The sequence below is a fragment of the Pseudomonas sp. BP6 genome, from assembly GCF_017875935.1.
Taxonomy (GTDB): domain Bacteria; phylum Pseudomonadota; class Gammaproteobacteria; order Pseudomonadales; family Pseudomonadaceae; genus Aquipseudomonas; species Aquipseudomonas putida_Y.
On record NZ_JAGINI010000001.1, the window covers coordinates 2960070 to 3187671 of the forward strand.

A 227602-nucleotide genomic window follows, 5' to 3' on the forward strand; every position below is an offset into this window, starting at 1 on the left:
AGCCAACCATGAGTTTCGAAATCCGCAAGATCGTCACCTACTCCGAAGAGACCCGCATCGAAGGCGGCAAGGCCACCGACAAGCCGGTGACCATGGTCGGCCTGGCCGTCGTGATCAAGAATCCATGGGCCGGTCGCGGTTTCGTTGAAGATCTGAAGCCGGAAATTCGCACCAACTGCTCGGAGCTGGGTGCCCTGATGGTCGAGCGCCTGACTGCTGCCATCGGCGGTGCCGACAAGATCGAAGCCTACGGCAAGGCCGCCGTCGTCGGCGCCGATGGCGAAATCGAGCACGCCTCGGCCGTGATCCACACCCTGCGCTTCGGCAACCACTACCGCGAGGCAGTGCAGGCCAAGAGCTACCTGAGCTTCACCAACAAGCGCGGCGGTCCAGGCACTTCGATTCAGATCCCGATGATGCAGAAGGACGACGAAGGCCTGCGTTCGCACTACATCACCCTGGAAATGCAGATCGAAGACGCACCGCGTGCCGATGAAATCGTCGTGGTCCTGGGCGCAGCCGACGGCGGCCGCCTGCACCCGCGCATCGGCAACCGTTACATCGACCTGGAAGAACTGGCTGCCGAAAAAGCCAACGCTCAATAACAATAACCAAGACGGGCCGGGGCGTGGCGTGCTTACCCGCCGCGCCCGACCTTCAAGGAGCGCCCTCCATGATTCAGCCTGTCGCTGAACGCACACCTGCCGGCACCAGCTATCTGGATGTCGGCCAGGGCCAACCCGTGGTACTGATCCACGGCGTGGGCCTGAACAAGGAAATGTGGGGCGGTCAGTTCGTTGGCCTGGCCAACGACTACCGCGTCATCGCCTACGACATGCTCGGCCACGGTCAAAGCCGCGTACCGGCTGCCGACACACCGCTGGAAGGCTATGCCGACCAGCTCGCCGAACTGCTTGACCACCTGCAAGTCGCACAAGCCACCGTAATCGGCTTCTCCATGGGTGGCCTGGTTGCCCGTGCATTCGCCCTCAATTACCCGCAGCGCCTGGCTGCACTGGTCGTGCTCAACAGTGTGTTCAACCGTACCCCCGAGCAGAGTGCCGGGGTGATCGCGCGTGCCGCCCAGGCGGCGGAGCTGGGCCCCGACGCCAACGTCGATGCTGCCCTGGACCGCTGGTTCAGCCGTGAATACAAGGCTGCCAACCCGGCGCAGGTCGCCGCCATTCGCCAGGTGCTGGCAAGCAACGACCCGCAGGGCTACCACACCACTTATTCGCTGTTCGCCACTCAGGACATGTACCGCGCCGACGACCTGGGCAGTATCCAGGTGCCGACGCTGATCGCCACCGGCGAACTCGACTCGGGCTCCACCCCGGCCATGACCCGCCAGCTCGCCGCCTGTATTCCTGGCGCACAGAGCGTGGTCCTCGCCGAGCAACGGCATATGATGCCGGTGGAAGCACCGCGTGAAGTCAACAAGATGCTGCTGGACTTCCTCACCCAAGCCCGCACCCTCACCGAATCCGCCAAGGGGATTGTTGCATGACCCTCGTTCGTTTCCAGATGTGCATCGACGGCCAATGGCGCGATGCCCAAAGCGGCAAGACCTTCGACAGCCTCAACCCGGCCACCGCCCAGGCCTGGGCGCAGCTGCCCGACGCCGATGAAGCCGATGTGGAGCTGGCCGTTCAGGCCGCCCAGCGTGCCTTCGACAGCAAGGCGTGGCGCAGCATCACCGCCACCGCGCGCGGCAAGCTGCTGCGTCGTCTGGGTGACCTGATTGCCGAGAACAAAGAGCACCTGGCCCAGCTGGAAAGCCGTGACAACGGCAAGCTGATCCGCGAAACCCGCGGCCAGGTCGGCTATCTGCCGGAGTTCTTCCACTACACTGCGGGGCTGGCCGACAAGCTCGAAGGCGGCACCCTGCCGCTGGACAAACCCGACCTGTTCGCCTACACCGTGCACGAGCCAATCGGCGTGGTTGCCGGGATCATCCCCTGGAACAGCCCGCTGTACCTCACCGCAATCAAGCTTGCCCCTGCCCTGGCTGCCGGCAACACCATCGTACTCAAACCGTCCGAGCACGCCTCGGCGACCATTCTCGAGCTGGCCCGTCTGGCCCTTGAGGCCGGCTTCCCGGCCGGGGTGGTCAACGTGGTCACAGGCTACGGCCCCAGCACCGGCGCGGCGCTGACCCGCCACCCGCTGGTGCGCAAGATCGCCTTCACCGGCGGTGCCGCCACCGCCCGCCACGTGGTGCGCAGCAGTGCCGAAAACTTCGCCAAGCTGTCGCTGGAACTGGGTGGCAAGTCGCCGAACATCATCTTCGCCGACGCCGACCTGGACAGCGCCATCAATGGCGCCGTGGCCGGCATCTATGCCGCTTCCGGGCAAAGCTGCGTGGCCGGTTCGCGCCTGCTGGTGCAGGATGAAATTTTCGACGTATTCGTCGAGCGCCTGATTGCCCGCGCCAAGCGCATCCGCATCGGCAACCCGCAGGACGACGCCAGCGAAATGGGCCCGATGGCCACCGCACAGCAGCTGGCTGTCGTCGAAGGCCTGGTGGCTGCAGCCAAGGCCGAAGGCGCCAAACTGCATATGGGCGGAAAGCGTGCCGACGTTGAAGGTGACGGCTGGTTCTACGAGCCCACCCTGTTCGAGTGTGACAGCAACGCGATGACCATCATGCAGGAAGAAGTGTTCGGCCCGGTCGCCGCGGTGATCCGCTTCAAAACCGAAGAAGAAGCCCTGGCCATAGCCAACGACTCGCAGTTCGGCCTGGCTGCCGGCATCTGGACGCGCGATCTGGGCCGTGCCCATCGCCTGGCCCGTGACGTACGTTCGGGGATCATCTGGGTCAACACCTACCGCGCCGTGTCGGCCATGGCACCGATAGGTGGTTTCAAGAACAGCGGCTACGGCCGTGAGAGCGGCATCGATTCGGTGCTGGCCTATACCGAGCTGAAGACCGTGTGGATCAACTTGTCCACCGCGCCGATGCCCGACCCGTTCGTGATGCGCTAGGAGGAACACGAGATGATCGAACCCGGCATCTACAAAGACGTGATGGGCTCCTTCCCGTCCGGCGTCACGGTAGTCACCACCCTGGACGCCGACGGCGGCATCGTCGGCATCACCGCCAGTGCGTTCAGCGCGCTGTCGATCGACCCGGCGCTGGTACTGTTCTGCCCCAACTATGCCTCCGACACCTACCCGATCCTGCGCGATAGCAAGCGGTTCGCCATTCACCTGCTGTCCGCCGACCAGACCGCCGAAGCTTATGCCTTCGCAGGCAAGGGCAAGGACAAGGCCAAGGACATCGAGTGGCACCTGAGCGAGCTGGGCAACCCCCTGCTGGCCAAGGCCACGGCGATCATCGAATGCGAGTTGTGGCGCGAGTACGACGGCGGTGACCACGCGATCATTGTCGGCGCGGTGAAGAACCTGGTGTTGCCGGCCGAGCCGGTGACCCCGATGGTCTACCACAAAGGCAAGCTGGGCGCCCTGCCGCCCCTCGGCTGATATACCTTGAAGTCGGTGTTGGCCTCTTCGCGGGCTTGCCCGCTCCCACAGATTCCGGAACCTGTGAGAGCAGGCAAGCCCGCGAAGAAGCCAACACCGATGCCCCTGTTTTCAGGGGTCGCGCTAATCGTCTCACCCTCGGTTGCGGCCCCTGTTTTTTGCCGGAGTACTGCACATGAGCAATGAAAAGTACGAAAAGGGTCTGAAAATCCGCACCCAGGTGCTGGGCGAGGACTACGTCAACCGCTCGATCCAGAACGCAGATGAGTTCACCAAACCGTTGCAAGAGCTGGTCACCGAGTATTGCTGGGGTCACGTCTGGGGCCGCGAAGGCTTGTCGCTGAAAGAGCGCAGCATGATAAACTTGGCCATGATTTCCGCGCTCAACAGGCCCCACGAGCTCAAGTTGCACATTCGCGGTGCCCTGCGCAATGGCCTGAGCCGTGAACAGATTCGCGAAATCCTGCTCCAGGTCGGCATTTATTGCGGCGTACCCGCGGCGGTGGACAGTTTCCGCCTGGCCCGTGAAGCGTTTGCCGAAGCCGATGCGGAGCCAACCCGTTAACAACGGGCTGTTCGAACCACTGCATGGAAAGCCTCGGTTCGGGGCATTCCGCGATGTTGGCGCAACAGCCTCATAAAGAGCGCACCTGATGAAACGCCAGCCACTCGACGACAGCTTCAAGGTCAACCGCAACCCCGTTACTCTGCGCGAAATCGTGCTCGACAAGCTGCGCACCGCAATCATGAACTTTCACCTGCTGCCCGGCGACCGCCTGGTAGAGCGCGACCTGTGCGACCGCCTCGGCGTCAGCCGCACTTCAGTACGTGAAGCGCTGCGTCACCTGGAGTCCGAAGGCCTGGTCGAGTTCGCTGACGCCAAAGGCCCGCGCGTGGCCATCATCACCCTGGAAGACGCGCGTGACATCTATGAGCTGCGCTGTGTGCTCGAAGGCCTGATCGTGCAACTGTTCACCCTCAACGCCAAGGCCAAGGACATCCGTGCGCTGGAGCGCGCGCTGGAAGTGAACCGCGAGGCACTGGAAGAAGGCGAGCTGCAACAGGTGCTGGATTCGGTACAAGGTTTCTACGATGTGCTGCTGGAAGGCTCGGGCAACCAGGTGGCGGCCCAGCAGTTGCGCCAGTTGCAAGCCCGCATCAGCTACCTGCGCGCCACCTCGGTATCGCAGGAAAACCGCCGCGGCGCCAGCAACCGCGAAATGGAAAAGATCGTCGAGGCCATCAAGGGCGGCGACCCGCTGGTGGCCCACCAGGCCTCGGTCGACCACGTCCGCGCCGCCGCCAAGGTGGCCCTGGACTACCTGCGCCAGAAGCAGGATGACAACGCCAAGGTGCGCGACATTGTCGAACCCCTGGCCCTGAAGGAACCCCGCATAGGTCGCTGATCATGCCCAATGCCCCGCGCTACTGCCCGCACTGCACCACGGAACTGGCCCGGGGCGTTCCCACAGGCGATACCCACGAACGCCTGCATTGCGCAGGCTGCGGCTACATCCATTACATCAACCCCAAGATCATCGCCGGCTGCATCATCGAGCGCGATGGAAAGTACCTGCTGTGCCAGCGCGCCATCCCCCCTCGCCCCGGCACCTGGACCTTGCCTGCCGGGTTCATGGAGGCTGGCGAAACCACCGAACAGGCGGCGCTGCGCGAGGTATGGGAAGAAAGCGGCGTACGTGCGGACATCGTCTCGCCGTATTCGATCTTCAGCGTGCCAAAGATCAGCGAGGTGTACATCATCTTCCGTGCCATCGTTACCGAAGAGACCGGGCAGTACGGGCCGGAGACGCTGGCGTACAAGTTCTTCGAACCGGATGAAATCCCCTGGGATGAGATCTACTACCCGGCTATCCGGCAAATTCTCGAGCGCTACATCCTCGAGCGGCAAGCCGGGGTGTATGGCATTTACATGGGCAATGATGACACCGGCAAGGTGCACTTCATGCGCTAGCCTGTCCGGCCGCTTCGCGGGTGAACCTGCACTCACTCGGATCGCGCAGTTGCAGAGGCTTGTGCAGTGGCACGGCCACTCACAAAACCCTCGCCAACGGTCTATTCTCGGTGCACCCTAGAGGCCTTGAGAAAGAGGACCGGCAAAGCACATGGCTAGATGGCTAGACGGCGGCGGGCTAATGGCCGAACGCATCCGCAACCACGACTGGGCCACCACCCCGCTGGGCCCGCTGGAACATTGGCCCGACGCCCTGAAAACCACGATGGCTCTGTGCCTTGCCTCGCGCTTTCCGCAAGCCGTGCTCTGGGGCCCGGACTTGATCACCCTGTACAACGATGCCTTCACCCCGATTCTGGGTCGCAAGCCCCTGGCCTTGGGCATCCCCTTTCGCGACGTGTGGCACGAAGCCTGGGACGAAATCCGCCATATGGCAGAACGTGCGTTGGCCGGTGAAGCGGTGTACATCGAGGACTTCCCGCTGACGATCGACCGCAACGGCGGCCTGGAGCGGGCCTATTTCACCTTCTGCTACAGCCCGATTCGCGGCCATGATGGCGAGATACTGGGCATGCTCGACACGGTCACCGAAACCACCGCCAGCGTGGTCACCAACCAGCGCCTGCACTTTCTCGATACCCTCGGGCGGGCCGTGACCGAGGCGGCCGACCCGGACCAGATCATGGCCATCACCACCCGCATGCTGGTCGAGCACCTTGGCCTGTCCAGCTGCGCCTATGCGGTGATGGACCCCGACGAGGACGGTTTCACCATTTGCGGCGATGCGGTGACACCCGGCTCACCACGCCTGGTGGGCCACTATCACCTGCATGACTTCGGCAGCCTGGCGGTCAGCCGCCTGCGCAGCGGCCTGGCCTTGGTGATCAACGACAACCTGCGCGAACTGGCCGCTGACGAGGCGGCAACTTTTCAGGCCATCGGCATTACGGCCACCATCTGCATGCCACTGATCAAGGGTGGCAGGCTGACCGCACTAATGGCTATTCACGACCGCGTACCCCGGGCATGGACCGACTACGAGCAAACACTGATCAGGGAAGTGACCGAACGATGCTGGGCGCACATACAACGGGCCCAGGCCCATACCGAAGTGCGCGAAGCGATGGCGGCCCTTGAAACGCTCAACACCACCTTGGAACATCGCGTCGAAGAACGCACCACTCAGTTGCTGCACACCGAGGCCGTGCTGCGCCAGGCCCAGAAGCTGGAAGCCATTGGCCAGCTGACCGGTGGCGTAGCCCACGACTTCAACAACCTGCTGACCATCATCCGCTCGTCGCTGCACTTTCTGCAGCGCCCCAACCTGGCCGAGGCGCGCCGCGAGCGCTACCTCAAGACCATGTCCGACACGGTCGACCGTGGTGCCAAACTGACCGGCCAGCTACTGGCCTTCGCCCGCCGGCAGGCCCTCAGCCCACAGGTGTTCGAGGCCGGGCCTCGGCTGGAGGCCATGGCCGACATGCTCGACACCGTCACTGGCGCGCGCATCCGGGTCGAGCTGCAGTTACCGCAAGCGCCCTGCCACATCCGCGCCGACCTCAGCCAGTTGGAAACCGCGGTGATCAACCTGATGCTCAACGGCCGCGATGCCATGGCGGGTGAAGGTGCCTTGCAGCTGCGTCTGCAGGCCGACCAGTGCCTGCCGGCCTTGCGCGGTCAGCCTCCACTGCCAGGCCCATTCGCGGCGATATCGGTGAGCGACAACGGGGTCGGTATTGCCAGCGAGTTGATGGAGCGCATCTTCGACCCTTTCTTCACTACCAAGGCCCCGGGTGAAGGTACCGGGCTCGGGTTGTCGCAGGTGTTCGGTTTCGCCAAGCAATCCGGGGGCGATGTACAGGTGAACAGCATCCCCGGTCAGGGCACCACCTTTACCCTGTACCTGCCGCAGGAGGACTCACCTGCGGCCTTGCCCGAAGACGCCTCGGCCGGCAGCCAGGCGCAGGTACAGGGCGAGCGGCAACGAATACTGGTGGTAGAAGACAACCCCGACCTGGGCAGCTTCACGGCTCAGTTCCTCGAGGACCACGGCTACCGGGTCAGCTATGCGCGCTCAACGGAAGAGGCGCTGGCGCAGTTGACCAGCCCCGCAGGTGATTTTGATGCGGTGTTTTCCGATGTGGTCATGCCCGGCTTGGGTGGCCTGGCGCTGGCCCGCGAACTTCGCCGCCAGCGCCCGCAGTTGCCGGTGATCCTTACTTCGGGGTACAGCGAGGCGATTGCCGAAGGTGGGCACCAAGGGTTCACCTTTCTGGCCAAACCCTACTCGGCAGAACAGGTGTGCCAGATGCTCGGGAAAGTACTCGGCCACTGATACCTTGCATCGCAATAGGTGATCAACGGCGCCCTTCTGACAGCATGCGCACCGCCAGCCCCGCCAGCACCGTTCCCATCAACCAACGCTGAACCTGTTGCCACAGCGGTCTGCCAGCCAGGAACACGGCGATGGAACCGGCCATGATCGCAATCAGCGCGTTGACCGTAACGCTGATGGCGATCTGCGTCGAACCCAGCACCAGCGACTGCAACAGCACGCTGCCGTGGCCCGGCTCGATGAATTGCGGCATAAGCGACAGGTACATGACGGCAATCTTGGGGTTGAGCAGGCTGGTGGCAAACCCCATGGTGAATAGCCGCCGCGGGCTGTCGGCGGGCAGCTCACGGAGCTGAAACGGCGAACGGCCACCCGGCCGCAGCGCCTGCCAGGCCAGGTACAACAAGTACAGCGCGCCACCGATACGCAGCGCGTCGTAGGCAAAGGGTACCGCCATCACCAGCGCTGTGATGCCCATTGCCGCGCAGAACATGTAGATGACGAAGCCTAGAGCCACACCGCCAAGCGAAATCAACCCGGCTTGGCGGCCCTGGCAGATCGAGCGGGAAATCAGGTAGATCATGTTCGGCCCTGGGGTCAGGACCATGCCGAGGCAAATCAAGGCGAACATGAGCAGTTGCGTGGTTTCGGGCATGGGCACTTCCTGGTTGTGCATTAGGGTGCAGCGAGTGTATCTGAAGTCATTCTGAACCGGCAAATCAGGTCATTTGCCCGGCTATCAAGCCCAGAGCCACGGTAATCATCGCCATCCCCGACACCCGCCCGACCAGCTTTGCCGCTCCCGGCCGGGTGCTGAGCACAGCTTTGGCGCCATAGCCGACCAGCGTGTAGATCACCAGCGAACTGCACAGGTGGACCAGCCCCAGCAACAAGATCTGCAACGGTACGGGCCAGCTCGACTGCGGGTCGGTGAACTGCGGCAGCAGGGCCAGGAACAGCAGGAATACCTTGGGGTTCAGGCCGCTGACGCAAAAACCCTTCAACGCCCAGCGCGAGCCCGACTCCCCCACGCCACCCTGCCCGGCCGCCGGCAATGCCGGGCTGAGCAACAGGTTGCCGCCCAGCCACAGCAAATAGGTGCACCCCGCCAGGGTCAGCAAGGTCAGCGCCAACGGGTGACCAGCCAGCAGGCTGCCAACCCCGGCCGCCACCACCAGCGTGGCCAGGAAGTGCCCCGACAACATCCCCGCCACCGCAGGCATCACCCAGCGACCGCGCATACCTGCAGAGATGGCATAGGCCCAGTCTGCACCCGGGGTCATCACGAACAGCATCGACACAGCCCAGAACGCCGTCAGCACACTGATAGCCACTTGAATCTTCCTTATCTACTGCATTGGGATGTCGAAAGATTACGGATTTCGCTCGGGGATTTTCTTTCGTATATTTCCCCTTAGCATTCATGAATTGGAAGATTCTTCCCAATGGATAGAACTGATCGAAAAATCCTTGCCGAGCTGCAAAAAGACGGGCGGCTGTCGGTAACCGAACTGGCTGACCGTGTAGGGCTCAGCCTGTCACCCTGCCATCGGCGTTTGAAGACACTGGAAGAGTCCGGAGCCATTCTGGGCTATCACGCACGGCTGGCACCTAGCGCCCTTGGGCTGAACTTTGCCGCGCTGGTATTCGTGACGCTACGCGAGGTGACCCGCCAGCCGGTGGCGGACTTTGAAACGGCACTGGCGCAGATCCCGCAGATTGTCGAAGCGCAGCGGCTGTTTGGCGACCCGGATTACCTGCTGCATGTGGTAGCCAAGGACCTGCCAGCGTTCCAGAAGCTGTATGACGAGCACCTGACCAGTATTCCCAATGTGAAACGCTTGAGCTCGACCTTGGTGATGAAGGAAGTGCTTCAGGATCGGTTGTTACCCATGTAGCTGTTTCCTCTTGTGCCGGCCCCTTCGCGGGTAAACCCGCTCCTGCTGTAGGAGCGGGTTTACCCGCGAAGAGGCCGGCACAGGCAACCTTTCATCTGCCCTGAAAACGCGCACATCGCACCAACCCAGCCCACCGTGATCCGGTTGCCAACCCGCCGCCCCTCTACCCCAAGGCCTTCAGCCAGCTGGCACTCTCCTTGCTACCGTCACCCGCTTAAGCTTTTGTCAGCCTTAGTTTTTTTAACGCTTATGGGTACATATTTACTAATTTCTCGTTATCCCCGCGCCCCTCATCATCGCTCCAACAAGAACGCGTCGCCCACCGCCGGCACGCCCCCGGGCAGTTCCCAATGCCCTACCTTGCCTTGGAGTCAGTCATGACCAGTGCAGCCAATTCGGCACCCCTGATAGAAAAACACACGATCGGCTACGTGCCCCCGCAAGACCGCCATGGAAAGGTAAGGGATCTGTTCACGCTCTGGTTCGGCGGCAACATCGCGCCGTTGCCCATCGTCACCGGCGCGCTGGGCGTGCAACTGTTCCACCTGAACCTGGTATGGGGCATCGTCGCCATCCTTGTCGGCCACCTGGTCGGCGGGGTGCTGATGGCCCTTCACTCAGCCCAGGGCCCGCAAATGGGCATTCCGCAGATGATCCAGAGCCGCGCCCAGTTCGGCACCCTCGGCGCGCTGCTGGTGGTGGTGATCGCCGGTGTCATGTACATCGGCTTCTTCGCTTCCAACATCGTCCTTGCCGGCAAGTCACTGCATGGCGTGGTCGACGCCGTTCCGGTACCGGTGGGCATCGTCATCGGTGCGCTGGGCTCAGGCATCATCGGCATCATCGGCTACCGTTTCATCCACGTGCTCAATCGCATTGGCACCTGGGTACTGGGCATCGGTATCGTGGTCGGTTTCGGCTACATCTTCACCCATGTGCAGAGCGACGATTTCCTTACCCGTGGCAGCTTCAACCTGGCCGGCTGGCTGGCCACCGTGTCGCTGGCGGCGTTGTGGCAAATCGCCTTTGCGCCCTATGTGTCGGACTACTCGCGCTACCTGCCGGCAGATGTAAAAGTCAGCTCGACCTTCTGGACCACCTACCTGGGCTCGGCCCTGGGTTCAAGCCTGTCGTTCATCTTCGGCGCCGTAGCCGTGCTGGCGATTCCAGCCGGCATGGACACCATGGATGCGGTAAAGCTGGCCACCGGCACGCTCGGCCCGATCATGCTGGTGCTGTTCCTGCTCAGCGTGATCAGCCATAACGCCCTCAACCTGTATGGTGCGGTGCTGTCGATCATCACCCTGGTGCAAACGTTCGCCTACCGCTGGATCCCCACCGCCAAAAGCCGGGCAGTGCTGTCGCTGATCGTGCTGTCGGCCTGTTGCGTGGTAGCGGTTTTCGCTTCGGCAGACTTCATCGGCCACTTCGTTGACATGGTGCTGGTACTGCTGGTGGTGCTGGTACCGTGGACGGCGATCAACCTGATCGACTTCTACGCCATTCACAAAGGAGACTACGACATCCAGTCGATCTTCCAGGTCGATGGTGGGATCTACGGGCGCTACAACCCGCAGGCACTGATCGCCTACGCTGTGGGTATCGTGGTGCAGATACCGTTCATGAACACCCCGCTGTACGTCGGGCCGATTTCCGAGCACATAAACGGGGCTGACCTGTCGTGGCTGGTAGGGTTGGCGATCACCTCGCCGCTGTACTGGTGGCTGGCGAGCCGTGACAGTGCCTACCGTCGTCGGCAGACCAGCGCCAAGTTGGCAGCAGTGGCTTAGGCTGCACTGGCCTGTTGATCCCGTAGACCTCTTGAAGGCGATATGTGTCGCCCTCAAGAGGCTCCTTGCCAATGCACCCGCCCTGTCAAAGGCTCATGTTTATCGACACGAACGCTGAACGGCCTGGTGCTGGCGAGAACATCGCCTGGTCGTTGCCTCCCCAGAAGAAGTTGTCGTACCAGACGTATTCGTATTCACGGTCAAACAGGTTTTTCACCTGCAGGTCGACGCTGGTCGACGAGGTGATGCGGTAACTGACACTGGCGTCCACGACCACAAAACCGCCGTACTTGCCCTGCTCGTTCAACTCGTCGATGTAGTAGCTGCCCTGCGCCCGCCCCTGCGCACCGAATTTCCAGTCATCATTGTACCGGTAGTCGACACCCACATTGCTGATGTAGCGCGGAGTGGAAAATACCTCTTTTCCCGACAATGACTGGCCGTTTGCAGCGTAGGCCTTGACCACCTTGGCCTCCTGGATCGCGTGGGACGCCCAAACCGTCCATTGATCGTCCAGCTGAGCACTGATCTGCATGTCCACACCACGCCGGCGTGTTTCGCCAAGACCGACCGTGGTGCCAGTGCTGGGCATGTTCGCGACTTCATCGGTCGCGTCCTGCTGCCAAAGCGCAACCCGCGCCTGAGCGCCCGGGAATGGCTGAAACTTGATGCCCACTTCCTTGCCGGTGTTGATCGACGGGTCGTACGAGACTTGCCCAGGCACCCGATAAGCTGGCCCGCCAGAGCCCGTAAGAATCTGGAAAGTACGCCCCCAGTTGGCGTAAAGGTCGATCTCCGGCGTGAGGCTGTAAATTACGCTCAGCTTCGGCTGGCGGATCCAGCCATAATCCTGCAGGGATGCCTTGACGCCGCCGAGCGTCTCGCTGTTACCCGAAAACTTGTCGACGCGCATGGCAGGAATGATCTTCAGCGCGTCGGTCGGCTGAATGACCGCCTGCACATAACCGCCAATATTGCGCAGGGTGTAAGTGTCGTCGTTCTGCACACGTGCCGGCGTGGCGTCGAAATCAGTCGGGATCCCGTAGTTGTAGCGCAGGCGACGGTACTGGTTGTCCTGCTCCTCGTAGTTGATGCCGCCATCCAGCGTCAGTAGATCGTTAGCGCGCCAGGTCAGGTTGCTGAGCATCCCTCGCTGCTGTTCATCCCACTGCCGACGCTGGCGTGGCGCGTTGCCGGGCTGGTAATCGGTGAACGTGATGGTTCGATCATCGTTGTAGCTGTTGTAGTACAGCTTGCTGCTCAGGCTCAGGTCATCGTCAAGCTGCCAGTCGGCGTGCAGGCTCAACTGCTTCATGTCACGGTCGTCACCATCATTGGCGTTCTTGGCCGGCGATTGGGTACGGCTGGCGTGCAGTTGCTCGCGGGTGAGGAAGCCTGACTCTTGGGCCTGGTGGTGGTACAGGCGAGCGATCAGGCCGACACGGAAGTCTTGTTCGTCGTTGCTGACGAACCACTTGCCGCCGAGCGTGTATTTGTTGGATTCGCTGTGGTCGCGGTAACCGTTGCTGTCTTGCTTGGCGAGGATATAGTTCTGGGCGAAATTCCCCTCCTCGTGCCCGACCGCCAACTGCACTTCGCGCGTATCGAAGCTGCCGTAAGTCACACGGCTATCGACATAGTTCCCCCCCTGGCGGGTCGCGAAGTTGATGTTGCCGCCGATATTGTGCAGCCCATAGCGCGGATCGTTGGTACCGCGCACCACCTCGATGTACTCGATGTCCAGCGGGAAGATCATATCGATGAAGCGCTGGTTGCCACTGTTGACGTTGCTCGGCACACCGTCGATCAGGGTCTTGATGCCGTTGATGTAGCCCTCACCATTGAACGCGCGAAAAGTGACCTTGCCTGATTCGGCACCTTGCCCCGTTTCAGTCAGCTGGATGCCCGGCATCTGCCCCAACAACTGCCAGCTGTTCATCACATTTTTGTCTCGCACCTGGTCGCCGCCCAGGACGTCGACCGACGTAAGCACGTTTTCAGTGCTCAAGGCTGTACCGGCCGTTTGGGTGATATTCACTTCACCGAGGACGATGGTGGAGGTACCGGTCTGTTCGGCGAGGATTTCAGGTGTGAACATTGCCGTGAAGATGGCGAACGAGGCTGGGGTGAATCGCATGGAGGTTCCTGACGCGGGGTTGAGTGTGTATTGGCGCACAGATGAAGAAGGCAAGATCTGCGTCTGCCTTATGGCAAATGATGTTATACCATAACACTAAACACTGGCGTATCGGGATTTCTTGAACCATAGCCGCCTCCTTCGCTTGCGCCTAAGAACAATGGCGCACTGCCTTGCGAGCAATCCAGGATGGATCGTCCAGTCGGCGCCCCCGTCAAGGCATGCCCAAGCACCTCAACGCGCGTGACCTTTCCAACATTGCCCTCACCGGAACGTTTGCGGCCATGGGCGAATCCGAATGCCCACGCACTCCCCTTAATCTGGTAGGAGATTTCCGGGGCGAATAACAAAGGGCCGGCTCCAGAGGGCCGGCCCATTTCGCTATTTAGAAGTTGAAGGTGTAGCGCATGATCAAGCGATTTTCATTAGCGCTGTCAGCGTAGGTCGAGCGGTTCGTGGAGTTACGCCACTGGAACGAAACACCCTTCGCCGGCCCACTCTGAATGACATAAGAAATATCAGTGACCCGCTCCCATTCTTTGCCCTCCTCCCCGTTGAGGCGGAGTGAAGCGGCTTGGCGGCTCGTCAGCAGATCAGGATCGACATCATCACCTTTCATGTACCGGGTGGTGAACAGCAAGCCCGGTACACCCAAAGCGGCGAAATCAAAGTCGTACCTCGCAAACCACACTCGCTCGTTAGGGGCAGTGAATGTACTGACCAGCGATTCGCCGAACAGATAGGTATCCGCGCCGTTTACGAACGCAAACGAGGTGTCGCCCCAAGCCTTCTGGTAACCGCCGCCGATGGTGTGCCCCTTGATGCTGTAGGCGAAGTAGCTACTCAGCGTTCTGTTGTCCACCTCACCCAGCTTTTTGGCGCCCGTCTCGCTGGCATCGAACACGCGAACATCCGCGATCACATTGCCTTCCAACAACGGCTTGATGACTTTAATGCCGGCGAAGTAGGACTTGTAGAGATCTTCAAGTTCAGCGGCGTGCAAACTGAAGGTCATGTCCTTCGCAGGCTTGAAGTCAAATGCCAGGTAGTTGTAGTGATCTGCCTCAACCGGGGCATAGCCAAATGCTGTGAGTGATTCGAAATCGGTGGAATTACGCTGCTTCACTGCGTTGACCCTTGTAGCCGTTACCGTCAATTTATCGATGTCGTTGACGGTCAGCGAGCCACCGCGAAAGATCTGAGGCAGTAGGCGGCTATTATTACTCCAGAGTAGCGGCATCAGAGGGTTTACTCCCCCTATCCTCAATTCCGTCTTGCCCATCCTTGCTTTGGCGGTGGCCACGAACTTGCCGTATTCATCCTCAACATTCCTGTCGGAATCGTAGGCCAGCAGCCCTGATCCTGTTCTGTCCGGGCTGGAATCAAGCTTCACCCCCAGCAAGCCCATCGCATCAATACCGAAGCCCACCGGTCCTTCTGTAAAACCGGACTGCAGGTTCAAAATAAAGCCTTGCGCCCACTCATCGCGCTTGGATTGAGTGGCACCGTCATTGCGAAAATCGCGATTGTAGTAGAAGTTACGGAGTTCAAGACTGCCTTTGAAGTCTTCCACGAACGCGGCAGAAGCATAAGGCGCGACCAGCAGTGCTGCTGAACAAGCCAACGTTTTTTTAAAAGCAATAGACATCACAGGCACCTTGTTCTTGTTGTGTGCTTGAGCATGGACCGCAGCGAAGCGCCCCATGCAATGCCAGTCCTACAAATGGGTTAAGGCCCGCTTTAGCGGAATGATCGAAACAACATCACCCTGCCCGAAGCCAAACCTGGACAGGGCGGACGCCAGGTTTTTATTCTGAGTGAAAGGTAGTGAATGCACGCACGGGTTCACGGCCAGTAACTAACGTGTTCTCAATGCTGCCATCATCGGCGTAACCCAAGCTCATCCCACAGACGAGCATTTGGCTCTTCGGTATTTCCAGCATTTCAGTGATGATGCTGTGATATTTAAGGAATGCTGCCTGCGGGCAGGTGTGCAAGCCTCTTCCCCGTGCGGCAATCATGAGGCTTTGCAGGAACATGCCATAGTCCAGCAGGCTCCCTTCCTGGAGCACGCGGTCAATCGTGAAGAACAGGCCAACAGGCGCCCCGAAGAAGCGATAATTCCGGCCGTGTTGCTCGTGCATCCTTTGTTTATCGCTTCGACTGATGCCCAACAGGCTATAGAGCCCCCACCCTACCTCCCTGCGCCGTTCGATGTAGGGAGACGTCCACTCCCTGGGGTAATACGCGTAGGGATCAGAAAAGCGTTGGTCATCAGCCGGATGGTCATCAACCTCAGCAAGTGCTGCGGACAACCGTGCCTTCGTATCACCGGTAACAACATGCACGTTCCAGGGCTGCAGGTTGACGCCTGTTGCGCTAAAGCGAGCAACGTTCAGCATCGCTTCGATTTCCTCTAGCGGAACTGGGGTTGGGAGGAACGACCTGATGCTCCGACGTGAGACAATTGCCCAGTCGATCAAACGGGCTGTTTCGTCCGAACCTACCGGTGATTTGCGCAAACGATCAATAAGCATACGTGGAACCTGTCTCTCAGAATTACGGTCAGGTCAGCTCGTGGGCAACCGTGGCCTTCTTCCTCACTACAGCCGAGTCCGAGCGAGACTGATTGATCATGGTCACTGCAACAGCCCCTATCAGGCCGGCGAGCGCGATTGCCATGAAGTTCTGCTCCAGCGGCAACGCCATCGACACCAAGGCACCAATCAAAACAGGTGCGACAATCGCCCCGACGCGACCGACCCCCGATGCAAAACCGACACCAGTCGAGCGGATGGTGGAGGGATAGAAATCGCCGGCGTATGCATAGGCCAGAAGCTGGGTGCCAAGGGTCGAGGCACCCACGATGAACACGACGACAAAGAGCAGTTCGGTAGAGCGGGTATATCCCAGCAAGGTGAGTGCGACCGCGCCCACTACATAGAACACCACCAAGACGTGCTTGATGCTGAATTTGTCGCTAAGCCATCCACCCAGAATTGCACCGAAGATCGAACCGAGGTTGAACACGATGACGAAATTCAGGGCTGAACCGAGGCTGAAGCCCGCCATGGCCATCAACTTGGTGAGCCACGAATTGAGTGCATACACCATGAACAGCCCGGTCATGAATGCCATCCAGATCATGACCGTGCTGTATCCACGGCCTTCCAGGAAAAGGCTTCGTACCGGCTTGTCTTGAGCAGAGATAATCTGCGGATTGCCAACGAGCTGCGTGTCATCCTTGATCACAAGGTCAGGACGAAGGCGACGCGCGATGACTTTCAACTCGTCTTGTCGACCCTGCTTCAACATAAAGCCGATAGAGTCGGGCATTGTCTTGAGAATGAAAGGAATCAAAACCACTGGCAGGACTGCCACGTAAAACACGTATTGCCAACCGTAGCTTTCGATCAGTTGTTTACCCGTAAGCGCTACCAGAATCCCCCCCACCGAATAGCCTGCGAAAACGATGGTCACCAGCCGGGTGCGAACTTTCAAGGGTGAGAACTCACCCATCTGCGCCGTACAGATGGGCAACACACCGCCGATTCCCAAGCCGGCGATAAAGCGCATGATACTGAAGGTCAGCGGGCTGTCAGTGAACCCTGCCGCAGCGGTGAAAACGCTGAACAGCGCTACACACATCGCGATCATTTTCGGCCGGCCAATTCGATCTGCCAATGTGCCTAAAAAAATGGCGCCCAGCATTGTCCCAAACAATGCTGAGCCAGCCATTACCCCGGCGCTGGTTGCGTCAATTTGCATATCGGCCATGATGGCTGGCAGGGCAGCCCCCACCACTGCCAAGTCGTAACCATCGATAATCAGAATCAACACGCACCAGAACAGAATAATTCCATGAAAGCGGTTGAACTTCGACTCTTCGGTCAACGTGTACATATTCAAAGAACTCATACCGTGTCTCCTTCAATCTTATTTTTGTGTTTTTGAAGTCCACATACGTATAGCGATCTGGCACAACTCGACCACACGCACAGGTACGCATGGTTCCGGGTGTGAGTCGGGAGAGTTGAGAGGCACCAACTAGACGGCGCCCGAGGAAAATCGTAGGCCTTATGGCAAGCGCCAACCATGCCCAATGGCATCATTCTGCTTGACCGGAACGGGCAGTTTTGGAAGCCCGATGGCTTCAGATTGAGTGTGATCAGCCCACGCGCAGAGGACTAGTTCCCTCGATGGCTACGCAACGAGCGTCTGTAAGCACCAGGGGTGACACCCGTCCATTTCTTGAATGCCCGGTGGAACGCACTGGTCTCAATGAAGCCAACCTCTGACGCAACGCCATCCACTGTCATACCTGCCAGGCACAGCAGACTGATGGAAATATCCCGCCTGAGATTGTCTTTGAGCCGTTGGTAGGTGAAACCCTCAGCATAGAGCCTTCGTTGCAGGGTGGAACTGGACATGCTCAAGTCGCGTGCGAGCTCATCGAGTTCAGGCCAGGTGTGGGGAGAGAGCAGTTTCAATCGCCGCCGGATCATAATGCTCGTACTGTCGTCGTTACGGTATTTCACAAGGAAGTTACTTGGCGTTCCTTTTAAAAAGGCAGGAAGAGAACCAGGTGTTTGGCAAACCTTGTACTCCAGAAAGCTCTTCTCGAAAACAGCGGTGGTTCTATCGGCCCTCCACTCGATTTCCTCACAAAAGCGCATTCGATAGTCGCTGTCGTCCACCGGCCGAGGAGGACGCATCGATAACTTCAAAATAGGGATGCGCCGGTCGCACAGCCAGCAAAGCAGGCCGTGCACGAGCACCAGCCAGGCACCGTAACAAAACACCCTTCGCAACTCACCATGATCATGAATGATAATTGCAGCATGCTCTCCCTCGCATTCCACCGCCCCGTAGATGTCATCAAGGGCAGTCCTGAGAAACGCCAGAATCCGTTTGAGCGCCTGTCCAAGGGTGTCGCAGCCGAGGGCCAACTGAGCCATCAGCTTGAAGCTACCTCTGCGGAGGGGGTGACTGTCTGCCGCAAAAAACTCATCGTCGAGCAAATCCGCTAACGCAATCCACAATCTGGAGAACGTACCAGCAGGTACCCTGGCATAGTTTTGGGCCAGCAACAGCGGATCAATATGTGCGTGGCGGAGTACAGTCGAAACATCCAGGCCACGCAGTTCTGCTCCTTGAAGTGCGTCCCGCACGAGGCTGATCGACGTGGTGCCTTTGTGGGCAGAAAAATCCATCCGGGGCTCCGTTGCTAACTTGATACCGAAGGCTGCCTTGCAAAGCATACAAGCCCACAGAACGTCTCTGTACCAATATCACTATGCCAGATGTCAACACTCCTTGTTTTTTATTGCAAAACGTTTTGGATCGCGCCCGCGAAGAGACCTTTACAATCAACCCACCTCTTGCATGGCAACACATAATTCAAGAAACCGCGAGGCAGCCCGCGAAGGCGTAGCCCCATGCGGCAACAGAATGGAGAAACGCCGCACCAGCGCCTGCGGCGCAACCTGCAACCGGTGCAGCGCCCCATCCTCATGACGAATGGACATCGCCGACACAAAGCCAACCCCCATCCCGGCGCGGACCGCCTCTTTTACCCCTTCAACGCCCGCGATCTCCAGCGCCACACGCATCGCCACGCCATCACGAGCAAACGCCCGCTCGACGATCTGCCGCACACCCGAGCCGCTTTCACGCAGCACCAACGGGTAGGCGCCGAGTTCCGCCAGCGTCTGCGGGCCACTGCCTGCCAGGGGGTGCACACGGGGCACAATCGCCACGATCTCGTCCTCGCGCCACGGCGTCACTTGCGTACCCAACGGCAACTCCTGCCCGGGCGGCCCCTCGATCAGGGCGATATCGACACTGTCCAGAGCGGCGACGATCTCCGCCGTGTTGCCATGCGAGGTGCTGACCAGCACATCCGGATAACGCCCGTGAAAATCGGCGATCAGGTAAGGCAGCAGGTAACTGGCGGGTGTGGTACTGGCGCCAACACGCAATGTGCCGCGCTCCAGCCCGCGCATGGCCTCGCGCAGCGCCTTGGCCTGGCGGAAGGTTTCGCGCAGGCGCTCGGCATGCGCCAGCAACTGATCACCGGCCGCTGTCAGCCGCACACCGCGGCCGGCGCGTTGGTAAAGGGGTTCGCCAAACGCCTCTTGCAAGAGCTTGAGCTGGCCGGACACTGCCGGCTGCGACAGGTGCAGGGCTTGAGCCGCATGGCTGATGTTGCCGTGCTCGGCAACCGTGGCGAATGTTATCAGCTGTTCTGGGGTCATGATTCAAAAATATCAGCTAAGCGGATATTTGCCATCCTAAATTACGATTTTTTATAAGCTTATAACCAGATTAACGTAGGCCTTGTCGAAACACCTTTTCCGGAGGACTCACATGGCCACGGTTCCGTCCAACCCCGCCTTTGCCCCTACCCTCTCCACCCGAGGGCGGCTCAATGGCATCCTGTTCGTCGCGCTGTTCGCGGTCGCAGTCACGCAACTGGCGGCCATGCCCGCTATCGCCAACCTGGGCATCAGCCCGCTGATCGTGGGTATTGTCGCAGGTGCCTTGTATGGCAACGCGCTGCGTGACGGCGTACCGGCAAGCTGGGCAGCCGGTATCAATTTTTCCGCTCGCGGCCTGTTGCGCATTGCCGTGGCGTTCTTTGGTTTGCGGGTAAGCCTGCAGGAAATTGCCGAAGTCGGCTGGTCGGGGCTTGTCGTGTCGGTGCTGGTCGTCACCAGTACCCTGCTGATCGGCCTGTGGTGTGGCATGAAAGTGTTCAAGCTCGACCGCGATACCGCCTTGCTGACCGCCGCGGGTAGCGCCATCTGCGGCGCGGCCGCCGTGCTGGCATTCGAATCGGCGCTGCGCAGCGCCCCCCATAAAAGCGCCATGGCAGTCGGAAGCGTGGTGCTGTTCGGTACCTTGTCCATGTTCCTTTACCCACTGGCGATCAATGCCGGCTGGCTGCATCTGGATACCATGGGCGCCGGGCTGTTGCTGGGCGGCACTGTCCACGAAGTGGCGCAGGTGGTAGGCGCGGCCAGCAATGTCAGCCCCGAAGCCACGCATGTCGCCACCATCGTCAAGATGACCCGGGTCATGCTGTTGGTACCGGTACTGCTGGTGGTGGGCCTGTGGATCAGCCGTTCGCGCAAGGCTGGCCAGGCGCAGGGCAACGGGCGCATTGCCATGCCCTGGTTCGCTTTCGGCTTCCTGGCACTGGTCCTGGTGAATTCGCTGCACGTACTGCCTGGCAGCGTGACCCAGGCAGTGAACAGCCTGGACACCTTTGCCTTGACCATGGCCATGACCGCGCTGGGAATGGAAACGCGCTTCAGCCAGATTCGCCAGGCTGGGCCACGGGCGCTGGCCACCGGGGCGATTCTGAACCTGTGGCTGGTTGGCGGGGGGCTGGCGATTACCCTGGGGGTGCAGAAGCTGTTGGGCTGATTCGAGACCGGGTTGGCGGCTTCGCGGGTAAACCCGCTCCTACAGGTGGGTGCTGCCTTGAAGACGGCAAGGCCCCTGTAATCGATGGACTCGCCCCCGCCGAGGCATCACAGTGCCACGGTGGTGTTCAAAGAAGCCAACGGCAGCGAGGGCGAGACCATGAAAAAGCATAGTTCGAAACAAGATTCCCTGTCTTCCACTGATGTGGAGCTTTGCACAACCATCTGCGTAGACCTGGCCAAACAGGTCTTCCAATTAGCAGGCGAGGACGCTACTGGTCGGGTGATCTACGAAGATCGCATCAAATCCCGCCAAGCGTTCCATGATTTCCTGCTCAGGCTGCCAACGACCGTGGCCGTCTTGATGGAATGCGGTCCAGGTGCACAAGCCTGGGCCAGGCTGCTGCAGACCAAAGGTAATCCGGTTCGCATCCTGCCGGCGCAACGTGTCGCCGAACATCGCAGCGGTGCTAAGAACGATCGTAACGACTGCTATGCCATTTTGCGTGCCGGTCGCGATACGAGCATCGCTTCGATACCGATCAAGAGCACCACAGCACTGGCTATTCAAGCGCTGCACCGTATCCGGCGCGGTAACATCAAGCGACATACCGCGCTGGGTAATCAGATCCGTGGTTTGCTACTTGAGCATGGCGTATCCATGCCCCAGGGCGATGCCGCGATCAATAAGCATGTGCCTCAGGCGCTTGAGGATGCTTCCTTGCCTCTGCCCGACCTGTTGCGCGAGTTGCTCGATGAGTTGCTGATGGACTGGTTGTCTCTAGGTGAACGCATAGCGGCGCTGAGCCGCCGGCTCGAAGCGACTGCCCAAGAGGATAAAGTCGCTCAGCGACTGATCACCATTCGCGGCGTCGGCCCTATCATTGCCACGGCGATCGTGGCGAAACAGACCGACCCCAGCCGCTTCGCCAGTGGCCGAATGTATTCCGCCTTCTTCGGTATCGTGCCCGATCAGCACAGCAGCGGAAACAAAATCAGATTGGGCAAGATGAGCAAGCGCGGTGACGGCTACATACGCAGCCTGATGATCCAGGGCGCGCATGCCGTCTTGAGCCAGCTAAGGCCTGATTCCGATCAGCCAGATGATCGCCGCCTCTTGCGCTGGCTATCCCGCCTTGGGCGCAAGGAGGCGGCGATCAGGCTGGCTAATCGAAATCTGCGGATTATCTGGGCCCTGTTACAGAGCGATCAGGTTTACCAACGCAAACCGAACGAAAAACCGGAGGCGGCTATGAGCCTCTGACCAACCGGGTAATGCCACCGGGGCGCTAGGCGCTCCAACCCCTGCTAGTGAACATTGACCCTAGGTAAGACCGTCGCAGACCGATGCCTCCGCTCCTACAGGCCTGATAGTGGCCTCAATGTAAACGGCACACTGCGAGCTCACCACGATGTTGGCCAGAAGCAAAAAGCTTCCTCGAATAGGCCTGATACATAGATGCAACCGGGTTCCTATGTTCAAAAAGCAGCTAGACAGTGTGGGCGAGTCCATACATAGGAGCGGGTTTACCCGCGAAGCAGGCCACCCGGTCTCAAGGTTTTTCACAGCCCCCCTCGTTGCCGTCCACATTTCTCGGTATGGTGGTGCCAAAGAAGGATGTTTTACCCGCACAGGAAAGACTTAGATGCCTCAACGCCATGTCATCAATGCATCCGTCAGCCCCAAAGGCAGCCTGGAGACGCTGTCACAACGTGAAGTGCAGCAACTGAGTGAAGTCGGTACCGGCAGCCTTTACACACTGTTCCGCCAGTGCGCCCTGGCAATCCTCAACACTGGCGCCCATGTCGACAATGCCAAGACCATCCTTGAGGCCTACAAGGACTTCGAGGTGCGTATCCACCAACAGGACCGCGGCGTACGCCTGGAGCTGCTGAACGCCCCAGCCGACGCCTTCGTCGATGGCGAAATGATCGCCAGCACCCGTGAAATGCTGTTCAGCGCCTTGCGCGACATCGTTTACACCGAAAGCGAGCTGGCCAGCCAGCGCATCGATCTGGAAAGCTCCCAGGGCATCACCGATTACGTTTTCCACCTGCTGCGCAACGCGCGCACCTTGCGCCCGGGCGTGGAGCCGAAGATGGTGGTGTGTTGGGGCGGCCACTCGATCAGCACCGAGGAATACCAATACACCAAGAAGGTCGGCCACGAACTGGGCCTGCGCAAGCTGGATGTCTGCACCGGCTGCGGCCCAGGCGTGATGAAAGGCCCGATGAAGGGCGCCACCATCGCCCACGCCAAGCAACGCATGCATGGCAGCCGCTACCTGGGCCTGACCGAGCCCGGCATCATCGCCGCCGAGGCGCCCAACCCGATCGTCAACGAACTGGTGATCCTGCCAGACATCGAGAAGCGCCTGGAGGCCTTCGTGCGTGTCGGCCACGGCATCATCATCTTCCCGGGCGGTGCCGGCACAGCGGAGGAGTTCCTTTACCTGCTGGGCATCCTCATGCACCCGGACAACGAGGACCTGCCGTTCCCGGTGGTGCTCACCGGCCCGCGCAGCGCCGAGCCTTATCTGCAACAGTTGCATGCTTTTGTCGGTGCCACGCTGGGAGAAGCCGCCCATCGCCTGTACGAAATCATCATCGACGACCCGGCGGAGGTCGCCCGGCACATGGTCGACGGCCTCAAAGCGGTCAAGCAGTTCCGCCGCGAGCGCAACGATGCCTTCCACTTCAACTGGCTGCTGAAGATCGAGGAGAGCTTCCAGCGACCGTTCGACCCGACCCACCAGGCCATGTCTGAACTGGACTTGCGCCGCGAGCTGCCGCCCCATGAACTGGCGGCCAACCTGCGCCGGGCGTTTTCCGGCATTGTCGCAGGCAACGTCAAGGACAAAGGCATCCGCCTGATCGAGGAACACGGGCCGTATCAGATCCACGGCGACAGCGCCGTACTGGACCCGCTGGGCCGGCTGCTGCAGGCATTCGTCGACCAGCACCGGATGAAGCTGCCCGGTGGCGCGGAGTATGTGCCGTGCTATCAGGTGGCGACCTGACCACGCTGTTTTGCTGATGACGGGCGTGGATGCCCGTCAAAGGCGGGGGCCGGGTGACGGGTGCGCCTGTACGGAGCACCCACATGGGTTTCATGAAAGCTCAGCCACCCAGGTGGCTCGCTCACTGGCGGAGTTCAACCATCGCCCGCTCGAAAAACCGAATGCTGTCGCGTCCCCCACGTTTGGACTGGTACAGCGCCACATCCCCCTGCTCGATCAACGCCGCCAGGCTCGCCGGCGGCTGATCGAACACGTTGGCACCAATGCTCAAGGTAACCGCCTGGGGCGTAGGCACAGTCTTGTCGGCGTAATGCTGGAACTGCTCACGCAGCCCACTCCCCAGTTCCATGACCCGTTCACTACTTGCGCCACTCAGCAAGATGACGAACTCATCCCCGCCCAACCGCGCCGCCAGCGAGCGCTCGGGCAGCGCCGTACGAATCATCTCGCTCAAGGCAATCAGCAATCGGTCGCCGGCTATATGCCCGTGCAGGTCGTTGACCAGTTTGAAGTTGTCGATGTCGATCAACAGCAATGCCCCGGGCTGCGCCGGGCTTACGTCCTTGAAGAAATGCCCCGCCCGCACCTCCAGCGCACGCCGGTTGTACAGCGCAGTCAGCGGGTCACGGGCTGCCAGCCGGGCAATGCGCTCTTCACGCCGGTAACGTACGGTGCCGGTCATCGACAAGGCAATCAACATGATCGCCATCGCGCCTTCCACCAGCGAAACCTGAATGATCAGCCCGCCAAAGGTCGCCAGGTCAATCAGTGTGCCTGGCGTGATAGCGATGACCGCCTTGGCCACATAGAACAGCCCATGGATCAGCAACACATAGCGCAGTTGCACGGCCCCGACGCTCAGCGATTTGCCATGTGGCCGCAGCAGGAAGCTGGCCTTGAGCGTCAGCGAGGCCACCAACAACGAGTTGACCATCAGCATCACCTTCGACCACTGCGGGCCAACGGGCAGCAGCAGCAAGGCGAACCAGACCACCACAATCATCATCCAGGCGCGTGACAAGCGCTCCTGGGTGAAGCGCAGCACGCCGATCAGGAAAAAAACGTGGGCCACCACCAGCAAGCCATTGGCGAACCAGATGCCGATGAACAGCAAGCCGACCCCGCGCAACAATGCCAGGGTGCTACCAACCGTAATCGTGGCGAAACCCGCACTCCAGTACAGCAACGAAGTTTCGCGCACACTGCGCCATTCAATCGCCAGGTACAAGGCGGCCGCAGCGGCCAAAGCGACTGAAATAGTCAGCATCGTGGGTGGATCTAACGCCATATACGCATTGGCCTGTCTGGTTAACGGGAAAAGGCCCGACTGTATGCGATCGTGATCACGTTCAGAGGGGCCTTGCAAGGTTGCCTGCACATTGTAAACCAGCCCCTGAAAAAGGGCCGTGGGCAGCAATATCATAATGACATCAATGCACGGTGCGTATCACTCTGGCCCTTCGCTGGCTTGCCGGCGACAGGGCCCGTCCAGGCGACGTCAGAGCACCCGTTTGATCAACGGCTCCAGCCGGCTATAGCGCAGCCGACGCAGAAACTTGCGCACTTGCTTGGGATGTTCGGCCTTCGCCCCCAGCGCCTCTGCCGAGCCGATTCTCGGCGCAAAGCGCCGCAGCTCGCTCAACTCCGCTTCCCGTGGCGCCAGCCATTGACCCTGCGGGTCGTCGATCAGCAGGCCGTTCTCCAGGTCCAGGTTGAACCCGCGCGGGTTGAGGTTGTTGCCGGTCAGCAGCGAATAACGCTGGTCGATCCAAACGCCCTTGGCATGGAAGGTATGCCCGGGATCGTTCCAGATGCGTACTTGCAACTGGCCGCTGGCAATCGCGGCGTGGCGGCGGTGGGCGAAGGCGCGCAGGTTGTCCTCGTACAGATAGGGCAATGCACCACTGGCACTGAACGGTTCGCCAGGGGCGATGTAGAAGTCGTTGGCGGTGCGGTCACCGACAATCAGCTCCACCCCAACCCCCCGCGCCAGGGCATGGTCAAGTTCGCGCATCACGACCTGCGGCGGGTTGAAATACGGCGTACTGATGATGATCTGCGTGCGCGCCACTGCCAGCAAGGCGCACAGCGCCCGGTTCAGTGGATTGCCACGGCCCACACCCAGCAGCGGGATCACCTGCAAGCCCTGCCCCGTCACGCTGGCCGGTACCTCGTAGGCCATGCGCCGCAGCCGTGCGCGCAAGCGCCGAATGTCACCGCGCAAGCTGCGGGTAGAAGGTGGCGTCGGCAGGTCGAGGCGCGGTGTGGCGGTATGGTGCAGCAAACGCTGAACCAGGCCGACCATGGCATCAGCCAGTGCCGGTGACTGGAACAGGTGGTAGCGATCCAGGCGATAGCGGTCGAAACGATGCAGGTAGACATTGTTCAGACTGGCGCCGGTGTAGATCACGCAATCGTCGATGATGCTGCCTTTGAGGTGCAACACCCCGAACAGTTCGCGGGTCTGCACTGGCACGCCATGGATCGCGATGTCCAGCCCGCGCAACTGGCGCTGGGCCTGATACCAGGCGGCATTGCCCGGCTGACGCCCGGCACCCAGCAGCCCGCGCCTGGCGCGGAACCAGTCGACCACGATGGTGATCTCCAGGCCCGGCCGCGCGGCCTTGGCCTGGTACAAGGCATCCAGCACTTCCTGGCCGGCCTCGTCCTCCTGCAGGTACAGCGCAACGATAACGATGCGCCGAGTCGCCGTACGGATACGCTCGAACAGGCAGGCGCGGTAAGCCCTGGCATCGGGCAGCACCTGGATCGCTTCGGGGGCCATGGCATAGCCTGGCAAGCCCGCCAGCATGGTTTCGGGGTTCACTGACGCTCACCTTCTCTGTGCAATCACTGTCGGCCCTGCCAGACGGCGGGGCCATTCCTGGCCGCTGCATCCGGGGTGTATGATCGACCCCGCAACGACACATAACAACAAGAACCACGCGAGGCTCTGCTTTCTCACTGCCCCTGACCAACCAGGCCTCAGCTTGCACAGGAACAGCGCAATGGTCCACCCCGCTTCTGCAAACCTATCGACGTCTATTGTAAAGGGTTGTTCGGCAAAGACCTTTGGCTTCCTGATTTTGCCCAATTTCACCACCATCGGCCTTGCGTCGGCGGTGGAGACCCTGCGCATGGCCAACCTGGCCGCGCGCAAGCCACTGTATCGCAGTGTGCTGATCGCCGCAGACGACGCGCCGGTGGTGGCCAGCAACGGCATGCGCGTACTGCCCGACTACAACATCGCCAACGCCCCCGCGCTGGATGCCTTGCTGGTGGTCGGCGCCAACCCGATCGACCGAAGCCGTAGCAACCGCCCACTGATCGACTGGTTGCGCCAACTGGCCCGCCAGCGCTTGCCGCTGGGCGGTATCTGCACCGGTAGTTACCTGCTGGCCAAGGCCGAATTGCTCAAGGGTTACCGCTGCACCATCCACTGGGAAGACCTGCCGACGTTGCAGGCGCACTTCCCCGGTATCGTGATCTCCAGCCAGCTGTTCGAACTGGACCGCGACCGTTACACCTGCTCAGGCGGCGTAGCGGCCATGGACATGATGCTGCAACTGGTGGCCCGGGACACGAGCGGCCAGGACATCGCGGCCAAGGCCGCCGAACTGTTGCTGTGCGACCGCGTACGCGGTGAACGTGAGCGCCAGCGTGTGCCGCTGCGCACCCTGCTCGGCAGCGCCCAGCCCAAACTGAGCCAGGTGGTGGCGATCATGGAGGCCAATCTGGAGGAACCGCTGGGGCTGGAGGAACTGGCCAACCTCAACGAAGTGACCGTGCGCCAACTGGAGCGGCTGTTCCACAAGTACCTGCAGCGCACGCCCAGCCAGTACTACCTGGAGCTGCGGCTGTCGCGGGCGCGGGAGTTACTGCTGCGCAGTGACGTGCAAGTCCGTGAGGTAGCGCTGGCTTGCGGCTTCAGTTCGCCTGCGCATTTCTCCAAGAGTTACAGCCGGTTCTTCGGGCTGTCGCCTTTAGGGGAGCGGCGGCAGGCCTCTCTCCATTGAATGGGGTCATGTACTGGCTTGGCTGGCCTCTTCGCGGGCAAGCCCGTTCCTACACGCACATCGGTGGTCCGACACAGGCCGTGGTAGGAGCGGGTTCACCCGCGAAAGGGCCGGGCCTGCTGGCCAATCTCCACCCGTCGCTCACCGTTGCCGCCGCCACCGTATTCGCAGGTAAACCCGCTCCTACAGGCGCGGGCTTGCCCGCGAAGAGGCCAGTGCAGGTCAACTAATCTTCAAGGGCCGCGTGCGCCGTCTCCCGACACATCAGCATGGCCACCAGCGCCACCAGTGCTGCCGCCAGCAAGTAGCCTGCCGGGGCAAGCTTGCTGCCCGTCACCTGAATCAACCAGGTGGCAATGAACGGCGCAGTCCCGCCAAACAGCGAATTGGCCACATTGAAGCTCAGGGCAAACCCGCTGAAGCGCACCCGGGTCGGAAAGATTTCGGCCAGCAGGCACGGCAAGGTCCCGTCATTCATCGCCAGCATCGCACCGAAAAGGATCTGGATGGCCAGAATCACCAGCAGCGGCTGGCCGTCCAGCAGGCGAAACAACGGCACGGTCAACCCCAGGAACAACAGCGAGGCCACCACCAGCATGGTCTTGCGACCAAACTGGTCGGACAGCCGCCCCATCAGGAAGATCAAGCCGATATAGGTGGCCAGCGACACCGTCGAGGCGATGAACGAATCCCGCTCGCTCATGCCCATTTCACTGGACAGGTAGGTCGGCATGTAACTGAGCAACAGGTAGAACGCAACCGCATTCAGGCAGGTGACACCTATGCCGATCGCCAGACTGCGCCGGTGCTGGCCCAGCAGTTCGCGCAGCGGCGTCGTGGCCATGCCGGCCTTGGTTTCCAGGCGCTGCTCCATCTCCAGGAACTTGGGCGTGTCCTGCAGGCTCATGCGGATATAGCGCCCTACCAGGCCGAACGGCGCCGCCAGCAGGAACGGCAGGCGCCAGCCCCACTCATGCAGGGCTTCACTGCTGAGCAGCTCATGCAGCACCGCAACGAACGCCGCACCGAACAACAACCCCGCCGCCGTGCTGGCCGGCACGATACTGGTGTACAAGCCACGCCGCCCAGGCGGCGCGTACTCGGCCAGGAACGCAGCGGCCCCGGCGTACTCACCCGAGGCGGAAAACCCCTGTACCAGGCGGATCAGCAACAGCAAGGCCGGCGCCCACAGCCCGATCTGCGCATAGCCCGGCAACAAGCCGATGCAGAAGGTGGATACCGACATGATCAGGATCGACCACGACAGCGCGTTGCGCCGACCATGTCGGTCACCGAAATGGCCCCAGACGATGCCACCCAGCGGGCGTACCAGGAACGACAGGGCGAATACCGCGAAGGTGGCCAGCAAACCGGTGGTCTTGTCAGTTTGCGGGAAGAAGTTGGCGGCAATGATGGTGGCCAGATAGCCGTAGGCAGCGTAGTCGAACCACTCGACGAAGTTGCCCATGAAGCTGGCCCGGGCGGCCTTGCGCAGCGCCTGGCGTTCGGCGTTGTGTGCGGGGCCGGCAATAGCGGACGGGTCAAGGGTGGTGCTGGACATGACGGGTACCCTCTGATTCTTTTAATTGGAGGCAGGGTCTGGTGGTCATACGGGGATCTTGTTGTTGTCTGGGCCAGCCTTTTCGCGGGTGAACCCGCGCCTACGAAAACGGTGAAATCCCCGTAGGAGCGGGCTTGCCCGCGAAGCAGCCGACGCCGATGCTTATTGGCGAATGATGTTGTGCTCCGGCCCATACGGGAACTTGGTGATGTTCTCGGCGCCGTTGTCGTTGACGATCAGGATGTCATGCTCGCGATAACCGCCCGCCCCTGGTCGCCCTTCAGGCAGCATGATCATCGGCTCGATAGACACCACCATGCCCGGCTCCAGCACGGTATCGATGTCCTCGCGCAGCTCCAGCCCCGCCTCACGGCCGTAGTAATGGCTGAGCGTGCCGAACGAATGGCCATACCCGAAGGTGCGGTACTGCAGCAGGTCGTGGCGCAGGAAGATCTCGTTCAGTTCGCGGGCGATATCGCTGCAGCGCATGCCTGGGCGCACCAGTTGCAGCCCGGCTTCGTGCACTTCGACGTTGGCCTGCCACAGGCGCAGGTACTCGTCCGGGCAGTGGTCAAGGAACAAGGTGCGCTCCAGCGCGGTGTAGTAGCCGGCGATCATGGGGAAACAGTTGAGGCTGAGGATCTCGCCCTTGCCCACACGGCGGCTGGTGACCGGGTTGTGCGCGCCATCGGTGTTGAGCCCGGACTGGAACCAGGTCCAGGTGTCCATCAGCTCGGCGTCCGGGAAGCGTTTGGCAATTTCGCGCACCATCGCCTGGGTGGCATGCAGTGCCACCTCGTACTCGGGCACATGCTCACGCAGGGCCTCGACCACTGCCGCCCCGCCGATGTCGGCCACCTGCGCACCGTGACGGATAAGCGCCTGCTCCTCGGCCGACTTGATCATGCGCATACGCATGCACGGCGCAGCGATGTCCACCAGCTCGGCCCTGGGGTAGCAGGCGGCGAGTTTGCCGTGGTTCTGCAGGTTCAGGTGGTCGTACTCCACGCCAATGCGCGAGGCCAGCGGCAACGCCTGCTGGATGGCGACGAAGTAGTTGTCGCGCTGCCAGTCGGTGTAGACGATGTTGTCAGTGCCCACCGTGCGCCGCCAGGGTTGCCCGCCGTCGATGTTGGCACTGATCGAGACCACCTTGTCCTGGGTGATCACCAGCGCATAAGGGCGGCCGAACGAGCAGTAGAGGAAATCGCTGTAATAGTTGACGTTGTGATACGAGGTGAAGATTGCCGCCTCGATGTCCTGCTCGGCCATATAGGCCCGCAGCCGGGCGTGGCGAGCAGCGTATTCCTGGGCGGAGAAGGTTGGCTGCACCTTGTCGCCATTGCGGATTTTCAGGGTCTTGGGCATTTGCATGGTCGGGGTTCCTTGTCGTTGTGAGCACGCTGTTCAGGCCGGCCGCCTGAGAAGCATTGCAACAGAACCGACGAGGACACTTTTGTATCTATCCGACCTGGAATTGGCGGAATAACCAGTGGCCAAGGAGGGGCGCTAAGCGCCCCCCGCCAGGCAACGCTATTTCAAATCAAAGCGGTCCAGCTCCATGACCTTCTGCCAGGCGGCCACAAAGTCCCGGACAAACTTGTCACCCCCATCACTGCTGCCATACACCTCGCTCAACGCCCGCAACTGGGCATGCGAACCGAACACCAGATCGACCCGGCTACCGCTCCACTTCACCTGCCCGGTCTTGCGGTCGCGGCCTTCAAAGGTTTCGTTGTCCGCCGAGGTGGGTTTCCACTCCACGCTCATATCCAGCAAGTTGCGGAAGAAGTCGTTGCTCAGCGTTCCCGGCTTGTCGGTGAACACGCCAAGATTGCTGCCACCATGGTTGGCACCGAGCACGCGCAGGCCGCCGATCAGCACGGTCAGCTCCGGCGCGGTCAGGGTCAGCAACTGCGCCTTGTCCAGCAACAGTTTCTCGGCCTTGACGCTGTAACGTGCCTTGGTGAAGTTGCGGAAGCCATCGGCCAGCGGCTCCAGCACGGCGAACGACTCGACGTCGGTCTGCTCCTGGGACGCATCGACCCGCCCCGGGCGGAATCCTACGCTGCCGCTGTAACCGGCATCCTTGGCAGCTTTTTCGACTGCCGCGGTACCGGCCAGCACGATCAGGTCAGCCAGGGAAACCTTCTTGCCGCTGTTGTTGAACTCGGCCTGGATCTTCTCCAATGCCGCCAGCACCTTGTCCACGCCCTGGTTTGCAGCCCAGTCCTTCTGTGGGGCCAAGCGCAAACGGGCGCCGTTGGCACCACCGCGCTTGTCGGAGCCACGGAAGGTCGACGCGGATGCCCAGGCGGTGGAGACCAGTTCGCCCACGCTCAAACCCGAGGCCAGGATCCTGGACTTGAGGGTCGCGATGTCTTGCTCGCTGATCGTGGCTGGGTCGGCTTTGGGTAGCGGGTCTTGCCACAGCAACTCTTCATTGGGCATTTCCGGGCCCAGATAGCGCGCCAGCGGGCCCATGTCGCGGTGAATCAGCTTGTACCACGCACGGGCAAAAGCATCCGCCAGCTGGTCAGGGTTTTCTTTGAAGCGGCGAGCGATTGGCTCGTAGATGGGATCGAAGCGCAATGCCAGGTCGGAGGTCAACATCGACGGTGCATGCCTTTTACCGGGATCGTGTGCATCTGGCACCATGCCTGCGCCTTTGCCGTCTTTCGGCCGCCACTGGTGCGCGCCAGCCGGGCTTTTGGTCAGCTCCCACTCAAAGTCGAACAGGTTATTCAGGTATTCGTTGCTCCACCGGGTCGGGGTGGAGGTCCAGGTCACTTCCAGGCCACTGGTGATGGTATCCCCGCCTTTGCCGGAGCCAAACGTGTTGTGCCAGCCCAGGCCCTGCATCTCCAGGCCTGCCGCTTCCGGCTCGGGGCCGACGTTGTCGGCGGGGCCGGCACCGTGGGTCTTGCCGAACGCGTGCCCACCGGCGATCAACGCCACGGTTTCCTCATCGTTCATGGCCATGCGGCCAAAGGTTTCACGGATGTCCTTGCCTGAGGCCACCGGGTCCGGGTTACCTTCCGGGCCTTCCGGGTTCACGTAGATCAGGCCCATCTGCACGGCGGCCAACGGGTTTTCCAGGTTACGCTCGGCTGACAGGTTGCGATTCTGCTCTTCACCATGCTTGGCCGGCTCGGCCACCAGGTCACCCTGCCCTGGCGCCTGCGCCTTGGCCTGATCCTTGCCGTAACGGGTATCGCCGCCCAGCCACTCCTTTTCCGACCCCCAGTACACGTCTTCGTCCGGCTCCCACACATCGGCACGCCCGCCGGAGAAGCCGAAGGTCTTGAAGCCCATGGATTCGAGGGCAACATTACCGGTGAGTACGATCAGGTCGGCCCAGGAAATCTTGTTGCCGTACTTCTGCTTGATCGGCCACAGCAGGCGCCGGGCCTTGTCCAGGCTGACGTTGTCCGGCCAGCTGTTGAGCGGGGCGAAGCGTTGCTGGCCGGAGCCCGCCCCCCCACGGCCGTCACCAATGCGGTAGGTGCCGGCGCTGTGCCAGGCCATGCGGATGAACAGCGGGCCGTAGTGGCCGAAATCGGCCGGCCACCAATCCTGCGAGTCGGTCATCAGGGCGGTCAGGTCTTTCTTCAGGGCCTGGAAGTCGAGGCTCTTGAACGCCTTGGCATAGTCGAAGTCCGGGTCAGGGCTGGACTTGGAGGAATGCTGGTGAAGAATTCTCAGGTTGAGCTGGTCAGGCCACCAGTCACGATTGGTGGTGCCGCCACCTGCGGTTTGATGGAACGGGCATTTCGATTCGTTCGACATCTGCGGGTACCTTTGGGTCGGTTATCCAGATTTCCGGTCTATGCCAGTGTTCTTTCAGCCGAGCGGGTGGGCTCGTACTACCCCTCATCAGGTGTACACGGGGCTTGCGAAGCTGTCACGCCGGGGGGCCACGGTCTTGCACACAGGTGCTGACGCGCTGCCCGGTCGCGGAATTCGCGGGGCCACGGGAAAGACTAGTCGAGCTTGGGCAGAGTTCTAATAGAGTGGCTGTTGGAGCCTGATAGGCTGGCTCTGTCAGGCACTGGCCTGTATCGACCGCTTCGCGATCAAGCCCGCGACGAGGCCGGCACATCCATACAAGGCACAAGGCCCGGCACCGTGCTTCAATACACAGCCATACCCTTTGCCCCGGACGCCGAGCCCTCATGAACCGCAACGACCTGCGCCGCGTCGACATGAACCTGCTGGTGCTGTTCGAAGCCCTGATGATCGAACGCAACCTGACCCGCGTCGGCGAAAAGCTGTTTATCACCCAATCCACCGTCAGCGCCGCCCTCGCCCGCCTGCGCGAACTGTTCGACGACCCGCTGCTGATACGCAACGGCCGGGCCATGGAACCCACGCCACGGGCCCTGCAGATCTTTGCCGAACTTGGCCCGGCCATGGACGTGATTTCCGCCGCCATCAGTCGCGCCCGCGAATTCGACCCGGCCAACAGCTGCAACGTGTTCCGCCTGGGGCTTTCCGATGATGCCGAGTTCGGCCTGTTTCCGGCTCTGCTGCAGGCCCTGCGTGAAGAGGCCCCGGAGATCAGCGTGGTAGTGCGGCGGGCCAACTTTCTGCTGATGCCCGGTTTGCTGGCCAGCGGCGAGATCTCGGTAGGCGTGAGCTATACCACCGACCTACCGGCCACCGCCAAACGCCGCAAGCTGCGCGACATCGGCGTACGGGTGCTGCGCGCCGACGACCGCCCGGGGCCGCTGACCCTCGACGAGTACTGCGCCCGCCCGCATGTGATGGTGTCGTTCTCCGGTGACATGAGCGGCAACATCGACCTCGATCTGGCACGCATCGGTCGTTGCCGCAAGGTGGTGCTGGCGGTGCCGCAGTTCGGTAGCCTGCGCGCCCTGCTGCGCAACACCGAGCTGATCGCCACGGTGCCGGACTACGCCGCTTGCGCTCTCGCCGACGACGGCAGCCTGCGCGCCGACCCGGCGCCGTTCGACATCACCGAGGCCGAGCTGTCGATGGTCTGGAGCGGCGCCCAGGACAACGACCCCGCCGAGCGCTGGCTGCGCGACCGCATCCTGCAGTTCATGGCCACGCAGTGATGCCCTCTTCGCAGCGCAACGCTGCGCCTACCGCCCGTACAGCCTGAAGCGCGCGGCTACTATTTGCCGCGCTGCATCCACGCTGCACCGAGCCCGCTGAGACAGATCACCAAAATCCCTACCAGGCTCAGGGTATCCGGCACCTGGCTGTAGACCACGAAGCCAAGCAACCCGGCAAACACGATCTGGCAATAGCTGAACGGTGCCAGCAACGCTGGCGCTGCATGGCGGAAGGCCTGGGTCAACAGCAGGTGCGCAGTCATGCCAAAGCCGCCCAGTGCCAGCATCAACAGGGCATGGTCCCAGCGCGGGACCTCCCAGAAGAACGGCACCAGCGCACTCATCGCCAAGGTGTTGCACAACCCCGCATAGAAGTTGCTGGTGGTCGGGCTGTCATGCGCCGCCAGAATGCGCGTCAGCAACTGATAGAAGCAGAAGCCCAACGCCGAACCGAACGGATACAGAATGGCCGGGGTAAACATCGCCCCGCCAGGGTGCACCACCACCAGCACGCCAATAAAGCCCATGACCACCGCCACCCACTGCCCGACTGTCACTCGCTCTTTCAGCAGCGGCGCCGACAGCGCGGTGACCAGTACCGGGGCAAGGAAGTTGACGGCCGTGGCCTCTGCCAGTGGCAGGTATTGCAAGCCGGTCGTGAACAGCAGGCTGGTGCTCAGCAGGCTCAGGGCCCGCAAGGTCTGCAATACCGGCCGGCGGGTGCGCAACACGTTGAGCCCAGACTTGGGCAGGAAGATGCCGGCCATCAGCAACGTGTGCACCACATAACGCGCCCACACCACCATGACTATCGGGTACAGGCCACCCAGGAATTTGGACAAGGCATCGTGGCTGGCGAACAGGAACGTCGCCACCACCACCAACGCGATGCCGCGCAGGGGTTGGTTGACGCCGGACAGCGGTGTGCTGGAACTCATGGCTCTCTCGATGACGGCGCGGCAGCAAGCCGCGCCCGGGGAAGGACGCGCAGGCATTGCCCGGCGAATGTAACAGCTGGGATTCTAGAAGAGATGCCGCAGAATAAGGAAGTTCATTTGCCGCTTGCCCCGGCCAAGTGCAATTTCTGTTCGCTGATCGACCACTTTCCACCTGGCATGCATGGCCCGTGCACGGTTGATCGCTGACCATCGACCGACCCCTGCACCCTACAAGGAATTTACATGCAAAGGCTCACCACCCGCACCGGCCTGGACCTGCCCGCCATCGGCCTGGGCACCTGGCCAATGACCGGCAGTGAATGCACCCAGGCCGTGCGCCAGGCACTGGACGTGGGTTACCGGCACATCGACACCGCCACCGCCTACGAAAACGAAGCGGCCGTTGGCCAGGCACTGCGCGACAGCGACGTGCCACGCGAGCAGATTCACCTGACCACCAAGGTCTGGTGGGACCGTCTGCAGCCCAAAGCCATGCGTCAGTCGCTGGAAGACAGCCTGCGCGCGCTGGGTACCGAACAGGTTGACCTGTTCCACATCCACTGGCCAGGCACAGACTGGGACCTGGCCCGCAGCATCGACACCCTGGTAGCCCTGCGTGACGAAGGCAAGGCGCGCCACATCGGCGTGGCCAACTTCCCATTGGGGTTATTGCGCCAGGTGGTGGAAACCCTGGGCGCGCCGTTGTCGGCGATTCAGGTGGAATACCATGTTCTGCTCAGCCAGCAACCGCTACTCGACTTCGCCCGCAGCCATGATTTGTTGCTCACCGCCTATACCCCGCTGGCACGCGGCCAGGCAGCGGCGCAGCCGGTGATCCAGGCGATTGCCCGCAAGCATGGCGTGCTTCCCAGCCAGGTAGCGCTGAAATGGCTGCTGGACCAGGACGTCGTGGCGGCGATCCCCAAAGCCAGCAGCCGCGAAAACCAGCTGGCCAACCTGGCCGCGTTGACCGTGCAGTTGGATGACGAAGACCGCGCAGCCATCGCCGGGCTGCCGAAAGACCAGCGCGTGGTTAGCCCGCCGTTTGCCCCGGACTGGAACAGCTGAGGCCGCCGCGCAAGTCATTGTTCTTGCGTGATGACCTGCTTCAACCGCTCGCTCGCCGGTGCCGGCCGCCCGTAAAAGTAGCCCTGGAAGTGCGAACACCCTTCCGCCGCGAGCCGGCGCATCTGTTCCTCCGACTCCACGCCTTCGGCCGTGGTCTTGATCATCAGGCTGTTGGACAGCTCGGTAATGGCGCGAATGATCGACATGGCCTCGCGGCTGTCGCACATGTCATGCACAAACGACTTGTCGATCTTGATCCGGTCGAAGGGGAACGAGCGCAGGTAGCCCAGCGATGAGTAGCCCGTACCAAAGTCATCCAGTGAAATGGACACGCCCAGGTCTTTCAGGGCGCGCAAGGTGCGCACGTTTTCCTCGCTGTTGCCCAGCAGCACCGATTCGGTAATTTCCAGCTCCAGTCGCTGCGGCGGCAGGCCCGAGTCGGCCAGCGCGAGGGCGACGGTATGCACCAGATCGCCGTTCTTGAACTGCACCGCCGACAGGTTGACCGACACCGTCTGCTCACCGTCCCAACTGGCCGCCTCCTGGCAGGCCAGATTCAGCGCACGGTTGCCCAACTCGTGGATCAACCCGGTTTCTTCGGCAATGGGGATGAAATCCATCGGCATGACCATGCCCCGGGTCGGGTGTTCCCAGCGCAGCAACGCCTCATAACCGGTAACGCTGCTGGTTTGATGATCGACTACCGGCTGGTAGTGCAGCTGCAACTGCCCCAGGTGCAGCGCTGTGCGCAGGTCGGTTTCCACCAGGCGGCGCTGGCGGGCGGCAACGTCCAGTTCGACATCGAAGCATTCATAACGATTACGGCCGTTACGCTTGGCCTGGTACAGCGCCATGTCGGCGTAGCCCAACAGTTGCTCTGCCTGGTCATTGTCATCAGGCGCGATGGCGATGCCGATGCTCACCCCCACCGCGAACTGATGCCCTTCGATCTGGAACGGCGGGCTGATGGCCTTGATCAGGCGCTGCGCGGTATTACATGCGGCATCCCGCCCTTCCAGGCCCGTCAGCACCACGGCAAACTCATCGCCACCCAGGCGGGCCAAGGTGTCGTGCTCACGCAGTTCGCGGCGCAGACGCTTGCCCAACTCGCGTAGCAGCTTGTCGCCAAAGGCATGGCCAAGGGAGTCGTTGATGTTTTTGAAGTTGTCCAGGTCCAGGCACAGGGCAGCGGTCAGCTTGGCGTTTTCGCTACCGCGCAACAAGGCCTGACGCAGCCGTTCGTGGAAAAGCGTCCGGTTGGGCAGCCCGGTGAGCGCGTCATGGTGCGCCATGTGGTGAATCTGCGCATGGGCGGCCAGCTCTTCGGTGGCGTCTTCAGCCACGAACAACACGTAATCGGCCTGCCCCTCGCGGCTCTGGCTGAGCAGGGTACGGCTGCGCAGGGTGCGGGGGCCACGGGCAGTGTCGACGCGGGTTTCGGCGGCGTGCCCCTTGGTACTGCGGGCACCACGCACGAGTTGCTGCTCCAGGTAGTCACCGGCAGCCGGTGCCAGGCATTCCCGGGGCAACTGGCCGATCATGCTGCGCTGCGGCCCGCCGAACAGGCGTTCGGCCTGCTGGTTGGCCAACAGGATGCGCTGGCTTTCCAGGTCCTGGACGATGACGCTCGCGGGAATGTTGGCAATGACCGAATCGAGGAACTGCGACAGCTTGGCCATTTCCTGGCTGTACTGCTCGGCCAGCTCTTTGGCCTGCAGCAGTTCGAGTTCCTGGTGGTGGCGTTCGGAAATGTCGCGGGTGACCTTGGCGAAACCCACCAGGTGTCCGGCATCGTCGTATACCGCTTCGATGACCACATGGGCGTGGAAGGCCGTACCGTCCTTGCGCAGGCGTGCGCCCGTTTCTTCAAAGCGGCCGGTGCTGCGCGCCTGCTCCAGGTTAAATGTCGGCAACCCGGCTGCGCGCTCGGCATCGGTGTAGAACACAGAGTAGTGCTGGCCGACGATTTCTTCGGCATGGTACCCCTTGGCGCGCTGGGCGCCGGGGTTCCAGTTGGCGACGATACCTTCAGGGGTAAGCAGGTAGATGGCATAATCCACCACGCTCTGGATCAATAGCCGGTACATGATGTCGGGGTTTGCTGCGAGCGACATGAACTTTACCTGAACCTTCGAAACGCATGAAAAGGGGCCCGGCAAGCGGCGGCCGAGTCTTGGAAAGCGATAATGGCATTATGCTGCCCATGAAAATTTTGTGAAGCAACTCACAAAAATGACGCTTCCCCTTATCAGGACGAACGAAAGCGCACCAACCCTCAATGGCGGGTGCCGGTCACCAGAAAATTGAGCAAGTCCGGCTCATCCCCCAAGGCGATAGCCTGCGCCGGCCGCGGCAGGTTGGCCAGCACTGCATTGCAGAAAGCCACAGCGGCCAGATCCTGTGCATAGCAGCGCAGCAGCCAGTCACCCTCGCCCCCCAGCAGCTGCAACGCCACCGCCTGGCCGATGCCCTGGCGGCGGTACTTCTTCAAGATGAACAGGTCGGCAAGCTCCTGCGCATCGATACCAGGCAGTTCGCTGCGCTCTACCAGCACGAAGCCGGCGATGAACCCGTCCGCCAGCACCAGATACGCGCCCCAGCCGTCGTCCTGCCAGTAACGTTGCAGGTGCTGCTCGTGGATGTAGAAGCGGCCATCCGCCTCGACGTCTTCCTGCTCCCAGTCGGAGGACTCGTAGCAATAGAACTGGTAGAGATTGCGGATCAGTGGAGCCTGGTCGATGGTGGTTGGCAGCAGCGCGAGGGGGAGCATGGTGTGGGGCCTGAGCAAAAGGACGATTCTAGGCTCTGTACGAAAAGCCTTGATACTTGTTCATGCTGCGTTGAAAACAGCCTCGGAATGCTCATGTACTCCAGTACACTCCGCTTCCTCGGCTGTTTTCGCCTTGCCTGACCTGCGTCTCAAGACTTTTCGTACAGAGCCTAGATCACCAGGCCCTTGCAGCAAAAAGCCCGGGACCTCCCCGCACGGAAAGCCCCAGGCAAAATCACAGTGACAAAACCTCGGACTCAGCCCTCCTGCAACGCCCGCGGCCGATGGCTTCGCGCCTCGGCGTCAGGCGACCTGGCACCCTGCAAGCGGAAGTCGAATGACAGCTCGGCAAAGCGCTCGCCTTGCACACCGCGGTCGCGCGCCGCCGCCGCATCCTCGACAAAACGCAGTTCGCCGATCAGCCCGTCACGGGTGGCATAGGCAAAGTCGTCCCACAGGTACTTGTCGCCCGCAAAGTTGATCTGCGTGGTCAGGTGGCGGTGCCCTGGTGCCGAAATGAAGAAGTGCACGTGCGCCGGGCGCTGGCCGTGGCGGCCGAGCAGGTCCAGGCATTCCTGGGTTGGGCCCTGCGGGTCGCAGCCATACCCCGATGGCACGATCGAGCGCGCGCGGTAGCGGCCCTCGGCATCGGTGATGATACGCCGGCGCAGGTTGAACTCGGATTGTGTCGAATCGAAGTACGAATAGGTGCCTTGGGTGTTGGCGTGCCACAGGTCGACGGTGGCACCGGCCAACGGCTTGCCGTCGGCATCGAACACCTGGCCCTGAAGGAACATCACCACGCCCGGGTCAGTGCCGTCGTCCATGCGCACTTCGCCCTGGGCCAGCGGCGCCCCGGCAACATACAGCGGGCCTTCGATGGTGCGTGGGGTGCCGCCGCCAAGGCCGGCTTCGGCGTCCTTGGCATCCTGCAGCAGGTCGAGGAAGTGCTCGATGCCCAGCCCAGCAGCCAGCAGGCCCGCCTCGTTACGACCGCCCAGGCGGTTGAGGTAGTCGACGGCGTGCCAGAACTCGTCCTCGGTGATTTCCAGGTCTTCGATCAGCCGAGCGGTGTCTTGCAGCACGCGCAGAATGATCTGCTTGAAGCGCGGGTTTCCTTCGGCATGGTCCAGGCCAGCCACCTGGTTGAAGAAGGCTTGAATGTCGGCAGTGTGGGAAATTTTCACGGTCATCGTGCTTACCTCGTATTGTTCTTGTCAGGCATACAGGTGCGAATCAGCGATCGTCGCTGTGGATAGACGAGGGATGCCGACACAGGCCGTCTACCTCGATGTCCATGTACGGGAACAGCGGCAGCTGCATCAGCGTGTCATGCAACGCCTCGACGCTGGGCACATCGAACACGCTGTAGTTGGCGTAATGCCCGGCAATGCGCCACAGGTGACGCCAGATGCCTTCGCGCTGCAGGCGCTGAGCCAGTTCCTTTTCGTCGGCCTTGAGCTGGGCGGCCTTGGCCGGGTCCATGTCGACCGGCAGCTTCACGGTCATCTTCACGTGGAACAACATGGTTATCTCCTTGCTTGCTGATCAGCGACGGGCGAAACGCGCCAGGCGCTGTTCGTCCAAAGTCAGGCCAAGGCCTTGGGTATAGGGGATGTGCAGCTGGAAGTCGCGGTACTGCGGCGGCTCGTTGACAATTTCCTCGGTCAGCAGCAGCGGCCCGAACAGCTCCGTACCCCAGGTGAGCTGGCGCAGGGTGAGGAATGCATGGGCCGAAGCCAGGGTGCCGATCGAACCTTCGAGCATGGTGCCGCCGTACAAGGCGATGCCGGCGGCCTCGGCGATCTGTGCAGTGCGCAGCACCGCGCGCGGGCCACCATTCTTGGCGATTTTCAGGGCGAAGATGCTGGCGGCGCCGTCGGCGGCCAGGCTGAAGGCGTCCTCGACACTTTCGATTGACTCATCGGCCATGATCGGTGCCGGGCTGCGCTGGTTCAGGCGCACCTGGCCACCGCGGTTGATGCGCGAAATCGGCTGCTCGATCAGGTCGATGCCATTGTCGCCCAATACCTGGCAGGCGCGGATGGCCTGGGACTCGTCCCAGTACTGGTTGACGTCGACCCGCACGCTGGCGCTGTCACCCAGCTCGCGCTTGATCGCGATCACATGCTTGAGGTCCTGGGCCACCGGGTTGGCGCCGATTTTCAGCTTGAACACGCGGTGCCGGCGAATTTCCAGCATGTGCTGGGCTTCGGCGATATCGCGGGCGGTGTCGCCGCTGGCCAGGGTCCAGGCCACTTCCAGGCTGTCACGCACGCGGCCCCCCAGCAGTTCGCTGACCGGCAGGCCCAGGCGTTTGCCCTGGGCGTCTAGCAAGGCGCTTTCGATACCGGACTTGGCGAAAGTGTTGCCCTTGGCCAGTTTGTCCAGCTTGAGCATGGCGGCGTTGATGTTGTCTGCTGGCAGGCCGATCAGCGCCGGGGCGAGATACGCGTCGATATTGGCCTTGATGCCTTCGGGGCTTTCGTAGCCATAAGCCAGGCCACCGATGGTGGTGGCTTCGCCGATGCCTTCCACGCCATCGCTGCAGCGCAGGCGCAATACCACCAGGGTCTGCTGCTGCATGGTGTGCATCGCCAGCTTGTGCGGGCGAATGGTCGGGAGATCGACGATAATTGCATCTATGTGTTCAATCAGCGCGCTTGTCATTGTTGCCAGGTCCCGTCAGGTCGGGCTTTCAGTTGCAGGCCCGAGTGATGCGTTTACTTGATTGTTGAAGGATTGCGCGAGACCCTGACGACCGTCCAATATCAAATGAATCTCCCACCATACCCTGGAGGTCTGATGGAGCTGCGCCACCTGCGTTACTTCAAAGTCTTGGCCGAGACCCTGAACTTCACCCGCGCCGCCGAGCTGCTGCACATCGCCCAGCCACCCCTGAGTCGGCAGATCAGCCAACTGGAGGACCAGCTCGGTACCCTGCTGGTGGTGCGCGAACGTCCGCTGCGGCTGACCGAAGCCGGCCGCTTCTTCTACGAGCAGACCTGCACTGTGCTGCAGCAGTTGCAGAACATCAGCGACAACACCCGCCGCATCGGCCAGGGCCAGCGCCAGTGGCTGGGCATCGGCTTTGCGCCCTCTACCCTGTACACCGTGCTGCCGGAGCTGATCCGCGAACTGCGCCAGGACAGCGAGCTGGAACTGGGCCTGAACGAGATGACCACCTTGCAACAGGTGGAGGCGCTTAAAAGCGGGCGTATCGACATTGGCTTCGGGCGCATTCGCATCGACGACCCGGTGATTCACCAGCAGGTGCTGTGCGAGGACCCGCTGGTGGCCGTGCTACCCAAGGGCCACCCCCTGGCGGGCCGCCCGCTCAGTCTGGCCCAGCTGGCTGGCGAAGCGTTCATCCTCTATCCGGCCAATCCCCGGCCCAGTTATGCCGACCACGTGCTGGCGCTGTTCGCCCACCACGGCATGAGCATTCGTGTCAGCCAGTGGGCCAACGAACTGCAGACCGCCATCGGCCTGGTAGCGGTTGGCGTCGGCGTGACCCTGGTGCCGGCAACGGTACAGCAGCAGCACCGTACCGATATCGAGTATGTCGACCTGCTTGATAGCGGCGCCGTCAGCCCGATCATCCTCAGCCGGCGCAAGGGTGATGTAAGCCCGATCGTGCAGCGGTGCCTGGCGTTGATCGAGCAACAGGCAATATGAACACACCATGCACCTTGTGGGAGCGGGCGCGCCCCACAGGGACTGTATAGCCCTGCCCCATTGCCTATGCGTGCCCCGTATACCCATCGGTATATGGATGTTCCCGATGATCTGTTTCATGCTCCAGCACGCGAATCGCGAAACGCCCGGGCTCAAGACAGTCAATCAAAAATCATCGGGAGTCGAACATGGCTGGACGTCTTAACGGCAAGGTGGCGCTGATTACTGGCGGTGCGGGTGGCTGCGGGCTGGCCGCATCGGAGCTGTTCGCGGCAGAAGGGGCCAGGGTGGGCATTGTCGACCTGCCCGGCAGCAAGGGCGCCGAAGTTGCAAGGCGATTGCGTGATGCAGGTTACCAGGCCATCTTCGCTGCCGCCGATGTCTCGGACGCACAGCAAGTGAAGGCCGCGGTGGCGGCCGTAGAAGAGGCCTTCGGCCACATCACCGTGCTGATGAACCACGCGGGCATCCTGTCGGCCATGCCCTTCCTGGAAACCAGTGAAGAAGAATGGGACCGGATCATGGCCGTGAACGTGAAGAGCATGTTCCTGGTCACCGGCGCGGTGTTGCCGGGCATGCTTGCGGCCGGCGGCGGCAGTATCGTCTGCACCTCATCAATCTCGGCAGTGGTGGGCACGCCGATGGAGGTGCTGTATTGCACCAGCAAGGGTGCCACGCATATGTTCGCCCGGGCCATCGCTGTGGAGTTTCGCGACCGAGGCATTCGCGCCAATGCCATCTGCCCGGGCTTCATCGCCACCGCCCACGGCCTGCGCGAGATCGACATGTTGCGCAAGCATGGCGTGGACGTCAGCGAACAGGCCATCGCTGCCGCCCAGGGGCGCTTGTGCCAACCCTCGGAAGTCGCCAGCGCAGCCTTGTTCCTGGCCAGTGACGACGCCAGTTTCGTCAACGGCGCGCACCTGTTTGCCGACAATGGCTACACCGCCCTCTGATTACAAGAACAACCGGCAGGAGAACGATGTGAGTACCTCTTCCAACAACATGCATATCAACGAATTCGGCCTTGAACACGCGCACTGGCGCAACTGGGCCGGTAACCAGTCCTGCATCCGTGCAGCACGCGGGGCACCGGCCAGCGAGGACGAATTGTGCTCAATGGTCAGCCAGGCCAGCAGCAATGGCATGAACGTGCGCGTGGCCGGCTCGGGGCATTCCTTCACCCCGGTGGCACTGACCAATGGCCTGCACCTGACCCTGGCCAACATGAGCGGCGTACGCCATGTCGACCACGAGAAAAAGCGCGTCACCGCTGCCGCCGGCACCACCATCAATGCCTTGGGCAAGACATTGCGTGCCGCCGGGTTGTCAATGGTCAACCAGGGCGACATCGACAGCCAGTCTATTGCAGGCGCATTGACTACCGGTACCCACGGCACCGGTCTGACCCTCGGCAACCTGGCCTCGTCGATTGTCGGCATGAAGCTGGTGCAACCCAATGGCGAAATACTCTTGGTCGACGAAAGCACCCCCGACCTGCTGCAAGCGGGCCGGGTGTCGCTGGGCGTACTGGGCATTGTTTCCGAACTGACCTTGCAGGTGACCGACAGCTTCAACCTGCACGAGCGCATCTGGCGCGAAGACTTCGAAAGCGTGATGGAAAAGCACGACGAACTGGCACGCAAACACCGCCACTTCAGCTTCTTCTGGTGCCCCTACGAGCAAAGCCGGCATTGCTATTGCCTACCCGATACCGCCGCCACCTCTACAAGCGGGCGCACCACCGATGTCTGCGAAGTGAAGGTCATGGACATCACCGACCACCCGATCTGGGAAAGCGAGTTCGAGAAAGTGGCCTACAGCTCGGATGTGTACCCGATCGAGTACCTGCCCAACTTTCACGAGCTGGAATACGCTGTGCCATTGCGCCACAGCAAGGAAGCGTTGCGGGCCGTGCGCAAGCTGATGCTGGAGGACTTCCCCAAGGCCATCTACCCCATCGAGTACCGCTTTACTGCCGGAGACGGGGCGTGGATGAGCCCATTCTTCGAGCAGGACAGCGTGACCATTTCGGTGTCCGGCCAGCCGGGTACCGACTACTGGGACTATCTGCGGGCGGTGGATCAGATCCTGCGTTCCTATGGCGCCAGGCCGCACTGGGGCAAGCTGCATTTCCTGACGGGTGAAGATGTGAGTGCAATATACCCGCGTGCCGAGGACTTCCGTAAGCTGCGCCGCCAGCTCGATCCGCAAGGGATCTACCTCAGCGAGCACCTGAGTCCGCTGTTCAGGTGACCTGTACCTGATACAGCAAGGGGCTGCTTTGCAGCCCCTTGCTGTATCAGCCCTTGGCCAGATAATCGATAAACAGGCGAAACAGTTCGGCGTTGGATGAAATTTCCAGGCGCTGATAGATGTTGTGCTTGTGCACCTTTACCGTCCCATCGGAAATATTCAGCTGCCGCGCAATCGACGCATTGCTGTGTCCCTGTAACAACAACTTGGCGATAAGGCGCTGGGTTTCAGTCAGTTGCCCTTGCAAGATCTCTACGAAGGCGTCCTCCAGCACCACCCCCTCTGGTGCCGCGCGCAGGATATCAGCGTAACGCAATCGACAGTGCTGACCAAAAACCGAAGCCAGCAGCGGCGACATTGCCGCCAACAGCTCCATTTCCCCTGCATCGAAATCCCCACTGCCGTGGTTGCGCATCAGCGAATAGACGATCGCCAACTGGGGCCGCAGGGGAATGATGAAGCCCACCTCATCCACCGCCGTCCCATAGTCGGACGACACGCAGGGGTGGATGTCCTTGGAAATGGCAAACCCTGAAGAGAAGAAGCAGTCAGGTGCCAGTTCGCTCATGCGCCATAGCCCGGATGGGTGCTCGTTGACGCAAGCAACGTAGAACGGGTCAAGCAGGTAGCCGCCGCGCACGTAGGCGTTCAACGTACGCTCCGTGACCGTACGGTTGTACCCGTTATGCACCAGCAGTGCTGGTTGATTGAACTGGAACAGGTAGGCGCAACTCATGTCGAATGTCAGCTTGCTGCGCAGCCACGCATCCAGCGCCGGTCCCAGCTGTTCGCTGCCAATCGCCTCGATCACCGCTGCCAACTCGTTTGCCTCATCTTTTGTCATTGCTCACCACACGCTCATGCACCGAAGGCCTGCATGACCTTACCGCCTTGATCGGTTAAAAACACAAAATCCGGAGCGCCCAGGACGCTCCGGATCATGCGCATGACGCTTTTGCTCAGGACGGCTCGGCCACCCCCTTGCAGACACCTGCGGCAGCGTCCTGACGTCCCAGCTCCTGCGCCTTGGGCACCGCCAGCCAACTGGCCAGCAGCATGGCGATCAGGCCGCCACTGAGTTTGCCTATCATCAACGGCAGTATCAGCGAGGGCTGGAAGTTGGCGGAGAAGGCCATGTGGTCGCCAAAGGTGAACGCGGCGCACACAGAGAAAGCGATCACCAATACCTTGTCCTTGGGCGGCATTTCGCTGACCAAGCGAAACATGGCCAGGATATTCGCCGAGGCCGCCAATACCCCAGCCGCACCGACACCAGACATGCCAAAGCGCGAGGCCACCCGTTCGATTGGCCGCGCCAGGAAGCGCTTGAGCAAGTGCACCATGGGGAACGCCCCGCACAGCATCAGGCCGATGTAGCCAGCAATTTCCAAGGCGCGAAACTGATCATCGGCATCGGCGATGATCGGCGCAAAACCCCAGCTGCCGAACAGGTGGCTGAACAGGCCGGTGAAGTACTGCACGATGGACGCTACCAGCACCAACACCACGGCGATGTACATGAACTGGCCGAGCTTGAGGAACAGGTACACCATCAGTGTGGGGAAGTAGCGCAATGCCGCTGCCAGGGCAATGCAAAACAGGATCAACGGCATCAGGTTGCGCAGCAGCATTGCCCAGGTGAAGTGCAGTGCCTGGGTAGCGGCGCCAGTGGTAGCGATGTCCGGACGCACGCTCAGGCCAAGCGCCTGCATGGTCATGGCAATGATCATGATGCTCAGCGGAATGGTCAGCAGCCCGGCCATGATCCCCAGTGCCATGTACTTGTGGTCGGCCTTGTGCAGCATGGCCAGCCCGACCGGAATGACGAAGATGATGGTGGCGCCGCACTGAAAGCCGGTGATCAGGCCGAGGATCCAGCCTTCCTGGCTTTGCGCCAGCGCTTTGGCTAACTGGTAGCCGCCCATGTCCGAGGCGATGAAGATGGGACCGGCGATGCCAGGGTCGGCCCCGATGGCCTGGAACAGTGGCGCGATCACATGACTGATACCTGCTGAAATGTACGGTATCGCCGCCATGATGCCGGCTACCGGGATGAAGATGGGGCCGATGCTGTGCAGGCCGGCGATGAACTCCTGGCCCAGCTCGCCTTCAGGGTTGTAGATGGATGCCACGGCACCCAGTACCGCGCACACCATGATGACGTAGATGACATAGGTGCCGATGCTTTCCATTTGCCGCCTCATTTTTAGAGTTTTGGGTTGGCAGGACTGAAATGTAACGGGGCATCGTTGTTGTTATGGCTTGAGCATGGCGCGCCCCGTCGAGGGTTAAGCTATGCGGCAAGGTGCAGGGCTGTCCATATACCGGGAGGTATAGAAAATTGATCACCGCGTTACGCTAAGGATTTCCAGCTGATCACCGCGTAACCAGTCGATAAACCGTGCAAACAACTCCGATTGCGAGTTGATCTCAAGTTTCATGTACAGGTTCTTGCGGTGCATGCGCACGGTCTCCGGCGAGATACCCAGCTCCAGCGCGGTAGATTTCACCGAGTGCCCGCGCAAGATCATGTGCGCCACTTCCCGCTCGCGGTCGGTCAGCACCTGGCAGCCAAAGCTGTCGAACGCTGCCTGCAGGCTGCTGCGCTCGGTTGATGCAGCGCCCGGTTCCAGGTTGTGCCGGGCATAACGCCCCAGCAGTTCGCGCACCATCGGCTCCAACGCACGCAACAGGTCGACCTGCCCGGCATTCAGGCGCGTGCCGCTGCAGCCCTGGAACAGGCTCAGCGACAGCTTGCGGCCTGCGCTGAGGTCGACGATGTAGTAGCTGTCTTCACTGCAACCTGTACCCAGGTAATAAGCCTTGTAGTAGTCGCTGTCGAAGAAGTTGTCGGGGGCGATTTCCTGCAGGTGGTAGAAACCTTCGGCCAGGCCGCTTTGCACGGCAAGGCAGAAAGGGTCCAGCAGGTAGCCGGCACTGAAATAGCGCTCCAGCACGGCGGCCCGGTGCCGTTCGGGGATGCCTTGCTGGTACAGCAACTGCGGTGCCCGCCCCTGGCACTCAAGGCTGATCATCATCGATTCCACCTGCACCAACTGGCCGATGGCAGCGGCCACATACTCAAGCGCCTGGGGGGTTTCGCCATGGGCCAGGGCGCGCTGCAACGCCACGTGCCACTGCTGCAGCGCGCCCATTGTGAGGGTAAGCGGGGTATCGGGGGAGGCCTGGGTCATGCCCGGCAGTCTAGCCTGCCAGGCACGCCCGCGCACAGCCCTTTGCGCCAGGTTCATCGGCCTTGGTACAGGCCAAGCGCCGTGAGTTCACGCGCGGTTTCGAGGATGCACTGGCGCAGGGTCTCGACGATCTCGTCCACCTGCGCATGGGTGATGATCAACGGTGGCGACATCACGTTCAGGTGCATGATCGGGCGCACCAGCAAGCCTTTTTCCTGCGCCTTGCTGTGGATGCGCTCGCCGATGTTCACCTCATCGGCGAACAGTGCCTTGCTGGCCTTGTTGGCGACGAACTCGACACAGGCCATCAGCTTCATGCAGCGCACATCCCCCACCAGCGGCAGCTCGCGCAGGCTCTGCAAACGTTGCTCAAGGTAACCCCCCACGTCCTTGACATGATCGAGCAGTTGCTCGCGCTCGATGATCTCGATGTTCTTCAGCGCCGCCGTGCAGCACACCGGGTGGCCGCTGTAGGTAAAACCGTGGGTGAAGCAACGGCCCTTGCCCGGCTCGGCAATCACTTGCCAGATGCGCTCGGAAAAAATACACGCGCCCAGCGGCAGGTATGCCGAGGTCAGGCCTTTGGCGGTGGTGATGATGTCAGGGATGACGCCAAACAGTTCCTCGCTGGCGAAGAAGGTGCCCAGGCGCCCGAACGAGGTCACCACTTCGTCGGCGACGAACAGGATGTCGTAGGTCTGGCACAGCTGCCACATGCGCTGGAAGTACCCCTCGGGCGGAATGATCACCCCGCCCGAGCCCATGATCGGCTCGGCGAAGAATGCCGCCACGTTGTCGGCACCCAGCGAGAGGATCTTGTCCTCGAACTCTGCCACCAGGAAGTCGAGGAACTCCGCCTCGTCCATGTCGTCTGGCGCGCGGTACGGGTTGGGGTTGGAGACGTGGTGGATCAGGTCGTGGTGGTAATCGAACTCCGCCACCCGGTCGGCGGCCTTGTTGCCAATCGACATGGTCAGGGTGGTGGAGCCGTGGTAGGCGTTGTCGCGGGCGATGATGTGCTTCTTGTGCGGTTTGCCTCGGCAGTTCTGGTAGTACTGGATCAGCCGGTAGGCCGTATCGACCGCGGTCGAGCCGCCCGTGGTGAGGAACACATGGTTCAAGTCACCCGGCGCCAGCTGCGCGAGCTTCTGGCACAGCTCGATGGCGACGTCGTTGGCCATGTCGGAGAACGGGTTGGAATAGGCCAGCTGGCGCACCTGGTCAGCGATGGCCACGGCCATTTCCTCACGGCCCAGGCCAATGTTGGTGCACCACATGCCGCCGACGGCATCGAGGAAACGGTTGCCATGGGTGTCGCGAATGTAGGCGCCTTCACCGGCGACGATGTTCAACGCACCTTGTTCGCGGTGCTCGTCGAACACATGGTAGCCGTGCATGTAGTGGGCCTTGTCGGCGTCCACCAGCGGGTCGTGGGCAATGGCGAATGCTTTGCTTGGGGTGGCCATGGGCAGCTCCTTGGCGGGAATCGTTGGGCGGTGTTCAGAAACCGGTCTTGACCGTGCTCCAGACCCGGGTGATGGCGCGCATGTCCTTCGGGCTCTGGGTTTTCTGGGCGAACAGGCGTTCGCGGGTGGGTGCGTCGGGGTAGATGGCCGGGTCCTGGCGAATGTCATCACGCACCAGCGCGGTAGCGGCAGCGTTGCTGTTGGCGTAGTGGATGTAGTCGGTGACCTTGGCCATGGTCTGCGGCTGCAACAAGAACTCGATGAAGCGGTGCGCGTTGGCCGCGTGCGGCGCATCCTTGGGGATGTACAGGTTGTCGAACCAGATCAGCGAGCCTTCCTTGGGAATGAAGAACGACAGCTTGATGTCCTTCTTCGCTTCCACTGCGCGGGCCTGGGCGGTGGCATAGTCACCGGACCAGGTCAGCGCCAGGCAGACATCACCATTGGGCAGGCTGGTGAGGTAATTCACCGAATCGAACTTGCGAATGTAAGGGCGGACGCCGAGCAACAGTTGTTCGGCCGCCTTGAGGTCGGCCGGCGACGCGCTGCGTGGGTCCTTGCCCAGGTACTGCAGGGCCAATGGGATGACCTCGGTGGGCGCGTCCATCAGGGTGACGCCGCAGTCGGCGAAGCGCGAGACGATCTTGGGGTCGAACAGCATGGCCAGCGAACCGATCGGCGCGTCGGGCATGCGTGCGGTGATCTTGTCGACGTTGTAGGTGACCCCCGAGCTGCCCCAGGTGTAGGGCGCAGAATACTTCAGGTCAGGGTCGTAGCCCTGCAGGTCGTTCACCACCTGCTGGTCGAGGTTGTGCCAACTGGGCAGTTGCTGCTTGTCCAGTGCCTGGAACACGCCGGCGCTGATCAGCGGGGGGACCAGCGAGGCGTTGAGCATGACCAGGTCGTAGCCGGAACGGCCGGTGAGCAGTTTGGTCTGCACGGTTTCGTAGCCATCGAAGGTGTCGTAGATGACCTTGATGCCGGTGGCCTTCTCGAAGTCGGCCAGGGTGGTTTCACCGATGTAGTCGGTCCAGTTGTACAACCGTAGCGTGTTGGGGCTGTCCACCTCTGCCGCCTGGGCCAGGCTGGCGCCAGACGCCAGCAGCAGACCGCCAATCACCTTCAGTACCTTGCGCATGGCAACTCCATCGTGTGAGTGCTCCGGATCGAGCCGATGGGTTCACTATCGGTGGATTTGCCCAGGGGTGACATACCCCGAATGTGTGGGTGGTCGCTTTTTGGCAGGTGGCGCTGGAAGGTTTGCAGAACATCGTATGCCGACAAAATGTTGGGGCTGCTTTGCAGCCCTTTCGCGACACAAGGCCGCTCCCACAAGGACGGCGCAGCCTTCGAAGCTGGCGGTAATCCTGTGGGAGCGGCCTTGTGTCGCGAAAGGGCCGCAACGCGGCCCCAGTGTTCAGTACAGGAGAAAGGTCACGTCAGCGGGTACAACGCTTCATCGAACTGCGCCAGGCGCGGGAACACCAGTGGCTGGTCGTCCGAAAGCTGCTCCAGACGCTGCCGGTATTGCTGCAGAAAGTCCTGCCGCGCATCAGCACTGATGTAAGGCACATGCCACGCCACGAACGGCGGCAACACCTCGAACCCGACATAGGCCAGCGTGCCCCGCAGGATCGGCCGCAGCATGTCTTCCAGCGGCCCGTGAATCGCGCCGTCGCCAAACATGTGCTCGCGCCCGCCCAGGGTCACGGTCACCAGCGCCCTCTTGCCGGCCAACCCGCCCTGGTCGTAGAAGCGCTTGCCGCCATAGCACACCCCCGACACCAGCACCCGGTCGATCCAGCCCTTGAGCATGGCCGGTGCCGAGAACCAGAAAATCGGGAAGTTCAACACCAGCAGATCGGCCCACAACAGCTTGTCCAGCTCCTGCTGGATGTCTGCGGCAATGGCACCGCGCTTGACGCCCTGACGCTGCTCCAGCGCATACACGAGGTACTCGGGGTTCTCGCGCTGGGTAAAGTCATCGGCACTGGCCACCGGGTTCCAGCCCATGCCGTACAAGTCGCTGACCTGCACCTGATGGCCTTGGGCACGGAAGGTTTCCACCGCCTGGTCACGCAGGGCAGCCGTGAACGATTGCGGCTCGGGGTGAGCGTGGACGATCAGTACATTCACAAGCATTCTCCTCACACAAAACAGGTTATCTTGCCGCAGTGGCTCAGCACTGCACCGCCTTGACCTCGACGAACTCCGCCAGGCCCTCTTCGCCCCACTCGCGGCCGTTTCCCGATTGCTTGTAGCCCCCGAACGGCGCCTGGTAGTTGAACGCGGCACCGTTGATGTAGCACTGCCCGGCACGTATCTGCCGCGCCAGCGCCAGGCCCTGCTCGCGGCCGCCGGCCCACACTGCACTGGACAAGCCGAATGGCGAGTCATTGGCCAGGGCCACTGCCTGGGCTTCATCGGCATAAGGTATCAGGCACAGCACCGGGCCAAAGATTTCCTCCTGGGCGATGCGCATACGGTTGTCGACGTCGGCGAACAACGTCGGCGCCACGTAGAACCCGCGCTCGAAGCCGCCGTGATCACCGCCGCACAACAAGCGCGCACCTTCTTCCTGGCCCAGGCGGATATAGTCGAGCACCGTGCGCCGCTGGCCTGCGGAACACATTGGCCCGAGGAAGCTGGTCGGGTCACGCGGGTCGCCCATGACCAGTGCACGGGTTTCGGCCTCGGCAATGTCCAGCGCCTCGGCATAGCGGCTGGTCGGCAGCAGCATGCGGGTCAGTGCCGTGCAGGTCTGCCCCGAGTTGATCATCACGTCCTGCACGCCATGGCGCACCGCAGCGTGCAGGTCAGCGTCGGCGGTAATCAGCAGCGGCGACTTGCCGCCCAGTTCCAGGCATACCCGCTTTACCGTCGGTGCTGCTGCCTGCGACACCCTGACCCCGGCGCCGGTGGAGCCGGTAAACGACACCATGTCCACCTGCGGGTGCCGGGCCAGCGCTTCGCCGACCTTGGCCCCCGGGCCGCTGACCAGGTTGAACACCCCCGCCGGCAGGCCAATGGCATCGATCATATCGGCCAGCAGGAACGCGTGCAGCGGTGTTTCCTGGCTGGGCTTGACCACCACCGTACAACCCGCGGCCAGGGCTGGCGCCAGCTTGCCGATCATCTGGTGCAGCGGGTAGTTCCACGGGTTGATGAATGCGCACACGCCAACGGCTTCGCGGTACACCAGCGAATTGCCGACTTCGCGCACCTCGTCCATCAGCCTGGCCAGTTCGGCGTATTGCTCCAACCCGGCAATCGGGCCTTCGACCTGCACCGCCTGGCACCACTGCACCGGCATGCCCAGCTCATCGGTGATGACCGCTGCCATTTCCGCTGCACGGTTTTTCAGCTGTGCGACCAATGCCCGGATGTACCCGGCGCGCACGCTGGACGGCGTGCGCGACCAGCCATCGAAGGCCCGCCGCGCCGCCATCACCGCCCGCTCGACATCGGCCTCGGCGCCCAAGGGTACCCGGCCAATGGCCTGTTCGGTGGCCGGGTCGATCACCTCAGCCATGCCCTGCCCGCTCGGCACCTGCCAGGCGCCATCGATGTACAGCCGCGCATACTCATGCATGGCCGTACTCCCGTTTCAGTTCGTCGGCACAGCGGGCAATGCGCTGGCAGGCATCGGCCAGCGCCTCATTGCCCAGCACCAGGCCCAGGCGGATATGCCCGGCAGCGCTAGGGCCGAATGCCTCGCCGGCGAGCACCGACACGCCCTGGCTGTCCAACAGGTAGTCGGCGAAGGCCTGGGCGCTGACGCCGGTTTCACGGATGTCGACCATCACGAACATGCCACCATCGGGCTTCAACGCCTTCAAGCCCGGGCAGCCGGCCAGTTGCTCGCACACCAGATCGCGCCGCTGGCGGTAGGCTTCGCGCATGGCGTCCAGTTCGGGCAACGGGTGCTCCAGCGCCACCACGGCGGCATCCTGGACGAAGTCCGGCAAGCCGTAGAGCATGCACAGGGCGAGGTTTTCCAGATGCGTGGCCAGTGCTGTCGAGCCGACCACCCACCCCATGCGCCAGCCGGTCATGGCATGCGATTTCGACAGGCTGTTCAGCGTTGCGGTGCGCTCGGCCATCCCCGGCAGGCTGCCGGGGCTGACATGCTCGCCTTCATACAGCAGCTCGCTGTAGACCTCGTCAGAGATAAGCCACAGGTCATGGGCAACGCACAGTTCGGCCAGCGCTTCCCAGGTCGCGCGCGGCAGGCTCGCCCCTGAAGGGTTGTGCGGGCTGTTCAGGGCCAGCGCGCGGGTGCGCGGGGTAATGCGCTCGGCGACGTCACGCGGGCACACGCGAAAGCCATTCTCAGGCTTGACCGGTACCGGCACCACCTTGGCGCCGCAGGCACCGAACACGGCCTCGTAGGTGACATACATCGGTTCGGCAACGATCACCTCATCGCCTGGGTCGAGTATGCACTGGGCCACGCAGAACAACGCGCACTGAGCCCCCGCCAGCACTGTCACCTGGTCAGCGCTCACCGTCTGGCCGCTGCGTTGCCGGTGACGGTTGGCGATGGCCTGGCGCAGCGCCAGCTTGCCGCGTACATCGGCGTAATGAGTATGGCCAGCGCGCAGGCTGTCGATGGCCGCCTCGACGATAGGCGCGGGCGTGTCGAAGTCCGGGTCACCCACCGACAGCAGCAGGATGTCCTTGCCCTCGGCCTGAAGCGCCAGGGCGCGGTAGTGGATGTCCCAGGCCGCGGCCCCGTCGCCGGCGATGCGTTGGGTGAGCTTGGCGTAGCGCATGGCAATCTCCTTTCAATGGCAATTTCAGTCGACGAGCATCTTCGGGTTGGAACTGCCCCATACGGTGTACAAATCGGCGAGCAACGCGCCGTTGATTTCTTCCATCTCGGCCTGGGTGATTTCGCCCCCGGCCTGCTTGCCGAACAGCACCACTTCGTTACCCCCCTTCACATCAGGGAAGTCGGTGACATCGACCATCAGCGTGTTCATCGACACCTTGCCCACGACGGGCACGCGGTGGCCATTGATCAGCACATGGCCCTTGTTGGTGAATACCCGGCGGTAGCCGTCGGAGTACCCGACCGTAATGTTGGCCAGACGCGAATCACGGGCCAGGGTGAAGGTGCGGTCATAGCCCACGGTGTTGCCGGCCGGATAGCTGTGCACCGCCGCCACGCGCGATTTGAACTGCATTGCACGTTTGTACTCGGTGCGCCCCGGCACGGTGTCGCCGAACAGCGCGCCCCCCGTTCGTACCATGTCCAGGCGCGCTTCCGGCACTTCCAGCGTAGCGAACGAGTTGGCGGCGTGCAGGGTGAGCTTGCTGCGGTCTAGCCTGGCGTGCTTGATCAACCAGTCGGTCTGCTCGTTGAATGCCGCCAGGCCCTTGCGTACATCGTCCTTGTCTTCCACGGCGAAGTGGGTCATCAGCGCAACCAGTTCGAGGTGCTTCTGGTCGGTAATCTGCAGCGCTTCACCGCGGCCGGACCAGGTGGCCATTTCCACCCCGTTACGGCTCATGCCGCTGGAGTTGAATGCCAGATGGATGCGCAGGGTCTTGCCATGGCGCGCGGCGATGGCATCAGCCTGGCGGGCGAACTCAGCGCTGCCAACCAGCTCTTCCATGTCGTACTGCAAGGCATCTTCCAGCTCGCTCAGGCTGGCCGCACGGACCCGCACCAGTTGCCCGGTGAAGCCGCTGGCGCGGACCACCCGGGCCTCCTCGTTGCTGGCCACCGCCACGCAGGGCACGCCCTGGGCGATGATCGACGGCATCACCAGACCGATACCATGGCCATAGGCATCGGCCTTGAGCACGGCGCACAGCCTGGACTTGCCAGCCAATTCAGCCTGCAGGGTGTGGATGTTGTGTTGCAGGGCGCTGGCACTGACTTCGACCCAGGCGTTGCTGTTTTGCACCGTCAGGGCGCTGGTGCCGTTGTCCACCGACAACGGGGGTGCCGCATACAGGGGGGCCTGTCCGGTGATCAGAAGTGCCAGGGATGCAGCCAGAAGGGTACGGCGAAATGGCATGGTGGTTACTCGTGTTCTTGTCGTTGTGCGCGCCTTAACAGACGCAGGTGTGTTTGAGTTCGATGAACGTCACGCCGGGTGTGGCGAAGCCGCTGGCCAGGTCGGCCTGCAACGCGTCCAGGTCGCGTGGCTGGTGCGTTGTGCAACCGAAGGCGCGGGCCAGGCCGATGAAATCCGGGTTGCGCGGTAGCACGCCGACCGGCTCGATATCCAGGCCGAGCATATCGTCGCGGATCTGGCCGAGGGCGTCATTGTTCCAAAGCAACACCACCAGCGGCCGGTGCAGCTCCTCGACGGCAGTGGCCAGCTCCTGGGCGGTGTACAGGAAGCCGCCATCACCCACCAGTACCAGGCCGGGGCGGTGGTCGCTGGCGAACATGCCACCAATGCCGGCCGGCAGGCCGTAGCCGAGGGTGCCGTAACCGGTGGGGTGCAGCCAGCTACGTGGCGCTCGGCTGGCGAAGGCGTAGTTGCCGGTATAGGCCAGCTGGGTCATGTCGCTGCTGATGAAAGCATCGTCAGGCAGTACGGCGGCGATACGGTCCAGAATGGCCTGGTGCGTGGCCTGCAACGGGGCATGCCCATTGCGGATGGCCTGGCGCAGGGCGGCCACCGCCGCGCTGGCTTGGGCCGGGTCACGCTCAAGGGCAGGCAGGTGTTCGAGCAAACCGTCCAAGGTTTGCCGGGCATCGCCCTGCAGGGCAATGGCACAGGGGTAGAAATCGTTGAACTTGCGCGGGTCGATGTCGACGCGCAGCAGCTCGCCGCGGATCGGCAGGCGCTCACGCCAAAAGTCGGTGTCGGCCATTTCGGTGCCTACGGCAAGCACCACATCAGCCTGGCTGATCAACTGCCAGCCGGGTTCTACGCACAGGCTGGCGCCGGCATTGAGTGGCGCATCTGGCGACAACAAGCCCTTGCCGGCCACGCTGGTGAACAGAGGCGCCGCCAGCCGCGTACTGAGTTGCTGCAACTGTTCAGCCGCGTGCAACGCGCCCCCACCGGCGATGATCATCGGCCGCTTGGCGGCGGCGAGCTTCAGGGCAGCCTGCTCAAGGGTTTCGCGGCACGGCTGGCCACGCCCCGGCCGGCGTACCACCTCATCGCTCCAGTCCCGGCTGACCGATGCCGCCAGCACGTCCAGGGGCACCGAAATATGCACCGGGCGCGGTCGTTCGCTGTCGAACACTGCCCAGGCGCGCGCGATCAGCTCGGGCAAGTCGTCGCCCTGCAGGGCCACCGCAGAAAACGCGGTAATGGGCGCAGTCATGGCGCGCTGGTCCTGGGTTTCGTGCAGGCAGCCCCAGCCCTTGCCCAGGCTGGCGGTGTGGTTGACGCTGGAAATCACCAGCATCGGCACCGAGTCGGCATAGGCTTGGCCGATGGGGGTGGCGACGTTGGTCACGCCCGGGCCGGTAATGACGAAGCACACCCCCGGCTTGCCACTGACCCGCGCATAGCCGTCGGCCATGAAGCCGGCGCCCTGCTCATGGCGGGTCAGTACATGGCGAATGCCACTGCCCGGCAGGCCGCGGTAGAGCTCCAGGGTGTGCACGCCGGGAATGCCGAACACGGTCTCCACGCCGTAGTTGGCCAACAACCGCACCAGCGCCTGGCCGGCCGTCAGAGTAAGGTCATTCATGTCGTTCTCCTTGCGCCTGGCCAAGGCGGATCAGCGCGTCGACCGCGGTGGTGCCGTTGGCACCGACCATCAATGGGTTCACATCCAGCTCCAGCAACTGCCCGGCGTTTTCGCAGGCGTAATCGGCCACCGCGCGGATGGCCGAGACCAAGGCATCGAGGTTGGCGGCCGGACGGCCACGGAAGCCTTGCAGCAGGCTGGCACTGCGCAGGCTCAGCAGCGCTGCCCGGATGGCGCTGTCGGTAGTGGGCAGCAACAGGCTGACACTGTCCTTGAGCAATTCGACCAGCACACCGCCGGTACCGATCACCAGGGCCAGGGCAAAGTCGTGTTCACGCTTGATGCCCACTATGAGCTCGGCCAAGGGCGGCTCGGCCATGGGCTCGAGCAGCACCTGATCAAACGCAACCTGCGGGGCGTAGTCAGCGATGCACTGGCGCATCTGCACCAGTGCAGCTTCCAGGGCGCGGGCATCACGCAGGTTCAACGCCACGGCGCCAGCTTCGGTCTTGTGCGGCAGCTGTGCGCTGACCGCCTTCAGTACCAGCGGGTAACCCACGCGGGCAGCGTCTGCCACAGCGCGCTCGGGCGTACTCAGCACACCTGCCGGCACCGGCAGACCGAAGGCGCGCAGGGCCTGCTTGGATTGCCATTCGTCCAACAGTCGGCTTTCGCCCGTGAGGGCCTGCGGGCACAGCGGTACCCGCGCAGCCTCGCCCTGGTCCAGCAACCGCTGGCGGTTCCTTTGGTAAGCGACGATGCGCCCCCAGGCCGCCAGGCCATCTTCCACGCCCTGCAGGGCTGCGATGCCCCGCGCATGCAGGCGCTCACGCGCACTGGCAGGCAACAGTTCCGGGAAAGCCGAGGTGACGAAGCCGATCTTGCCGTGGCGTTCAACGGCATCGCAGTACAGCCCCAACAGCAGGTCGCACTCCTTGCGCTCGCCGGTGAACGCCGCCGGGTAGTCCAGCACCAGCATCGCCGCGCCCGCGGCGCCGCTCAGGGTACTGTCGAGCATACGTTGCAGGGCGGCTGCATCGCCCCAGATGGCCGTAGTGAAGTCCAGTGGGTTGACCAGGTTGGCATAGCGCGGCAACACCTCCGCCAGTGCCGCCACCTGCCCTTGCTCGAGCTTCGGCAGTTGCAGATGGTTGCGTTCGGCATAGTCGGCAATCAGCCCGGCATCGCCGCCTGAACAGGCCAGCGCAATCAGCTCGCCATCTGCCGGCAAGCGTCCGCAGGCTGCGGCCTTGAGCGTTTCGACAAAGCTCACCGGGCCGCTGACGCGGATCACGCCCAGGCGCTGGAACAGGCTGTCGTACAACGCATCGGAGCCGGACAACGAGCTGGTGTGGCTGAGCGCCAGTTCAGCGCCGATCTGCGAAACGCCGGTCTTCAATGCAATGATCGGCGTGCCCTGCTGCAGTGCCTTGCACGCGGCGCGGGCGAAGCCCGGCACGTTCTTCAGGCCTTCCAGGTGCAGGCCGATGGCGGTTACCCGTGGGTCGTCGAGCAGTACATCCATCAGCTCGGCCACACCCAGTTGCGCCTGGTTGCCGACCGAGGCCATGTAGGCCACCGGCAGGGAGCGGTCGCTCATGGACAGGTTGTAGGCGAAGTTGCCACTTTGCGTGAGGATCGCCACCCCCTTCTCCACTTGCTGGCCACCATGCGCCACCGGCCACAGGGCGGCACCGTGCAGGTAGTCGAGCAAGCCATAGCAGTTGGGGCCGAGCAAGGCCATGTTGCCGGCGACGTCGAGCAGGCGTTGCTGCAACTGGCAGCCCTCCTCGCCGCTTTCGGCAAAGCCCGAGGCGTAGCAGATGGCGCCACCGGCCCCGCGTGCAGCCAGCTCGGCAACGCACTGCAGGGTCAGCTCGCGGTTGGTGGCGATGAACACTGCATCCGGGGCGTAGGGCAAGTCGGCCACCCGTGCCACGCAAGGGATGCCTTCGAGGCTTTCATGCTGCGGGTTGACCAGCCACAGCTCACCGGCAAAGCCACCTTCGGCGCATCGCTTGAGCGCCCGCGCCATGCTGCGCCCGCCGATAAAAGCCAGGTGCCGGGGCGCCAGCAGGCGCTTGAGGTTGTCACGAATCGATTGCGACATGGGTGTTCTCCTGGCGCTCAGCGCAGCAGCGGGCGCAGCAGTTCGCGGGCGATGATATGCCGCTGGATTTCCGAGGTACCCTCCCAGATGCGCTCGATACGCGCATTGCGCCAGATGCGCTCCACCGGCCCTTCATCCATCAAGCCCATGCCACCGAAGATCTGCACGGCCTCGTCGGCGACCTTGCCCAGCACTTCACTGGCAAACAGCTTGGCCATGCCGGCCTCACCGTCGGTCATGCTGCCCTGGTCCATCTTCCAGGCGGTGTGCAGGGTGAGCATCTCGGCCGCGCGGATCTGTGTGGCCATGTCGGCCAGCTTGAACGACACCCCTTGGTAGCTGCCGATGGCCTGGCCGAACTGTTTGCGGTCGGCGGCCCATTGCAGCGACAGGTCAAGGGCGCGCTGGGCCTGGCCCACGCAGTTGGCGGCGACCATCACCCGCCCAGCGGTAAGCCAGGCGTTGGCCACTTCCCAGCCCTTGCCGACTTCGCCCAGCACCTTGCTGGCCGGCACCCGGCAGTCGTCGAAGAACAGCTCGTAGGTGTGATAACCACGGTTGCTCACGCACTTGGGACCACGGCGGATGGTCATGCCCGGCGTACCCCGGTCGACCAGCAAGGCGGTGACCGCATTGCGCTTGCGCCCGTTGTGCTCGTAGGTGTCGGTGACAGCGAAGACAATGGCGAAATCGGCGTGGCCCGCGTGGCTGATGAAGTGCTTGCTACCGTTGATGACAAAGTCATCGCCCTGACGCACGGCGCGGGTCTTGATGGCGTTGGCATCAGAGCCGGCGCCCGGTTCGGTGAGGGCGAAGCAGTCAATCTTCTCGCCCTGTACACACGGCAACAGGTAGTCGTTGATCTGCTCGTCCTTGCAGGCCATGAGGATTTTCGACGGCCGCGCAACGAAGACATGCAGCGCCCAGGACACCTTGGACAGCTCACGTTCGATCAGCGCCTGGGAAAGGTAGTCCAGGCCGCCCCCTCCCACTTCCTCGGGCATGTTGAAGGCATAGAACCCGGCAGCGATGGCCTTGCCACGGATCTGCGCAGCCAGCTCGGGTGACACGGCGTCGGCGCGGTCCACCGCTTCCTCATGGGGCAGCAGTTCTTTGGCAACAAAGCTGCGTACCGCTTCCACCAACATTTCTTGTTCTTGGGTCAGTTGGAAATTCATCTGCGAAGGTCCTGATGAGGGTCGGGTATCGGATTACTGGCCGGTAAAACGGGGAGCGCGACGTTCCACCGAGGCTTGCAGGGCCTCGGCGCCATCCTGGCTGCGGCCGCACAACAGGCCGGCGTGGCGCTCGGCTTCCAGCTGTTCAGCCAGCGTGCGCCGGGCACCGTCGCGTATCAGCCGCTTGGTCTGCGCATAGGCGAAGGTCGGGCCGTTGGCCAGGCGCCCGGCCAGCTCGGCGACGACGGCAGGCAACTGCTCGTCGGCACAGACTTCGCTGACCAAACCGGCGGCCAGGGCGCGATCGGCGCCCCACAACTCGTCGAGGAACAGCAGGCGCTTGGCCTGCTCGCTACCGATCAGCCGTGGCAGGTGCCAGCTGGCGCCGGCATCGGGGCTGTAACCCATGCTGGTGTAGCCGGCCTTGAAGCGCGCAGAGGCAGCGGCGATGCGCAGGTCACAGCACAGGCTAAGGTCCATGCCTCCGCCCACGGCGGTGCCGTTGATGGCGGCGATGGTGGGTTTGTCGAGGCTGTGCAGGCGCAACATCAGGGCATGGGCAGTTTCGGTCCAGCCGTAGCTTTCCAGGGTGCCCGCCGCTTCCGCGGCTGCCCATTCGGCCAGGTCGGCGCCAGCGCAGAAGCTGCGGCCGCTGCCGGTCAGCACCACCACGCGAACGGTTGGGTCGCTGGCATGGCTGTCGAGCAAGGCGTGCAGTTGCTTGAGGGTGGGAATGTCCAGCGCGTTGCGCTGCTCGGGGCGGTTGAGGGTGATCCAGGCAACGCCGGCTTCGACCTTGCTCAACAGTGACGACGACGGGGTGGTCATGGGGGGCCTCGGTGTTGTTGTGATGGTTTTGGAGGGCTTGACGAGAAAGATACTAAACGAGTGTTCAACAAGGCGGGATGGGCTGTTACAACTTCGCACAACTCGGTATTTGGCGTTACACAAGGGCGTTCGTCGTGACGGCTTTATGGCCTGTGAGATCGCGCCCCGCACGGGCGGCGCTTGACCTCACAGGTACTGAAAATGCAGCGACCAACACCTGCCGCCGACGAACTACGGCATCAAACCCTTGGTGCGCTGGGCTCGAAGGCCCCCTGCCGGCGGCGGTTGACGAAGAAGTACGCCGCATAGCACAGGGCAATGAAGCCAAAGCCCCAGTACAGTGACGGCCGCTGGGTTTCATCCAGCGCCAGGAACACGAACAGCGAACTGCACAGGGTGATGCACAGCAGCGGCACCAGTGGGTACAGCGGCGCCTTGTACTTCAGGTCCTGCAGTTGCCCGCCGTCGCGCAGCCAGGCCTTGCGGAAGCGGTACTGCGCCAAAGCGATGACGATCCAGGTCACGGTGCCGGACATACCGCTCACCGCCATCAGCACCATGAACAGCGTGTCAGCCGCAACGAAGCTGGTCATCAGCGAAATCAGCGCAAAGCACAGGGTGATGCTCAGCGCCCGCAGCGGCACGCCACGCTTGCTCAGCGGCGACAGGCTTTTGGGTGCCATGCCAGTCTTGGACATGGCCCAGAGGATGCGCGTGGAGGCATACAACCCGGAGTTACCTACCGAGAGGATGGCCGTGAGGATGACGAAGTTCATCAAGTCGGCGGCGTAAGGGATGCCGACCATGTCGAACACCTGCACGAACGGGCTTTCCATCAGCCCGGCCTGCTCGTGCGGCACAATGGCCGACAGCACGGCAATGGCCAGCACATAGAAAATCAGCACGCGGAACACCACATTGCGCACCGCCCGCGGGATGCTCTTTTCCGGGTGCTCGGTCTCACCGGCAGCCACCCCCATGATTTCACAGCCCTGGAAGGCGTAGACCACGGTCATCATCACCGCGAACACTGCCGACAGGCCATGGGGGAACAGCGACTCGCCCACCAGGTTGTTCAGCATCGGTGCGGGTGCCCCGCTGCTCAGGGGGATGGCACCGAAAATCACCAGCAGGCCAATGACGATGAAGCCGAGGATGGTTGCCACCTTGATGCCCGAGAACCAGTACTCGGCCTCGCCAAAGGCACGCGTGGCCAGGGCGTTGAGGCCGAACAGCACCACCACGAACAGTGCCGACCAGTACCAGATCGGCACCTCCGGGAACCAGCGGGTCATCAACATGCCGGCAGCGGTGAACTCCAGGCCTACGGTGGTGGCCCAGCTCATCCAGTACACCCAGCCGATCATGAACCCGGTGGCCGGGCCAATGTATTTGGTGGCGTGGGCCTGGAACGAACCGGACACTGGCATCTGCACCGACAGCTCGCCCAGGCAGACCATCACCAGGTACATCAGCAAGCCCGCGACCAGGTAGGCCAGGATCGCGCCCACCGGCCCGCCCTGATTGATGGTTACGCCAGACCCCATGAACAGGCCGGTGCCAATAACCCCACCCAGCGACAGCATGAAAATGTGCCGGCTTTTCAGGGCGCGGGTGAGCTGGATCTTCTCAACGTTGTCAGTCATGGCACACCTCGCCTTTGCGGCCGGTGCGTGGGAGGGTTCGAATGAGGGGCTGAGCGCTACGGCATGTCATTATTCTTGTCTCCAATAAGCCTCATGGACCGTGTGCAACACGGTTGCCATGGATTATTGGAAACGGATGTAAGGTGCCGTTGTACGAACGGATCGAAGATGTAAAAAGTCGTAAGCTTTTTGTACGTCAGCTCTGGATCAGCTGTTCCAGCGTGGCGTTGGCCTGACCTAGCTGGGTGGCCAGCGGCTCGCCGAGGGCTTGCATGGCCTGCAGGTCATGCTGCCGGGCCGCCTCCTCCAGGCGACGCAACAGCGTAGCCAGCCCGGTAAACCCCAGGGAATCGCAGCTGCCAGCCAGGCGGTGGGCCAGGTGCAGCACTTCGGTGAAGTCCTGGGCTGGCAGCGCCTCGGCCAGCGCCATGGCGTGCTGCTGCAGTGACTGGTGCAGGACCTTCAGCAGGCCCTGCAACTTCTGCTCCCCCAGCAGTGAACGGTGGGTGTCGAGCAATGACCAGTCCATGTCTGCGCCAGCGCTGGCCACTTCACCGGGCGCTACGTCAGCCAACGCCTTGCGCAGGTTGTCCAGCCGCAAAGGCTTGGCCAGTACGCCCTGCATACCAGCGTCCAGATAACCCGCTACCTGGCCCGGTTGCACGCCGGCCGTCAGCGCCAGGATCCGACTGTTGCGGTTCGGCCCCGGCGAGGTGCGCAGCTGTCGGCACAACGCCACCCCGCTCATGCCCGGCAAGTGCACGTCCAGCAGAACCAGGTCGAAGCGCCGCTGCGCGCATGCCTGCAGGGCTTGCCCGGCGTCTTCGGCAAAGCTTACCCGGTGACCGTCGCGCATCAGCAGGCCACCGGCAACCTCACGGTTCAGCGCAACGTCTTCGACCACCAGGATATCCAGGCTGGGCAAGGGCGAAGGGGTTGGTGAACCCGCTGAGACAGGCTGCCCGCGAGCCATGTCGAGCTCGAACCAAAAGCAGCTGCCCTGCCCTTGAGCGCTCTCGAGGCCGATGCTACCGCCCAGCTTTTCCACCAGGTGCTTGCAAATCGCCAGGCCCAGGCCAGTGCCGCCATAGCGCAGGGTCACCGCTTCGCTGGCCTGGACGAAACGGTCGAAGATCTTCGCCTGAACGGCGGGTTCGATGCCGATACCGTTGTCACGGACCGACAGCCGCAAGCGCTGCGAGCATTCGTTGCTGGCAAGCACCTGCACCGTAAGCTGTACCTGGCCGTGCTCAGTGAACTTGATGGCATTGGCCAGCAGATTGCTCAGCACCTGTCGCAGGTACTGCTCTGCGCCGTGCTGGTACGCGGCCAGTTGCTCATCGACCTGCAGTTGCAGGGTGTCGGCATTGTCCATGGCCATGGGTTCGAGCAATGCCAGCACTTCCTGGCACAACTGACGCAAGGAAAACACCACCCGCTCGGCGCGGCTCTCGCCTTCTTCGAGCCGGGCGAAATACAGCACTTCGTTGAGAATCGCCAACAGCCCTTCGCCGGCCTTGTACAAGGCCTCGACACGCTGGCGGTCGGCGACCTCCAGGCGCCCGCCGCGCAGCAGTTCGGCCATGCCCAGAATACCGTTGAGCGGCGTACGCAATTCATGGCTCATGGTCGCCAAAAAGCGCGACTTGGCCAGGTTGGCTGCCTCGGCCTCGTCCTTGGCCCGAGCCAGGCTGGCCGTACGCCGCTCGACCATGGCCTGCAATTCGTCGCGTTTGTCCTGCAGTGCCAGGCGGTCGCGCTCACGGCGCTCGATATCGCTGAGGATGGCGCGGCGCATATCGTCCAGGGCATTGGCCACAGTGTCGATTTCGTCGGGGCGCGATGAACGACGGCGGCCAAGGCGCAAGGGCTCCTGCCACTGGCCTGCGCCAATGCGGCGGGCGAACTCGGCCATCACTTGCAGGTGACGGGTAACCAGGCGGTAGAACAGCCCTGACAACGCCACTGCCAGGCCGCACAGAAACACACCCATCCACAACAGGCTGGCAAGGCCCGTGGCGTAAAGCCGCCGGTGTACCGCGCCAAGGTCGATGCTGACTTCCAGCTCCCCCAGATGCCTGACCGGCCCTGAGGGCGGCTGGTAGTCGAGGGGGAAGCGCTCGATGCGCAGCGGCCCTTGGGGGTCGGCCTCACCGCGTAACAGCGGGAAATCATCACTGACCAGACGCACCCGCGCCACATCGGAAAAGTCCACCAGGCCGCGCAGCTGAACATCCAGCTGCGCCTCGTCGAGGTCCCACAGGCTGCGTTCCAGGCTGGCCAGGTAGCCGGCACGGATCAACGCCATGCGTGCCTCTATATCCCGCATTTCGCGACGGTACTCGAAGTAAAGCTGCACGCCACTGGCCAGCACCGTGAAGCACAAGCTGAACAGCAGAATGAACAGCAGCAGACGGCGCAGCAGGCCATCGGTGCGCAGGCGGATCATCGTGCATCCGCCGGCAGGTTGATCATGTCGCGGTAAGTGACTTCACTTTGCTCCAGCCAACGCGCGATCTCGCCCGCCTGGTTCATCCGCTGCAACTGCGCATCGATTTCAGCCATGCGCTGGCTCAAGGGTGACTGTCGCGATACCGCCACTCGCAGGTAGTCCACGCTCAGTGCCGTGGGCAATGCGCGAATATCCTGCGCCCCGGGCAGGTGCTCGATGAACAGCAGCCCGGTGCGCCGCTCCTGAATCACATAGTCGATGCGCCCGCGGATCAGCTTGCCAAAGTTCTGCTGGCTGGACGATACCCGCTCGATGTTCTGGTGGCGGGCGACGAAGCGGTCGAACTCGGCGCCATAGCTTTCACCGTACAGCAGGCCGCCGCGGTAACCCGCCAGGTCCTCCAGCTGCTGGAACTGCACCGGCCGCTTGCGGTTGTAGAACACGGCCACTTCCTCGCGCACCACCGGCACCTTGGAGAAACGCATGCGCTGGTCACGCTGGTCGCTGTTGTAGGCCAGCACCACATCCACCCGCCCGGCGGCGGCATCCATCAGGCAGCGCTTCCAGTTGCCCAGCACCACGGTTTGCACCTCGTAGCCCATGCGCGCGAACAGTTCGCGCACCACGGTCGGGGCCAGGCCACGCACCTGGTGGCCGTCACTCCAGGAAATGGGCGGGTACACCGGGTAGTCACAGTAACGCACGGGTTCACTGGCACTGGCGTGCAGGGTGGGCAACGTCAAGGCCAGCGCCAACCGCCAGGCGCGAGGAATCATGCTGCCACGCTGGCGGTGAACAGGTAGCCGGTGCCGTGAATGGTGATGATCAACTGCGGTTCGGCCGGGTCGTCATGCAGCTTGCGCCGCAGGCGGCCGACCAGCACGTCGATGGAGCGGTCGTTGGGCACCCACTCGCGGTTGCGAATCTGGTCCATCAACTGGTCGCGGCTGAGGGTATGGCCGCTGTTGCGTAGAAATACGCTGAGCAACTGAAATTCGCCGTGGGTCAGCAGGGTTTGCCCGCCACGGGCGTCGATCAGGCGCCGGCGGTCGGTATCCAGTGCCCAGTCGGCGAACTGCTTCAGCGACTGCGCACAGGCCGGGGCGGGGTGCGCCTCGCGGGCATGGCGCACGCGGCGGATCAGGTTTTTCGCCCGGGACACCAGCTCGCGGGGGTTGAGCGGTTTGATCACGTAGTCATCTGCCCCGCATTCCAGGCCAACGATGCGGTCGATGTCGTCATTGCGCCCGGTGACGAGGATGATGCCAACCTCCGAGCGCACCCGCAGTTCGCGGGTCAGGGTAAGGCCGTCCTTGCCGGGCAGGCGGATGTCCAGCAGCACCAGGTCGACATCCTGGCTGGCAAGCAGGGCTTCGGCCCCTTCGGCTGTATCGGCGCAGTGAACGTCGTAGCCTTCCTGGGACAGGTAGGCCTGCAGCAAGTCACGAATAAGCGGATCGTCATCGACGATCAATACCCGAGGCGTCATTGCGTGTTGTCTCTTTTTATTGGTGTTGTTCTACACACTCGCAACAGCAGCGTACTCGTTACTGAACAGGTGATCAACAGCCCTCGGGCAGGCTGAAGCGCCTCCGGCCACCAGCCTGCAGGCCGTCGACCCAGGCCTCGCAGATGATCACGCCCTGCTCGGGGCTGAAGGTGCCGGGGTTCAGGCCCGACTCCAGCCACAGGCCGTCGAGCAAGGCGCTCAGGCTGATGGCCGCCAGGTCGGCATCGAAGCCCTGCCAGCCCTCCTCTTCGGCCAGTCTGGCCAGTAGCTGGCCAAGCTCGTTGCGGTACTCGCCGTAGGAGTGGTCGTGCACCTGGTTGATCGCATCGGCGGTCTTCACCGCGCCCCAGAAGGCCAGCCAGGCATCGAGCAATTGCGGGTCGAGCAGTTCGGCGCAGAACGAGGCACGGAAAAACGCCGACAATCGCTCGCGGGCATTGGGCGCGGCCTGGGCCATGGCCTCACGCAGCAGGCCCATTACCCGACCGGTGACGGCCATGTAAGCCTCTGCCACCAATTCGTCCTTGCCGGCGTAGTGATGGCTGATCAGCCCGACCGAGACCCCGGCCTCGGCCGAAATCTTGCGGATCGAAGCCCCCTGAAAACCATGGCGTTTGAGGCACACCAGGGTCGCCTCGACCAGGTTGGCTTTGCGCAATTCCGGCAGCATGCGGTGGTAGCGGGCTTCCTGAGTCATCGGTGGGTCTCTGGTTAGGGGCTGGACTGAACGACTGTACAACAAGCCGGACTGCGTGATAAACCCTAAGCGCCACTGCCCGGCAGGGCCCCCTCACAACAACAAAAGCGGCTGCCATGAACGACCTGATCACACGCGAACTGGACCAAGGCCTGCTGACCCTGGCCTTCAACCGCCCCGACAAGCTCAATGCCCTGAACACTGCCATGTACCAGCTGCTGGGTGACCTGTTGCTGGCGGCAAGTGAGGACCCCGCTGTCGATGCCATCATCATCACCGGTGGGCCGCACTGCTTCAGCGCTGGCAACGACCTTCGCGACTTCCTCGACAACCCACCCAGCGACCTGGACAGCCCGGTGTTCCGCCTGATGCGGGTGGTCATGGGCCTGGACAAGCCGCTGATCGCAGCAGTCAGTGGTGCGGCGATCGGCATCGGGGCCACCCTGTTGCTGCACTGCGACCAGGTGCTGGTCAGCCGCTCGACCAAGCTGCGCATGCCTTTCGCGCCGCTGGGTGTGTGCCCGGAGTTTGGTTCCAGCCTGCTGCTGCCGCGTGTGCTTGGCCAGGCCCGGGCGGCACGCTTGCTGTTGACCAATGCATTGCTGGATGGCGAACAGATGCTGGCCTGGGGGCTGGCCAATGAGCTGCATGAAAACGGCGAACAATGCCTGGACGCTGCCCGCACGCTGGCGCGGCAGCTGCAAGGCTACCCGCAGGCGGCACTGCGGATCAGCAAGCGGCTGCTCAAGGACAGCCAGCGGGCAGAGCTGGAGGCCACGGTGGCGCGGGAAAGCCAGTTGTTCATCGAATGCTTGCGTACTGAAGAAGCGCGGGCAGTGCTGCGAGGGCTGATCAAGGATTGAAAGGGTGACTCGACCCTTTCGCGGCACAAGACCGCGCTGAAAGGGAGCGGCGGCATCGACGGGATATTGGGGTTAGATGCTATCGCTACGCTGCTCAACGCGAATGTCATCGCTCTCCCCCCCGCACGCACTGCTCTGCGGCAATAGCCGGATGTCCACACGACGATTCTCCGCCCGCCCATCGAATGTGTGGTTGCTGCTGACCGGCTGGCTGGCCGCGACACCTTGAACAGCAAAACAACTGTCCGGGATATCCCCCATCCGTTGCATCCAGTCGCGCACGGCTGAAGCACGGGCACGGGACAGGTCGAGATTCTTGGCCGCGTCACCCCGTGCATCCGCATGCCCGGAGATAACAATCAGCCAACCCGGTTGAGCCTTGATGCCAACCAGAGCGTTTATCAGCAGTTTGGTTGAACCGGGCTTCAGTTCGGCACTGCCCGGATCAAACAGATTCAGACTGTCGAGTTGGATCGGCTCAGGCGTGGGCGGCTCTTTGACTTGCCTGGATGCCCATTCTTGCCAGCCCAGCCACCCCACAAAGACACTGGTGACCGTCAGTGTCAGCAACCACGGCAACACCGCGCGTTTCTGCGCCGCTGGCTCGACTACAAAGGTGTAAGTCGGTGGTGCTGAGACAACCGTAGCAATCGGAGGGCTTAGCGCTGGCTCGGCTGGTGATGCCCATGGTTGCAACGGAATCGGCATCGGCACGTCCCTGCTTCCCGACATCCGCTGCATCACGCTACTGATCTGCTGTCGAAACACCTTCAGCGAAGCCAAGGAAGCATGGCCAAGCCGCTCCAAACGGTGCTCAAGCCGCCCCAGCTCAACGATCAGTTCCCTCAGCGTCGCCAGACTCGATCCGCCCCATTCCAGCATTCGAACCAGGGGATGTAGCTGAGCAAACAACCAGGCGATGAGCTCGATCCGAGCTGAAGCCTGCACCGGCCACAAGCGCGGCCACTCGTCCGTGAGAGTGGCGAGCAATGCCACCCCCTCGGTCAAACCAGCGAGCCCCGTACGGTAGCTACGCGCCAGGATAAAGGACACTGCGGTCTGCAGCTCCACCCCGTTCCGTTCGAAGAGCCTCAAGCACAACGCTTCAACTTTTGCCCAGTCAACGTCAGGACACGCAGGATGATCAAGCTTGGCCAACTCGCCGCGCAACACGTTGAACTCATCAAAACTGCCTGGGTCGCCGCCCAAGCGAATCCGCATTTCAAAAAGCGCCGTCATCTGGCCTCCTTGTCCGTAGGTCTATAGCTTGGCGAGATAGCCTTCCTGTTTCAGGTGACGTACAACCACCCTCCCGTCAGGTGCAAGCGTGGTCCCAAAGGTGGCGCGGCCACCGCCCTTGATGCGTACATCGAGTGCGTATTCCAAATGGCCGGGCCGTCGCTGCGGCACCAGCTCGATGCGTACTTCTGCGAGCCGCGGCTCATACCTGCGCAACGTGCTCACGATGTCATTCATCAAACCATGGGCCGAGGCCGGCAACCCTTGAAGAACCGTGCCCATATCCGGCAAGCCATAGTCCGGCAGATGCGCGAGTGTGCCGGCCCGGCTGTTTAGAATGCGCTGAAGGTTGTCCAGAACCGAAAGCGTCAGTTGATCATCATCACTGACCCGATCCAGCTCCAACTCGCCGCTGAAATTCTGCAGCAGCGTTTCGTAAAGCGAAGGGCTTGGTTCGATCATGTGCTCAGTCCTCGCTGCGCGGCCGCAACTTCAAGCGGTTATCACCCAACTCGACAACCCTGGGCTGGTCCGGATCGAGGTCATCACGCTGCAAGGTCAAACGCCACGCGTCTTGCTCCATGTCCGGATTTCGGAACAACGCAATCACGGCAATGTACTGAGCCTCCCTATGCAAAGGCGTGCTGAGCTGAGCCGCCTCACCAGGTTTGACCACTACGGCTTTTTCGCTCAACAGGTCGCCCCCCAGCACGCGCTCGCCGTGGCTGACCAGATCGTCGTAAGTTGCCTTGTCCAGAGCCTTGTGATCCCGCAACTGGTAGACACGCACCAGCACCGAAACGGACAACCCACTCATCTCCATGCTGTCGGTATTCATCGCTGACCGGCCGGTGAAATCCAGATGCAATGTTTTGACTTGCTTGTAGAAAACCGCACGGGCCGTGGAAGCCGTACCCTCCACAACCTTCTGGGTGAGGCCGCAGCCGCCCAGCAGTGTCACCAGCGCCACGACCGTGAAGCGTTTAGAAGCGGTACGCCACATGCGGTACCTCCCTGTCGCAAGGATTCAGTTGTAGGCCTTGATAGCGGCCCAGGTTGACTGTGATGGTGTCGGTGTTGGCTGTAGCCTCTTCACCGGTCGGCAACCCCAGTACTGCCGTCATTCCCAACCTGACTTGCGCACGGCCCAGCACCGGCACGGGCAGCAGACGCAGCGGAATCGACAGCTGTAGCTTGGCCGTACAGCGCCAGCCCAGGTACACCTCCAGCAGCACCCGCAAGTCGAGCAGCAACTGCCCCCCAGGAAGCCACTCGCGCGCCTCTTCCGGGTCATTGGTGTGCAGCAACAGGCGCAACTGGCTGTTCGCATCCGTTCCGACAGCGCCTAGCGGCATGCCTTGGGAAAGACTTACCGGGCTTTTCGTATCCAGGCTGGCTGGTCGCTCAAGCACGACACGTTGCGGCCAATGCCCGGTGACATGTGCCTCCGTGCTCGGCGCCAGCAGCTTGACCAACGCGCCAATGCCCTCAGCGTTGCGGGTCGGCAAGCGCATCACGCTGAGCAATGCCAAAAAGCGAGACATGGGCGTGGCGATACGCTCGGCCGTACCGGGTACTCCAAGGCCGATCAAGCCCAACAGGCACTGTGAAGTCGCATCGCTACCGCCCGCCTCAAAGGTGGCGGGATACGAGTATTTGCGCCAGATCCGATAGAACTGGGTGAACACCCGATGGTTGAAGATATCGAGAAACGCCTCTACAGCTTCGTGGCCCTCACGGCGCTGGGCGATGTCGTCCAGGTAGGCCGTTGGCAGCGGCGAATCGACACCATACAAACCAAGTAGCCGAGTTCGTATCGTAATAGGGCGTTCGGGACAGGTGTCGTCGAACTCTATGGCCTTCAGCTCACTGGCGGGAAACCCCATGCCTGGGTCGGGCCGAAAGCGGACCCCGTCATCAACCGGGTGTGCGGTACTGCCCAGCGGTGGGTGATCGACCAGTACCTGCTCAACCAACTGGCAGACGCGATACACGTTGGCCGAGGCAACCTGCCCCTCCAGTACCTGCAAAAACCCTTCAGCCTTCAGCCTGGAATACGCTGACTGTGATGTTCGCTCCATCGCAGGCACCTCCCCGTCGGTTGCAGGATCAACGTCAGTTGCGTGCACAAGTGAATGTCGGCATACAGTGCGAAGAACCGGCTGAGCATTTCACCAAACAGGCAGATGTCCCCCTCCCCCGAAAAACCATTGCTGTCGAGCGTCACCTCGATATCCACGCCGCGCAGCAAGAACCCTTTTTCGAACCGCTGGATAAGGTGATGCTTGACCTCAACGATGGCCTCCAGGCGACGGCGATTGGTTTCGCTACCCGTCCACTCGTACAACGCCAGCGTGCCACGCAGCACTTCAGCACTATTGAGCATGGGCAAGAAGTTCGAGCCCAGGTGGCTCAGTACCCGCCAGTGGAACCGGTCACGATTCGGCGGATAACATGGCAGCGTGGGTGAGGTCAGGTTGCGCACCTGCAGCCCCGCCTGGGTGGATTGCGCGGCCGCGTCGAGCAATGTACTGCGCAGGGCCTTGCGCGGCAGTTGGCCATTGGTCCCGGTAAGGCGCAGTGACAGGCTTTTGCGCTTGAGCAGCACATCCTTGTCAAAGCCTTCCCCGCCCAGGATCAGCCAGGTGTCATGAAGACCATTGGCGCCCTGCCTGAGGCGGGTATGAAAATACCGCTCGGGGGCTTCATCGCGGAGCATGCCACCCTTGTGGCGAAAGCTGCTGAAAGGCACGTAGTCCTGACGGACACTGTTCTTGGAACCGGACACCCTGTCCACGGAATAGATTTCCGTGTGCCCGTCCTGCAGCCGCATCGGGCGAAGCAGGTACTCGTTCTGCAGCGGGTCCAGGTTGAGCGGGTCCGCATCCAGCGGGAACAAATTGATCACGGGGACCGCGTGTAAACGGATGTGCTCCTCGTTGGGCGTGAAGGCATGCGACCATGCTTCACACAGCACGACATCAAGCTCGAACCAAGTAGCGCCCAGTGGCAATGACAACGACTCCAAACCGCACAGCGTCACGAACATGAATTTCTCGCGGAAGGTGAAGTACTCAAGCAGCAGCTGGTAGCCGCTGAACGCACTATCACCTTTGGGCCAAAGACGGTCATCATCGGCGAAGCCCTTGGGCTTGAAATGGCCTTCAAGTGTTTGGCGTTCTGCCTCGCCCGGCATACGCACATATAACGCCTGTACCTTCAAAGTCAGTGCTTGATGCAGTGCACTGGCCAATGCGGCATCGGCGTTCAGGTACAGCGGTATCTGAGCAAGATCCAGCCGGCTCCAATCTGCCATTTCCCCGCACAAGAAACGCAAACGCAGCACCGCGCGCCCATCAGGCTCGTGATCAAGACGCACGGTGTCGAGCGTGAGCGGCTGAAGCGGCAGGTCCTGTGTCGTGGAGTAGCGGCAGCGGGTACGTTGCGGACCCACTGGCTGAGACAACACCTGAAACCCCCTGGCAATGGATTCGGTGCCTTTCATCTGGCTGACATCAGGCATGAGCTCAACGATTGCCAGCGAGGGGATGGTGCGCAGGTAGTGCGGCCACAGCAGGCTGACCAGCCCTTCGGTCAGTTCGGGCAAATCGTCGTCCAGTTTTTCGCGCAGGCGCCCCATCAAGAACGCGAAGCCTTCGAACAGGCGCTCCACATAGGGGTCCTGCGCCCCAGGTTTATTCAGGTTCAGCTCCGCCGCGCGGTCCGGAAACGCCTGGGCAAATTCTTTACCAGCTTCACGCAGGTAGCGCATCTCGGCATCAAAGTACCGTAGGGTTGGGTTGTCCTTGCTCAAAACAGGATCCTGATCAATGTGAGTTAGCTGCACAGCACCGCAGCGCGTACCGGGTCAATGGCTACCAGCGCCGCCAGCTGTTGTTCCATCTGCAGCGCCAGGGCTGGCCGATCGGCATCGTTGCGCTGGGCTTTCAAACGCAGCAGCTTGAGCAACCGCGCCTTGACCTCAAAGATCAGCTCTGGCTCCCAGTCGGTCAGTGCGTGGTGGTGCGCGGTGGTATCCAGTTCAGTGAACAAATGAATGGCCAGTTCGGCCTTGCCGTACTGCTCGGCCACCCGGGCCATCAGCAGGCGCAGCAACCAGCGTTGCCGCCCGGCCTGCGTATCGGGCCGGTTTGCAAGCCACGCCAGCGCTTGCTCGACACCCTCAGCATCGGCTTGCGCCAGTGCCTCAGGTTCCAGCGCAAGGATTTCGCAGGTTGCCGTGGTGGTTGCCGAGGCTGCAGCAGGCAGCCATTGCGCGGAGCGGCTGTCGCTGACGTGCTGGTTGATCCACTCGCGTGTGGTTTCATCCGCGAAAGCCGAGCCATCGTTCCAATACAGCATGTCCAGCCCAGGCAAGCGCTGCAGCAGCATGTTCAGGTCATGTTTGACGATGGCTGCCCAGCTACTGTGCGGATGGGGTGATTTGCTCAAGGCCTGATGCAGATGCCATTGCAGGTCCAACCAGAAATGGTTGACGCCCTCGGCATACATCCGCTCGGCCTGGTCGATCAACTCACTCCAGCGTTGCTGCGCGTGCAGGCGTTTTAATTGGGCACGGTATTCACCGCGCGGGGGCGCCAGCCGGGTAATGCCCTGTGCGTCTTGCGGTGGCACCTGATGCACGGTGTCCCAGCGCAGGCTCTTCATCAGCCTATGCGCTGCCAGCCAACCTTCTGGTTGTTCACGCAGGTAGCTGGCCAAGCCCCGGCCACTGTCCAGCAAATCGCGACCGGACTTGATGGGTGATGCGCTCGGGCCAGGGGCGCTACTTCTCGGCGGTGATTCACTGCTGGTCTGCGGGACGATTGCATCAACACCTCCCGACATAGCGAGTCTATTGCTGAGGGCGCCGTACAAGGCGTCCAGCCGCGGTCGCTGGTCTGCGGGCCAGTTGCTGCAGCCGTGCTCCAACCACACCAGCGCAGCCACCGTTCGCTCAGTTTCAGCCTTGACCACCTGAGGGTACAGCGACAGGCTTGCCAAGACCCTGCTGCCGGCAAGCCACTCCAGGGCCATTTTGCGGCTATTGGGACGCGCCGGCAGGATGTCGCAGGCATAGCGCTCCATCAGCGCCGCCAGCAAACTCAGGCCATCTGCCAAGCCGGACTCACCGTCCCTATGCAAGCGTGCCCACAGGTAGTAGGTGGCAACACGAAGGTCTTTGCAGGACTGCTGGAGCAGCTTCTGCGCCAGTTGGGCCACAAGGTCGACATCCGCCCCGGAGAGTTTGTTGACCTCTTCGCGCATGCGCTGGAAATCGTCGTCGTAGCCCGGGTCCTCTCCCACCGGTGCATCACCGCTGATGGGCGTTAGCCAAGGCTCCCAGGATTCGCTGTGTTTGCGGGCAATGACCAGTGGCTCGCTGGTGGACAAACAGCTTTCGATCAGGCTTTTCAGGCTCATTCGAAGCCCCCATTGTGCGTGTACTGCGGGGTATCACGGCCCTCTACCAGAAAGATCTCTCGCGGCAGGCTGAACCCGCGTAACTTGAGCAGCGCCAGCGGCCCTTCGCCCAGCTCCGTGCGCAAATGCCAAGTCAGGCCCAGGCCATCTGGCGCATCCAGCACGACCCGAAAGCGACTGTCGCCGTCATCCAACGCCGTGACGTTGGCCTGCTCCAACAAACGAATCAGCCCCCAGGTGCCCTGGTAGTCCGCAAACAGACGTTCGCCGGTATGAACACTGCTCCACGTCAGGCTGATACCCGGATGATCACCCTGCCCGGGCCAGCGAAAGCGTCGCCAGCTTTCTCGCTGGTTGAAGTAGTGGTGCTTTTCACCGTTGAGTACGAAGGTGGTCTGCACCACATCACGCACAGGCTTGCCTTGCAGCTCGAAGCTCAAGCCCATACCGCCATCGGTGTACAGCACATCGGCCAACTGGCTCAGCTGGTTGATCGCGGTGAGAAAGTCCGGGTTGAAACGCAGCCCCTGGCTCTGCCCCGCGTCGGCCACCCAGCGGCTGCCTTCCTTGCGCAGAAGCCCCGTGAGTTGCTGTGCCAGAAACTGTTCGATCCGCCCGGAGTCGGCGCGGATCATCTGCCCCAGCATGGGCAATGAGGCGTCACTGCTGGTGACGGCGAAGGGATAGCGGCCGCTGAAAGCGCCCTGCCACTCATCGACGATCGCGCGCTGCCAGGTCCGGTTGAGGCCGGCCGACAACGGCTGCAGAATCTGTTGCCACGCCTGATCCAGCGGCTGCACGAACAGCGTATTGGCCGCTGGCCCCCAGTCGGCGCCGAGGCTGGCGGCGATCAGGTTGCCATAGGCCTGGGTGTCGGTCAGGTCCGCGCCTTTGCCTTGGAATACCGTCTGTGCCACGGCCTGCATCATCGCCTCGGGATCGGGCGCATTGACCACCTGCTGCAGCTTCAAGCGCACACCGGTGACCCGCGTGAGGAAGGCTTGCAGGCTCAGGCGGCCATCGACTGATCGCCCTTCAGTGTCCTTGCCCAGCAACGCCATCAAAGGGCCAAAGGTACTATCGAGCGGGCCGCTGGGTGTTTGGGGAAGTTGATCGACGATCGGTGCTGCTTTTTGCCCTACCAGCTTCTGCGCGGATTCGATCAGGGAATCGGCCAGGGCCTGGCCACGAACGCCGGCCTGGCCCTGGTAGCTCAACGTGTTCATCAAGGCGATCAATGGTGACTGGCGCACGTCACTCACCAGAGTCAACTGTGCAATCACATCGCGCAGGCCATGGCCCTGCTGCCAGCGCAGGCTGTTGAGGAAGGTTAGCCAGGCACTGCTGTAATCCTGGAAGTAGCGGGTGGTCAACCGCTCCCTAAGCTGGTCGGGGCTCAGCGCCTTGGCGATGTCGTTGGGGTGGTCGCTGAGTACCCAGTCGATCTCTTCGCGCCGGGCTTGCGCCGAGTCTTCAATGGCTGCACGAACCTGCCCTTCCCAGGCTTGGCGGGTGAATACACCGGGGACCTGTTCAGCACTGGCGAACAGAGCGCTTGCATCGGTGTCGCCGACCAGCTGTTGCAAACCCAACGCCGGGTAGTGGTTCGCCGCGGTGTCGAGGACCTGCTGGTACAGGCTGCTTTCAGCGTTTCGCTGACCCAGTTCACGCAGCAGCACCTGGCGTGATTGGGCGATCAACCTGAGATTGGCCTTGATCGCCCAGTCAGGGTGCTCGGGCAGATGCTGGCCGTAGAATGTCCATAATGTCGGTTCGGCAGCGCCCAAGGTCTCGGCCAGGAAAGCAGCATCGGCTTTTTCTGGGCGCGCCAGCATCAGATAGGCTTTGAGGTAGATGTAAGCCTGCTGTGTCCGCTGAGAGCTCGCCGGAGGCAAGTTGACCAACGCCTTGAGCCGTTTTTCCAGCTCAGCGACGGCTGGGTCACGGAGCAGCTGGTTATTGGCCTGCGTATAGAGGGGCCACACCGCTTCACGCAGCTCGTGCGACCGGCTCAGGCCAAAGCGCTGATACCACGGTGCGCCGTGTTCTGATCGGTAGCCCAGGCGGGAGAGTTCGCGTACCAGCTCACCCAGTGCCTGTTTAGTGTCTGTACCTGCTACAGGCTGCTGCAAAGCGCTGTACGCCGCCGCTATCTGACCGACCTCGGCACGGTTGCTCGCAAACGACAACAGCAAGCCGATGCCCCAAATGAAAGCGAGGCCGAGCGCAGAAACGTAGGCGACTCTGGCTGGGTGCCAACCCAGTCGCCGGGCTCGGGCGGAGCGATCGTTGAGGATCCCTGACCATGCTGGGTCTTCAGGCCAGTGATGATCCACGCGAAGGTTGTTCTGGAGTCGCAGCGGTAAGCTGAACCACACTCCACGCAACCAAACGTCGCGTCGCCGGAACAGCGCGGACAATGCAGCGCACCATCCGGAGACACCCTCGGTCGCAACATCGCGTGACAATCGAAGCAAGAAATCATGATCAGAGTCTTTTTGAAGCTGCGATAGACCCTGCTCACGTAAGGGTTGTGCGAGCATGCCTAAGTGGTCGGCGAGCCGCACTGGCGATAATGGTACCGGGAGCATGCAGCCTACCGCTCCGATTTCGCGCGCGTGCTGCGGCCACATACTGTCGCAGACCTGCCACACATGCAGCAGCAATTGGCAGCGTAGGGTTTTGGCCAGACTCTGCAAACGACGAACGCTATCGTTCATCGCGCTCACGTTATTGCTTTGGTCTTTGTTCAACACCCAGACCACCCCATTGAGCGCACGGTTGCGGCATAGGCCGCGCCACTGCAAAAGCAACGCGTCTTGCAGTTCACCTTGGATGCTGCCGGCCCACAGCAGCACGGTGTTTTGCCCTTCCAGCCAACGCTGCTCGCTCAACCCAGGGGCAATCGCCTCGATCTGCTCAGACTCACCGACCACCAACAACAGTCGAATTTTGCGCCGCCAGAAGAAGCCGTAGCGTCCCTTCAAATGCGCCCTCAACTCGGGTACGCCGAAAGGATCCTCAGCATTAGAAACCACGTTATTGCCAGTCGAACGAGTCCGGTTGACTCCGAGCTTTTGTCCCATCAGAGCAATAAAATCTCTCGCGCCCAACATTCGGATAGCCAATTCGCCGACGCCATCGAGAAAGAGAAATATCAAACAGCCGATCAACAACACTGCTGTCCATTGCAAGCGTGCAGTCTCACTCCTCACCTGCACTACGGGATTATCGACCCAGATCAATACCCCACCTGCAACGAGCAAACACAGGATCACTATCCAGACGCTGATTCTCTTCTTTTTCACGATCAATCCCTATTTCAAGATCTCATGCAGGCCGGACAATAAAAATTTGAGCAGAGGCATCGTGTAGCAGGACTACCTGCGGACCGCCCTCCGCCTTGGCACACTCACTAGCAACGATTAATGCGACATTACCTACTGCACATCCAGGTAAACCAAACGAATCATCCAATCGATGACACCTGGCCACGTTAAAAGGGAAACGTGCTGCATTCACAGCGATACTTGTCTCACGTAAAACGTCACCAGGCACCTGAGCCTGCCAACTGAAGTACGTTTCTTCTCCGACACGCAGTTGCCCCCAAAGAAATGCATCCGTAACTGCATCCTTGATAGAGCGACCAGCGCACTCAAGTTGGACAGGGCGATGAACCAGGGCGATCGAATCATTTTTTTGCGTGTTACACCACTGCGAAGAGCCCAACAACACAGCTGTCACGGTCTCGGCCTGTTCAGCAACGGGGTTTAGAAAAAGATTAATTTCAACGGACATTAACAGTTGATGTCGTTCCGGCGCATCCAACCAAGTGTCCAGCCACATTACGCCATCATCGTCCATTGCAAAGACCACGCTATCAGTTAAACGGTGGTTGGTGGTAACTGCAGACCAAATAGACAGAAGCTCTTCATTGCAAAGCACTTGGTTATGCCTAATACGAACATCCACAGCAAGACTGCGCGCCCCGATCTCTAAATCAGACTCCAACCCACGTACAACTTTTTGTAAAAATCCACGTAACCGCTTCGCGTATTCGGACTTTGAGTGATTTTGTACCGACGGTGTTAATTGGCTCAACCGCATTGTCAAGGCTTGTCCTTCCAGATAAATAGGTTGGAGAGGCTTACTACCCAAACGCAGGGCCTGAGCAAGTTTATTATTACCCGCCCCAGAACAATAGGATACGGCCAATACGGCAACCGTACGCTGGCCGCGCCGAATGAGTGACCGCTCCAACTCATCGCGACTCTCATTCCAACTCTCTGTATAATCTCGATGTTTCTCGTACGCCAACAAACGCAGTGCGTAGAACAATAACCCGGCAATCAAAACTCCTAATAATGCGCAGATCCACAACCAAAATGATGTATGCCAATTGTCCACCCGCCAAAGCAGGACCATCAACCCGCCAATTACGAGCGAACAAAGCAAGATGACCACACCCCACCGCCAGTGCCGAGGTTGCCGGGGTAGCAATCGCCTCTCGGGTAATGAGTTCAGGTCAACTGCCATCTCACAGCCTACCTGCTTGAGGAAGCGACGTGATTAACTCACAACCACAGGAACAGCAATGACCGTCTAAAGCAATGGGCCGACCTTTAACTTTCGAACCCGTATCCCCCTCTGCTATTTCATTCACGCCGTGCCCAGGTATTGGACAAAAAACAGCATCACCTACGCAAGCGACATCAAGCTGCATGAATTTCAATCCACGGGTGCCGGCGAGTACCTTGCCTCCCGAAGACAGTTTGTCGCCAACACGAATAACTCCGCGCATATCATTAAGCACTCAAAAATAAGATCATCACCCGCCTTTCAGGCAGCCTATGTTTAAATACCCCCTGAAATTTAGAGCCCACCATTACTCAATCCGATTGTCACTGTTAACAACACACCTCGCCGTTTTGTCGCCCAACACAATCATTTTATCTTCGGATGCATAACCATGCGGATTCTCAGGGGTTCTGTGCACATTCACTCCTCCTCCCCAGCTGGGATTGGCATATGCCTGACCACGTGTAACTTTTGTATCCCGGCCATAGTAGTCCTTGGTCACTGGTGTCTCCGGCCCCTGGGGGTCAATTTCAGGGGAGTACTGATAATAATTTTCGTCATACCAATCCTTAACCCACTCCAGCCCATTATCCGACATGGCATAAAGGCCCAACGGATTGGGAGGAAACCTGTCTACCGGCAAGGGCGTAAGCCCCTCCGTGCTCCACCCCATTTGTCTAGCAAAATCCTGACGATCTCGAGAAGTAGAAATGTTAATTCCTTTTGGTCCTCCCCCATATTTAGTAAAACCATCATTGGTCTGCTTATAAGTACCGTCATCAGTGGCCACCATCAAAAACTGCCCGCGGCTGCGTGCCGCATACTCCCACTGGGCCTCCGTGGGTAATGAGAAAGGAAGATTGGACACTTTAGCCAGCCAGTTGCAATAGCGGTCGGCTTCATACCAGTCCATATGCGCTGGCAAATTAGGTAAAGAATTAATGTTCTCCCACTCCTCCTGTATCTCCCTCTGCTCAAAAGAACGCAACGTAAGACCATTGCTTTTTAGATACATCTCAAACTCTTTATTTGAGATCTTGAATCTTGCAATAGAAAAGGTGCTCAACTTGACCTTATGTACTGGCCGACTGTCTCCATCACTATCATAAGACATTTGCTCCGGCCCGTACTCTAAGCCATAATCCCCCATCAGATACTCACCACCCTCAACAAACACCAAGTCCCTTTTTACCTCTTCGATAAAATGCTTCATCTCTATTGGCGTTATTCCGGGTTCCTTATAATCAACTCCGCTCGCCAACTGGTCACAGCCTGACAAACTCAAAGAAACCAAACAAAATATAGACACCTTAAAAATCTTCACAGCCACTCCAATGAGATTTACTCAGACAATATCCGCACCACAAGGACCAAACTTGCAGCGTCGCGGGTAATTCGGATTACGACCAACGTTTAGCTTATAATAGACCGTGTCATTCATAGCGAGCGCATAACCATAAGAACCAAACTCCTTCAACCGATCATAAATTACGGCCAATTCGCTTCGCTCATATTTTATTTCATAGAATTCTCTATCTCGATCCTTTCCTAACTCAAGAAAGTCTACCAGGCTTCGCTCATGCCGCTCGACGGCGTCCAACTCATCGTAGCCCTCTGATGGGGCATTTCCCTGGGCATTGACACGAGACAATACTTTATGCCACTCCCGCTTGCTCTGAATACTTCTGAGGACACAAAGCACCGCCTCTTTTCGTTCGCCGTAGCGATCGAGAAAACCTATGTTTCCTGGGTCTATATTATCCCACTTACCATGACGCGTCAGAAGGTAAAGCAATATACCCTTAGCCTCAGGTGTGTAGCGCAACAGATCCAACTGTCGGGTGATAACATTTTTAGCTAACTGATTCCGTCGTCTCGAAGCATCAACACTCCTCTTCGTCTCATCAGCCAATTCACCAACCTGTTTTGTGAAATCATTTACAATTTTTTCAATCGATTTTTTTGCGAATGAGTAATGCTCATACACATCGACTTCAAGGAGCTCCATTTGCATAACACAATACTTCGTATACACACTAAATGCATCAACATCCATGACTCTAAAAAAACCATAATCCCTTTGATTCAGTTGATAAATCAACCAAGCACCAAACTCCAGAAAGGTATTGCCATCCACCTCACAAATAAAGCCACCTTTGGCACCCGCCCCTTTGCATAGAGAGGCTGCAAAATGAAAACAAAACTTCCCATTAATAAAAGTACAGTGAAAACTTAAGCCGGCGCCCACCCCCGCCAACCCTGCAATACTGGGTCCTATTTTACAAAAATCGACGTACTCTCCAGTAGTCTCCAATATACCGCCATTTATTTCCCCTGCCGCTGTCGGCTTTAACCATTGCAGTGATCCCGTCAGTGTTCCTTCCGCCCTCGCACCCGCAAAAGCTTCTGCCGAAAATTTTATCCCTTCATCTTCACTGTTCATCTGCTGATGAAAATCGTAAGCTCGGCTTCTTCTTTCACTGAAACGTCTCAAACGACCAGGTTGGCCCATGACGGTTTGCTGGTCACCACTACTGACCACCTGGAATTGAGCCTCCACCTGAAGCGTCGCTCCAATAAATGCGGCCAAGCGAACGTTCAAACTTAAGCGCATCATCCCTAAATCAAACGGGACCTCGTTCTCATCAGAGGGATTAACTGTAAGCGCCCATCCGATGCGATCCGGGGCGTAAATTGAAAAGGAGGCTATGCCGGCAGCCGCAGTTAAGCTGCCGCCACCCTCTCCTTTGAAGGAGAATTGTTGCTTACGTGGATCAATTTCAACATTTGCGCCGAAATTGGAAACAAAGCGCATAAACTGTGCTCCGCCCTCAAAATCAATATGATCCCCCCACTTTGCCTCACCTTGTGCGGCAGCATTCCAGCTATCTGCCCAGTCAAAAAGTGAACAATCCATACTCAGCGCCTCAGGATCAAAACCAAGGCCTGCCCATTTAACAACATCCTTCAGATCAATTTTTATTTTTGGCCAATTCAATCCGGCAAGCTGCCGCTTAAGCTTCTTGTCGTCTATGCGTCGAATTTTTCCATCACTGCGTCGCTCAAAGATACTTTCAGCGCCGCCTTTTTTGTCACTACTTTTCAACGACACAGTATGGAGTTTTCTGCCATCCTTGCCTTTACTGTAGTAACCTTTTTTTACATAAACTACAGGCGCTCGTTTCTCACCAGCTTTTCTTTTAGCAGACTGGCCACTAACAGGAACAAGCTCCACAACATCATTATATTTCATGTCCTGGGTAGAAAACTCACCAATTTTTTCTTTTAATTCTTTTCGCTTCAACTCCAAATTTTCCTCAGCTCGCACTACAGCGTCATGAAATGACGCCTCAGGCGCTGCTGTGGTTTCTGCAGCAATTCCATATTTTTTCAATTGCAACGGAGTAATTAATTTTTTCCTGATGAAAATCATTTACGCACTGTTGCATTTCCTTCCAATGCGCCTCAAACTCTGCAGCCTCACTGTCAGCAATAAAAACCAACTCTTCGGTTTCCGGACAAAAATAACACTGTACCGATTGATGATGAGCCACTACAACGGGTTTACTTTTGCAAACCCTGCTCTCTGCTACTGAGATATCCGCACCGCTCATTTCCTATCACTCCGAAGTTACTCAAAGAATAACTTTATGCTTTGAAGATCAATTCCATAGTGGGATTGTGTATAACCATTCCCATCTGTCATGCCTCTCAGCACGCTGCCGTCGGCAGCTTCAATTCGGTACCGTACGTAAGGTTTTGGCTTATCACTGACTTTATCTCTAACTTGAAAGCCACCTTGCATGGGATTGCTGTAAACAGGATCTTCCAGAATCATCGGTGCCAGGGCCTTCTCCAATGAGGCAGTGCCTCCCCAAGCGATATTGTCATTCTTGATATGCAGTTCACCCGGGGCACCGATCTCAACGGATCCGTCTTTTATCTTGATATAGGCACCTCTGCTAACCAGGGTGATGCCGTGTTGGGCATTGAGAACGATCTCGCCATTACTGCTATTTAAAGCAAGTTCCTTGTCTGCTTGTAACGTCATCGCATCGCTTTGTGCCTGAATGTCCACAGGGCCACGAGCCGCAATTAATCTGAGCCCTAACTTTTGGGCGAACAGACTGATTGCCTCACCTGCGGCCACGCTAAAACGTTTGAATAGGCTGAAGTCAGCACTATCACCAGCCGTAGCTGTAATTGAGTTTTCTGCCGATAGTTGGATGTTTGCAGGTGTAACCATAGCTATCCCGGCAGGTGCCGAGGCAAGGAGTCCCGAATCTCTGAGCCGCGCCAATGCCTCCCGCAGGCTCTGTTGGGCCTGATTATCAGCTGGTAATGCTCCCGACACAGCTGCGCTTTGCGCCAGTGCGTTCACCAATGCCAGAGCGTTATTGAGCTGAGCCAACGCTGCTCCCATCTCCAGCATTGTCCCTTGGGCTTGAGGCTGAGCATCAGCACTGATGAAGATGCCACTGCCGCCACGGATCGCGGCATGCCCATCGGTGCGCAGTTCCGCGCCCTCCCCGCGAGGCCGGCGATCGGCATCGACCAGATGCCCCAGATTGAGCTGGCTCTTACCACTGTGTTCAGTACTGAGCTTGACGTGCTCCTGCCCCCGCGTATCGTCCATGCGCAACTTGTTGTTCGCAGGTGTGCGCAACACGTTGCGTTTGTAGTTGCGCAGCGTGACATGGTCGGGGTGCTGGCTATCGTGCAGGGCATGCGCGATGTAGGGCCGGTCCGGGTCGCCTTGCTCGAACGCCACCGCCACTTCCGTACCGCAGATCAACGGCAGGTGCAGGCCGTGCGTGTCACCGGCGTAAGGTCGTGCCAGCCGTAGCCAGACACTCTCCTCTCCCGCTTTCCAATTGTCCCGATCGAACAGGAAGTTCACCCGGTATCGGCCCTCCAGGTCGATATGGCCATAGGGGTCGTTCTGCTGAGTACTGGTGACCCGCGCTGGTACCGTCCCGACGATCTGCGGCTTGTTCGGCAATGGAGGTCGAAAGCATATCGACTCTGAGTAGGGAACCGCCTCGAAGGTGACTTCCAGACTACGGTCCCGAGCAGCCTCGACGGTCAAATGCGTCATGACGACCCCAGGGTCGAAGACTTGGGGTGCCCCATCAGTGATCGTAACCACTTGCCCCGGAGCGAGTGCGACGCTGCTGCTGATGCCACTGCAGCGGGTTTGCCCATTAAGGAAGCGTTCATGGTTCAGGCGCGCATAGAAGTAGCCACTCTCGCTTTCCAGGTCCTCATCCTGGGCGATTGCGTCACCCAGCGCGGTGTAGGGTTCGCCGTAGTGGTAACCCTCACCATAGGTTGTCGTCGCATGCCGGCTGTGATCTACGTCCCCCTCCAGGAAAGCCGTAGCATCGCGGTGGTGATAGGCGCGAACGTTGATGTGCTGCTCCACCACCGCATGGCTGACCTGCAGCGCCCAGACGCCATCCTGGCCGTTGCTGGTCAGGCCAGACAGGGGGCGGAGCGGCAGACTGACATCGAACTGATAATGTTGCTGGTGATCGTGAAACTCGACAACGTCGATAAACAGCTTGTCGTTGTGCGTGAAGCGGTACCAAATGCCCACCTCTGCCAACAGGCGACTGATGAAGGCAAGGTCACTTTCACCGTACTGCATGACCTGTTCACGCTTGGGGTATTCGCATAGCAGGTCGAACAGAAAGTGCTGCCCCTCAAACTGGTGGCGGCTGCGCAAGATGCTTTCGACGATCTCCGGAACCGACTGATGTTGGTAAATCCGGTACTGTTTGCCACGGCTGAGCAGCGCCAAGCGAGCCTGCAGGGTCACCTCATAACGGGCTTCATCTTTGGAGCTGGAGAGGCGCTTGAAACCCGTAATCACGCCATGCAACGTGCGTGACGCCGCCCCAGAGATCGCATTGGCCGGTGTCTGCTCTGACGACCCCATCTGAAAACTGGCGTCCTTCCCGAGGACTTTGGCGACATCAATGTCCTGCGTGGAAGAGGTAAACGCCACCGTGTACTTGAACGGTTGGCTCAGCCATTCCTCACCTTTGAACGACAGTACATCGAGTTCGACGTCATCCAGTTCATCGATTTCAAGCGTGTAATGGTTGTGGGTGGGACCTAGTAAAGGCTTCGCCATGATCAAGCCCTCTCGGCAGCCAACAACGCCGCGTCGTGTTCATCCGAAAAGCTCAAACTGATGCCGGTGTCTTCGCAGAACCCAAGCGTTACCGTTTGAGCTGGCTGGCCATGGGCTTGGCGCTGCAGTAGCTGTTGGCTGAGTACCGGCAAAATCTGCTGGTTCAGCAGGCTGTCGATGTTGCGGGCGCCGGTATCGGGCAGCAGGCAGGCGGCGACCAAGGCTTCGTAAAGTGAGTCGTCCACTTCGCACTGCAACCCGTAATGGCGCTGCAAACGTCTGGCAACCTGGTCGAGCTTGATCGCGACAATGCGCCTGAGCGCACCGGAGTCCAGCGGGCGGAAAATCAATGTCTGGAAACGTGCCAGCAGTGCAGGCTGGAAGTGCGCGCGCAGCACGGGCCGCAACAGTTCGTGCAACGCGGCGTCCTCGATATCTGGCTGTCGCTCCACACAACCTTGAAGCAGATCACTGCCGAGGTTGGAGGTCATCAGGATGACGGTATTGCGGAAATCGATCTCTCGGCCTTCACCATCGCGCATGAAGCCACGATCGAACACCTGGTAGAACATGTTGAGTACATCTCGATGGGCTTTCTCGACCTCGTCCAGCAAAACGACGCTGTAGGGGCGCTGGCGAACGGCCTCTGTGAGTACGCCGCCCTGGCCGTAGCCAACATAGCCAGGCGGAGACCCTTTCAATTGGCTGACGGTGTGCGCCTCTTGGTACTCGGACATGTTGAGCGTGATGAGCGACTTCTCACCGCCGAACAGGCTACTGGCCAGGGCATGCGCTGTTTCCGTCTTGCCGATGCCACTGGTGCCGACCAGCAGGAAAACGCCCATCGGCGCGTTGTCGTTCGTCAACCCTGTTCGCGCGGCACGTAGCCGTTGAGCGAGTGCAAGCAGGGCCGAGTCCTGCCCAACAATGCGTTCGGCCAACTGATCTTCCAGGTTCAACAAGCTGGCATGTTCGTCCTTGAGCAAGCTACCAAGGGGCACCCCCGTCCAGTCGGCGATCACTTCAGCCACACTGCGGGCACACACGTCCAGCGATAGGAGCGGCCGACTCCCCTGTACGTAGCTCAGTTCCTGTTGCAGCTTCGCGCAGGCCGCTGTATCGACCTGCTCGGCCTGACGAACATTGAGCAACTGACGGGTAAGCTCAAGCTCTTGTTGATACTGCAGCTCCAGCGCAGCCTGCTGGCTCTCGAGTTGAACCAGCTGAGCGTTAATCTGCGCCAAACGAGGCTCCATCAACCTGCCAGTAAGCTGTGCATCCTCTTCAAGCGCAGTTCGCTCTGCAGTCAGGGCTGTCTTTTGAGACTTGAGGTGGACCAGCGCCTGCGGCTCACAATCGAGGCTCATGCGAACACGCGCACAAGCCGTATCTATCAGATCAACCGCTTTGTCCGGCAGGCGGCGCCCCGTCAGAAAACGCCGGGACAAACTAACCGCCGCCTGCACTGCAGCGTCTTGAACGTGCACGCCGTGATAGGTGGCGTAACGCGCTTTGAGCCCGCGCAGCATCAAGCAAGCATTGGCATCATCCGGCTCATCCACCTTGATCATCTGAAAGCGCCTCTCCAGCGCAGCATCGCGCTCAAAGTACTGCTTATATTCGCTCCAGGTCGTGGCAGCGATGGTTCGCAACTCGCCACGCGCCAAGGCAGGTTTCAGCAGGTTTGCGGCATCAGCGCCCCCCGGCTGGTTGCCAGCACCGATCAGGGTGTGCGCTTCATCGATAAATAACAGGATGGGTGTTTCCGATTGCTGGACGGCATCGATCACGTTCTTGAGCCGCTGCTCGAACTCACCTTTGACCCCGGCTCCAGCCTGAAGCAGCCCCAGGTCCAGCGTACGGATACTCACCGGTTTCAGGCTATCCGGGACTTCGCCGCTGGCAATGCGCAAAGCAAGTCCTTCGACCAGGGCGGTTTTCCCGACACCGGGATCTCCTACCAGGATGGGGTTGTTCTTGCGGCGACGGCTCAGTACGTCAATCACCTGACGAATTTCATCGTCACGTCCGAAGACTGGATCGATCTGCCCCGCTGCGGCCTTGGCGGTTACATCATGGCTGAACTGATCGAGGATCGCTGGCTGCGCCACATCGCTATCCGCAGCGCTTGTAGGCTTGGCCGTCCGTCCCGTCGCGGGGTTGAACGACACAGTCTGCACCAGCTGCCTTTCTTCCGAATCCGATTCAAGCAGGGCTACCACCTGTTGCAGTTGTGTTGAACCGATACCCAATAGAGGCCAAGCGGCTGAGCACTTGAGTAAGTCCGGTGTCTCAATCAGGGCCGCCAACACATGCACGGAGCGCAATTGCTCACAGTCGCGATCCATCGATGCCAGTAGCCAGGCGCTGCTGATCAGTTGCTGCACTTCGAGACTTAGTTGGGGCTTGCTGAGCACGCTGCGCGGCAAGGTATTGAAGTACTCAAGCAGTCCTTGCCACAGGGCATCCACATCCAACCCATAACGGCGGGCGATGACCACAAGATCACCTTCTCCTTGCTCAAACAACTTCAACAACCAGTGTTCAATGCTGATATGACTGTGCCCACGTGCCTGACACAACGACGCTGCCGCCGTCAGTGCCTGGGTGCAATAAGCGTTGAGACGGCGGAGCAAGCGGGTAGGATCATGTGCCATACAGGGCATCCTTGTCGTCAATGGTCAACGTAACGTCATGAGTGGACGTATCTGAAACCTTGGTGTACTTGGCTGAGCGCCCGCACGCGGACGCTCAACCCAATACACTGGGGACCGTCAGCAATTACAGACCGACGGCCAAGTTCCATCAGGCGGTAGTACGTTCATTCCAGGAATCCGAATGGATGATGTTTCCATCCTTGAATGTCCAAGTGATTTTTTCGTAACGCAATTCAACCGATTCCAAATGGTTGTGCTTTTCTTTCTCAGGATCTTTGATGTCGTGCATTTTTGGTGCAACCTGAACGACCTTCACGTTCTCCAGCTTGGTATTGAAATACTCAACTTCCTGGCCGGCATCATTAATCTTGTACCACTTGAACTCCGCCGACTTGAGCGTTTGACCGGTTGTGACGGCCTTATAGAGATACGGGGAAGACGCATCAATCTCTTTGGTGAAAAGGAATGGGGTATGGATGCGCGTACCGGTCAATCTGCCAGTGTTGTTATCAGTCGGAATGTACAAGTTATGATCCTGAGCGACGACCTCGATACTCCCACCTCGATCTTGAACATCCACCGAGCCTTTGATATCGGCACCGCCATCGTCTTTCAGCCACAGGTAAACAGGAATAGCCATTTAGAAAATCCTCTTTCAAGTGTTGGAGGTCGCGGAATGCGACTGGGGTTGCAGGCCAGAAGCCGCAGTCGAGGACAGGCAAGCCCCCGCCTCCGGCACCAGGCGAATCTCAACTCGGCGATTGGCCGACCGTCCTTGTTCCGTTTCATTGCTTGCAATAGGCTGGCTGGCCCCCAAGCCTTGCACCGCGAAGCAGTTGCTGGGGATGTCACCCATGAGCTGTATCCAGTCGTGAACCGCAGATGCACGTGCACGCGACAAGCGCAGGTTATTTTCGTCGTTGCCCGTGGCATCCGTGTGCCCTGTGATCACGATTAGCCAGCCAGGCTGTGCCTTGATGCCCGCCAATGCTGTGACCAGAACCTTGGTTGACTGCGGTTTCAACTGCGCACTGCCACTACTGAAAAGTGAAAGGCTGTCCAAGCGCACCATTTGAGGCCTGTCGGGCGAAGCCTGCGGCGTCGTCGGGATTCGATGCCCGTTGATGGCCGCCATCAATGACGGGCGCAGCTTTTCACCCTGGTATAAGCCGAGGCCTAGTGACCACGGCGCACCTTGGCGGTAATAGTGATCCAAGCGCTCGGCATCCTGATGAAGCACGTCCAGCGCGGTCTCTCGTACAGTTTGCCTGTCAGGCTCAGCGCTCGCCGAAGCAGCGTCGTAGCGCCTCAGGTCGTCAGTGACCTGCCTAACCAGCAATGTGTTCTGCCATGCCGAGCTTGCCAAAGCGATGGAGCCTGCCAACACAAATAGCCAGCCCCCCATCAGCACAGCCCTATGCGGCCTCCTGTTTCGAGCACCGCGAGGCAGCAAATGGAGCAAAGCGTCAGGGAACGGCAATGACCTATTGGCTTCATCGGTGACACCCTGGTCAAAGCAGAGACCGGTCCGCTCATGCAGCCAGCGGTGCCATAGGTTGTTTTCAGGGTGCCTGCCAGAGATGGGGGCCCATGCAACGGCAACGACGGTGGCGGCTGCGCTCTCCTGGCGAGAAGCCCGCACGCGTATTTCCGACATACAGACATCGTTCAACCAGCCAGCAGCAGCATTCAATTGCACCGCGTCTCGCAGTCGGGCAGCACGGGAATCAGGAGCCGTGCCCCATCTCTGCCATTGAGCCAGACTCATGCACTCACCTGACTCATGTACTTGCACGCGCGACTTGGCGGCCGCCCAGATGAACCAGGTCGGAGTCTGCGAAGTGCTCTGGAAATAGCCCACCACCAGCAGCGACAGCGGGTTGCCACGCTCGCGCAGCTTCACAACTTGGCGGCTCACGCTGCGCTGCTTATTCGCCAACACTGCAGCATCTGTATGAATGGTGGGATCCACCACCCACATGACACTCAGTTGGTCGTTCCACTCAGGCCTTTGCAAAAGCAGACTGGTAACCGTCGTGGGCAGCTTCTGCACATCAGGCACCCGGACATAGCAACCCTCCCCTGTTACCCGCAACTCCCACTGCTCAGCAGGCACTGGACCAAACAACTCAGCCAGACAATCACCTACCACCAGGACTACCGGATGGCGGTAGGACCCAGCAGGTAAGCTGGCACCCTTGGCCCACCGCAGTTCACGCCCCTCGTCGGCAACTCGTTTGCTTCGGCGCCAGGCTGCCCATACTGCGACTGTGACGACCACGGCACTTGTAAGCTGCAATTCGATAGCTAGCGGGAGCATGGCAATGAGCACCAAGAACAGCGTTCCGGCCCATAGCCAGAGCCCTTGCACTTGTCTCAACTGCATTCCGCTCACCTCTGCACCGGCAGGAGCGAGGCCACTGCCTCACCCAGCGTATGGTCAAGCCCCCACCAGAGACCTATCAGCAAGCCCGATGCGGCTACCACATGAACTAGAGGGGACTGCAGCCAACCCCACATCGGAAGGTGTGAAGTGCCGCCTACGTGGGTGACAAGGGACTGACTTGTATCAAGAGGGGGTACATGCGCATCGATTGCCGCTAGCAACTGCTGCCGTTCTGGGTGATTGACATCACGGTAGCGCCCCAGAAAACCCAGCATCAGCACCCGCTGAAAGACCGTGAAGACATAAGGATGTGCAGAGGCTTCACGCAGCACGGTGCGAATGTCTTCATAAAGCGATTCACCCGCCTGGTGGCTACTGAAAAACCTGGCCTGCAAGGTTTCCATCGCCCAGTCCTCATGGGCCTTACCTTCGGCACAAGCGAGCACCGTCTCATCCAGTAAGGCACACTGCGCGTGACTGATTAGCTCGATGCTACGGCTATCCAGGCCATCTTCCTGAAGCGAGGCCCGAACATGCTCGACATCCGCCGCACAACGAGGCCAGAGTTCCGGGCTACTGTGCACGCCTGTGCCGTGTCGCAACTCGACCACCAGCAAGTAGGTATCTTGCAACAAGGCATCGATGTCCACCTTGGCTGCAACGGGTTCATGCTGGGCGAGCGTCATGAGCGCAGCACCGCAAACAGTTCAAGTTTGGCGTCCTGAAACACGCTTGGTACGTAGAGCGCGCAGACGCCATCGGCCAACATGGCACGCCCTTTTTCATGACTCAGGCCCAGTGCGAAATACTGGTTCTCCAAACGCAGCGGTATTGCCGCAGGCACATGACTGAGGGGGTTCAAGGGAACGCCATCGAGAGCTGCATTGACGAGATAGTCCACATCATCAGGCGAGCCGATCTTGCACAGCCGTGGGAACTGGCTTTGCACTTGCACGGCTGGCAGCCGGCAGCGCACCGACAGGTAAAAGTCAGCCCCGTCTGGCTCAAGCAAACGAGGATCGTTCAGGGCCACCTGCCATCGGTTGGCACTGCGCGCTTCGAGTACCAAAGCCAGCACACGTGACGGCAGGCTCGCTTCCAGCAATGTGGAGAGCGTACGCATCAACGGCGGGAAAACAGACTCAAGGTGCGTATGCTGATAGGCAGGAATGTCCTCGACACTCTGGTCCAACGAAAACGTCAACAGCGCCCCCGCGCATTTCACCAACTGCTGGTACACCAACTCCGGATGCCGAGCAGGGTGTGCTTTAAGGTCTGCCAGCACCGGCTGATAGGTATTCAACGCGTTGAGCAACCAGAACAATGTCACATCAGCGACAGCAAAATCTGCCATGCGCTGGTTGCTCTCGCGACGCATCCCCATCAGCCGCTCACGTTTGGAGGACAGCTGGGTCAGCAAGTTATCCAGCTGAAGTAACAATCCAGCGTGCGCATCAAACCTCAGCAACGGGGGGATGTAATCCTGATCAATTTCCCACCGCCCCCGCCCATCCCGGACAAGGCGTGCCACTGGGCAGGTGAGGTAGTCTGCGTTGTCATCTTCATTCAGGCGCAAGCTCAGTGCATGTTCGAGTACGCTGATCGACTGCACCTCATCGGTATAGTGATCCTGTACATCCCGCCACACTTGGCGGTATCTCACCGGGCGCTCAACTCGGCCACCCTCGAACAGACAGTTGTTGCCATTGGCCCGTTCCAGCGGCAAAGCGAGCACCACCGTTGCCGCTTGACTGTCGTCAGGCAGCGCCCGGGACAGTTCCAGGGCACTGGGAAGCCGATCCAATCGATCCGTGTCAATCAGCGTTCCATCGGGCATGCACACCTGCAGCCGAGTGGCCAGGAGTTTGCCTAGCTGCAGTGCGTCCGCATCAAATGCGACTGCGCGAATACCCCACGGATGAACCCATGCCAAGGAAGCAACTGCCTGGTTGGTCCACGATTCAAAGCGGGCCTGCTGCTGAAACTGCTGCGCAGACAACACCACACCGGACGCCCACATAGGCCGATCGATCTTCACGATTAGTAACTCCCGGGTTCGCCGTCAGGATTTAGCTTTGGGCATCTGCGAAACCAACGACAGGTTGATGTCCATACCCTCAACCTGGAAATGCGGCACCGCAAACAGCTTGACTCTGAAGAAGCCTGGGTTGTCATCAATATCTTCGACAACCACCTTTGCCTCCCTCAGCGGATGAGACGCCTGCAAGTCATCGCCGGGGTCCGTCATTTCGGTAACCAGGCCGCTGATCCACCTATTCAATTCCAGTTCCAACAGGCGGCGATCCTTGGTTGTGCCGATGTTCTCCCGCTGGATGAGTTTCAGATAGTGAGCGATGCGCGAAAGCAGGAAGACATAAGGCAGCCGAGCGTTGATACGACTGTTGGCCGTGGCCTCAGGTGTGTCATAGATCGCCGGCTTATGCGCTGAGTTCGCGGAGAAAAAGCACGCATAATCGCGATTCTTGTAGTACGACAACGGAATCAACCCAAGATTGGCAAACTCAAACTCGCGGGTTTCCGGAATCATCACTTCCGAAGGAATCTTGACCTGACTGCCCGTACCCATGTCATAGAGATGGATCGGCAGATTCGTTACAGCACCCCCTGATTGCGGCCCTCGAATTTGTACGCACCAACCATTGGCTATAAAGCTTTTGACCATATTGGCTGCAAACGCGAACGTCGAGCTTACCCAGAGGTACTTGCTGTGATCCGGCCCCTTGACTCGCTCTTCATAGTTAAACAGCCGAACCGGATTCGTATCAGGCCCGTAAGGCAGTCGCCCCAACGTACAGGGCAATGTGGCGCCGACATAGCGGGCATCATCGCTTTCAGCGAAAGCGTGCCATTTGATGTACTCAGCACGGCCCATGTAGTTGCCGATATCTTTGATCGCGGCGACCTCCTCCATTGTTTGCTTGCCAAAGAACGCAGGCCCCATCGAGCACAAGAATGGCATATGAGCGGAGGCCGCAACTTTCGAGATATTCCGCAACAGTGCAATGTCTTGCGCCCCACGGCCAAACTCGTAGTTTGAGACCGCCGCCGCAATAGGCTCACCACCCGGCGTATCGTATTCCTGAGTATACGTATGCAGGTACATGCCGCTTTGAGCGATTTCGGGCGCATCTTCGAAGTCCTGGGCCAGATGCTCTTTACTGATATCCAACAACTCGATGCGGACGTTCTGGCGGAAGTCCGTCTGATCGATCAACGACTTCGCCCCACGCCAGATCGACTCTACACGCTGAAAGTCAGGATGATGCATCACTTCGTCCAGCTGACTGCTGATCTGGGCATCAATCGAGGCAATGTGTTCGTCCAGCAGGGCCCTGTCCAGACGCTCCACTTTCGGGGAGACTTGCTTGAGCCGCTCAAGAAAAACACTTACAGACGCAGTAACACGCTGATTGGGTGTTGCCTCAGACAGAACATCCACACTCTGGTAGGCGTCGATACCACCCATCTGCTCAAGGGGTTCGAGATTTATTTTTTCAAACAATGCGTGATAGACATTCTGGCTGTCTTCCACCCGCACAGTGGCGCCACGCGATTGCGCAGAGGATTGCTCTTCGGACATTTGTTAGCTTCCCGCCTGTAGAGATGATGGTTTTCTAGCATCCGCCTTGAGGGGCAAGGGCAGCCAGTTCCTTACGCAGTTCATTACTCAGCGCTTCATCTTTCAGTATGCGTTCCAACTCGGCACGGAACGTGGCGTTATCCAAGAGATTGGCTTTCAACTCACGCAGCAGGTTGCGCATCGCCAGCAGCGCACGTAATTGGGGTATCTGTCGAGCGACCTGTTCGGGCTCGAAGTCCTTCATCCGCTGAAAACTCAGTTCAACAGGCGTTTCTCCACCTTCGCTGGCCAGCGTATCTTCAACGACCAGTTTGAGGCTCGGTGAAAACTCCAAGAGCACACTGTCAAAATTATTTTTATTGACATCAACCTTGCTCCGTTCGGACAACGGACGCTGCTCTTTTCCGTTACTGTAATCCCCCATCAGCATGAGCTTAAGCGGCAGCTCAACCTTACGCTGGGCCCCACCCGTATGAAGATCAAGTTTAATATTGACGCGCGCCCTCGGCACCTCACTTTGAAAACTGCCTGAAGCCATAACTCCTCCTGAAGCCACTGGAAACGGCCTCGACGAAAGTGACATCACTGACAACGATCCATTTCAAGCCCATTGGCAACTGCAATGGAATTCAATTCATTGCCAGCAACTACCGCTCCCCCAAGGCAACACTTGAAATGTTTCCAGATCAAACATGCACCAATTCTTCACATTTCGCCACCCCCCGCACAAAACTAGGAAACTTCCTACAAGCGACAGGAAAACCTTCGACCAGGATTCTGCTTGCCCCCCAATCGAGTAGCGCCAAACAGATGCACTCAATGCACCAGCAATGCATTGATCCATATCAACGAATTAAACCAACAGACCACGCGGACCACCGCCGTACAAATATCAATTAATCTAAACCCACCAAAGGCAAGTCCAGAAAATGATACACCCCCAATTAAAACAGCCAATTCTTCCTGAGCTTCATTGATGAGCAGGTACCCGTCAGTGAATACTCTGTTTGTCGACAGTGCCTATGCCGGAAAGTGGGCTCAGCGCATCGTGTGATATGGGTATGGCTGGCTGAGGCTTGCATGCTAACTCGCCGGAACCAGCTCTTCGTCTCAAGACTTTACACACAGAGCCTAGTAACCCGTCATCTCCAGATACCCGCGCCCGCCCGCACTCCCGTTCAAGCGTACCGGCCCTTCCCAATACGGGAACCGTGTCTGCATCCACGCCTGCGGCTCCACGGCATCGACCTGCACATCCACCCCATGCTCCGGCACTTGTACCCGCCAGCGCGTCGGCACCTGCTTGCCGTTTTTCTGCGCAGACCAGGCCAGGGCCTGCAGCTGGATCTGTGCGGCGTCCAGTGCCATCACGTCCCCTTGTGGCCCTACCCAGGTCCCGGCGCGATACGGTTCCCCGTGGGCCTCCCGTACCTGGAACAGCATCAGCTTGGCGCCACTGTCCAGGTGCAGGGAAAACCAGTCCCAGCCGGTCTGCCCGGGCGCCAGCGGCTGACTGCTCCATTCCCGGTCCAGCCAGGCCTGCCCGGTAACCGCGATGCACAGGCTGCCACGCTGGACGTGCCCCTGGACGTGGTAGAACGGCTGGCTGTAATAGTACGAAGCCTGGCCCTTGCCAGATTTTTCGCTGTAGCCCTGCTCACCATGCAGCACCAAGGGAAGATCGCTGTGCAACTGCAAGTCATAGCGAAATCCGTCGCCACTTGCGGCCATCTGCAGCTGTTCAATCCCGCCCCGGCCCTGTAACACCCAATCGTTGATCCATGCCCGAAACGGCTGGGCCTGCACGCCGGCCTGGCCGACACCACCCCGCGCCAGGGTTTCAGCAGCCTGATGGCCACCCGGCCCGGTCAGTGCTGCATGCCCCATCCACAGGTTCGGGCTGTTCCAGCCGGTGGTCTCCGGGCCGGGGCGCAGGGCCGAGCGGAACAGTGTCCACTGGGCGCCCCAATCTCGGCCCTGGGCGTCCTTGAGGTTGGCGGTGACATACCACCACTCGATACGAAAGCCGTCGTGGGGGCCGTGGTCATGCGGGAATACCAGACGATGATCGCGGGTCACCTGGCTGAATTCGCCAGCCTGCTGCCCGAGCCCGGCATAGCTTTGCGGTGCTGGCTGATCACAGCCGCACAACAACAACCCGGTCAGCAACAGCCACGCATTAAGCTTCATCGGCCAACGGCCTCAACAGTTCGCGCGGCTGGCGGCGCGCCAGTTGCCACAGCGGCCAGGCGCAGGCCAGCAGGCTGGTGAGCATGCCCAGCACGGTCAACTGCAGCAGTTGCATGGGGAACACATACAGCGGTAAGCGCCAGCCGAAGGCCTGCACGTTCACCACCGCGACCAGGCACCAGGCCAGCAACAGCCCAAGCGGGATTGCCAGCAGCACGGTGAAGCTGCTTAGCATGAGTGTCTGCCCGAGGCTCAGCCAGACCAGTTGCATGCGCCGCACCCCCAACGCCCACAGCGGTGCCAACTGGCCCAGCCGGGCCTGGCCCAGGGTCAGCAAGTTGATGAACAACGCCACACCGGCCACGCCAAGGGTAAGGCTGTTGAGGGCTGCGGTGGCGGCAAAGGTGCGGTTGAACACGTCGGTCGACCAGCGTTTCAGGCGCGCCTGCTCGACCACCCGGCTGTCATCCAGGGCAAAGTGCCGTTGCAGCGCGGCCTTGAGCGATGCCACCCCTTCAGCGCTCAGGTCGACACTCAAGCCGGCCAGGGTTGCCCGTGGCCAGTGGGCGCGCAACCAGCCGGCATTGACCAGTACATGCCCCTTGGGGTTACCGTAATCGGCATAGATCCCCACCACGGGCAAGGCTGGCGTGTCTGCGGGCAGCTTCAGGCTATCGCCCAGTTGCAGGTTCAGTCGCCTGGCCAACTGCTCACTGAGCATCACGGCTTGGCCGCTGGCCAGTCGCTGCCAGGCGCGCGAATGCTGTTCCAGCAATGGCCAGCGCGTTCGATAGGCGGGGTGATCGACAATGCCCTGCACTTGCACCGGCCAACCTTGCAGCTGCATGTCTGCGCGCCAGCCGGGCAGGACCACGCTGGCCACAGGCTGCTGCTTGAGCCACTCGACTATCTGCAAGCCTTGGGCCGTGTCCCGCGGGGTGACATACAGGTCGGCGGAGAGGCGCAGGTCAAGCCAACCGACAAAGGTCTTGCGAAAACCCTCGGTCATGCTGCCTACGCCAACACTGGCAGCCAGCGCCAGCAAGAGGGCGACCAACGCCAGGCTCAGGGCTGGCAGCTGCTGGCGGCTGTCAGCCACGAACCATTGCGCCAATGGCCGGTGGCAACGATCCGCCAGCCAGGCCAGTACCCGATCGAGCAAGGCCGGCAACAGCAGCGCCGCCGCCAGCAGCAACCCTGCCAGCATGCCGAACGCGCTAAGCAGGCCAGCCCCGAACACGCCACAGGCCAAGGCCAGCAACAGCAGCAAGCCCGCTAGCAAAGCCTGACGTTTCAACCATGGCCCCTGTGCCAGACGCCAGGCCTGGGGTTGCGCCAGCGCCAGCAAAGGCAAACGGGCAGCACGCATTACACTCTGCAGCCCAGCCAGCAATGCCCCGAGTACACTCACCAACACACCCAGCAGCCACCACCCCGCCGGCAGGCTCAACGTGCCGGCGACCTGGGCGCCATACAGACCACGCAGGCTGGCGGCCACGTCGGGCAGCAGCCACGCGGCCAAGGCGTAACCACTGGCCACCCCGGCCAGCCCACCCAGTGCCGCGAACAGGCCCAGTTCCAGTACCAGGGCACCCAGCAGGGTCTTCAGGCTGACGCCGCACGCGCGCAGGTTGCGGATCAGCCCACGGCGCTGCTCCAGCGCCAGACCGATCGCGGCGTGGGCGATGAACAAACCGACGACGAACGCCAGCAGGCCGAGCGCGGTCAGGTTGAGGTGGAAACTGTCGGTGAGGCGCTGCAAACCGCCATCGTCCTGCCGCGGCTGCAATTCAAGGTAGCGGGCGATATCCGCAGGCAACGGCCCGGGCGTATCGGCCAGCAGCAGACGGGACAACTGCCCCGGTGCGTTCAGCAACGTCTGCGCGTGGCCGATGTCCACCACGATGACCCCAGGTGCCAGCGCAGGCTGCAAAACCAGAGGCGGCAGCAACTGCCCTTCACTGTCGCGGGTCGGCTGCCCGGGGCTTGTGTTCAGTTGACGCAAGGTATCTGGCCCAACCCAGGCTTGCCCGGGCGAGCCGATGAACGCTTGCAGGTCGAATGCCTGCAACTGCACCCCGGCAATGCTGCTGGCAGGCGGCAGGCTCAACGGCTCGATGCCGATCAGTCGCACACTGCGTGCGGGCTCGCCCGGCAAGCGCAAGCGCCCTTCCAGCACCGGCGAAATAGCCCAGCCCAGCCTGCGCAGTTGCACGTACAAAGCCTGATCGAAGCGCTCGCCATTTCGCGCGATCAGTTGCGCCTGCAGCGGCCCGGTCAATACCGCGCTGGCCCGGGCATAGTCGCTGCGTGCCTGGCTGTTCAACGCCTGCACACCGGCCCACAACGCCGTGGCCAGCCACAGGCCAGTGAAGATGCTGAAGCACTGCACACGATGGCGCCGCCAGTGGCTGAGCAGCGCCAACAGGGCCAGCGACAAAAGCTTCATCAGCCCTGCTCGGGCCGCACACGGCCGGCCTGCAGGTAGCAACGGTGCTGCAAACGCGCCGCCAGCCGCGGGCTGTGGGTCACCATCAGTACCCCGCTGCCGGCTTCGGCGACCAACTGCAGCAACAAACTCAGCACCTCGTCACTGCTGGCTTCATCGAGGCTGCCGGTCGGTTCGTCAGCCAGCAGCCAGGCCGGGCGCCCGGCAAGCGCACGGCCGATCGCGACGCGCTGCTGCTGGCCGCCAGACAGTTGTTCCGGATACCGCTCAAGCAGGTCCGCCAGGCCCAGGCGCTGCGCCAGGTAAGCCGCCCAATGCGGGTCATGCCGCCCGGCGAGACGGGCCTGGAAGGTAAGGTTCAGGCCCACGTCCAGACTGCTGATCAGGTTGTACTGCTGAAACACCAGGCCGATCCCTTCCCGCCGCCACTGCGCCAGCGACGCTTCCGAACGGCCGTCGAGCGGAACATCGTCGATCAGAATGCGGCCGCTGTCAGCTCGGTCCAGGCCAGCCACCAGGTGCAGCAAAGTACTCTTGCCGCTTCCCGACTCGCCCATCAGCGCCAGGCTGCTGCCCCGCGCCAGGCGCACATCGACCCCCTGCAATATGGGGAGCGGGCCCTGGGGGGTGGGGAATGATTTGTAGAGTTGTTCGATGGCTAGCATCGAGTGGCCTTGATGGGTTGGGTGTCCCTTTAGGCATAGCAGGTTCGGCCAGGCCTGCTTCTGCACCGGCCGCATTGATCGATCTCGCCGGTGCCTTCCTGTTCAGACGACGCGGTGCTGCAGCCGCCCGCTCGAATTGCAGGGGCGCCCCATCAATGGATCCACTAAAAACCGATAATCGCACAGAATACGCATCTCTCAAGTAAAATGCATTGACCTCGCACGCCAGTCACAGCCTTAATGGATCCATTAAATAAAAACAAAACCCCGGAGAGCCTTCCATGTACCCTAAAAACACCTGGTACGTCGCCTGCACACCCGACGAAATCGCCACCAAACCCCTGGGCCGGCAGATCTGCGGGGAAAAAATCGTGTTCTACCGCGCCCGAGAGAACCAAGTAGCCGCCGTCGAGGACTTCTGCCCGCACCGCGGCGCACCGTTGTCGTTGGGCTATGTCGAGGACGGCAACCTGGTGTGCGGCTACCACGGCCTGGTGATGGGTTGCGACGGCAAGACCGTGTCGATGCCGGGCCAACGGGTGCGTGGCTTCCCCTGCAACAAGACCTTTGCGGCCGTCGAGCGCTATGGCTTCATCTGGGTCTGGCCCGGCGACCAGGCGCAGGCCGACCCGGCGCTGATTCCGCATCTGGAATGGGCGGTGAATGATGACTGGGCCTACGGCGGCGGGCTGTTCCACATCGGTTGCGACTACCGCCTGATGATCGACAACCTCATGGACCTCACCCATGAAACCTATGTGCACGCCTCCAGCATCGGCCAGAAGGAGATCGACGAGGCACCGCCGGTGACCACCGTCACCGGCGACGAAGTGGTCACCGCCCGGCACATGGAAAACATCATGGCGCCGCCGTTCTGGCGCATGGCCTTGCGTGGCAACGGCCTGGCCGACGATGTACCGGTGGACCGCTGGCAGATCTGCCGTTTCACCCCACCTAGCCATGTGCTGATCGAAGTGGGTGTAGCGCATGCCGGCAAGGGCGGCTACCACGCCGAGGCACAGCACAAGGCATCGAGCATCGTGGTCGACTTCATCACCCCGGAAAGCGATACCTCTATCTGGTACTTCTGGGGCATGGCGCGCAATTTCGCTGCGCACGACCAGACCCTGACCGACAACATTCGTGAGGGCCAGGGCAAGATTTTCAGCGAAGACCTGGAAATGCTCGAACGCCAGCAGCAGAACCTGCTGGCCTACCCCGAGCGCAACTTGCTGAAGCTGAACATCGATGCCGGCGGCGTGCAGTCACGCAAAGTGCTGGAGCGGATCATCGCCAAAGAGCGTGCGCCGCAGCCGCAACTGATCGCCACCAGCGCCACCCCTGCCTGAGGAACAGCCGACATGATCGATGCCGTAGTGGTATCCCGTAACGATGAAGCCCAGGGTATCTGCAGCTTCGAGCTGGCAGCGGCAGATGGTAGCCTGCTGCCGGCGTTCAGCGCCGGCGCCCATATCGACGTGCACCTGCCCGACGGGCTGGTGCGCCAGTATTCGCTGTGCAACCACCCCGAAGAACGCCATCGCTATCTGATAGGCGTGCTCAACGACCCGGCTTCGCGGGGCGGCTCACGTAGCCTGCACGAGCAGGTGCAGGCCGGCGCCCGGCTGCGTATCAGTGCGCCGCGCAACCTGTTCCCGCTGGCCGAGGGGGCGCAGCGCAGTGTGCTGTTTGCCGGCGGCATCGGCATTACCCCAATCCTGTGCATGGCCGAGCAGCTGTCCCACTGCGGCCAGGCCTTCGAGCTGCACTACTGTGCCCGCTCCAGCGAGCGGGCGGCGTTTGTCGAGCGGATCCGCAGCGCGCCGTTCGCTGATCGGCTGTTCGTGCATTTTGACGAGCAGCCGGAAACGGCGCTGGACATCGCCCAGGTGCTGGGCAACCCGCAAGCTGATGTGCACCTGTATGTATGCGGGCCCGGCGGGTTCATGCAGCATGTGCTGGACAGCGCGAAGGGGCTGGGCTGGCAGGAGGCCAACCTGCACCGCGAGTACTTCGCCGCAGCACCGGTGGATGCCAGCAACGATGGCAGTTTCTCGGTGCAGGTGGGAAGCACGGGCCAGGTGTTCGAGGTGCCAGCCGACCGGACCGTGGTGCAGGTGCTGGAAGAGAACGGTATCGAGATCGCCATGTCGTGCGAGCAGGGTATTTGCGGCACCTGCCTGACACGCGTGCTACAGGGTACACCGGACCATCGCGATCTGTTTCTCACCGAACAGGAGCAGGCCTTGAACGATCAGTTCACGCCCTGCTGCTCGCGCTCGAAGACGCCGCTGCTGGTGCTGGATATCTGACCCGGCTTACGACGAGGCCAGGATGACTTTCATGCCCGCGTCTGCCGCTGCCCCGCCAAAGGTTTCGGCATAGCGCAAGGTGGCATTGGCGTGCTCGCGCATGATCGCTTCAGCGCGGGCACCCTGGCGGTTGACCAGGGCATCGAACACAGCGTGGTGCTGCATGTGGGCGAAGTTGAAGCGCCGGTACTCACGGGCCAGATCATGGCGGTCGACCGCCAGTGCGGTAACTGAGGCGAATGGCAGGTGGTCATTGCGCGCCAGGGCAACGGCAATGGCCGGGTTGTGGCTGGCGTCAATGATCACCTGATGAAAACGCATGTTCAGGTCGTGATAGACCTGCAAGTCGTCCTCGCTCACAAAGCCTTTGTCGAACAACTGATCGCCGTCGATCAGGCACTGCTGCAGCGCAGCGCGTGCTTGCACCGACAAGCCACGCTCAGCGGCCTGACGAGCAGCCAACCCCTCCAGCACACCGCGCACCTCGACCGCACCTGCGATGTCATCGGCGCTGACCGAGCGCACCTGAAACCCCCGGCCGCCAAAGCGCACCAGCAGGCCTTCCTGTTCCAGGGTACGAAATGCCATGCGCACCGGCATGCGTGAAACGCCGAACAGTTCAGCGGTTGGGACTTCCATCAAGCGTTCGCCGGCCGCCAGCTCGCCCGAAGCGATCATCTTGCGCAGCGCAACCAGCACCATTTGACCGGGTTTGCTCATCCAGGCTACTTCCACAGACATGAGCGGGCATCTTAGCGCAAGCCGAGGGGTTGCTGCAGGCCTGTGTAGGAGCGGGTTTACCCGCGTAGCAGGCGACGCGGGGCATGGCACCGGCTGCGCCGGTGTTCGCGGGTGAACCCGCTCCTACGGGGGGGGGCGCTAACGCCTGGAAACCAACCTGGCTCAAGACATGCGCTGTAGATGTAGGAGCGGGTTTACCCGCGAAGCAGGCGACGCGGGGCATGGCACCGGCTACGCCGGTGTTCGCGGGTGAACCCGCTCCTACGGGGGGACGAGCTAACGCCTGGAAACCAGCCTGGCTCAAGACATGCGCTGTAGATGTAGGAGCGGGTTTACCCGCGAAGCAGGCGACGCGGGGCATGGCACCGGCTACGCCGGTGTTCGCGGGTGAACCCGCTCCTACGGGGGGGATGCGCTAACGGCTGGAAACCAACCTGGCTCAAGACATGCGCTGTGGATGTAGGAGCGGGTTTACCCGCGAAGCAGGCGACGCGGGGCATGGCACCGGCTGCGCCGGTGTTCGCGGGTGAACCCGCTCCTACGGGGGGACGAGCTAACGCCTGAAAACCAACCTGGCTCAAGACATGCGCTGTAGATGTAGGAGCGGGTTTACCCGCGAAGCAGGCGACGCGAGGCATGGCACCGGCTGCGCCGGTGTTCGCGGGTGAACCCGCTCCTACGGGGGGATGCGCTAACGGCTGGAAACCAACCTGGCTCAAGACATGCGCTGTGGATGTAGGAGCGGGTTTACCCGCGAAGCAGGCGACGCGGGGCATGGCACCGGCTGCGCCGGTGTTCGCGGGTGAACCCGCTCCTACGGGGGGGATGCGCTTACGGCTGGAAACCAACCTGGCTCAAGACATGCGCTGTGGATGTAGGAGCGGGTTTACCCGCGAAGCAGGCGACGCGGGGCATGGCACCGGCTGCGCCGGTGTTCGCGGGTGAACCCGCTCCTACGGGGGGGATGCGCTTACGGCTGGAAACCAACCTGGCTCAAGACATGCGCTGTAGATGTAGGAGCGGGTTTACCCGCGAAGCAGGCGACGCGGGGCATGGCACCGGCTGCGCCGGTGTTCGCGGGTGAACCCGCTCCTACGGGGGGGATGCGCTTACGGCTGGAAACCAACCTGGCTCAAGACATGCGCTGTGGATGTAGGAGCGGGTTTACCCGCGAAGCAGGCGACGCGGGGCATGGCACCGGCTGCGCCGGTGTTCGCGGGTGAACCCGCTCCTACGGGGGGGGCGCGCTAACGCCTGGAAACCAACCTGGCTCAAGACATGCGCTGTAGATGTAGGAGCGGGTTTACCCGCGAAGCAGGCGACGCGGGGCATGGCACCGGCTGCGCCGGTGTTCGCGGGTGAACCCGCTCCTACGGGGGGATGCGCTTACGGCTGGAAACCAACCTGGCTCAAGACATGCGCTGTAGATGTAGGAGCGGGTTTACCCGCGAAGCAGGCGACGCGAGGCATGGCACCGGCTACGCCGGTGTTCGCGCTAAACCCGCCCTAGAAGGTCAGCGGGTAGCTGACGATCAGGCGCGTCTGGTCGAGATCACTGTTGAAGCTGCGCCGGTTGGCCGCGTTGTTCAGCCGGATGTTGAGGTTCTTCAAAGCCCCACTCTGGAAGGTGTAGTTCACCTCGATATCGCGCTCCCACTCCTTGCCATTGCTGCCCGCCGCCGTGGTGGCATTCTCGCCGTGGCCGTAGCGCACCATGGCCAACAGCCCTGGCACACCCAGCGCGGCAAAGTTGTAGTCGTAACGCACTTGCCACGAGCGCTCGTCAGCATTGCTGAAGTTGCCGTTGAACATGTCATTGCCCAGGGTTCGCCCACTGCTGCCGTACACCGACATCCACTGGCTGTCGCCACTGACCTTCTGCAACCCCAGGTACAGCGTGTGGCCACTGTGCGAAGCTGACAGCAAGGCGTAGCCGGTGCGGCTCTGGATGTCGCCGATGCGCGCCTGCCCGTCATCCCGGTCAATGAAGTAGCCCAGGTTGGCCCCCAACCTCCACTCCCCTACCTGCTGGCTGTGCAGCAGGTTGAAGTAGCTTTGCTGGTAGATGTCCTCCAACTGCGCGTGCCAGGCGCCGATCAGTGTTCGCTGCTGGTTGAAGCGGTACTCGGCACCTGCGTAGTTGAAGCCGTCCGAGGTGACCCCGGGCGCGGCCCAGGCAGATAGGTCCTGCATGTCCGAAGAGTGGCGCAGGCTCACCTCGCGGTACTGGCCGGCCTGCAGGCTAAGGCCTGCGATTTCCCGCGAGTCGAGCATGGCGCCACGAAAGGTCTGCGGCAGCAGGCGACCATCGTCGTAGCGCAACAGTGGGATATCCGGCAACAACTCCCCCACCTTCAGCTCGGTCGCGGAAATACGCAGCTTCGCCGCCAGCCCTGCCCGACCGTAGTCGTCGGCCGCACGCCCGTCATCGTGCACCGGCAGCAGTTCTGAGCCGCTGGTACCGCGGCCGCTGTCCAGCCTCACGCCGAACAAGGCGATACCGTCCAGGCCAAAACCGATCAGCCCCGGGGTGTAGCCCGAGCTGAACTTGAAGATGAAACCCTGGGCCCATTCTTCAACCTTGCCCTTGGCTGCCCCCGGGTCGCGGAAATCACGATTGAAATAGTAGTTGCGCAGTGTCAGCCCGCCCTTGGCACCTTCAAAGAAGCCCCCTTCATCGGCCCAGGCCGGCAAACCGAGACCAAACGCCAGCGAAACTGCCAGGGCCGAACGGGCCAGCGTACGAGTTGTATCCTTCATTATTATTGTTCTCCGCTTTCAATAGGCGCAGCAGGCCGCCCCAGGCCAGCCTGACCCGGAGCAGGAAGTTGCATTCAGATACCCGGCCAGGCCGGGTTGCACTCAGTGACTCAGTGCATCAGCAGGCAGGGTGGACGCCGGCTTGTTCATCGGGCGCAGCAACAGCAGGCAACCCGCGGCAAGCACGAATACGATGGCGAACACGCCATACAGATGCAGGGGCTGCCAGCCACCATCGAGCAACACGCCAGCCACGGTCGGCGACAGGATCGCGCCCATGCGGCCGATGCCGATACCCCAGCCCACGCCGGTGGCGCGTACCGAGGCGTCGTAGACCACCGGCGACAAGGCATACAGCCCAGCCACGCAGCCGTTGGAAAACAGCCCGATCAGCAGTCCCAACGCCAGCGCCGCAGTGACCGAGGCACCATTGGCCACGAACAGCACCAGCAGCGCTGCGGTAATGAGCATGAACAACGCCAGCACGCGAGTCAGTGGCCAGCACGAAGCCAGGCCGCCGATCAGCGCCGCGCCAAGGATGCCGCCCACGCTCAACAGTACGCCGCCGGTGATGCCTTGCTGGGCCGACAAGCCGGCGGCCACCAACAGTTTTGGCGTCCAGCTCATGACGAAGTAGAAGCCGAACATGACCAGGAAGAACAGCAACCAGATCACCAGCGTGGTGCGGCGCATGGCCGGCGCCAGCAGTTGCCTGAAACCGCTGTTGGCACCCGCTGCCCTTGCGGCAACAGCCGGCAGTTGCGCCAATGCCGGTTGGCCGAGGCGCACGGCAAGACGGTTGACCCGGGCCAGAGCATTGGCCGGCCGGCGTGCCAGCAGAAAGTCCAGCGACTCTGGCAACCACAGCAGTACCAGCGGAATCACCAGTACGGTAACGATGCCGCCAAACAGAAATACCGAGCGCCAGCCCCAATGCCCCAGCAACCATACCGCCAGCAAACCGCCCAGGGTCGCGCCCAGCGCATAACCAGTGGACTGCAGGCTAACCGCCAAGCCGCGCCAGCGTTTGCTGGCATATTCACTGGCAATCACATTGCTGCTGGCCAGGATGCCACCAATGCCCAGCCCGGTCAGACCACGCAGCAGCGCCAGTTGCAGCGGGCTCTGACTCAGTGCCGAGAGCAGCATGCCGATACCGGACAGCGCCAGACACAGCAGGATCAGCGGGCGTCGGCCAAAGCGGTCAGCCCACGGCGCGATGAACAATGACCCGGCCGCCATACCGAACAAGCCGGCACTGAGCAGAAGCCCTACCTGCGCCCCGTTCAGGTTCCACTCGGCAGACACCGAGGCAGCGGTAAAGGCCATGACCAGCACGTCAAAGCCATCGATCATGTTGAGGATGATGCAAATACCAATGGCCAGGCACTGAAAGCGACCCATCGGGTCGTTGTCCAGACGTTGCTTGAGATCGGTATTCATGGGGTCACCTGCCGGCCAGGCTTGGCCACAGGCGAGAGGGAAGATGCGCACGCGCAGGCGGAACCCTGACGGTTCAGTGCCGTTGGATAGCCATTCATGACTGGACCCTTTTTGTAATTGTTATCGCATACGGCAGGAGGGCTCCGGCCGTTGTCAGGCGCTAATCAATCAGATAATGGATCCATAGACAACATGACGAAAGCGCTGACTCTCAATTATGCGCGACCAATTTCAATGAATTGCTGGGACGCAATAATTTTTTACTTGTTAATTCAACCACTTAGTAACTAAAAATCTGAAAAACTTGATGTTCGGTTATCGCACATAAACTGATTATGGATCCACAAAATCATCACAAACCATCCTTGAGTCCCCCTCTTCACTGCGCAATGAACAAATCTTCATGTTCCCCCTCAGCGCCCGGATCATGGGGCACACAGCCGATGCCAGCCAGCCGGCAGCCGGGGCTCGTCTTGAGGGGGCAGTACGGGTTGCGTAGCATCCGCGGCCCGATCGCGCGCGTACTGCTCCCCCCAGGATCGACTCACTGATGCCGCAACCTATCCCTCTAAAGGACCACGAAAAGGAAAAACATCTGGTCAACCGTCGGCTTCTGGCCTGCGCCGCCATGGTGTTCAGCCTGTGTGCCGTCCTGGTTGGCCGGCTCTATGTGCTGCAAGTGCTACAGCACGACCAGCAAACGGCCGTGTCGGAAAACAACCGCGTGCACGTGTTGCCCATCGCCCCCGAACGCGGGCTGATCTACGACCGCAACGGCGTGGTACTGGCGGACAACAAGCCCAGCTTCGACCTGACCATGACCCGCGAGCGGGCCGGCGGCGACTCGGCCAAAGTGCTCGACACCCTGACGCAGGTGCTGGGCCTGACCGAAGACGACCGTAAGCAGTTCGACAAGGACCTGCGCCGTGGCCGCAAACCGTTCGAGCCCGTGACCCTCATGGTGGGTTTGAGCGAGAAACAGATCGCCCTGGTCGCCGTGAACCAGTTCCGCCTGCCAGGCCTGGATGTAGAGCCGCAATTCATCCGCGAGTACCCACTGGCCGAGCATTTCGCTCATTCAGTGGGCTACGTGGGGCGCATCAACGAGAAAGAGGCCAGGACGCTCGACAGCACGGAGTACCGCGGCACCCAGTCGATTGGCAAGACTGGCATCGAGCGCTTCTACGAAAGCCAACTGCATGGCCACGTGGGCTACGAAGAGGTCGAGACCAACGCTCAAGGGCGGGTGATGCGCGTGCTCAACCACAAGGACCCGACCCCAGGGCAGGACATAGTGCTCACCCTGGACGCCCATTTGCAGGTAGCCGCAGAAAAAGCGCTGGGTGACCGCCGTGGCTCGGTAGTGGTGCTGGACCCGGCCAATGGTGATGTCCTGGCGATGGTCAGCAACCCCAGCTTCGACCCCAACCTGTTCGTCAAGGGCATCAGCTTCAAACAGTATGCCGCGCTGCGCGACTCCATCGACCGCCCACTGTTCAACCGCGTCCTGCGCGGCCTGTACGCGCCCGGCTCGACCGTGAAGCCTGAAGTGGCGATCGCTGGCCTCGACAGCGGGGTGATCACTCCGGGCAGCCGGGTGTTCGACCCGGGCTACTACGAACTGCCCAACTATCACCACAAGTACCGCAACTGGAACCGCAGCGGTGACGGCTGGGTGGACATGTACACCGCCATCATGCGTTCCAACGACACCTACTTCTACGACCTGGCGCACAAACTGGGCATCGACCGCCTGCACGACTACATGGCCGAGTTCGGCCTGGGCCAGAAGGTGTCGCTGGACATGTTCGAGGAGGCCTCCGGGCTGATGCCCTCGGCCGAGTGGAAGCGCGCTACACGGCGCCAGGCCTGGTTCCCGGGCGAGACGCTGATCCTGGGCATTGGCCAGGGTTACATGCAGGTCACCCCGCTGCAGTTGGCCCAGGCCACCAGCCTGCTGGCAAGCAAGGGCGTGTGGCACCGCCCGCACCTGGCCATGACCGTGGGCGGCGACACACCAGTCGACACCCACCCCATGCCCAACATCGTTCTGCACGACAAGCATGCCTGGGACCAGGTCAACCAGGGCATGCAGATGGTCATGCACGACCCGCGCGGTATTGCCCGCGCCGCGGCCGCCGGTGCCCAGTACCGAATTGCCGGCAAAAGCGGTACCGCGCAGGTGGTGGCGATCAAGCAGGGTGAGCGTTACAACCGCAACAAGACCCTGGAGCGCCACCGCGACAATGCCCTGTTTGTCGGCTTTGCTCCGGCCGAGCATCCCAGCGTGGTGGTGGCGGTGATGATCGAGAACGGCGAGGCTGGGGGCCGGGTCGCAGGGCCGGTGGTACGGGAGGTGATGGACGCCTATCTACTGGATGAGCAAGGGCACCTGAAGCCGGAGTATGCGGGCGGCGCACCCACTCGGGGTGTGCCACATACCTGATTTTGCGGGACCGCAGTGGAGGCGGCCTTGGCCGCGAACGAGTCAGGATGCCGTGCGCGGCATCAGCTCATACGGGTGCTTCCACCCCGGCAGCGCCTGGATGCGGGCTTTCCAGGCCTCGATGTGGGTGAACTCTGCCAGCGGAATACCGGTGTCTTCTGGCATGAACACATACCCCGCTAACGACAGGTCGGCAATGGTCAACCGGCCACCGACCATGAATGGCGTCTTCGCCAGGTGCGCGTCGACAATACGGTAAGCCGCCTTGGCACGCTCGCGCAGGAACCTCGTGACATCGGTTTCACCGGTGTTCTTCAGGCAGAACAGAAAGCGCAGCACAGCGTAGTAGCTGGTGAACTTATGGTTGTCGAACAGCATCCAGCGCCAGATCTCGCGTTTTTCGTCTTCATCGCGGGGCCCGAACTGGCCGGTCTGTTCAGCAAGGTATTCCAGGATCAGCGCAGATTGGGTGAAACGCTTGCCAGCGTGTTCCATCACCGGCACCTCGCCCTGCTCGTTCACCTCATCGCGCCAGGCTTGCTCACGGGTCTGGCCATGGAAGAAGTCGACGAACACCGGCTGCCAGTTCTGGCCGGTGAGTTCAAGCATGAGCGCAACCTTGTAGGCGTTGCCGGATTCGGCGAAGCAATGCAGCTTGTAGTCGGACATGGGCGAACCTTCAGTTTCCTTTGAATGATCGGCAGGGCCCTCTGCGGGTTTGCCCGCGAAGCGCCATCCACCCAAGCAAATCACGCGCATCCCGACGCGGTCAATCCATGACGCGCTCCGTCGGTACCTTGAAATCCGTGAGTTCAGCCACCTCGTCAGCAGCAGGTGCACTTTCACCCTCGACACTCTCCAGCCAGGAGCAGGGAACTACCTGAACGCCCCGGCCGTCTTAGAAACTGAGTGGTTTATTTCCCTGTGCTTCACGCTACTGGAGAACACGACATGCGCCACCTACTGCTCGCCCCTGCGCTGCTGCTCCTGGTGCCTGCCGGCGCTGCCCTGGCCCGCGTCGATGCGGGCGACGTCGCTACCTCGGCCGGTATTTCCGCTTCGCTGTATTCGACCTTCAAGGATGACAAACGGATCATCCCGGCCCGTGACGAACTTTCAGCGTTCGTCGCCAGCGGCGGTGCCATCCGCGGCGCCTATGTGGAGTCGGCGCTTGAACAGGCCCGCAAGGACCATCCAGGGCTGCAGGCCAATGATGAAGAACTGGCCCGGGCCATCCTGTCGCAGGATGACCCTGTGGCTGACCACTGACCATTGCGTAAACCTGTACCGCCTTTCGCAGCGGTTCGACGCAAAAGGGCGGTACAGGGCCACCTCACCCCCAGCCATCCATGCGCATGGTCGCCCTGACCAGGCGCTGCTCTTCCTGCTCGATCTCCCGCAAACTGTCGCGTATACCGTTGATATGCTCACGCGCCGCCCGCTGCGCCTGCTCGGGCAGTTGCTCCATCACCGCGCGATACAACCGCGCATGCTGCCGATCAATCTGGCGTTTCTGCGCCGGCCGGCAATACAAATTGTTGACCGAAGCAAACACGGTGCTCAGCGTCAGGTCACTGAGCGATTGCAGGGTATGCACCAGCACCGGGTTATGCGACGCCTCACTGATCGCCCGGTGAAAGGCATGGTCACGAAGGGCATGCTCACGGGCATCGAGCGCCTGCGCAGCCTCGTGCGCAGCCAGCATTTCTTCATAGCGCCGACGGATCAGCAGGCGGTCGACGTCGGTAGCGCGCAACGCAGCCAACCGCGCCGACTCAGCCTCCAGCAACGCCCGGACCTCCAGCAGGTCGAACAGCGTACGCGGTTGCGAACTGAACAGGTGCATCAAAGGCGTAGCACCCGCCGGCCCGGTGAGATCGGCGACGAACGAACCCCGCCCCTGTTCGGTGTCGATGATGCCGCGCCCACGCAAAATGCGCAGGCCCTCCCGCAACGCCGAACGTGAACAGCCAAGCTTCTCCACCAGCCGCCGCTCCGACGGCAGCGCCTGGCCCACCTTGAGCACACCTTCGACGATAAGCCGCTCGACCCGTTCGGCCACCTGGTCGGCGACCTTGACCTTGCCTTCAGTACCCACTGCACACACTCCTGCTGGTAGGACCACTTTGACTTATAGCGCCAATCTAGCCGGACAGAGCCGTGAGTAAACAGCATTGTCCGAAGAAACTGGTAGGACCAGTCAACATCTCACTCGACCCCGGCCGCTAGCACGCGCACGCTGCAACGGTGACCGCTTTGCCAACAACAATAAAAACCGTTGCCGAGTGAGCCGATGAATATCCTGTACGACGAACGCGTCGATGGCGCGCTGCCCAACGTGGACCGGGCCGCCCTGTTGCAGGCGCTGCGCGACGCCCTGCCGGATCTTGAAATCCTGCACCGCGATGAAGACCTCAAACCGTACGAATGCGACGGCCTGTCGGCCTACCGCACAGTGCCACTGCTGGTGGTGCTCCCCGAGCGCCTGGAGCAGGTGCAGACGCTGCTGAAGCTTTGCCACCAGCGCGGCGTCCCGGTGGTTGCGCGTGGTGCCGGTACCGGCCTGTCGGGTGGTGCCCTGCCACTGGCCAAGGGCATCCTGCTGGTGATGGCGCGCTTCAACCGTATCCTCGAGGTAAACCCTCAGGGGCGCTACGCCCGCGTGCAGCCGGGCGTACGCAACCTGGCCATCTCCCAGGCCGCCGCACCCCATGGCATGTACTACGCACCAGACCCTTCCTCGCAAATTGCCTGCTCGATCGGGGGCAACGTCGCCGAAAACGCCGGTGGCGTGCACTGCCTCAAGTACGGCCTGACCGTACACAATGTGCTCAAGGTGGAGATTCTCACAGTCGAGGGCGAACGCCTGAGCCTGGGCAGCGATGCCTTGGACAGCCCCGGCTTCGACCTGCTGGCATTGTTCACCGGCTCCGAAGGCATGCTCGGTATCGTCACCGAAGTCACCGTCAAGCTGCTGCCCAAGCCCCAGGTGGCGCGGGTGATACTGGCCAGTTTCGAAAGCGTCGAGGACGCCGGCCGGGCAGTCGCCGACATCATCGCTGCCGGCATCATTCCCGGCGGCCTGGAGATGATGGACAACCTGGCGATCCGCGCCGCAGAAGACTTCATCCATGCCGGCTACCCGGTGGACGCGGCGGCGATCCTGCTGTGCGAACTGGATGGCGTGGAAGCCGATGTTCACGACGACTGCCAGCGCGTCGCCGCGGTGCTGACGCAAGCCGGGGCCCGCGAGGTGCGCCTGGCCTGCGACGAAGCCGAGCGCGTTCGCTTCTGGGCCGGACGCAAGAACGCCTTTCCGGCCGTGGGGCGCATCTCCCCGGACTACTACTGCATGGACGGCACCATCCCGCGCCGAGCATTGCCACGGGTGCTCAAGGGCATCAGCGACCTGTCCGCGGAGTACGGCCTGCGGGTGGCCAACGTATTCCATGCCGGCGACGGCAACATGCACCCTTTGATCCTCTTCGATGCCAACCTGCCCGGCGAGCTGGAGCGTGCCGAAGCGATCGGCGGCAAGATTCTGGAACTGTGTGTGAAGGTGGGCGGCAGCATCACCGGTGAACACGGCGTGGGGCGCGAGAAGATCAACCAGATGTGCGCGCAGTTCAACAGCGACGAAATTACCCTGTTCCACGCGGTGAAGGCCGCCTTCGACCCCCAGGGCCTGCTCAACCCCGGCAAGAACATTCCCACCCTGCACCGCTGCGCCGAATTCGGCGCCCTGCATGTGCACCATGGGCAACTGCCCTTCCCCGAGCTGGAGCGCTTCTGATGAGCATGGACCGCGACATGAGCCAGACGCTGTTGGAGCAGGTCAACCAGGCGCTGAACGAAGGTATGCCGCTGCGTATCCAGGGCAGCAACAGCAAAGCGATGCTCGGCAACCCGGTGGCCGGCGAAGTACTCGACACCCGCAACCACCGCGGCATTGTCAGCTACGACCCCACCGAGCTGGTACTCACGGCCCGCGCCGGTACCCCTCTGCGCGAGATCGAGGCAGCCCTGCACGAGGCTGGCCAGATGCTGCCCTGCGAGCCACCCCACCTGGGCCCCGAGGCCACCTTGGGCGGCATGGTCGCGACGGGGTTGTCTGGCCCTCGACGGCCGTGGGCCGGGTCGGTGCGCGACTTTGTACTGGGTACACGGGTGATCACCGGCCACGGCAAACTGCTGCGCTTTGGTGGCGAGGTGATGAAGAACGTCGCCGGCTACGATGTGTCACGCCTGATGGCGGGCAGCTTCGGATGCCTGGGGCTGCTGACCGAAGTTTCGCTGAAAGTGCTGCCACGGCCGCGCCTGTGCCTGAGCCTGCGCCTGCCGATGGGGCGCAATGAAGCGCTGGCCGAGCTGGCCGAATGGGGCCAGCAACCGCTGCCGATCAGCGCCGCCTGCCATGACGGCGAAACGCTGTACCTGCGCTTGGAAGGCGGCGAAGGGTCGGTGCAGTCGGCACGCCAACGGCTGGGGGGCGAAACACTCGATAACCGCTTCTGGAGCGACCTGCGCGAGCAGCGCCTGGCGTTCTTTACCGACGCCGCCCCCCTGTGGCGCCTGTCCGTACCCACCATCACCGGCGAGCTGGACCTGCCCGGCCAGCAACTGATCGACTGGGGGGGTGCCCAGCGCTGGCTCAAGACCCGCGCACCAGCGCAGGCCATTCGCGACCAGGTGGCCAAGGTGGGTGGCCACGCCACCTGCTACGCCCCCGGTGCAACCAGCAGCCCGCCACTGCCGGTTGCACTGATGCGCTACCACCGCGCCCTCAAGCAGCAGCTCGATCCCCAGGGGGTGTTCAACCCTGGTCGCCTGTACCCGGACCTGTGAGGCCAGACCATGCAAACCAACCTTAGCGAAACATCGCGCCGCCTGGCCCGCGCCGACGAAGCCGAGCGCATCCTGCGCACCTGCGTACATTGCGGTTTCTGCACCGCCACCTGCCCTACTTACCAGTTGCTGGGCGACGAACTGGACGGCCCGCGCGGGCGAATCTACCTGATCAAGCAGATGCTCGAAGGCGAGCCGGTCACCGCCAGTACCCAATTGCACCTGGACCGCTGCCTGACCTGCCGCAACTGCGAAACCACCTGCCCATCCGGGGTGAAGTACCACGATCTGCTGGACATCGGCCGCGCGGTGGTCGAGCAGCAGGTGCCACGCCCGCTCGGCCAGCGCCTGTTGCGCCTGGGCCTGCGTGCGGTGGTGCCGCACCCGGCACTGTTCAATGCCCTGACCCGCAGCGGCCAGGCGCTGCGCCCGCTGCTACCGGCCTCAGTCAAACGCAAGTTGCCGGCGCAGGTCACCCCACCCGGCCAGCGTCCGGCAGTGCGCCATGCGCGCCGGGTACTGATGCTGGAAGGCTGCGTGCAACCGGCCCTGTCACCCAATACCAATGCCGCTGCTGCGCGGCTGCTCGACCGCCTGGGCATCAGCGTGCAACCGATCCGGCAAGCCGGATGCTGTGGCGCGGTGGACTATCACCTGAATGCTCAGGCGCAAGGCCTGCAGCGGGCACGGCGCAATATCGACGCCTGGTGGCCCGCCATCGAAGCGGGTGCCGAGGCTATCGTGCAGACCGCCAGCGGCTGTGGTGCGTTTGTCCGCGACTATGGGCACCTGCTGGAAAAAGACCCCCATTACGCTGTCAAGGCCGCCCGGGTCAGCGCCCTTTCCCGCGATCTGGTGGAAATCTTGCGCGATGAGCCGATCGAACAATTGGCCCTGTGCGCCGAACAGCGCCTGGCCTTCCACTGCCCATGCACCCTGCAGCACGCCCTGAAGCTGGGCGGTGAGGTAGAAGCGTTGCTGACGCGGCTCGGCTTTACCCTGACCTCGGTGCCCGATGGTCACCTGTGCTGCGGCTCGGCGGGGACCTATTCGCTGACCCAGCCTGAACTGTCACTGCAACTTCGCGACAATCGTCTGAATGCGCTGGAAAGCGGTAAACCGCACCTCATTGCCACAGCCAACATAGGCTGCCAGGCCCACCTCGACGGGGCTGGACGCACGCCCGTGCGCCACTGGATCGAAATCGTCGAAGCAGCCTTGAACCCGGAGCCCGCCCATGCATAGCAAGTTCGTTATCGGCCAGACCGAAATCGCCCGCGTACTGACCGCCGCCCGCCAGGAAGCCCAGGCCCGAGCATGGAGCGTGACCATCGCCGTGGTCGACGACGGCGGCCACCCACTGGCCCTGGAACGCCTGGACGGCTGCGCGCCGGCCAGTGCCTATATCGCGCTGGAAAAGGCCCGCACCGCCGCACTGGGGCGCAAAGAGACGCGGGATTATGAAGAGATGGTCAATGGTGGCCGTACTGCATTCGTGACCGCCCCCCTGCTGACCAGCCTGGAAGGTGGCGTGCCGCTGCGGGTGGAAGGCCAGCTGGTGGGCGCCATCGGTGTATCAGGCGTCAAATCCGAACAGGATGCCCAAGTGGCCAAGGCTGGGGCTGCCGCCTTGTAGATCCTGCGATTCGACCCCGCCTCCGCACCTTAAAGGCATTTCCTACACGAGCCTCAGAAGCGCCTTACTTGATGTCCCTACCCAGAGAAAACATGATCGGCGCTGGAGGACGCAAGGTCGCGATCCAGAGGAGGCTCCGCATGCACCCGTACGCCCGCCCCATCGCCGAACTGCGCAGCAGCCTGCGCGAAATGTTGGCCCATGACATGACCAACCCCGACAACGACCCGCACTTGTCGGGGGTCATGTTCTTCTGCGTCACCGATGAACATTCCCGGCAATTGATCGAACGCATCGAGTTGCTGGCCAGCGAGGTGTTCTTCGACGCGAACGGACGGGCCATTTCAGAGCATATGAAGGCTTCGACGGTAGAAGGCGTGCGCATCAAGCGCAACCGCAACGCGCCGGAAGATGAAACCGTGATACGCATTGCCCTGGCAGAAAAAGGCTACATCACTGTCAGCACCGCCCGGCTCTGAGCGGTTGGCTTGGCATCATCGTAGCCGGTGACAAGCACCTGAGTCGCAGCCAATCCGCTATCCTGAGCAATCCTCCGCTCCGGACCCGCCCATGGAACTGCACATTCGCCTGGAGGGCCGCAAAGGCCTGGCCGATCAGCTTTACCAGCAACTGCGCGACGGTATCGACAGCGGCCACCTGGCCGCCGGCACCCAACTGCCGCCCACCCGCCTGCTGGCTGAACAACTGGGCGTATCGCGCAAGACCGTGGCCGAGGCCTATTCGCGGCTGACCTACGACAACCTGCTCAACGGCGTGGTCGGCCGTGGCACATTCGTCACCCCACGCCATCCGCTGCGCAGCACCGAATCAGCCACCATCCCCCTGGCCGGCGCCGCCTCCCTCGAGCGCTGGCAGCAGCGCGCCACCGTGCTCAGCCAACGCCAGTTGCAGGCGCCATCGCGCTATGACTTCGTCGGTGGTGCTTCGAGCAAGGCCCAGTTCCCCTTCGACCAGTGGCGCAGTTGCCTGAACTACGCCCTGCGCCGTAGCCAGCGCCACCCCGAGCGACAATTCCCGGCCCAGGGCTTGCCGGAACTGCGCGAAGCCATTGCCCACCACATCGCCTACTCGCGCGGGGTGCACTGCAGCGCAGCCGACCTGCTGGTGTGCAACGGCGCCCAGCAGGCGCTGGACCTGATCGCCCGGGTGCTGGTCGAACCGGGCTGCCAAGTGGCCATGGAGGATCCCGGCTACCCGCCAGCACGGCAATTGTTCCTGGCCCTGGGTGCACGCCTGCAATCGGTGCCAGTGGATGATGAAGGCCTGTGCGTGGAACAGATCGCCGATGGTACCCAGCTTATCTACGTAACACCCTCGCACCAGTTCCCGCTGGGCATGCCGATGAGCGAGCCACGCCGGCATGCCCTGCTTGCGCGGGCCGCCGAGCTGGGTGCGCTGATCATCGAAGACGACTACGACTGTGAATTCCGCTACCACGGGCCAGCCTCGGACGCGCTGCAGCGCCTGGACCGGCATGGGCTGGTAGCCTACGTCGGGACCTTCTCCAAGACCTTGCTGCCCGAGCTGCGCCTGGGCTATGCCGTATTACCGCCTGCCGTACTGCAGGCCGCTTGCGTGGCCAAGCACCTCAGTGACTGGCACAGCCCTACCCTGCTGCAGTGGGCGCTGGCGCGCTTCCTTGGCGAAGGCCACCTGAACAAGCACATCCGCCGCTGCCACGAGGTCTACAGCGCACGCCGCGAGCGCATCCTGGCGCGCCTGGGCGGCGATCTGGCACCGTGGTTCCGCGCCATCCCCGCCAGCGCCGGCTTCCACCTCAGTGCCTTGGCTACACCTGGGGTGGATGTGGAACTGCTGGCCAATCTCTCGCGCAAGGTAGAAGTCGGCCTGTATTCACTGGCGCCCTTCTTCAGCGAGACGCCGGTACGGCCGGGGCTGTTGATGGGCTTCGGCGCGATCGAACTACTGGATATCGACCCGGCGCTGGACCGGGTGCGCGATACCCTGCAACGCCTCAGTTGACTGCTGCGGCCTTGCCTGCTGCAGTCGGGCGGGCGATGGCCGCCGCATAGCCGCGCGGGTTGAAGCACACGGTCACCAGCAGCATTGCCAGCACGGTCACGGTCAACAGCGTCCACGAAGCCTGGAAGTCGCCACTGACATCCCGCAGCCAACCGGTGATATACGGCACGATGCCGGTGATGATAAAGCCGATGCCCTGTACGAACGCCGCCAGGCTGCCGGCCTCGGCAGGCGTTTTCAGGTGTTCCAGGGTCAACGTCAGGCACTGGCTGAAGCAGGCACCCAAGCCAAAGCCGATCATGGCGACCCAAAGCCCGGAAGCCCCCGCAGGTACCAGCAAAAGACCCAGGAAGCCCGCCAACTGGATCGCCAATGCCAGGGACAGACCGGGGCGCCTGTCTGCCCAACGTCGCAGCAGCAACGGTAGGCCAAGCGCACCGAGCACCTGGAAGACGGTCATCAGGCCCACCAGGTCGGCACCGCCCTGAGCACTGCCGCCGTGCTCGATGTGGTAAGCCGGCAACCAGGCCACCATGCTGGTGTAGCCGCCGTTGATCAGGCCGAAGTACAGGGCCAGCAACCACGCCCGGCGACTGCCGAACCAGTGCCCGCCAGTGGCCGTTCCCAGCTTCGGCGCCTCCTGCCTTGGCCGCAGCACGGCCCACGCCAGCAACGCCAGCACGGCCGGGACCGCCCATACGCCCAAGCCCGCCTGCCAGTAGCCGAAATGGCCGCTGATGTGTGGCCCGAGTACTGCAGCCAGGCCGCCGCCGCTCATCAGTGCCGCCGAGTACAGCCCCATCGCCCCGGCCAGACGCCCGGGGAACCAGCGGTTGACCAGCCCCGGCATCATGCCCTGCACCACCGCCACGCCCAGGCCAGCCACCAGCGCACTGGCGATCAGCGCCCAGGCGCTACCCAGTTGCAGGCGCCACAGGCAGGCCAGGGCAATCGCGGCCAGGCCCGCAAGCATGCCGCCGTGCTCGCTGACCCAGCGTCGCAGCCACGGTTGCAACAAGGGCACCAGGCCCATGCACAGCACCGGTAGCGCCGTCAGCAGGGCAGCCTGCTGGTAACCCAGGCCGGTGCTGGCGCGCATGGGTTCGAGTAACGGGCCGATACTGGTCAGGATCGGCCGCAGGTTCAACGCCAGCAGGATCACCAGCAACAGGTTCAGTGCAGCTCTCATTGTGAATCGGTTCTCTTGAAGCAGGAACTGGCCATTATCCCGGCTCGGCTGACTTGGCAGAAATGAAGAGATTGGATGCAGGTCAGTGGCCACCTGAATGGGCGATTGGCCTCCCGCTTATGCGCAAAATTGGCTATCGGGGTGGCCAATGAGCGGCGCTACAGTAGCGCCCTACCCCCGCACGTTGGAGACTGCCATGCACAACCGTATCGAATGGGCCAAACACGCCCCACAAGCCTACAAAGCCATGGTCGGCCTGGAGCAGGCCCTGGCCAACAGCGGCCTTGAGAACTCGCTGCTGGAGCTGATACGCCTGCGCGCTTCGCAGATCAACGACTGCGCCTACTGCGTCAACCTGCACGCCAACGATGCGCGCAAGGCCGGTGAGACCGAAGCACGCTTGCAGACCCTGTGCGTGTGGCAGGAAACCAGCTACTTCACGCCGCGTGAACGTGCTGCGCTAGCCTGGGTCGAGAGCCTGACCCGCTTGCCTGAACTGGGTGCGCCGCAAGAGCAATATGAAGCCCTGCAGGAACACTTCGAGCCGGGCGAGGTGGCCAACCTGACTTTGGCAATTGCCACCATCAATGCCTGGAACCGGTTCGGTGTCGGCTTTGCCATGGTGCCGGCCTGATTCTTTCGGGCGGCCTGTGCTGGCCTATTCGCGGGCAAGCCCGCTCCTACAATTCTGTGCGTGCCCTGTAGGAGCGGGTTTACCCGCGAACACCGGCAGAGCCGGTGCCATCCACCGCATTGGTTTCTTCGCGGGCATGCCTGCTCCTACAATTCTGTGCGTGCCCTGTAGGAGCGGGTTTACCCGCGAACACCGGCAGAGCCGGTGCCATCCACCGCGTTGGTTTCTTCGCGGGCATGCCTGCTCCTACAATTCTGTGCGTGCCCTGTAGGAGCGGGTTTACCCGCGAACACCGGCAGAGCCGGTGCCATCCACCGCATTGGTTTCTTCGCGGGCATGCCTGCTCCTACAATTCTGTGCGTGCCCTGTAGGAGCGGGTTTACCCGCGAACACCGGCAGAGCCGGTGCCATCCACCGCATTGGTTTCTTCGCGGGCGTGCCCGCTCCTACAATTCTGTGCGTGCCCTGTAGGAGCGGGTTTACCCGCGAACACCGGCAGAGCCGGTGCCATCCACCACATTGGTTTCTTCGCGGGCAAGCCCGCTCCCACAGGTAGAACGCAGGCCGGCCAGCCGCGCCCGGTAGCTTCCTGGGCTCTGCCCGGTCCACTTCTTGAACGCCCGGTGGAACGCACTCGGTTCCTGAAACCCCGCCTGCTCGGCAATTTCGGCGATGCTCAACGCCCCTTCGCGCAACCGCTCGAAGGCCATGGCCCGGCGCACTTCATCCTTGATCTGCTGGTACGAACGCCCCTCCCGCTCCAACTGCCGGCGAAAGGTACTGGCACTGATCCCCTGCTGCTGCGCCAGCGCGGCCAATGTCGGCCACTGCCCATAGCGCAATGCCCGCAGGTGCCGATACACCTCAGCCACCAGCCCGTTCTGATTGCGAAAGCGGATCACCAGGCCCTGCGGCGCACTGCGCAGGAAGGTCTTCAAAGCCGCCCGGTCCTGCACCACCGGCAGGCGCAGGTAAGCGCTGTCGAACTCCACCTCGGTGCGTCCGCTGCCCAGGCGCAGGTCCGGCCCCCACAGCAGCAAGTCGTCCTCTTGGGCCGGGCGCGACACCGCGAGCTCCGTGCGGTCGATGGCAATTCGCCGCCCGGCCAGCCAGCACAGCATGCCGATCATCAGCACCAGGTAAGTTTCCTCGGCATACACCCGAGTCAAGGGGTCGGCAATGTTCGACTGCACGCTGATCAACGCCCGACCGCCACGTACTGTCAGGCTGCCACGCAGGTCACGCAGGAACAGGCCGAAGCCCCCCATGCACTGGCGCAAGGCCTTTTCCAGGTTCGGTTCGAGGATCAAGCCCCGGCAGATCAGGGCGAAACTGCCCAGCGGCATACCATGGCTGTCGAGGCCAAAGAACTCATCGTCCAGGCGCTGGATCAACGCCAGCCACAGCTGGGCGAACGCCTTGGCCGGCACCCGCGCCTGAGGCTGATCGAGCAGCTGCGGGGCGATGCCCACTGCAAGCAGCTGGGCGTCACGCTCGGCGGGGGTGTCGCGCAGAGCGTGGAGCATGGCGTTGAGGAAGTACACGGCGACTGAATCGCTTTCGCGCATGGCGGTTTTCGCTGTCTATGCTGAGTGGCAAAAAGTGCCAGGTTGTTTGAACAGATCCGGCATAGGCTGCAACAGAGCCTTTGCCTAGACTCGATCCCACTTCGGGGCCGCCAACCATTCTCGCAGAGCCTGGCCCGGTCCCGCCACGCCTTCGCAATCGGAGCCCTTATGAGCAGCGCAGAAATCTACGTCGTCAGTGCCGTCCGTTCAGCCATTGGTGGCTTCGGCGGTTCTCTCAAGGACCTGCCACTGGCCGACCTGGCCAGCGCCGTGACCCGCGCCGCCATCGAGCGTTCGGGCCTGGCCGCCGAGCAAGTCGGCCACCTGGTGATGGGCACGGTAATCCCCACCGAACCGCGTGACGCCTACCTGGCACGGGTAGCGGCAATGAACGCCGGCATCCCCAAGGAAACGCCGGCATTCAACGTCAACCGCCTGTGCGGCTCTGGCCTGCAGGCCATTGTCTCTGCGGCCCAGGGCCTGTTGCTGGGCGACACCGACGTGGCCGTCGCGGCCGGCGCCGAATCCATGAGCCGTGGCCCTTACCTGCTGCCACAAGCGCGCTGGGGTGCACGCATGGGTGATCTGCAAGGCATCGACTATACCGTCGGCGTACTGCAGGACCCCTTCCAGCACTTCCACATGGGCATTACCGCCGAGAACGTTTCGGCCAAGCACGGCATTACCCGCGAAATGCAGGACGAACTGGCCCTGACCAGCCAGCGCCGCGCTGCTCGGGCCATTGCCGAGGGCCGCTTCGCCAGCCAGATCGTTGCGCTGGAGCTGAAAACCCGCAAAGGCAGCGTGCAGTTCAGTGTCGACGAGCATGTGCGTGCTGATGTAACCGCCGAGCAACTGGCCGGCATGAAGCCGGTATTCAAGAAAGACGGTACCGTCACCGCCGGCAACGCCAGCGGTATCAACGATGGCGCCGCCGGCCTGGTGTTGGCCACAGGTGACGCGGTGCGCCGCCTGGGCCTGAAGCCTCTGGCACGCCTGGTGGGCTATGCCCACGCCGGGGTGGAACCTGAGCTGATGGGCCTGGGGCCGATCCCCGCCACCCGCAAAGTGCTGGAAAAAACCGGCCTGAACCTACAAGACCTGGATGTGATCGAGTCCAACGAGGCCTTCGCCGCCCAGGCCTGTGCCGTTGCCCGCGAGCTGGGCTTCGACCCGGAAAAGGTCAACCCCAACGGCTCGGGCATTTCCCTGGGCCACCCGGTGGGTGCCACCGGTGCGATCATCGCCACCAAGGCCATCCATGAGCTGCAGCGCATCCAGGGCCGCTACGCCCTGGCCACGATGTGTATCGGCGGTGGCCAAGGCATCGCCGTCGTGTTCGAGCGCGTCTGAGGGAGGCTGACACATGAGCATTGAACAGATCGCCGTGATCGGCGCGGGCACCATGGGCAACGGCATTGCCCAGGTGTGCGCCATTGCCGGCTACCAGGTGCTGCTGGTGGATGTTTCCGACGCAGCGCTTGAGCGCGGCATGGCCACCTTGAGCAAGAACCTTGAGCGCCAGGTGAGCAAAGGCACCCTCGACGCCGACAAAGCCGCAGCCGCCAAAGCACGCATCCGCACCAACACCGACTACACCCAGCTCAGCGCTGCCCACCTGGTGATCGAGGCGGCTACCGAGAACCTGCAGCTCAAGCAGCGCATCCTGCAGCAGGTGGCAGCCAACGTCGCCGCCGACTGCCTGATCGCCACCAACACCTCGTCGCTTTCGGTGACTCAACTGGCCGCCTGCATCGAGCACCCCGAGCGCTTCATTGGTGTGCACTTCTTCAACCCGGTACCGATGATGGCGCTGGTGGAGATCATTCGTGGCCTGCAGACCAGCGACAGCACCTACGCCCAGGCACTGCTGGTGACGGAAAAAGTCGGCAAGACCCCGATCACCGCCGGTAACCGCCCGGGCTTCGTGGTCAACCGCATCCTGGTGCCGATGATCAACGAGGCGATCTTCGTGCGCCAGGAAGGCCTGGCCAGTGCCGAGGATATCGACACCGGCATGCGCCTGGGCTGCAACCAGCCGATCGGCCCGCTGGCCCTGGCCGACCTGATCGGGCTGGACACCCTGCTGGCGATCATGGAGGCCTTCCATGACGGCTTCAACGACAGCAAGTACCGCCCTGCTCCACTGCTCAAGGAAATGGTCGCGGCCGGCTGGCTGGGGCGCAAGAGCGGTCGCGGTTTCTTCACCTACTGAGGACCAAGCACCATGCCCCCGGTCAATGCCGCAATGCGCTGTGCCAACTTTGAGGAGCGACGTGACCGGGCCATGGCATTGTTTGCCGAAAAGGGCTTTGGCCAGGTCAGCATGCGCGAGCTGGCGGCCCATGTGGGGCTGACCGCCGGCTCGCTGTACCATCACTTCCCCAGCAAGCAGGACCTGCTGTACGACTTGATCGAAGAGTTGTACGAAGAGCTGCAAGCCACGCTGGACCAGGCCCGCCGGGCCATGGCCCGTGGGGCATCGGCGTTGAGCTGCCTGATTGCTGCGCACTGGCAGCTGCATGCCGAGCGGCCGCTGCAGTTTCGGCTGGCCGAGCGGGATTTGTGTTGTTTGAGTGAGGCGCAACAGGCGCACCTTGCAGCGTTGCGCAAGCGTTATGAGGCAGGCTTGCTGCGCCTGATCGCACCGCAAGCAAAACTGCCGGGGCAAGCGTTGGACGCCACAGCGCATGTACTGGCGACGCTTCTCAATCAGCTGCCGGGGTTACTCAAAGCATTGCCTGAAGAACAGGGGTTGGAGCTGATGGAAAACTTGCTGGTCGGCGGGATTGAGCGGACGCTGCGATAGCCTGCCAGGGCCCCTGCGCGGGCTTGCCCCGCGAAGAGGCCGGATGCCTCAACGCAACAGCGACTGGATCTGCTCGTGCAAGGTATCCAGGTCAAACGGCTTGGCCAGGATAGGTGCCTTGCGGGTGATCGGGCTACCAGATTCGAGAATCTCCGCCGGGTAGCCGCTGATGAAGATCACCTTCAGGTCTGGCCGCAACTTCACCGCGGGCTCGGCAATATCCACGCCCGAGATCCCGCCTGGCAAACGGAAGTCCGTCACCATCAGGTCCAGGTGCGGCTTGCTGGCCAGGATGGCAAACGCCTGCTCGCCATCTTCAGCCACCAGGACGTGGTACCCCTCACCCGCCAGGTAATCGCGCAAAATCATGCGAATCGCCGGTTCATCCTCGACGACCAGAACCACATCTTGTGCATCTTCACTCATGTTAACGCCTTGAAATACTTACAGTTGGCCATCAGACCCCAGGCTTACACAGAGGTTGCTCGCGCCTGGTCGTTTTGTTCTTTGAATGTTGCCAGCGGTAATTGCAGGGTGAATGTGGCCCCCTTGCCCTCCTCGCTTTCAACCTGTATCCGGCCACCGTGCGCCTGGACGATCTGCTCGGAGATGTACAACCCCAGGCCCAGACCTCCGCTGGCCTGCTGGGCAGCGACCCGCTCGAACTGCTGGAAGATCCGCTGCTGGTTGACGGCGCTGATACCGATGCCGTGATCCTGTACCTGCACCCAGGCCATGCCGCCCTGCTCGAACACCCGTACCTGCACCGGATTGCGCTCGCCGTAACGCATTGCATTGGACAACAGGTTGGCCACTACTTGTTCAATCCGGAATTCGTCCCACTCCCCCTTCAGCGCTTCGCAACGCTGCAATTCGATGTGTGTTTCCAGGGCCAGGGCCTGTGCCGTGAAGTTTTCCACCAGCCCACGCACCAGTTGGCCCAAGTCAAACAGCTTGGGCCGCAGCGACAATTTACCGGTACGGATGCGCGAAACATCAAGCATGTCCTCGACCAACCGGATCAGGCTGTTGATCTGCCGCTCGTCACGCTCGACCATGGCTTGCAGCTTGTCGACACTGAAGGCGTCCAGGTTGCCCCGTGCCAGGTGCATCTTGCGCAACTGGGTTTCCAGGATCAAGCCATTGAGCGGCGTACGCACCTCATGGGAGACGATCGACATGAAGTCGTCACGCATGCGCACGGCATGCTCCAGTTCACTCCGTGCCACCTGCAACTGGCTGAGCAGCAACTCCTGCTCCTGGCGGCTCTGCTCCAGGGCTTCCAGTTGCCGGCCAAGCACCTTGCGCTGGCGGAACAGGTCGACGAACACCGAGACCTTGCTTTTCACCGCCAGGGTGTCGAGCGGCTTGTGCAGAAAATCCACGGCCCCGCTCTCGTAGCCCTTGAAGGCATAATTCATCTCGCGGCCCGCCGCGCTGACGAAGACGATCGGGATGTGCTTGGTCTTGTCGGTGCCGCGCATCAGCTCGGCCAGTTCGAAACCGTTCATGCCCGGCATCTGCACATCGAGAATGGCCAGTGCAAACTCGTGCTCGAGCAGCAACGACAACGCAGCCTCGGCAGACTGGGCCTGGTGCACCTCACGGTCCTCGCCCTGGATCAGGGCCTCGAGCGCCAGCAGGTTTTCCGGCAAGTCGTCGACAATCAGCAGTTTGGCGATGGTGTGGCTTAGCATGCGCTGTATTCCAAGGTCGCGAGCAACTGCCCGATACCGCTCAGAGTAAGGATATGGTCGGGCTGGTGCAGGGCCAGAGCGGCCTCCGGCATCAGGGCAACCTGTGCGTCACGAGGGTCCTGGACGATCGTGCGCCCCCCATTGTTCTTGATGTATGCAAGACCCCTGGCGCCGTCTTCGTTGGCCCCGGTGAGCAGCACACCCAGCAGGCCGTCGCCGTAGGCATCGGCCGCCGAGATGAACAGGAAATCAATCGCGGGGCGCGAGAAATGCACCGGTTCCTCCTGGCTCAGCGACAGCGTCAGGTCGCGCTCCACCGACAAGTGGTAACCCGGCCCCGCCACATAGATCTGCCCGCTGCGGATCCTTTCCTTGTCACGTGCCTCGCACACCGGTCGATGCAGCCGCCGCTGCATCACGCCAGCCAGCTGGCTGTGGCGATCGTCCGGCAGGTGCAGCACGCAGAGCACCGGTATGGCGAACGCCGATGGCAGCGCGCCGAGCACCTGGAACAATGCCGCCACGCCACCCGCCGAGGCGCCGATCACCACTGCACGTACGCCGCTCATGATTTACGGAAGATCCGTTGGGGCTTGACCAGCGGCTCGAAACGTTCGCTGTAGGCCGAAAAGTCCACCGACTCCTTGCTACCCAACACCAGGAAACCCCGGTGGCAGAGCGATTCATGAAACAGGCCCAGCGCCCGATCCTGCAGGTCCTTGTTGAAGTAGATCAGCACATTGCGGCACGACACCAGTTGGGTCTCGGAGAACACGCTGTCGGTGGCCAGGCTGTGGTCGGCGAAGGTCACGTTGTCGCGCAGGCTGCTGTCCATGATGGCGTTGCCATAGGCGGCGGTGTAGTACTCGGCAAAGTCACGACGGCCACCGGCCAGGCGGTAGTTTTCCTCGTATTCGCGCATGCTCTGCATCGAGTAGATACCCTGCTTGGCCTTGTCCAGCGAATGCGGGTTGATGTCGGTGGCGTAGATGATGGTGCGTTCAAGCAACCCTTCCTCACGCAACAGGATGGCCATGGAATACACCTCTTCCCCCGTGCTGCAGCCCGCGATCCAGACCTTGATCGAGGGCCAGGTACGCAGCAGCGGCACCACTTCGTTGCGCACGGCAAGGAAGTGGTCAGGGTCACGGAACATCTCGCTGACCGGGATCGTCAGGTACTGCAGCAACTGCATGAACATGCCCGGGTCGTGCAGCACACGCTCCTGCAACGCAGACACCGTCAGGCAATCGAACTGACGCAGCGCGTGGAGAATCCGGCGCTTGATCGAAGCGCCGGAATAATTGCGGAAATCGTAGCTGTACTTGAGGTAGATCGCCTCGATCAGCAGCCGGATCTCGATGTCGGTGTTGCGTTCGCTAGTCAAATTCGCTCCAGTTGCGGCAGCCAGACACGGATCAACGAGAACAGGCGGTCCAGATCGATCGGCTTGGCCAGGTAATCATTGGCACCGGCTTGCAGGCAACGCTGCTGGTCATCCTTCATGGCCTTGGCGGTCACGGCGATGATCGGCAGTTTGCGCCAGCGCGGTTGCTGACGGATCAGGCGGGTGGCCTCGAAGCCGTCCATCTCCGGCATCATCACGTCCATCAGCACCAGGTCGATGTCGTCATGCTGCTCCAGGCGCTCGATGGCTTCGCGCCCGTTGCGGCCGATTTCGACAATGGCGCCCTTGTGCTCCAGGGCACTGGTCAGGGCGAAGATATTACGCACATCGTCGTCCACCAGCAGCACCTTGCGGCCCTCGAACACCTTGTCGCGGCTGCGCGCGGTCTTGAGCATGCGCTGACGTTCGTTGGACAACTGCGATTCGACCTTGTGCAGGAACAGCGTCACTTCGTCCAGCAGGCGCTCCGGCGAACGTGCGCCCTTGATGATGATCGAGCGTGAATACTTGAGCAGGTCGGCTTCTTCCTCACGGGTGAGGTTGCGGCCGGTATACACGATCACCGGCGGGAAGGCGCGGATATCCTCTGCGGTCATGCGTTTGAGCAGCTCGTTGCCGAGCATGTCTGGCAGTTTGAGGTCGATAATCATGCAGTCGTAGATGTTCTGGCGCAACAGCGCCAGGGCATCCTGGGCCATGGCCACGGCCGTGATCTCGACATCGTCGTCGCCGATCAGCCGAGCGATGCTCTCGCGCTGCAGGTCGTCGTCTTCCACCAGCAGGATGTGCTTGAGCTTTTGCGTAAGCTTGGCTTCCAGGCGAGCGAACACCTCCTTGAGCTCCTCGCGGCTGGTGGGTTTGACCGCATACCCCACCGCCCCCATGTGCATAGCCGCCTCGACGCGGTCTTCCACCGAAATGATGTGCACCGGGATATGGCGGGTGCCGGCCTGCTCCTTGAGGCGCTGCAGGACGGTCAGGCCCGAGTGGTCGGGCAGGCGCATATCCAGCAGGATCGCATCCGGAATGTACTGGGCGGCCAGCTCGAAGCCTTCGTCGGCGCCATGGGCCACCAGGCAGCTGTAGCCCAGCTCATGGGCCAGGTCGAAGAGGATGCGGGCAAAGTTGGGCTCGTCTTCGATCACCAGAATGCAACGGGTATCGAAAGGGGCGCGCTCGCGGTCGTCGGCAAAAGCCGGTGCCGGGCGCATGACCGCGGCGGCCAACGGCGCTTGCGGTACAGGCGGCAACGCATCGACGGCCGGGCGCAGGCTTTGCGGCTCGACGCCTTCGTCCTCGGCGGCATAGCGCTCCGGCAGAATCAGGCTGAACACGCTGCCTTGCCCGGGGCTGCTGTCGACATTGATCTGGCCACCGAGCAAATGCGCCAGGTCACGGGAGATCGACAGGCCCAGGCCAGTGCCGCCATAGCGGCGATTGCTGGTGCCATCGACCTGGTGGAAGGCGCCGAAGATCGCCTGCTGCTGATCGGCCGCAATGCCGATGCCGGTGTCACGGACCGCGAACACGATACCGCTGCCAGCCTGGAAGCTGACGTTCATGCTGACCTGGCCACGCTCGGTGAACTTGATGGCGTTGGACAGCAGGTTCTTGAGGATCTGCTCCAGGCGCTGACGGTCGGTGAACAGCGTGGTCGGTACCTGCGGCTCGACCTTGACCTCGAAGGCCAGCCCCTTGTGACCGGCAAGTGGCTGGAACATGCCGCGCAAGCCGTCGACCAGTCGCTCTACCTGGGTGGTCTCGGGCCGTACTTCGAGCTTGCCAGCCTCGACCTTGGCGATATCGAGGATGTCGTTGATAAGATTGAGCAGATCGTTGCCGGCCGAGTAGATGGATTCGGCGAACTTGACCTGCTCTTCGCTGAGGTTGCCTTCACCGTTTTCTGCCAGCAGCTTGGCCAGGATCAGCGAGCTGTTGAGCGGCGTGCGCAGCTCATGGGACATGTTGGCGAGGAATTCGGACTTGTACTTGCTCGATCGCTGCAGGTCGTCGGCCCTGGCTTGCAGCTCCAGCTGCGCCTGGCTCAGTTCATCGTTCTTGCGGTCCAGTGCTTCAGTGCGCTCGGACAACTGCTCGTTGGTCTGCTCGAGTTCGGCCTGCTGGGTCTCCAGATGGGCCTGAGACTCCTTGAGCACCCGTGACTGTTCTTCGAGCTCTTCGTTGGCAGTCTTGAGTTCTTCCTGCTGCACCTGCAGCTCTTCATTGAGTTGCTGGGTTTCGGCCAGCACTTCCTGCAGGCGCTGACGATATCGCGCACTCTCGATCGACATGCCCAGGTTGCCGCCGACCCGCTCCAGCAGCTCTTCATCCCGCTCTTGCAAGGGGCGCAGGAAACCCAGCTCGATCACCCCGTTGATCTGCCCGTCTTCGGTCGCCGGCATCAGCAGCGCACTGCGCGGCAAGCCGCTGCCCAGGCCGGAACTGAGGCGATAGAAGTCTTCGGGCAGGTCGTCCAGGCGCAGCAAGCGGCCTTCGCGGACCGCCTGGGCCAACAGGCCATGGTGGTCCGGTTCGACCTGCTCGCGGGCCTGCTCTTCAGCACCCAGGCCATAACAGGCCACGCGCACCAGCCGGCCATGCTCGTCGCGCACGTACACGGCGCCCACCACGCTGCCCAGATAAGAGGCAAAAAAGCGCAGGATGTTCTCGCCAAGCATGGGCAAGGTCAGCTGCCCGAGCACCTGCTGCGCCAGCTGGGTCTGGCCGGTGCGCAACCACGCCTGGTGCTCCAGGCGCTGCGCCGAGCGTTGCTGGGCCTGCAGGTTTTCATCATAGCTGGCCGAAAGTGCCAGCAGGTCACGACGGCCCAGGTAGGCCAGCAATGCACTGAGGCCGACAATGAACAGCACGAATGACGAGATCGCCATCACGGTGACGGAACTGACTTTCTCGTTGCGGGCCATGCGCAGTTGTTGTTCGGTACTGATCAGGTCGTCGAATTCCTTGCGGATTTCATCAGTGATGCGCTTGCCCCGGCCGTTGCCGATCAAGGTCTGGTAATCGCCCTGGCTGCGACGCAGGTTAATCATCTGGTTGCCGAAGTCGTTCCAGGCCTGCTGCAAGGCGATCAGCCGATCGATGCGGTCGACCTGCTGGGGGTTGTCCTCGACCATGCCGCGCAGGCTCTGCAGGCTGCCGAAAATGCGTGGCTTGGCCACCTCGTAGGGGTCAAGGAAGCGCTCGTCGCCCGTGATCAGGAAGCCGCGCATGCCCGTTTCCATGTCGATCGACAGCTTGACCGTATCGTTGGCATTGCCGATCACCCGGTCGGTGTGCTCGACCCACTGCATGGCCGAAAGCAGATAGTTGATCACCGCGACGAAGGCCACGGCCCCCAGCAGGCCAACCCCCAAGGGAAGGCCGATGTTGCGGCTCAACAGCTTGCGAAAGCTTCGCTGGTCCATCGAGGCTGCTTGAATCATGAGAAAACGCCCGAGCTAGAAAAGTCCATTGAAAAGAGTGGCCGGTCAGTCGTTATTGTTATCTGCCACTGCGCTGTCCTGATAAGCGAGTCTAACCAGCTTTGACAGGTCTGGCAGGGCATTAAGCCAGTATTTGAAGGTTGCGTTCGGCAATCGTTCCATCTGTTTGCATGGAGCGGTATCCTCGGGAACTTCTGATGCCGCGCGGTGCACAGATTAAAGACACTCATTTGTACAGGATTTGAACCATGCACCTTCTGGTAGTCGAAGACGACGACATCGTACGCATGCTGATGGTCGAAGTGCTCGACGAGTTGGGCTACAAGGTCATCGAGGCAGAAGACGCCGCAGCCGCCCTGCGGGTACTCGAGGATCCGGACCAAGCGCTGGCACTGATGATGACCGATGTAGGGCTGCCGGACATGCGAGGTGAAGTGCTGGCGGGCAAAGCGCGCGAACTGCGGCCACTATTACCGGTGCTGTTCGCCAGCGGCTATGCCGACAGTTTCAATGTACCGGAGGGCATGCACCTGATCGGCAAGCCGTTCAGCATCGACAAGTTGCGGGACACGGTGGTGGGTATTCTGGGTAACCCTTGAGCACGGTGTCGCCTGTTTCGCTCGTAGGAGCGGGCTTGCCCGCGAAGAGGCCGACACAGGCAACCCACCTCACAGCGCTCTGCGCAGCAGATAGGTATCCATGATCCACCCCTTGCGCGCCCGCTCCCGCTCACGCACTTCCAGTATCTGTGCCTTGACTGCCTGCAACGGCCCGGCAATCAGCACTTCATCCTCGGTCCCCAGGTACGCCCCCCAATAGATGGTCAACGCCGGGTCATCGAGCCCGGCAAAGGCGCACTGCCCGTCGAGCATCACCACCACATTGTCGATAGGCCCCTGCCCGGCCAGGCGTCGCCCCGGCAGCACAGTCAGGGGCTCGCCGATGCGGTTGAGCGGCACCTGGTGCCGCGCCGCCAGCGCCTGCACACTGCTGATGCCAGGAATGACCTGCAAACGCAGCGTCACGCCGCGCTCGCGGACCAGGTCGAGGATACGCAGGGTGCTGTCGTACAGGGTGGGCTCGCCCCACAGCAGGAAGGCACCCGTTTCCCCGTCGCCAATTTCCTCCTCGATCAGGCGCGCATACAGCGCAGCACGCCGCCGGTGCCAGCTCTGCACCGCACCCAGGTAGTCCTCCGCCTGCACATCGCGCAACGGGTCGACCACCGGCACCAGGCGATAACCACCTTCGGGGCGATAGCGCTGCAGAATGGCTTTGCGCAGGTGCACCAGTTCATCTTTGTCGTCGCCCTTGTCGAGCACGAAGAACACGCTGGCACTGCGCAGCGCATCGACCGCTTCATAGGTGACCTGGCGCGGGTCACCCGCGCCGATGCCGATCAACAACAGGTCTTTCATTGCCCTGCCCTTTGCGCAAACCCACCTCTATTGTCAGGCGGCTACCGGTATTTGGCAAAGCGGCCGCTTAGAAGATCGAGAAGTTGTAGCTGACAATGACCCGCGTCTCATCCATGTCACGCGCCCACCTTTCATAGTTGCTGCGGTAAGTGGAATTACGCAGGCGTACGCTGACATCCTTGAAAGTGCCACTTTGTACCTGGTACTTGAACTCGGTGTCGCGCTCCCACTCCTTGCCTTCGGCACGGCTGCCCGGCACCTTGATATTGTCACCGTTGATGTAACGGGTGAAGAAGGTCAGGCCGGGCACACCCAGCGCCTTGAAGTCGTAGTCATAGCGTACTTGCCAGGAGCGCTCCTGGGCAGCGGCGAAATCATTGACCTGGGCGTAGTTGACCAGGTACGGGTTGCTGCCATCCAGGTACGGCATGGCGCTGTTGCCATACATGCGCTGCCAGCCGGCGCTGATCTTGTGGCCACCGAGGCTGTAGCCAAGCATGCCGCTGAAGGCGCGATGGTCGATTTCGCCCGCACGGGCATTGCCGATGTCATCACTTTTGATCAGCCGTAAGTCAGCCGACAGGCTGCCCACCGCCAGCGGTTGACTGGCCACCAGACCGAAGAAGTGCTGACGGTAGATATTCTCCAGTTTGGCCACTTGGTACTGGGCGCCGAAACGCTCGTTGAAGCGATAGTCGACACCGGCCAAGTCGAAGTGGTCGGCTTCGGTACCGCAAGCATAACGCTTGTTCTTGCAATGCACGCGGATGTCCTGGCGGTCGGTGGAATCCCGAGCCGTGTATTTGTCCAGGCGAGCCAGGGTGAACTTCAGGTCGTGCAGTTCTTCGGAGGTGAGCATGGCACCCTGGAACAGGGTCGGGAGCAGACGGCCATCGTTGTACTTGAGCAACGGCACATCCGGCATCATTGAGCCGTACTTCAGCACAGTACTGGAGACCTTGACCTTGGCCGCCAGGCCCATCTTCGCATACTGGTCGGCCGAGTGCCGGGGATCGTGACCGGACGAGGGCAGCAACCCACTGTTACTGTCGGCCGGGCTGGAATCCAGTTTGAAGCCGAACATGCCCAGCGCATCCACACCGAAACCTACCGGGCCTTGCGTATAACCCGATTGCACATTGAGGATGAAGCCTTGTGCCCACTCTTCGCGCCTGGATGCGCCCTGACTGGAACTGCTGTAACCGTCCCGGAAGTCCCGGTTGAAATAGACATTGCGTGCTTCGACCCTGGCACTGCTGTCTTCAAGAAACCCGGCAGCCTGGGCGTTGACACCGGCACACAATAGAAACAGGCCGGTAACACGGCGCCCGGGAGCGAGGGGGAAAGGGGAAAACATGCGAGGAAACATCCAGAATGAAGACGAGTTAACAACCTGTGGCACGGGCTGGCCACGGCACTGCGGGAGGTCCGAACATGAGTCGGCCATCATCTGAAATGATCGCGCAAAGGCTCTGGTGCGGGCCATTGGACCATGGTCTAGGCATCTGGTCGCGCAACCGCAGAAAACCTGCCAAATATCGCCCGCAAAACTGGGAAAGTTCCCGGCTTACTTACAAAAAGTTAGCAGTTTACCCAGTAGCCATGAATGACTACACTCGATATCAGCGAACAGTGGAACCCACCTGCGTGGCCGGCGTTTTTACTCTTCTTCAATGTTCGTCACGCCCTGCCACGACTGACGTACAGGAGTGATTACAGTGTCCAGACTTGCAGAGTTTCGTGCTGCCGAAAAAGCGCTCCAGGAACAGATGGCGCAACTGGAAGCGTTGAAAAAGGATGCCGGCCTCAAACGCGAAATCGAATTCGAGCAGAAACTAGTCGGCCTGATGAAAAGCTATGACAAGAGCCTGCGCGATATCATCGCCATCCTCGACCCGAAGGCTGTGACCCGCACTTCCAGCACACCGCCCAAGCAACAACGCCGCCCGCGGGTGGTCAAGGTCTATCAGAACCCGCACACTGGCGAGCGAATCGAGACCAAAGGCGGCAACCACCGCGGCCTCAAAGCCTGGAAAGAACAGTATGGGGCCGCCACGGTAGAAAGCTGGGTACGCTGATGAAATGTGCACACAGGCTTCACACTTTTTTCACAAGGACTGGCTCAGTATCGAAACAGCTAAAGGATTAGCGACCCCATCACGCGCCCGCACATGCGGGCCTCTAATTTCAGCGCCCTGCCTTTGCAGGGCGCTTTCATTTGCGCAATCGTCGCACTGCCGTATCATGGCCAGCCTGTCTGTTTTGCCGGCGCCTTGCGCCCGGCCCCGTCTCAGGAGTTCCCATGAGCCTGCACGATCTGCAAACCCTGCCTGGCGTCACCGCACAACCTGACGCCGCCACCGCCCAGTTCGTCTTCAACCACACCATGCTGCGGGTCAAGGACATCGAGAAGTCGCTGGACTTCTACACCCGCGTGCTGGGCTTCCGCCTGGTGGACAAGCGTGACTTCCCTGAAGCCGCTTTCAGCCTGTACTTCCTGGCCCTGGTCGACCCGGCACAGATCCCCGCTGATGACAACGCCCGCCACCAGTGGATGAAGTCGATCCCTGGCGTGCTGGAGTTGACCCACAACCATGGCACCGAAAACGATGCCGAGTTCGCCTACCACAATGGCAACACCGACCCGCGCGGCTTTGGCCATATCTGCATTTCGGTACCCGACGTACGTGCCGCTTGCGCGCGCTTCGAGGAACTGGAAGTACCGTTCCAGAAACGCCTGCAAGACGGGCGCATGAACCACCTGGCCTTCATCAAGGACCCGGACGGTTACTGGGTCGAAGTGATCCAGCCAACCGAGCTCAAAGGCTGAGCGTTCGTCGCGGCGCGCTCGTCGGGCCGGGAACTCCCGGCCTCTTGCTGTGGTATATGAAGGTAACTGCTTCACATGCCACAGCGAGGTAAGAACGATGCAATCTCTTCACTGTGAATACCGCGAGCACACCATCACCGCCAGCGTGATGCCCCACCCCGACTCACCCCTGCCCTATGCCGCCGGCTGCCTTATCACGGCACCTGACGGGCACAGCAGCAAGCGCATGTCGATGCCAATGCAGTTCTTCTCCGACCTTGAGAATGCGCAGCATGTGTCACTGGCCCATGGCCGTGCACTGGTCGACAAGCAGCTCGATGGCGGGAACAAGGTGTTCTGACCCTGGTTTCGCCAGCCCCCTTCGCAGCTAAAGCCGTGAAGGGGGCTGGGCTGGGCCAACTAGGTAGCCTGCGCGTACGCCACAGCCGCATCCACCTGCTCCTGCGTCGGCCTTACCCCGGTGTACAACACGAACTGTTCCAGCGCCTGCAACGCAATGACCTCCAGCCCAGTGATCACCGGCTTGCCCAACGCCTGAGCCCGGCGAATCAGCGGCGTCTGCGCCGGCATCGCCACCACATCGAACACCCGCTCCGCCGCCGCGATGGCGTGCTCGGGAAACGCCAGCTCATCTGCCTCCTGCCCGCCTGCCATACCGATCGGCGTCACGTTTACCAGCATCGGCGGGCAGAGGTCGCCTGGCTCAGGCACCCAGCGATAACCACAGACATCCGCCAACTGGCGCCCGGCCTGCTCGTTGCGTGCAACGATAATGCCTTCGGCAAAGCCGGCATCGCGCAAGGCGCTGGCCACGGCCTTGGCCATGCCGCCGCTGCCTCTAAGGGCAAACGCAGTGCCCGGATCGACCTGGTGCTGCACCAGCAATTGGCGCACGGCCAGGTAATCGGTGTTGTAAGCCTTCAGGCGGCCATTGCAGTTGACAAGGGTATTGACCGACTCGATGGCCGCCGCCGAGGGATCGATTTCATCGACCAAAGCCATGCAGGCTTCCTTGTAGGGCATCGACACCCCACAGCCGCGAATACCCAAAGCGCGGATCCCTGCCACCGCCGCCGGCAGGTCATCGGTGCGCATGGCCTTGTAGTAGAAGTCCAGGCCCAGCTGCTGGTACAGGTGGTTGTGAAAGCGCACGCCGAAGGTCCCCGGGCGACCGGCCAGAGAGATGCAAAGCACGGTGTCCCGGCTTGGAGTTGTCGGCATAACAGGCTCCTTAGTCATGACTGAAACGTTTATTCAGCGTAACAGAGTCAGCCACTGGTCGTCCCTTACACAACCTTTACCGTTTCCCTGTGCTCGGTTGACAGAGAACGGAGTCAAAGTAACAAGGCCCGAACGTGGTAACGGTTGATAGGAGCAATGATCACTATCGAGGAAGTTGATTTCAAACTGCCCCGGCTGCTGCGTATGGTGGAGCCATGTTTCACAGGAGGTCCCCATGGCCACTATCCAGATCATGTCCGTTGTCGGTAGCGCCGTTCCCACCTCACTGCGTGAGCAGGGCCTGCTGGCGTGCTGGTACCTGGTTCGCAACGGCGAAGCCGTCAGCGGCCCGATGCCGACGCTCGCCTCAGCCCGGGCACTGGCCGAACAGTTGCAACCAGGCACCTTGGCTGCCTGACCCGAATTTATTGTGCGTTGCTCCCTACGCCCTTGTTGCCCGCCAAACTGGCGGGCTTTTTTTTGTTCACGAATTGCCAGGGTTGCCACCTCGTGTTTGGCCGCTACTGCCCAACTGATTGGTCAGCACCATGACCTTGCCTTGCAGCCGGCCCACGGTCATCACCAGCTCGTCTCGTTCCTTGGTCAGCAGATCAGCTTTTGCCTGCGCCTCCCTTCGGGCGTCCCGTTCGATATCCAGGAGTTCTGTCAGACGGCGAATGACTGCAATCTCAGCATTGTCCATCGCACGGTCGACTGCATCGCGGGACAACCACTTGCGCAGCCAAAGAAACGCACCTAGCAGTACAGTCCCCGTACCGCCCAACCAAGTGACGGTGCCCGGGCCGAGGTCGGTCGGATCCATGTGAACCTCATTACAGATGATGATGTGATCAGCCCTGGAGAAAAATGTCTCGATGGCTTTTCTTGTTCGCGCGTTTAATTTAGCCTACAGCTAATAACACTACAAGGACAGATTTAGCCGTGCGCACATTTAGCAGCAAGCTAAACACTGGCATGCTTCACCCCATGGACATCTACCAAATCCGCAAGCACAACCTGGTGAAACTGATCGGCAGCCAGAGAAAGGGCACCTGCGCAGAGCGCTGGGGGATGGCGCCTGCACACCTGAGCCAGATTCTTTCCGACAAGACCGTGAAAAACCTGGGCGATGACGTGGCCCGCCGCATCGAGGGCATCGAAGGCTTGCCACGGGGCTGGTTCGACGCACTGTCGCCAGGCGAACACGTGCAAGCAGCAGTCGAGCCAGGTGACAACAAGCTCTCCGCAGCCGACCTGGTCAAGCAGATGCTTGCCCGAAGCGGCAAAGGTATCTCTGAAGAAACCCGGCAAAGGCTGCTGGCAGCTGCGCAAGAGCCTGCAGATGCCACGCTGCTGAAAGCCGAGCCGCTTCGCCCCGGCCTGGTCGGTGACGAAGTGTGGATTGCCCACTATGACGTGCGGGCCGCCATGGGCGGCGGCCAGATCCCCCACGACTACCCCGAGATGTTCAAGGACGTTCGCGTCAGCCCCAGCCACCTGCGCGAGCTGGGCGTGGAGTTCAGCGAGCACCATCACCTGAAGATGGTGACCGGCTGGGGTCAGTCGATGGAGCCGACCATCAGGCACCGCGACCCGCTGATCGTCGACGTCAGCATCCGCGAATTCGTCGGCGATGGCATCTACTTCTTTTCCTGGGGCGACCACATCTACATCAAGCGGCTACAGATCGCGGACGAGGACCACTTCGAGATGATCTCCGACAACTCGCGGCACAAAGACCGCATGATTCGTCGGGAAGAGACCTACATACAGGCCAGGGTCCTCCTGGTGTGGAATGCCCACCTGGTATAAACCGAAGCCCGCCCTGACCGGCGGGCTTTTGCTGAAGTTCAGAAAGGAGCCGCCTCCTCGACCTGCACCTCGCAGTCGCGCTCGACGACAAAATCATCACGCTCTTCCACGCTGCTGCGCGCCCATCGCACCGTCACGCTAGCGTCATCATTGAACGTCAGCTGCAACTCGGGCGTCTCCCGCAGTTGGCCCATCACCTCCTCCCATTCCGCTTCACCGTCGTTATCCAGGCGGTGCACCACTACCCAACGCTGCGTCTGCGCGAGCGGGTGGTTGATCATTGACGATACCCGCAGGCTAAGCCGCTCTATTCCAGTCATTTCCTGGCGCTGTTGAGGTTCCGACTGCATGTGCCTAGACATATTCTTATCCTGATAGCTGTATATTCGTACAGTGCTCGACGAAAGCTTATCTCACCGCCAAATACAGCGTAAAGCCCCCACCGCGAAAAATTTCGCCAATAGGTAACATCCCCCAAAGCGAAATTAATTTAGCCGAAAGCTATTGATTTGATTTTAGCTGTGAGATAACTTTGTGTTCGGCCGCCATTTGCACGGCTGCTCTACCACTCAAACCCTTTCGCCAGGAGCTCCCCATGGCCGTAGATATCAGCAACCTCACCATTGCCACACCGGTAGCCGTCTCCTCAACCAATCCCGTTGCTCTGGAGCTAAACGGTGCTGAAGCGATTGCCCGCTTTCCCAGCATCGTGACGGTGCTCAGCGATGGCTCGATCCAGTTCTCAGCCCCCACCAAAGGTGCTTCGAGCAAAAGCACCCACAGGACACGCTGCGAATGGACAGAAACGCAGGACTGGACGCTGGCTAGCACCCAGAATCACTGGAATCGCCAGACCATGACGCTGACCAAGGTCAACTCGGCGCAGAAGGTGGTCATTGCCCAGATGCACGTACGCGGGGATGACGGCCCGCCGGTAAAGGTGTTCTGGAACAAGGGCAACATCACCCTGGGGTTTCGGCGAACCTTCAACCAGACCGACCCGGTGAATTCCACAGTCCTGAAGGGGGTGCCACTGGGTGCGACGTTCCACATCAGCCTTCACACCACGTCTGAAGGCGTGGTAACCGTGACGGCCGAATGCAACGGGGTAACCGCCTCGTCGGGCAATTTGCAGCTCGACAGCACCTGGGCTTCACACCTGTTCGAGTTCCACGGCGGGGTCTACAACCAGGTCGATTACACCGACGCAACACCCGCCGAGGACGGCTCGATCTGCATCATCAGCGAGCTCTTGCTCATCCACCGCTGAACGTCGATGCCCAGCCCTGCTAGCACAAGCCCTCATGGCGTCGCATGAATGCAAAAAGCCCAGCGCGGGGCTGGGCTTCTATCAGCTGGGCTGAACAGTACTTCCGCCAGCCTTTACACACTGTACTGGCAGTTACTCCAGTGGGCGCTTGTGATAACTATAACGCTCGGCATTGGATGCCCGCGATGGGTCCGGCGGGCCTGGTCTCTGCCTGCCTCGAAAGGGCCGATTATGTGCGGAATCGTCGCGATCCTCGGGCTGCTCCCTTTTACCTTCCGAGTCTTGACCGCCTGGCGGACCATTGTTTTCAGCCGGCCTGATAGCCTGCTGATCACAATCCATTCCATCCCTATCTATGGTCATACGCACCTCTCAATGCTCAGAAGCTCTGAGCTACATCAAGTGTGCGCTTACCCTGTCCAGAAAGGTTTTATATCAGATCACCGGACACGGGCGAGAACCTCAATACCGGGACCTTTCGCTACACTGCATCCCACTCAAAAACATAGCCATTGGTACAAAAATTGGTACGCGCCGGCTGTACGTCCATCCAGCACATCCCGGCAATGCAGCAGTAGCGTGGGAATCTAGCCTCAGACCGCACCGCAAGCGGCCTGAGCATCTGGCCTGTCTAATCGGGTTCAGCCAGTTTCAGCGACTTTGGCCCAATAAAACCGAGACGCTTTCGGGCGGTTTTAGACAGCTCTATTCCCCCATCCAGGCGTTCAGCCAACCAAGATCCATCCTGGTTCGTCAGCTACAGCCACCTCCCACAGTCCGCTGTCGACCCATAGCTGTCTCTCGCGAAGGGCAGCAATCGGCCAGAAGCGGACGTTTCACCCATTAACAACTTACCCAGCATAAGCCGTGGACTGAACATCGAATGCCCGTGGTGTCACCACGACCGAAGGTCGGGTGCAGGCTGGCGGAAACCTCGTGTCAGCCAGGTGAGATAGATCACGCCGAGGGTAAGCCAACAGAGTCCAATGACGATCGCGGTCGCACTCAGCTGGCTCACCAGATACAGGTTTACGCACATGCCCAGCAGTGGAAACAACAGATAACTCACAAGCCCGAGGCTCTGGCGCCGACGAGCGCGGTAGAAGTAGCAGATGACGCACAGGTTCACTGCGGTGAACCCAAGGAAGGCACCGAAGTTGATGAAGGAGGTCGCCATTTCGAGCGTGAGGTTCAAACCCAGCAGTCCGATTACGGCGGTGAACAGCAGGTTGAACACCGGAGCCTGGGTCTTCGGGCTGAGCGTGCCGAAGAATTTCTTGGGCAGTATGTCGGCCCGGCCCATGAAGTAAAGCAGGCGGCTGGTACTGAGTTGCACGATGAGGCCCGAAGCGAACCCGGAGATGATCAAACCGAGGTTCAGCCAATCCGCAAATATCTGCCCGCCCACTTCGACGGACATGAGATAAGCAGCGATCTGGGCATCTTCGAAGACGCCGCCGGGATGGACCAGTTGCATAATGTACGCCACCAACGCAAACAGCAGGCCTGCCGTTGCCATCACCAGCACCACGGCTCGCGGGATGTTGCGCTTCGCGTCGCGAGTTTCCTCGGCCATTGTTGTGACCGCATCGAAACCCAGATAGGAATAGGCCGCCACGGCCGCCGCTGCCGACACACCAAGGAAGGTGCTACTGGCGTTCCAGAGTGGCGCGGTCAGTGCCACCGGAGACTGATGGACCAGGTGGATAACGCACAACACCACAAACAGCAACACAAGGGCGATGCCCAGCCCTGTCAGCAATTTGTTTGTCCGGTCGGCAAGGCTAAGCCCAAGGACGTTCACCAGCGTGGTCAGGCCAATGTTTACCAACATCCAGCCCCAGAACGGTATGCCAGGGAATTGCACATTGAGAAAAACCGATTGTACCAACCAGGCGACCATGGGCATGAACAGATAGTCCAGCAACACGAGCCAGCCGACCAGAAACCCCAATTGACCGCCCAGCATTTGCCGGGCGTAGAAATAGGCGGATCCGGAAACGGGAAACAGCCTGGCCATCTTGGCGTAGCTCAATGCCGACAACAGCATGGCGCCGGTAGCCAGCAGGAAGGCGGTAGGCGCCGTGCCGGCGCTGCCCTGGGCTATGACACCGAAAATGACCAGCACCAGGCTAGGCGCCATGTAGGCCAGACCGAACAGCACTAACGAAGTCAGGCCGAGGCTGGCGGTCAACTTGGCGGGTTTGTCGGCCATGTCAAAGCTCCCTTTCAAGCATGAACAGAGGGACGGCGAAGAGGAGCGCCTTGCGGGCCCCGGTAGCTGCATTGATCACGGTGGTGTTCCTGTTGTTGATGAAGCAGGATGCAGCCGGTCTGGGCCGCACCCACCTTCAGGTTTCGGTCAATAGCGGTAGGAGACGAACATCTCGAATGCGCTGAAATCGTCGTTGCCGTAGGTCTCGCGGGCGGCGGCAAGGGGCTTGACCCAGCTGTAGGACACGCTGGTGTAAATACTGGCTGTCGGGGTCCATTCGACGAACACCACGTTTTCGTCGGCAAAGCGCCGATCGCTGACGGGCCCGCCGTTGAGCACCTTTTCATCCAGGCTGAACTGGTAATGAATCCCCCCCAGGTTGACGGTGGGTGACAGGTGGGTTCGCAGCGTCCACTGGCTTACGCGTTCGTTGCTGTTGAACAGCAGGTAGTTACCGACGACATCGCCAATCAACCAGGTACCCCAGTCGACATAGCCTTTGCTGAGCGGATCCCAGGCTTTCTGCTTGTTGTCGCTCGGCTCGTCGTCGCCGGAGAAGGCGGCATGGCGATAGCTCAGCAATGGCTGCAGGGGCACCGCAGAAAAGGCATAGTCTGCCTGGGCGTACCAGGCGCTGGCGTCGTAGTCGACACCGTCGCCCGCACCACGCTGGACGGCGTATTCACCGTGCAGCGTAAGGTCGTCCAGCAACGGCACCTTGCCTTGCAGCGCCCGCAGGTTGTACACCTGCATGCCCTCACGCGGGGTCAACCTGTCGGCCTTACGTGCCAGGGCGTTGACCTTCATCGCCATGGCACCCAGGGTTACCGTATCGGCCACGCCATAGTCGATATTCAGGCCGTTCATGCGAAAGTCACCCAGGTCGTCATCCGTGCGCAAGCTGAATGCCTGGGCGCTGAGCGGGCCGTGGCCATAGCCCAGCAGGGCGGAGTCGCGAAACGCTGTGCGTGGGCCAATCCAGTAAGCGGCATCGTCGAAGAGGTCGAGGTTGCCGTCCATGACGATGAAACCGGTGCCGACCTTGTAGTCCTGGCGCCCGGCGCTGAACGACCAGTCGCCGTTGCGCACGCCGCCATAGAAGGCTTCGATGGCCAGCCCATGATCGGAGCTGCGGGTGTAGCCGCCCGCGTCGCCGTCGCCAAAGGTAGCGGCCCCCACCGATGAGGCGCCGCCGAACACTTCAAGATCCGGGCCGATTTCATAGCGCAGGGTGGCGCCGGGTTTCAGGTACATCTCCTGCCAGACAGCTCGCTCGCCGGTGTTGCGGCCATTGCGCAGGTCCACGCGCCCGGCACCGAAATTGACGTTGCTGGCGCTGATGCTGGCTACGCCTGCGGCCAGTGTTGCTTCCCCTTTGATGTCACCAGCCTCGAAGGCATAGCCGGCAAAGGCGCAGGGGCTGAGTAAGGCGCCAAGCGCCGAAAGCGCCCGTACCTGGGTGATGAAGGACATGCTGAGTGCTCCCGATTTCTTCTTGTTGTAATGACAAACCCGGCACCGCGCGCGCACTTCCCCCTCCGGGGCCTGTAGGCCCGGAACGAGACGGGGGTGGTGTGCGTGGCGTCTTTCGCCCCGTTGCGGGGCGGCCCGTCAGCCCAAGCCTGGGTCTCGATGGACTTCCTGGCCTTCCAGCAGGGTGAGCAACACCTGGGTCTGGGCGATCTCGCCGGGCGCGATTTCAAACAGGTTGCGGTCAAGCACGATCAGGTCGGCGTACTTGCCTACGCTGAGGCTGCCGGTACAGTCGTCCCGCCAGGCGGCATGGGCAGCATTGATGGTGTAACCACGCAGCGCATCCTCAATGCTGATGCGGTGCTGCGGGTTGTGCACCGGGTCGTCGGGGCCTGCATCGAGCGCCTGGCGGGTGACTGCCGATTGCAGGATCTGGAACGGGTCGTAGGTGCTCACGCCCCAGTCGCTGCTCATCATGCAGGTCACGCCTTTGCGCACGAACGCACCGATGGGGAAGATCCACTGGCTGCGTTGCTCACCGAGCATGGCGTGGGCGATGGCGTCGGCTTCAGGTTGTGGCTGGGCCCACAAAGGCTGGAAATTGGCCAGGATGTCCAGGGTGGTAAAGCGGGGGATGTCGACCGGGGACACCACTTGCAGGTGGGCGAGCTGGTGACGCGAATCCCATTTGCCATTCCGTTGGCGGGCATAGTCGATCCCGTCCACGGCGGCGCGCACGGCCCCGTCGCCGATGGTGTGCACGTGCAACTGGAACTTCTCCCGGTCGAAGGCGGCGAAGTACTCGTTGACCTGTGCCTGGGTGAACATCAGTTCGGCGTTGCCACCTGTGTCGCTTCGCGGCTCCAGGAACACCGCCGTGCCACTTTCCAGCACGCCGTCGAGGAAGAACTTGGCCGAGTGCATGCTTACCCGGTCACCCTGGTAGGTGTCGCGAAGGTCCTGGAGTTCGCGAAGCTGTTCGTCCAGCGGCTTGTGCGCGAAGACCTTGGAGGTGGCACGTACGCGCAGCGTCAGGTCACCGCGTTCATAAGACGCCTGGTAGTTCTTCATGTAGTTGCGGCTGACCATGGCGTCCAGCACGCCAGTGATACCCCGACGGTTGAATTCCTTGCTGTAGTGCTGCATGGCCTCCAGGTATTCGTCGTCCGTGTACCCGGGTGCGATACGGTTCATTGCCCAGATCGCATCCTCCAAGAGCCACCCCTTGGGCGTACCGTCGGCGTTGCGCACATAACTGCCGTTCTGTGGTTCAGCGCTACCCGGCTGCACACCGGCAATCTCGAAGGCTGCGCTGTTGGCCCAGCCATTGTGGTAGTCGTTGGCGAGCATCAGCGCCGGGCGACCGCCCGTCACACTGTCGAGCAGTTCCTTGGTGAGCACGTCCGGGCCGAACAGGCTCGAGGAAAAGCCGACGCCGCGAATCCAGGTCTTGTCCGGATGGCGCTCGGCGAACGCGCGGATACAGCCCAGCAGTTCATCCAGGGTGGTCGCAGTGTAGAGCGCGGCATTGTGATAGAGGTCGGCGCTGCTCAGCTGAAAGTGCACGTGGGTGTCTTGCAGGCCGGGCAGCATCAGCCGCCCCTGTGCGTTGATGCGGCGGGTATCGGCCCCGGCCATGTGTTCGATGTCTGCGTTGGCACCCACTGCGACGATGCGCCCCTGGTGCACGGCAAGGGCCTGGGCCCTGGGCAGGTCCGGGTCCATGGTATGGATGTCAGCGTGGGTGATGATCAAGTCTGCAGCGATAGTCATGTTCACTCCGGTCGTGCGGATTCTTGTTATGCCAATGGCCAGCGATGCGGCACTCAAGTACCGCTCTTTACCTTGCTCCAGAGCCGGGTACGCACACGCTCCAGTTTGAGCGGCAGCGTTTCGAGCGGGTACAGCGTTGCCATGACCTCCTTCGAGGGGTAAAACGCCGGGTTGTCGCGCAGTTGCGGATTGATGAGGGCCGTGGCGTCCTTGTTGCCATTGGGATAGCCGACATAATCGGAGCTTTTGGCAATCACTTGCGGGCGCAGCATGTAGTTGATGAAGTCATAGCCCTGCTGCGGGTGCGGTGCATCCTTGAGCAACACCATGTTTTCAAACCAGACCGGCGCGCCTTCTTTCGGAATGCTGTAGGCCAGTTTGACGCCATTGTTGGCATGGTCTGCCGTAACCTTGGCGCTGTAGACCGAGCCACCCCAGCCGACCACGGCGCAGATGTCACCATTGGCCAGGTCGGTGGTGAACTTCGAGGAATCGAAGTAGCGGATATACGGGCGGATCTTGAGCAGTAAAGCTTCAGCCTTGCGATAGTCTTCGGGGTTCTTGCTATTGGGTGGCAGCCCCAGGTAGTTCAGCGCAATAGGCACGATCTCCACGGGTGCATCCAGCATCGCAACGCCGCATTTACTGAGCTTCGCGATGTTTTCCTCTTTGAATATCAGGTCCCAGGAATTCACCGGCGCGTTCTTGCCGAGCAGTTGCGCGACCTTGGCCTGGTCATAGCCGATCCCCGTAGTGCCCCACATATACGGCACGGCATAGCGGTTGCCCGGGTCGTTGCCTTGCTGCTTTTCCAGGATTTCCGGGGCCAGGTGCGACCAGTTGTTCAGGTGATCACGATCCAGTTCCTGTATTACCCCGGCCTTGACCAAACTGGGCAACAGGTCGTCGGGTACCATCACCACGTCGTAACCGGTGCGCCCGGCCATCAACTTGCTTTGCATCACTTCGGCATTGTCGAAGGCGTCCCAGATCAGCGAGATACCCGTATCTGCCTCGAATTCCTTGGGCGTTTCCGGTGCCAGGAAGTCCGACCAGTTATACAGGTGCACACGGGCAGGCTCCGCGTATGCGGGGTTCAAGCTGGTACCAAGCAGCGCGATGAGGCCGAACTTCAGTAAACGGTGAAGCGTCATGGAAGGCTCCTGGCGGAGTGCCGGCTTGCGACCGTGCAGTCCGCAGACTGTCGCTGGATTGTTGTTATCGTTGGCGCGAGCCCAGTGGTCGTGGGCACGTGAAGCCTTGCTCAGGGAATCAACAGTTCACGCCGGCCATCGGCGTGCTCGATGCGTTCACCGGGCAACTGGAAGCGCTGGTCCGCTTGGTAGTGGTAGAGCGCACGAGCATCGGCCAGTTGGGTCATGTCCAACTCGATGACATGTCGGCACTCCTGGCGCCCACTTTCCAACAACACCTGCCCGGACGGGTCGACCACCGCACTGCCACCGGCGAAAACGGTATTGTCCTCACCGTCCCCAACTCGGTTCACGACCACGGCGAACACCTGGTTTTCCTGCGCACGGGCGGTGACCGAGGTTCGATGCACGTGACCATAGGGTTCCATGTTGCCATCGGTGACCAGGATCAACTCGGCACCCAGTGCCGCTACAGCCCGGGCGGTTTCCGGGAACTCGGTGTCGTAGCAGATCAGCAGGCCGATACGCACGCCGCGCCACTCCACGGTGCCATAACGGTCGCCGGGCAGCACCAGGCCGGGTTCGGAGACCCAGAGGTGGGTCTTGCGATAACTGAGCTGGATCCCTTCAGGGGTGATGAACAACGTCGTGTTGTAATAGTGCCCACCGTCGTTCTCGATCAGCCCCGCTACCACCGCCACCTGACGCTCACGAGCGGCCTGCTGGATCGCCAGAATGCTGGGGCTGTCCAGGGTCAAGGCCTGTTCGGCAATGTTCTGGTGGTTCAGGAAACCGGTAATCTGCGCTTCGGGAAAAACAATGATATCGACACCTGGCGCGCAGTGGGTGATGGCGTCCAGTGTACGTCGCAGATTGTAGGCGGTGTCGCCATCGCGCCCCGCCAGTTGTACAAGTTCGAGCTTCATATTCGGACCTTGGTATCGGGCTAAGTCCCGGTCAGGAAATAAGTGACTTTTGCAAAAGGTCGATGCAATTATGCGTTTTTCCAGCCCGTTTCCTATCACGTCGAGTGGTTAACCCCAGGGGGTAGATACATGACACCAACGCTCCAGGACATGGCCTGGCATCGCGCTGCCGGCCACGTGATCGAACACCTGGACAAGGCGGATTTCTGGCAAACCCTGAGCCGTCTGATAGGCGAATATGTGCCGATAGATAACTGGGCGGCGCTGCTGTTCAGCGACGGTTGCCCGTTTGCATTCGCTGAAAGCCCGTATGAAGGAGAGGGCCCCGACCCGCTGTTCCACGACTACATCAAGGGCATGTATCTACTCGACCCTTTCTACATCGCCAACCGCGAACAACCGGCAACCGGGCTGTTCCGCCTGGCGGACGTGGCGCCAGAGCGCTTCAAGAACACCGAGTACCACGAGCGCTACTTCAACCATTACGTGAAGCAGGATGAATTGCACTACAACGTGCGACTGGATGAGGTGCGCAGCTTGTGCCTGTCGCTGGGAAGCCGGCACCTGTTCACGCCCGAGCAGGTTTCGCTGCTGGAGATGATTCGCCCGTGGGTAGTGGGCCTCATGCGCCAGCGTATGTTTTTCGAGGCCGCGATGCCTGAAAGCGCACCTCGCCAGGCACCGCGCTGGCAATCCAACCTTGAAGAGGCGATGGTGCGCCTTGGCACGCCCCTGACCGCCAGGGAACTAGATGTGATCCGCCTGATTCTCAGCGGCTGCTCGAACAAGGAGGTCGCCGGCAAGCTGGACATCTCGGTGGAGACCGTCAAGGTCCACCGCCGGCATGTCTATGCGAAGCTGAACATAAAATCGCCGCAAGAACTGTTTTCGCTATTCCACAAGGCACAGGTGGAAAGCGTTTGAGTGTGAACTAGCACTCCAAAGGTGCAGAACATATGCAGTGTCAAACAATCATCCGATGCCGGGTGATCGTTCCCATTCGTGAGCGGCTGCAATGGGTCGAATCGCGACGGTCATTCCTCGACCGTCGCTGGACGCTGTCAGACCTCCGTCTGCTCTGCCATCTCCAATGCGTCATCGACTTCAATGCCCAGGTATCGCACCGTGCTTTCAAGCTTTGTATGGCCGAGCAGGAGCTGAACTGCTCTCAGGTTCTTTGTCCTGCGATAGATCAGCGATGCCTTTGTACGTCTCATCGTGTGGGTGCCGTACATAGCAGGATCTAGCCCAATAGACTTTATCCACGCTTTGACGATTCGGGCGTACTGCCGGGTGGAGAGATGCACTGAGGCGTGTAGCCGGCTTGGGAAAAGACAATCCTCGCTGTGGAGTTGGGCTTGATGTATCCATGCCTGTAGGGCCAGCCGCGTTTGCTCTGTAATTTCAAACTGTACGGGACGTTGGGTTTTCTGCTGCATCACTATCGCCCGCGATGACACGTGCTCCCCATGAGCAACGTCGCGTACGCGAAGCTTGGTCAGATCGCAGGCTCGTAGCTTGCTATCGATGGCCAGATCGAAAAGGGCTAAATCACGAGTTTCCTCCGCGATTTGGAGCCTTACCCGAATGGCCCAGATATCTTTCAGTCGGAGCGGAGCTTTCTGCCCGACCAATTTTCCTTTGTTCCAAGGCTGATGGCTGCTGGTCGTAATGGCGTTCATGGCTTGTCCTCCATGTGAGGTAAGACAAGGATGGTCAACCCAATCCAGAGGCGCTAACCGACCCAAAGCGGTCGGCCACGGTCTATCTTTTAAGACTTGAGTCAGATTGATCGAGGCCTTGATGCATGAATTCTCTCTGGATCGCAGTGGCCATTTTTGGGTGCTTGGTTGCCGCCTCGCTTCTCATGATGCAGTGGTACCCAAAGCTGGCATCCCACCACAGAGACGAAGACACAAATACAGTGATTCGCCTGGTAGCTAACATTTTTGTGGTTATGACATCGCTGGTCTTTGGATTGATGATCAATTCTGCCAAAAATACCTTCGAGTCCATTGACGCTAACTTTCATGGGTATGCAACCAGCATGATCATATTTGATCGGACACTGCGGGGCTATGGCGAATCGGCACAAGACACCCGCAACCGACTGGTCACCTATCTTGAGCACGCTATCGAGACGCCATACCGGGGGGACGAGGCGCTGCAACATCGTAACAGCGAGGCAGCTAAATACTTGGATGACATAGGGAAATCTTTGGCTGCCATAAAGCCGCCGGACCGCTACCATGAAACTATGCTTCAGGATATTCGTCAGCAATATCATTCGCTTATCGAGCAACGCTGGAGGATCGTCGAGCAGTCAGAGGGGGCAATTCCCGGCCCACTCATTGGGATGCTGGTTGCGTGGTTGACGCTCATTTTCGCCAGTTTTGGATACCGAGCGCCACGTAATTCAATGGTGACAGGAATGTTCGTCGTTTCTTCAATGCTTATCGCGGCCTCCGTGTATCTGGTATTGGATATGGACGTACCATTTCACGGTCCTATCCAGATATCCGACGAGCCTCTGCGCAGGGCGCTCGCCGTAATGCAGCTTTAAGGAAGCAGGGCGCGCCTGTGTTCTGGATGATGTCCTCGTGGCGGACCACATCAAAGTTCGATATTGGCCGATAGCTACCCCTGGAGAATTTCTGCAATGGGTCATAGCGGCGGCTTTCAACGCGCTGTGCAGTGCATTTCCGGCTCCTGATAGCCCCACACCACGATGGCCTCGCCATGGTGCTCCCATAAACTCTCATTTTGTCCCTGGTAGCGCGCGCCGCTTGCGGCCTGTTCTAGGTACATCAGCGAGCTGCGGTCACCGAACTCGACGATGGCCGTGGGCGGCTCGGTGCGGAAGAAGCGGGCAACCACTTCCTTGGCCGGGTTGCCGTCACACTGGTAGAACACCTGGCCGGTGGTCTCGACCAGCCGGTAGCGCGCCTGCAGTTCGGCGATGCGCAGGCGGTAGCTGTCGGCGATGCAGGCGGGCTGGTCCGCGCTTTTCCAGCAATCGTTGCGGCCTTTGATCCAGCCCCGTTGCTCGGTCTTGAGCACCGGCGGATGTTCATTGCCGGCCTTCTGCTGCGCGGCTGTGTAGACCTCGGCCATTTTCCGGTCCAGTGCCGAGAGCGGCTCGCTCTGGCAGATCTGTTGTTCGATGCTGCCGGCCTCGACCTGAGTGCAGTTGAAGGCAGGTACCGCAGCTTGGGTGTGCGACAGAGGCAGGGTGAGCAGCAGGGGAAGCCAGTGCTTCATGGGAACCACCATTAGCGATTCAGAATACTGGGCTCAGTCTAGCTCTGCGCTGAATGGCGTGGCCGGTGGCCTAGCTTTTCGGCGGCTAATGACTGCTGTTGGCCGTTAGCCGTCCTTTTTTAAAGGCAGATGTAAGTCGAATGCAGCCACTCATTGCTTGAGCGCAAACAAGTCCTCTGCCAACTCACCGGGTTGCCGCAAGTCCATCAGCAGCACCTCTGCCTTGCTGTACCGAAAGCCGGGCCTGAAGATACGGTCGACCGCCTCTGAGGCAAATCGGGTCATCAGCAGCGTGTCGCAGGGTGGGTATGCGCACAGGCGAGATTATGTCGCTGCGCTGGGATGAGGTCGACGTCGAGAAAAAGACGGCTCACATCTGCCGGATCGTGGTTGAAAAGCAGGCAGTCGAGCGGACCAAGACGAAATACACCCCCACCGTAATGTTGAACAGCCGGGCTCTTGGCGCACTGGCAAGGGCCAGAGAGATCGCGCAATACCGCTCGAAGCAGAAGCGCCGCGTCTCGACGGAGTCGCCATTCATCTTCCAGCCTTCTGGCTCGTCACCACGAATCCAGCGTTCATTGCTGGGCAGCTTGGGCGTTCGGTGCAGGTGCTTCTCTCGACCTACGCCAAGTGGTTGAATTCTGCCAACGATTGGACGGAACTGGCGAAGCTGGAAAAGAACGTAATGGGTACAGGATTAAATATCGTTCACCTTGCGCCCTTTAGTCATAAGGCATTCGACAGCAATTCAGCCATACTCCAGAATGCATCGGTTTTAGGGGGAAAACCCTTGCACAGCCAACGACATACAAACTTTTAGTGAGCCTCAACGTGAAAACTTCCCTGTCTATCCTCAGCCTGCTGCTGTTGCTCACAGGTACCGCGACCCTTCCGTCGACTGCTGCTGCACAACCCCCGGCCCAGGTTCAACGTGACCCATCCAAACTGCATCTGGCTTCAGGCAGCGCCCTGCTGATCGACCTGAACAGCAGCAAGGAGCTGTATTCAAGCCACGCCGACCGCGTGGTGCCCATCGCTTCGGTCACCAAACTGATGACGGCGATGGTGGTGCTGGATGCCAAGCTGCCCATGGATGAAATGCTCACCATGACCATCGCCAACAACCCGGAAATGAAAGGCGTGTACTCTCGCGTGCGCCTGGGCAGCCTGCTGGACCGTCGCGAAACCCTGCTGATTACCCTGATGTCGTCGGAAAACCGTGCGGCCAACAGCCTGGCCAACGCCTACCCCGGCGGTTACCCTGCGTTCATCAAGGCAATGAATGCCAAAGCCCGCAGCCTGGGAATGGCCCATACCCGCTATGTCGAGCCGACCGGCCTGTCGACGCAGAACGTCTCCACTGCCCGCGACCTGGCCAAGCTGCTGATGGCCTCGCGCAAGTATCCAATGCTGAGCGAGCTGTCGACCACCCGCGAAAAGACCGTGGCCTTCCGCAAGCCTAACTACACCCTGGGCTTCCGTAACACCGACCACCTGGTGAACAAGAGCAACTGGGACATCAAGCTGACCAAGACCGGCTTCACCAACGAAGCCGGGCACTGCCTGGTACTGCTGACCCGCATGGACAACCGGCCGGTGGCCATGGTCATTCTCGATGCCTTCGGCAAGTACACCCACTTCGCCGATGCCAGCCGCATGCGACAATGGCTGGAAACCGGTACCTCCAAGCCGGCACCGGCAGTGGCCATGCAGTACAAGGCCGAGCGGCAGAACAAGGGGCGGTTGGCGGTCGAATAACCGCCATATCCTGGAGCGTGCGGGCTTGTTCACGAAACAGACAACGCGGCGGATAGCACGGGCTTCGCCCGTGTTCGCGGGTGAACCCGCTCCTACAACGGCCTGTGTATTGTGTGTAGGAGCGGGTTTACCCGCGAATACGGTCGCGGCAGCAACGGTGAACGGCGGGTGGAGATTGGCCAGCAGGCCTGGCCCATTCGCGGGTAAACCCGCTCCTACGACGGCCTGTGCATGTGTGTAGGAGCGGGTTTACCCGCGAATACGGTCGCGCCGGCAACGGTAAACGGCGGGTGGAGATTGGCCAGCAGGCCTGGCCCATTCGCGGGTAAACCCGCGCCTACAGCGGCCTGTGCTTGTCCACTCAGGCCGTAGCGCTGACCATGCCACCCGCACTGCTGCCGCCCTCTTGCTGCAACAGCTCCAGTAACTGCGCCGTGGCTGCCATGATCTGCCCGTTGATGGTGGCAATGCTTGCCTGCTTGGCACCTATCGCTGCCGCCTTGGCAGCCTCGTCCAACTTGCTGTTCTGCAATGCAGCCAACTGTTTCTGCTCTTCTGCCAGTTGCTTCTGCAGGTCCTTGATCAGTTGACGCAGCTCGCTCACAGCCCCCGACTCGCTACTCTCTTCAGTGTCGGTGGATTGCGCCTGGCTACCCGCCGACACCTTCATGCTGTCACTGCTGATGCTCAACGGCCCCACCGCCTCACCGGCCTGTTTCGCCTGTTCGCGTTCGGTTGCTGCATTCGCGCTCAGCGTCTGCGCTGAAACGCCATTGATCATCAGGTTGCTTGCCGTGATGCCGCTCATGTCGATTCCTTGCCTGAAAGTTTGGTCCTTGCCGTAACCACTACATCGGCCGCCTCGCGCTGTTCTTTAGCCCGCTTAAATTCCTCCCCGGTTGGCTCGTTCCAACTCATGTACTTGCGCAGGAGCCGGAGCCCCGGCGGGCGTCCATATTCGACCATTCAGGAAATCGCAGCCATGAGCCAGTCCTCACAGCAGGAAACCATCAAAGACATGATCGGCGTGGGCTTCGGTCCTTCCAACCTGGCCTTGGCCATCGCCCTGGAAGAACTCGCCGAATCCCGGGGTCATGCGCTCGACGCACTGTTCATCGACAAGCAGAAAGACTACCACTGGCACGGCGAGACATTGGCTACCCAGAGCGAATTGCAGATCTCGTTCCTCAAGGACCTGGTGTCGCTGCGCACCCCGACCAGCCCGTACAGCTTCGTCAACTACCTGCACCAGAAGCAGCGCCTGGCCGACTTCATCAACCTCGGCACCTTCTATCCCTGCCGCCTGGAGTACAACGACTACCTGCGCTGGGCCGCCGAGCATTTCGCCTCCCAGGCGGTGTATGGGCAGGAGGTGTTGCGCATCGAACCGCACGTGCATGCAGGCCGGGTCGAACACCTGCGCGTGGTCACGCGTGACACGCAGGGCCGCGAATACAGCCGCCGCACCCGCTCGGTGGTGGTGGGCAGCGGTGGCACGCCGAAAATCCCGGAAAACTTCGGTGCCTTCAAGGACGACCCGCGGGTCTTCCACCACTCGCAGTACCTGAGCAGCCTGACCAAACTGCCGTGCACGGCTGGCAAACCGATGCGCATTGCCGTGATCGGCTCAGGCCAGAGCGCCGCCGAGGCGTTCATCGACCTCAACGACAGTTACCCGTCAGTCAAGGTCGACATGATTCTGCGCGGCTCGGCCCTCAAACCTGCCGACGACAGCCCTTTCGTCAACGAGATCTTCTCGCCCGACTACACCGACCTGGTCTACAACGAACCGGCCGACCAGCGCAGCAAACTGCTGGGCGAATACCACAACACCAACTATTCGGTGGTCGACCTCAACCTGATCGAGCGCATCTACGGCATCCTCTACCGGCAGAAGGTTGCCCATCAGCCCCGCCACAACGTGCTGTGCCGGCGCCAGGTGGAAGCAGTGGTGGCTACCCGCGAAGGCCTGGAACTGACCCTGCGCGACCTCGCCACCGCCCAGCAGCAAACCCACCGCTACGATGCCGTTATCCTCGCCACCGGTTACGAGCGCCGCTCACACCGTGAATTGTTGGCGCCGCTGGCCGATTACCTGGAGGACTTCAGCGTCGACCGCAACTACCGCGTACTGGCCAGCCCGGACATGCAAGCCTCGGTGTACCTGCAGGGCTTCTGCGAAAACAGCCACGGTCTGAGTGACACCCTGCTTTCGGTACTGCCGGCCCGCGCTGCGGAAATTGGCCGGGCGCTGTACCAGGACCTGGAGCAGTTGCACGAAAAGCCCCAAGCAGCCGCGGCACTGACCCGCGCCTGACTCCTCTGCAACAAGCCATCAAGGCCGGACTGATGCCTGTGCGCAGTCCGGCTTTTGCGCTTTGAAACATTTGCTTTCATTTAAACCTGCAGGTTTTCAATTCTCATTCGTCCTTATCAGTACAGCCCTCTTTGGTTGGCACACGCTCGACCACCAATAACAGAAGACCGTCTGATGGCCAAATCACCGAAAAAATCCAAATCCAGGCTGTGGTTCCTGGTCCACAGCTGGCTCGCCCTGCCGATCTGGTTCTTCGTCCTGATCGTCTGCTTCACCGGCATGCTCGCCGTGGTCAGTCAGGAAATCGTCTGGCTCGCGGACCCGGCCGTGCGCGCCAACAAGCCAGACGCGGACACCGAGCGCATGAGCTTTCAGCAGGTACTGGAGGCCTTGAACAAGGCCGAGCCGGACATGGTGGTGGAGCGCCTGAGCCAGCCGGATGGTTCGCACTTCGCGGTGAAGGCCAATGTCACCCTGCCTGACGGCACCAGCCCGACGCTGTATGTAAACCCTTACACCGGGGCCATCCAGGGCAAGACCCCAGACTTCAACTTCGAAGCCTTCACCCGCGCCCTGCACGGCTGGTGGCTGGTGCCGTTCACCAATGGTTTCAGCTGGGGCTGGTACCTGGTATCGCTGCTCGGCCTGCCGATGCTGGCCTCGCTGGTCACCGGCCTGGTGGTTTACAAGAAGTTCTGGAAAGGCTTTTTCAAACCCGTGCGCACCGGCCATGGTTCGCGAATTTTCTGGGGTGACCTGCACCGTCTGTCCGGGGTGTGGTCAATCTGGTTCATTGCGGTCATTTCCATCACCGGCACCTGGTTCCTGATCCAGGCGATCCTGTCTGACAACCACATCACCCTTTCCAGCCGATCCATCGTGCCGGTGATCGCCCGTGAGGAGGTGCCGCAAACGCCAGATGGCAGCCCCGCCTCGCGCATCGACCTGGATGAAGCGGCGCGCCTTGCCGGCCTGGCGATCCCGGGGCTGGAAGTGACCTCCATCTCGCTCCCCGCCACTGCCTACAGCCACGTCACGCTGTCTGGCCCGGGCTGGTACCCGTTGATGTTCCAGAGTGCTTCGGTGAATCCGTACACACGCAATGTCGACAGCCAGTTCCTGATCAGCGACCGTTCGGCCCTGGAGTTCGTCACCGAGTCCATGCGCCCGCTGCACACTGGCGACTTCGGCGGTTTGCCGATCAAGCTGGTGTGGTTCTTCTTCGGCCTGATCCTCACCCTGATGGTGCTCAGCGGCCTGCTGATCTGGACCAAACGCACCGCCCAGGCCACCGCCGCAGCCCTCAAGCGTAGCGAGCGCGCACCGCGTGCGGCACGCAGTGAAACCACCGTGGAGGTCCACTCATGAGCCAGGCCCAGGCCCTGCCCGCCAGCCCGCTGAAGCAGCTTTGGCTGAAGTGGCGTTTTCACCTGAACATCCTGCTGATCCTGATCCCGCTGGGCTTCATGCCCAAGTACTTCGCCGACGCCAGGCTGTTCCGCGGCGACGCCGGCCTTGGCGCCAACGTGATCAGTGACATCCAGGTCGGCCCCTACAGCCTCGACCTTGCCGAACTGCGGGACGAGGCGCCACGCGCCGACGGCCCGGCCGGCTACTTCAAATCGTTCAATGCATCGTTGTGCAAGGCCTGCATAAAGGACGTCAAGGCAGCCTACCTGCGCATCGGCAAGCCGCGCAGCCTGCGCGCCGCCGGCACCATTTTCTTCGGTGCACCGTACAACATGGGCACCTCGTTGCCGATCCCGCCGCGCACCAAGCCCGACGCGCAGATCTGGATCACCCTGGAAGGCTGGGACGGCAGCATGCACCAGGCGTCGATCCCCCTGGCCAAGGCATCGCCAGCCACCGTGGCATGGCTCAAGAAACAAGGAGACAACAAATGAAACACCTGATGCGCACCCTGGCCTTGCCCGTCCTGGTACTGGCCGCCGGCCCTGCGCTGGCGCACAACCCGATGTGCGAATGCGAAGAACTGGCCAACGGCCAGGTCAAGTGTACCGGCGGTTTCTCGGACGGCAGCGGTGCCCCCGGGGTGACCCTCGATGTGATCGGTTATGACGAAGAGGTGCTGGTCGGCGGCAAGCTTGGCGACGACTCGACGCTGACCTTCAAGCGCCCGGACGGCGAATTCTACGTGCTGTTCGATGCCGGCCCCGGGCACGTGGTGGAAGTGGACTACGCCGATATCGCCCAGCCATGAGCCGCGCCCAAGTCATTCGCCCGGCCGGTGCCGGGCACGAAACCCTGTATGTGCTGCTGGCAAGCCTGCTTATCGTGGTGCTCGCCGCCAGCGTGGTGCTGCTGCGCGGTGAGCGCGAGGACGAACAGGCCATCGCCCGCCACCAGATCGACGCTCGCCGCGACCTCACCGCCGCCGAGCAAGGCCTCTACACAGACCTGTGGGTGGCCTTCGACGAGATCCAGTTACTGCGCGAAGAAAACGGCGTTGCCCCCGGCGTGCAGGCCCTGGCCGAAGAAGGCCTGCCGCCGTTCGTGGTCGACGCTGGCAGCCAGAGCCGTGGCGGCCACCAATGGTCATGGCTGGAGCCCGGCGCCTACCTGGGCCGCAGCCAGTCCCCTGACGTTGCCGGCAGCCTGCTGCTGATCCTGCCACCCGACAGCTCAGGCCAAGCCGATGTCTGGCTGCGCCGCGACAGCGCCGCCGTGATCCCGGACGACCTCGGCCAGGCCGCCCTGATCGCCGCTGGCTGGCAACAAGTGGTCAGCCACTACGACGCCGGGGTCACCCGCGAACACCGTCACTGAACCCAAGGACTCGCCCATGTTTCGCTCCGCCTTCGCCCTGCTCCTGGCCTTTGCCTTGCCGGCACTGGCCCTGGCCGATAACAGCAAGCCGCTGCGTATCGGCATCACCCTGCACCCCTACTACAGCTACGTAAGCAATATTGTCGGCGACAAGGCCGAGGTAGTTCCCCTGATTCCGGCTGGCTTCAACCCGCACGCCTACGAGCCGCGGGCCGAGGACATCAAGCGCATCGGCACACTGGACGTGGTGGTGCTCAACGGCGTTGGCCATGACGACTTCGCAGACCGCATGATCGCCACCAGCGAAAAACCCGACATTGCCACTATCGAAGCCAATCAGAATGTACCGCTGCTGGCGGCCACCGGCATAGCCGCACGCGGTGCCGGCAAGGTGGTCAACCCGCACACCTTTCTGTCGATCAGCACCACCATCGCCCAGGTGAACAACATCGCCCGCGAACTGGGCAAGCTCGACCCTGACAACGCCAGGTTGTACACGCAAAACGCCCGTGCCTACGCCAAGCGCCTGCGCGCCATGCGTGCCGAGGCCCTGGCCAAGGTCACCGAAGCCCCTGGCGCAACGTTCCGAGTCGCTACCATCCATGCTGCCTATGACTACCTGGTGCGTGACTTCGGTCTGGAGGTGACGGCCGTCGTCGAGCCTGCCCATGGCATCGAGCCCAGCCCGGCACAGCTGAAAAAGACCATCGACCAGCTCAAGGCACTGGACGTGCGGGTGATCTTCTCGGAAATGGACTTCCCGTCAGCCTATGTCGAAACCATTCAACGCGAGTCCGGCGTGCGCCTGTATCCGTTGACGCATATCTCCTACGGCGATTACACCAAGGATAAGTACGAGGTGGAAATGAAGCGCAACCTCGACACGGTGGTCCGCGCCATTCAGGAGAACCGCGCATGACCGCTGCCGCCAAGCTGGTGACAGCCTGCGGGCCACGCATCGAATTCGCCGGCATCGACCTGACCCTGGGCCGCACACGTATCCTCGAACAGGTCAGTTTCAGCGTGGCGGCAGGCAGCGTGCACGCCATCGTCGGCCCCAACGGCGGCGGCAAGAGCTCGCTGATCAAGACCCTGCTCGGGCAAATGCCGCACGAGGGCCAACTGACCCTGCATTGGCCTGGTGAGCGCGAAGTGATCGGCTACGTGCCGCAGGCACTGGAATTCGACCGTGGCCTGCCAATGACCGTGGACGACTTCATGGCCGCCATGTGCCAGCGCCGCCCGGCCTTCCTCGGCCTGTCGCGGCGTGTAAAGCCGGCCATTGATGCAGCCCTGGTGCAGGTTGGCATGCTCGACAAGCGCACGCGGCGCATGGGTGCACTTTCCGGTGGCGAGCGTCAGCGCGTGCTGCTGGCCCAGGGCCTGATCCCAGAGCCGCAATTGCTGGTGCTGGACGAACCGATGTCGGCCCTCGATGAAGCCGGCATACAGGTGTTCGAACAGTTATTGCAGGGCTGGCGCCAGGCCGGCACTACCGTTCTGTGGATCGAGCATGACCTGGAAGCCGTGTTGCGCCTGGCTGACCGGGTAACGGGCCTGAGCCGCCAGGTGTTGTTCGACGCCCCGCCTGCCCAGGCCCTGACTCCAGAGCGCCTGCTCGGCCTGTTCTCCGTTCACCCGCGCAGCGAGAGCCTTGCCCGATGAGTTTTGAAATCTTTCGCCAAACGGTCCAGGACTGGGCCACTGCCGGCTATCTGCCCGAGGCGCTGGCCTACGGTTTCGTGGTCAACGCCCTGCTGGCCGGCTTGATGATCGGCCCGGTGCTGGGCGGCCTGGGCACCTTGGTGGTGGTCAAGCGGTTTGCCTTCTTCTCCGAAGCGGTCGGCCATGCGGCACTGACCGGCGTGGCCATCGGCATCCTGCTGGGTGAGCCCTATACCGGCCCTTACGGCAGTCTGTTCGGCTATTGCCTGCTATTCGGCATCCTGCTCAACTTCCTGCGCAACCGCACCGGGTTGTCGCCGGACACGCTGATTGGCGTATTCCTGTCGGTGTCCCTGGCGCTGGGCGCCAGCCTGCTGTTGATGCTGGCGGGCAAAATCAACGTGCACATCCTCGAAAACGTGCTGTTCGGCTCGGTGCTGACCGTTAGCGCTCAGGACTTGGTCGTGCTGGGCATCGTCGCGCTACTGGTGCTGGCCTTGGCGCTGCCGCTCTACAACCGCATCATGCTGGCCAGTTTCAATCCGCAGCTGGCGGCTGTGCGCGGGGTGGCGGTGAAGACCCTGGACTATCTGTTCGTGGTGCTGGTGACGTTGGTGACCGTGGCTGCGGTGAAGGTGATCGGGGCCATCCTGGTCGGCGCGCTGCTGGTCATCCCGGCCGCCGCCGCTCGCCTGGTCAGCCAGTCACTCAAGGGCTTTTTCTTCCTGTCGGTACTGATTGCCACCATCAGCACCCTGTTCGGCATCCTGTTGCCGATCGTTATCGATCTGCCAGTGCCGTCAGGGGCCGCGATCATCCTGGTCGCCGGCATCTGCTTTGCCCTGGCCGCCCTGGCCCGCGCCCTCGTTCCCCGCCTGCAAGGAAACCCGGCATGAACTTCAAACACCTGACCCTGGCGCTGGCACTGGCCGGGCTGCCATCACTGTCTTTCGCCACGCAAGTGCTGACGACCCTGCCCGTCACCCACAGCCTGGCCAGCGCCCTGCTCGACGGTACTGCGGTGCAGCTCAAGCGGGCAGCACCGGCCAACCTGCCTGCCAGCCGTCAACCGTCATATTTCAGCGGGCGTGGTGGCGCTGGCCTGCACAAGGCCGCCCAGCAGGCAGATGCGGTGGTCGGCGTGCGATCGATCTGGCGTGACGACCCGCTGTACCCGATGGCTCGGCGCAGCAATATCCGCATTGTCGAGATCGATGCCGCGCGACCGGTGGATGGCGCACTGCCGGGCATTGCGGTGAGCGGTGACGATGCCTATGGCGCTTACCCCTGGCTCAACCCGACCAACCTCGGGCGCATGGCCGACGTGGTAGCCAATGACCTGGAGCGCCTGGCGCCGGACGACAAGGCGAAGATCCAGGGCAACCTGGCAGGGCTCAAGCGCCAATTGCTGGAGCTTTCGGCCAGCAGCCAGACGCGGCTGGCCAAAGTCGACAACCTGACGGTAGTGAGCCTGTCGGAGCGACTGGGGTATCTGGTCAACGGGTTGAACCTGGATGCGGTCGAGCAGCCGCTGCCGGCCGATTGGGATGCGGCCGCACTCAAGGCGCTGGGGGAGAACCTGAAGGCGCAGGACGTAGCGCTGGTGCTGGACCATCGTCAGCCGACTGCGGCGGTGGCCGAGGTGATCAAGGCAGCCGGGGCCAGGCTGGTGGTGGTGGAGAGTGACCCTGAGGATGCGATTGCGGGGCTCAAGGCCAGTGTCGACCTGGTCGTCGGGGCATTGGGCGAGCGCTGATCGCACAGGGTCGCGCGGCTGCAGTGGACACGCATTGGTGGTTCGTAGGAGCGGGTTCACCCGCGAAAGGGCCGGGCCTGCTGGCCAATTTACACCCGCCGTTCACTGTTGCAGTCGCCACCGTATTCGCGGGTAAACCCGCTCCTACACACGCATTGGTGGTTCGTAGGAGCGGGTTCACCCGCGAAAGGGCCGGGCCTGCTGGCCAATTTACACCCGCCGTTCACTGTTGCAGTCGCCACCGTATTCGCGGGTAAACCCGCTCCTACACACGCATCGGTGGTTCGTAGGAGCGGGTTCACCCGCGAAAGGGCCGGGCCTGCTGGCCAATTTACACCCGCCGTTCACTGTTGCAGTCGCCACCGTATTCGCGGGTAAACCCGCTCCTACACACGCATCGGTGGTTCGTAGGAGCGGGTTCACCCGCGAAAGGGCCGGCCCGGCTGGCCAATTTACACCCGCCGTTTACTGTTGCAGCCGCCACCGTATTCGCGGGTAACCCGCTCAAGGATCGCGGTAACTGCCGGGCTAACGCTTCATGCACCGCTGATAGCGCACATCCACCCGCCCGGCAAACCAGGCCGTGGTCAGCTTGCGGGTAATCTTCGGGCTCTTCAGCTCGATGCCCGGTAGCACCGCGCGGGGCAACGGTTTGCCGGCTTTGGCATCTGCCAGGGCGAACACCCCGCTGTACAACTTGCTGTCTTCGAACGCCAGGCTGTCACCCTCCTCCAGCTGGCTTCGGATCTGCGGGTTACGCAGCCCCAGCTTTACCCCTAGCTTGCGCGCAGCCAGTTCGGTGCTCCCCGGCATGATCGCCCCCGGCGCCACCAGGTCGCCGTCCAGTGCCAACTTCACCCCCGTGACCTTGCTCAATGCCGCCTGGAATGCCGCATTGCGGCTGGCGTACCAGCCCGCGTTGAAATCGGCAAACCGGTAAAGCTGGCGCTCGTAGTTGGCCGGGTAGCCCAAGAGGTGGGCAATACCGAAATACATGCCGCCACGCCGGCTGAACACTTCCTGGCGAATCGTGCCTTCATGGCTGTAGGGGTAATCCCTTGCATGCTTTTCGGCGAAGTCGATGCTGACCTGCATCGGCCCGCCGGTGTGCACCGGATTCAGCCCACCCAGCAAGGTCTTGCCCAGCGGCACGCGAGCCACGACTTCGTCGTACAGTTCGCTCAACTGCTTTTCGCTGCGCACCGCCTGCAAACGTTGCTGATAGCTCTGGCCGTTGCCCGACGACGTCTTCAGCGCACCGTCGACCAGCAGTTTGGGAATATGCAGGCGTGCAGCGCGGCGGTCGATCTCCTGGCGGGCGATACGCCCAAGGTTGGGCACCTGCGGGTCCGCAGTGAAGGTCGACTCCTGTTCGGTCACCGCAAGCACGGCGCACAGGTTGCTTTTACTAGGCGCTATGCGCTGGGCTTCGAAGGCTGCCTGGATATCTTTGGCCCAACCCTCGCGGTCCTTGACCTGGGCGGGCAACAGCCGCAGCAGTTGCGCGCGGATTTTGGCCGGGTCCGCTTCGGGCGCGTCTTCGCGGCGCCCGGCACAGCCTTGCAACAGCGCCACGGCCGTCACCGCAATAGCGAGTAACCGGCCGTTCAGGGCTGTTCACCGATCAGGTAGGTTTTGCTGATGTGGCGGAACTGCGGGTGCCCGGCACTGCCCATCAATTCGAACAGCACCATCTCGCGGGTCACCACCTGCGCGCCGGCGGCACGCATGCGCGCCAGACCTGCGGCCTTGCTGGCCGGGGTGCGGCTGTCGCAGGCATCCTCGACCACGAACACTTGCTTGCCCAGCGCCAGCAGGCCGAGCACGGTCTGCAGCACGCAAACATGGGTTTCCATGCCACAGACGATCACCTGCTCGCGCGCCATCAAGCTGGCTGGCAGGCACTCGGCGGCCACGCAGGAAAAGTGACTTTTCTCCACCACGTCGGCTGTCGGGGCTGCGGCCAGCAGTTCGGCCAGGGTATGACCCAGGCCTTTGGGGTACTGCTCGGAAATCACCGTCGGCAGCGCCAGCTCGGCAGTCGCCGCCAGCAACCAGCGGGCCCGTGCCCGAGTGCCTTCGGGGTCGCTCATGGCGCCGATGAGTTTTTCCTGGATGTCGACGACCAGCAGCGTGGCCTTGAGTGGATCGATCAGCATTGCCTGCCTCTTGCCTGGGAAAAACCCTAGCCTCCCCCAGGCAAGCGGTGACGTCAATCAGGCGGACAGCCGAAGCGGTTGCAGCGACGCGGTCAGCGCAGCGAGCACACGGTCTTCCTGCTCATGGATGAAGAAATGGCCACCCGGGAACATCTGCAGCGAGAACGCGCCGTGGGTTTCATTGCGCCATGCCTGCAGTTGCTCATCGCTGGCCCGGTCATCCACACCACCCAGCACATGCAGGGGGCACTGCAACGCCGCTCGCTGGCGGTATGTGTAAGTGCCGCACAACAGAAAATCGGCGCGCAAGGTCGGCAAGGTCAGGCTCATCAGCTCTGCGTTGGCCAGCACTTCCTCAGGCGTGCCCTGCAGCTCACGCAACTCGCTGATCAGCTCGGCGTCGCTCTTGGGCTCGCGCCAGTTGTTGCCATCGTAGTCCTCACGCCGGGTAGGTGCCGCGGTGCCGCAGGCGAACAAGGCCAGCGGCGCCGGGCAGCCCAATGCCTGCAGCTCATGGGCCAGCTCAAAGGCCAGCAGAGCGCCCAGGCTGTGGCCGAGCAGCGCATAAGGAGCGCTTGCCGTCAGGCGCTGCTCGCTGGCCAGTTGCCGCGCCAGACCTTGCATGTCGGTGTGCAGCGACTCGCCCATGCGCGCACCCCGTCCGGGCAACTCTACCGGGCGCACCTGCAACCAGGCCGGCAGCTTGCGCCGCCAGCGGCTGTAGACCATGGCGCTGGCCCCGGAGTACGGCAGGCACAGCAGGTTCAGCACGGTCACTGGGCGGCAGCTTCGGCCATTTTCTGGCGCAGGCTCAGCGGGCGCATGTCGGTCCAGACTTCATCGATGTAGGCCAGGCAGTCCTTCTTCAGGCCGCTTTTGCCCACGGCACGCCAGCCGTTGGGGATAGCTTTGTAGTCGGGCCAGATCGAGTATTGCTCTTCGTGGTTGACCACTACCTGGAACTGGATATCGTCGCGGTCGAAAACGGAAGTCATTGCCTGTCTCCTTAAGTGATGATGCCGCTGCGCGCCTGGCGCAGGGTGGCTTTCAAGTAGACGTAGCAAGCGGTGTAAAAATTAACGGAATTGACGCTCAGGTATCGCGCAACAGGTCGTGCGTATCGAGCAACCGGAACGCAACCTGCGGATTACGCTCCAGCCCGCGCCGGATCGCCGCCGGGATAGACTGCCGGGTCTTGCGGCACAACCCGGGCTGGTCGTCCAGTTCGATGACGATGCCGCGCATGGTCCGTACCTCGTTGTAACCGGGGGCGATGTGCACGCGGATGCCGAGGTTTTCGTACAGCCGCTGCTGCAGACGTTGAAGGTCTTCCAGGTCCTTCAGGTTTTCCAGGCGTTCGAGCAGGCGTTTTTCTTCCTGCCGAGTCAGCAGGAGAATGCGCCGGGCGGCCTGCGGATGGTCGGCCAGCTGTTCGCGGCCGCAGTCACAGGCACCAGGAGGGCAAGGTTGGCGTATAGGAACAGGTGTACTCATAGGGCAAGCATAGCCTGTAGCGACGGTCAGAGCTGCGCCAACCGCGCGCGCAGGAAGCTGACAAAACCCTGCACCGGCCGCGCCACCTGCCGGTGCTGCGGATACACCGCCGACAGCTGCAGCGCGGGCGGGCGCCACTCATCCAGAACCGCCACCAGTTGCCCCTCCGCCAACGCCTGCCCAACGATAAAGGTCGGCAGGTAAGTGACCCCCATCCCGGCAATCGCAGCGCCCCGCAGCAACTCACCATTGTTCGCCCGCATGCGCCCGGTCACCTGAATTGCCTGGGCTTTGCCACCTTTGTGGAACTGCCACTGCACCTGCCGCGAATGCCCATAGGGCAGGCAATCATGCGCGGCGAGCTCATCCGGTTTTCCCGGCACTCCCCGTGCTTGCAAATACGCCGGGCTCGCACAGTAGACCCGCTCGACACTGGCGATACGCCGGGCGATCAGGCTGGAGTCCTCCAGTGCACCAATCCGCAGCGCCAGGTCATAGCCTTCACCAATCAGGTCCACGGCGCGGTCGCTCAGGTCTACCTCCACATCGACCTGGGGGTGCAACTGCAGAAACTCGGTCAGCAGGCAGCCCAGGTGCGCCATGGCAAACGACAGCGGTGCGCTGAGGCGCAAGGTGCCGCGCAGGACCTGGGCCTGGCCGCTGATGTCGTGCTCGACCTGCTGCACTTCACCCAGCAGGCGCAGGGCAGACTGGTAGTAGTGCTGCCCCAGTGGCGTGGCATCGAGGCGCCGGGTGGAGCGGTTGAGCAGGCGCACGCCCAGGCGCTCTTCAAGCTGCATCAGGCGCCGGCTGACCGATTGCTTGGACATGCCCAGACGGTCGGCGGCAGCGGTGAAACTGCCGGCCTCCATCACCTGGGCAAAGATCCGCATGTCTTCGTAAGGGTTCATTGTCTCGTTCTTGGTGACAGTCAAACACTTTATAGCGGCTTTTTCCCACAAGCGCATCTGCCTAATCTACGCACAAGTCGCAGCGATGGCCCCACAGGCCAGGCAAGACGCCCACTTCCAACACTTGCACAGAAAAGGATTCGCTCATGAACATTGTCCACAAAGTCCTCACCACCTCCCTTCTGGCCCTGTCCGTTTCCAGTGCCTTCGCCGCCGGCAGCCCAGGTGTGGAACAACACACCCAGGCCTTCCTCGAAGCCCTGGAGAAAGGGGGTGGCAAACCGCTGGAACAGCTCACCCCGAACGATGCCCGCGCGGTACTGACCGGCGCCCAGGCCTCGGTCAAGGTCGACCTCTCGGGGATCGAAGTGAAGGAACGCACCATTCAGGCCAATGGCCATTCGATCAAGCTGCAAGTGGTACGCCCGACCAATGTGAAAGGTGATCTGCCGGTGTTCATGTTCTTCCACGGCGGCGGCTGGGTGCTGGGCGACTTCCCGACCCACCAGCGACTGATCCGCGACCTGGTGGTCGGCTCGGGTGCGGTGGCGGTCTATGTGGACTACACGCCGTCACCGGAAGCGCATTACCCGACGGCGATCAACCAGGCCTACGCCGCGACCCGTTGGGTGGCCGAGCATGGCAAGGAGCTCGGCGTGGATGGCAAGCGCCTGGCTGTAGCCGGCAACAGCGTTGGCGGCAACATGGCGGCGGTGGTTGCACTCAAGGCCAAAGCGGCCGGCATCCCTGCCCTGCGCTTCCAGTTGCTGCTGTGGCCGGTGACCGATGCCAGCTTCGAGACAGCGTCGTACAAGCAGTTTGCCGAAGGACACTTCCTGACCACCGGGATGATGAAGTGGTTCTGGAACAACTACACCGTTGATGCAAAGGCGCGGGCGCAGATTTACGCCTCGCCGCTGCGGGCGTCCGCCGAACAGCTGAAGGGCTTGCCACCGGCCCTGGTGCAAACGGCTGAGTTCGATGTGCTTCGGGATGAAGGTGAGGCGTATGCCCGCAAGTTGAATGCGGCGGGCGTGACAGTAACCTCGGTGCGCTACAACGGAATGATTCATGACTATGGGCTGCTCAACCCGTTGAGCCAAGTGCCGGCAGTAAAGGCGGCGCTGCGGCAGGCGGGCAACGAACTTAAAGTGCATCTGCAGTGAGGCGATGAGCAAAAGACCCGCCTGGGCGGGTCTTTTGCTTCTATTTGCGGAAACGGCCCGCAGGCTTCAATGAATCTGCCATCGGTGCGGCAGGTCCGGCCCTTTCGCGGGTAAACCCACTCCTACACAGCCACCACAACCGTCAAATTCTGTGGTGGCCTGTGTAGGAGCGGGTTTGCCCGCGAAAGGGCCGGCAAATCCTGCTCAGGGCTCGAACCCTTCCACAATGATCACCTCAGCCTTCGCCACCCCTTGGCGATGGCTGCATGCCTCTTGGTACAGCGCAGAGCGGTAACAGGCGACGGCCTGCTCGTACGAATCGAACTCGATCACCACGCTACGCTGAGGCGTAACCCTCCCTTCCATCGCTTCGCTGCGCCCGCCACGGGCCAGGAAGCGGCCACCGAATGCCTTGAAGGCAGCCGGGGCGCGCTGGGTGTACTGCTGGTATTGCTCGGGGTCGGTCACGTCCACATGGGCGATCCAGTAGGCCTTCATGTGCTGCTCTCCTGTTACGGCGATATTTGTGTATGATGGTATACCATAAAATTCACCCCACCACAGTGAGCGTGCACCATGGCTTTCAACACCATCGAGGAACTTCTCGAGGACTACCGGCAAGGCAAGATGGTCCTGCTGGTGGATGACGAGGACCGGGAAAACGAAGGCGACCTGCTGATCGCCGCCGAGCGTTGCGACGCCCAGGCCATCAACTTCATGGCCCGCGAGGCGCGCGGGCTGATCTGCCTGACCTTGACCGACGATCACTGCCAGCGCCTGGGCCTGGAGCAGATGGTTCCGGCCAACGGTAGCGTGTTCAGCACCGCGTTCACCGTGTCGATAGAGGCGGCCACCGGAGTCACCACCGGCATTTCCGCCGCTGACCGGGCACGCACCGTGGCAGCCGCCATGGCCCCCAACGCCCGCCCCGAAGACCTGGTGCAACCTGGCCACATCTTCCCCCTGCGCGCCCGCGAAGGCGGCGTGCTGACGCGTGCCGGCCACACCGAAGCCGGTTGCGACCTGGCGCGCCTGGCCGGCTTCAGCCCGGCCTCGGTCATCGTTGAAGTGCTGAACGACGACGGCACCATGGCCCGCCGCCCCGACCTGGAAGTGTTCGCCACCCGGCATGGCATCAAGATCGGCACCATCGCCGACCTGATCCACTACCGTCTGAGCACCGAGCAGACCATCAAGCGCATCGGCGAGCGCGAGCTACCGACTGTGCATGGCACCTTCCGCCTGGTCACCTATGAAGACCGCATCGAAGGTGGCGTGCATATGGCCATGGTCATGGGCGACATTCGCCGCGAACAACCGACCCTGGTGCGGGTGCATGTGATTGACCCGCTGCGCGACCTGGTAGGTGCCGAATACGCAGGCCCCGCCAACTGGACGCTGTGGGCGGCGCTGCAGAGGGTGGCCGATGAAGGTGCTGGCGTGGTGGTGATCCTGGCCAACCACGAATCCTCCCAGGCCCTGCTGGAGCGCGTACCACAACTGACCCACCCTGTGCGGCCCTATCAACGTGGCCAGTCCAAGGTGTATTCCGAAGTGGGCACCGGGGCGCAGATTCTGCAGGACCTTGGCGTGGGCAAGCTGCGTCACCTGGGGCCTCCGCTTAAATACGCGGGTCTGGCGGGGTATGAGCTGGAGGTGGTGCAGAGCATCCCGTTCGAGCCCGGGATTGCAAGCTAAAAGCAACATAAGCAACTGATTTATCGAGGCTCTGTAGGAGCGGGTTCACCCGCGAATGCGATGGCGACGCCACCGACGCATTCGCGGGTGAACCCGCTCCTACAGGGCCCTTGGTGCTTTTGACAGGGCGGAGTGATGGCCGGTCGCCCCAGACCTCTTGCCAAAATCTTGGAATACCATAATATGATATCCCGTAGACCTTGAGTCTGCAGGCCGGCACCTACAATTAAAAACGGCCACCAGAACACTTTGTTTTAGCTGCTCCCCGAACACCATTGGCGGGCGCACCAAGAGCCCCGCCTCGAATAACAAAAGCAACGAGGGCGTAACCATGCTGTTAAGCAAACGTGTAACCGCAGTGCTGTCTGCCAGCCTGCTGACCCTGGCATGTCAGGCCGCTCAGGCCGCCGACAGCCTCAATTTCGTCAGCTGGGGTGGTACAACCCAGGACGCCCAGAAAGAAGCGTGGGCTGTACCGTTCACCAAGACCACGAACATCAAGGTCGTGCAGGACGGCCCCACCGACTATGGCAAGCTCAAGGCCATGGTCGAGAGTGGCAACGTGCAGTGGGACGTGGTCGACGTCGAAGCCGACTTTGCCCTGCGTGCTGCCAGTGAAGGCCTGCTCGAACCCCTCGACTTCACCCAGATCAAGCGCGACAAGATCGACCCACGCTTCGTCTCCGATCATGGCGTCGGCTCATTCTTCTTCTCCTTCGTGCTCGGCTACAACGAAGGCAAGCTCGGCGCCAACAAGCCGGTGGACTGGACCGCGCTGTTCGACACCAAGACCTACCCCGGCAAGCGAGCCCTGTACAAATGGCCCAGCCCAGGCGTGCTGGAACTGGCCCTGCTGGCGGACGGCGTAGCCCCCGACAAGCTGTACCCGCTGGACCTGGACCGCGCCTTCAAGAAGCTCGACACCATCAAGAAAGACATCGTCTGGTGGGGCGGTGGCGCCCAGTCGCAGCAACTGCTGGCCTCGGGTGAAGCCTCGCTCGGCCAGTTCTGGAATGGCCGTGTCTACGCCCTGCAGCAAGACGGTGCACCGGTGGGCGTGAGCTGGAAGCAGAACCTGGTCATGGCCGACTTCCTGGTCATCCCCAAAGGCGCCAAGAACAAGGACGCGGCCATGAAATTCCTGGCCAACGCCAGCAGCGCCGAAGGCCAGGCCGAATTCGCCAACAAGACTGCCTACGCGCCGGTCAACGTCGACAGCGTGGCCAAACTGGACAAAGACCTCGCGCCAAACCTGCCGACTGCCTACGCCCAGGACCAGGTCACCCTCGACTTCGCCTACTGGGCCAAGAACGGTCAAGCCATCGCGGCCCGCTGGAATGAGTGGTTGGTCAAATGAAAGTCGCCATCAACGCCCTGCACAATGCGCAAGGTGCCCCCACGGGTGCCGGCGCCCCGGGCACCGCCCCACGCCGCGCAAGCCTGAGCCAGCGCTGGAAAGGCAGCCGCAACCTGCTGCCCGCCCTGCTGTTCCTCGGCGTGTTCTTCTTCGCGCCGCTGATCGGCCTGTTGCTGCGCGGGGTGCTGGAACCCACCCCGGGGCTGGGTAATTACGAGCAGCTTTTTGCCAACTCGGCCTACGCGCGTGTGCTGTTCAACACCTTTTCGGTGGCCGGCGTGGTTACCCTGATCAGCGTGCTGCTGGGCTTCCCGCTGGCCTGGGCAATCACCCTGGTGCCCAAGGGCTGGGGCCGCTGGCTGCTGAACATCGTGCTGCTGTCGATGTGGACCAGCCTGCTGGCGCGCACCTACTCGTGGCTGGTGCTGCTGCAAGGCTCGGGGGTGATCAACAAGGCGTTGATGGCCATGGGCATCATCGATGCCCCGCTGGAAATGGTGCACAACCTCACCGGCGTGGTGATCGGCATGAGCTACATCATGATCCCGTTCATCGTGCTGCCACTGCAGGCGACCATGCACGCCATAGACCCGATGGTGCTACAGGCAGGTTCGATCTGTGGCGCCAGCCCGTGGACCAACTTCTGGAAGGTGTTTCTGCCGCTGTGCCGGTCGGGGCTGTTCTCCGGGGCACTGATGGTGTTCGTGATGTCGCTCGGTTACTACGTCACCCCGGCGCTGCTGGGGGGTGCGCAGAACATGATGCTGCCCGAATTCATCATCCAGCAGGTGCAGTCGTTCCTCAACTGGGGCCTGGCCAGCGCCGCCGCCGCACTCCTGGTAGCGATCACCCTGGTGCTCTTCTACCTGTACCTGAAGCTGCAGCCGGAATCCCCGGTTGGCAACCCGAGGTAAACCGCCATGCTCCTGTCTCCCAATGCCATGGGCCGCCCGCTGCGTACGGGCCTGTACCTGACCACCGGGGCGATTGCGGCTTTCCTGCTGCTGCCGGTGGTGTTCATCGTGCTGCTGTCGTTCGGCTCATCCCAGTGGCTGGTGTTCCCGCCACCCGGCTGGACCTTGAAGTGGTACAGCCAGTTCTTTTCCAACCCGGAGTGGATGGAGGCCGCGCTGGCCAGCCTGAAGGTGGCCGCGCTGACCACGGTCGCCGCCGTACTGCTGGGCCTGCCCACCGCGTTCGCCCTCGTGCGTGGCCGCTTCCCGGGCCGCGAGCTGCTGTACGGGCTCTTCACCATGCCGATGATCGTACCGCTGGTGATCATTGCCGTTGCGGTGTACGCGCTGTTCCTCAAGCTTGGCTACACCGGCACGCTGTTTGCGTTCGTGGTCAGCCACGTGATCGTCGCCCTGCCGTTCACCATCATCTCGATCATCAACTCGCTGAAGCTGTTCGACCAGTCGATAGAGGATGCCGCGGTGATCTGCGGCGCCTCGCGCCTGCAAGCCATCTTCAAGGTGACCTTCCCGGCCATTCGCCCCGGCATGATCGCAGGTGGCCTGTTCGCCTTCCTGGTGTCGTGGGATGAAGTGGTGCTGAGCGTGATGATGGCCAGCCCCGACCTGCAGACCTTGCCCGTCAAGATGTGGACCACCTTGCGCCAGGACCTCAGCCCGGTGATCGCCGTGGCCTCGACCCTGCTGATAGGCCTGTCGCTGCTTGTCATGTTCATTGCCGCCGCCTTGCGCCGGCGCACCGAAACCAACGCCTGAGTGCGCGGAGATAACAACAATGAGTGCAGTGATCAAAGACAACGCGCACGGCAAGGCCCTGGTCAGCCTGCGCGGCCTGAACAAGCACTACGGCGACTTCACCGCCGTGGACAACCTCGACCTGGAGATCCAGGACGGCGAGTTCCTGACCTTCCTCGGTTCCAGCGGGTCGGGCAAGTCCACCACCCTGTCGATGCTGGCCGGCTTCGAAACACCGAGCAGCGGCGAGATCCTGGTCGACGGCCAGTCGCTGGTCAACGTGCCGCCGCACAAGCGTGACATCGGCATGGTGTTCCAGCGGTATTCGCTGTTCCCGCACCTGAATGTGCGTGACAACATCGCCTTCCCACTGGCCATTCGCAAACTCGGCGCTGCCGAAACCGCCAAGCGCGTCGACGCCATGCTCAAGCTGGTGCAACTGGAGCAGTTCGCCCACCGCAAACCCTCGCAAATGTCGGGCGGCCAGCAGCAGCGCGTGGCGATTGCACGAGCGCTGGTGTACGAGCCGCGCATCCTGCTGATGGACGAGCCGCTCGGCGCACTGGACAAGAAGCTGCGTGAAGACCTGCAGGACGAACTGCGCCAGTTGCACCGCCGCCTGGGTATCACCATCGTCTACGTCACCCACGATCAGGAAGAAGCCATGCGCCTGTCCCAGCGCATCGCCATTTTCAGCCACGGCAAGATCGTCGGCCTGGGCACCGGTTACGACCTGTACCAGAATCCGCCGAATGCCTTTGTCGCATCGTTCCTGGGCAACTCCAACTTCCTGCGGATCAAGGCCAGCAGCAACGGCGCGGGCAGCTTCGAGGGCCAGCCAGTGGCTATTCGCCTGACCCCGGGGCTGGCCGCCTCGCAGGATGCACTGATCATGGTGCGCCCGGAAAAGGCCGTGGCCCTGACCGCTGAACAGGCCACGCGTGAACCGCTGCCGGCGGGTTGGAACGAGGTCAGTGCCAAGGTTGGCGAAGTGTTGTTCCTGGGTGAAAGCCAGACCTGCCATGTGGTGACTTCCGGGGGTACCGAGCTGACCGTGAAGGCACTGTCGGCTGCGGGCATGCCAATGCAGCCGGGCGACAGCGTGAAGGTGCGCTGGGCAGTGGCAGACGCGTGCATTTATACCGAATGGGCCGAGAGCGACCTGAGCAAGTCAGCCGGGGCGCACTAACGCTCTTCTGCGTTGCAGCGCCTGCCAGATCGAGCACCGTCCGCGCGGCGCACGATCCGACAGGCGCTGCACGATTGGAGGCGTACGCCCCCGTCACATTATCATCACGCCACTGTCGTAATCTGCCGGCCAACTCTATGCCACAGGCCACCCGGCATGCCCCGCCTGCTTGTCTTGCTGCTCACCCTGTTACCTCTCGCAACCTTGGCTGAGCCCCTGCACCTGCGCGTGCAAGGCTCCAATACCATCGGTGCGGCCTTGCTGCCGGCGCTGGTACAGGGGCAATTGCGCGCGCAGCAGGCCACAGCCATCGAGCAACAGCCGGGCAAGGTGGCCAACGAGCGGGTGATTACCGCCCGCGACGTGCACGGCCAGCGCTTGCGCATCGACATTGCCGCCCACGGCTCGAGCACCGGCTTTGTCGCGCTGGGCCGTGGCGAAGCGGACCTGGCCGCTGCCTCGCGGCCGATCAACGACAGTGAAGTCCGCCAGTTGCAGGCGCTGGGTGACCTGCGCGCAGCTGGCGCCGAACACGTGATCGGCCTCGACGGCGTCGCAGTCTTCGTCCACCCCGACAACCCAATACCCCAACTGAACACCCGGCAACTGGCGGAAATTTTCTCTGGGCAGATCCAGCGCTGGGAACAACTGGGCGTACCTGGCGGGGCCATTCACCTGTATGCCCGAGACGACCGTTCCGGGACTTTCGAGACCTTCAAGGCACTGGTGCTGGAACCTCAGCACGCCGAAATTTCGGCCAAGGCCAGGCGCTTCGAGTCCAGCGACGAACTGGCGGTACACGTGGGTACCGACCGCCAGGCCATCGGTTTCAGCAGCCTGGCCGCCGTACACGGGGCCAAGGTGCTGGCGGTGGCCGAGGGTGACGCACCGGCCATGCTGCCGGAGCGCGCACGGGTGGCCAGTGAGGACTACCCGCTCTCGCGGCGCCTGTATTTTTACTTGCCAGCCAACCCCAAGCCCCAGGCCAAGGCCCTGGCCGATTTCGCTCAGAGCCCGGCCGGCCAGGCGATCATCGCCCAGCAGGGTTTCGTTTCGCAGCAGATCAAGGCCCTGTCTGTCGCCCCCCAACGCGACATGCCACCGCGTTATCGCACCCTGGCCCAGCAGGCGCAGCGGCTGAGTGTGAACTTCCGGTTCCAGGAAGGAAGCGCCAACCTGGACAACAAGGCCCTGCGCGACGTGCAGCGGGTGGCAGAGTACCTGCGCCTGGCCGGAAAGCTGCAGGGCAAGGCAGTGCTGGTGGGGTTCGGCGACCCCAAGGAAACCCCCGGGCGCGCAGCCCTGCTCTCCCGTCTGCGCGCGCAAGCGGTGCGCCGCGAACTGGCACGCGGTGGAGTGGAGGTGCTTCAGGTGACCGGGATGGGCGATGAATTGCCAGTGGCCGGGAATGAACTGGAGCAAGGCCGGCTGCGCAACCGGCGGGTCGAAGTGTGGGTGTATTGATCCGGCCCCGTACACATCCCTGTAACAGCCTTTTTGCTGCAAAGAGGCCCGAGCAAGGGCCCCATCGCAGCACAAGGCTGCTTCTACAGGCTGTACAGCAGGTTCCGCGTTATCAGCGGGTGACTGTACGCATGGTGACGAACTCTTCAGCCGCCGTCGGGTGCACGCCGATGGTTTCGTCGAACTGCTGCTTGGTCGCACCGGCTTTAAGCGCAATGCCCAGGCCCTGAATGATCTCGCCAGCGTCTGGACCGACCATGTGGCAGCCCAGCACCTTGTCGGTCTCGGCATCCACCACCAACTTCATCAGGGTCTTTTCCTGAATGTCGGTCAGGGTCAGCTTCATGGCCCGGAAGCGGCTTTCGAATACCTGCACCTTGTGCCCGGCCTCCAGCGCCTGTTCTTCGGTCAAGCCCACGGTACCGATTGGCGGCTGGCTGAACACCGCAGTGGGGATGTTCTGGTAATCCACCGGGCGGTATTGCTCGGGTTTGAACAGGCGCCGCGCCACGGCCATGCCTTCAGCCAAGGCCACTGGGGTCAACTGCACACGGCCGATCACATCGCCAATGGCAAGAATCGAGGGCGCGGTGGTCTGGTACTGCTCATCAACCCGGATGTAGCCGCGCGCATCCAGCTCGACGCCGGTGTTTTCCAGGCCCAGATTGTCCAGCATCGGGCGCCGGCCAGTGGCATAGAACACACAGTCGGCGACCAGCTCGCGACCGTCCTTGAGCGTGGCTTTGAGGCGACCATCTTCAAGCTTGTCGATGCGCTGGATGTCGGCGTTGAACTGTAGGTCAAGGCCGCGCTTTTCCAGTTCTTCCTTCAGGTGGGTGCGCACCGAGCCATCGAAGCCGCGCAGGAACAGGTCGCCACGGTACAGCAGTGAGGTGTCGGCACCCAGGCCCTGGAAGATGCCGGCGAATTCGACGGCGATATAACCCCCGCCCACCACCAGCACGCGGCGCGGCAGGCTCTTGAGGTAGAAGGCTTCGTTGGAGGTGATGGCCAGTTCCTTGCCGGGGATGTCCGGTACCTGCGGCCAGCCACCGGTAGCGATGAGGATGTGCTCGGCGGTGTAGCGCTGACCGTCCACTTCCACTTCATTGGCACCCGTCAGACGCGCGTGGCCCTGCAACAGGGTCACCCCGCTGTTGACCAGCAGGTTACGGTAGATACCGTTAAGGCGCTCGATTTCCCGATTCTTGTTGGCAATCAGGGTGCCCCAGTCGAAATGCCCCTCTTCCAACGTCCAGCCGTAACCTGCGGCCTGCTCCAGTTCATCGGCAACGTGCGCGCCGTACACCAGCAGCTTTTTCGGCACACAACCGACGTTGACGCAGGTCCCCCCCAGGTAGCGGCTTTCAGCCACTGCCACTTTTGCGCCAAAACCGGCAGCAAAACGCGCTGCGCGCACACCACCGGACCCGGCGCCAATCACGAACAGATCAAAATCGAAGGCCATGTATTCACTCTCCTAGGCAGGCGTCCAGCATACCGCCGTTGGCCGCAGCAAACAAAAAAGCCACCCCGAAGGATGGCTTTGAGGCCAGCAGGGCTAATCAGTATGCCTTGCCAGTCTTGTAGTAGTTCTCGAAGCAGAAGTTGGTCGCGTCGATGTAGCCTTCGGCACCACCGCAGTCGAAACGCTTGCCTTTGAACTTATAGGCAATCACGCAGCCATCTTTGGCCTGCTGCAGCAGGGCATCGGTGATCTGGATTTCACCGCCTTTGCCTGGTTTGGTATTGGCGATGATGTCAAAGATATCCGGGGTCAGGATGTAACGGCCGATGATCGCCAGGTTCGAGGGCGCGTCTTCGGGGGCCGGTTTTTCGACCATGTTGGTCACACGGAAGATGTCGTCGCGAATCATCTCACCGGCGATCACACCATACTTGTTGGTTTCCTGCGGATCGACTTCCTGGATGGCGACGATCGAGCAGCGGTACTGTTTGTACAGCTTGACCATCTGCGTCAGCACGCCGTCACCTTCCGGGTTGACGCACAGGTCGTCCGCCAACACCACCGCGAACGGCTCGTCGCCGATCAGTGGGCGGCCAGTGAGGATGGCGTGGCCGAGGCCTTTCATTTCTGTCTGGCGCGTGTACGAGAACGAGCACTCGTCGAGCAGACGACGAATACCGACCAGGTATTTTTCCTTGTCGGTGCCCTTGATCTGGTTTTCCAGCTCGTAGCTGATGTCGAAGTGGTCTTCCAGGGCCCGCTTGCCGCGCCCGGTAACGATGGAGATCTCGTTCAGGCCAGCATCCAGTGCTTCTTCAACGCCGTACTGGATCAGTGGCTTGTTGACCACCGGCAGCATTTCCTTGGGCATGGCTTTGGTAGCAGGCAGGAAGCGAGTGCCGTAGCCGGCTGCCGGGAACAAGCATTTTTTGATCATATACGTCCTTACAAAAGGCTAGGCCTGTGGAATTCGGCGCAGTCTAATCAGGCGGCAGTGACCTTACAATGCCCCCGATAACGACCGATGCCATCATAGAGATATCCCAGTGTAGATAGTTCCGGGGGATCGTAAATATTGCTGTCATACATGACCGTTGGATGACAGGCAAATCAGCGTGCCTGTGGCGGCCTCGTCGACGGGTTCATCCGCAAAGAGGCCGCCTAAGACTTACATCAACTCCCCGTCCCTTGTCCGATCAGCACCCCATCGACCTGCTGACCATACAGGTTCACCCCATCATTGGCATGAAACTTCACCCGCGTCTTCTCGATGGACCCTTCCACCAGCCGCGGGTCCTGTGGCCGCTCGTGGCGGTTGATCCACGCCGCCACGTCCCAGGCCTGCTGGTCGCTGAGGCTGCCTGGCTTGCCCAGCGGCATGTTGTACTTGATGAACGACGCAGCGGTGTTGATGCGGTGCATGCCAGCCCCCCAGTTGTAGGAGTCCTTGCCCCACAGCGGTGGCATGACGTATTCGCCTGCGACCTTTTGCCCTTCACCGTTATCGCCATGGCAAATCGCGCATTGTTCACGGTAAACCTGCTGGCCGCGCTTGAAGTCATAACCACCCTTGGGTTGTGCCACCTCCGGATAACCACGTCCGGCAATCTCCACACCGGTCGGTGCCTTGGTCGACAGCCAGTATGAATACACTGCCAACGCGGTCATCTGCGGGCTGTCAGCGGCCGGCGGCTTGCCGTTCATGCTGAACTGAAAACACCCCTGGATACGCTCGGCGAAGGTGTTGACCTTGTCATTTTTCTTGCGGTACGCCGGGTACATCGGGTAGGCGCCCCACAGCGGCGCCGAATGCGCCAATCGCCCCTGATCGAGGTGGCAGTTACTGCAGTTCATGCCGTTGCCCACAGCCTCGGGCATCAATCGGCGGGTGTCGACGAACAAGGCATGGCCTTCACGCACCATCTTGCCAAAAGCATTATCGGGCAACTCACGCTCAGCGGGCGGCACGAACTGCGGTGCCGCCTGCACACCGGGAACCTTCAACTGCGACTGGTCTTCCATGGCGATCGGCGTGGCCTGGGCGCTGCCCACGGTCAGCAGCCACAAGACTGGAATCATGGTTTTCATGGCGTGACCTCCTGGCTGACGGGGCGGGCGAAGAACTCGGCAACGGCCTTGACCTCCTCATCGGTCATGGCCTTGGCCACGCCGACCATCAGCTGATTGGGGTCATTGCTGCGGCTGCCGTCGCGCCAGGCATTGAGCTGTGCCACCAGGTAACTGGCGGGCTGGCCGACCAAGGGCGGGAAGTGTTCGCCCACCCCGCCGCCACCCGGCCCGTGGCATTGCACGCAGCCGGGAATCTGCCGACTCCAGTCGCCGTACAGGGCCATGCGGGTGGTAGGGTCATTGGCAATCTGCTGCCGGCGCAGGTCGCCAGCGGGCGCTGCCGGCAGGCTGGCCAGGTAGGTACTGACGGCCTTGATTTCATCGTCGCTCAAGGCCTTGGCCAAGGGCTCCATCACTGGCTGCTTGCGGCTGCCGTTGCGCCAGTCGTGCAACTGCTTGGCAAGGTAACCGGCCGGAAGCCCGGCCAAACGTGGAAAGCCGGCAGCGGCAATGCCCTTGCCGTCCGGGCCATGGCAACCTAGGCAGGCCATGGCAGCAGGGTTGGCCCCCCCTTGGGTGAACACCTTCTGACCGTCAGCGGCATGTGCCGTGGGCCAGGCCAGGACCAGCAGGCTGCCGATCATCACGCGTCTCAACGGTGTCATCACGAATCTCCTTTTCTTTTGTTATATGTTTAGGCTCAAAACATATAAGCAGAGAAAGGAGCACCCGTTGCTTCAGATCAACTTCCGGAGATGCATTCGGTGGCGGCGGTGCGCACATCCCCCAGGCGCAGCGGGAAGTTATTCAGCCGCTCGTGCAGTTTGATGCTGCTGCCGCTGCCGCGCTCGTCGATATCCACCAGCGCCGCCGGGCCAGCACCTGAGGTGATTTTCTGCGGGACGATCAGCCGCAGGCCGTCGCCACGCGGCTCTTCGGTCAGCGGGTCACGCGTATCGGCCAGCTTCTCCTTTACGCAATCGGCATAGGCGCGCGGGCTCTTGCCAGAGATCACATCCATCGTTTCACGCGATTGCTCCAGCTCTGCGACGCTCACGCAGCCACCGAGCGTCACCGACAACGCCGCCACCATCCACTTCATTTGCTGCACCTCTGCCTTCAAGAATTCGCTTCGACCACATCCAGGCGGTTTTGCTCCCTGCTTTGGCAGAATTATCTACGCCCGGCGATCAACGCGGCAGTCTAACGGCACATCGTGGTATCTTTTGCTTTTGCAGATCCAAACCTTGCGGAGCATCACATGAAATTCGTACACCAGCGCGAGCACCTCAACGAGGACGATATTGTCGTCATCGAGTGCTCCCAGCGCTGCAATATCCGCCTGATGAACGACGCCAACTTCCGCAGCTTCAAGAACGGCGGCCGTCATACCTACCACGGCGGCCATTTCGAGAAGTTTCCGGCAAAGATCACCGTACCCAGCACCGGCTTCTGGAACATCACCATCGATACCGTCACTACTCGCCCGATCTCGGTCACCCGCAAGCCAACCCTGACCCACAAGATCAAGATCATCCGTCGTTCGTCGTCGAAACTCAGATAAGGCCACCATGACCCAGACCATCAAGTACGTCATCAAATACAAGCTCGACGGCCAGCGTCGCTGGGATTTCGCGCTGATGCCCGATGCCTCGCAAGAGCAAGCCCTCGAAGCCCTGCGCAAGATCCACGGCGAAGACGCCGAGAAAATCAGCGACATCCAGGTCAGCAAGGCCCTGTAAGACTCGCCGCAAGCCCCCGCCGCATCGCTCGCCCTACGCAAGGAGAATCGCATGAGCCATTGGCCAGACCGCCGTATCCTCGACCTGCTGGGCATCGAGCTGCCCATTCTGCAGGCCCCCATGGCGGGGGCCACCGGCTCGGCCATGGCCATTGCCGTGGGCCTGGCAGGTGGTCTGGGCGCCCTGCCCTGCGCCGTGCTCAGCGGCGAACAGGTGCGCGCCGAGATCGCTGCATTCCGCGCCGGCTGCCCGGGGCGCCCGCTGAACCTGAACTTCTTCTGCCACCAGCCGCCAGCGCCCGATGCCGAGCGCGATGCGCGCTGGAAGCAGGCACTTGAGCCTTATTACAGCGAAGTGGGCGCCGATTTCGCAGCGCCCACGCCAGTGTCCAACCGCGCGCCTTTCGACGAGCAGAGCTGCCAGTTGGTCGAAGCCTTGCGCCCTGAGGTGGTGAGCTTCCACTTCGGCCTGCCTCAGGCCGAACTGCTGCAGCGGGTAAAAGCCACCGGCGCCAAGGTACTGTCCAGCGCCACGACCGTGGAAGAAGCGGTCTGGCTGGAGCGCAATGGATGCGACGCTATCATCGCCATGGGTTATGAAGCCGGTGGCCATCGCGGCATGTTCCTCAGCGATGACATCACCAGCCAGATAGGCACCTTCGCTCTGGTACCGCAGGTGGCCGATGCCGTCAGCGTGCCGGTGATTGCCGCCGGTGGTATCGGCGACCACCGTGGGCTGTTGGCGGCAATGGCCCTGGGTGCCTCGGCAGTGCAGATCGGCACGGCTTACCTGTTCTGCCCCGAGGCCAAGGTGTCGCCAGCGCATCGCCGGGCGCTGGACAGCGCGCCTGCCAGCGACACCGCGTTGACCAACCTTTTCACCGGCCGCCCGGCGCGGGGCATCAACAATCGCATCATGCGTGAGCTGGGGCCGATGAGTGAGCTTGCACCGCGCTTCCCCCTGGCAGGTGGGGCGTTGATGCCTTTACGGGCGATCACCGATCCCCAGGGTAACAGTGACTTCAGCAATCTTTGGTCGGGCCAGGCATTGCGGCTGGGGCGGCACATGCCCGCGGGTGAGCTGACCCGGGAGATCGCCGGGAAAGCACTGGCAGTGATTGGTCACCAGGCATTCTGACAAGCAGGCCTGCCCTCTTCACGGCCAATGGTTTATCGCTATATAGTTAAGGCTATAACGATAATCTCAAGGAGCTGTCTTCATGCGTATTCGCTCGCCCCAGTTGGCCGTCACTGCCCTGGCCAGCCTGCTCGCGTTCAACACGGCCTGGGCCGACGAAGTCCAGGTCGCGGTCGCAGCCAACTTCACAGCCCCTGTCCAGGCCATCGCCAAGGCCTTCGAAAAGGACACCGGCCACAAACTGGTCGCGGCCTATGGCGCCACCGGGCAGTTCTATGCGCAGATCAAGAACGGTGCACCGTTCGAGGTGTTCCTCGCCGCTGACGACACCACCCCCAAGAAGCTTGAAGCGGAAAAGGAAACCGTACCCGGCTCGCGCTTTACCTACGCCATCGGCACTCTGGCCCTGTGGTCTGCGAAGGAAGGCTACGTAGATGCCAAGGGTGAAGTGCTGAAGAAGAACGCATATAAACACCTGTCCATCGCCAACCCGAAAGCGGCACCTTACGGCCTGGCCGCCACCCAGGTACTGGACAGGCTGAAGCTCACCGAGGCCACCAAAGGCAAGATCGTCGAAGGCCAGAACATCACCCAGGCCTTCCAGTTCGTCTCCACCGGCAACGCCGAGCTGGGCTTCGTCGCTCTGTCGCAGATCTACAGGGATGGCAAGGTAACCAATGGCTCGGCCTGGATCGTGCCGTCCAATCTGCATGACCCGATCCGCCAGGACGCCGTCATCCTCAACAAAGGCAAGGACAATGCGGCCGCCAAGGCACTGGTCGAGTACCTCAAAGGTCCGAAAGCCGCAGCGGTGATCAAATCCTATGGTTATGAACGCTGATGCCACTGGACGCCAGTGACCTGGGCGCCATCTGGCTGACCGTAAAACTGGCCAGCCTGACCACCCTGATCCTGCTGGTTATCGGCACACCCGTCGCCTGGTGGCTTGCCCGCACGCGCTCATGGCTGCGCGGGCCGGTAGGCGCGGTGGTGGCACTGCCGCTGGTACTGCCACCGACGGTGATCGGCTTTTACCTGTTGATCGCCCTTGGCCCGCACGGCTGGCTCGGCCAGGCCACCCAGGCGCTGGGCCTGGGCAGTGTGGTGTTCAGCTTCACAGGCCTGGTGATTGGCTCGACGGTGTACTCCATGCCGTTCGTGGTGCAACCACTGCAGAATGCCTTTGCCGCGATCGGCCAGCGGCCCCTGGAAGTCGCCGCTACCCTGCGCGCCAGCCCATGGGACACCTTCGTTCATGTGGTGCTGCCGCTGGCCCGCCCTGGCTTCGTCACTGCCAGCATCCTCGGCTTTGCCCACACGGTGGGCGAGTTTGGCGTCGTACTGATGATCGGTGGCAACATCCCCGACAAGACCCGCGTGGTTTCGGTGCAAATTTTCGATCACGTCGAAGCCATGGAGTACTCGCAAGCCCACTGGCTGGCCGGTGCCATGCTGGTGTTCTCTTTCCTGGTGCTGCTCCTGCTGTACGCTGGACGCCGCGGCAAAGCTGGCTGGAGCTGAAATGACCGCATCGATTGTGGCGCGCCTGAAACTGGCACGCGACGACTTTACCCTGGACGTCAACCTGCACCTGCCCGGGCGCGGCATCAGCGCCCTGTTCGGTCACTCCGGCTCTGGTAAAACCAGCTGCCTGCGCTGCCTGGCCGGGCTGGAGCGGGCCGCCAGCGCCTATATCGAAGTCAACGGCGAAGTCTGGGAAGACAGCACCCGTGGCTACTTCCAGGCACCGCACCTGCGCCCGGTGGGTTATGTGTTCCAGGAAGCCAGCCTGTTCCCGCACCTGTCAGTGCGCGGCAACCTTGCGTTCGGCTGGCGCCGGGTAGCGCCCGCTGAACGCAAGGTCAGCCTCGACCAGGCTTGCCAACTGCTGGGTATCGGCCACTTGCTGGACCGCCGCCCGGCAACCCTGTCTGGTGGCGAGGCGCAGCGGGTGGGTATTGCCCGCGCCCTGCTCAGCAGCCCACGGCTGCTGTTGATGGACGAGCCGCTGGCAGCCCTCGACGGACCGCGCAAGCGCGAGATACTGCCCTTCCTGGAGCGCCTGCACGACGAACTGGACATCCCGCTGATCTATGTCAGCCACGCCCAGGATGAAGTCGCGCGGCTGGCCGACCACCTGGTGTTGCTGGAACAAGGCCGAGCGATCGCCAGCGGCCCGATCGGCGAGACTCTGGCTCGCCTCGACCTGTCGCTGGCCCAGGGCGACGATGCCGGCGTAGTGTTCGAGGGTATGGTGGTAGGGCACGACCCGCACTACGGCCTGCTTGACCTACGCCTGCCCGGCAGCAGCGGGCCGCTGCTGCGCATCACCCACGCTGCGCAGGAGATGGGCAGCACCCTGCGCGTCAAGGTGCAGGCCCGGGACGTCAGCCTGGCACTGGCGGCGGACAGCGCATCGAGCATCCTCAACCGCCTGCCGGTGCGCGTACGCGAGAGCCGCCCGGCGGCCAACCCGGCGCATGTGCTGGTCAGCCTGGATGCCGGGGGCAATGCCCTGCTTGCACGCATCACCCGCTTCTCGGCAGACCAGCTCGGCTTGCATCCAGGGCAGGTACTGTTCGCCCAGATCAAGTCGGTTGCCCTTTTGGGTTGAGCATCCTTCGCGCGCATATTGTCCATTGATCAGTGACCTGATCGAGGCCTGCAGCCCATGCTCGACTGCCCCCTGCCGCGCACCCTGCACTACGTTGACGACAGCCAGCCGGGCCTGACCCGTCGGCGCTGGCGCGACCGCTTCATCTATCTGGATGCCGATGGCCAACGGGTACGCGACAGCGACACCCTCTCGCGCATCGCCGCACTGGTGATTCCCCCGGCCTACACCGATGTGTGGATCTGCGCCGATCCGCAAGGCCATCTGCAAGCCACCGGTCGCGATGCCCGTGGCCGCAAGCAGTACCGCTACCACGCGCAGTGGCGCGAACTGCGCGACCAGCACAAATATGGGCGCATGCTTGCGTTCGCCCAGGCCCTGCCAACGCTGCGCACACAGTTGCAAGCCCACCTGGCGCGGCCAGGGCTGGACCGGGAAAAGGTAATGGCGCTGGTAGTGAGCCTGCTGGACCACACCCTGATTCGCATTGGCAACCAGCGCTACCTGCGCGATAACAAGTCGTATGGACTGACCACCCTGCGCAATCGCCATGTACAGGTCAAAGGCAGCAACATTCGCTTCCAGTTCCGCGGCAAGCGCGGCGTCGAACACAGCGTCACCCTCAATGACCGGCGCCTGGCCAACTTGCTCAAGCGCTGCATGGAACTGCCTGGGCAGGCGCTGTTTCAGTACCTGGATGAAAACGGCCAGCGCCATAGTGTCGGCTCCAGCGAGGTCAATCAGTTTTTGCAGCAGTTGACCGGCGCCGACTTCACCGCCAAGGACTATCGCACCTGGGCCGGCAGCAGCCTGGCATTGAACCTGCTGAGGCCCTTGGCCTGGGAGCCGGAGAGTGAAGCCAAACGCCAGGTCGCCGCGATAGTCCGCCAGGTCGCCACACGCTTGGGCAATACGCCGGCCGTGTGCAGGCGCTGCTACATCCACCCGGCAGTCCTGGAGCACTATGCCTTGGGGCGCCTGGCCAATCTGCCGAAAAAACGTGCGCGCAAAGGCCTGGACCCGGAGGAAGTGGCCTTGCTGTTGTTTCTTCAGGCGCTCGAGGAACAGGACGACCATTGAGCTTGTCTATTCAGCCCATGATGCGAAGAAATTTCCCATTAGCCGCCAACCCCCCTATTCTTGGCAACGAGCGCCTTGACCGACAAACCGTTGACGGTTTGCTTTGGCACCTGCAACTGAAGACACGCAACAGAATTTGTCTGTCGGGGAATTCCTATCCGCCGAAAGCGTCTTTAATGAGAAGGAAGAGGGACAAGCTCCCGCCGCCGCGGCAACTAGCCCTGCGGACTTTTACATTACCAAGGAGAACTACATGCTGATACTCACCCGTAAGGTTGGCGAAAGCATCGTCATCAACGATGACATCAAAGTCACCATTCTGGGCGTCAAAGGGATGCAGGTGAGGATCGGTATCGATGCACCGAAAGATGTCCAGGTCCATCGAGAAGAGATCTTCAAACGCATCCAGGCCGGCAGCCCGGCTCCGGAGAAACACGAAGACTCGCATTGAGCCTCCCCTAAGGGGCATGGATGCGCTCGACCGCCAGCCTCAGGTGCCCATTAACTGATGCACCGTGGCGATCATCTCATCCATGTCGAATGGCTTGTCGAATATTGCGGCAAACAGGGCCGGACATCCTTGGCTGGCCTGCGCGCCGCTCATGAGGATGACCGGCAACTCGCTTAACGCCGGGTCCTCGCGTATGGCACGCGCCAACTCCTCGCCATTGAGTAGCGGCATCATGTAGTCGGTAATCACCAGCTGCACGCGTTTTTCCTTCAACGCCTCCAGTGCTTTGCAGCCATTGCTCGCCTTTTCCACCTGGAAACCTTCGTCCTCCAGGGCAAAACCGAGGATATCGGCGATCAGGTATTCGTCATCGACAATCAGGATGGTGTTCATCGGCTCGTCCGTCACCCGCTCCCCTGCGGCATCGGCGTTCCCGAGAGCACACCACAGGCACCTTCGAACGCCTTGCGCAAGGTAATGCCTTGCGGCCCGATCAGCAGCTCGTGCAAGGCCGGGTCATGATGGCTGTCACGTACTTTGAGGACCGACAGCATGCGCCGTAGTTGCGAGTCCAGTTCGACAAAGCGCATCAGCATAAGGTTGTCGACGATACTCGACAGGTCCGGTGCGGGGGCGCTGATTTCCGCGCCGAAGATGTCGCGCATCTCCCAGGTCAGGATCACACTGACATCGCGCGCGCGCAACTCACCCGCCAGCGCGCGGAAAAACGCATTGAGCCGCGTCGAGTCAATTGCCAGCCGGCTGAATGCGCCAAGGCTGTCGATCACCACGCGCTTGCTGCCCTGCGCCGCCACACACTCCAGCAGCCGCGCGCCAACCTGGTCCAGCAACCCCTCGGTGGTCGGCTGCCAGCACAGTTGCAAGCTACCACCCTGTTCCATCGCGGCAAAATCGTAACCGAGCGAAGCGGCCTTGCTGCGCAGGCGTTCGGGCGTTTCGTAAAAACCGAAATGCAACCCCGGTTCCTGCGGGGTGCTGGCACCGAGAAAGGCCAGGCCCAATGACGTCTTGCCACTTCCCGAAGGCCCCATCAACAGGCTGACTGACCCAGTGGCCAAGCCACCGCCAAGCATTTCATCGAAGGTTGGCACACCGCTGCTGATACGCGCCAAAGTGCCGCTGCCCAACTGGCTGGGGTGGCTGAACAACGCTTCCAGGCGAGGATAAACCTGCATGCCGGACTCATCGACAAGGCATTCGTGACGCCCCGACAACGCACCACTACCACGGGTCTTGCGCAATTGAACATGGCGCACTGCGCGGCTGCCCACCAGTTGCTCACCCAGTTCGATCACGCCATCGACCATGGTGTGTTCCGGGCTGCCCTCGTCCAGCCGGGCACTGGTCAACAGCAGAACGGTGCAGCCGGCAAAGGCTGCATGCCCCTGCAGCTCAGAGACGAACTTTTTGGTGTCCAGCGCGGTTTCCGCACGTACCCGAGCATTGAGCACACCGTCGACGATCAGCAGGCTGGCCTGTTGCCGGGCAATTTCCTGACGCAGCAAGCGCACCACTGCATCCAGCCCGTCCTGCTCAAGCGTATCAAAGGCACTGACGAACTGGATTTGTTCGCCGACCAGCGCCGGGTCGAAGAAGTCCAGCGTGGACAGATACTGGAACAAGCGTTCATGCGACTCGCTCAGCAACGTGGCCACCAGCACCCGACCACCGCCACGCACGTGGCCACAGGCCAGCTGATTGGCAAGGATGGTCTTACCGGCCCCCGGCGGCCCTTGGATAATGTAGGAGGCGCCAGCGATCAGGCCGCCCTTGAGCAATGCGTCGAGCCCGTCGATCCCCGTTACCAGCCGCTTCAGTGCCTGTGCCATGTTGTCTACCTGTCGAGTGGGCTATCCGTCTGGTCCTGATACATTGGCAAGTACAGTCGCATGCAAGTTCCCCGGCCAGGCTCGCTGTCGACATAAATCGCACCGCCACTTTGCCGGGCGAAACCATAGACCTGGCTGAGCCCCAGGCCGGTACCCTTGCCGAAAGGCTTGGTGGTGAAAAACGGCTCGAAGATACGCGGCAGTATCTCTTTGGGTATACCTTCGCCGCTGTCTTCCACCTTGAAGCGTACGAAGCTGCCCTTGAGCCCTTCAACTTCGCCGAGCAGCTCGACCACATCGACAGTCAGGCTGATCCGGCCATGCCCCTCGATGGCGTCACGGGCATTGAACAACAGGTTGAGCAACACCATCTGCAGTTGCCCGGCATCCACCTCGATCAGCGGCAGGTTCGGTTGCAGCAATACCTCCAAGTCAATTGAGCCTGGCAAAGCATGCTCAAGCAGGCCACGCGTAGCGGTAACCAAATCTGCAGGGGCAACGCTGGCCACATCGAGCTTGCGGTGCCGGGCAAAGCTGAGCAATTGCTGGGTCAGTTCGGTACCACGCTGGCTGGCATCGAGAATGTGCTGCAACATGCGCTGGGCGCGTGCCGGGTCCTGGGTGGCCAGTGCCAGGCGCGCCGAACTGATGATGATGGTCAACATGTTGTTGAAGTCGTGCGCCAGGCCACCGGTCAACTGGCCGAGGGCTTCAAGCTTCTGCGCCTGGAACAGCTGGGCGCGCACTGCGTCCAGCTGCAGCGCCGACTCGCGACGGTCAGTGATATCGCGTGTCACCTTGGCCAGGCCAATGATCTGGCCATTTTCATCACGGATCACATCCAGTGCAGCCAGGGCCCAGAACTGCGTGCCGTCCTTGCGCACCCGCCAGCCTTCGTCCTGCGCCACACCCTGCTCCAGCGCCCGGCGCAGCAACTGCTCGGGGCGGCCATCCGCACAATCCTGTGGGGTGAAGAACAACGAAAAGTGCTTGCCGATCACTTCATCTCCACGGTAACCCTTGATCCGTTGCGCGCCGGCGTTCCACGACACCACATGGCCGGAGGGGTCAAGCATGTAGATGGCATAATCCACCACCGACTGAACCAGCTGTTCATAACGATGGGCAGGCATGACGGGAGAGTCGAGACAGTCAGCTGGAACCATGCAAACTCCACTGGCACAGCAGGAGGGAGGAAATGAGCGTAGCCCGGAGCGCCTGCCAGTAGACCGCTGAACGACTACAGGCTGTCAGCGTTCCGGCTCGGTCAGCGCCGGGCTGATGCGACGCGGCATGGCCACTTTCAGCAACCACAGGCTCAGCACCATGATCATACCACCGCCGGCCAGTGCCAACATACGCTGCTGCTGTGAGTGCTCTGCATCGAAGCCCAGCAACAACAGGTACCCGCCCAGGCTGATCAGGCTGATGTAAAGAAATGCACCCAGCACGAGCACCTGCGCGAACACCAGCCGCCAGAATAACCGTGGACGCACCACACCTTCGCCAACTCGGCCCTGAGTCATTACGGAGCACTCTTGGATCCATTAATGGGCAACACTGGCGCAGTGATGGCAAGGTGTCAATTGCCCGTTCGATCGACCCTTCTATCTGTTGATCATAGGTGCTGCAGTTGACTCAACTATAACAATGGGTTATAAAGCGCGCTTGATTGCGAAGCCCTTCTGCCTAGAAGCGAGCTGGTCGTTGCGACCCCTTCAAGCGTGCGAGTGTGGTGGAATTGGTATACACAGCAGACTTAAAATCTGTCGGCGTGAGCCTTGCGGGTTCGAGTCCCGCCACTCGCACCAAACTTCGTTGAAAAGGCGCCCTTGCGGCGCCTTTTTGCTGCCTGACGGCAATGTCTTGCGCAGCTGCTAAAGTGGAGCTTGTACCCGTCCACTGGAACGCCGCCATGCGCTACTCCCTGTTCGATGGTCAACGCGACATCATTATCCTGATCGCCCGCATACTGCTGATGATCCTGTTCGTCTTGTCTGGCTGGGCCAAGCTGACCGGCTTCGAAGGCACGGTAGGCTACATGACCTCGCTCGGCGCCCCTGCCCCGATGCTGGCAGCAGGGATTGCTGTTATCATGGAGTTCGTCGTCGCAATCCTGTTGATCCTCGGTTTCTACACGCGGCCACTGGCGTTCCTGTTCGCGCTGTTCGTACTGGGCACGGCGCTGCTTGGCCACCCGTTCTGGAACATGGTCGACCCCGAGCGCAGCACCAACATGACCCAGTTTCTGAAAAACCTCAGCATCATGGGCGGCCTGCTGCTACTGGCGGTAAGCGGGCCCGGACGGTTCTCGGTGGACGGTCGCTGAGTCAGTCGTCGCAGTCGTCGAACCAGGCTGGGTGATCGCGCTCTTCATCATCGAGATCATCCAGCGTTTCCTCGTCTTCCTCCACTTCATCCTCGGCGCCCTGGGCATCTGCCTCGGGCTCCACGTCGTCGTAGAGAAATTCGTGGTCGAGCAGGTGATCGTGCTCGGGTTCGTGCAGGTCGTCTTCGTCGCGCATGCTGGCTCCTGGGATAATGGCAGGCCTGTATAGGCTGATCAGGGTGCCGGGTCAATGCATTGTCGCTTAATCCTGGGTTAACCGGCACGGCGCAGCCTGCAGGCTCTCCCTTCAAACGTCTTTTGCCCGCCCTTTATGGCGGGCTTTTTTATGGTTTTCACGAAATGCCGACATCCGGATGGGCACACTGACCCTGCTCCGTACGTTCTTGCAGCCCGCCGCATCATTGCCGCGGGCTTTTCTTTTTTCCGCACATGCCAGTCAGGCCTACGCAGGCATTTTATGGGCGCGTCCACCACGACCATGACCTGAAGCAGTTTTGCCTGGCCAGGCAAGGTCTATGCTGTCCCGGCGATAACCCAAGCTCACATCGGATATACACGGAGGCTCTTATGAAAGCTGCTGTCGTTGCACCTGGCCGTCGCGTGGACGTGGTAGAGAAAACCCTGCGCCCTCTCGAACACGGCGAAGCGCTGCTGAAGATGCAGTGCTGCGGGGTGTGCCATACCGACCTGCACGTGAAAAATGGCGACTTTGGTGACAAGACCGGTGTAGTACTGGGCCACGAAGGTATTGGTGTCGTCCAGGAAGTTGGCCCGGGCGTCACCTCGCTCAAGCCAGGCGACCGTGCCAGCGTTGCCTGGTTCTATCAGGGCTGCGGACACTGCGAATATTGCAACAGCGGCAACGAAACCCTGTGCCGCGACGTGAAGAATTCCGGCTACACCGTGGACGGCGGCATGGCCGAGGCCTGCATCGTCAAGGCCGACTACTCGGTTAAAGTACCCGACGGCCTCGACTCCGCTGCCGCCAGCAGCATCACCTGCGCTGGCGTCACGACCTACAAGGCAGTGAAGATCTCCAACGTTCGCGCCGGCCAATGGATCGCCATCTACGGGCTCGGCGGTCTGGGCAACCTGGCCCTGCAATATGCCAAGAACGTGTTCAACGCCAAAGTCATCGCCATCGACGTCAACGAAGAGCAACTGCGCTTCGCCAGCGAGATGGGCGCGGATCTGGTCGTCAACCCGCTCAACGAAGACGCCGCGAAGGTCATCCAGGCCAAGACCGGTGGCGCACATGCTGCCGTCGTGACTGCCGTGGCCAAAGGCGCGTTCAACTCGGCCGTCGATGCCTTGCGCGCTGGCGGGCGACTGGTGGCCGTCGGGCTTCCGTCGGAGTCCATGGACCTGAATATTCCCCGCCTGGTGCTTGATGGGATCGAAGTAGTGGGCTCGCTGGTAGGTACACGCCAGGACCTGCAGGAAGCCTTCCAGTTCGCCGCTGAAGGCAAAGTGGTGCCCAAGGTGACGCTGCGACCGATCGAGGATATCAACCAGATCTTTGACGAGATGCTCGAGGGCAAGATCAAAGGCCGGATGGTGATACAGTTCGAAGGCTGACAGGCCGACCCAGATTATTTGAAACCATCGCAAAGCCCGTAGATGACCACCTACGGGCTTTTGCCTTCTCAATAGTCAAGGAACAGACCATGACCGTCGACTGGCACGCTGGGCCGATTACCCGTACGACTCCACTGGACAAGCATTACCGTAACACGCAGAAGGTTCGTCAGTTTCTGCTCAGCGAGTGCGGGGCGGCATTCAAGTTCGACCGTGGATTCATGCTTTGGATCAAAAGTGGCACCCCATCAACCATGGGTGACGTCGCGGATGAATGGCTACGGAGGTATGGGTGACACTTTGCATCTGACGGCTGGAGGCAGCCTTTGGCTGCAGCCGTTGCTTTCAACATCTTGTCCAACGATTCAACCATGCTGGAATAATCCATTTCCTCACTCCCTCGCTGGTGAAATTGGCTTGCGTTCAACCATAGACTACGAACATTTCAATATTTGATCAGCAAACCTGGAAATATCACTCATCCTTCATGCTAAAGACCGACGCCCGCGAGGTGAGGTTCAAGAAAAGTGCTCAGCCTGCAATGGCGAGCCTGTGCATATTGAGGAGCTAGGTATGTCCATTCGAAGCTTGGCGAAGCACCTGCCGCCGGACCCTTCGCGGGAAGGCTGGGTAATCGGATGGGGGGTCCTGAGAGACCGACATCCATGGCATTTCGTCGACGTTTATGCTGACCAGAAAACGGCCATGGCAGAGGCGGAGCGCAGAGGAGATGGCTACGTGGTGGAATTCGGCTCGCACCGCTTGGGGACGCATGAGTTTATCTGCGGTGTAACCTTACCTGAAGGCTGATGCTCGATCGAAAAGGGTCATGGACAGGACGTCAAGGAATCATCTGCCCATTGGCAATTGCACTGGCTTCAAGCTTCGCACGCTCCGCGTCCAGAAAAACATAAGCGGCTTGTAGCGTGGTGATCTTCGTTTGAATCTCGGCCATCTTGGCGGCGACCAAGGCGGCGCCTTGCGCGCAGTCGATCGTGTTACCCCGCCTGGCCGCAAGGATGCCCCCGATCTCAGCAAGTGAAAAGCCCCCGCTCTGGGCGCTCTGTATGAAGGCCAAGTCAACAACGGTCTGTTCACTGTAACTGCGGTAGTTGTTGGCTTGTCGGTGTGGCTCGATAAGCCCGAGCTGTTCGTAATAGCGCAATGCATGGCGGCTGAGCCCACTCCGGCGCTCCAACTCTCCAATATTCACGTTAAAAATCCTTGACTGTAGAGCAGGCTCTACACCTTAGCCTGCGCCCATCATCCAAACAAGGATTCAAACATGAGTGTGGAATGCTTTGTCACCGGCGGCAGCGGCTTTGTGGGGCAACACTTGCTGGCCGGTCTTACTGCGCAAGGACACAAGACCTGGGTGCTGATGCGCAGCCCCGGCAACATCGAGCGCCTCAAGGAGCAGGTAGGCCAACTGGGGGGTAACCCTGAGTATATCCATGCCGTTGAAGGCGATATCAGCCAGGAGGGGCTTGGCCTCAGCAAATCAGACAAAGAATGCGTCACTTCGGCCGCTGTATTTTTCCATCTCGCGGCGGAATTTTCCTGGGGGCTGACACCGGAACGCGCCCGCACAGTCAATGTCCAAGGTGCTTTGAGAGTGGCCAGGCTTGCGGCCGACCAGCGCATCCGATTGCTCATGGTAGGCGGCTTCATGCTGCAAAACCTCAACCACCTTGCCAGTATCGGGGTTGATATTCAGTGCCCTGAAAACACAAACTGGCCCGCGGTCTACGCCCGTGTAGGCGGCTACGAAGGCAGCAAACTCGAGTCCCATTTTGCAGTCATCCGCTATATGCAAGACGCGGATGCGGATTACACGATTGTTCACCCTGCTACGGTGTGCGGCCACAGCGAGAACGGGCATATCCTGGACGGACAACCGCTTGCCGAACTCATTCGCAATCTGGCACAAGGCCGGTTCAAAGCTGTTCCCGGTTCCGCCAGTCACTGGTTGCCATTGGTCAGCGTCGATTATCTGGTGAACATGATAACTTGCGTGGCGTTCGACCCCTCCATGGCCAACCGGCAAGTTCTGGCGCTGTATGAGCGAACACCGAACTTGCAGGGAATGCTTTTGCAGATCGCAGACACGCTAAAGGTCAAGGCCCCCCGCCGCCATGTACCCATAGGGTTGCTCAGGTCGATATTGACGATTCCAGGACTGGCGACCCGCTTGGCGATCAGCGCCGAGTCCTTGAACTTTATTCAGACGCAGCGCTTCGACATGGGAAACAGCAGGCAATTGGAGCGCAAGTACGCGTTTACCCATCCCGACATGACGCAGGCCTTGGAAAACACGGTGCGCTATGTCAGCGACTACTTGATGAAAAAGTCCAAAAGAGAAGGCGCTGGCCAGCGAGGATAACGGGCCAGGCCGATGAAGCCTTCCCTGCCGGCTTGCTGGAAGTCTGGAGACGCAGGGGTTTCATGCACTGCGTCTTCGCTGATGACAGTAAGTCACCGCTCGACCTCCGGCGCTGCGCGCCTGGCCGCTATTTCGAGGCAGCCAGAACGCCTACGGCAGGCGCACCTTCAGTGGCGACACGTCGGGCCCGACCAACGCCCCACGCCAAAGCCCTGGTCATCGACTCGCCAGGGCGAGAATCGAAGGTCTCTTCATGGATAGCCATGCCGCCTGGGGCGTACACCCCGATGAACATCTGCGTGTTGCCTGTCCGCGACAGCCGCGTCTGGACATCAATGTATGTCCCATCGTCGAGTGTCTCGTCGTGAGTTCGGTGATGAAGCGTCGGGTCAGCCCAGGCCCAGAAAACATCACCGCGTATTCTCATGAGGCGCTCCTACGACTTTAGTTGTAGTCAGGTGGTTTATTGCCACCATAGCGAACGTGCAGTTTTACGCAAATTCGTCTGACTCATCTGTGAGCTGAATCGGACAATCGGCTATTCAGCAGCCCCGCCAGAGACTCAGCGCTTGTCGTGAAGCTCCGGCGGCCATGCGCTCAAGAACCACATGATCCCTGGCGTCAATACATAGATCCAGTGCTGGCCAGGGTAGATGAAGATGCCGACAGCCCAGATGGCGAGTAAGATTCCGCCCGCTCGCCTACGCCGCCTCGGCGTGAACCATTCCTGAAACGCCTTGTGCCCCTCCCGCAGTTTCATTACCACCCTCCCTGTTTGGTAAGCGGCGAAGCATATCACCGCTAATTCAACGATAACGCGTCCCCGGCAAAGGCGGCGCCTGCACGCAAGAACCACGAAGTGACCGAACAACAACACGACGAGCGCAAGCCGGACCGGGTCATCCGCCAACATCTACGGGTTCAAGCAGCTGCGCTCAGTGTTTGACTAGACATAATGGCCCCCAGCACGCCGGCCCTGATCACGCAGTACTGCGACTCAAGGTTGGCTAAGAGGTTTCGGAACTCCATGCCAAAAGTTACCGAGCTCTTGGTTTTTTCGACCCATAAAGAAAAACCCCGCAGACGTTAATCTGCGGGGCTTTCGAATGGTGGAGGCCGAGGTCGGAATCGAACCGGCGTAGACGGATTTGCAATCCGGAGCATAACCACTTTGCTACTCGGCCTCAAAGGTCGGATCTAGCTGCTTGCGCTTTGCTATCTCCTTGAAACACTGAACCTTTTTCAAAGTTTGCTGCGTTTCGATGGGCGCCATTATGTCTTCATTCTTTTAACCTTGCAACCCCCTGAACGAAAAAAAATTTCAACAGGTTCAAGGTGTTAGCGCAGGCGGCTGAGTTTGCTCCACAAGCCCAGCACCGTGTTCTCCACTGTACCGCTGGCGGCCATGCCAATACGCTCCTGCAGGCTCTTGCGTTGGGCATAGTGCAGGTGGAACAGGTTGGCGTTGCGTGCGCGTTCGCTCAGGTACTCGTCACTGGTCTGCAGCTCGTCCACCAGCTTGCGATTGAGCGCCGCCACGCCCAGCCAGACTTCGCCAGTGGCGACTTCGTCGATGTGCAGTTGCGGACGATAGCGGGAGACGAAATCCTTGAACAACTGGTGAGTGATGTCCAGGTCCTCCTGGAACTTCTCCCGGCCCTTCTCGGTGTTTTCGCCAAAGACGGTCAGGGTGCGCTTGTATTCACCAGCAGTCAGCACTTCGAAGTCGATGTCGTGCTTTTTCAGCAGGCGGTTGACGTTGGGCAACTGCGCCACCACGCCAATAGACCCCAGTACGGCGAATGGGGCACTGACGATCTTCTCGCCGATGCAGGCCATCATGTAGCCACCGCTGGCAGCCACCTTGTCGATGCACACGGTCAACGGGATGCCCGCCTGACGAATACGCGCCAGTTGCGATGCAGCCAAGCCGTAACTGTGCACCAGGCCACCGCCGCTTTCCAGGCGCAGTACCACTTCGTCACGCGCGGTGGCGAGCGTCAGCAGTGCGGTGATTTCGTTGCGCAGGCTTTCGGTGGCCGAGGCTTTGATGTCGCCATCGAAATCCAGCACGAATACCCGGCTCTTGTCCTCGGACTCGGCCTTGCCCTTCTTCTGCTGCTTTTCTGCCTTCGCCTGCCGCTTGCGCAGTGCTTTGAGCTGGGCCTTGTCGAGCAGGCCGGACTCCAGGCGCTCACGCAGGTCCTTGTAAAAATCGTTCAGGCGGGTGACCTGTAATTGCCCGCCCGATTTGCGCCGACCTTTGCCACGCAGCCCGGCGATGGCAGACAGCACCACCAGGATGGCGATGACCAGGGTGGCGGTTTTGGCGAGAAAGCTTGCGTATTCGGCAAGAAACTCCACGTTGACTCCTTAAATGCCTGCGCCACTACGGCGCGTCACTGTTGCAAGCATACCGTTGCGCCTGTAGAGCTGCCAGCCGGTGTAAACGCTGGCAACATCTTTCAAACAACCTTTTCAAACGCTTGTATGTTTTTTCGTTGACAGCCCGTGTGCCGCATCCTAACCTCGCAGCAACCTCCAACAGGCCGGAACCTTCCGTGGGCAATCTCTACCTGATTCGACATGGCCAAGCCTCCTTCGGTGCCGATGACTACGACGTCCTCTCGCCCGTGGGCGTGCGCCAGAGCCAGGCCTTGGGTGAACACCTGGCCCAGTTGGGCGTGCGGCTGGACCGCTGCGTGGCTGGCGACCTGCGCCGCCAGCAGGATACCGCTCGGCTGGCGCTGCAGGCGCTGCACGCCAACGGCTGCCCGGTGCCGGCGGTTGAGACCGACGCCGCATTCAATGAGTTCGATGCCGACGGTGTGATCCGTGCCCTATTGCCCGACCTGCTGCCGGAGGAGCCCGATGCCCTGCATGTGCTGCGCAATGCCGCACAGCACCGCAGCGAGTTTCAGCGTCTGTTCGCGTTGATGGTGCAGCGCTGGCACGATGGCGAGCATGCCGATAATGGCCTGGAAACCTGGCATTCGTTTACGTCACGCGTACAAGGGGGCCTGCAACGCGTGCTGGACAGCGCCGGCAGCGGCGATCATGTTGCTATCTTCACCTCGGGTGGCACCATTGCCGCCCTGCTCCACCTGGTTACCGGTATTACCCCCAGCCAGGCGTTCGCGCTGAACTGGCAGATCATCAACACGTCGCTCAGCCAGCTGAAGTTTCGCGGCCGCGACGTGGCACTGACTTCCTTCAACAGCCAGGCCCATGTGCAGCTGTTGAGGGCGCCGGAGCTTGTCACCTACCGATAAGCCCGACTTGTTGTGTCCCTGCGGGGACGTGTAAATCACTCTATAAGGAATGCGCCATGACCTCCGTAGCTGATGCCGTCAAAAAGATGCAAGAGAAATTCAACCCATCCGCTGCCGCCGGCCTGGACCTGGTGTTCGGCTTCAACATCACCGACGAAGACAAGCACTACGCGCTGATCGTCAAGGACGGCACCTGCGACCTGCAGGAAGGCGAAAACCCGGATGCCAACTGCACCCTGGTGATGGACGCCGAAACGCTGAAGGGTATCGTCAGCGGCGAAACCGACGGCATGCAGGCCTTCATGGGCGGCAAGCTGCGGGTTGAGGGCGACATGATGCTGTCGATGAAACTCAGCGAACTGTTCCCGTCCTGAGGGCTGGGAGTACCGGATGATCAAAAAACCGAAGCCTGCCAGGCTTCGGTTTTTTTTGGCCTGCATTCGGTGCAGTGATCCACCAGCAACACCCTCACCTATATGGCATATGGCACGATTGTTCCAACCTCGGCGGACCATTAGATTACCCAATAGTACTTGCTATCGAGAATAAGGAAGACGCATGACGCTCACCGACCAGTCCACCCAGGTACGCCCCGGCGAAGAACTCGACGCGGCCGTCATCGACCCTTACTTCAAAGCCAATATCCCCGGCCTGCACGGCCTGCCGAGCATCAGCCAGTTCCCTGGCGGCGCCTCCAACCTCACTTATCTGGTCAGCTACCCGGATCGCGACTTCGTGCTGCGCCGACCTCCCTTCGGTCAAAAGGCCAAGTCGGCCCACGACATGGGTCGTGAGTTCCGCATCCTCAACCAGCTCAACAGTGGCTTCCCCTATTGCCCCAAGGCCTACGCACACTGCACCGACACCCGCCTGATCGGCGGCGAATTCTATGTGATGGAACGGGTCAAGGGCATCATCCTGCGCTCGGACATCCCGGCCGAACTGAACCTGGACGCCAGCCGGACCGAAGCCCTGTGCAAAAGCTTCATCGACCGCCTGGTCGAGTTGCACCAAGTGGACTACACCGCCTGCGGCCTGGCCGACCTGGGCAAGCCGGAGGGCTACGTGCAGCGCCAGATCGAGGGCTGGACCAGCCGTTATGAAAAAGCCCTGACACCGGATGCACCACGCTGGGAAAAAGTAACCGCCTGGCTGCACGACAAAATGCCCGCCGACCACCCGCGCCCAGGCATCGTGCACAACGACTACCGTTTCGACAACGTGATCCTGGATGCTGACAACCCCATGCGCATCATCGGTGTGCTGGACTGGGAGATGGCCACCCTGGGCGACCCACTCATGGACCTGGGCAACTGCCTGGCCTACTGGATCGAAGCCGGCGACCCGGCGCCAGTGCAACTGATGCGCCGCCAGCCAAGCAACGCGCCGGGCATGCTCAGCCGCCGCCAGTTCGTCGATTACTACGCCGAGCGCTCCGGCATCCGCCTGGACAACTTCGATTACTACTATTGCTATGGCCTGTTCCGCCTGGCAGGGATCGTTCAGCAAATCTACTACCGCTACTACCACGGCCAGACCCAGGACAAGCGTTTCGCCCAGTTCATTCACATGAACCGTTTGCTGGAACAAATGACCTTGCAGGTCATCGCCAAGTCCAGCTTCTGAGCACTGCCCACGACGACGGATAACAAGGAAAACAGCATGTCCAAGACCCACCTGTTCGACCTCGACGGCAAGATTGCCTTTGTTTCCGGCGCCAGCCGAGGCATCGGCGAGGCCATCGCCCACTTGCTCGCGCAGCAAGGGGCCCATGTGATTGTTTCCAGCCGCAAGCTTGAAGGGTGCCAGCAGGTGGCCGACGCCATCATTGCCGCCGGCGGCAAGGCCACGGCTGTGGCCTGCCACATTGGTGAGCTGGAACAGATTCAGCAGGTGTTCGCCGGCATTCGCGAACAGTTCGGGCGACTGGACGTGCTGGTCAACAATGCAGCCACCAACCCGCAATTCTGTAATGTGCTGGACACTGACCCAGGGGCGTTCCAGAAGACCGTGGACGTGAACATCCGTGGTTACTTCTTCATGTCGGTGGAGGCTGGCAAGCTGATGCGCGAGAACGGCGGCGGCAGCATCATCAACGTGGCGTCGATCAACGGAGTTTCGCCCGGGCTGTTCCAAGGCATCTATTCGGTGACCAAGGCGGCGGTCATCAACATGACCAAGGTGTTCGCCAAGGAGTGTGCGCCGTTCGGTATTCGCTGCAACGCGCTACTGCCGGGGCTGACCGACACCAAGTTCGCTTCGGCACTGGTGAAGAACGAAGCCATCCTCAATGCCGCCTTGCAGCAGATCCCGCTCAAGCGCGTGGCCGACCCCAAGGAAATGGCGGGCGCGGTGCTGTACCTGGCCAGCGATGCCTCCAGTTACACCACCGGCACCACGCTCAATGTCGACGGTGGCTTCCTGTCCTGATCAGGCTTTGACGGCGACCAAGGTGTAACTCAGGGGAAGGCGCGCCGGTTGCTCGCGCAGGCGATATTCACCGTCTTCGCCCTTGACCATCTGCCCCGGCAGCGCCTCCCAGGGGATGCTCTGGTGCTCGACCAGCGCAGTCAACTGCAGGCCGTGGGCCAGCAAGGCAGTGATCACTTCGCCCAGGCCGTGGTTCCATTCGTGGGTTTCGGTGTGGGCCAGGCGCTGATCGGTTTCGACGTAGGTCTGGTCGGTGTGCCACACCGTCGGCGATTCGTGCTCGAAGTACGGATATTCGAGCTGCAGGCGATCCTGATGGTCTTCGTTGACGGCCATCAGCATCGGGTGCCCGTCGCGCAGGAACAGCCGCCCGCCCGGTTTAAGCAGTGCCGCGACGGTGCGCGCCCACGGCTCGATGCGAGGCAACCAGCAGAGCGCGCCAATACCGGTGTAGACCAGGTCGAAAGTACCCGCCGGCAGTACCTTGTCGGCGGCATAGACGTCAGCCTCGACATACGAGATGGGCTGCGCGCAACGCTCGGCCAAAGCCCGTGCCTCGGCTAGCGAGGCCTTGGAATAATCCAGGCCGCAAACCTTGGCGCCAAGGCGCGCCAGCGAGAGGGTGTCGGTGCCGATGTGGCACTGCAAATGGACCGTCTCAAGCCCGTCGATGTCGCCGAGCAGTGGCAGGTCGAAGCGTACGGTTTCGGACAAGTGCCCGTGTTGCTGGACCAGGCGTTCGACTTCGTAGTCCTTCGAAGCAGCGTGCAACGGGGCACGTTCATCCCAGCTGATGCGGTTGAGTTGCAGTGAGCGGTCCATGGAGTCGTCCTTGTGTGGAAGCGCCTTATGCTAGCCGTCACCGCGCCCCCTGCAACACAACTGTCTTGATAAAAAGTGTAAAGCCCGCGCGCCCTCTGCTGTGGCAACAACTGCCTTGCTCATTACCCTGAATAGGCGGGCCCTTGCAGGAGTGGTGATAAAGCCAGCACAGGCGCCAGCCGTTACAGGCAGGTTGCAGCAGCCGCCCGGCGTTGCAGGGCCACGCCGTCGTTCTGCTTCGCGTAGTAATCCACACGCGTCCCGCCCGACTGCGGGTAAACGTCCACGAACGCTTCGGCCTCACGGGTATACACGGTGAACCCGCCCTGCTTGCGCTGTTCCAGGTAGCCGCTGGCGTCATCACCGAACACCTGCTCTTCCTGCCAACTGAACTGGATGCACTGGGCAACCAGCGCTGGTGCCTTGTGCGAGTCGAGCTGCGCAGTCGGCTTGCCGCCACGCGCGGTTTCCATGGTCGCAGAAGCGCAACCGGCCAGCATCAGCACCGCAGCCAACGGCAGAATCGCACGCATGTTCCATCCTCGGGGTCGCGAAAAAGAAGGCGACTCTAGCACTGGCAGGCATCCCGAGTGAATTGCCAGGCACTTGCCGCTGTCGCAGATAAGACATGCCGTCACAAGGAACGCATCATGAAACTGCACTATCTGCTACTCGCCGCCCTGCCTTGCCTGCCTCTGAGCGTCAGCGCCGCCCCCTCCAGCGAAGAAAGCATCACCGCCCCCGAAACCCACAACCGCGAACTGAACGTCGGCGACAAGGCCCCGGACCAGTACAAACGCGATGACCAGGCCATCAAGGACTGGAAAGCCAAAGGCCTGCCCGAGCCGGAAAAGGAAAGCCACTGGGTGCGCATGGACAAGCACTACGTGCTGGTACAGATCACCAATGGCGTGGTGCTGGCGATTCAACCGGCATCCTGACTCAACACGCCTTGGTCAAGGCAAGCCATTGCAGAGCAACTTGCCGCCGGCCAGGTACGCTTGGAAAGCGTTGATACGCCAGGACTGATCGATGCCGGTCAGCGCCATAGCCCGTTTTTCAGGCGGGCGCCTTGGCGCTGATCGCGTGAAGCACAATTTTTTTGCCCGTCCGGGAAACCAAATCGATCGACCCCAGTCTTAGAAGGTGCCCCGTAAACCTATGCGGATCAAGGACCTATATCGTGCTCACGCGTCTTGCAAGCCTTTCTCTGGTTGCTGTTGTCCTGCTGACCGCAGGCTGCCATAGCCATCGCTACCATGATGACGACGGCTGGCGTGACCGCGACCGTGACCATCGCCACCACCATCGCCATGACCGCGACGACGATGATCGGCAATACCGCGGTGACCGCTACTACCGCTGAAGCGTCCTTTCAGCCCTGACCTGCCGCCCGTTGCGCGGCGACTTATCCTGATGATTCCTTTGAGGTTCGTATCATGCGTCTGACTCTGCCTTCCCTTGCCCTCGGCCTGCTGCTGTGCCAGGGCGCTTTCGCCGGTGACGGTACTGCCGCCATTGGCGGCGGTCTGGGGGGTGTCCTGGGCAACGTTGTTGGCCAACAGCTCGGCGGCAAGACCGGCGCAGCCATCGGTGCCGGCGTTGGCGGCGCAGCCGGCAGCGCGGTCGGTGCACGCAAGGGCAACCGTACCGAAGCCGCCATCGGCGGTGGCTTGGGCTCGGCCGGTGGCTCGCTGCTGGGCGGCGCAGTAGGCGGCAAGACCGGTTCGACCGTGGGTGCCGGCCTGGGCGGCGCGGCCGGTGGAGCCCTCGGCAACCATCTGGGCGACGACAACCGCGGCAGCAAGAAGCACCGCCGCCACCGTCACTGAGCCCGTGACCGAAGGGCCGCATAGCGGCCCTTTTTGTTGCAGCACATCAACACCCCCTTCACTGCAAGCTGGCACACTGACTGCTACTGTCTATCGTGCCCCCGTGTGAAGGAACACCCCCTCCCCATGAACCATGAGTTGCTCTGGGTCCTCGGCCTGCTGGCCCTCGTGATTACCCTGTTCGTCATCAACCGCCCACGCATGGACGTGGTTGCGCTGTTGGTGATTCTCGCCCTGCCACTACTCGGCATCCTTACCGTAGAACAGGCCCTGGCCGGATTCAGTGACCCCAACGTGGTGCTGATCGCCGCCCTGTTCGTGATTGGCGAAGGCTTGGTGCGCACCGGCATTGCCTATCGCATCGGCGAATGGATGAGCGAGCGGGCCGGCAATAGCGAAGCACGCCTGCTGGTACTGCTGATGGTGGCGGTGGCCGGGCTGGGATCGATAATGAGCTCCACCGGCGTGGTGGCCATTTTCATCCCGGTGGTGCTGAGCATCGCTGCGCGCATGCAGCTCTCACCCAGCCGCCTGATGATGCCACTGGCTTTTGCCGGCCTCATCAGTGGCATGCTCAGCCTGGTCGCCACACCGCCCAACGTGGTGGTGCACAGCGAGCTGGTCCGCCATGGCGAAGCGGGGTTCAGCTTCTTCAGCTTTACCCCGTTCGGCCTGGTGGTACTGGTGCTGGGCATTGGCTACATGCTGCTGACCCGGCACTGGCTCAACGGTGAAGTGCGCAAGGACGGCCGGGTGGAAAGCCGCCGCACCTTGCTGGACCTGGTACTGGACTACAAGCTCAACGGCCGTGAACGACGCCTGCGCATCCGCCCTCAATCGCCGCTGATTGGCCACAACCTTGGCGAGCTGCAACTGCGCACCAGACACGGCGCCAACGTGATCGGTATCGAGCGCCAACACAAGTTCACCACGCGCGTGATCGCGGCCGACTCGGGCACCGTGCTGCATCAGGGCGACGTGCTGCTGCTCGACCTGTTCGCCAAGCATGACGACCTGCGCAGCCTGTGCCAAACCATGCAACTGGAACCGTTGCACTTCAAGGCCGCCTACTTCATCGACCAGTCCCAGGATTTGGGAATGGCGGAGGTCTCGCTGCCGCCAGGCTCGCAACTGATCGGCAAGAGTATCCTCGAACTGGCGTTTCGCACCCGCTATGGCCTCAATGTGGTCGGCCTGCGCCGCGATCAGGCAGCTATCGAAGCGCAACTGCTGGAAGAAAAGCTGCGCCTGGGTGACACCCTGCTGGTGGTCGGCCCGTGGAAGGCAGTGCGCCAGTTGCAAAGCAAGCCCAAAGACTTCCTGGTATTGAGCCTGCCCGCCGAGATCGACCTGGTCGCACCAGCCCGCACCCGCGCGCCGCAAGCAGTACTCAGCCTGGCAGTGATGGTCGGGCTAATGGTTAGCGGCGCCGTACCCAATGTGATTGCTGCGCTGATCGGCTGCCTGCTGATGGGCGCAGGCCGTTGCATCGACATGAACAGTGCTTATCGCGCCATCCACTGGCAAAGCCTGGTGCTGATCGTCGGCATGCTGCCCTTCGCCCAGGCGCTGCAGAAAACCGGCGGCATCGACCTGGCGGTGGGTGGGCTGGTGAACGTGCTGGGTGGTGCCGGCCCCAGCGCCATTCTTGCCTGCCTGTTCGCCGTCACTGCAGTGATCGGGCTGTTCATTTCCAACACCGCCACCGCAGTACTGATGGCACCGGTGGCTGTCAGCACTGCGGCGCAGTTGGGCATGTCACCCTACCCGTTCGCCATGACCGTAGCCCTGGCCGCGTCGGCGGCGTTCATGACGCCGGTGTCATCACCGGTCAACACGCTCGTGCTTGGGCCCGGGCAATACCGCTTTGCTGACTTCGTCAAGATTGGCGTACCGTTCACCGTGTTGGTGATGCTGGTTACCGTCGTGATGGTGCCGTGGTTCTTTGGACTGTGAGGAAGGCGGCCAGGAGTAGAGGCAATTTGACATTATCGCAACCAATCGCGGCAGATTGACATCAACCACCCTGACCCAACACACTGCGGGTAATTGCCCCAGGTGCTCCATCGCGTTGTCCTGGATTTCGTTTCCGCTTGCCGGTCGAGTTCATGGTTTTTCCAGCCCAATCGCGCGTGTTGCCTTATATCGTTGTACTTGGCGTGACCTTTGCCCTCACCCTGGGCGGCATCCTGGCACGCCCGATCGAATCGCTGTCGCTGTTTTGGCCAGTGAATGCGGTACTGGCCGGCATACTCCTGCGCTATCCCCGTCAAGCCACGTTTACCGGCTTTAGCCTGGTGTGGCTGGCCATGGTCGGCGCCGACCTGCTGTGTGGCAGTGCCTGGGTGCCGGCGCTGTGGTTCAACCTGTGCAATCTTGGTGTGGTGGTCACCCTCTGGCAACTGCTGTCGCGCTTGCCACGCATGCACCGGCGCATGCGCAGCCCGCACGGCGTACTCCGCGTGTTCGCCGCCTGCGCCGCCGCTGCCGTGGTAGCGGCCAGCATGGCAGCGGCAATGGCCGCACCGTGGTTCCAACAGTCGTTGCGCGCCACCTGGCTAGCCTGGTTCAGCGAACAGTTCTCGACCGGCGTGCTGGTGCTGCCAGTACTGCTCACTGCGCCCTCGGTACGGGCCTTGATGCGTGGCGGCGCGCAACCCATCCGCCTGGCGCCGTTGCTGGTGCTGCTGGCCTCGCTGGCATTCAGCATCGCCTTTGGTGGCCCGGGTGCCATTGCTTTCCCGATTGCCGCGTTACTGTGGTGTGCCTGGACCTACTCACCGTTCCTGGTGTCACTGCTGACACTCACGGCCGGCAGTACGCTGATCGTGGCCGTGGCGCAAAACCTCATGCACTTCAGCGTGCCGCAGAGCGAGCCTGGGGTTACCACGCTGATGTCGGCGCGCCTGGGCATCGCCATGCTGGTGCTCGGGCCGTTGGTGGTGGCCTGCGTCAGCCAGGCCAACCGTAGCCTCATGGCCCGTCTGGCGCACCAGGCCACCGTCGATCACCTCACCGGCGTGCTCACCCGCAGCGCCTTCACACGCCGCGCCAACGCGCTGCTGGAGAGCCGCCAACAGCACGCCCAGGCGCTGCCACTGACCCTGATGATGCTGGACGTCGATCACTTCAAGTCGATCAACGATGCCCACGGCCATGCAGTGGGTGATCAGGTGCTACGCCAATTCGCCGGCACCCTGCAGGACCAGTTGCACAACGACGAACTGTTAGCACGCCTGGGCGGCGAAGAATTCGTTGTCATGCTGCCGGGACTTGCGCCAGAGCGGGCCACCTTCACCGCCGAACGCCTGCGCCGCGCCATACAGGACCTGCACGTGGTGCAGGCCGACCAGCGCCTGCAGATTACCGTGAGTATCGGTGTGGCAGGCTGCGACGCAGACATGCCGGCCCCCGGCCTGGATGAACTGCTGGCGAGTGCCGACCAGGCTCTGTACCGGGCCAAGGCTCGGGGCCGCAACCGCGTCGAGCAGGCCGAAGCACAGCGCCTGGTGATCTGAACTAGCCGATCAGCAGGTCCCACGACAGCTTGGCGATCAGCACACACAACAGCACCAGGAACAGCCCGCGGACAAAACCGGCCCCCTTGCGTACCGCCAGCCAGGTACCGGTCAGCGCGCCGAGAATGTTACACACCGCCATGGGCAAGGCGATGGCGTACAGCACGTTGCCGGTCGGCACGAAGAACACCAGCGCCGCCAGGTTGGTGGCAATGTTTACCACCTTGGCCGAAGCCGAAGCGTGCAGAAAGTCCAGGGCAAAGAAGCGGATGAACAGGAAGATCAGAAAGCTACCGGTGCCGGGGCCGAACAGGCCATCGTAGAAGCCGATAGCGCCGCCGATCAGCACTGCCAGGCATTGCTCCTTGCGGCCGATCTGCGCAGGTTTGTGCAAGGTGCCGAAGTCCTTCTTGCAGAAGGTGTAGATAGCCATCAGCACGATCAGCACCAGCACTGCCGGGCGCATGACACTGGGGGGTACCAGCGACACCGTGGCGGCCCCCGCGAACGACATGACAAAGGCACTGAGTGCCGCCGGTACGATCAACCCCCAATCCAGCGTCACTTTACGGATGAACGAGCGGGCCGCGAAAGCCGTGCCGAACACGGACGCCAGCTTGTTGCTGCCGAGCAATGCCGCTGGTTGCGCGGTGGGCAACACGTTGAACAAGGCCGGGATCTGGATCAGCCCGCCACCACCCACCGCGGCGTCGATCAACCCAGCGGCGAAGGCGAACACAGAAAGCACAGCAATATCCATCATGACGCGGTTCCAGGCAGTGAAGACGCCTGCAAGGCTAATCAAAGTGGCGCGCTTGTGTTGAAATGCCATATTGCAATAACTGCAACAAGGAGCAGGCAATGGCATTGGACATGCTGCGGGAAATCCAGGCGTTCGTCAGCGTCGCACACAAGCGCAGCTTCGTTGCTGCCGCCCGCGCGCTGGGGCGTTCACCCAGTACAGTTACACGTGCTGTACAAACCCTGGAAGACAATACGGGAAGCAAACTACTCAACCGCAACGCCAACGCCGTCACCCTGACCGAGGCCGGCGAGCGCTTGCTGCCGCATGCCGAACGCTTGCTGGATGTGCAACGCGATGCCGCCGACGAACTGGCCGCGCTCAGCGGCAGCGCCCAAGGCTGGATTCGCTTTGCCGCGCCGCAACTGCTGGGAGAGCATGTGCTACCGCAAGTGCTTGCCGAGTTTTCCCGCCGCTACCCCCAAGTGACGCTGGACGTCCAGTACAGCGACGAAGCCCTTGACCCGCTGCAAGGTAAATTCGACTTCGTGGTGCGCGGTGCATTCCCGCAATCGAGCGAACTGATCGGCTACCCGCTTTGGCCCTACCAGCGCCACCTGTATGCCAGCCCGGCATATCTGGCCCTGGCTGGCACACCGCAACACCCGGAAGACCTGAATGGACACACCTTGATCCTGCATACCGCGCCACGCATCCTCAAGGCCTGGCACTTCTGCCACGATGGCCAGATCACCAGCCTGCGCCCCAGGCCCAGGCTCCGCCTGGGCTCAGGAAGCGCTGTCTACCACAGCACCCTGGCCGGCGCCGGCATTGCCCGCCTCGCCGCCTGGGTCGGCGAAGCACAGGTCAAGGTCGGCCGCCTGGTCCGGGTGTGTCCGCAGTACCGCCTGACGTCCAGCAGCGGCCAGGACCCACAGATGCATGCTGTATACCCTGCCGGCGAGTTGCCGGCGCGGGTACGTGACTTGCTGGTAGCCCTACGCCAAGCCGACTCGCCCCTCTGAAACAGACCATGAAACGACTGTTCAATTTCTGCTCAATTTAACAGAGCCCGCCGCGGATCTGGCTTGCAGCACTTTATCCACAGACCTACCCACGTTTTTTGTGGACAGATTTCCCAGCGTAAAGAACGACTTATCGCACAAGCAGCAATGCCGAATTGGCCAGCTTGACCAGCTCGATCCACTCCTGCGTACTGATTGACCCGGCTTGCTCAAGCGCCTCGGCATTGCGCAGTGCCTGATCATAGCCCGGCTCATCAAGCTGGCCTTCGGCGAGATAACGCCTACGCCACTCCAGCATGGCTGAAGTGCCTTTCTTGCATTCCATCAATCTATCGACTCCAAGGCAAAATACCGCCGAATAAGCGGCGGCGGGAGACTACACGAGGCTTTTGCACTTGAGAATGACTTGCACCTACCGCTGATCCAGCAGTGCAACGAGGAAGACTACCGGCCATTTGCCAATAGCGTGGGCCCGTCGCTTGAAGTGGACGGGCCGCGCAGGGAAAAAGCAGTTGAACTCAGCTTGGCGGAATGGTGCCAAGAATACCAATCAGAATGGTCAGCAGCAGAAAACCACCCAGGAACAGCGCCAGCTTGCCCATTGGAACCTCTACAGTTGTGATACGGGAATGGGCACATTGTCGAGCTTGGGCTGATACGGTTACAGATTCAGGTTTATGGAAAAAAAGCGGATCAGATGCGATGCGCGGATGCCGCCGGGCTGGATTCAGCCGCAGTGGTTGACGCTGACCACGTGTCGCTCGCGGGCCGGCAATTGATACACGAAGTTTCTAAACACGCCTCCAGGCTTGCGCAGTACCTGCGCCGGGTACGCTGCCCCTCGAAAGCTCTTGAGCCCAGCCAATACGGTAGATTGAGCTTGCCTGGGAGGACACGATCTGAAACACGGTTTGTAGGATTGTTTACCGCAATCTGTAGGAAATGGCGTGGCAATGAGTCTTGCCTGTATGAAACATCAGTTTCTCAGGCAAATTCGAGCTGCTACGGTCCATTTTTCCTACAACGGTACGGAAGCCTACAGCGTGAGAAAAGCATGGACTCGTTCAAAACCTCTGCACTGAAGTTGCAGAAAAATCTGCTAGACCTGCGCGTTGCGCGTGAGCGCCTGAGAGGTGAAGGCAAGGACAAGGAAGCAGATCAACTCGCTGGGCCGATCGCGCGGCTTGAGGAGGCCATCCGGCAATTGCCGGATAGCCTGAAGCCCGACACTTTGCAGTGACCTGCAAGAGCCACTGTCATGCTCCACAGCTCAGGCCTACCCATCTCAGAATCAAGCGGTTCTCATCTATATCTGTCCGGTAGTTGGAGCGCGCCATCACGTTGCGCGCCCGTACCCCAAGCCCGGCCAGCGGCCCGCATCGCCCCAGGTAATTGAGGAAGGTGGCCGGCAGGTCACATTGCAGGTGGGTATTTCAGCCTGCATGGCCACAACAGCTTTACCGTGCGGCGCTTTACTCTGGCAGCGACGCCTTGTTCGCCATCATCGCTGACTTCGAACTGCCCCAGCAGCTTCTGCAACTTGCTCGGCCAGGTCGGTCAGGTGCTCCCACTACTCGGGTGCAGTAGCCTCCAGAACTGCTCGCAGATCGCACAACAGTTCGATAATCGCACAAATTCAGCCAAACCCTCTCTACTGTTGCCCTATCTTGCGGCACGCTATAGCGAAAGTCAGCAAGCCATATCAAGTGCTGACAGGCCCCATCGCTTCACGCGCTCCGGCCAGCCCGACAACCACAACTCCAGGAACAACCAGGAGCTCGCCTTGATCAATAAAACGTACGAGTCCATCGCCAGCGCGGTGGAAGGGATCACCGACGGTTCGACCATCATGGTCGGTGGCTTCGGCACGGCTGGCATGCCGTCCGAGCTGATCGATGGCCTCATTGCCACCGGTGCCCGCGACCTGACCATCATCAGCAACAACGCCGGCAACGGCGAGATCGGCCTGGCCGCCCTGCTCATGGCAGGCAGCGTGCGCAAGGTGGTCTGCTCGTTCCCGCGCCAGTCCGACTCCTACGTGTTCGACGAGCTGTACCGGGCCGGCAAGATCGAGCTGGAAGTGGTGCCGCAGGGCAACCTGGCCGAGCGTATCCGCGCCGCAGGCTCCGGCATTGGTGCGTTCTTCTCACCAACCGGCTACGGCACCCTGCTGGCCGAGGGCAAGGAAACCCGTGAGATCGACGGCCGCATGTACGTGCTGGAAATGCCGTTGCACGCCGACTTCGCACTGATCAAGGCGCACAAGGGTGACCGTTGGGGCAACCTGACCTACCGCAAGGCCGCACGCAACTTCGGCCCGATCATGGCCATGGCTGCCAAGACCGCCATCGCCCAGGTCGACCAAGTCGTCGAACTTGGTGAACTGGACCCGGAACACATCATCACCCCGGGTATCTTCGTCCAGCGCGTGGTCGCCGTCACCGGTGCTGCCGCTTCTTCGATTGCCAAAGCTGTCTGAGGCCTGCCATGACCATCACCAAAAAGCTCTCCCGCACCGAGATGGCCCAACGCGTGGCCGCAGATATCCAGGAAGGCGCGTACGTAAACCTGGGCATTGGCGCGCCAACCCTGGTGGCCAACTACCTGGGCGACAAGGAAGTGTTCCTGCACAGCGAGAATGGCCTGCTGGGCATGGGCCCAAGCCCTGCGCCGGGCGAAGAAGACGATGACCTGATCAACGCCGGCAAGCAGCACGTCACCCTGCTGACCGGTGGTGCTTTCTTCCACCATGCCGATTCGTTCTCGATGATGCGTGGCGGCCACCTGGACATCGCTGTACTGGGCGCCTTCCAGGTGTCGGTAAAGGGCGACCTGGCCAACTGGCACACCGGTGCCGAAGGTTCGATCCCGGCCGTAGGCGGCGCAATGGACCTGGCCACCGGCGCCCGCCAGGTATTCGTGATGATGGACCTCCTGACCAAGACCGGCGAAAGCAAGCTGGTGCCCGAGTGCACCTACCCGCTGACCGGCATTGCTTGCGTCAGCCGCATCTACACCGACCTGGCCGTACTGGAAGTGACACCTGAAGGACTGAAAGTGATCGAGATCTGCGCGGACATCGATTTTGACGAGCTGCAGAAGCTCAGTGGTGTGTCGCTGATCAAGTGATCCAGGAAGCCTTAGGCTCTGTACGAAAAGTCTTGAGACGCAGGTCAGGCAAGGCGAAAACAGCCGAGGAACGGCCGGGGTCGCGCCCGACTGTACTGGAGTACATGAGCATTCCGAGGCTGTTTTCAACGCAGCATGAACAAGTATCAAGGCTTTTCGTAAAGAGCCTAGGGCTTTCCATGCCCTCTGCGGCATTATCGATAGTGCCGCACAAGCGCCGCGAGCAGGGAGCACGCGGTGCTTGAGGCCGCCTTTCCAACCGCTTCGGAGCCGATAGACGAGAACTCTCGGAGAGGTCAACCCAATGAGCTATCGAGCGGGAGCCAGATAGCGGCGTAAAAAACTGCCGGCCACGACTTTACGCCTTTTTTACTCGACATTACCGTAGAGCAGGCAATACTGCCGGCATTGTCCCAACGAGCTCCCTCAATGCCGCTTCCCGCATTGCGTTTCATCGCGTTCATTATTGGTGTATTCCTGATCACGTTGGCCGTCAGCATGGTGATTCCGATGCTGACGCTGCTGGTGTACGACCGCAGCGACGACCTCGGTGCATTCGTCTGGTCGAGCCTGATCGTTCTGTGTGCCGGCCTGCTCATGGTAGCCCGCGGCGTCCCCGACACACCGCAACTGCGGACCAGGGACATGTATCTGCTCACGACGGCAAGCTGGGTCATCGTGTGCGCATTCGCGGCGCTGCCAATGGTGTTCATTCGACACATCAGTTACACGGATGCGTTCTTCGAGACCATGTCGGGAATCACCACCACCGGCTCGACCGTGCTGACCGGCCTGGACAGTGCATCGCCGGGGCTGCTGATATGGCGTTCCCTGCTGCACTGGCTGGGAGGCATTGGTTTTATCGGCATGGCCGTGGCGATCCTGCCACTGCTGCGCGTGGGCGGCATGCGCCTGTTCCAGACCGAGTCTTCGGATTGGTCTGACAAAGTGACGCCGCGTTCGCATGTGGCAGCCAAGATGATCCTGCTGGTCTACCTGGGCCTGACAGCATTGGGGACATGCGCGTTGTGGGCCGCCGGCATGACCCCGTTCGAAGCCATCAATCATTCGATGTCGCTGGTTTCAACCGGTGGTTTCTCTACCTCGGATGCCTCTCTGGGTCATTGGAGACAGCCTGCGGTGCATTGGGTAGCCGTGGTCATCATGATACTCGGCAGCCTGCCCTTCACGCTGTATGTCGCCACGCTGCGGGGCCATCGACGCATCCTGCTCAAGGACCATCAGGTTCGCGGTTTCATTGGCTTTCTCGCCTTCGTCTGGCTCACGGTCGGAACCTGGCTCTGCTGGCACAGCGATCTGGCCTGGTGGGATGCGTTTCGTATCGTTGCGGTCAATGTGACCTCGGTGGTGACCACCACGGGCGTTGCCGTGGGTGATTACACGCTCTGGGGCAGCTTCGCCATCATGCTGTTCTTTTACCTGACGTTCATCGGCGGGTGCTCAGGCTCTACCGCCGGCGGTTTGAAAATATTCCGTTTCCAGGTGGCCGCTGCCTTGCTTGTCAGCAGCCTGAAACAGTTGATCCATCCACGGGCAACAATCTCGAAGAAATACAATGGGCACCCCATCGATGAAGAGATCGTTCGCTCATTGCTGACGTTCTCGTTCTTCTTCTCCGTCACCATCGCGATCATCGCCCTTGGCCTCTCTCTGATAGGGCTCGACTGGATGACGGCGTTGAGTGGGGCTGCCACCGCCGTATGCAACGTCGGCCCAGGCCTGGGCACACTTATCGGTCCTGCAGGTAATTTCGCCTCCTTGCCGGACGCAGCGAAATGGTTACTGACCATCGGCATGCTGCTTGGACGGCTCGAAATCCTCACCGTACTGGTACTGGTCTCGCCAGTCTTCTGGCGATTCTAAGGCGGAGGTCATCCGGCCAATCAGCCATAAAATTGGGCAGGGACTGCATATTCGTTCTAGGTTTACTGGCGCAGGAATAACAACAACAAGCGGAGAACGACGCCATGAACCGAGCCCTTCGCCTGGCATTGGCCAGCACCTTGTTTACGGTCTGCGCGGCTGCCCAGGCCGCACCAACCTTCATCAACATCCTCACAGGCGGTACCAGTGGTGTCTATTACCCGGTAGGCGTAGGCATTTCACAGATCTACAGCCACGGCATCGAAGGCAGCAAGACCACGGTGCAAGCCACCAAGGCCTCGGTAGAGAACCTCAACCTGTTGCAAGCCGGTCGAGGGGAGTTGGCATTCGCGCTGGGGGATTCGGTGTCAGATGCCTGGAAGGGCGATGCAGAGGCTGGATTCAAAACGCCCTTGAAGAAACTCCGCGCCATCGCCGGCACCTACCCGAACTACATCCAGATCGTCGCCAGCAAGGAGTCGGGGATCACCTCCCTGTCAGACCTCAAAGGCAAGCGTATATCGGTTGGGGCACCCAAGTCCGGCACCGAGCTGAATGCCCGCGCCATCTTCAAAGCCGCAGGGCTTACCTACCAGGACATGGGAAAAGTTGAATACCTGCCCTATGCGGAGTCCGTCGAACTGATCAAGAACCGTCAGCTTGACGCCACGCTGCAATCCTCAGGGCTCGGTCAAGCAGCTATCCGGGACCTTGCCGCGACCTTGCCGGTAGTGTTCGTGCCTATCCCTGCCGAGGTCGTGACCCGCATTGGCAACAACGCCTACCAACCCGCCACCATTCCTGCCAACACCTATGATGGTCAGAGTGCGGACGTATCAACGGCGGCCATCAACAACATCCTCGTCACCCGCGCCGATATCGGCGATGACCTGGCCTATCAGATGACCAAGCTGATATTCGAGAACCTTCCACGCCTGGTCACGGCCCACGCTGCAGCGAAAGATATCCAGGCGGAGAATGCCGCCAAGAACCTGCCCATTCCGCTGCATCCAGGAGCAGAGAGGTACTTCAAGGAGAAAAACCTGCTCCCCTGATGACATTCTCGAGCCATGGAGCAGCGTATGAGTGATACAGCGCAAGGTCTTCACGCCAGCACCGATCGCTGGCCTGCCGCGCTTTTTGCCGTGGCACTGGTCTTTTCGGTTTTCCAGATCGCCACGGCGGCCTTCCCTCTGATTTCCACCCAAGTACTGCGTGCAATACACGTGGGGTTCCTGTTGCTGGTGGTGTACCTGAGCTATTCATTCGTTGGCCACCGTCGGCCGTGGCAACCCCTTGCCTGGCTGCTGGGTCTTGCGGGAATGGCGACGGCCACATACCAGTGGTACTTCGAAGGGGATCTGATTCAACGCTCCGGCGAACTGACCACCAGTGACCTGATCGTGGGGCTGTTGCTTATTGGTTTGGTCTTTGAAGCCGCGCGGCGCGTCATGGGCATAGCGTTGCCCATCATTTGCGCCCTGTTTCTGGCCTATGGGTTGCTTGGCCAACACTTGCCAGGCGAACTCGCGCATCGAGGCTACGGCCTCGATCAGATCGTCAATCAGTTGGCCTTCGGCACCGAGGGGCTGTATGGCACACCGACCTATGTCTCAGCCACCTACATTTACCTGTTCATCCTGTTCGGCGCATTTCTCGAGCAGGCGGGCATGATTCGTCTGTTCACCGATTTCGCCATGGGGCTGTTCGGCCATCGCAGCGGAGGGCCGGCCAAAGTGTCGGTGTTCTCCTCGGCACTGATGGGTACCATTACCGGCTCGGGGGTGGCCAATGTCGTCACCACCGGACAGTTCACCATTCCGCTGATGAAGCGTTTTGGCTACAAACCTGCATTTGCCGGTGGCGTCGAGGCGACCTCCAGCATGGGCAGCCAGCTGATGCCGCCGGTGATGGGCGCCGTGGCGTTCATCATGGCCGAGACGATCAACGTGCCCTACGCCGAGGTGGCGAAAGCCGCGCTCATCCCAGCATTGCTGTACTTCGGCTCGGTCTACTGGATGGTCCACCTGGAGGCTCGGCGCAGCCATCTGCATGGTTTGCCGCGCGAACAGTGCCCGAGTGCCTGGAATGCGTTGCGACAACGCTGGTTCCTGCTCGTACCGCTGATGGTCCTGGTCGCGCTGTTGTTTTCCGGGCGAACACCTTTGTACTCGGGAATGGTCGGCCTGGCCCTGACTGCCATCGTCATCCTAGGCTCGGCGATCATCCTGCGCGCTCAAAAAACCTGGCTGCGCGCGGCTTTCTGGGTTGCACTCGGGATACTGTGTTCAGGTTTTTTCCGCATGGGGATCGGGGTGATCCTGATGGTCATTGCCGGCCTGGCCATTGCGTGCTGCTTTGTCCAGGGCGGCCGCGCCACCCTGCACGCATGCGTCATGGCCCTCGCGGAAGGTGCCCGTCATGCGGTACCGGTGGGTATTGCCTGTGCGCTGGTCGGTGTCATTATCGGCGTCATCTCGCTGACCGGCCTGGCCACCACCTTTGCCGGATACATTCTTGACCTGGGACGCGACAACCTGTTCCTCTCGCTGGTGTTGACCATGCTCACTTGCCTGGTACTGGGTATGGGCATCCCGACCATCCCCAACTACATCATCACCAGCTCCATTGCCGCCCCCGCCCTGTTGGAGCTCGGGGTCCCGCTGATCGTCTCGCACATGTTCGTGTTCTATTTCGGCATCCTGGCCGACCTGACGCCGCCAGTGGCATTGGCGTGCTTTGCAGCGGCCCCAATTGCCAAGGAAAAAGGCCTGTTGATCAGCTTCTGGGCGGTGCGCATTGCCTTGGCCGGTTTCGTTGTGCCCTTCATGGCGGTCTATGACCCGGCGTTGATGATGCAAGGTGAAGGCATGGGCAGCACGCTGTACATGGTGATCAAGGCGGCGTTCGCGGTTGCCCTTTGGGGGTGTGCGTCGATCGGGCATTTGCGTGCCCCCATGCCCTGGTGGGAGCGCCTGCTGGCGTTCACTGCTGGCGTGTCATTGATACTCGCCCTGCCCATCAGCGATGAGGTCGGTTTTGTTTTGGGTGCGGCAGTGCTGGGTTGGCACTACTGGCGAAGCCGACCGGCTTCTGGACACCCCGCATGATCAGCCTTTGCGTTGGGCTGGCCGGTGTGGTCTGGGTCAGCCTGCCACTGAACGAGTTTACCCTCGCGTGGCAGCACAGTATCGAAAAGGTCCGCTGGGAAGAGGATTATCAAGTGACCCCGGCTGGCCTGGTACTGGTAGAGGCACGGGTCAAAGGCAGCGGGGCCGGCATGGAGATTCCGGACGACGCTCAACTGCGCGACGGCACTTGGCACTATCGTCGTCATCTACCACCGCTGCAGCCCTTGCATGCCGGGCGAACGCCCGAGGCTGGCGACTATCAGGTCTGCACGACAACCGGGTGCCAGCCGCTGTCCCATTGGTTAGGACCGCCGAGCGAACGCATTGCTGCAGTAGACTTCTGGGCCTGCGAAAATCCGCCTTTAGACAGCAGGCGAACCGCCCTGCCCTGACTGCGCCAGGGCAGGACCGAATCCAGTTCAGCCCACCACGTGCAAGTATTGCAGGTGGCGTTCGTACTGATCCAGGATGTCACCAATCACATCGTCGCGGCTCCACCCCATGATGTCGTAGTCCTGGCCCCCTTCTCGCAGATGCACTTCCGCACGGAAATACTTGCGCGCATCGCCACCGTCTTCGGTGTCCTGCATGACGAAGCTTGGCGTATTGAAGGCCCGTGGCCGCACCTCGTAGAGGAAACGCCCTTCACCGGCATGGGAGAGCTCCAGGGATACCCGTCCATCATCGCGCTCATTCACGCTCACCTCGTAGCCTTGCTTACGCAACTCCTGGGCGACCTCTTCGCAGGCAGGCCTCACCACCTCGGCGATAAAGCGGGTGACATGAACCCGGCGCGGCATCAATGCAATATTGCGCAGCCTCCGCTGCCAGCCGCCGTGTGGGTGGCGGGTATGGCGTGGGCCTGGCAACGCTTGATTGCGCAACCCGCGGCGAGTCGCATCAAGACTCAGCGCCTTGAACAAGCCCCAAATCGCAACCAGCAAGATGACCGCGAACGGCAGAGCGCTCGCAATGGTCGCGGTCTGCAGCGCCTTGAGGCCGTTCGCCAGCAGCAACGCGATCGCGACCGCGCCGATGCAGATTGACCAGAAGATACGTTGCCACAGGGGTGAATGACCTTTTCCGGAGGAGGCGAGCATATCCACGACCAGCGCACCAGAGTCCGCCGAGGTCACAAAGAACACGACCACCATAAGCACCGCGACCAACGAAATGATGCTGGAGAACGGGAAATGCTCCAGGAAAGCGAACAAGGCGAGGGAACTGTCTTCACTGACCACAGTAGCCAGATCCTTTACACCATCGTTGAGGATCATATGGATTGCCGAGTCACCGAACACCGTCATCCACAGTAAGGTGAAACCCGCCGGTACGAACAATACGCCGCAGACGAATTCCCGAATGGTCCGCCCTCGCGAAATACGTGCGATGAACAAACCCACGAAGGGCGACCAGGACAACCACCAGCCCCAGTACAGCAAGGTCCAGCCACCGATCCAGTCGGTGGGCTCGTAAGCGTAGAGATTGAAGGTTTTATTGACGATATCCGAAAGGTAAGCGCCGGTATTCTGTACATAGGTCTGCAGCAGGAACACCGTAGGCCCAAGCAGCAGCACGAACAGCATCAGAATCACCGCCAGGCTCAGGTTGAGCTCGGACAGGATGCGAATACCTTTGTCCAGGCCGCTGGCCACTGAAAGCGTCGCCAATGCGCAGGTGGCGGTGATGAGGATGACTTGCACGGTAGTGTTTACCGGCAAACCGAACACATGATGAAACCCGCTGTTGATCTGCAATACCCCGTAACCCAGCGAGGTCGCCACACCGAACACCGTGCCGAGGATGGCAAAGACATCGACGGCATGGCCTATAGGGCCATAGATTCGCTCACCAATCAGCGGATAGAGTGCCGAACGCAAGGTTAACGGCAGGCCGTTGCGGAAGCTGAAGTAGGCCAGGATCAGCGCGACGATGGCATAGATCGCCCACGCATGCAGGCCCCAGTGGAAAAAGGTGATTTTCATGGCTTCCCGTGCCGCAGCGACGGTGCCAGGATCGCCCACGGGCGGTGTGGCGAAATGCATGACCGGTTCGGCCACGCCGAAGAACATGAGGCCAATCCCCATACCCGCCGAGAACAGCATGGCGAACCAACTGCTCTTGCGGTAATCCGGCTCACTGTGGTCAGGGCCTAGCTTGATGTCGCCATAGCGGCTGACAGCCAGAAACACCACACTGATCAACACCAGCGCTACAACAAGAATGTAGAACCAGCTGGCATTGGTGATGATCCATCGCTGGACTTGCTCGAACAGCGTCTGGGCGTGCTCCTGAAATGCCGTGGCGTACAAGACCAGCAGAAAGATAAGTATCGCACTGGTGTAGAAAACGGGTGGATTGAGGGTGCTCCTGGGTTTGGGGGCTGCAGTCATAGCGGCCGTTCTCCTTGCAAGGCGATGAGCACAGCGTGCCTGAGCACGACGACATTTACCAAGGCTAGCAGTTGGATAAATTCCCGTTTGCCAAGCCTCGTGTGCTCGGAAATAACCACAAACCCTAACGTCTGCAGGAAAAAATCTCAAACCGACATGCCTTTGGAGTGAATGGTTTGGCGCTTTTTGTTCATCTGAGAGTGGTTATTCGGTAGACTAGCGGACGGGTGCCAGCTGCACGGTGCAGTGAGGCAGGTTAAAGAACAGCGCAGGTCGGGCCGCCATGCGGGAGCACCTGCGCCTATGCATAAAAAAGAATTACCTCGCGCCCAAGACCTGGCCGAGCGAGCCTTCGCCAACCTTGAGCGCTTTTTGCACATTGAAGCGGTCAGCGGCATCGTTCTGTTGATTGCCGCAGTCGCTGCACTGATCTGGGCGAACTCCCCGGCTGCCGACAGTTATGAAGCCCTTTGGCATACGCCGTTGACATTCGGCGTGGGCTCGCATGTCTATTCGCAGTCCCTGCACTTCTGGATCAATGATGGCTTGATGACCATCTTTTTCCTGGTCGTGGGCATGGAGATCCGCCGCGAGATCCACGAGGGCGCACTGTCCAGCCTGCGCCAAGCCACACTTCCCATGGCAGCCGCTGTCGGCGGCGTAGCGGTACCCGCACTCCTCTACCTGAGTTTTGGTCACGCGCCAGCAGACCAACAAGGTTGGGCAGTGCCAACGGCGACGGATATCGCCTTTGCGGTGGGCGTACTGGCACTGCTCGGCAAGTCGATCCCGTCCAATGTACGTGTGTTCCTCCTCGCCCTGGCAATCATCGATGACATCATCGCAGTCCTGATCATCGCGTTCTTCTATTCTGGCGGCCTTGATTACACCGGTTTCGGCGTTGCACTGATCGGCCTGCTCATGGTGATCGGGCTTCAGAAGATCGGTGTGGGTTCAGCCTTCGCCTATGTCATTCCTGGCGCGATCGTCTGGCTGGGCATCTTGTTGACCGGCGCCCACCCGACTCTCGCAGGTGTTGTGCTAGGCCTGATGACACCTGTCACCGCAATGCCCATGCGTGAGCGCCCGCTGGATGCCATTACCCGCTTCACCGGCGAATTGCTGGGGCGCGCCAAGGCGCCTGAGCAAGATGCCAGCGACCTCATTGATCCTTTGAAACGGCTGCGCCTGGCCCAGCGCGAACTGCTGCCGCCGGTGGTGCGTATGCAAGGGACCCTGCACCCTTGGGTAGCCTACGGCATCATGCCCGTGTTTGCCTTGGCCAATGCCGGGGTAAGCCTTTCGGGTGTCGACCTGTCCGCTGAAGGCCCCCAGTGGGTCATGATCGCCGTCGCTGTCGCCCTGGTCGCAGGAAAGCCCTTGGGCATCGTCAGCGTTAGCTGGCTGATGGTCCGCCTGGGCTGGTGCGAGCTTCCCGCCGAGGTCAACTGGCGTAGCATCATGCTGGTCGGGCTGCTGGCCGGCATCGGTTTCACCATGTCGATCTTCATCGCCAACCTCGCTTTCGTCGACCCTGGCTCACTCGGGGCAGCGAAACTCGGTGTGCTATCCGCGTCATTGATCGCGGCCGTGCTAGGTTTGACCTGGGGGATGTGGAGCATGCGTAAGGCAGCACCTGCTACCAAAGCAAGTTCGGCCTCCTAGCCACATTCTGGCACTGGCGATCCGTTGCATGTGAGCAAACGGATCGCCACGCCTGGCACGACTACAACCTGTGTCGGGTAGGCCTGCCTGGGAAAACACGCCATACTCACGGCTTTCCAAGTCAGCCATGTGTGGACCATGCCCGAACCTACCCGTCCTGCACCTTCACTCTCCCGCCGTTCACGCTGGCGAGAATGGCGTCAGCGACTGGCGTTCTGGATCGGGGCGTTGCTGGTGGGGCTGGTTGCGCTGGCATTCGCCTGGCTAGCCGACGCGGCGTTCGCTTCGTTCAAGCGTTTGCTGGAATGGGCACCCTGGTCACCTCTTCTCATCACTCCGCTTGGTTTCGCGCTCCTGGCTTATCTGACGCAACGGTGGTTTGAAAATGCCAAGGGTAGCGGCATTCCCCAAGTCATAGCCGCCCTGGAAGTGCCCTCTCGCCGGCTGCGCGCCCGATTGCTCTCGCTCCCTGTGGCTGCAGCACGCATGAGCCTGACGTTGGGCGCCCTGCTGGTCGGCGGTTCGGTTGGCCGGGAAGGCCCGACCGTCCACATCGGCGCCGCTGTGCTCTATTCCTTTGGCCGACGTTTAGGCCTGCATGGCCGGCGCACCATCGCTGGCCTGGTGCTCGCCGGAGGCGCCGCGGGTATTGCGGCAGCCTTCAATACACCTTTAGCGGGGGTGGTCTTTGCCATTGAGGAGTTGAGCCGCACGTTCGAGCAACGTTTCAGCGGCCTGGTGCTCACTGCGGTGCTGATCGGTGGGGTCGTCACGCTGGGGCTGATGGGGCATTACGCCTATTTTGGAGAAATCAGCGGTCGAATGCCGGTGGGCTGGGGCTGGAGCGTCGTGCCTGCCTGTGCAGTCCTGGGCGGGCTGCTGGGTGGTTTTTACGCCAAGCTTGTGCTGCCCACCGACAAGGGCATACTCGGCCAGGTCTGTGCATTACGCGGACGCTATCCAGTGCGCTTTGCTGCCATCTGTGGCTTGTTGCTGGCCACGTTGGGGCTCGTCTCTGGCAATCATGTATTCGGCACCGGGTACGAAGAAACGCGAGCATTGCTGGAGGGGCAACCGATCACGGACGCAAGCTTTCTCCTCTGGAAGTTTCTGGCCAACGTCGCGTCCTATCTTTCCGGGATTCCTGGCGGGCTCTTTTCGCCTTCGCTGAGCATCGGCGCCGCCTTTGCGCCCCTGTTGAGCTTGCTGCCCGATGTTGATCCCCAGGCAGGCGCACTACTCGGCATGGGCGCATACCTGGCCGGTGTGACACGCTCGCCACTGACCGCCTCGGTCATCGTGCTTGAATTGACACACAGCCCGGACCTGGCCATTCCCATGTTGGCATCGACACTGATGGCGGCGGCCATCTCTGGATGGGTGTCTCCGGTCTCGCTTTACCATGCCTTGGCCAAGCAGATTACCGACAAGCTTCATGCTGCCGCGTCTTCTTCCACAGAGCCCGCCCCTAGCCAAGCAAGCGCTACTGAAAAACCTTGAGCAGCACCAAGCCTGCCCTGAGGGGGACAGGGCTCCCAACAGGGCGGAACTGTCGCGCGCATTCACGCCTCCGTAGAGTCTGTTGGCTGCTTTAGCACCCCGAGCAACAGCAGGTCGAACGCCTTGCCAGCCTGCGCCAAGCATGCATTGCCGTCTTCGGCCTCCGCGATCCACACAGCCGCTTCAGCCAAGCTGCCGTAGATCAACGCAGCCAGCGCTTGAGCGTGCGCGTTGACGAAAACGCCCTGTAGCACCAGGTTGTCGATCAACTGGCGCAGCGACTCTATGCAATACCGCTGGGCCTCAGGCGAGCCGCCACCCAACACCGCTCTGGCGTCGCGCAGCACGATGCGCTGGATCTCGGGCTCCAGCGCCATCTCCAGGTAGGCGTGGCAGCGCTGGCGGAAGCCGTCCAAAGCGTTATCGGCGGTCTCGGTAATGGCACGCAGGCGCTCGTCCATTTCAGCGTCGAGCTGCTCGACGACGGCTGCCAGCAACCCCTTCTTGTCGCCAAAGTGGTGATACAACGCCCCCCGTGTCAAGCCCGCCCGGGCGGTCAGATCATCCATCGAGGCGTGCGCAAACCCCTGCTCGGTGAACATCTGGCGGGCGGTGGCCAGTAACAGGGCTCGGGTTTCTTGCATTGCGGCGCGGGTGCGGCGAACCATCCAGCTATTCCTTGTGTTCTGGCGGCATGGGGTGGGCGTATACGAGTATTCATACCGCTTGCACGCATTGTCTTGGGCGCGAGGCGCACTGACAAGCCTGTCGTATCGTCGCGCGGTGACCGAGCCCCCAAGCCTGGCGGTCCCTGAAGCCGATCAAAGCGAATACGACGCCTGTCGGGCTCGGTCGCGCATGCGCTGGTAGCCCCAAAGCGCGACCAACAACACTGCGGCCCCGGCGGCCAAGGCCACGTTGAATCCGGCCTGGGCACCCCACACATCGACCACCTGCCCAGATGCTGCGGCACCGCCGGCAACTCCAACGTTGAGACCGGCGAGCAACCAGGTCATCCCTTCGGTCAGCTTGCTTTCGGGCACGATGCGCTCTACCAGCGACATCGCCACGATCATGGTCGGGGCGAAGAACAGGCCCGCGACCAGCACGGCGATGGCCAGCCCGATGATGTTTCCCACCACCAGCAGCGGCAAGGTTGTCGCCGCAGTCGCCAACCCACCCAGCAGTAGCAGCTTGTGTAGCGGGATATCGAGTTTCAGGACACCGAACACCAGCCCCGCGACACAGGAGCCGATGGCATAACAGGACAGCACCACGCTAGCCGCAGCCGGCATGTCCATCTGCTCGGCGAATGCCACGCTGACGATGTCGACCGTACCGACGATCAAGCCCATAGCAACCATTAGCAAGGTCAGCAGGCGTACGTCGGCCAGCCTGAACACCGACATGCTGTCTTGCCCGGTGGCGGCATCGGCCTCTACTGGCGGCTCGGTGCCGACCTGCACCGCCAAGGCGAACACGCCGATGGCCAGGAAGATGGCAGCAACCAGTGTACCGGCCTGCGGAAGTACCGCCACGCTCAGCCCCACCGAAATCGGCGGGCCAGCAATGAAGGTGACTTCGTCAAGAACGGTTTCCAGCGAGTAGGCTGTCTTCAGTTGCGCCTTGCCGCGGTAAATCGCGGTCCAGCGCGCGCGCACCATCGCCGACATGCTGGGCATGAAGCCGGCGAGCGCGGCCCCGACGAACAGGGTCCAGTCCGCCAACTGCCAATAGCTGCAAGCCAACAGCAGAAGGATGCCCAGCACGCTGAGCCCGGCGGCGGCCGGCAATAAGCGGCCCTGGCCATGGCGGTCGACCAGGCGCGAGATCTGCGGCGACATCAGTGCATAGGTCAGCACGAAGGTGGCCGCCACCGCACCGGCCAGGCCGTAACTGCCGGTGATCTGCGACAACATGGTGATGATCCCGATACCGGTCATCGGCAACGGCAACCGGGCCAGCAGGCCGGCCAAGGCGAAGCCCTTGGCGCCTCTGGCCTGGAACAACTCGCGGTAGGTACTGAACACGCTCGACTCCCCTTATCGAAAGGCCCTTGGGCAGTCACGCTCAAGGTAAATTACATGCAGCTCGTATGATTAAAACCTTATTATCATACGCACTGAATGTAAACCCTCATGATCCGCCGAGAACGCCCTTATTCAGCCACCCTGCCCTGTGACGCCTTGCGTGTCGCGAGCGGTCGTTCGCCGTCGAGCGTGAGTTGAACAGTGTGGGCGATGCCCTCCGCGCTTAGGAGGCGCGGGTCAAAAAGGTGGGCAATCTGCGCAACAAGCCCACCGGGACTTGGCTTGCATCACCCATTAGAGGAAGGAGTGCGGAACGATGGTACCGTCCCAATTTCAAGCGATTGAGTAGAGATGAGAAAGGCCCATCATTCGATGAGCCCTGTCAGGCGCCTACGTGCGAAGGCATCAGGCGGCACGCCCGGCGGCACCAAAGCCTTACAACTTCCAGTCCAGGCTGACCATCATTGTCCGTGGCTCACCTTGGTAAACGCCGTTGTAGAATCCAACGTTGTTGTAGTAATGCTCATCGAACAGATTCTTCACGTTAACCGACGCTGACAGGTGTTCATCGATTTGATAGCGTGCCATCAGCCCAACCACCGAGAACGCCTTCTGGCCGATCTTGTCTTTGGCAGTGATGATCCTGTCACCATCGCGCCCCACTGGGCGGTTGGCCATTTTGAAGTTGTCGCTCTGCCAATCCAGGCTCGCCCCAACGGTCAATGCCGGGTTCATCTTGTAGGTGCTGGAGAAGCGCACAAGGTTCAATGGCTGCTCGGTATTCTTTCGCTTTTTCTCGGCTGTGGCGGCATGGGTGTAGCTGTAACCCAGGCTCATCTGCCAATCGGTCATCACCTCGCCCGCGACTTCAGCTTCGAAACCTTCAACGACTACACCTTTACCGCCGCTTTTGTAGAAAACTTCATTGCCATTGGGCGGCACCGAGTCATCCTGTTCCGCCACGTTATCCTGTTTACTGCGGAACACGGCAGTACTCAGGTTCAGCCTTTCTTCGAACATACTGCCCTTGAGACCTACCTCATAGACTTTGCCAACGATAGGTTCGATGTACTGCTTGTTGACGTCTCTCACGGTCTGCGGGTTAAAAATGTCGGTATAACTGACATAGGCGGTGAACTGGTCATTCAGGTCAAAGAGCACACCAGCGTAGGGTGTCCACTGATCGTTTTGCGTCTGCTTGGTAGTGGACTGACCGGCGACATTCAGGGCGTCGTCATAGTCCCATTCCCGACGCTCCGTTTCCCAACTGCCGTAGCGGCTGCCAACCACGAAGTGAAGGCGGTCTGTCGGGTTCAGCCGTGTTGCGATGTAACCCGCTTTCTGACGGGTGTAGGAGCGCGAACTGTCCAGTCCGGTATCGATGTCATAGAACTTGGGGATAGACCCCATGTACTTCCAGTCAGGAATCTTGTTGTAGTCTTGGGGCACTGGAAGACCAAGGCGATATGGCTCACTATTGCGCCGTTCTGACTCGCCGTAGCCGATCATGAAGTCATGACTGCGCCCCATCAATTGGAAGGGGCCAGCGAGGTTGAAGTCGATCGCATCCATCTTCTCCTCCCCACCAAAATGCGCGTACCAGGCCCGCATGCCACTGCGATCAGCCTCCGGGAAACCATTACCTCCGTAGTACACCTTGCCGTCACTGTCGGTTTGCCGATGGGTGTAGGCCACTTTCATCAGCCAGTCGTTACCCAGGCGCTGATCAAGGGTTGCGAATACCGTCTGGTCTTTCAATGGCCAGGAGGACCATGGGGCGCTGAGGTTGGTCGAGCGTGGGAGATTGGCTTTACTGCCATCGGCATTCCAGAAAGGCACCGTACCCCATGAGGAACCTTGGACGTGCTTGTTCTGATAGTCATATCCCACCGCCAGGACCGTGCTGTCGGTCAGGTCGGCTTCGAGCACGCCATACGCCACCTCACGCTGGGTGGCATATTTATTCATGAACGACTTGTTGTCGCGATACGCCAACACTGTGCGACCGCGCAGCCGCCCCTCCCAGCCTAATGGGCCGCCGACATCCAGGTAGGTGTAGTAGTTGTCGTAGCTGCCCCCACTGACACCGCTCTTGACCGCCAGCTCATGCGTTGGCCGCTTGCGCACCATTGCGATAGTGCCCGAGGGATCACCAGCGCCTGTCGTCAGTCCAGTGGCTCCGCGAACGACCTCAATTCGATCGTAGATGATGGTATCCGAGTCGGACTTAAGCCCCGAGAACGTATTGAGCATTCCATCGATCTGGAAATTATTGATCGCGTAACCACGTGAGTAGTAGCTAGGTCGCTCCGAGTCATTTCGCTGAACCGTTACCCCCGTCACATGGGCCATGGCCTCGGACAGCGTGTTGAGCTGGAAATCGTCCAGCTGCTGCCGGGATATCACCGAGACCGATTGGGGTGTTTCCTTGATCGAGAGATTCAAGCGCGTGGCTGCGCTCATGCTCCCGGTAGTGTAGGAGCCACTGTTCTCAGTGGTACTACCCAAGCTGGTAGCGACCACATCAGTGGAACCAAGCTCCAGCACACTGTCCTCGGATTTGGTTTCTGCCTCAGCCAGCGAAAACGGGCAGAAGACGGAAGCACACAGGCCGAGAGTGAGTGTCATGGAAGGGTTGATCGACGGGGGCATCGCGGGCTGACTCCTTGTTCATGAAAAATCCTTGGCGCAGGAATCTACATGAAAATCATCCGCATGTGATAATTAATATCATCTTCGTGATGGCAGCCCTTCCCCATCGCCCCTCTTGGGAGCAGGGTTCTTTGAGGGTTGAGGGATTCCACCGTCCGCGGCGACAGTTGCCAAAGCGCGTGAGATCTACTGCTCCACTCAGGTTCAAGCGCTCAGGCGAGAAGGTCGAGCACACCAGTGGCACCGCGTATCGCTGCTCGGGAAGGTCGCCGAGATCGTCGGCGAGTCTCTGCGCAAAGGCGCCCAATGCCACATCGAGGGCAATGGGGCATACCTCGACGGCAATGATCTTCAAGCATTGCGCGAAGTGAGTCAGCCAGGACGGCCGGGATGCGGGGGATGAACCAGGCGCTCAGGCGGGCCTGAACCCAATAAAGGGGGCCGCAAGGGCCCCTTTCTTCTGCCTGTCATTCCCAAAGTGTTCCCAAAACGCTCCCATTTGAGGGTCAAGCGGCTGCGAACATCAATGAAATCAAGCACTTGTATGGCGGAAGCGTAGAGATTCGAACTCTAGGATAGTTGCCCATCGACGGTTTCAAGACCGTGGTACAAATCCACGCCCTATGTGGACTGCACGGCAAAATCGCTTCCAAAACATTGGCGAAACGGCACAACTACAGGCCGCAAAATCCAAAGGTCGCCGTTTCAGTTTTGGAATCGATTTTTGTGCTTTCAGAGCTCGCCAATAGTCATACATGTCTAATTTTCAGTAGAACTCGCCGTTAACGAACGTGCGCTGACCGGCAAACCGAACAGACGGTCAAACAACCAGCTGAAAGAGAAAGAATAGACTAAGAAAAACACCAGAATGGCGATTTCCATTCGAATGGCATTATAGAAGCTAATCTGGTACCACCACATGTACACCGGGATTATGAAGCATATCAAACCAACCTCGAAGCCAATCGCCTGGGTAGCTCGCCTTAACAAGCTGCGGGCTTTGATAAGCTGTCGAGACTCCCAGTATTCAAATGCGGTGTTGTAGACAAAATTCCAAGTTGTGGCGATGACAGAAATACATATTGCGACTGGCGTCGATTCAATTGGCTTACCGCCGGCTAAGTAGGCCAATATAAAAGAAGAAAATGCAATCGCGAAACATTCGTACAAACTCACATAAAAAACACGACGCTGCCAAGGTTTTAGAGCCATAGTCAGACATTCCTTGATGGACTTTGTGGCGGACCCCCTATCTTAGATTATTTCGATAATCGATCAGCCTTCCGGGCCGATTGAGAGATAAGCTTTCGAAGCTCCATTTTTACCAGATCCGCCAGCAACTGTCAAAGCGCTTAAAGCTCGCCAACAGGGGTTATATCAATGCTCATAGTTTGTGATGGCGCTTCAGGATGATGAAAGAAATAACTCACCCAGCTCGAAACCGGACTTTCTCCAAGGAGTCCTTAAGCATCACAACGAGAAACCTTATAACTTAGGTTAATTTTATTTCGCGCCATGCATTCATCATTCTTCAGCGCAACTCCAAATCCTGGAGCTGGCTTAGAATCTTGCTCAGCAGATAAATCATTACAAGATAGAACCTGTGACTCCCTCTCGCTTCTTAGGCATGCTCCAAAACTTAAGCAAGGACTTGAACGATAATAAAAATACCCATTTAGACCGACTGCTGCCCTTCACGAAGGGCAACTAACGGCCAGGATAGATCATTCGAAATGGTCTATAGAAACAGGGGCTGACTGGTAATACAGCCCCTCCTCATAACAGGTCAACCGGTTTTCTTACTGTGTCCGCCGCGGTCTTACTCTGAAAGCTGAGCAGGCAGTAAGTGAATAAGAGCCAGCGCGCAGCAGATGAAACTACTGAGGAATGGCTGCAATCACCGAGATTTCTACCAGCAACTCTGGGCTGGCCATCTTAGCCTCGACACAGGCACGCGCAGGGGCGAAGCCTGACGGCACCCAGCTGTCCCATACACTGTTCATTTCGGCAAACAGGCTCATATCCTTCAGGTAGATGGTGGCCGACAGCAACTGCTCACGGTTGCTGCCGACCGACTCCAGCAGCGCATCGACCTTAGCCAGCATGGTGCGTGTCTGCTCGGCGATGCCGGCGCTACGGTCCTCTGCGACCTGGCCGCATAAGTAGGCAGTCTGGTTATGAACCACGACTCGGCTCATGCGCGCGGCTGTTTCATATCGGCTAATGCTCATCACTTCTCCTATTGAAGTTTCATGTTGAAATGACAGGCTACTGCTTGCCCCCACGGCTCACAAGCGAAGCCAGCTCCCCCAGGGAAAGCAGCTTGATCGGCGCACGGATGGTGTAATACCCCACTTGCTCGATGTCGACATTGCGCTCGGCGGCAATGATCTGCGCCAAAGTAAGGCCACACATGCGGCCCTGACAGAGCCCCATGCCCGCACGACTAAAAGCCTTGGTCTGATTCGGACCGCTACAGCCACCCCCCACGAAGCGGCGGATATCGCCGGCACTGACCTCCTCGCAACGACAGACGATTGTGTCATCAGCCGGCCGCAGAAATTCGGCTGCCGGTTGGTAAAGCACATCCAGAAACGGCCTGATAGCCATCAACCCGCCCAGGGTCTGGCGCACCGGCCGTGCCAACCTGTCCCGTTCAGTGCTGGAGAGGCGTCCCAGTTGGCAGGCAACTTGACAGGCCGTCAGGCGCCCGAAGTGCTCTGCAGCTAATGCGCCACCTATCCCCGCTGAGTCGCC

Annotated in this window: 209 protein-coding genes, 2 tRNA genes and 3 pseudogenes (1 of these 214 running past the window's edge); 95 read left to right on the forward strand and 119 right to left on the reverse strand. The window is 61.2% G+C overall.

Annotated features, from left to right (window positions below; translation table 11 throughout):
- Nucleotides 1-8 precede the first annotated feature (8 nt).
- From J3A98_RS13560 to J3A98_RS13595, 8 genes are all read left to right on the forward strand, one after another.
- Nucleotides 9-605 (forward strand): amino acid synthesis family protein, encoded by a 597-nt coding sequence (locus J3A98_RS13560; protein ID WP_209966760.1) that lies wholly within the window; start codon nt 9-11, stop codon nt 603-605.
- Nucleotides 606-673: 68 nt separating this feature from the next.
- On the forward strand, nt 674-1507 hold the full coding sequence (locus J3A98_RS13565; RefSeq protein WP_176682480.1) for an alpha/beta fold hydrolase: 834 nt from the start codon (nt 674-676) through the stop codon (nt 1505-1507).
- Nucleotides 1504-2985, forward strand: a complete 1482-nt coding sequence (locus tag J3A98_RS13570) for an aldehyde dehydrogenase (RefSeq protein WP_003256071.1) — start codon at nt 1504-1506, stop codon at nt 2983-2985. The genes J3A98_RS13565 and J3A98_RS13570 overlap by 4 nt, the downstream gene beginning before the upstream one ends.
- A gap of 12 nt (nt 2986-2997) precedes the next feature.
- Nucleotides 2998-3483 carry a flavin reductase family protein gene (locus tag J3A98_RS13575; RefSeq protein ID WP_209966761.1) on the forward strand — a complete coding sequence of 162 codons (486 nt, stop codon included), beginning with the start codon at nt 2998-3000 and terminating at the stop codon, nt 3481-3483.
- 175 nt (nt 3484-3658) lie between these two features.
- Nucleotides 3659-4048 (forward strand): carboxymuconolactone decarboxylase family protein, encoded by a 390-nt coding sequence (locus J3A98_RS13580; protein ID WP_003256073.1) that lies wholly within the window; start codon nt 3659-3661, stop codon nt 4046-4048.
- An 88-nt stretch (nt 4049-4136) separates the two neighbouring features.
- Nucleotides 4137-4889, forward strand: coding sequence for a GntR family transcriptional regulator (locus J3A98_RS13585; RefSeq protein ID WP_010954490.1), 753 nt, complete (start codon nt 4137-4139; stop codon nt 4887-4889).
- Between the two features lie 2 nt (nt 4890-4891).
- The gene (locus J3A98_RS13590; RefSeq protein ID WP_003256075.1) at nt 4892-5455 is read left to right on the forward strand and encodes an NUDIX hydrolase; all 564 of its coding nucleotides are present in this window, start codon (nt 4892-4894) and stop codon (nt 5453-5455) included.
- A 151-nt stretch (nt 5456-5606) separates the two neighbouring features.
- Nucleotides 5607-7790, forward strand: a complete 2184-nt coding sequence (locus J3A98_RS13595; RefSeq protein ID WP_209966763.1) for an ATP-binding protein — start codon at nt 5607-5609, stop codon at nt 7788-7790.
- Between the two features lie 22 nt (nt 7791-7812).
- Here J3A98_RS13595 and J3A98_RS13600 read toward each other — a convergent pair whose 3' ends face one another.
- The gene (locus J3A98_RS13600; RefSeq protein WP_209966764.1) at nt 7813-8445 is read right to left on the reverse strand and encodes a LysE family translocator; all 633 of its coding nucleotides are present in this window, start codon (nt 8443-8445) and stop codon (nt 7813-7815) included.
- A gap of 64 nt (nt 8446-8509) precedes the next feature.
- Entirely contained in the window at nt 8510-9124 is a 615-nt protein-coding gene (locus J3A98_RS13605) for a LysE family transporter (protein ID WP_209966766.1), read from the reverse strand.
- 111 nt (nt 9125-9235) lie between these two features.
- Between J3A98_RS13605 and J3A98_RS13610 the strand changes: the two genes are divergently transcribed.
- Nucleotides 9236-9688, forward strand: a complete 453-nt coding sequence (locus J3A98_RS13610; protein ID WP_209966767.1) for an Lrp/AsnC family transcriptional regulator — start codon at nt 9236-9238, stop codon at nt 9686-9688.
- Nucleotides 9689-10065: 377 nt separating this feature from the next.
- On the forward strand, nt 10066-11478 hold the full coding sequence (locus J3A98_RS13615; RefSeq protein WP_014590635.1) for a cytosine permease: 1413 nt from the start codon (nt 10066-10068) through the stop codon (nt 11476-11478).
- An 85-nt stretch (nt 11479-11563) separates the two neighbouring features.
- On the opposite strand, the gene J3A98_RS13620 is transcribed toward J3A98_RS13615, so the two are convergent.
- The 6 genes from J3A98_RS13620 to J3A98_RS13645 form a co-directional block, all read right to left on the reverse strand.
- Nucleotides 11564-13615, reverse strand: a complete 2052-nt coding sequence (locus tag J3A98_RS13620) for a TonB-dependent receptor (protein WP_209966769.1) — start codon at nt 13613-13615, stop codon at nt 11564-11566.
- A 385-nt stretch (nt 13616-14000) separates the two neighbouring features.
- Nucleotides 14001-15320 carry an OprD family porin gene (locus J3A98_RS13625; RefSeq protein WP_209966770.1) on the reverse strand — a complete coding sequence of 440 codons (1320 nt, stop codon included), beginning with the start codon at nt 15318-15320 and terminating at the stop codon, nt 14001-14003.
- A 103-nt stretch (nt 15321-15423) separates the two neighbouring features.
- On the reverse strand, nt 15424-16152 hold the full coding sequence (locus tag J3A98_RS13630) for a nitroreductase (RefSeq protein WP_209966771.1): 729 nt from the start codon (nt 16150-16152) through the stop codon (nt 15424-15426).
- Nucleotides 16153-16180: 28 nt separating this feature from the next.
- On the reverse strand, nt 16181-17533 hold the full coding sequence (locus J3A98_RS13635) for an aromatic acid/H+ symport family MFS transporter (protein ID WP_176682472.1): 1353 nt from the start codon (nt 17531-17533) through the stop codon (nt 16181-16183).
- A gap of 269 nt (nt 17534-17802) precedes the next feature.
- Nucleotides 17803-18828, reverse strand: a complete 1026-nt coding sequence (locus J3A98_RS13640; RefSeq protein ID WP_209966772.1) for an AraC family transcriptional regulator — start codon at nt 18826-18828, stop codon at nt 17803-17805.
- Nucleotides 18829-18984: 156 nt separating this feature from the next.
- Nucleotides 18985-19872, reverse strand: coding sequence for a LysR family transcriptional regulator (locus tag J3A98_RS13645; RefSeq protein WP_209966774.1), 888 nt, complete (start codon nt 19870-19872; stop codon nt 18985-18987).
- A 112-nt stretch (nt 19873-19984) separates the two neighbouring features.
- Between J3A98_RS13645 and J3A98_RS13650 the strand changes: the two genes are divergently transcribed.
- The 3 genes from J3A98_RS13650 (at nt 19985) to ppnN (ending at nt 24065) form a co-directional block, all read left to right on the forward strand.
- On the forward strand, nt 19985-21046 hold the full coding sequence (locus tag J3A98_RS13650; RefSeq protein WP_021782040.1) for a YeiH family protein: 1062 nt from the start codon (nt 19985-19987) through the stop codon (nt 21044-21046).
- 204 nt (nt 21047-21250) lie between these two features.
- Nucleotides 21251-22309 carry an IS110-like element ISPpu11 family transposase gene (locus tag J3A98_RS13655; protein ID WP_209969857.1) on the forward strand — a complete coding sequence of 353 codons (1059 nt, stop codon included), beginning with the start codon at nt 21251-21253 and terminating at the stop codon, nt 22307-22309.
- A gap of 382 nt (nt 22310-22691) precedes the next feature.
- A complete protein-coding gene (gene ppnN / locus J3A98_RS13660) occupies nt 22692-24065 on the forward strand; it encodes a nucleotide 5'-monophosphate nucleosidase PpnN (RefSeq protein ID WP_176682468.1) in 1374 nt (457 codons plus the stop codon).
- 121 nt (nt 24066-24186) lie between these two features.
- Here the strand turns inward: ppnN and J3A98_RS13665 are convergent, their stop codons facing one another.
- Both J3A98_RS13665 and pssA read right to left on the reverse strand, forming a co-directional pair.
- Nucleotides 24187-25332 carry a GGDEF domain-containing protein gene (locus J3A98_RS13665; RefSeq protein ID WP_209966775.1) on the reverse strand — a complete coding sequence of 382 codons (1146 nt, stop codon included), beginning with the start codon at nt 25330-25332 and terminating at the stop codon, nt 24187-24189.
- Between the two features lie 231 nt (nt 25333-25563).
- Nucleotides 25564-26892 carry a CDP-diacylglycerol--serine O-phosphatidyltransferase gene (pssA, locus tag J3A98_RS13670; protein WP_209966777.1) on the reverse strand — a complete coding sequence of 443 codons (1329 nt, stop codon included), beginning with the start codon at nt 26890-26892 and terminating at the stop codon, nt 25564-25566.
- Between the two features lie 181 nt (nt 26893-27073).
- Between pssA and J3A98_RS13675 the strand changes: the two genes are divergently transcribed.
- Nucleotides 27074-28081: a GlxA family transcriptional regulator gene (locus J3A98_RS13675; protein WP_209966779.1), complete on the forward strand. Its 1008-nt coding sequence runs from the start codon at nt 27074-27076 to the stop codon at nt 28079-28081.
- 226 nt (nt 28082-28307) lie between these two features.
- Here J3A98_RS13675 and J3A98_RS13680 read toward each other — a convergent pair whose 3' ends face one another.
- From J3A98_RS13680 to katG, 3 genes are all read right to left on the reverse strand, one after another.
- A complete protein-coding gene (locus J3A98_RS13680; protein WP_209966782.1) occupies nt 28308-29642 on the reverse strand; it encodes an MFS transporter in 1335 nt (444 codons plus the stop codon).
- Between the two features lie 162 nt (nt 29643-29804).
- Complete coding sequence (locus J3A98_RS13685) at nt 29805-31016, reverse strand: M24 family metallopeptidase (protein WP_209966784.1); 1212 nt, start codon at nt 31014-31016, stop codon at nt 29805-29807.
- A 159-nt stretch (nt 31017-31175) separates the two neighbouring features.
- A complete protein-coding gene (gene katG / locus J3A98_RS13690) occupies nt 31176-33431 on the reverse strand; it encodes a catalase/peroxidase HPI (RefSeq protein WP_209966786.1) in 2256 nt (751 codons plus the stop codon).
- 386 nt (nt 33432-33817) lie between these two features.
- Between katG and J3A98_RS13695 the strand changes: the two genes are divergently transcribed.
- The gene (locus J3A98_RS13695; protein WP_021782048.1) at nt 33818-34723 is read left to right on the forward strand and encodes a LysR family transcriptional regulator; all 906 of its coding nucleotides are present in this window, start codon (nt 33818-33820) and stop codon (nt 34721-34723) included.
- 59 nt (nt 34724-34782) lie between these two features.
- On the opposite strand, the gene J3A98_RS13700 is transcribed toward J3A98_RS13695, so the two are convergent.
- Nucleotides 34783-35661 (reverse strand): DMT family transporter, encoded by an 879-nt coding sequence (locus J3A98_RS13700; protein WP_010954509.1) that lies wholly within the window; start codon nt 35659-35661, stop codon nt 34783-34785.
- 243 nt (nt 35662-35904) lie between these two features.
- Here J3A98_RS13700 and J3A98_RS13705 point away from each other — a divergent pair, with 243 nt between their 5' ends.
- Nucleotides 35905-36729 (forward strand): aldo/keto reductase, encoded by an 825-nt coding sequence (locus J3A98_RS13705; protein WP_209966788.1) that lies wholly within the window; start codon nt 35905-35907, stop codon nt 36727-36729.
- Nucleotides 36730-36743: 14 nt separating this feature from the next.
- On the opposite strand, the gene J3A98_RS13710 is transcribed toward J3A98_RS13705, so the two are convergent.
- The 5 genes from J3A98_RS13710 to J3A98_RS13730 form a co-directional block, all read right to left on the reverse strand.
- Entirely contained in the window at nt 36744-38843 is a 2100-nt protein-coding gene (locus J3A98_RS13710; protein WP_209966789.1) for an EAL domain-containing protein, read from the reverse strand.
- A gap of 161 nt (nt 38844-39004) precedes the next feature.
- Nucleotides 39005-39499: a GNAT family N-acetyltransferase gene (locus J3A98_RS13715; RefSeq protein WP_209966792.1), complete on the reverse strand. Its 495-nt coding sequence runs from the start codon at nt 39497-39499 to the stop codon at nt 39005-39007.
- Between the two features lie 257 nt (nt 39500-39756).
- On the reverse strand, nt 39757-40692 hold the full coding sequence (gene catA, locus J3A98_RS13720; RefSeq protein WP_176682459.1) for a catechol 1,2-dioxygenase: 936 nt from the start codon (nt 40690-40692) through the stop codon (nt 39757-39759).
- Nucleotides 40693-40735: 43 nt separating this feature from the next.
- Nucleotides 40736-41026 carry a muconolactone Delta-isomerase gene (gene catC / locus J3A98_RS13725; RefSeq protein WP_010954550.1) on the reverse strand — a complete coding sequence of 97 codons (291 nt, stop codon included), beginning with the start codon at nt 41024-41026 and terminating at the stop codon, nt 40736-40738.
- A 21-nt stretch (nt 41027-41047) separates the two neighbouring features.
- Nucleotides 41048-42169 (reverse strand): muconate cycloisomerase family protein, encoded by a 1122-nt coding sequence (locus J3A98_RS13730; RefSeq protein WP_209966794.1) that lies wholly within the window; start codon nt 42167-42169, stop codon nt 41048-41050.
- A gap of 135 nt (nt 42170-42304) precedes the next feature.
- On the opposite strand from J3A98_RS13730, the gene catR reads away from it, so the two are divergent.
- From catR to J3A98_RS13745, 3 genes are all read left to right on the forward strand, one after another.
- Nucleotides 42305-43177 carry an HTH-type transcriptional regulator CatR gene (gene catR / locus J3A98_RS13735; protein ID WP_176682457.1) on the forward strand — a complete coding sequence of 291 codons (873 nt, stop codon included), beginning with the start codon at nt 42305-42307 and terminating at the stop codon, nt 43175-43177.
- A gap of 188 nt (nt 43178-43365) precedes the next feature.
- Complete coding sequence (locus tag J3A98_RS13740) at nt 43366-44133, forward strand: SDR family NAD(P)-dependent oxidoreductase (protein WP_012051983.1); 768 nt, start codon at nt 43366-43368, stop codon at nt 44131-44133.
- 28 nt (nt 44134-44161) lie between these two features.
- The gene (locus J3A98_RS13745) at nt 44162-45433 is read left to right on the forward strand and encodes a D-arabinono-1,4-lactone oxidase (RefSeq protein ID WP_209966798.1); all 1272 of its coding nucleotides are present in this window, start codon (nt 44162-44164) and stop codon (nt 45431-45433) included.
- A gap of 46 nt (nt 45434-45479) precedes the next feature.
- Here J3A98_RS13745 and J3A98_RS13750 read toward each other — a convergent pair whose 3' ends face one another.
- From J3A98_RS13750 to J3A98_RS13835, 18 genes are all read right to left on the reverse strand, one after another.
- A complete protein-coding gene (locus J3A98_RS13750) occupies nt 45480-46277 on the reverse strand; it encodes a LuxR family transcriptional regulator (RefSeq protein WP_176682455.1) in 798 nt (265 codons plus the stop codon).
- A 115-nt stretch (nt 46278-46392) separates the two neighbouring features.
- Nucleotides 46393-47625 carry an ethanolamine utilization protein EutH gene (gene eutH, locus J3A98_RS13755; RefSeq protein WP_176682454.1) on the reverse strand — a complete coding sequence of 411 codons (1233 nt, stop codon included), beginning with the start codon at nt 47623-47625 and terminating at the stop codon, nt 46393-46395.
- Between the two features lie 153 nt (nt 47626-47778).
- Complete coding sequence (locus J3A98_RS13760) at nt 47779-48627, reverse strand: helix-turn-helix transcriptional regulator (RefSeq protein ID WP_209966800.1); 849 nt, start codon at nt 48625-48627, stop codon at nt 47779-47781.
- Nucleotides 48628-48680: 53 nt separating this feature from the next.
- Nucleotides 48681-50093, reverse strand: coding sequence for an aminotransferase (locus tag J3A98_RS13765; protein ID WP_209966802.1), 1413 nt, complete (start codon nt 50091-50093; stop codon nt 48681-48683).
- A gap of 34 nt (nt 50094-50127) precedes the next feature.
- Complete coding sequence (locus J3A98_RS13770) at nt 50128-51231, reverse strand: polyamine ABC transporter substrate-binding protein (protein WP_209966804.1); 1104 nt, start codon at nt 51229-51231, stop codon at nt 50128-50130.
- 296 nt (nt 51232-51527) lie between these two features.
- Entirely contained in the window at nt 51528-52229 is a 702-nt protein-coding gene (locus J3A98_RS13775) for an NAD(P)H-dependent oxidoreductase (RefSeq protein WP_176682450.1), read from the reverse strand.
- 43 nt (nt 52230-52272) lie between these two features.
- Nucleotides 52273-53685, reverse strand: coding sequence for an aldehyde dehydrogenase family protein (locus J3A98_RS13780; RefSeq protein WP_209966806.1), 1413 nt, complete (start codon nt 53683-53685; stop codon nt 52273-52275).
- Nucleotides 53678-54868, reverse strand: coding sequence for a pyridoxal phosphate-dependent aminotransferase (locus tag J3A98_RS13785; RefSeq protein WP_209966808.1), 1191 nt, complete (start codon nt 54866-54868; stop codon nt 53678-53680). Before J3A98_RS13785 ends, J3A98_RS13780 begins: the two co-directional genes overlap by 8 nt.
- Nucleotides 54869-54892: 24 nt before the next feature.
- Nucleotides 54893-56122, reverse strand: a complete 1230-nt coding sequence (alr, locus tag J3A98_RS13790; RefSeq protein WP_209966810.1) for an alanine racemase — start codon at nt 56120-56122, stop codon at nt 54893-54895.
- 34 nt (nt 56123-56156) lie between these two features.
- Nucleotides 56157-57764, reverse strand: coding sequence for a 5-guanidino-2-oxopentanoate decarboxylase (locus J3A98_RS13795; RefSeq protein WP_209966811.1), 1608 nt, complete (start codon nt 57762-57764; stop codon nt 56157-56159).
- Nucleotides 57757-59874 carry an acetate--CoA ligase family protein gene (locus tag J3A98_RS13800; RefSeq protein ID WP_176682445.1) on the reverse strand — a complete coding sequence of 706 codons (2118 nt, stop codon included), beginning with the start codon at nt 59872-59874 and terminating at the stop codon, nt 57757-57759. The genes J3A98_RS13795 and J3A98_RS13800 overlap by 8 nt, the downstream gene beginning before the upstream one ends.
- 17 nt (nt 59875-59891) lie before the next feature.
- Complete coding sequence (locus tag J3A98_RS13805) at nt 59892-61052, reverse strand: acyl-CoA dehydrogenase family protein (RefSeq protein ID WP_039613897.1); 1161 nt, start codon at nt 61050-61052, stop codon at nt 59892-59894.
- 33 nt (nt 61053-61085) lie between these two features.
- Nucleotides 61086-61880 (reverse strand): enoyl-CoA hydratase-related protein, encoded by a 795-nt coding sequence (locus J3A98_RS13810; protein WP_021782065.1) that lies wholly within the window; start codon nt 61878-61880, stop codon nt 61086-61088.
- A gap of 239 nt (nt 61881-62119) precedes the next feature.
- Entirely contained in the window at nt 62120-63526 is a 1407-nt protein-coding gene (locus J3A98_RS13815) for an amino acid permease (RefSeq protein ID WP_176682443.1), read from the reverse strand.
- Nucleotides 63527-63722: 196 nt separating this feature from the next.
- Entirely contained in the window at nt 63723-65975 is a 2253-nt protein-coding gene (locus J3A98_RS13820) for an ATP-binding protein (protein WP_176682442.1), read from the reverse strand.
- On the reverse strand, nt 65972-66754 hold the full coding sequence (locus J3A98_RS13825; RefSeq protein ID WP_209966813.1) for a transporter substrate-binding domain-containing protein: 783 nt from the start codon (nt 66752-66754) through the stop codon (nt 65972-65974). Before J3A98_RS13825 ends, J3A98_RS13820 begins: the two co-directional genes overlap by 4 nt.
- Entirely contained in the window at nt 66751-67467 is a 717-nt protein-coding gene (locus J3A98_RS13830) for a response regulator (RefSeq protein WP_176682440.1), read from the reverse strand. Before J3A98_RS13830 ends, J3A98_RS13825 begins: the two co-directional genes overlap by 4 nt.
- 73 nt (nt 67468-67540) lie before the next feature.
- Nucleotides 67541-68185 carry a TetR family transcriptional regulator C-terminal domain-containing protein gene (locus tag J3A98_RS13835; protein WP_014756232.1) on the reverse strand — a complete coding sequence of 215 codons (645 nt, stop codon included), beginning with the start codon at nt 68183-68185 and terminating at the stop codon, nt 67541-67543.
- A 116-nt stretch (nt 68186-68301) separates the two neighbouring features.
- On the opposite strand from J3A98_RS13835, the gene J3A98_RS13840 reads away from it, so the two are divergent.
- Complete coding sequence (locus tag J3A98_RS13840) at nt 68302-69048, forward strand: enoyl-CoA hydratase-related protein (RefSeq protein ID WP_209966816.1); 747 nt, start codon at nt 68302-68304, stop codon at nt 69046-69048.
- 72 nt (nt 69049-69120) lie between these two features.
- Here the strand turns inward: J3A98_RS13840 and J3A98_RS13845 are convergent, their stop codons facing one another.
- The 22 genes from J3A98_RS13845 to J3A98_RS13950 all read right to left on the reverse strand — a co-directional run bounded on the left by J3A98_RS13845 (nt 69121) and on the right by J3A98_RS13950 (nt 100376).
- A complete protein-coding gene (locus J3A98_RS13845; RefSeq protein ID WP_209966818.1) occupies nt 69121-70287 on the reverse strand; it encodes an OmpA family protein in 1167 nt (388 codons plus the stop codon).
- 21 nt (nt 70288-70308) lie between these two features.
- A complete protein-coding gene (gene tssE, locus J3A98_RS13850) occupies nt 70309-70749 on the reverse strand; it encodes a type VI secretion system baseplate subunit TssE (RefSeq protein ID WP_004576432.1) in 441 nt (146 codons plus the stop codon).
- 4 nt (nt 70750-70753) lie between these two features.
- Nucleotides 70754-71290 carry a type VI secretion system lipoprotein TssJ gene (tssJ, locus tag J3A98_RS13855; protein ID WP_004576431.1) on the reverse strand — a complete coding sequence of 179 codons (537 nt, stop codon included), beginning with the start codon at nt 71288-71290 and terminating at the stop codon, nt 70754-70756.
- Nucleotides 71271-72368: a type VI secretion system baseplate subunit TssG gene (tssG, locus tag J3A98_RS13860; RefSeq protein ID WP_209966820.1), complete on the reverse strand. Its 1098-nt coding sequence runs from the start codon at nt 72366-72368 to the stop codon at nt 71271-71273. The genes tssJ and tssG overlap by 20 nt, the downstream gene beginning before the upstream one ends.
- The gene (tssF, locus tag J3A98_RS13865; protein ID WP_209966823.1) at nt 72332-74101 is read right to left on the reverse strand and encodes a type VI secretion system baseplate subunit TssF; all 1770 of its coding nucleotides are present in this window, start codon (nt 74099-74101) and stop codon (nt 72332-72334) included. Before tssF ends, tssG begins: the two co-directional genes overlap by 37 nt.
- A gap of 23 nt (nt 74102-74124) precedes the next feature.
- Nucleotides 74125-75711: a type VI secretion system protein TssA gene (tssA, locus tag J3A98_RS13870; RefSeq protein WP_209966826.1), complete on the reverse strand. Its 1587-nt coding sequence runs from the start codon at nt 75709-75711 to the stop codon at nt 74125-74127.
- Nucleotides 75708-79019, reverse strand: a complete 3312-nt coding sequence (locus J3A98_RS13875) for an ImcF-related family protein (protein ID WP_209969860.1) — start codon at nt 79017-79019, stop codon at nt 75708-75710. The genes tssA and J3A98_RS13875 overlap by 4 nt, the downstream gene beginning before the upstream one ends.
- 22 nt (nt 79020-79041) lie before the next feature.
- Entirely contained in the window at nt 79042-80175 is a 1134-nt protein-coding gene (locus tag J3A98_RS13880; RefSeq protein WP_209966828.1) for a hypothetical protein, read from the reverse strand.
- 73 nt (nt 80176-80248) lie between these two features.
- Nucleotides 80249-80512 (reverse strand): PAAR domain-containing protein, encoded by a 264-nt coding sequence (locus J3A98_RS13885; protein ID WP_082422857.1) that lies wholly within the window; start codon nt 80510-80512, stop codon nt 80249-80251.
- A gap of 84 nt (nt 80513-80596) precedes the next feature.
- Nucleotides 80597-81613 carry an SUMF1/EgtB/PvdO family nonheme iron enzyme gene (locus J3A98_RS13890; RefSeq protein WP_209966830.1) on the reverse strand — a complete coding sequence of 339 codons (1017 nt, stop codon included), beginning with the start codon at nt 81611-81613 and terminating at the stop codon, nt 80597-80599.
- Between the two features lie 21 nt (nt 81614-81634).
- Nucleotides 81635-83722: a hypothetical protein gene (locus J3A98_RS13895; RefSeq protein ID WP_209966833.1), complete on the reverse strand. Its 2088-nt coding sequence runs from the start codon at nt 83720-83722 to the stop codon at nt 81635-81637.
- Nucleotides 83723-83920: 198 nt separating this feature from the next.
- Nucleotides 83921-86428, reverse strand: a complete 2508-nt coding sequence (gene vgrG, locus J3A98_RS13900) for a type VI secretion system tip protein VgrG (protein WP_209966836.1) — start codon at nt 86426-86428, stop codon at nt 83921-83923.
- 2 nt (nt 86429-86430) lie between these two features.
- Nucleotides 86431-89085: a type VI secretion system ATPase TssH gene (tssH, locus tag J3A98_RS13905; protein ID WP_209966838.1), complete on the reverse strand. Its 2655-nt coding sequence runs from the start codon at nt 89083-89085 to the stop codon at nt 86431-86433.
- A 148-nt stretch (nt 89086-89233) separates the two neighbouring features.
- Nucleotides 89234-89725 (reverse strand): Hcp family type VI secretion system effector, encoded by a 492-nt coding sequence (locus J3A98_RS13910; protein ID WP_104887814.1) that lies wholly within the window; start codon nt 89723-89725, stop codon nt 89234-89236.
- Between the two features lie 15 nt (nt 89726-89740).
- Nucleotides 89741-91471, reverse strand: coding sequence for an OmpA family protein (locus J3A98_RS13915; RefSeq protein WP_209966839.1), 1731 nt, complete (start codon nt 91469-91471; stop codon nt 89741-89743).
- Between the two features lie 5 nt (nt 91472-91476).
- Complete coding sequence (gene tssL / locus J3A98_RS13920; protein WP_209966841.1) at nt 91477-92157, reverse strand: type VI secretion system protein TssL, short form; 681 nt, start codon at nt 92155-92157, stop codon at nt 91477-91479.
- Nucleotides 92154-93509 carry a type VI secretion system baseplate subunit TssK gene (gene tssK / locus J3A98_RS13925; RefSeq protein WP_209966843.1) on the reverse strand — a complete coding sequence of 452 codons (1356 nt, stop codon included), beginning with the start codon at nt 93507-93509 and terminating at the stop codon, nt 92154-92156. The genes tssL and tssK overlap by 4 nt, the downstream gene beginning before the upstream one ends.
- Nucleotides 93510-93533: 24 nt before the next feature.
- On the reverse strand, nt 93534-95072 hold the full coding sequence (gene tssC / locus J3A98_RS13930; protein WP_209966845.1) for a type VI secretion system contractile sheath large subunit: 1539 nt from the start codon (nt 95070-95072) through the stop codon (nt 93534-93536).
- Between the two features lie 34 nt (nt 95073-95106).
- A complete protein-coding gene (gene tssB, locus J3A98_RS13935; protein ID WP_209966847.1) occupies nt 95107-95610 on the reverse strand; it encodes a type VI secretion system contractile sheath small subunit in 504 nt (167 codons plus the stop codon).
- 593 nt (nt 95611-96203) lie between these two features.
- Complete coding sequence (locus J3A98_RS13940; protein ID WP_209966849.1) at nt 96204-97262, reverse strand: lipocalin-like domain-containing protein; 1059 nt, start codon at nt 97260-97262, stop codon at nt 96204-96206.
- Complete coding sequence (locus tag J3A98_RS13945) at nt 97252-99711, reverse strand: ABC transporter permease (protein ID WP_209966851.1); 2460 nt, start codon at nt 99709-99711, stop codon at nt 97252-97254. Before J3A98_RS13945 ends, J3A98_RS13940 begins: the two co-directional genes overlap by 11 nt.
- Nucleotides 99711-100376, reverse strand: coding sequence for an ABC transporter ATP-binding protein (locus J3A98_RS13950; protein WP_209966853.1), 666 nt, complete (start codon nt 100374-100376; stop codon nt 99711-99713). Before J3A98_RS13950 ends, J3A98_RS13945 begins: the two co-directional genes overlap by 1 nt.
- Nucleotides 100377-100657: 281 nt before the next feature.
- Between J3A98_RS13950 and J3A98_RS13955 the strand changes: the two genes are divergently transcribed.
- Nucleotides 100658-101725 carry an aromatic ring-hydroxylating dioxygenase subunit alpha gene (locus tag J3A98_RS13955; RefSeq protein ID WP_098090670.1) on the forward strand — a complete coding sequence of 356 codons (1068 nt, stop codon included), beginning with the start codon at nt 100658-100660 and terminating at the stop codon, nt 101723-101725.
- Between the two features lie 12 nt (nt 101726-101737).
- Complete coding sequence (locus J3A98_RS13960; protein ID WP_209966855.1) at nt 101738-102688, forward strand: PDR/VanB family oxidoreductase; 951 nt, start codon at nt 101738-101740, stop codon at nt 102686-102688.
- A gap of 6 nt (nt 102689-102694) precedes the next feature.
- Here J3A98_RS13960 and J3A98_RS13965 read toward each other — a convergent pair whose 3' ends face one another.
- From J3A98_RS13965 to J3A98_RS13975, 3 genes are all read right to left on the reverse strand, one after another.
- Nucleotides 102695-103408 carry a GntR family transcriptional regulator gene (locus tag J3A98_RS13965; RefSeq protein WP_209969862.1) on the reverse strand — a complete coding sequence of 238 codons (714 nt, stop codon included), beginning with the start codon at nt 103406-103408 and terminating at the stop codon, nt 102695-102697.
- A gap of 1527 nt (nt 103409-104935) precedes the next feature.
- Nucleotides 104936-106189: an OprD family porin gene (locus tag J3A98_RS13970; protein ID WP_209966858.1), complete on the reverse strand. Its 1254-nt coding sequence runs from the start codon at nt 106187-106189 to the stop codon at nt 104936-104938.
- Nucleotides 106190-106291: 102 nt separating this feature from the next.
- Nucleotides 106292-107632, reverse strand: a complete 1341-nt coding sequence (locus J3A98_RS13975; RefSeq protein WP_209966860.1) for an MFS transporter — start codon at nt 107630-107632, stop codon at nt 106292-106294.
- A 550-nt stretch (nt 107633-108182) separates the two neighbouring features.
- Between J3A98_RS13975 and mrdA the strand changes: the two genes are divergently transcribed.
- The gene (mrdA, locus tag J3A98_RS13980) at nt 108183-110078 is read left to right on the forward strand and encodes a penicillin-binding protein 2 (protein WP_209966862.1); all 1896 of its coding nucleotides are present in this window, start codon (nt 108183-108185) and stop codon (nt 110076-110078) included.
- A 42-nt stretch (nt 110079-110120) separates the two neighbouring features.
- On the opposite strand, the gene J3A98_RS13985 is transcribed toward mrdA, so the two are convergent.
- Nucleotides 110121-110747 (reverse strand): glutathione S-transferase, encoded by a 627-nt coding sequence (locus J3A98_RS13985; RefSeq protein WP_209966864.1) that lies wholly within the window; start codon nt 110745-110747, stop codon nt 110121-110123.
- A gap of 282 nt (nt 110748-111029) precedes the next feature.
- Between J3A98_RS13985 and J3A98_RS13990 the strand changes: the two genes are divergently transcribed.
- Nucleotides 111030-111347 (forward strand): DUF2388 domain-containing protein, encoded by a 318-nt coding sequence (locus J3A98_RS13990; protein WP_017148260.1) that lies wholly within the window; start codon nt 111030-111032, stop codon nt 111345-111347.
- Nucleotides 111348-111411: 64 nt separating this feature from the next.
- Here the strand turns inward: J3A98_RS13990 and glcC are convergent, their stop codons facing one another.
- A complete protein-coding gene (gene glcC, locus J3A98_RS13995; protein ID WP_209966866.1) occupies nt 111412-112176 on the reverse strand; it encodes a transcriptional regulator GlcC in 765 nt (254 codons plus the stop codon).
- A 195-nt stretch (nt 112177-112371) separates the two neighbouring features.
- Here glcC and glcD point away from each other — a divergent pair, with 195 nt between their 5' ends.
- The 6 genes from glcD to J3A98_RS14025 all read left to right on the forward strand — a co-directional run bounded on the left by glcD (nt 112372) and on the right by J3A98_RS14025 (nt 118563).
- On the forward strand, nt 112372-113871 hold the full coding sequence (glcD, locus tag J3A98_RS14000; protein ID WP_176682429.1) for a glycolate oxidase subunit GlcD: 1500 nt from the start codon (nt 112372-112374) through the stop codon (nt 113869-113871).
- Entirely contained in the window at nt 113871-114923 is a 1053-nt protein-coding gene (glcE, locus tag J3A98_RS14005) for a glycolate oxidase subunit GlcE (RefSeq protein ID WP_209966868.1), read from the forward strand. Before glcD ends, glcE begins: the two co-directional genes overlap by 1 nt.
- Nucleotides 114924-114932: 9 nt before the next feature.
- Nucleotides 114933-116168: a glycolate oxidase subunit GlcF gene (gene glcF / locus J3A98_RS14010; RefSeq protein ID WP_209966870.1), complete on the forward strand. Its 1236-nt coding sequence runs from the start codon at nt 114933-114935 to the stop codon at nt 116166-116168.
- Nucleotides 116161-116559, forward strand: coding sequence for a heme-binding protein (locus J3A98_RS14015; protein WP_209966872.1), 399 nt, complete (start codon nt 116161-116163; stop codon nt 116557-116559). The genes glcF and J3A98_RS14015 overlap by 8 nt, the downstream gene beginning before the upstream one ends.
- 140 nt (nt 116560-116699) lie before the next feature.
- Nucleotides 116700-117038, forward strand: coding sequence for a hypothetical protein (locus J3A98_RS14020; RefSeq protein ID WP_176682425.1), 339 nt, complete (start codon nt 116700-116702; stop codon nt 117036-117038).
- 91 nt (nt 117039-117129) lie between these two features.
- Entirely contained in the window at nt 117130-118563 is a 1434-nt protein-coding gene (locus J3A98_RS14025) for a PLP-dependent aminotransferase family protein (protein WP_209966874.1), read from the forward strand.
- On the opposite strand, the gene J3A98_RS14030 is transcribed toward J3A98_RS14025, so the two are convergent.
- Complete coding sequence (locus tag J3A98_RS14030; protein WP_209966877.1) at nt 118556-119752, reverse strand: CynX/NimT family MFS transporter; 1197 nt, start codon at nt 119750-119752, stop codon at nt 118556-118558. The two genes, J3A98_RS14025 and J3A98_RS14030, sit on opposite strands and share 8 nt — an antisense overlap.
- Before the next feature lie 196 nt (nt 119753-119948).
- Between J3A98_RS14030 and J3A98_RS14035 the strand changes: the two genes are divergently transcribed.
- Nucleotides 119949-120386: a carboxymuconolactone decarboxylase family protein gene (locus J3A98_RS14035; RefSeq protein ID WP_209966879.1), complete on the forward strand. Its 438-nt coding sequence runs from the start codon at nt 119949-119951 to the stop codon at nt 120384-120386.
- Nucleotides 120387-120865: 479 nt separating this feature from the next.
- Here the strand turns inward: J3A98_RS14035 and J3A98_RS14040 are convergent, their stop codons facing one another.
- Nucleotides 120866-121954 carry an AraC family transcriptional regulator gene (locus J3A98_RS14040; protein ID WP_209966881.1) on the reverse strand — a complete coding sequence of 363 codons (1089 nt, stop codon included), beginning with the start codon at nt 121952-121954 and terminating at the stop codon, nt 120866-120868.
- A gap of 168 nt (nt 121955-122122) precedes the next feature.
- On the opposite strand from J3A98_RS14040, the gene J3A98_RS14045 reads away from it, so the two are divergent.
- The 3 genes from J3A98_RS14045 to J3A98_RS14055 are packed head-to-tail and all read left to right on the forward strand — an operon-like array spanning nt 122123 to nt 124763.
- Nucleotides 122123-123307: an acetyl-CoA C-acyltransferase family protein gene (locus J3A98_RS14045; RefSeq protein WP_003256172.1), complete on the forward strand. Its 1185-nt coding sequence runs from the start codon at nt 122123-122125 to the stop codon at nt 123305-123307.
- A gap of 13 nt (nt 123308-123320) precedes the next feature.
- Nucleotides 123321-124169: a 3-hydroxybutyryl-CoA dehydrogenase gene (locus tag J3A98_RS14050; RefSeq protein ID WP_209966883.1), complete on the forward strand. Its 849-nt coding sequence runs from the start codon at nt 123321-123323 to the stop codon at nt 124167-124169.
- A gap of 12 nt (nt 124170-124181) precedes the next feature.
- Nucleotides 124182-124763: a TetR/AcrR family transcriptional regulator gene (locus tag J3A98_RS14055; protein ID WP_176682420.1), complete on the forward strand. Its 582-nt coding sequence runs from the start codon at nt 124182-124184 to the stop codon at nt 124761-124763.
- A 48-nt stretch (nt 124764-124811) separates the two neighbouring features.
- Here J3A98_RS14055 and J3A98_RS14060 read toward each other — a convergent pair whose 3' ends face one another.
- The 5 genes from J3A98_RS14060 to J3A98_RS14080 are packed head-to-tail and all read right to left on the reverse strand — an operon-like array spanning nt 124812 to nt 131311.
- On the reverse strand, nt 124812-125189 hold the full coding sequence (locus J3A98_RS14060; RefSeq protein WP_003256176.1) for a response regulator: 378 nt from the start codon (nt 125187-125189) through the stop codon (nt 124812-124814).
- A 44-nt stretch (nt 125190-125233) separates the two neighbouring features.
- The gene (locus J3A98_RS14065) at nt 125234-126460 is read right to left on the reverse strand and encodes a hybrid sensor histidine kinase/response regulator (protein WP_209966885.1); all 1227 of its coding nucleotides are present in this window, start codon (nt 126458-126460) and stop codon (nt 125234-125236) included.
- On the reverse strand, nt 126454-127029 hold the full coding sequence (locus J3A98_RS14070; protein ID WP_209966886.1) for a chemotaxis protein CheB: 576 nt from the start codon (nt 127027-127029) through the stop codon (nt 126454-126456). Before J3A98_RS14070 ends, J3A98_RS14065 begins: the two co-directional genes overlap by 7 nt.
- Nucleotides 127026-127847 (reverse strand): protein-glutamate O-methyltransferase CheR, encoded by an 822-nt coding sequence (locus J3A98_RS14075; protein ID WP_021782092.1) that lies wholly within the window; start codon nt 127845-127847, stop codon nt 127026-127028. Before J3A98_RS14075 ends, J3A98_RS14070 begins: the two co-directional genes overlap by 4 nt.
- Nucleotides 127844-131311 (reverse strand): response regulator, encoded by a 3468-nt coding sequence (locus J3A98_RS14080; protein WP_209966888.1) that lies wholly within the window; start codon nt 131309-131311, stop codon nt 127844-127846. The genes J3A98_RS14075 and J3A98_RS14080 overlap by 4 nt, the downstream gene beginning before the upstream one ends.
- Before the next feature lie 248 nt (nt 131312-131559).
- Here J3A98_RS14080 and J3A98_RS14085 point away from each other — a divergent pair, with 248 nt between their 5' ends.
- Nucleotides 131560-131910 carry a response regulator gene (locus tag J3A98_RS14085; RefSeq protein WP_176682415.1) on the forward strand — a complete coding sequence of 117 codons (351 nt, stop codon included), beginning with the start codon at nt 131560-131562 and terminating at the stop codon, nt 131908-131910.
- A gap of 69 nt (nt 131911-131979) precedes the next feature.
- On the opposite strand, the gene cobF is transcribed toward J3A98_RS14085, so the two are convergent.
- Both cobF and J3A98_RS14095 read right to left on the reverse strand, forming a co-directional pair.
- Entirely contained in the window at nt 131980-132729 is a 750-nt protein-coding gene (gene cobF, locus J3A98_RS14090) for a precorrin-6A synthase (deacetylating) (protein WP_209966891.1), read from the reverse strand.
- Nucleotides 132730-132796: 67 nt separating this feature from the next.
- On the reverse strand, nt 132797-134086 hold the full coding sequence (locus J3A98_RS14095) for an OprD family porin (protein ID WP_209966893.1): 1290 nt from the start codon (nt 134084-134086) through the stop codon (nt 132797-132799).
- A gap of 361 nt (nt 134087-134447) precedes the next feature.
- Between J3A98_RS14095 and J3A98_RS14100 the strand changes: the two genes are divergently transcribed.
- From J3A98_RS14100 to J3A98_RS14110, 3 genes are all read left to right on the forward strand, one after another.
- Complete coding sequence (locus J3A98_RS14100; RefSeq protein WP_209966895.1) at nt 134448-134807, forward strand: histone-like nucleoid-structuring protein, MvaT/MvaU family; 360 nt, start codon at nt 134448-134450, stop codon at nt 134805-134807.
- Nucleotides 134808-135031: 224 nt separating this feature from the next.
- Complete coding sequence (gloA, locus tag J3A98_RS14105; protein ID WP_209966897.1) at nt 135032-135559, forward strand: lactoylglutathione lyase; 528 nt, start codon at nt 135032-135034, stop codon at nt 135557-135559.
- 97 nt (nt 135560-135656) lie between these two features.
- Nucleotides 135657-135899 carry a hypothetical protein gene (locus tag J3A98_RS14110; RefSeq protein WP_209966899.1) on the forward strand — a complete coding sequence of 81 codons (243 nt, stop codon included), beginning with the start codon at nt 135657-135659 and terminating at the stop codon, nt 135897-135899.
- A gap of 59 nt (nt 135900-135958) precedes the next feature.
- On the opposite strand, the gene J3A98_RS14115 is transcribed toward J3A98_RS14110, so the two are convergent.
- Nucleotides 135959-136780 carry a shikimate 5-dehydrogenase gene (locus J3A98_RS14115; protein WP_209966901.1) on the reverse strand — a complete coding sequence of 274 codons (822 nt, stop codon included), beginning with the start codon at nt 136778-136780 and terminating at the stop codon, nt 135959-135961.
- Between the two features lie 235 nt (nt 136781-137015).
- Here J3A98_RS14115 and J3A98_RS14120 point away from each other — a divergent pair, with 235 nt between their 5' ends.
- Nucleotides 137016-137198 (forward strand): hypothetical protein, encoded by a 183-nt coding sequence (locus tag J3A98_RS14120; protein ID WP_176682410.1) that lies wholly within the window; start codon nt 137016-137018, stop codon nt 137196-137198.
- Nucleotides 137199-137264: 66 nt separating this feature from the next.
- Here the strand turns inward: J3A98_RS14120 and J3A98_RS14125 are convergent, their stop codons facing one another.
- Entirely contained in the window at nt 137265-137603 is a 339-nt protein-coding gene (locus tag J3A98_RS14125; RefSeq protein ID WP_209966903.1) for a chemotaxis protein, read from the reverse strand.
- A 164-nt stretch (nt 137604-137767) separates the two neighbouring features.
- Here J3A98_RS14125 and J3A98_RS14130 point away from each other — a divergent pair, with 164 nt between their 5' ends.
- Complete coding sequence (locus J3A98_RS14130; RefSeq protein WP_209966905.1) at nt 137768-138592, forward strand: S24 family peptidase; 825 nt, start codon at nt 137768-137770, stop codon at nt 138590-138592.
- Between the two features lie 38 nt (nt 138593-138630).
- Here J3A98_RS14130 and J3A98_RS14135 read toward each other — a convergent pair whose 3' ends face one another.
- Nucleotides 138631-138954 carry a DUF1654 domain-containing protein gene (locus J3A98_RS14135; RefSeq protein ID WP_021782105.1) on the reverse strand — a complete coding sequence of 108 codons (324 nt, stop codon included), beginning with the start codon at nt 138952-138954 and terminating at the stop codon, nt 138631-138633.
- Between the two features lie 233 nt (nt 138955-139187).
- Between J3A98_RS14135 and J3A98_RS14140 the strand changes: the two genes are divergently transcribed.
- Nucleotides 139188-139862 (forward strand): polysaccharide lyase family 7 protein, encoded by a 675-nt coding sequence (locus J3A98_RS14140; RefSeq protein ID WP_209966907.1) that lies wholly within the window; start codon nt 139188-139190, stop codon nt 139860-139862.
- 895 nt (nt 139863-140757) lie between these two features.
- Here J3A98_RS14140 and J3A98_RS14145 read toward each other — a convergent pair.
- The 5 genes from J3A98_RS14145 to J3A98_RS14165 all read right to left on the reverse strand — a co-directional run bounded on the left by J3A98_RS14145 (nt 140758) and on the right by J3A98_RS14165 (nt 147403).
- The gene (locus J3A98_RS14145; protein ID WP_209966909.1) at nt 140758-142077 is read right to left on the reverse strand and encodes an APC family permease; all 1320 of its coding nucleotides are present in this window, start codon (nt 142075-142077) and stop codon (nt 140758-140760) included.
- A 147-nt stretch (nt 142078-142224) separates the two neighbouring features.
- Nucleotides 142225-143550: an alginate export family protein gene (locus J3A98_RS14150; RefSeq protein ID WP_209966911.1), complete on the reverse strand. Its 1326-nt coding sequence runs from the start codon at nt 143548-143550 to the stop codon at nt 142225-142227.
- Between the two features lie 138 nt (nt 143551-143688).
- Entirely contained in the window at nt 143689-145323 is a 1635-nt protein-coding gene (locus J3A98_RS14155; RefSeq protein ID WP_209966913.1) for an amidohydrolase, read from the reverse strand.
- 53 nt (nt 145324-145376) lie between these two features.
- On the reverse strand, nt 145377-146477 hold the full coding sequence (locus tag J3A98_RS14160) for a polyamine ABC transporter substrate-binding protein (protein WP_209966914.1): 1101 nt from the start codon (nt 146475-146477) through the stop codon (nt 145377-145379).
- A gap of 110 nt (nt 146478-146587) precedes the next feature.
- Nucleotides 146588-147403 (reverse strand): carbon-nitrogen hydrolase family protein, encoded by an 816-nt coding sequence (locus J3A98_RS14165; protein ID WP_209966916.1) that lies wholly within the window; start codon nt 147401-147403, stop codon nt 146588-146590.
- 129 nt (nt 147404-147532) lie between these two features.
- Here J3A98_RS14165 and J3A98_RS14170 point away from each other — a divergent pair, with 129 nt between their 5' ends.
- A complete protein-coding gene (locus J3A98_RS14170) occupies nt 147533-148327 on the forward strand; it encodes a helix-turn-helix transcriptional regulator (RefSeq protein WP_209966918.1) in 795 nt (264 codons plus the stop codon).
- Nucleotides 148328-148464: 137 nt separating this feature from the next.
- Here J3A98_RS14170 and J3A98_RS14175 read toward each other — a convergent pair whose 3' ends face one another.
- Complete coding sequence (locus J3A98_RS14175; RefSeq protein WP_209966920.1) at nt 148465-149085, reverse strand: tyrosine-type recombinase/integrase; 621 nt, start codon at nt 149083-149085, stop codon at nt 148465-148467.
- A 125-nt stretch (nt 149086-149210) separates the two neighbouring features.
- Here J3A98_RS14175 and J3A98_RS14180 point away from each other — a divergent pair, with 125 nt between their 5' ends.
- Complete coding sequence (locus J3A98_RS14180) at nt 149211-149966, forward strand: DUF4239 domain-containing protein (RefSeq protein ID WP_021782109.1); 756 nt, start codon at nt 149211-149213, stop codon at nt 149964-149966.
- Nucleotides 149967-150082: 116 nt separating this feature from the next.
- Here J3A98_RS14180 and J3A98_RS14185 read toward each other — a convergent pair whose 3' ends face one another.
- Together J3A98_RS14185 and J3A98_RS26950 are read right to left on the reverse strand one after the other, a co-directional pair.
- Nucleotides 150083-150664, reverse strand: a complete 582-nt coding sequence (locus tag J3A98_RS14185) for an MliC family protein (protein WP_209966922.1) — start codon at nt 150662-150664, stop codon at nt 150083-150085.
- Nucleotides 150665-150817: 153 nt separating this feature from the next.
- A pseudogene (locus J3A98_RS26950) lies at nt 150818-150952 on the reverse strand (DNA polymerase V subunit UmuC); the annotation flags it as partial.
- 38 nt (nt 150953-150990) lie between these two features.
- On the opposite strand from J3A98_RS26950, the gene J3A98_RS26955 reads away from it, so the two are divergent.
- Nucleotides 150991-151305, forward strand: coding sequence for a hypothetical protein (locus tag J3A98_RS26955; protein ID WP_245355041.1), 315 nt, complete (start codon nt 150991-150993; stop codon nt 151303-151305).
- Between the two features lie 193 nt (nt 151306-151498).
- On the forward strand, nt 151499-152425 hold the full coding sequence (gene pbpG / locus J3A98_RS14195) for a D-alanyl-D-alanine endopeptidase (RefSeq protein ID WP_209966925.1): 927 nt from the start codon (nt 151499-151501) through the stop codon (nt 152423-152425).
- 361 nt (nt 152426-152786) lie between these two features.
- Here the strand turns inward: pbpG and J3A98_RS14200 are convergent, their stop codons facing one another.
- Nucleotides 152787-153233, reverse strand: a complete 447-nt coding sequence (locus J3A98_RS14200) for a hypothetical protein (RefSeq protein WP_176682404.1) — start codon at nt 153231-153233, stop codon at nt 152787-152789.
- A gap of 174 nt (nt 153234-153407) precedes the next feature.
- Here J3A98_RS14200 and J3A98_RS14205 point away from each other — a divergent pair, with 174 nt between their 5' ends.
- The 9 genes from J3A98_RS14205 to J3A98_RS14245 all read left to right on the forward strand — a co-directional run bounded on the left by J3A98_RS14205 (nt 153408) and on the right by J3A98_RS14245 (nt 160950).
- Nucleotides 153408-154742: a SidA/IucD/PvdA family monooxygenase gene (locus J3A98_RS14205; protein WP_209966927.1), complete on the forward strand. Its 1335-nt coding sequence runs from the start codon at nt 153408-153410 to the stop codon at nt 154740-154742.
- Nucleotides 154743-154916: 174 nt separating this feature from the next.
- Nucleotides 154917-156110, forward strand: a complete 1194-nt coding sequence (locus J3A98_RS14210) for a PepSY domain-containing protein (RefSeq protein ID WP_209966930.1) — start codon at nt 154917-154919, stop codon at nt 156108-156110.
- Entirely contained in the window at nt 156107-156646 is a 540-nt protein-coding gene (locus J3A98_RS14215; RefSeq protein ID WP_176682401.1) for a thiamine pyrophosphate-binding protein, read from the forward strand. Before J3A98_RS14210 ends, J3A98_RS14215 begins: the two co-directional genes overlap by 4 nt.
- Nucleotides 156643-156963, forward strand: a complete 321-nt coding sequence (locus tag J3A98_RS14220; RefSeq protein ID WP_176682400.1) for a hypothetical protein — start codon at nt 156643-156645, stop codon at nt 156961-156963. The genes J3A98_RS14215 and J3A98_RS14220 overlap by 4 nt, the downstream gene beginning before the upstream one ends.
- Nucleotides 156960-157529 carry a DUF6162 family protein gene (locus J3A98_RS14225; RefSeq protein WP_209966942.1) on the forward strand — a complete coding sequence of 190 codons (570 nt, stop codon included), beginning with the start codon at nt 156960-156962 and terminating at the stop codon, nt 157527-157529. The genes J3A98_RS14220 and J3A98_RS14225 overlap by 4 nt, the downstream gene beginning before the upstream one ends.
- Before the next feature lie 16 nt (nt 157530-157545).
- Nucleotides 157546-158448, forward strand: coding sequence for a metal ABC transporter substrate-binding protein (locus J3A98_RS14230; RefSeq protein ID WP_176682398.1), 903 nt, complete (start codon nt 157546-157548; stop codon nt 158446-158448).
- Entirely contained in the window at nt 158445-159194 is a 750-nt protein-coding gene (locus J3A98_RS14235; RefSeq protein WP_176682397.1) for a metal ABC transporter ATP-binding protein, read from the forward strand. Before J3A98_RS14230 ends, J3A98_RS14235 begins: the two co-directional genes overlap by 4 nt.
- Nucleotides 159191-160090 (forward strand): metal ABC transporter permease, encoded by a 900-nt coding sequence (locus J3A98_RS14240; protein WP_176682396.1) that lies wholly within the window; start codon nt 159191-159193, stop codon nt 160088-160090. The genes J3A98_RS14235 and J3A98_RS14240 overlap by 4 nt, the downstream gene beginning before the upstream one ends.
- Complete coding sequence (locus J3A98_RS14245) at nt 160087-160950, forward strand: zinc ABC transporter substrate-binding protein (RefSeq protein WP_209966944.1); 864 nt, start codon at nt 160087-160089, stop codon at nt 160948-160950. Before J3A98_RS14240 ends, J3A98_RS14245 begins: the two co-directional genes overlap by 4 nt.
- 528 nt (nt 160951-161478) lie before the next feature.
- Here the strand turns inward: J3A98_RS14245 and J3A98_RS14250 are convergent.
- From J3A98_RS14250 to J3A98_RS14275, 6 genes are all read right to left on the reverse strand, one after another.
- Complete coding sequence (locus J3A98_RS14250) at nt 161479-162561, reverse strand: DUF1615 domain-containing protein (RefSeq protein WP_209969864.1); 1083 nt, start codon at nt 162559-162561, stop codon at nt 161479-161481.
- Entirely contained in the window at nt 162558-163109 is a 552-nt protein-coding gene (locus J3A98_RS14255; RefSeq protein WP_209966946.1) for a hydrolase, read from the reverse strand. Before J3A98_RS14255 ends, J3A98_RS14250 begins: the two co-directional genes overlap by 4 nt.
- A gap of 57 nt (nt 163110-163166) precedes the next feature.
- On the reverse strand, nt 163167-163886 hold the full coding sequence (locus tag J3A98_RS14260; protein ID WP_176682393.1) for an alpha/beta fold hydrolase: 720 nt from the start codon (nt 163884-163886) through the stop codon (nt 163167-163169).
- The gene (locus tag J3A98_RS14265) at nt 163883-164104 is read right to left on the reverse strand and encodes an MbtH family protein (RefSeq protein WP_003256222.1); all 222 of its coding nucleotides are present in this window, start codon (nt 164102-164104) and stop codon (nt 163883-163885) included. The genes J3A98_RS14260 and J3A98_RS14265 overlap by 4 nt, the downstream gene beginning before the upstream one ends.
- 97 nt (nt 164105-164201) lie before the next feature.
- Nucleotides 164202-164603, reverse strand: a complete 402-nt coding sequence (locus tag J3A98_RS14270; RefSeq protein WP_209966948.1) for a hypothetical protein — start codon at nt 164601-164603, stop codon at nt 164202-164204.
- A 26-nt stretch (nt 164604-164629) separates the two neighbouring features.
- A complete protein-coding gene (locus tag J3A98_RS14275) occupies nt 164630-165514 on the reverse strand; it encodes a LysR family transcriptional regulator (protein ID WP_209966950.1) in 885 nt (294 codons plus the stop codon).
- A gap of 146 nt (nt 165515-165660) precedes the next feature.
- On the opposite strand from J3A98_RS14275, the gene J3A98_RS14280 reads away from it, so the two are divergent.
- Nucleotides 165661-166680: an alpha/beta hydrolase gene (locus J3A98_RS14280; RefSeq protein ID WP_209966952.1), complete on the forward strand. Its 1020-nt coding sequence runs from the start codon at nt 165661-165663 to the stop codon at nt 166678-166680.
- 204 nt (nt 166681-166884) lie between these two features.
- Here J3A98_RS14280 and J3A98_RS14285 read toward each other — a convergent pair whose 3' ends face one another.
- Nucleotides 166885-167178: a DUF1330 domain-containing protein gene (locus J3A98_RS14285; protein ID WP_209966955.1), complete on the reverse strand. Its 294-nt coding sequence runs from the start codon at nt 167176-167178 to the stop codon at nt 166885-166887.
- A gap of 78 nt (nt 167179-167256) precedes the next feature.
- On the opposite strand from J3A98_RS14285, the gene ribBA reads away from it, so the two are divergent.
- The 6 genes from ribBA to J3A98_RS14315 all read left to right on the forward strand — a co-directional run bounded on the left by ribBA (nt 167257) and on the right by J3A98_RS14315 (nt 174097).
- The gene (gene ribBA, locus J3A98_RS14290; RefSeq protein ID WP_176682388.1) at nt 167257-168378 is read left to right on the forward strand and encodes a bifunctional 3,4-dihydroxy-2-butanone-4-phosphate synthase/GTP cyclohydrolase II; all 1122 of its coding nucleotides are present in this window, start codon (nt 167257-167259) and stop codon (nt 168376-168378) included.
- 331 nt (nt 168379-168709) lie between these two features.
- Complete coding sequence (locus J3A98_RS14295) at nt 168710-169735, forward strand: ABC transporter substrate-binding protein (protein WP_209966956.1); 1026 nt, start codon at nt 168710-168712, stop codon at nt 169733-169735.
- Nucleotides 169732-170649, forward strand: coding sequence for an ABC transporter permease (locus J3A98_RS14300; RefSeq protein ID WP_176682387.1), 918 nt, complete (start codon nt 169732-169734; stop codon nt 170647-170649). Before J3A98_RS14295 ends, J3A98_RS14300 begins: the two co-directional genes overlap by 4 nt.
- Before the next feature lie 6 nt (nt 170650-170655).
- Nucleotides 170656-171465, forward strand: coding sequence for an ABC transporter permease (locus J3A98_RS14305; RefSeq protein WP_176682386.1), 810 nt, complete (start codon nt 170656-170658; stop codon nt 171463-171465).
- 19 nt (nt 171466-171484) lie between these two features.
- Nucleotides 171485-172633 carry an ABC transporter ATP-binding protein gene (locus J3A98_RS14310; RefSeq protein ID WP_209966958.1) on the forward strand — a complete coding sequence of 383 codons (1149 nt, stop codon included), beginning with the start codon at nt 171485-171487 and terminating at the stop codon, nt 172631-172633.
- A 156-nt stretch (nt 172634-172789) separates the two neighbouring features.
- Complete coding sequence (locus J3A98_RS14315) at nt 172790-174097, forward strand: phosphate ABC transporter substrate-binding/OmpA family protein (RefSeq protein ID WP_209966960.1); 1308 nt, start codon at nt 172790-172792, stop codon at nt 174095-174097.
- 112 nt (nt 174098-174209) lie between these two features.
- Here the strand turns inward: J3A98_RS14315 and gorA are convergent, their stop codons facing one another.
- The 5 genes from gorA to J3A98_RS14340 all read right to left on the reverse strand — a co-directional run bounded on the left by gorA (nt 174210) and on the right by J3A98_RS14340 (nt 178737).
- On the reverse strand, nt 174210-175565 hold the full coding sequence (gorA, locus tag J3A98_RS14320; protein WP_021784247.1) for a glutathione-disulfide reductase: 1356 nt from the start codon (nt 175563-175565) through the stop codon (nt 174210-174212).
- Nucleotides 175566-175662: 97 nt separating this feature from the next.
- A complete protein-coding gene (gene galU / locus J3A98_RS14325) occupies nt 175663-176502 on the reverse strand; it encodes a UTP--glucose-1-phosphate uridylyltransferase GalU (protein ID WP_014590484.1) in 840 nt (279 codons plus the stop codon).
- Between the two features lie 236 nt (nt 176503-176738).
- On the reverse strand, nt 176739-177653 hold the full coding sequence (locus J3A98_RS14330) for a c-type cytochrome (RefSeq protein WP_209966962.1): 915 nt from the start codon (nt 177651-177653) through the stop codon (nt 176739-176741).
- Nucleotides 177650-178300 (reverse strand): c-type cytochrome, encoded by a 651-nt coding sequence (locus tag J3A98_RS14335; RefSeq protein ID WP_209966964.1) that lies wholly within the window; start codon nt 178298-178300, stop codon nt 177650-177652. The genes J3A98_RS14330 and J3A98_RS14335 overlap by 4 nt, the downstream gene beginning before the upstream one ends.
- A gap of 77 nt (nt 178301-178377) precedes the next feature.
- Entirely contained in the window at nt 178378-178737 is a 360-nt protein-coding gene (locus tag J3A98_RS14340) for a hypothetical protein (RefSeq protein ID WP_176682380.1), read from the reverse strand.
- 159 nt (nt 178738-178896) lie between these two features.
- On the opposite strand from J3A98_RS14340, the gene J3A98_RS14345 reads away from it, so the two are divergent.
- The 8 genes from J3A98_RS14345 (at nt 178897) to csrA (ending at nt 184659) form a co-directional block, all read left to right on the forward strand.
- On the forward strand, nt 178897-179199 hold the full coding sequence (locus J3A98_RS14345; protein ID WP_003250918.1) for a DUF1883 domain-containing protein: 303 nt from the start codon (nt 178897-178899) through the stop codon (nt 179197-179199).
- Between the two features lie 7 nt (nt 179200-179206).
- Nucleotides 179207-179377 (forward strand): hypothetical protein, encoded by a 171-nt coding sequence (locus J3A98_RS14350; RefSeq protein ID WP_012051910.1) that lies wholly within the window; start codon nt 179207-179209, stop codon nt 179375-179377.
- A gap of 51 nt (nt 179378-179428) precedes the next feature.
- Nucleotides 179429-180514: a nitronate monooxygenase family protein gene (locus tag J3A98_RS14355; protein ID WP_209966966.1), complete on the forward strand. Its 1086-nt coding sequence runs from the start codon at nt 179429-179431 to the stop codon at nt 180512-180514.
- A gap of 82 nt (nt 180515-180596) precedes the next feature.
- Nucleotides 180597-181355 carry a molybdate ABC transporter substrate-binding protein gene (gene modA, locus J3A98_RS14360; RefSeq protein ID WP_209966968.1) on the forward strand — a complete coding sequence of 253 codons (759 nt, stop codon included), beginning with the start codon at nt 180597-180599 and terminating at the stop codon, nt 181353-181355.
- Complete coding sequence (gene modB, locus J3A98_RS14365) at nt 181355-182035, forward strand: molybdate ABC transporter permease subunit (RefSeq protein ID WP_209966969.1); 681 nt, start codon at nt 181355-181357, stop codon at nt 182033-182035. The genes modA and modB overlap by 1 nt, the downstream gene beginning before the upstream one ends.
- 1 nt (nt 182036) lies before the next feature.
- Nucleotides 182037-183128 carry a molybdenum ABC transporter ATP-binding protein gene (gene modC, locus J3A98_RS14370; protein WP_209966971.1) on the forward strand — a complete coding sequence of 364 codons (1092 nt, stop codon included), beginning with the start codon at nt 182037-182039 and terminating at the stop codon, nt 183126-183128.
- Nucleotides 183129-183185: 57 nt separating this feature from the next.
- On the forward strand, nt 183186-184208 hold the full coding sequence (locus J3A98_RS14375; RefSeq protein ID WP_209966973.1) for a DNA topoisomerase IB: 1023 nt from the start codon (nt 183186-183188) through the stop codon (nt 184206-184208).
- A gap of 253 nt (nt 184209-184461) precedes the next feature.
- Nucleotides 184462-184659, forward strand: coding sequence for a carbon storage regulator CsrA (gene csrA, locus J3A98_RS14380; RefSeq protein WP_012051904.1), 198 nt, complete (start codon nt 184462-184464; stop codon nt 184657-184659).
- A gap of 39 nt (nt 184660-184698) precedes the next feature.
- On the opposite strand, the gene J3A98_RS14385 is transcribed toward csrA, so the two are convergent.
- The 4 genes from J3A98_RS14385 to J3A98_RS14400 all read right to left on the reverse strand — a co-directional run bounded on the left by J3A98_RS14385 (nt 184699) and on the right by J3A98_RS14400 (nt 188035).
- The gene (locus J3A98_RS14385) at nt 184699-185052 is read right to left on the reverse strand and encodes a response regulator (RefSeq protein WP_209966975.1); all 354 of its coding nucleotides are present in this window, start codon (nt 185050-185052) and stop codon (nt 184699-184701) included.
- Between the two features lie 11 nt (nt 185053-185063).
- Nucleotides 185064-186509, reverse strand: coding sequence for an ATPase domain-containing protein (locus tag J3A98_RS14390; protein WP_209966977.1), 1446 nt, complete (start codon nt 186507-186509; stop codon nt 185064-185066).
- Nucleotides 186510-186514: 5 nt separating this feature from the next.
- Nucleotides 186515-187675 carry an ATP-binding protein gene (locus J3A98_RS14395; protein WP_209966979.1) on the reverse strand — a complete coding sequence of 387 codons (1161 nt, stop codon included), beginning with the start codon at nt 187673-187675 and terminating at the stop codon, nt 186515-186517.
- 84 nt (nt 187676-187759) lie between these two features.
- Nucleotides 187760-188035 carry a hypothetical protein gene (locus J3A98_RS14400; RefSeq protein ID WP_209966981.1) on the reverse strand — a complete coding sequence of 92 codons (276 nt, stop codon included), beginning with the start codon at nt 188033-188035 and terminating at the stop codon, nt 187760-187762.
- Nucleotides 188036-188235: 200 nt separating this feature from the next.
- On the opposite strand from J3A98_RS14400, the gene J3A98_RS14405 reads away from it, so the two are divergent.
- Together J3A98_RS14405 and J3A98_RS14410 are read left to right on the forward strand one after the other, a co-directional pair.
- Nucleotides 188236-188320 (forward strand) — tRNA-Leu (locus tag J3A98_RS14405).
- Between the two features lie 104 nt (nt 188321-188424).
- Complete coding sequence (locus J3A98_RS14410) at nt 188425-188838, forward strand: DoxX family protein (protein ID WP_209966984.1); 414 nt, start codon at nt 188425-188427, stop codon at nt 188836-188838.
- A gap of 1 nt (nt 188839) precedes the next feature.
- On the opposite strand, the gene J3A98_RS14415 is transcribed toward J3A98_RS14410, so the two are convergent.
- A complete protein-coding gene (locus tag J3A98_RS14415; RefSeq protein WP_003250932.1) occupies nt 188840-189034 on the reverse strand; it encodes a hypothetical protein in 195 nt (64 codons plus the stop codon).
- 392 nt (nt 189035-189426) lie between these two features.
- On the opposite strand from J3A98_RS14415, the gene adhP reads away from it, so the two are divergent.
- The 3 genes from adhP (at nt 189427) to J3A98_RS26960 (ending at nt 191247) form a co-directional block, all read left to right on the forward strand.
- Nucleotides 189427-190437, forward strand: coding sequence for an alcohol dehydrogenase AdhP (adhP, locus tag J3A98_RS14420; protein WP_209966986.1), 1011 nt, complete (start codon nt 189427-189429; stop codon nt 190435-190437).
- An 89-nt stretch (nt 190438-190526) separates the two neighbouring features.
- Nucleotides 190527-190733 (forward strand): DUF6434 domain-containing protein, encoded by a 207-nt coding sequence (locus J3A98_RS14425; protein WP_019438758.1) that lies wholly within the window; start codon nt 190527-190529, stop codon nt 190731-190733.
- A 277-nt stretch (nt 190734-191010) separates the two neighbouring features.
- Nucleotides 191011-191247, forward strand: coding sequence for a hypothetical protein (locus tag J3A98_RS26960; RefSeq protein WP_245355039.1), 237 nt, complete (start codon nt 191011-191013; stop codon nt 191245-191247).
- Nucleotides 191248-191278: 31 nt separating this feature from the next.
- On the opposite strand, the gene J3A98_RS14430 is transcribed toward J3A98_RS26960, so the two are convergent.
- The gene (locus J3A98_RS14430; protein WP_209966988.1) at nt 191279-191650 is read right to left on the reverse strand and encodes a MerR family transcriptional regulator; all 372 of its coding nucleotides are present in this window, start codon (nt 191648-191650) and stop codon (nt 191279-191281) included.
- Nucleotides 191651-191722: 72 nt separating this feature from the next.
- On the opposite strand from J3A98_RS14430, the gene J3A98_RS14435 reads away from it, so the two are divergent.
- The gene (locus tag J3A98_RS14435) at nt 191723-192820 is read left to right on the forward strand and encodes an SDR family oxidoreductase (RefSeq protein ID WP_209966990.1); all 1098 of its coding nucleotides are present in this window, start codon (nt 191723-191725) and stop codon (nt 192818-192820) included.
- 127 nt (nt 192821-192947) lie between these two features.
- On the opposite strand, the gene J3A98_RS26965 is transcribed toward J3A98_RS14435, so the two are convergent.
- From J3A98_RS26965 to sohB, 4 genes are all read right to left on the reverse strand, one after another.
- Nucleotides 192948-193247, reverse strand: coding sequence for a hypothetical protein (locus J3A98_RS26965; protein WP_210023739.1), 300 nt, complete (start codon nt 193245-193247; stop codon nt 192948-192950).
- A 135-nt stretch (nt 193248-193382) separates the two neighbouring features.
- Nucleotides 193383-193580 (reverse strand): hypothetical protein, encoded by a 198-nt coding sequence (locus J3A98_RS14440; RefSeq protein ID WP_176682367.1) that lies wholly within the window; start codon nt 193578-193580, stop codon nt 193383-193385.
- A 350-nt stretch (nt 193581-193930) separates the two neighbouring features.
- Nucleotides 193931-194004, reverse strand: a tRNA-Cys gene (locus J3A98_RS14445).
- Nucleotides 194005-194158: 154 nt separating this feature from the next.
- Nucleotides 194159-195184: a protease SohB gene (gene sohB, locus J3A98_RS14450; protein WP_176682326.1), complete on the reverse strand. Its 1026-nt coding sequence runs from the start codon at nt 195182-195184 to the stop codon at nt 194159-194161.
- A 197-nt stretch (nt 195185-195381) separates the two neighbouring features.
- Between sohB and J3A98_RS14455 the strand changes: the two genes are divergently transcribed.
- From J3A98_RS14455 to J3A98_RS14470, 4 genes are all read left to right on the forward strand, one after another.
- Nucleotides 195382-196092: a histidine phosphatase family protein gene (locus tag J3A98_RS14455; RefSeq protein WP_176682325.1), complete on the forward strand. Its 711-nt coding sequence runs from the start codon at nt 195382-195384 to the stop codon at nt 196090-196092.
- Between the two features lie 56 nt (nt 196093-196148).
- A complete protein-coding gene (locus J3A98_RS14460; protein WP_003251077.1) occupies nt 196149-196466 on the forward strand; it encodes an SCP2 sterol-binding domain-containing protein in 318 nt (105 codons plus the stop codon).
- A 184-nt stretch (nt 196467-196650) separates the two neighbouring features.
- On the forward strand, nt 196651-197718 hold the full coding sequence (locus J3A98_RS14465) for a phosphotransferase family protein (protein ID WP_176682324.1): 1068 nt from the start codon (nt 196651-196653) through the stop codon (nt 197716-197718).
- A gap of 36 nt (nt 197719-197754) precedes the next feature.
- Nucleotides 197755-198522, forward strand: coding sequence for an SDR family oxidoreductase (locus tag J3A98_RS14470; RefSeq protein WP_021782185.1), 768 nt, complete (start codon nt 197755-197757; stop codon nt 198520-198522).
- Here J3A98_RS14470 and J3A98_RS14475 read toward each other — a convergent pair whose 3' ends face one another.
- The gene (locus J3A98_RS14475; RefSeq protein ID WP_176682323.1) at nt 198523-199344 is read right to left on the reverse strand and encodes a class I SAM-dependent methyltransferase; all 822 of its coding nucleotides are present in this window, start codon (nt 199342-199344) and stop codon (nt 198523-198525) included.
- A 182-nt stretch (nt 199345-199526) separates the two neighbouring features.
- Nucleotides 199527-199877 (reverse strand): hypothetical protein, encoded by a 351-nt coding sequence (locus tag J3A98_RS14480; protein WP_209966992.1) that lies wholly within the window; start codon nt 199875-199877, stop codon nt 199527-199529.
- A 117-nt stretch (nt 199878-199994) separates the two neighbouring features.
- Between J3A98_RS14480 and J3A98_RS14485 the strand changes: the two genes are divergently transcribed.
- From J3A98_RS14485 to J3A98_RS14505, 5 genes are all read left to right on the forward strand, one after another.
- On the forward strand, nt 199995-200285 hold the full coding sequence (locus tag J3A98_RS14485; protein ID WP_209966994.1) for an RcnB family protein: 291 nt from the start codon (nt 199995-199997) through the stop codon (nt 200283-200285).
- A 242-nt stretch (nt 200286-200527) separates the two neighbouring features.
- On the forward strand, nt 200528-200710 hold the full coding sequence (locus J3A98_RS14490) for a hypothetical protein (protein ID WP_176682320.1): 183 nt from the start codon (nt 200528-200530) through the stop codon (nt 200708-200710).
- Nucleotides 200711-200783: 73 nt separating this feature from the next.
- On the forward strand, nt 200784-201176 hold the full coding sequence (locus tag J3A98_RS14495) for a glycine zipper domain-containing protein (protein WP_016498896.1): 393 nt from the start codon (nt 200784-200786) through the stop codon (nt 201174-201176).
- Nucleotides 201177-201302: 126 nt separating this feature from the next.
- Entirely contained in the window at nt 201303-203132 is a 1830-nt protein-coding gene (locus J3A98_RS14500) for an SLC13 family permease (RefSeq protein WP_209966996.1), read from the forward strand.
- A gap of 137 nt (nt 203133-203269) precedes the next feature.
- Nucleotides 203270-204694: a GGDEF domain-containing protein gene (locus J3A98_RS14505; protein WP_209966998.1), complete on the forward strand. Its 1425-nt coding sequence runs from the start codon at nt 203270-203272 to the stop codon at nt 204692-204694.
- A 1-nt stretch (nt 204695) separates the two neighbouring features.
- Here J3A98_RS14505 and J3A98_RS14510 read toward each other — a convergent pair whose 3' ends face one another.
- Nucleotides 204696-205457 (reverse strand): TSUP family transporter, encoded by a 762-nt coding sequence (locus tag J3A98_RS14510; protein ID WP_176682317.1) that lies wholly within the window; start codon nt 205455-205457, stop codon nt 204696-204698.
- 98 nt (nt 205458-205555) lie between these two features.
- Here J3A98_RS14510 and J3A98_RS14515 point away from each other — a divergent pair, with 98 nt between their 5' ends.
- Nucleotides 205556-206461, forward strand: coding sequence for a LysR family transcriptional regulator (locus J3A98_RS14515; protein WP_176682316.1), 906 nt, complete (start codon nt 205556-205558; stop codon nt 206459-206461).
- A gap of 130 nt (nt 206462-206591) precedes the next feature.
- On the opposite strand, the gene J3A98_RS14520 is transcribed toward J3A98_RS14515, so the two are convergent.
- The gene (locus J3A98_RS14520; protein WP_176682315.1) at nt 206592-206786 is read right to left on the reverse strand and encodes a hypothetical protein; all 195 of its coding nucleotides are present in this window, start codon (nt 206784-206786) and stop codon (nt 206592-206594) included.
- Nucleotides 206787-207515: 729 nt separating this feature from the next.
- Here J3A98_RS14520 and J3A98_RS14525 point away from each other — a divergent pair.
- Nucleotides 207516-207701, forward strand: coding sequence for a hypothetical protein (locus tag J3A98_RS14525; protein ID WP_176682314.1), 186 nt, complete (start codon nt 207516-207518; stop codon nt 207699-207701).
- 16 nt (nt 207702-207717) lie between these two features.
- Here J3A98_RS14525 and J3A98_RS27195 read toward each other — a convergent pair.
- Nucleotides 207718-207852: pseudogene (locus J3A98_RS27195) on the reverse strand (hypothetical protein); the annotation flags it as partial.
- Between the two features lie 392 nt (nt 207853-208244).
- On the opposite strand from J3A98_RS27195, the gene J3A98_RS14530 reads away from it, so the two are divergent.
- The 6 genes from J3A98_RS14530 (at nt 208245) to J3A98_RS14555 (ending at nt 214997) form a co-directional block, all read left to right on the forward strand.
- A complete protein-coding gene (locus tag J3A98_RS14530) occupies nt 208245-208940 on the forward strand; it encodes a 3-oxoacid CoA-transferase subunit A (RefSeq protein WP_010954768.1) in 696 nt (231 codons plus the stop codon).
- 8 nt (nt 208941-208948) lie between these two features.
- On the forward strand, nt 208949-209590 hold the full coding sequence (locus J3A98_RS14535) for a 3-oxoacid CoA-transferase subunit B (protein ID WP_209967000.1): 642 nt from the start codon (nt 208949-208951) through the stop codon (nt 209588-209590).
- 429 nt (nt 209591-210019) lie between these two features.
- A complete protein-coding gene (locus J3A98_RS14540; RefSeq protein ID WP_176682312.1) occupies nt 210020-211474 on the forward strand; it encodes a TrkH family potassium uptake protein in 1455 nt (484 codons plus the stop codon).
- A 104-nt stretch (nt 211475-211578) separates the two neighbouring features.
- Nucleotides 211579-212529: a TAXI family TRAP transporter solute-binding subunit gene (locus J3A98_RS14545; protein ID WP_209967002.1), complete on the forward strand. Its 951-nt coding sequence runs from the start codon at nt 211579-211581 to the stop codon at nt 212527-212529.
- A 27-nt stretch (nt 212530-212556) separates the two neighbouring features.
- A complete protein-coding gene (locus tag J3A98_RS14550; protein WP_209967005.1) occupies nt 212557-214584 on the forward strand; it encodes a TRAP transporter permease in 2028 nt (675 codons plus the stop codon).
- Nucleotides 214581-214997, forward strand: coding sequence for a DUF1850 domain-containing protein (locus tag J3A98_RS14555; protein ID WP_209967007.1), 417 nt, complete (start codon nt 214581-214583; stop codon nt 214995-214997). Before J3A98_RS14550 ends, J3A98_RS14555 begins: the two co-directional genes overlap by 4 nt.
- Before the next feature lie 27 nt (nt 214998-215024).
- Here the strand turns inward: J3A98_RS14555 and betT are convergent, their stop codons facing one another.
- Entirely contained in the window at nt 215025-216998 is a 1974-nt protein-coding gene (betT, locus tag J3A98_RS14560; protein WP_176682493.1) for a choline BCCT transporter BetT, read from the reverse strand.
- Between the two features lie 303 nt (nt 216999-217301).
- Between betT and nhaA the strand changes: the two genes are divergently transcribed.
- Together nhaA and J3A98_RS14570 are read left to right on the forward strand one after the other, a co-directional pair.
- Nucleotides 217302-218663: a Na+/H+ antiporter NhaA gene (nhaA, locus tag J3A98_RS14565; protein ID WP_209967009.1), complete on the forward strand. Its 1362-nt coding sequence runs from the start codon at nt 217302-217304 to the stop codon at nt 218661-218663.
- A gap of 138 nt (nt 218664-218801) precedes the next feature.
- Nucleotides 218802-220163: a chloride channel protein gene (locus J3A98_RS14570; protein ID WP_245355038.1), complete on the forward strand. Its 1362-nt coding sequence runs from the start codon at nt 218802-218804 to the stop codon at nt 220161-220163.
- Between the two features lie 62 nt (nt 220164-220225).
- Here J3A98_RS14570 and J3A98_RS14575 read toward each other — a convergent pair whose 3' ends face one another.
- The 3 genes from J3A98_RS14575 to J3A98_RS14585 form a co-directional block, all read right to left on the reverse strand.
- Nucleotides 220226-220831 carry a TetR family transcriptional regulator gene (locus tag J3A98_RS14575; RefSeq protein WP_176682307.1) on the reverse strand — a complete coding sequence of 202 codons (606 nt, stop codon included), beginning with the start codon at nt 220829-220831 and terminating at the stop codon, nt 220226-220228.
- A gap of 153 nt (nt 220832-220984) precedes the next feature.
- Nucleotides 220985-222193, reverse strand: a complete 1209-nt coding sequence (locus J3A98_RS14580; RefSeq protein WP_209967012.1) for an MFS transporter — start codon at nt 222191-222193, stop codon at nt 220985-220987.
- Between the two features lie 435 nt (nt 222194-222628).
- Nucleotides 222629-224845 (reverse strand): TonB-dependent siderophore receptor, encoded by a 2217-nt coding sequence (locus J3A98_RS14585; RefSeq protein ID WP_209967013.1) that lies wholly within the window; start codon nt 224843-224845, stop codon nt 222629-222631.
- A gap of 206 nt (nt 224846-225051) precedes the next feature.
- Between J3A98_RS14585 and J3A98_RS26970 the strand changes: the two are divergent.
- Nucleotides 225052-225167 (forward strand): annotated as a pseudogene (locus tag J3A98_RS26970) (single-stranded DNA-binding protein); the annotation flags it as partial.
- A 437-nt stretch (nt 225168-225604) separates the two neighbouring features.
- Here the strand turns inward: J3A98_RS26970 and J3A98_RS14595 are convergent.
- The 3 genes from J3A98_RS14595 to J3A98_RS14605 form a co-directional block, all read right to left on the reverse strand.
- On the reverse strand, nt 225605-226057 hold the full coding sequence (locus J3A98_RS14595; protein WP_209967016.1) for a PACE efflux transporter: 453 nt from the start codon (nt 226055-226057) through the stop codon (nt 225605-225607).
- A 665-nt stretch (nt 226058-226722) separates the two neighbouring features.
- On the reverse strand, nt 226723-227076 hold the full coding sequence (locus J3A98_RS14600) for a RidA family protein (protein ID WP_176682303.1): 354 nt from the start codon (nt 227074-227076) through the stop codon (nt 226723-226725).
- A gap of 37 nt (nt 227077-227113) precedes the next feature.
- On the reverse strand, nt 227114-227602 hold the final stretch of the coding sequence (locus tag J3A98_RS14605) for an NAD(P)/FAD-dependent oxidoreductase (RefSeq protein ID WP_209967018.1). Its footprint extends 702 nt past the window's final position; 489 of the gene's 1191 nt are visible here — the last part of the coding sequence; the start codon falls outside the window, past its right edge — the gene reads right to left on this strand; it ends in the stop codon at nt 227114-227116.

What these genes read in the sequence shown, in the direction of transcription:
- J3A98_RS14080 (WP_209966888.1), bottom strand. Translation starts at nt 131,311, where the DNA reads ATGATTCAAGCAGCCTCGATGGACCAGCGAAGCTTTCGCAAGCTGTTG.
- J3A98_RS13665 (WP_209966775.1), bottom strand. Translation starts at nt 25,332, where the DNA reads ATGCTGACTATTTCAGTCGCTTTGGCCGCTGCGGCCGCCTTGTACCTG.
- J3A98_RS14575 (WP_176682307.1), bottom strand. Translation starts at nt 220,831, where the DNA reads ATGGTTCGCCGCACCCGCGCCGCAATGCAAGAAACCCGAGCCCTGTTA.
- J3A98_RS13675 (WP_209966779.1), top strand. Translation starts at nt 27,074, where the DNA reads ATGGTCCACCCCGCTTCTGCAAACCTATCGACGTCTATTGTAAAGGGT.
- betT (WP_176682493.1), bottom strand. Translation starts at nt 216,998, where the DNA reads ATGACTGCAGCCCCCAAACCCAGGAGCACCCTCAATCCACCCGTTTTC.
- J3A98_RS14245 (WP_209966944.1), top strand. Translation starts at nt 160,087, where the DNA reads ATGAACTTCAAACACCTGACCCTGGCGCTGGCACTGGCCGGGCTGCCA.
- J3A98_RS13940 (WP_209966849.1), bottom strand. Translation starts at nt 97,262, where the DNA reads ATGAAGCTTAATGCGTGGCTGTTGCTGACCGGGTTGTTGTTGTGCGGC.
- J3A98_RS13685 (WP_209966784.1), bottom strand. Translation starts at nt 31,016, where the DNA reads ATGCAAATGCCCAAGACCCTGAAAATCCGCAATGGCGACAAGGTGCAG.
- J3A98_RS14515 (WP_176682316.1), top strand. Translation starts at nt 205,556, where the DNA reads ATGGCATTGGACATGCTGCGGGAAATCCAGGCGTTCGTCAGCGTCGCA.
- J3A98_RS14265 (WP_003256222.1), bottom strand. Translation starts at nt 164,104, where the DNA reads ATGACTTCCGTTTTCGACCGCGACGATATCCAGTTCCAGGTAGTGGTC.
- J3A98_RS14555 (WP_209967007.1), top strand. Translation starts at nt 214,581, where the DNA reads ATGATCAGCCTTTGCGTTGGGCTGGCCGGTGTGGTCTGGGTCAGCCTG.
- J3A98_RS13625 (WP_209966770.1), bottom strand. Translation starts at nt 15,320, where the DNA reads ATGGGGCGCTTCGCTGCGGTCCATGCTCAAGCACACAACAAGAACAAG.
- J3A98_RS14340 (WP_176682380.1), bottom strand. Translation starts at nt 178,737, where the DNA reads ATGAAGTGGATGGTGGCGGCGTTGTCGGTGACGCTCGGTGGCTGCGTG.
- J3A98_RS14525 (WP_176682314.1), top strand. Translation starts at nt 207,516, where the DNA reads ATGGACTCGTTCAAAACCTCTGCACTGAAGTTGCAGAAAAATCTGCTA.
- J3A98_RS14400 (WP_209966981.1), bottom strand. Translation starts at nt 188,035, where the DNA reads ATGACTCAGGGCCGAGTTGGCGAAGGTGTGGTGCGTCCACGGTTATTC.
- J3A98_RS14055 (WP_176682420.1), top strand. Translation starts at nt 124,182, where the DNA reads ATGCCCCCGGTCAATGCCGCAATGCGCTGTGCCAACTTTGAGGAGCGA.
- J3A98_RS14280 (WP_209966952.1), top strand. Translation starts at nt 165,661, where the DNA reads ATGAACATTGTCCACAAAGTCCTCACCACCTCCCTTCTGGCCCTGTCC.
- J3A98_RS14255 (WP_209966946.1), bottom strand. Translation starts at nt 163,109, where the DNA reads ATGCTGATCGATCCACTCAAGGCCACGCTGCTGGTCGTCGACATCCAG.
- J3A98_RS13590 (WP_003256075.1), top strand. Translation starts at nt 4,892, where the DNA reads ATGCCCAATGCCCCGCGCTACTGCCCGCACTGCACCACGGAACTGGCC.
- J3A98_RS14085 (WP_176682415.1), top strand. Translation starts at nt 131,560, where the DNA reads ATGCACCTTCTGGTAGTCGAAGACGACGACATCGTACGCATGCTGATG.
- J3A98_RS13795 (WP_209966811.1), bottom strand. Translation starts at nt 57,764, where the DNA reads ATGAATGACCTTACTCTGACGGCCGGCCAGGCGCTGGTGCGGTTGTTG.
- J3A98_RS13580 (WP_003256073.1), top strand. Translation starts at nt 3,659, where the DNA reads ATGAGCAATGAAAAGTACGAAAAGGGTCTGAAAATCCGCACCCAGGTG.
- J3A98_RS14035 (WP_209966879.1), top strand. Translation starts at nt 119,949, where the DNA reads ATGCACAACCGTATCGAATGGGCCAAACACGCCCCACAAGCCTACAAA.
- J3A98_RS14135 (WP_021782105.1), bottom strand. Translation starts at nt 138,954, where the DNA reads ATGTCTAGGCACATGCAGTCGGAACCTCAACAGCGCCAGGAAATGACT.
- J3A98_RS14345 (WP_003250918.1), top strand. Translation starts at nt 178,897, where the DNA reads ATGAAATTCGTACACCAGCGCGAGCACCTCAACGAGGACGATATTGTC.
- J3A98_RS14535 (WP_209967000.1), top strand. Translation starts at nt 208,949, where the DNA reads ATGACCATCACCAAAAAGCTCTCCCGCACCGAGATGGCCCAACGCGTG.
- J3A98_RS14120 (WP_176682410.1), top strand. Translation starts at nt 137,016, where the DNA reads ATGGCCACTATCCAGATCATGTCCGTTGTCGGTAGCGCCGTTCCCACC.
- J3A98_RS14540 (WP_176682312.1), top strand. Translation starts at nt 210,020, where the DNA reads ATGCCGCTTCCCGCATTGCGTTTCATCGCGTTCATTATTGGTGTATTC.
- ppnN (WP_176682468.1), top strand. Translation starts at nt 22,692, where the DNA reads ATGCCTCAACGCCATGTCATCAATGCATCCGTCAGCCCCAAAGGCAGC.
- mrdA (WP_209966862.1), top strand. Translation starts at nt 108,183, where the DNA reads ATGCCGCAACCTATCCCTCTAAAGGACCACGAAAAGGAAAAACATCTG.
- J3A98_RS14070 (WP_209966886.1), bottom strand. Translation starts at nt 127,029, where the DNA reads ATGAGCGGCGTACGTGCAGTGGTGATCGGCGCCTCGGCGGGTGGCGTG.
- glcD (WP_176682429.1), top strand. Translation starts at nt 112,372, where the DNA reads ATGAATATCCTGTACGACGAACGCGTCGATGGCGCGCTGCCCAACGTG.
- J3A98_RS13560 (WP_209966760.1), top strand. Translation starts at nt 9, where the DNA reads ATGAGTTTCGAAATCCGCAAGATCGTCACCTACTCCGAAGAGACCCGC.
- nhaA (WP_209967009.1), top strand. Translation starts at nt 217,302, where the DNA reads ATGCATAAAAAAGAATTACCTCGCGCCCAAGACCTGGCCGAGCGAGCC.
- J3A98_RS13825 (WP_209966813.1), bottom strand. Translation starts at nt 66,754, where the DNA reads ATGATTCCTCGCGCCTGGCGGTTGGCGCTGGCCTTGACGTTGCCCACC.
- J3A98_RS14425 (WP_019438758.1), top strand. Translation starts at nt 190,527, where the DNA reads ATGACCGTCGACTGGCACGCTGGGCCGATTACCCGTACGACTCCACTG.
- J3A98_RS13680 (WP_209966782.1), bottom strand. Translation starts at nt 29,642, where the DNA reads ATGTCCAGCACCACCCTTGACCCGTCCGCTATTGCCGGCCCCGCACAC.
- ribBA (WP_176682388.1), top strand. Translation starts at nt 167,257, where the DNA reads ATGGCTTTCAACACCATCGAGGAACTTCTCGAGGACTACCGGCAAGGC.
- J3A98_RS13955 (WP_098090670.1), top strand. Translation starts at nt 100,658, where the DNA reads ATGTACCCTAAAAACACCTGGTACGTCGCCTGCACACCCGACGAAATC.
- J3A98_RS13800 (WP_176682445.1), bottom strand. Translation starts at nt 59,874, where the DNA reads ATGTCGCAATCGATTCGTGACAACCTCAAGCGCCTGCTGGCGCCCCGG.
- J3A98_RS14395 (WP_209966979.1), bottom strand. Translation starts at nt 187,675, where the DNA reads ATGGTTCCAGCTGACTGTCTCGACTCTCCCGTCATGCCTGCCCATCGT.
- J3A98_RS14355 (WP_209966966.1), top strand. Translation starts at nt 179,429, where the DNA reads ATGAGCCATTGGCCAGACCGCCGTATCCTCGACCTGCTGGGCATCGAG.
- J3A98_RS13820 (WP_176682442.1), bottom strand. Translation starts at nt 65,975, where the DNA reads ATGATCCGCCTGCGCACCGATGGCCTGCTGCGCCGTCTGCTGCTGTTC.
- J3A98_RS13805 (WP_039613897.1), bottom strand. Translation starts at nt 61,052, where the DNA reads ATGAATTTCCAACTGACCCAAGAACAAGAAATGTTGGTGGAAGCGGTA.
- J3A98_RS26960 (WP_245355039.1), top strand. Translation starts at nt 191,011, where the DNA reads ATGTCCATTCGAAGCTTGGCGAAGCACCTGCCGCCGGACCCTTCGCGG.
- J3A98_RS14030 (WP_209966877.1), bottom strand. Translation starts at nt 119,752, where the DNA reads ATGAGAGCTGCACTGAACCTGTTGCTGGTGATCCTGCTGGCGTTGAAC.
- J3A98_RS14315 (WP_209966960.1), top strand. Translation starts at nt 172,790, where the DNA reads ATGCCCCGCCTGCTTGTCTTGCTGCTCACCCTGTTACCTCTCGCAACC.
- J3A98_RS14500 (WP_209966996.1), top strand. Translation starts at nt 201,303, where the DNA reads ATGAACCATGAGTTGCTCTGGGTCCTCGGCCTGCTGGCCCTCGTGATT.
- J3A98_RS14435 (WP_209966990.1), top strand. Translation starts at nt 191,723, where the DNA reads ATGAGTGTGGAATGCTTTGTCACCGGCGGCAGCGGCTTTGTGGGGCAA.
- tssA (WP_209966826.1), bottom strand. Translation starts at nt 75,711, where the DNA reads ATGAGCCTGAAAAGCCTGATCGAAAGCTGTTTGTCCACCAGCGAGCCA.
- J3A98_RS13970 (WP_209966858.1), bottom strand. Translation starts at nt 106,189, where the DNA reads ATGAAGGATACAACTCGTACGCTGGCCCGTTCGGCCCTGGCAGTTTCG.
- J3A98_RS14465 (WP_176682324.1), top strand. Translation starts at nt 196,651, where the DNA reads ATGACGCTCACCGACCAGTCCACCCAGGTACGCCCCGGCGAAGAACTC.
- J3A98_RS14335 (WP_209966964.1), bottom strand. Translation starts at nt 178,300, where the DNA reads ATGACACCGTTGAGACGCGTGATGATCGGCAGCCTGCTGGTCCTGGCC.
- adhP (WP_209966986.1), top strand. Translation starts at nt 189,427, where the DNA reads ATGAAAGCTGCTGTCGTTGCACCTGGCCGTCGCGTGGACGTGGTAGAG.
- J3A98_RS13650 (WP_021782040.1), top strand. Translation starts at nt 19,985, where the DNA reads ATGGCCACGGTTCCGTCCAACCCCGCCTTTGCCCCTACCCTCTCCACC.
- J3A98_RS14155 (WP_209966913.1), bottom strand. Translation starts at nt 145,323, where the DNA reads ATGACTATCGCTGCAGACTTGATCATCACCCACGCTGACATCCATACC.
- J3A98_RS13635 (WP_176682472.1), bottom strand. Translation starts at nt 17,533, where the DNA reads ATGAGTTCTTTGAATATGTACACGTTGACCGAAGAGTCGAAGTTCAAC.
- J3A98_RS14045 (WP_003256172.1), top strand. Translation starts at nt 122,123, where the DNA reads ATGAGCAGCGCAGAAATCTACGTCGTCAGTGCCGTCCGTTCAGCCATT.
- J3A98_RS14595 (WP_209967016.1), bottom strand. Translation starts at nt 226,057, where the DNA reads ATGGCTCTAAAACCTTGGCAGCGTCGTGTTTTTTATGTGAGTTTGTAC.
- J3A98_RS14390 (WP_209966977.1), bottom strand. Translation starts at nt 186,509, where the DNA reads ATGGCACAGGCACTGAAGCGGCTGGTAACGGGGATCGACGGGCTCGAC.
- J3A98_RS14130 (WP_209966905.1), top strand. Translation starts at nt 137,768, where the DNA reads ATGGACATCTACCAAATCCGCAAGCACAACCTGGTGAAACTGATCGGC.
- J3A98_RS13640 (WP_209966772.1), bottom strand. Translation starts at nt 18,828, where the DNA reads ATGGATTTTTCTGCCCACAAAGGCACCACGTCGATCAGCCTCGTGCGG.
- tssE (WP_004576432.1), bottom strand. Translation starts at nt 70,749, where the DNA reads ATGATCGAACCAAGCCCTTCGCTTTACGAAACGCTGCTGCAGAATTTC.
- J3A98_RS14485 (WP_209966994.1), top strand. Translation starts at nt 199,995, where the DNA reads ATGAAACTGCACTATCTGCTACTCGCCGCCCTGCCTTGCCTGCCTCTG.
- J3A98_RS13705 (WP_209966788.1), top strand. Translation starts at nt 35,905, where the DNA reads ATGCAAAGGCTCACCACCCGCACCGGCCTGGACCTGCCCGCCATCGGC.
- J3A98_RS14050 (WP_209966883.1), top strand. Translation starts at nt 123,321, where the DNA reads ATGAGCATTGAACAGATCGCCGTGATCGGCGCGGGCACCATGGGCAAC.
- J3A98_RS13950 (WP_209966853.1), bottom strand. Translation starts at nt 100,376, where the DNA reads ATGCTAGCCATCGAACAACTCTACAAATCATTCCCCACCCCCCAGGGC.
- J3A98_RS14150 (WP_209966911.1), bottom strand. Translation starts at nt 143,550, where the DNA reads ATGTCCTTCATCACCCAGGTACGGGCGCTTTCGGCGCTTGGCGCCTTA.
- J3A98_RS14310 (WP_209966958.1), top strand. Translation starts at nt 171,485, where the DNA reads ATGAGTGCAGTGATCAAAGACAACGCGCACGGCAAGGCCCTGGTCAGC.
- J3A98_RS13965 (WP_209969862.1), bottom strand. Translation starts at nt 103,408, where the DNA reads ATGAGCAAACCCGGTCAAATGGTGCTGGTTGCGCTGCGCAAGATGATC.
- J3A98_RS13595 (WP_209966763.1), top strand. Translation starts at nt 5,607, where the DNA reads ATGGCTAGATGGCTAGACGGCGGCGGGCTAATGGCCGAACGCATCCGC.
- J3A98_RS14020 (WP_176682425.1), top strand. Translation starts at nt 116,700, where the DNA reads ATGCACCCGTACGCCCGCCCCATCGCCGAACTGCGCAGCAGCCTGCGC.
- J3A98_RS14585 (WP_209967013.1), bottom strand. Translation starts at nt 224,845, where the DNA reads ATGCCCCCGTCGATCAACCCTTCCATGACACTCACTCTCGGCCTGTGT.
- J3A98_RS14330 (WP_209966962.1), bottom strand. Translation starts at nt 177,653, where the DNA reads ATGAAAACCATGATTCCAGTCTTGTGGCTGCTGACCGTGGGCAGCGCC.
- J3A98_RS14220 (WP_176682400.1), top strand. Translation starts at nt 156,643, where the DNA reads ATGAAACACCTGATGCGCACCCTGGCCTTGCCCGTCCTGGTACTGGCC.
- J3A98_RS13765 (WP_209966802.1), bottom strand. Translation starts at nt 50,093, where the DNA reads ATGGCCACCCCAAGCAAAGCATTCGCCATTGCCCACGACCCGCTGGTG.
- J3A98_RS13895 (WP_209966833.1), bottom strand. Translation starts at nt 83,722, where the DNA reads ATGATTTTCATCAGGAAAAAATTAATTACTCCGTTGCAATTGAAAAAA.
- csrA (WP_012051904.1), top strand. Translation starts at nt 184,462, where the DNA reads ATGCTGATACTCACCCGTAAGGTTGGCGAAAGCATCGTCATCAACGAT.
- J3A98_RS13715 (WP_209966792.1), bottom strand. Translation starts at nt 39,499, where the DNA reads ATGCTCCCCCTCGCGCTGCTGCCAACCACCATCGACCAGGCTCCACTG.
- J3A98_RS14495 (WP_016498896.1), top strand. Translation starts at nt 200,784, where the DNA reads ATGCGTCTGACTCTGCCTTCCCTTGCCCTCGGCCTGCTGCTGTGCCAG.
- J3A98_RS13760 (WP_209966800.1), bottom strand. Translation starts at nt 48,627, where the DNA reads ATGACCCAGGCCTCCCCCGATACCCCGCTTACCCTCACAATGGGCGCG.
- J3A98_RS13710 (WP_209966789.1), bottom strand. Translation starts at nt 38,843, where the DNA reads ATGTCGCTCGCAGCAAACCCCGACATCATGTACCGGCTATTGATCCAG.
- J3A98_RS14385 (WP_209966975.1), bottom strand. Translation starts at nt 185,052, where the DNA reads ATGAACACCATCCTGATTGTCGATGACGAATACCTGATCGCCGATATC.
- J3A98_RS13730 (WP_209966794.1), bottom strand. Translation starts at nt 42,169, where the DNA reads ATGACAAGCGCGCTGATTGAACACATAGATGCAATTATCGTCGATCTC.
- J3A98_RS14475 (WP_176682323.1), bottom strand. Translation starts at nt 199,344, where the DNA reads ATGGACCGCTCACTGCAACTCAACCGCATCAGCTGGGATGAACGTGCC.
- J3A98_RS13985 (WP_209966864.1), bottom strand. Translation starts at nt 110,747, where the DNA reads ATGTCCGACTACAAGCTGCATTGCTTCGCCGAATCCGGCAACGCCTAC.
- J3A98_RS14095 (WP_209966893.1), bottom strand. Translation starts at nt 134,086, where the DNA reads ATGTTTTCCCCTTTCCCCCTCGCTCCCGGGCGCCGTGTTACCGGCCTG.
- gloA (WP_209966897.1), top strand. Translation starts at nt 135,032, where the DNA reads ATGAGCCTGCACGATCTGCAAACCCTGCCTGGCGTCACCGCACAACCT.
- glcE (WP_209966868.1), top strand. Translation starts at nt 113,871, where the DNA reads ATGAGCATGGACCGCGACATGAGCCAGACGCTGTTGGAGCAGGTCAAC.
- catC (WP_010954550.1), bottom strand. Translation starts at nt 41,026, where the DNA reads ATGTTGTTCCACGTGAAGATGACCGTGAAGCTGCCGGTCGACATGGAC.
- J3A98_RS14415 (WP_003250932.1), bottom strand. Translation starts at nt 189,034, where the DNA reads ATGCGCGACGAAGACGACCTGCACGAACCCGAGCACGATCACCTGCTC.
- J3A98_RS14145 (WP_209966909.1), bottom strand. Translation starts at nt 142,077, where the DNA reads ATGGCCGACAAACCCGCCAAGTTGACCGCCAGCCTCGGCCTGACTTCG.
- gorA (WP_021784247.1), bottom strand. Translation starts at nt 175,565, where the DNA reads ATGGCCTTCGATTTTGATCTGTTCGTGATTGGCGCCGGGTCCGGTGGT.
- J3A98_RS14440 (WP_176682367.1), bottom strand. Translation starts at nt 193,580, where the DNA reads ATGAAACTGCGGGAGGGGCACAAGGCGTTTCAGGAATGGTTCACGCCG.
- J3A98_RS14185 (WP_209966922.1), bottom strand. Translation starts at nt 150,664, where the DNA reads ATGAAGCACTGGCTTCCCCTGCTGCTCACCCTGCCTCTGTCGCACACC.
- J3A98_RS13615 (WP_014590635.1), top strand. Translation starts at nt 10,066, where the DNA reads ATGACCAGTGCAGCCAATTCGGCACCCCTGATAGAAAAACACACGATC.
- J3A98_RS14015 (WP_209966872.1), top strand. Translation starts at nt 116,161, where the DNA reads ATGCATAGCAAGTTCGTTATCGGCCAGACCGAAATCGCCCGCGTACTG.
- J3A98_RS14125 (WP_209966903.1), bottom strand. Translation starts at nt 137,603, where the DNA reads ATGGATCCGACCGACCTCGGCCCGGGCACCGTCACTTGGTTGGGCGGT.
- J3A98_RS14230 (WP_176682398.1), top strand. Translation starts at nt 157,546, where the DNA reads ATGTTTCGCTCCGCCTTCGCCCTGCTCCTGGCCTTTGCCTTGCCGGCA.
- J3A98_RS14210 (WP_209966930.1), top strand. Translation starts at nt 154,917, where the DNA reads ATGGCCAAATCACCGAAAAAATCCAAATCCAGGCTGTGGTTCCTGGTC.
- J3A98_RS14200 (WP_176682404.1), bottom strand. Translation starts at nt 153,233, where the DNA reads ATGAGCGGCATCACGGCAAGCAACCTGATGATCAATGGCGTTTCAGCG.
- J3A98_RS14470 (WP_021782185.1), top strand. Translation starts at nt 197,755, where the DNA reads ATGTCCAAGACCCACCTGTTCGACCTCGACGGCAAGATTGCCTTTGTT.
- vgrG (WP_209966836.1), bottom strand. Translation starts at nt 86,428, where the DNA reads ATGGCGAAGCCTTTACTAGGTCCCACCCACAACCATTACACGCTTGAA.
- modC (WP_209966971.1), top strand. Translation starts at nt 182,037, where the DNA reads ATGACCGCATCGATTGTGGCGCGCCTGAAACTGGCACGCGACGACTTT.
- cobF (WP_209966891.1), bottom strand. Translation starts at nt 132,729, where the DNA reads ATGAAAGACCTGTTGTTGATCGGCATCGGCGCGGGTGACCCGCGCCAG.
- J3A98_RS13620 (WP_209966769.1), bottom strand. Translation starts at nt 13,615, where the DNA reads ATGCGATTCACCCCAGCCTCGTTCGCCATCTTCACGGCAATGTTCACA.
- glcF (WP_209966870.1), top strand. Translation starts at nt 114,933, where the DNA reads ATGCAAACCAACCTTAGCGAAACATCGCGCCGCCTGGCCCGCGCCGAC.
- J3A98_RS14170 (WP_209966918.1), top strand. Translation starts at nt 147,533, where the DNA reads ATGACACCAACGCTCCAGGACATGGCCTGGCATCGCGCTGCCGGCCAC.
- catR (WP_176682457.1), top strand. Translation starts at nt 42,305, where the DNA reads ATGGAGCTGCGCCACCTGCGTTACTTCAAAGTCTTGGCCGAGACCCTG.
- katG (WP_209966786.1), bottom strand. Translation starts at nt 33,431, where the DNA reads ATGTCGAACGAATCGAAATGCCCGTTCCATCAAACCGCAGGTGGCGGC.
- J3A98_RS14275 (WP_209966950.1), bottom strand. Translation starts at nt 165,514, where the DNA reads ATGAACCCTTACGAAGACATGCGGATCTTTGCCCAGGTGATGGAGGCC.
- alr (WP_209966810.1), bottom strand. Translation starts at nt 56,122, where the DNA reads ATGCCATTTCGCCGTACCCTTCTGGCTGCATCCCTGGCACTTCTGATC.
- J3A98_RS14460 (WP_003251077.1), top strand. Translation starts at nt 196,149, where the DNA reads ATGACCTCCGTAGCTGATGCCGTCAAAAAGATGCAAGAGAAATTCAAC.
- modB (WP_209966969.1), top strand. Translation starts at nt 181,355, where the DNA reads ATGCCACTGGACGCCAGTGACCTGGGCGCCATCTGGCTGACCGTAAAA.
- J3A98_RS13885 (WP_082422857.1), bottom strand. Translation starts at nt 80,512, where the DNA reads ATGCGCGGAGTTATTCGTGTTGGCGACAAACTGTCTTCGGGAGGCAAG.
- J3A98_RS13840 (WP_209966816.1), top strand. Translation starts at nt 68,302, where the DNA reads ATGAACGACCTGATCACACGCGAACTGGACCAAGGCCTGCTGACCCTG.
- tssG (WP_209966820.1), bottom strand. Translation starts at nt 72,368, where the DNA reads ATGGAGCGAACATCACAGTCAGCGTATTCCAGGCTGAAGGCTGAAGGG.
- J3A98_RS14180 (WP_021782109.1), top strand. Translation starts at nt 149,211, where the DNA reads ATGAATTCTCTCTGGATCGCAGTGGCCATTTTTGGGTGCTTGGTTGCC.
- J3A98_RS13780 (WP_209966806.1), bottom strand. Translation starts at nt 53,685, where the DNA reads ATGCATGAGTATGCGCGGCTGTACATCGATGGCGCCTGGCAGGTGCCG.
- J3A98_RS14025 (WP_209966874.1), top strand. Translation starts at nt 117,130, where the DNA reads ATGGAACTGCACATTCGCCTGGAGGGCCGCAAAGGCCTGGCCGATCAG.
- eutH (WP_176682454.1), bottom strand. Translation starts at nt 47,625, where the DNA reads ATGGAAAGCATCGGCACCTATGTCATCTACGTCATCATGGTGTGCGCG.
- J3A98_RS13845 (WP_209966818.1), bottom strand. Translation starts at nt 70,287, where the DNA reads ATGACGGCGCTTTTTGAAATGCGGATTCGCTTGGGCGGCGACCCAGGC.
- tssH (WP_209966838.1), bottom strand. Translation starts at nt 89,085, where the DNA reads ATGGCACATGATCCTACCCGCTTGCTCCGCCGTCTCAACGCTTATTGC.
- J3A98_RS13815 (WP_176682443.1), bottom strand. Translation starts at nt 63,526, where the DNA reads ATGACTGACAACGTTGAGAAGATCCAGCTCACCCGCGCCCTGAAAAGC.
- J3A98_RS13645 (WP_209966774.1), bottom strand. Translation starts at nt 19,872, where the DNA reads ATGACCCCAGAACAGCTGATAACATTCGCCACGGTTGCCGAGCACGGC.
- J3A98_RS13960 (WP_209966855.1), top strand. Translation starts at nt 101,738, where the DNA reads ATGATCGATGCCGTAGTGGTATCCCGTAACGATGAAGCCCAGGGTATC.
- J3A98_RS14295 (WP_209966956.1), top strand. Translation starts at nt 168,710, where the DNA reads ATGCTGTTAAGCAAACGTGTAACCGCAGTGCTGTCTGCCAGCCTGCTG.
- J3A98_RS13570 (WP_003256071.1), top strand. Translation starts at nt 1,504, where the DNA reads ATGACCCTCGTTCGTTTCCAGATGTGCATCGACGGCCAATGGCGCGAT.
- J3A98_RS13830 (WP_176682440.1), bottom strand. Translation starts at nt 67,467, where the DNA reads ATGACGCCTCGGGTATTGATCGTCGATGACGATCCGCTTATTCGTGAC.
- J3A98_RS14060 (WP_003256176.1), bottom strand. Translation starts at nt 125,189, where the DNA reads ATGAGTGAAGATGCACAAGATGTGGTTCTGGTCGTCGAGGATGAACCG.
- J3A98_RS14350 (WP_012051910.1), top strand. Translation starts at nt 179,207, where the DNA reads ATGACCCAGACCATCAAGTACGTCATCAAATACAAGCTCGACGGCCAG.
- J3A98_RS13945 (WP_209966851.1), bottom strand. Translation starts at nt 99,711, where the DNA reads ATGAAGCTTTTGTCGCTGGCCCTGTTGGCGCTGCTCAGCCACTGGCGG.
- J3A98_RS14510 (WP_176682317.1), bottom strand. Translation starts at nt 205,457, where the DNA reads ATGATGGATATTGCTGTGCTTTCTGTGTTCGCCTTCGCCGCTGGGTTG.
- tssB (WP_209966847.1), bottom strand. Translation starts at nt 95,610, where the DNA reads ATGGCTTCAGGCAGTTTTCAAAGTGAGGTGCCGAGGGCGCGCGTCAAT.
- J3A98_RS26955 (WP_245355041.1), top strand. Translation starts at nt 150,991, where the DNA reads ATGTCGCTGCGCTGGGATGAGGTCGACGTCGAGAAAAAGACGGCTCAC.
- J3A98_RS14115 (WP_209966901.1), bottom strand. Translation starts at nt 136,780, where the DNA reads ATGCCGACAACTCCAAGCCGGGACACCGTGCTTTGCATCTCTCTGGCC.
- J3A98_RS14205 (WP_209966927.1), top strand. Translation starts at nt 153,408, where the DNA reads ATGAGCCAGTCCTCACAGCAGGAAACCATCAAAGACATGATCGGCGTG.
- J3A98_RS14215 (WP_176682401.1), top strand. Translation starts at nt 156,107, where the DNA reads ATGAGCCAGGCCCAGGCCCTGCCCGCCAGCCCGCTGAAGCAGCTTTGG.
- J3A98_RS13740 (WP_012051983.1), top strand. Translation starts at nt 43,366, where the DNA reads ATGGCTGGACGTCTTAACGGCAAGGTGGCGCTGATTACTGGCGGTGCG.
- tssJ (WP_004576431.1), bottom strand. Translation starts at nt 71,290, where the DNA reads ATGTGGCGTACCGCTTCTAAACGCTTCACGGTCGTGGCGCTGGTGACA.
- J3A98_RS14160 (WP_209966914.1), bottom strand. Translation starts at nt 146,477, where the DNA reads ATGACGCTTCACCGTTTACTGAAGTTCGGCCTCATCGCGCTGCTTGGT.
- galU (WP_014590484.1), bottom strand. Translation starts at nt 176,502, where the DNA reads ATGATCAAAAAATGCTTGTTCCCGGCAGCCGGCTACGGCACTCGCTTC.
- J3A98_RS14110 (WP_209966899.1), top strand. Translation starts at nt 135,657, where the DNA reads ATGCAATCTCTTCACTGTGAATACCGCGAGCACACCATCACCGCCAGC.
- J3A98_RS14550 (WP_209967005.1), top strand. Translation starts at nt 212,557, where the DNA reads ATGAGTGATACAGCGCAAGGTCTTCACGCCAGCACCGATCGCTGGCCT.
- J3A98_RS13750 (WP_176682455.1), bottom strand. Translation starts at nt 46,277, where the DNA reads ATGACAAAAGATGAGGCAAACGAGTTGGCAGCGGTGATCGAGGCGATT.
- J3A98_RS14165 (WP_209966916.1), bottom strand. Translation starts at nt 147,403, where the DNA reads ATGAAGCTCGAACTTGTACAACTGGCGGGGCGCGATGGCGACACCGCC.
- tssC (WP_209966845.1), bottom strand. Translation starts at nt 95,072, where the DNA reads ATGTCCGAAGAGCAATCCTCTGCGCAATCGCGTGGCGCCACTGTGCGG.
- J3A98_RS13585 (WP_010954490.1), top strand. Translation starts at nt 4,137, where the DNA reads ATGAAACGCCAGCCACTCGACGACAGCTTCAAGGTCAACCGCAACCCC.
- J3A98_RS14600 (WP_176682303.1), bottom strand. Translation starts at nt 227,076, where the DNA reads ATGAGCATTAGCCGATATGAAACAGCCGCGCGCATGAGCCGAGTCGTG.
- modA (WP_209966968.1), top strand. Translation starts at nt 180,597, where the DNA reads ATGCGTATTCGCTCGCCCCAGTTGGCCGTCACTGCCCTGGCCAGCCTG.
- J3A98_RS14225 (WP_209966942.1), top strand. Translation starts at nt 156,960, where the DNA reads ATGAGCCGCGCCCAAGTCATTCGCCCGGCCGGTGCCGGGCACGAAACC.
- J3A98_RS14040 (WP_209966881.1), bottom strand. Translation starts at nt 121,954, where the DNA reads ATGCGCGAAAGCGATTCAGTCGCCGTGTACTTCCTCAACGCCATGCTC.
- J3A98_RS13975 (WP_209966860.1), bottom strand. Translation starts at nt 107,632, where the DNA reads ATGAATACCGATCTCAAGCAACGTCTGGACAACGACCCGATGGGTCGC.
- J3A98_RS14375 (WP_209966973.1), top strand. Translation starts at nt 183,186, where the DNA reads ATGCTCGACTGCCCCCTGCCGCGCACCCTGCACTACGTTGACGACAGC.
- J3A98_RS13695 (WP_021782048.1), top strand. Translation starts at nt 33,818, where the DNA reads ATGAACCGCAACGACCTGCGCCGCGTCGACATGAACCTGCTGGTGCTG.
- J3A98_RS13785 (WP_209966808.1), bottom strand. Translation starts at nt 54,868, where the DNA reads ATGCGCTACGCCAAGCTCACCCAACGCATCGCCGGCGACGGGGCCGCG.
- catA (WP_176682459.1), bottom strand. Translation starts at nt 40,692, where the DNA reads ATGACCGTGAAAATTTCCCACACTGCCGACATTCAAGCCTTCTTCAAC.
- J3A98_RS14300 (WP_176682387.1), top strand. Translation starts at nt 169,732, where the DNA reads ATGAAAGTCGCCATCAACGCCCTGCACAATGCGCAAGGTGCCCCCACG.
- J3A98_RS13915 (WP_209966839.1), bottom strand. Translation starts at nt 91,471, where the DNA reads ATGCAGTTGAGACAAGTGCAAGGGCTCTGGCTATGGGCCGGAACGCTG.
- J3A98_RS14410 (WP_209966984.1), top strand. Translation starts at nt 188,425, where the DNA reads ATGCGCTACTCCCTGTTCGATGGTCAACGCGACATCATTATCCTGATC.
- J3A98_RS14305 (WP_176682386.1), top strand. Translation starts at nt 170,656, where the DNA reads ATGCTCCTGTCTCCCAATGCCATGGGCCGCCCGCTGCGTACGGGCCTG.
- J3A98_RS13910 (WP_104887814.1), bottom strand. Translation starts at nt 89,725, where the DNA reads ATGGCTATTCCTGTTTACCTGTGGCTGAAAGACGATGGCGGTGCCGAT.
- J3A98_RS26965 (WP_210023739.1), bottom strand. Translation starts at nt 193,247, where the DNA reads ATGAGAATACGCGGTGATGTTTTCTGGGCCTGGGCTGACCCGACGCTT.
- J3A98_RS14240 (WP_176682396.1), top strand. Translation starts at nt 159,191, where the DNA reads ATGAGTTTTGAAATCTTTCGCCAAACGGTCCAGGACTGGGCCACTGCC.
- J3A98_RS13770 (WP_209966804.1), bottom strand. Translation starts at nt 51,231, where the DNA reads ATGCGCAAGGTACTGAAGGTGATTGGCGGTCTGCTGCTGGCGTCTGGC.
- J3A98_RS13835 (WP_014756232.1), bottom strand. Translation starts at nt 68,185, where the DNA reads ATGACTCAGGAAGCCCGCTACCACCGCATGCTGCCGGAATTGCGCAAA.
- J3A98_RS13575 (WP_209966761.1), top strand. Translation starts at nt 2,998, where the DNA reads ATGATCGAACCCGGCATCTACAAAGACGTGATGGGCTCCTTCCCGTCC.
- tssL (WP_209966841.1), bottom strand. Translation starts at nt 92,157, where the DNA reads ATGACGCTCGCCCAGCATGAACCCGTTGCAGCCAAGGTGGACATCGAT.
- J3A98_RS14545 (WP_209967002.1), top strand. Translation starts at nt 211,579, where the DNA reads ATGAACCGAGCCCTTCGCCTGGCATTGGCCAGCACCTTGTTTACGGTC.
- J3A98_RS13990 (WP_017148260.1), top strand. Translation starts at nt 111,030, where the DNA reads ATGCGCCACCTACTGCTCGCCCCTGCGCTGCTGCTCCTGGTGCCTGCC.
- J3A98_RS14235 (WP_176682397.1), top strand. Translation starts at nt 158,445, where the DNA reads ATGACCGCTGCCGCCAAGCTGGTGACAGCCTGCGGGCCACGCATCGAA.
- J3A98_RS13700 (WP_010954509.1), bottom strand. Translation starts at nt 35,661, where the DNA reads ATGAGTTCCAGCACACCGCTGTCCGGCGTCAACCAACCCCTGCGCGGC.
- J3A98_RS14480 (WP_209966992.1), bottom strand. Translation starts at nt 199,877, where the DNA reads ATGCGTGCGATTCTGCCGTTGGCTGCGGTGCTGATGCTGGCCGGTTGC.
- J3A98_RS13810 (WP_021782065.1), bottom strand. Translation starts at nt 61,880, where the DNA reads ATGACCACCCCGTCGTCGTCACTGTTGAGCAAGGTCGAAGCCGGCGTT.
- J3A98_RS13610 (WP_209966767.1), top strand. Translation starts at nt 9,236, where the DNA reads ATGGATAGAACTGATCGAAAAATCCTTGCCGAGCTGCAAAAAGACGGG.
- J3A98_RS14140 (WP_209966907.1), top strand. Translation starts at nt 139,188, where the DNA reads ATGGCCGTAGATATCAGCAACCTCACCATTGCCACACCGGTAGCCGTC.
- J3A98_RS14520 (WP_176682315.1), bottom strand. Translation starts at nt 206,786, where the DNA reads ATGGAATGCAAGAAAGGCACTTCAGCCATGCTGGAGTGGCGTAGGCGT.
- J3A98_RS13565 (WP_176682480.1), top strand. Translation starts at nt 674, where the DNA reads ATGATTCAGCCTGTCGCTGAACGCACACCTGCCGGCACCAGCTATCTG.
- J3A98_RS14285 (WP_209966955.1), bottom strand. Translation starts at nt 167,178, where the DNA reads ATGAAGGCCTACTGGATCGCCCATGTGGACGTGACCGACCCCGAGCAA.
- J3A98_RS14570 (WP_245355038.1), top strand. Translation starts at nt 218,802, where the DNA reads ATGCCCGAACCTACCCGTCCTGCACCTTCACTCTCCCGCCGTTCACGC.
- J3A98_RS14065 (WP_209966885.1), bottom strand. Translation starts at nt 126,460, where the DNA reads ATGCTAAGCCACACCATCGCCAAACTGCTGATTGTCGACGACTTGCCG.
- J3A98_RS14175 (WP_209966920.1), bottom strand. Translation starts at nt 149,085, where the DNA reads ATGAACGCCATTACGACCAGCAGCCATCAGCCTTGGAACAAAGGAAAA.
- J3A98_RS14270 (WP_209966948.1), bottom strand. Translation starts at nt 164,603, where the DNA reads ATGAGTACACCTGTTCCTATACGCCAACCTTGCCCTCCTGGTGCCTGT.
- J3A98_RS13600 (WP_209966764.1), bottom strand. Translation starts at nt 8,445, where the DNA reads ATGCCCGAAACCACGCAACTGCTCATGTTCGCCTTGATTTGCCTCGGC.
- J3A98_RS13630 (WP_209966771.1), bottom strand. Translation starts at nt 16,152, where the DNA reads ATGCTTATTGATCGTTTGCGCAAATCACCGGTAGGTTCGGACGAAACA.